Genomic DNA, 230686 nt, shown 5'->3' on the forward strand with positions numbered 1-230686 from the left:
GAAGCTGCTACAACGAAGCGAAGCGGTATGCAGAGGCGATCACCTACTGGATGAACAGGAAATACGGTATACCGGTAAGGGTCATTCGGATCTTCAATACATTCGGTCCGAAGATGGATTTACATGACGGACGCGTGATTACCAATTTCATTAATGAAATCATGTCCAAGCAAAACCTTACGATTTATGGCGACGGCAGACAGACGAGGAGCTTTCAGTATATCGACGATTTGCTGGAAGGGATTGTGAGACTGCTGAGCACCACGTATGAACAGCCAGTCAATTTGGGGAATCCGGAGGAAGTCACCATACTTGAAGTCGCCCAAATATTGAAGGAGCTAATGAAGTCCAACGCGCAGTTAGAGTTTCTCCCGCTGCCGGAAGACGATCCAAGGAGAAGGAAGCCGGATATTACCATTTCAAGGACGATTATGGACTGGGAACCGGCGATCAGTTTGCATGATGCACTCACTAGAACGATCCATTATTACCAGGGTCAATAATCCATTAAACGGGAGGTACCTATGCAAGAACAGATCATAGCGATGATATGCGAAATCAAGGAAGACGCCCAACTGGCAAACAGTTTGAACGAGCATTCGAACATCATGGAAGACGGGGGATTGGACTCTTTACAGCTAATTACTTTTGTACTACAGGTGGAAGAGCGTTTCGGTATTGAAATCGATTTTGAACAATTCGACTTCAATCTTATGGAGTCGGTAACGACCTTCTGCAATTATATCTCGGAGCTGCAGAAAACAGCGCCTGTATGAACGATAGACGCAAGTTCGAGCTCATTATCGGGACATTTGACGCGGAACGCTTCTGGCGCGACCCTAATCTAGCCAAACTGCCGTCGTTTCACGATCCTGAAATGGAGAATATCGTGATGGCCATGGATGAGCTGCTCTTCCCATTTTGCGAGGCGCAGGATAAGCTCATTACTCGCTATCGAATGAACGTTTGCCATAAAGAGTATTTGCATGAGATCGGATTTAAATTTCTTTCCAATTCAACCGATCTCGAGAGTCCTGATGTAGGAAGCGTAGGCAGAACCGCCAATATATTCGACCTGCTCACATCAGCCGATCGAATGGGTGACATGGATCTCTACTTGCTGGACGGCGCCCGGTTGTCGCCCTTTGCCGTCATTCCGGGGGTAGATCGTACTGCAGCGCGTTACGGGCTGGAACAGGATTTTCCAGCTATCGAAACGGTTCAGACTGTCAATTCGAAGCTGTATTCAACCGAATTGAACCGTCGCCTTGATCTTCGGTGTGACAGCCAGACGGTCTATTCTCCCGAAGAGCTGCTGGCAAGCGGCTTGACTTTGCTGAATCAAGGACCCTTCCTGATCAAAGATGAGTTTGGGGTATCCGGGAAAGGGAATTTGCTGATCGAGTCGGAAGCGATTTTGCAGCGAGTCACATCCTATGTCGCCGATCAGTGCAGCAAGGGAAAAACGGTTCGGTTTATTATTGAGCCGTTCCTCCGCAAGGAATTGGATTTTTCTTGCCAATTCCACATCGATTCGGACGGTACTTACCGACATATCTCAGTGCAGCAGTTGGTTAATCACAATTTCGCTTACCAAGGCTCCTATACAGCAGACGATAGGTTGCTTCATATGCTGCAGGAAGCGAAGTATTTTGATGTAATGAAACGGGCGGCTCGCGAGCTTTATCGGTCGGGTTATCACGGCGACGTATGCGTCGATTCTATGCTGTTGACAGACGGCCGCATCGTTCCGATTGTTGAGGTGAATGCAAGAAGATCGATGAGTCTGATCAAGCATTACGTTGACCGCTACCTGAAGAAGCACGACACGGCCGGGAGCATGACGCATGCGACTTTACAGTTTGCATGCGATGTATCATTCGATCAATTGCTTGAATCGCTGGACCGCGAGGGTATTCTATATAAGCCTGATCGAGGATTCGGTATTTTACCGTTAAGCGCGAATACGCTCCTTATTAACAAAGTCGTCAGCGAGTGCAAGGGGATCCGGAATAAGCAGGTGAAAGGCAGATTATATTATTCGTTGATCCAGGGGGAATGGGATAACGAACGATTGACCGCTAAGGTTAAGGAGGTGCTGTCGTCGTTATCCTTCAAGATCGCCCGCTGATGCAGTCCGAAGCGCTTGAAGCCATGAATGGAGGAAGAAATTTTATGGGTAAGCGGAAAGTGACGATTCTATGCTCGGGTTTCGGTCTGGGTTTCTATATTCCCGGTCTGTTAGCTGCAAGTGATTTCGAGAAAAGGGATATCGCGACGGAAGTGCTCGTGTTCGAAAGCTATTTGGAGCAAGACAAGATGGATCATATTGTAGACAGCAGAAAGGCTTACCACAATAATTTCGCACTTGCCAATTTATCGGCCCGAATGCCGATGGATATACGCAACAGCATTGATTATGCCCAGGTCGAGCTATTGCTGGAGGCGTGGAAAGCGGAAGACCGGTACGAATTCATATCGTTATCCGGACACTGGATCTATATTCTGGATTTGTATAGGGAGAAGATGCTGCCGAATCAAATTCATGTAGACCTGCTCTACGTCGATTCAGATCTGGCCCCGTCTTGGAAGAGCTTGAAGAAGTTTCATTCTCGCTATGACGAGTATTACTACAATGCTTGTCTCTATGACACTGACAAGATGGAGATTCGATGCGAAATCCCAGTTCTTCATCGTACGGCACTGCCCTTCGACTCAAGGAAGCGGCGGCTTGTTGTTCATGGCGGCGGCTGGGGGATGGGCACTTATCAAAGTACAATTCCAGAGCTTGCCGGCCATAACTATGGGCTTGATATCGTAGCTTACGATTGGAAGGAAGCGAAGCCCGATCCCGATCACCGATATTGGATGAATGATCCGGAATGGTGTGCATGGGTGAAGAGTGCGAACGGCCTGCACGAGTTTCCGCCATACATCGAAATAACGGGAGAAGACACGAAGTCATACGCCGCTGAGGTTGATCATCATTGGTTATTCGATATCGCTTCGGAGGCGATGGCTATCGTGGCCAAGCCGGGAGCGGGCACATTAATCGACTCGCTTGCATCCGAAACCCCTCTTATTCTGCTGGAGCCGTTCGGAAGTCACGAGCTTAGCAATTTGGAATTGTGGGAATCACTGGGGTTCGGAATACGCTACGAGAAGTGGCGGGAGATGGATTTTTCCGTAGAGGTCCTTAGGGAGATGCATCAAGCGATCATGAACAGACCCAGAGAACGGACGAATTATGTGGATCATTATTGTGCGAGAATCGCGTTAACGAAGGTGTAAGATTTCAATGGCAGAAGGGGTTATGCGATGAGCGTAAACAAATTGAGTGTCGCCCAAGATAAGACAAAGACAAGCTATCCGAGATGGATCGTCATGCAGCTGTTGGAGGAGTGTAATTTACGATGCAAGATGTGCTATGAGTGGGGACTCGAAGGGCCCTACAAAAGCAAAAAAACGTTAGCGCATCTGGATCCGGATCTCATTAAAAAGATCATCGTCGAGTGCAGCCCGGGCAAGCCGTATTACGATTTCTTCGGCGGCGAGCCGCTGATGTACCCTTGGCTGAGCGACATTCTCGCCATGATCAATCACTATGGAAGTAAAGCGGACTTCCCCACGAACGGCACATTGCTTGAGCAGCATGCCGAGATGCTTGTCGAGACTGCTCCAAATAAGATCTGGATGTCGCTCGACGGCCCTGAGGAAATCAACGATAAGCAGAGAGGCAAAGGCGTATTCAAGAAAGTAATCAAGGGGATCGAGAAGCTTTATGAGCTTCGGGAAAGCAAGGGCAAGCAATTTCCGAAAATGGGTGTATCCTTTATCATTACGCCCTTGAACTATATGTACGTTGAGGAATTTTTCTTTAAGCATATCGACTTGTCAATGTTGGACCATATCAGCATGGAAGTGCAACTCTATGCAACGGAAGAGCAGTATGCCCAATATGTGGAGGTTCTTAGTGACAAATTCGACGTTCATGAAGCTCCTTATGCCAAGGGGATGGTGTGGCGTGACACCAGTTCGTTCAGCCAGATCGATATTCCGGAATTGACGAGACAGCTCAATAATGTTAAAGCGTATTGCTTGAAAAACAGCATCCATGTGATCACCTATCCGAAGACGATAGATGAACAAAATTTGAGCAACTATTTCTCGGGGCAATTCCATCAGATGGCTGATAAACGGAATCGGTGCTCCCTTCCATGGGTTTATGCGGAGATTACGGCAAGGGGCGACGTTTCTCCCTGCCATGCCTTCTATGATCTGACCTTTGGCAACGTGAACGAAGAGAGTTTGCTGGATATCTGGAGTAGTGACAAGTACAAAGATTATCGCGCGTATATGAAAAAAAATATGCTTCCGATTTGTACGGCTTGTTCAAGGTATTATATCTATTGATTCATGTGAATGACCTAATAAGTTTAAGAAGGGTGTGTTGATATGAATCCAAAATCAGAGATTAAACATTCCCCAAAGGATTTGCAAATATTGAAACGTACTATCAAGAATACGGTGGAAACAAAGCGGAACATGGAGAAAATAGCGGGTTACGCGACACCGTTGCCAGAGTCGGTCGGGATTAAACTGACGAACCAATGCAACTTGCGCTGCAAGCACTGCTATCAATGGAACGACACCGGCTACCATCACTTTATGACACCGGAGCAACAGCGGGAACAGCTCGACTACGGGCTGCTGGAGAAGCTGATCCTTGAGACGGAACCAGCCAAGTCGAGACTCTATATCTGGGGCGGCGAGCCGCTCGTATACAGCCATTTCGACCGTTTGGCCGATTTGCTTGAAGCCCATCCTCGCGAGACGACGATCTGCACGAACGCGATGCTGATCGAGCGAAAGCTGGACGCCTTGCTGAGAATCTCCGACAATCTGGAGCTACTCATTGCACTTGATGGATTCGAAGAAGAGAATGATGCGCTTCGCGGCAAAGGGGTATTCAACAAGGCGATTGATGCTATTCGGATGCTAGTCGAGCTGCGCAAGGAAAACCGATTCAGGGGCAAAATTACGATCCATACCGTCGTTAACGATGCTATGACCGACAAGCTTTACGATCTGCTGGACTTTCTGGAGGACGTCGGTGTAGATATGGTCATGGTCTGCTTCCCGTGGTACATCTCGGACGAATGCACGCAGGGAATGGACGATTACTTTGACCAGAAGTTCGACTTCCTTCCGGCGAGCGAGCACAAGGGCGAACGAAGCTGGCACGCCTTTAACTACAAGCTCGATCCGGAGCGTATCCCTGCTTTGATGAGCGAGTTGGACCGGGTGAATAATCGGGTCTGGAAAATGCGTTTACGCTACCAGCCGAATCTGGATTATGACCAGATCGAAGATTTCGTGCTCGGCAAAGAGGTGAGGAGTAAAGGCACGATGAACAAGAAGTGCCTGGCTCTCTCGAACCGGATGGATATTACGCCCGATGGAACGATTGTTGCATGCAAATTTTTCAAGGAGTTCGAGATTGGCAAATTAAATGAAGCGTCCGTACAAGAATTATGGCACGGCATGACCTACAGAAGGATAAGGGAAATGATGGATGAACGACTGACACCGGCATGTTCCAAGTGCAGTGTCTTGCATTTGCACGGTGTTTAACTATTCTACATGAGCATAAATGAGGTGAACCAGTGAGCATTATCCAAGTGGAACGCTTATCCAAAAGCTTCAATTACTACGAAAAAGAATTGGGGTTCAAAAAATCGCTAAAAAATTTAGTGAAGCGGAAATCACTGATCAAAGAAGCGGTTAGCGAGATATCACTTGTAATCGAGCAAGGCGAGATGGTCGGGTTCTTAGGCCCGAACGGTTCCGGCAAAACAACTACGCTTAAGATGCTGTCCGGCATCTTGTATCCGACAAGCGGGCAAGCGACGGTATTAGGCTATGTCCCTTGGGAGCGAAAAAAAGAATTCAAGATGCAGTTCTCGATCGTGATGGGGCAGAAATCGCAGTTGTGGTGGGATTTACCGGCGAACGAATCGTTGTACCTGAACAAATGCATTTATGAGGTCGAGGATAAGCCCTACAACCTTGTCCTGGATGAGCTTACGGAGATGCTTGATGTTAAAGATCTGCTCAATATTCAGGTACGTAGGCTTTCGCTGGGGGAACGGATGAAGATGGAGTTAATTGCGTCGCTCATCCACCGGCCTAAGGTGATTTTTCTGGATGAGCCTACAATCGGACTCGATCTGATTTCGCAGAAGCGCATTCGGGAGTTCCTGAAGTATTATAACCAGCAGACGAAAGCAACGGTCATTCTGACAAGTCACTATATGGCGGATATTGAGGATTTATGCAAACGAACAATCATCATCAATCAAGGGAAGATCGTATACGACGGCGATCTTCGGCGTGTGAACGAGCTGTTTCATGCAAAAAAGATCATCAAGCTGCAATTTACGGACGAAGTGCCAAGGCAAGCGCTAAGCGACTATGGCGCTATCATGCAACATGACGGCATTCATGCCGTCATGGAGATCGATAAGCATGACCTTCAGCGGCTTTCCAAGATGATGCTGGACCGGTTCCCGATCCTCGATTTCACAGTTGAAGATATACCTGTCGAGCGAGGCATCGAAAGCTTGTATCAGAAAGATGGGGTCAGACATGAAAGCCTTACAGAAGTATAAAAGGACGTACATCCTTGCGCTTCAGAATGCGATGGAGTATCGGACCGATTTCTTTATGAGTATCATCAGCGGCGGCTTCATCATTCTCGTCCAATGCTTCCTCTGGACGGCCGTGTTTCGCAGTTCGCCGCAAGAGATTATTAATGGCTATACTTATTCACAGATCATCATTTATTCCGTGTTGTCCGGCGTCGTCTCCAAGCTGGTTTCTGCCGGCTTCGAAGGGGAAATCGCGAATGATATCAAGACGGGTGGACTGAGCAAATTTATCGCTCAGCCCATTCATTATTTCAGCTATCGGATATGCAATTTTTTCGGTGGGAAAACGGTTCAGATCGGGGTCGTCCTTGTCTTATTCGTCATACTGATGTTCGTTTTTACTCAGATTTGGGGGTTTCAGCTTAGAGGGGTGCAGATCGTTATGTTCCTGGTCAGCATTCTATTCGGACTGCTCATCAACTTCCTGCTTTTTTATTCGATTAGTGCTCTCGCGTTCATCATTACCGAGGTTTGGGGCGTTTATATCGCGTTCAATCAAGGCGTCTATCTGCTAAGTGGTGCCATCTTTCCGCTTAATATTTTCGGAGATACGTTTGCCAGAATCTCCAGCTATTTACCGTTTCAATATGTCGTATTCTTCCCGGTTAACATCATCAATGGGAGCATGGCGATTCATGAAATAGTGCGCGGACTCCTCTTACAAGCGGTCTGGGTAATTGTGCTTATGATGATTTCGAAGTTGTCGTGGGATTCCGGGATGAGGAAATATGTAGCCGTTGGAGGTTAGATCTGTGAGTATCAGCTTGACGGAGTTTCGGAAGCATGTACGTATGTTCTTTATTTTCGCTAAGAACAGCTTGGTCGGTTACATGGAATACAAAGCGAATTTCTACTCCGGTTTGATCATGGAGACCGTATTTCTGTTTTCCAAGCTGATCTATATCTTGTTCGTTTTCCAGCTCGGGATCGAAATCAATGGCATTTCTCCTGACCAGATGTTGATCTTCACGGGGACCTATACGATTATGATCGCAATCTATACAGGACTGTTTATGGATAACTTTTATAGATTCGCCGGCCATATCCGCAACGGGACGCTGGACTTGTATATGACGAAGCCGCTTTCGCTGCAGTTCATGATTTCATTCCGGCACGTTAACTTTGCGTTTCCGATCCCGAACCTGATCGCCGGGATCACGATGATCGTACTGGCTTGGCGGCGTCTTGACATCGAGCCAAGCTTGATCCACGTGGCCGGATATATCGGCGTGATCTTGAGTAGCACGATCGTGACCTATTCGGTGCTTCTACTTCCGCAAATCCTTGCCTTCTGGACGGTGAAGTCCGGTTCGATCTTCGAAATACTCGACAAATGTTGGGATTTGAACAATATGCCGATGTACATATACCCCAAATGGCTGCGGAGAATTGGGCTGTATGTCGTGCCGATCTTGTTCATCACCAACATGCCGTCGGTTTATTTGATTGATCGATTGGACTTGTTCCTTGGGATATGGATTTTTGTAGCTCCCGTTATATCGCTTCTAGTGGTCAGGCTGTTCTGGAAGCTGGCCGTCAAACGCTATGAAAGCGCCAGCAGTTAGAGAAATGCCCTACAAACAAATTGTTGAGAAGGTGAATTGAATGAGCAGGACGGAGCATGAGCGTCATCCATTGCAGACAGAGGCCATTACAAAGAAACGGTTGCACAACGGGATTGAAATCTATCAAAATAACGATGGCGAGACCGAGTTTCTCTACAACGAGATTTTCCAAAAGGAGATGTATTTCAAGCACGGGATTACGCTTCCGGATCATGGCACGGTCCTGGACGTCGGGGCTAATATCGGCATGTTCAGCCTATATGTCAGCAGCAAGAGTGACTGCAGAGTATATGCCTTTGAGCCACTCCCTCCGACGTTTAAACTCTTGAAGATGAATACGAGCTCGCTTACTCGCGTAACGACGGTTAACGTCGGGCTTTCCAATGAGATCAAGGAAGCGGAGTTTGCCTATTTTCCTACGATGTCCACGGACTCTGTCCAGATCAAATACAGGGAGAACCACGATCAAGATCTCCGATACGGGTTAATCAACCATTACGAAGATAATTTCGCTGACCCGCGAATGCTAAACCGCTTTGTCGATCATCTTATGTCGCCGAAGCTCCTGAATGAACAAATCTATCGTTGCAAGCTAACTACGATCTCCGAAATGATCCGTTTTTATGATCTGAACCAAATTGATCTGCTCAAAATCGACGTGGAAAAAAGTGAGTTCGAGGTGCTGGAAGGAATCCAACCGGAAGATTGGGGCAAAATCAGGCAGATTGTAATGGAGGTACACGGACTGGACGGAGAGCAGATCAGCAGGCTCAAGAACATCTTCCAAACCAACGGCTTCTATGCCGTGATCGATTACTACGAAGATTTGAATATCCCAAATTACTATAATGTGTACGCGTTGAATCAAATGCATACGTCGGCTGGGTGATAGTCATGCTACAACATCTACATGCAAGGTTGGTATGCTCCAGCTGCAAGGGCGTGCTGGTCCAGTCGGAGGCATTGCTGCAATGCTGCAGCTGCGATGCGGTATATACGAACGATGACCGTTATGTATCGATGCTCGACCGGCGTGAGCAGTATGTCCACCCTTCCGAATGGAACCGGAAAGAGGCTGAAATTCGGGATTATAGCGAGATTTCGCACTCTCTTGCGCTGTCCGGTATAGGCCGATTCGCCACCTTCTTAAATTATGGTTACGTCCCGCACGGGAATGAGCAACATGCGGTGATCGAGCCCGACGATGCATGGAATAGAAACTCGGTCAAGCTGCTGCTTGAGACAGTGGGCAGGACGGCGATTCGGGAGCGGCAGGTGATCGACATCGGATGCGGCAGGGGAGGGAACATAGCAGCTCTGTCTAAATATTTCAAGCCGCTGTCTATTGTCGGTCTCGACATCTGCCCGGCGAATATTGCCTTTTGCAATGCCAAATCCCGAGGGGGTGAATCTTTGTATCTCGTCGGCGATGCGGAGAATATACCGTTTGCAGACGAGAGCTTCGATGTGGTGTTAAATATAGAATCCGCACATGCCTATCCGAACCGATCTCGATTCTATGAAGAGGTGTACCGGATAATGAGAGTTGGCGGCGTATTTCTGTATACGGAGCTGATGCTGGGAGATCAGGTAGCGCATAACATTAGGCTGTTAGAGGAAGCAGGCCTGTCTGTAATCCGCAATCAGGATGTGACTTCGAATGTTCTTCTATCATGTGATGAGAGTGCGAAGCAGCGTACTGGCACACAAGGGATTGCGAGCAATGCCAAAGCGAGCACGAATATTGGAGATATCAATGAATTCATCGCATTGCCCGGCTCGAAGAAATATGAAGAGATGAAGGCTGGAACGCGGCAATACCGTATGATGAACCTTGTTAAGAGGTAATATAGCCGTAATATCAACAATAATTTTAGTATAGGAGAAATATTTTATGGAAGAAATTATTTCCCTGGACACCTTTCAGCCCTTCGACGGCATGACTAAAATGTATCCTCATCATAATTTTCCTTATTTTAATTGCGGCTATAATTTGTTGTTAACGCTTGCCAGATATTTTAAAAAAGATGAGTTGCCGATTTTGAATAATGTCATTAGTATTTATAGATTTGATAAACAAAAAATACAAACAAGAGGATATTTCAAGTTAGAGGTGTTGGATCTTGAGGAGGGAGATCAGATCCTTGAGAAAATGGGGATCTCTATTTGTAAAAAATCCCCTGAACTAGATACGTTACAAGATGAGATCATAAACTCTATTTCTAGTGGTCATCCGATTTCCATATTTATTGATTTATTTTATCAACGCGGGAGAGACTTTTACTATAACAAAAAACATGGACTGCACCCTGTTTTTGTCTATGGCTTCAATCTTACGAACGAGGAAATATATACGGTTGATGATATTACAGAATACAGACAATATTCTCTGCCATTTTCAGAATTTAAATGGTCATGTATGACTTCGGAACACGTAAAGATGCCAGACTACTTTTGGGAATATGCGCTAGTGCCCCCCGGTAATCATGAGATCTTGAACAATAAGAATTTAGCACACACAACCATCAATACATTCGTAGAAAATATGTGCAGGTATCAAAATGAAATAACGGAAAGTTTGAATAATATACTGTTGTTGGCAGAAAATTACGAGCTCATTATAAAAAATGAAACGATTATAGAAACACTGAGCAGTACTATTTATAGAAAATGTTCTGAGAAATACAGGTTAAATACTCTCTATAAGTACAACATTGATCATATCAATGCAAAACATACGCTTGACCCGTTATTGGACCAAATTATTCATGACTGGAAGACAGTAAGGATTTATTCGAATAAAGCCATCATGTCCCAAAAGTTCACTGGGGAAATCATAGACAAGTGCATTGGTTTATTTACAAAAATATATACGAATGAAGTACATTTTAATAATCAATTATTCTTAATGTTAAAGGCTTTCAGGTAAAATCACATCTAATATTGCTAGAAATGAGCCGCATCAACAGGCATACTGTGCATGTGTCTTTTCATCGTATGAAAATCGCCGCGAACAGAGCCGCCGCCGCTGTCTGCATCAACACTTTAAACACAAACGGCTGAGATGCCGTTTTTTTTGTTTTGATTTTGTTACAGCACACTAGTCATGTGGAGTGTTACTCACTGTTGGTCAGGAAAGACTAATAGTTGAGATGTATTGGCGGAAATAGCAAAGAGGGGCAATTAACCCCTCTTTTTCTTTTTCCCGTTGAACTACCGTGTCCCGTTAGTTCAACGAGGCCGTCTTATCTTTCATTTATGACAGGTGATGATCCTGTAAAGATATCTGATTAATTCGGACAGAGGCTTTTTGAGCAAAATGTAAGGACTTTTCTTCAAATAATCCATATTATAAAGAAATGAAAAGCAATTCACAGCGTGTTTGGGCTCCAAATATAGGAGGGTCACAACGCAGAACACATTGGTTTTATGAAAGAAAGTGGAGAATATCTCATCGAACAGGCGTATCTGACAAAAACAGAAAAACTAAATTTCAGCTCAAAAATCCGAAAACTCAACTCATTGAAAAAACCTCTCTATCTAAGAGTGAAAATTCTTGGCTTAAAAAGCCAGATGTTGTATCCAAGGGGGCGCAATAGTTTTGCTTCTTTCGCAGATTACATCACAGAGTGGAACGATCTCTCTTTTCCTGGCGCAACATGCGGATCAGGTATACGGGGTGGAGATCGTGCCCAAAGCGATTGAAGATGCGCGTAGTAATGCGATGCTGAACGAGATGCGTAACGTCAAGTTCGAAGTTGGTGCTTCCGAGGACGTTATTCCATGCTGGAAAGAACAAGGCATTGAAGCCCACGTGATCGTTGTTGATCCACCGCGGAAGGGCTGTGATCCACGTTTGCTGGAAACGATCCTGGAGATGAAGCCGGAGCGAGTGGTGTATGTGAGTTGTAATCCGAGTACGTTGGCACGTGATCTTCTTGTGCTGGAGGATGGTGGCTATCGCACGGTTGAGGTAACGCCGGTGGATATGTTCCCACATACGGTGCATGTGGAGAGTGTAGCGATGTTGGTTAGGGTGTAGTGTTTTGAAGCTACATTTACCTGTTTTAATAAATTACTTTGCCCGAAGCTTCTAAAGCTCGGGCTATAGTTGTTACAACCATTAGTAGAGTTGATGTTGGTCTGAACAATATCAAGTTTTCCAGTTTATCCTTTTTCAATAGCTTTGTGTTGTTGCTCAGTGTTTGCAAATGCCTCAGTAAGACGTGGTGAAGGTATACCTAACTTTTTTGCTTCTCTCACAACTTCAAGTACTGCAAAACCGGCTTTACTATTGTTGTATTCAATGAAAAGTCGCGGTAAGCTGCCCTTTGTAAAAATAACCTTGTTAAACAGCGTGCCGAGAAGTGCTGATGGAATTTTGGTCAACAGTAGAGTAATCGCGTCCATCTTTGCGCCTCTTGCTTTAAGTACAGGTGCCATTTCCCGCATATTCTTACCAACATTTGCGAATGAGTCACGATGATTCATAAGTGCTGGAAAACTTCCCCGTTTTAACACCTCGGTCTCCATCGCCGCATTCACGGCAAAGTGATTCCATAGCCAGCTTTGCATATCCTTTATCCAATTGATTTTAAAATGGGCGCTTTCAAATAGTTCTTTGACCTTGTTGTTTATCTGTTCCGTGCCTACACGTGGTTTTTCCAGAAATATCGTTTTTAAGAAGCCGCCCCTAAGCTTATTGTCCTCAATGCCGCCTCCTGCTCCTGGGAAACCAAAGACAACATTGTTCATAGACAAGGGCAAGATCGATGATTTTAAATCCTGCCAAATATTATTGAATATAAGGATCGGGGTGTTACCCGCGGTAGTCGATAGTAATTGTGCTGCTTCGGGAAGTTGTTTCGTGTTGACACTCGCAATAATAAGATCGTAATTTGGGCTTATCTCCTCATGCAGCTTGACTTTCCAGTTTTCCTTGATTAACCGTTTCGCTCTTCGTGCGTCCCACATTTCAAGCGCTATATGACTTCCGAAGGTTTCTTTTCTCCCTTTTCTAACGTAAAACTCAACGGTGTGGCCTGCCTTTTCGAAAGCCCACGCGTATTGGGTCGATATTACACCTCTACCGAAAAATAAAATTCTCATCTTAGCCTCCTAATAATCAATATTCATCCTTGTTGATGATCCAACAACGTGTTGTATAATATTATTGTATTGATTCACTATACGGTCATCAACCATCAGATTTTTAATATCTGTCGGATAATTGATCGAACAGCAAACGGAGGCAAATAATGAAAAAGCAACCTGAAATTACGGACAAAACAAGGCAGACATTCATAAATGTATTCTGCGATTTATATAGCCAAAAACCCATCGAAAAAATATCTATTCAAGAGATTGCTAACCAATCAGGATATAATCGGAGTACATTTTATCAATACTTTACAGATATCTATGAGTTGTTGGACTGCGTTGAAGAGCGTATTTTGAAATCCATTAAGGAGGAAATGGCAGGCAGAGAGTTTTCTACACATACTATTCAAGATGCACTTCAATGCTTAGAAAATGCAGAGGAGATTTCAGTTCTTAAAGCTATATTGGGCGACTATGGTTCTGTTCATTTTGTGGAACGCTTGAAAAGAGAAATTCCCTTTGAGCGATTGATTGTGGATTTTCCAACAGATGATGTCTTGGCACCATATATCATTGAGTTTTACATTTCAACATTAATATCTATGTTTCGTCTTTGGATACGCAACGACAAAGATCTATCGTCGGAGGAATTGATCAAACTGATCGATAGTCTATTTTCAAAGGGGATAACACCGTATCATATCTTTGGCACGGTCAATCCGCAGCGTTCTGGAGTGTAGCGATGATGGTTAGAAAGCTAAACATAAACATAAGGGGTTCGAGAATTTATACATAATTCTCGAACCCCTTCTTGTCTTTCTTTTAATACCATCCATTAATTATAGTAGTATAAAACTCCCATCATCCCAGCCGGGAATTAATATACGTGCACAGCTGTACCAAGCACGGATTTGTTTTGTACGGAATTTCCGGATAGATATACCTTTTGCAGATTAGGCAGCTGGCTTAGGGTCTCAATATTGGAAATGGCATTGTTCTCGAGATGAAGTTCCTCTATAGCTTGCCAGTTGCTCATGAATTCGAGAGAAGCCAAATTGCTGTCTTGCATAGTGAAGGAACGCAGAGCGGACATTTTGGCAAAGTAAGGCATCATTTGATCAATTTCAGTAACAGAGGTATTGTTCATGCTAAAATATGACTGGTTTAAGGTCAAATGTTCAAGTACGCTGTTCTTCGCGGCCGCCTTTTGTTCAAAGTTCAGCCTACACTCGTAGCACACCAGAGATTTCACCTGCTTCAAACGAAATAAGGCATCGCTTTCCTTGAACAGTGACGAGTCGTAAATTTTCAGAGTCTCTAGGCGGGACAAGCCGTCCAGGGCGGCAAGACGGGTTATTTCACTGATCTCCCAGAGGGAAAGCTGCTTCAGCTTCGGAAATTTCCCCAGCGCAGCCAAGTTCAATTCCCCACTTCCGCCACGGAGTGTCAGACTGGTTGTAGCCGGGGCCTTTAGCCCGGGGAGAAAGGAGCTTGGAATTTCCACTCGCTCTACTTTAGGCAGTGTCAGCGCTTCTGCATTCTCGTAGTAGCCGGACAACGTTAATTCCCGCAAAGAGGGCAGACTGTTTATGGCCTTTACCGAGCCAAGCTCACTTAGAGAAGCCAGGCGCAGCGTAGTAATAGAGTTTTTGCCGGCCAAGCGCTCCAGACTGGAGAAGTTTACATTTTCGATATCTAACGTTTGTAGAGCAGGCATATTTTGCACAAAGTCGATGGACTTTACGTTCGTTAAATAGGACAACTGAAGCTCCTGAAGCTGGGTCAAGGCATATAGCGGCTGCAGGTCTGTGGTTTCACTGTACTGTATAGACAAGGATGATAGCCCGGTCATGGACGACAACCATCCGAGTTCATCGACAAAGGTGAGCGACAGGGACTTGATTGGCAATTGGTTTAACAAGTGAAAATCTGTTACAGACTCATCCACATAGGTAATGGATAAAGAGTTCAGATTGGGGAATTCCAGCAACATGGCCAATTCCTGATTGCTGCGAAGCTGCGTGGAAAGCTCAGTAATTTTAGACTTGTCGCCAAAATAGCCCGAAAATGTACTAAAGGATTCGTTAAAAGCGCCTCCATAACTTTTTAATCCGGGCATATGGGCCAAAGTGGTTTGGTCCGTCTGGGATATTTCATAGGTATTCGTCAGGTCCAATGCCGTCAGTCCCCTAAAAGCTTCAAAATCTCGCTGATCAATCCGCTGGCTATTCAGTTTCTTGTCCTGAGTAATATAAGTGATCTTCTCGGCCTGTTCATCGCTGAAGGGATCGGAGAGGCTATATGTAAACTTCCACTGATCATTCTCCGAATGCTCTACGGTTAAATAGCGAATACGAGCCAATTCCTCCTCTGTTGGCAAGGCGGCCCCTTTATCAAAGATATCTCGCAAAAATGAGAGCAGAACCTCGCTTTCAGGCATCTTTCGTACAGGCAGATTGGCTTCTGTTTTTGGATAGGTGGAGCTGTTGCTATAATAAAAATATGTACCGATCGCGCCAGTTAGGATTAACATCAGTATCAGCATTACCTTTACGGAGGCAGTCTGCTTCGGTGGTACTTTAGGGGGCGTTCCATGGTAATGATTAATAGTCTGGTCTACGTAATAGACATGATTTTGCTTCAATAAAAGTTCTGTTTCACAATAGGGACACTTTAAAACCTCATCCTTCTTGTATTCAATTCTTCCGTTGCAATTGGGGCAGTTTAGCGGGATAAACGCCACGAATGTCCCCTCCTTCATTATGATGGTCATAAGATCATGCTGAACGGTCATCTGATTTCATTATACCTTGTGAATTTACGTTTGATGAGAGAAAGAAGTTTCACATAACGAAGGAGCAGGGAATCCTGCTCCTTTTTGATCTTTTTTAAGTATGGTCTGGTGGTAGGTCTTATTAAATAAATCATCAAGCAATAGATGTAATCGGATGTTTAACGTGCAGAGGGTAGAGATGTTCACCATGGGTTCTTACAAATAAACCTTCATTGGTGATCGAACTTTTTAGAACGATATCATCTGTTGCATCTGGAGTGAAATGAAAGGTTACTTTCTCTGTATCTTCATCTGCAATCTTATCCAAGATATCTTTCATATTCATTTCGTTTAAGCTAACAACGTCGAAGAGCTCAATATGATTGTCTTCTTTCTGATAAATAACAATGACGTTTTCGTTTTCCAAGTAATAAATATCATCACTAAAGACATTCAGGCAATAAAACATGAGTATTCCTTGAGCATGATGGGTTGCGAAATGCTGAGAAACAGGCAATCTTTCCGATGCCAATTTTTGAATAAGACGTAAATCCTCCGCGTTAGTTAAATTTAGTTTTCGGATGTTCGCAGGCTCGGGTGATTTTTTTGCCGTATAATTTATTGAAAAAAGATGTTCTTCCACAGGTTTAAACCCAAACTTGGGGTAAAAATCGAGCACAGATTCATTGGCAAAAAGGTACATATAATCGTACTTGTTCTCGTATTCCTCTAAAACTTTGTTCATTAAACGTGTAGAGAGTCCTTTCCCCCGATAATCAGGATGTGTCATCACCGTGCCGATTTGAATCGCTTTTTTCTTCTCACCGTGAATGATGAGCTCAAGGATGTTAACAGAAACGTTGGCAATAACCTGGTCTCCATCGACATATGAATAAGGAATGTAACGCTCGCCCCAGTATCCTTGTTGATACCAATCTTCAAAATTGATCTCAAACGTGTTGACAGCAAGCTTGAAAAAACTCTTGCGCAGTACTTCATTGTTTTTATAATTCTTCATAAATATTAATTCTTGCATGGTATTACCCCCTTAATCCTCAAAAATGACTGTTTGTAAAGTGGTACGATCCCGTATTTAACTATGTAAAGTATGATTACAGGTGAAATTCTGCTTATAAGTTGTTGTTGGTTAAGCAAGATTTGTAACAAGAGAAAGTGGAGTTTGATATGGAAAGAGACGCGAGCGAATTCGCGTCTTCTTTTTTGCATGCTTTATAGGATATGCTTAAATGCAATTGCGTCAGTGAACTGTTTTTCACTATTGAAAATCTTGGTCCATTAATCTACGGCAAAATGCACGATTGCACTATATAACATCTTGTTGCGAAAAGGGTCAAACGTTACTTGATGCTGAACTTGCTTCACGCGCAGCATTAATGCTTTGTTCATTCCGATTCGTTCTTCGATCGCTCGTTCCAGTTCACGGAAGTCATAAGCCTGCAAACATTCGACTTTGTCTTTGATCATATCCAGTGAAATTTCCATATATCATTCAGGCCTCCTTAAAATCTCGATTTGCAGGTTAAAAGCCTGTCGAGCTTCATTTTAGAGGAGCTTTTCCAGTTCGGCAAGAGCAATCGGGCTGAAAATCTAATAAAGACGTGATAAAATCGGGAAAGGGCAATTTTGAGATCATCGAACTTCCATTAATCTGAAGATCTAATGGAAGTAATAACAGATACTGCTGTTTGAACGAAGTTACATTTGCATGGTATAAGTGAAGAAGCAAGGACAGCATAATGTGAATTGCAACGAAACTGCGAATGATCATGTAGATGATAGGCCAGCAGATGCATGAGTTACGAGTTTTACTATTTTAACTATTAATGAGGACAAAGACTGTCCTGGAATGTATAGAGGAGCTTTTGAGATGACAAAGGAAAACTTTTGGCGTGAATTGCCACGACCATTTTTTATACTGGCACCCATGGAAGATGTTACGGATGTTGTGTTTCGGCATGTCGTAGGTGAAGCGGGCAGACCGGATGTGTTTTTTACGGAGTTTGCGAACACAGAGAGTTATTGTCACCCGGAGGGGCACCATAGCGTGCGAGGGCGTTTGACGTTTACAGCGGATGAACAGCCGATTGTGGCTCATATCTGGGGAGATAAACCTGAATTCTTTCGTGAGATGAGTATCGGTATGGCGAAAGAAGGCTTTAAAGGCATCGATATCAATATGGGTTGTCCGGTAGCGAATGTAGCCGAGAATGGAAAAGGAAGTGGATTGATCTGCCGGCCAGCCCTTGCGGCGGAGATTATTCAGGCAGCGAAAGCCGGGGGGCTACCGGTCAGTGTAAAAACGCGTCTCGGATTTACTGAGGTAGACGAATGGCGTGACTGGTTAACCCATATCTTGCAACAGGACATTGTGAATCTGTCCATTCACCTGCGGACAAGAGAAGAAATGAGCAAAGTAGACGCTCACTGGGAACTGATTCCGGAGATTAAGAAGCTTCGTGATGAGATAGCGCCCAATACACTGCTGACGATTAACGGGGATATTCCTGACCGTGAGACAGGCCTGAGACTAGCTGAGCAATATGGCGTGGATGGTATTATGATTGGACGCGGTATTTTCCAGAATCCGTTTGCTTTTGAGAAGAAGCCGAAGGAACACAGCAGTAAGGAATTGCTTGATCTGCTAAGGCTGCATTTGGATCTCCATGATCAATATTCCGAGCTTGAACCACGTTCGTTCAGCCCGCTGGCCCGTTTTTTCAAAATCTATGTTCGTGGCTTCCGCGGTGCTAGTGAGCTGAGAAACAGCTTGATGAACGCCAAAACCACTTCTAAAGTACGCGAATTGCTCGATGAGTTTGAAAGTAATGAACAGGTGGAGTGAGTAAGACGTAATCATGGATACGGAGTATGATTCAGGTAGATTTAATAGCAAAAAAAGAAGCGGTAACTCTTCCGCTTCTTTTTTTTGCTTTGCTGTTTAACGCGTATACGCAGGCTTTTCCATAGCCACCGGCTGAGGATTGGCAAGCACCCATAACACAGCCAACTCGGATAATCTGGCAGGCGCATCAAAATCGTATCCATTGCGAAGCCTGCTGACCAAGTCTGCTGCCTCTTGGAGAAGTGCGGGGGCGAGTGGCGCACCAGAGCCCAGGTGACGAATCAGTGCATCGAGCATCTTGCGATACTCCGCATCCCAGTTTCCACCGCCATTATCCAATACTTCATGGGACACACGTCCTGTGATGCGGATGATCTCTCCCTGCACCGTTTGAGCGTGGCCTTGGGCCGGAATGAGATATTCCCACAGCTCTTGGTGCTGTTTGGTCCAAGTGGTTGCCTTTACCTGAATGGGGGTAGTCCCATCGTGCATGATCCGATTCGCGACCGGATCGACATCAAATAACTGGTACAGTTTGATCAGCGCGTCTGAAACTTCATCGACCTTGTCCTTATTGAACTTCTCACGGACGAATTCAAAATCCTTACCGATCCGCTTCACCGAATCTTTCATATCCGGGGTGACCGATGCTCCGGCATCCAGCAGAATTGCGGCAATCTCTGCCAGATTGACTATATCGCTATTCCTGCAATTGGCTAACCCCTTAGCTAATGGCGTATTTCCCTGTTTATTTTCTACGTTAATAGTAGCGCCTTGGTTTACCAACTCTTGAACCACTTTGGTTCGATACCCATTGACCGCTGCATGTAACGGAGTTTCATTTTGGTAATCCACAGCGTCCAGATCCGCACCTAATTCAAGGAACAGGGGCACATTTCCTGACCAATGTGAGGCATGGGCATGTAAAGGCGTGCGTTGATATTTGTCGCGTGCATTAATGTCTGCTCCTTGCGCTACCAGCCAGCGGACCAATTCATCCGAAATATGCCGAAAGCTGAGGGCCGTACCTTTGCTATAACCCCCACGTGCATCCCATTCGCAATGCTCGAAAACCTCTTTTACGGTAGCGATATCATTATCTTTAACGAGTTTTTCCATATGAGCAGGTAAGGTTGCTTCCTTCGTAGCCATTACACTCTTCCTCTCCTTTGTGAATAACAACGTATGTTCCAATGGTAGGCTATGACGATTTAATAGTAAGTAGATAATTTTCTGCAATTTTATCACATAGGGGATTTTAAAACCAATAACTGGGTTTCTTCCATCATCAATTTGGTTTGCTATGTTATAATTTAGATGAATGTTGATACTGGAGACGGATTGAAAAATATTTGAAATGATCGCCGTAATTCATGCGGTAGGCTTTTGATAATAGGAGGATCTATGTCCTGGAGTAAATTGAAGCAACAACTGGAGAGTTTTCTTAGTCCTGCGTTAGTTGGAAGGGTGGAGTACCGTGCCACCAGCTATAGCTATTCACCTGATAAATCAGGCAATTGTTATATTACTGTAGATAAAAAGAATGTACTCAACATGAGTGATACTACAACCCCAATTCGATGGTATCAGTCAGAGCAGGAGATCAAGAGCGACCCGGAAATCATGATTCCTGTGAGCGATGAAGAGATTGAAGCTATCAGAAAAGATTCCAAAGGACCCATTCCCGAGGATCGTCTTCAAGTCATGGCAAGAAGTAGAAAAATCTCCGTACTTGCCAAAGAGCTTTTGTTGGCGCAGACCGCACTCAGTAAATCGAATTTTACCGTTGCAGCTACGACGTACCTATCAACTTCTATAGAGGATAATCTGGAGAGCAAGGATATCTTGTTTAATATTCTGGCTTTAATGGACAGACGAGTTGGCAAAAAGAGAATTCTGAACATGTCGGAGCAGGTCAAATTAAAGCATCCAGCCGTTCAGTATTTTTATGAACTGCGTCGTCGTACGGTGTGAAATTGAATAACGTTCACGGATAGAGGTATACTGTGTCGGTGACGGTTTCACTGAAATCTGGCTAATAAGTGGATATAGCTTTTAACTATAACCAGTTATGGTTTTTTAGTATCCCTTCTAACTGCTCTCAGCGTGATATGATCATTGTATACAACGAGGGGGTTTTTTACATGACTGATAAGTTCCAGATCGTAGGAAGTTTATTGCGGCCGGATGAGCTGCTGAAATATAAAACGCAAATTGAACATAATGATGATATCCAATATCCGTTCTATGAAAACTACGAAGGATATGAGAAGTGTGAGATAGAGGCAATCAAACAAGTTGTCGCTAAGGAAATCGAACATAACTTGTCCGTGGTTACCGATGGCGAATTCTCCAAATCGATGTGGCATCTGGACTTTGTATGGGGATTTGGCGGAGTGAAGCGTTACATCGCGGATCACGGCTATTTTTTCAGAGATGTGGACGGAACTTCGAAATATGAAACACGCAAAGATATTGGACTGCGCATCACTGATAAATTGAGTGGAAAGAACCATCATTTCATTCAACTGTTCCAACAACTGCAAGACACGGCTGGCGAGCAACAAACGAAACTTTGCGTACCGTCTCCTTCCCATATCTTCGGTGAGCTTTCCTGGTCGGATAACATTGGTGGAACGGATTCTGTATATCAAAACATACAGGAGCTCAAAGAGGGTCTTGTGATCGCGTATAAAGAATTCGTGGAGGAATTCGCTGCAGTGGGCGGTAAAATTTTGCAATTCGATGATTGCTTGTGGGAACTGTTTGCAGACGACAACCCGAACTCTCCTTTTACAGGGGAAAATATTAATCAAGATGAAGTAAAGGGTCTCGCTACCGAATTCATTGATATTAATAATACCGTGATTGACTTTGGTCATAGCCTTGGCTTGAAAATGTGGACACATAACTGCCGCGGCAATTATGATTCCCGCAACATGGGTGGTGGATCGTATGCCAAAATTGCGAATCTGTTCCTGAAGCAATTGAAGTATGACCGTTTCTTCCTGGAGTGGGATGATGATCGTGCGGGTTCAATTGAAGCTCTGGAAGTGTTCAAGGACAGACCTGAAACGGAAATTGTACTGGGTCTGTTGTCATCCAAAACGAGTACACTCGATGATGAAGCGCGCGTTGTCCGTTTGCTGGACGAAGCTTCCAAAATCATCGATAAGGATCGGCTGCTGTTGTCTCACCAATGCGGCTTTGCATCTTGTTATGGAGGTAACGAATTAAGCGAGGCTCAGCAATGGGCGAAGATTGATCAAGGGCAGAAGATTGCAAAGCAATATTGGGGCAGCACCGTCTAGAATTCAAGTTGAATGTATTATGACCTTATAAACACATTGCTCGAACAATAGTGTTCTGCACGATAATAAAACGGCGACTTTTCCTCTGGAATCTATCCAGGGAGAAGCCGCCGTATTTGTTGTGGAACGTACACATGGGTACGTTCTCATTTCTATAACTTTTTTAAATTAATGATGGGGCTGTCATTTTTTATTTCTGCGATTCACGCTGTGCCAGCCATTCCTTTTTCAACAAAGCATATTGATACGTATTCTCGTATTTCGGTGTGCCGTCCTCATTTTTGACAAATGAAATGAACTCCAAAAAAAGACCTTCCCGACGCATGCCCAGCTTCTCACACAGTTTCTGAGAACGGAAGTTATCATCCTCGACATAGGCGTACAGTCTTCTGATTCCCTGTTCCATAAAGAGATTTTCGATGAAAGCATTGGCGCTCTCACTGGCGTACCCTTTCCCTTCAAATCTGCCATTAAAATTCCAACCTATACTATACGTATCTGAATTCGAATCTTTATCCGTATCGGAATCCCGATCTTCCCTCATACCAAACAGCTCACCGATCAACTCGTTACTGTCTTTCAGGCAAACCGCGATGTGGGAATCGTCACTGCTTCTTTTTGCGACCTCTGCCGCCGCATCTTCCAATGTTGAAATTTGTTGATCCATAAAACAATTCACTCTGGGATTTGCTGCATATTCCAACAGTCCGGCTGCGTCCGTTAAGGTGAAATTTCTCAGGATTAATCGATTGGTTTTAAGTATTTGCATAAGATGATATACCTCCGGTTTTCATATCAATAGATTGGCTTTGTTCATGTTGTATCTCTTTTTATTTTACGAGACTCCCTATTCGTACTATAACTGGGTATAGCCTTGGCTTTGGCTTTGGTACTGTCTGACCGGGAGAACAATCCCACCAATTTCTCCCTATAGATATAACCGAGTACAAACCCGATTACAGCGATAACAGAAATAATAATGGCGATTGTGTATTGTTGCATATGAATTGTGGACCCTACAACGGTAGATGCGATGATCCACGGCAGACGACCGACGATAAGGATCGTGAAGAATCTAAACGAACTAATCGATGTAAGTGCGGCGACAAATACAAGCATGTCTTTGGGCAAGCCGGGAATTACGAAAAAGATGAATAAAAAAGCGGAGAACTTCTTCTCATCATGAATTAACGACATCCACTTATTATTTTTCTTTTGCATTAGCCGTGAAATATAAGCGCGACCGATAAAACGAGTAAAATAAAAAGCAATCGCTGAGCCTATAATCAAACCTATTGTAGTATACAAGGACCCGAGTGTAACCCCATAGATATAACCGCCTGCAATCTGTACCACTTCTCCTGGAATGGGTGCAACCACGATCTGAAGAATCTGGAATAAAATAAACATGACCGGACCCCAATGGCCTGTTGAATGAATATACGCTCTGAAGTTGTCCATGGAAGACATGATTTTAATAAGGGCAGGAGAATAATACACCAGTAGACCAATGGACAACATGATGAACAGACCCAACAATATGTTAATCATTACTTTTTTCGAAGTTTGTGGCATACCTGACGACCCCTTTGTCTAATAACTTCTACATATTTACAGTATAAGACGAAATTATTAAGAGATACCTACATAACTTCTGAAGAATTCTTAAGTCGATTGTATTTGCTGGTAGTCGCTAATAGCGCATATTATACTGAAATTAGACGGAGGGATCAGATGAGCAAGAAAATTCTAATTGCTGATGATAACAGTGAAATTCGTGAAATTGTAAGGATTTTGTTAGAGAGTGAGAATTATGAAGTGTTTGAAGCGATAGATGGTCAAGATGCGATTGATAAAGTGAACGAAGAGACGGATCTCATTATTTTGGATATGATGATGCCCAATAAATCGGGGCTGAAGGCTTGTCTGGAGATTCGTGAAAAAACAAGCGCACCGATCCTGTTTCTCACGGCGAAAACGCAGGATTCTGACAAACAATTGGCATTTTCCTCAGGCAGTGATGACTTTTTGTCCAAACCCTTTTCCTATACAGAACTTGTTTCGCGGGTGAAGGCCTTACTGCGACGGTATTATGTATATCGGGGCAAGGAGAAGACCGAAGAACAGGACCAAATTATCGTTAAGGATCTTACCGTCCATCAGGATTCAAAAGCCGTGTTTGTTGGAGAGAAGGAGATTGCTCTAACTGAAATTGAATACCAGATTTTGCTGCTGTTGGCTAAGAAGCGACGAAAGGTATTCTCGGCAGAAAATATATATGAGAGTGTTTGGGGGCAACCCTACTTTTATACGTGTAATAACACGGTCATGGTTCATATTCGTAACTTGAGAGGCAAACTGGAGGATGACCCGCAGAACCCTAAATATGTGAAGACCGTTTGGGGGAAGGGGTACAAAATTGAATAGATTATTAATCGGAAAAAAGCTGAAGATTAAACTGGTTCTGGCGGTTGTCATTTCTTTGGTCATTTCCATAAGTGCACTCGTTATTTTACAAGTTGTTGGCGAGACTGTATTGGATAGTTATTTAAGCAAATCCACTTTTGTAGAGAACAGGCAGCAAGATGCGCTTGATCGATTCGAAGCATTTGTGGATAACCAGAACGTGTCAACCCGTGATCATGAGCAATTGTCTGCTTGGATAAGACATGAGCGCTACTTAAATCTATATATTTTTGCAAAAGACAAATTGATATTTTCCTCCAACACGGAGATTGATCCTGCCATCAATGAAGAGTTGTTAACTCAATTCGTGCCATCGAAAATACCCATCACCACCATCCATTTTGCGGATCAGGATGCCCAGATATACTTGGTTAGCTTTTATGAGTATCAATATTACAACCTCATTCTGATTATTGGTGTTTTCATAGCGGCCATTGTGTTCATTGTTTCCTTTCTACTGATGATTAATAAGAAAACATCTTATATTGGCGTGCTTGAACAAGAGATCAAAATACTCGAAGGTGGAAATTTGGATTATTCGATTACGATATCGGGAAAGGATGAACTGTCATCTCTGGCCCAGAGTATTGATGAGATGAGGAAATCATTTGTGGAGCGGCTGGGCAGCGAGGAGAGGGTCAGGATGGCCAACCGTGAATTGATCACGGCGATTTCCCATGATTTGCGAACGCCACTCACGATTCTATTAGGATATATGGATATCATAGAGCTCAACAAATATAAGACACATGAGGATCTGTTGCAGTATATTCATAATAGCCGGGAGAAGGCCTATCAGATCAAAGTGCTGTCGGACAAACTATTCGAATATTTTACGGTATCCTCTGCCGCTGAAGAAGAGGAAGTAGAATTTGAAATGTATGAGGGCAGAGCGCTTATCGATCAACTCATAGATGAGCAATTAGTGGTTTTGGATGATATAGATGTGCAGGTTCAGACAGATGCACATCATGAGGAGTTTTTGCTGGAAATTAATCTGGTCGCCATGCGTCGCGTAATGGATAATATATTTTCAAATATTCGAAAATACGCCGATCCAGGGCATCCCGTTCATATCCAGATTTCTTTGAAGCAACAATGGGTCATTCTTGGGGTGGAGAATAAGATTAAACGTGTTGGCAAAAAGAAAGATAGCAACGAAATTGGACTCGTTAGTTGTCAGAAAATGATTCAGCAACACAACGGGACGTTGACGGTGTCGCAGGAAGAAGATACCTTTTCATTACAGATTACGCTACCTGTCATCTTCAACAAACCAACACAGACTCATATATAACGAATCTCTTGGAATGATGCTGAATGTTCGTGGGATTCCTTTGGCTGCCTGATTGTTACCTTAGGCATCTGTAGTGGGGCAACTTGCTAAATAGGCATGGGCGAATGAACATCGCTCTACCATTCAAACTATACAAAAAGAGCCATGCGACAGCATGGCTCTTACATATATCGTGAGAGGGCAAACCTCATGTTTTAAACAACAGGTGCATTCTGTTTCTTGAAATATTGTTCAATTAAAAACGCGAGCATCGGTCCGGGCTCAGCCTTCTGTAATTGAGCCTGATCGCCAAATTCTATTAGATACGGCTGTTCCGTAGTACAAGGAGTCCAATGAGGCATCAGCTTTCCGGTGGAGTCCGAACCGTTTGGGTCACCTGTAGCAATAAAGTTGGATAAGTAATTACACATCTGGCGAGCCAGATCATAATGCTTGCCTGTGAAAGGCCGCCAGCATTTGGCAAGTGTTTCGAAGAAAAACCACAGATCAACGGAGTGAAAAGTACCTGGCTGATCCCAGCCCGGAATCTCGGCGTCGAAGTTATAATAGTAGAGAGGCGTTTCAGACGGATGACCGCTGTTCGCGCGGATGGCGAGCAGAATGGCATGTTGGATCATGCGGACCGATGCTTGTTGCAGAGCATGTTCGATTTGGCCGGAATCAGCCTCACATAGTTGCAAAAAGGCAGGAGCATCCTCGCCAAATAGCTCCACAGCCATCTGCTTCAGTTCTTCCAGATTGGCTGCGGCGGGACGGGTCCAAAATTCGGAAGACGTATGGCCCAGCATTACGGGGATCGCCTCGCGCTCCTGCTGAACAAAACGAGTAAACGGATCGCCTGCGCAGAATTGTTCGTCGATGACGGTTCCCCAGAAGCTTTTGTATTCGAGTGCTTTGTCACGGAGATATTCAGCATCCAGTTGTCTCGCCTCAGCCAGGGAAGATACACCCAGGAAGCCGAAAAATTCAACCCCTGCTTGCTCTGCATCCCTTAGTGTGGAGCGGACAGAAGGCACGCGGACCTTCGGGTACAACTCGGTAGCTATACCGCTCATGATGACGGCTCGCTGGAACAAGCCTTTATTTTGAGGAGAGGTCATCTGGCTGAGTACACTTCCTCCGCCTGCCGACTGTCCGCCGATGGTGATCTGGTCTGGATCACCGCCAAAGGCGGCAATGTTGCGTTTGACCCACTGGGTACCTGCTTGTTGATCAAGATGACCAAAGTTGGCGGGTGCATGTGGGGATTCGGTACTAATCTCAGGATGGCACAGGAAGCCAAAGGCATTCAGTCGATAATTAATCGTCACAACGACAATACCTCTACGAGCGATTCGCTCGCCATCAAATTCCATTTCGGCCGTATGGCCGACTTGCAGGCCCCCGCCAAAATACCAGACAAAAACAGGCAACTTCTCGTCCGTACGCTTGGCGGGTGTCCAGACATTCAGATACAGACAATCCTCGTCCATGGGCAGGTCGGGATCAACGGCCCATTCGCGGGTATAGATATTGTTATCATCGATGACTGTTGGGGCTTGCATGGAGATGGGGGCAAAATCAAAAGCTTGCAGTACACCTTCCCAGTTCGACTGCGGTTGCGGAGCGCGCCAGCGGTTCTCACCTACAGGAGGTGCGGCAAAAGGAATTCCCTTGAAGCTGGTAATCCGCGGGTCCGCCGCGGGCAGTCCTTGCACTTGTCCATGTTCTACCGTAACCATTCTAAGCATACAACATTCTCCTCTCTGGATTTAGCATGTAAGCGTTACCGAGCATCTGATCAACGATATATAAGATAAACCTAACGCCAGAACAGGGCGTCTTAGAAAGGGGGAATCAAGGTTGAATCCGATTTGGCATGAGAGCAGTAGAGCCAGTAATTTGTATTTTATCAGCGGTGGTCACAAGCCAGCTAACCCTCACCAATGGGGGCCAGGCGTGCGTGACGTTTATGCGCTGCACTATATTATCCGCGGCCAAGGGACGCTGGAGACGGGCGGCCGCGTTTTTCGGCTCGTTACGGGGGAAAGCTTTATCATATTTCCGCAAAAGGAGATTTACTATTATCCAGACCCGCAAGATCCATGGGAGTACGTCTGGGTGGAGTTTAGCGGTGAGGATGCCGGGCGGTTGCTGGGGCTGACACAGCTCTCAGAGGTACAACCCGTGGTGACGGTCTCGCCGGAGACATTGCAGCCTTTTTTCCACCTTGCCTGGAACGCGGGTGCATCATCTTATGAATTACTGCGGGCGGATGCACGTTTGCGTCTGCTGCTCTCCTACTATATGGAGCATTATCCGAAAGAGCCGCAGGTGGACGCCAAGGATTATGTCTGGCTGGCGAGAAAGTACATCGAGCAGAACTACTGGAAGCCAACATTGACCGTCACCGAGATCGTAAAGGCAGTTAATCTGGAGCGCAGTTATTTGTTTCGTCTGTTTAAGGCAGCAACCGGCAAGTCTGTTTTGGAGTATATTACATCCTGCCGAATCGAGCGCGCCTGTGAACTGTTGAAAACGTCGGGCCTGCCGATTCAATCGGTAGCTTATTCTGTCGGCTACAATGATCCGTTATATTTTTCCAAAGTATTTAAGAAAGCAACTTCACACACGCCAACATCGTACATGATGCTGCACGGGACCAAGGCATAACGTTAACGGAACAGGGCGCAGTTCCCGGACTCTCGGAAATAACGGATCAGCTTCTCAATAGGCTCACGTCCACAGTTCAGCTTCACTCCTATACAATCAATGCACAGAAATTGCTGGGCAGAGTGCGAGATCAACTTGAGGTAGATGCCCACATCGTCTGAAGAGAGCGGGACCTGACAGGAGGTGCACAGGCGATGTTGAGCCATCTATTTCACCAGTTTGGCACGCACAATTAAACAATCATGTGCTGCGACAACGGGAGCGAAGCGTTCACGGAATACACCAAGCTTTTGATGTTTCCAGCAGTCATACAGGGACAGCGCATAACCGGCAGCGTAAGGCAGACCCATATCCCAAAATTGCAAAGACAATTCCCGTTGGCTGTCACTCAGGTTGAAGAAACCAATAGCTAGATCACCATCTGTGAGTACCTTCACCAGCATAAATACATCGTCCGTGTGAAACCATTGCGGTTCTGGTTTAATGCGGTAAGCTCCGCGCGCTTCTACATCCTGATTGATAGCGATCAGGTCAGGATTCAGGAGAATATCTTTTGTGATCTGGTTAGCCTTGCGCACGTCACATCCGATCATTAATGGGGAACCCATCATGGACCAGAGTGAGAAGTGGGTTTTATATTCGATGTCGTTGCATCCGCCGATGCTGCCAATATAATCATTGTTGCTTCCACCGTACATACCAACAATCAGCATATCCATGTCGTTATGGCAGAAGGAGCCGGTGTAGCTTTGTTTGCCCAATTGAGACAGGGCAAGTTCCTTCACTGAATCCCAATTGTCACGGATATCGCCGGTGGAGCGGTACATATGAGCCCCCGATTCGCGAATCCAATCGTATACATCGTCAGCTCCCCAGTTGCAGGCGGAGAACAGGATATCGCGTCCGCAGTTTTTGAGCGCAAGGCTCATCCGTTTGTACAGCAGTTCTCCTGAGATATGGCGCGGCTTGAAGCAGTAATCATACTTCAAATAATCAACGCCCCATTCGGCAAAAAGGACAGCATCCTGGAATTCATGCTCGAAGCTGCCTGGATACCCGGCACATGTATGTGTACCCACGCATGAATACATGCCGAACTTCAGTCCTTTGCTATGGATATAATCAGAAAGCGCTCTCATTCCACTCGGGAATTTATCCGGGTCAGCCACCAGATTACCGCTTACATCCCGTTCCTTCAGGCTCCAGCAATCATCAATGACAATATACTCGTAACCAGCGGCCAGATAACCTTCCGATACAAACACATCAGCGACATCCCGAATTAATTGTTCGTTAATATCCCACGTAAAGGTATTCCACGAATTCCAGCCCAGGGCAGGGGCGAAGCCTAACACTTGATTGTTGCTCATGCTCTCGCATCCTTCCTCATCTCGATTTTTTTAACAACACTAAACTGAACATAAACGATGAGCGACGTATCCTGCCATAGCTTAACGTTGCTTGGACATGGACATATGTTGCTCTGCTTGTGCTGGGGGAATTCCCTCTTCCAATCAGGCTCTGGGCAGGTATTCAGAAGTTGCCGGTAGAAGCATAAGAAAGGAAAAATGTCTGTCTGCGAAGAAGTTATATCTATCTTTTCAGGGATCTGTGCGAAACAATGGATAAGGAGTGAGTCAATGATTTATCTAAGCAATTTCAAGTTGTCTTCGCAAATTTCCGGCAACCCCAATATATATCCTGATCATGTATTCAAACATATCTCAGGAGAAGTCCTTATTTTTGATCGAGTCACTGTGCTCTATGGCAGCAACGGCTCTGGCAAATCCACCCTGCTGAACGTGATCGCCAACAAGTTGGGAATTACAGGTTCTGAACGAATGACAACGTATGGAAATAGCGCCTATGTGCAGCGTTTTCTGGATAAGAGCAGTTATGAGCTTGGGCGTGACGAACAGGAGCATGTCATCCGGCAACTGCCAGAAGGGAGCCGATACATCAAGTCAGAGGACATTTTATATGAGATCAAGAAAATTCAGCAAGCAAATGTGCTCCGCGAAGGACTGTTGTATGAACAGTCTCAACAAGGAATGAGCAAGGCCGAGACAGAAGAGTTAGCGCATTCCTATGCATTCAAGAAAAAGCTGGATAACATTCAGTTTTCTCAGGAAAAATACTCCAATGGAGAAACCTCCATGCAGTTTTTCGAAGAGTACCTGCTTCCGGGCCAATTGTATTTATTGGATGAACCGGAAACATCGCTTTCTCCTGTTAACCAAATCAGACTGGCGGAGCAAATCAATGAGTTGGCACGATATTTTGACAGTCAATTTATCATTTCGACGCACTCGCCCTTTGTTCTGGGGACGCTCCATGCTAAAATTTACAATCTAGACAGGACGATTTTGCAAACGGCAGAGTGGTTTGAACTGGACAATGTGCGGTTTTTCTACCATTTTTTTGACAAACATAAGCGTCTGTTCGATCAGGAATGAAATTAATTAAATAGGATGGGGAGTGTCGCGAAATGAATCTAGATGAAGTGATGCAAGAGCTAGAAGCGCTGGGTAAAGAACGAACGAAAAAAATCTATATCTCTAACGGTGCGCATGAACCGCTATTTGGCGTGGCAACCGGAGCGATGAAACCAATGGCGAAGCGGATCAAAAAGGATCAGCCTTTGGCGGAGCAACTATATGCAACGGGGAATTATGATGCGATGTACTTTGCGGGCGTGATTGCCGATCCTCAAGCGATGACGGAAGCTGATTTTGACCGTTGGATTGACGCTGCTTATTTTTACATGATATCTGACTTTATCGTTGCTGTGACGTTAGCCGAGACAGACATTGCGCAAGAGGTTTCCGATGCGTGGATTGCTAGTGGGGATGAACTGAGAATGTCAGCAGGATGGAGCTGTTACTGTTGGTTGCTCGGCAGTCGAAAGGATGCTGAGTTTTCGGAGAATAAACTGATGGAGATGCTGGAACAGGTGAAAAAGACGATTCACGAATCTCCGGAACGAACGAAATATTCGATGAACAATTTCCTGTATACCGTTGCAACATCCTATCAACCGTTGCACGATCAGGCAGTGGAGATAGCCAAGGCTGTGGGACCTGTCGAAGTGAACAAGGACAAGCTGCTGAATGCCTCTGAGAATATCCAAAAGGCAGTGGATAAAGGGCGGACGGGGTTCAAGCGTAAATATGTAAGATGTTAATGGGAATCGCTGTAATAGACTAGAACATCAGGAGATATAACACATGCAGGAGGTGCTCGTATGAACGTAGAGAGTGTCTCCCTTTTTGTGTTGTTGTGAATATCACGTACTTGGGTAACTGAAATCTAGTAATCGTCAAGCTACAACTTAGTCAACAAATTTTCTGTCGATCCTTTATACTAATAAAGCCAGAAACATATCTAAGGAGTTGCCGAATCCAATATGAATAAAAAAGAAGTCGCGCATATACGCAAGCAGTTTAAACTCGATCACGATCTACTGAATATTTACGATATTCTCAACGTGTATATTACGAAGGAAACGAATGAGGTCTATCACTGGGAGCGTCACCCGTTCGAACTGGTGGACAGAGAGAAGCAGGAGCTGTACATGGGCAATTTCAAAAAATTGCTGACAGGTGATTTGGATCAGAAGTTGTTCGAACTGAAGTTCCAGGAAGCGGCGGAGGACCCGGCGCAAGTACTACTTCACCAGGCTTTGGTAACAGGTGATCCGGATGAATGGCAGGATCTGATGCTGCTGCTCGTGGATCGAATGTTGGTGGATACGAAGTTTGAGCGGGATATGGTAGCTACGTTTGTGCGTGGACAATATTATCTGCCGACCAAGGCTAGAAACGAAGCTACGGAAGAGAGTGAGAAGAATGAGGTGTTCGCTCATCCGTTCATTCTGTGCAGCGTGAATTCCACGGAGAAACAGCGGAAAACACTCTTGTTTGATTACGTGGAGAGAGAATTCAAATACAACATTATTGTCGATCCGATTATCAAATTAAGCACGCCAGAGCAAGGATTCCTGTACCCTAGCGTAACGGACAACTACTCCGATGTGAATCGTGTACTGTATTGTACAGGGAAATCTAATTTCCCAGATCCGCATTTTGTTGAAAATGTATTGAATGGAGAAAGATCCGTTACCGCACTGGAAGAACGGGCAATCTTCGAAGATATCGTCAAGGAAGTGGCTGGTGAACAGCTAGATTCAGCCACCATTGCACATGTATACGAGGAGATCAACCGAGTCATCGAAATTAACGAAGAGTCCCATGAGGAAGAACCTCCGAAGCTGGATTATAAAGATCTGGAACGTGTACTGACCGCAAGCGGTATAGAGGATCTGACAACGGAGAAAGTAGAACGTGCCTTCGAAACGATCGTTGACAACAAGAATTATGAGATGAAGGCGACCAGTGTTATGCCGAAGTTTACGTCCAAGTCCATTAAGATCGAGACCAAGGTTGCTACGATTTCGGTTAGCCCGCAAGACCTGAGATATGTGAAACAGGTGAATTATCAAGGCAGACGTTGCATCATGATTGAAGTGGACGAAGATGTCGTGATTGAAGGGTTTACCCTTAATACAGAAAAACTTATAAATGAGTAATTGATTCTAGACCATGATGATGTAAAATCATCCGACCAGAACGAACGAATGAACGTCCATCTATTGCAAAAAGCCCAAGCCTAAAGCAACACTGAACTGCTCCCTGTCATAGTAGACCTTAAAAGACTACGATAGGAGCAGTTCAGTATGCCAAGGCATGGGATTTTTTGATATTTCATGATTGTCGCAACAGTTGTTTGATATCTGCTGCCGGACTGGAGCCAAGCTCCTCTTGGAGCAAATCCTCCAGTACCAGATACTGGCGCTGCGCTTCGGTTCTTCGTCCAAGCGACAGATACAACAGGATGATCTCGTGATGAATATCTTCCCGAATCGAATCAATCTGGAGGATACGTTCAAAATAATACAGCGCCCGTAACGGCTCGCCTGCCTTCGCGTGATAGTGGGCAGCGGTCTCCATCGTCATGATGAAATCCAGCTCCAGCTGTCTGGACCACGCGAAAGCCCACTCATAATGCCTTCCTTTCAGAAGTTCACCCGTATACAACGTGTCCATCCGCTCGAAGAGCTCGGGGCGATGTGCCGATGCCTGACGCATCTGTCGGAACAAAGCCTCGAACTCGTACAGATCACAGTTAATCGCTTCCCGGTCGATACGGATACCGTTTCTGTCCTTAAGAATGATAGGCACGTCACTGTTATCACCGATTGCACGTCGCACGTAGTACAGTGTGGAATTGATGTTGGTCCAGGCTTTCTGCGGACTGAGGTCCTTCCACAACGTATCGGCCAAGGCATCGCGAGTAGTCGATTTGGTATACAGCAAGAATGCCAGCAATTCTTCCGTCTTGGGCGTTCTAAGCTTGATGGGACTGTCTGCTCCGGCTCCGCCAAACACAGTGAATTCACCGAACAGACGAACGTTCAGTTTGGGTCCAGGCACCGCTGGTTCAGGTGTTATCACGGACTTGTGAAGCTTTTCCTGCAATCGCTTGATACTGCGGTTCAGTCGCTCAGCCGTGACCGGCTTGATGACGTAATCGATGACCTCTTTGTCGAAAGCTTGCACCGCATATTCCTCATATCCTGTCACCAGCACGATTGGAAGCAAAGGATGATGTTTACGCAATTCACCAATGAGTTGCATACCCGAGATGCGAGGCATCGTAATGTCCAGAAATGCCGCATCGAAGCTATTCTCTGCCGCATATTCACAGGCTTCCTCCGGGTCATGAAACGCACGAGATACCTCGACTTCTCCACTTTCTGTCAAAATACGATTCAGTCGCTTCAGCGACAAATCCTCATCGTCCACGATGATGACTTTCATCTTCATGTTTCATAACCCCCGTTCCCATCTGTGCTTAGACGTTGATTTGGAAGATCAAATGTAATCCGCGTTCCCTCGCCGTCCAGACTTTCCATCTGAAGGTGTCTGCCATACAGCAGGTTCAACCGGCTGGAAATATTCCATAGTCCAACGCCGTTACTGCCGTCCGTGGATTGCCGAATTTCGTCCATCCGTTGTTTGGTTATGCCGATTCCGTTGTCCTCGATGGTGAACCGTGTTTCCGTATCATTCAGATTGCGGATAGACAACATGACGCGACCACCGCGAATGCTGGACATCAGGCCATGCCGAATCGCGTTTTCGATCAGGGGCTGTAACGTGAGCGGTGGGATGTCCATGTTCCGGTTCACATCCGCATCCACATCGATAATGACCTCCAACCTTGAGCCAAAACGGGCTTGCTCAATCGCTACGTATGCCTCGATCATCTCCAGTTCGTTCATCAGGCTAGTTTTTGAGTCCAGATGTTTAAAGTGCACACTCCGTCGTAAGTAACTCGATAATTGCAAAATCAATTGTTCTGCCCGATTTGGCGCATCCACACACAATTCGGCAATGGCGTTCAGGGCGTTATACAGAAAGTGCGGGTTCATCTGTGACCGTAAAAAGGATATCTCGGCATCTCGCGCAGCTTGCACGGATGTTTTCATCCGAGTCAAACCGCCGATCCGAGCCAGCAGTTCCTCCGATTCGAACGGCTTGGATACAAAATCATTGGCACCTTTCTCCAAGGCCAGCTTCAATTGATGGGCTTTATTACTCGCCGTCAGCATGAGTACAGGTAACTCGGAAGGAGAGAAGCGCTCCCTGATCCGTTCCAGCAATTCGTAACCCGACATGTCAGGCATCATGATATCAGCAATGACGAGATGCACGGCAGGTAGTTTGTCCAGCAACTCCAGTACGGAAGGGGAGCGTGAAGTGACCGCATAACTGTAACCTTCCAGCTTCAAGAGATTCACTATTGTCTGCAAATTAGCCGAGTCGTCATCCACAACGATGATCCATTCGTCTTTATTCCCTTGTACAATCGTTGGTTCTTCGAACCGGAGTAGCCGATTACCAGGACCTGTAGGAGCGATGGTAAGTGGCATGACGTTGGAACGTTTCTCTCCTTTATTCTCTGCCAGCGGAAAGGTCAGGATGAACGTAGCACCCATGCCGGGTGCTGATTCCGCATGAATGGTTCCGCCATGCAGCTCGACCAGCTTGCGTGTAATGCTTAGTCCTAGACCGGTGCCTCCAGCAACGACTGGCCCCGTATCCGCTTCCTGCTCGAACGGCAGGAAGATATGTTCCAGCTTGTCCGTACCGATACCACGGCCGGTATCCACAATGCGTATTTCCGCTTTGCCTTGCACAACCGTAGCTTTGATGCTTACCGTGCCACGTTCCGTGAACTTGACGGCATTGCCGATCAGATTATGCAAAATCTGAATCAGTCGGTTGCCGTCTGCATAGATCGGCGGGAAATGCGCCGGGATGCAGTTGATAAGCTCCACCTTTTTCGCGCCAAGCAGGAAGGAGTGCATACGCATGACCGATTCGACAAACGAGTACAGATCGGTCGAAGACCGGTGGAGCGGGATGTCGCCATGTTTCATTTTCGAATAATCCAGTAATTCATCGACCAGATAGGTTAATCGTCTGCCACTTCCCGTCACGATCGCCAGATTGTGCGCTTGCTCATCGGTAAGGGGACCTTCTGCGCCTTTAAGCAGGCTTTCACTGATGTTAACAATCGCGTTCAGCGGTGTTTTGAGCTCATGCGAAGTATTGGACAGGAAGTCGTCCTTCACCTTGTCCAGCAAGAGCAACTGATCTTTGAGGGTGCGGACCGTACGATAGGCCTCGAAGAACCGAAGCACCGCTAGAAACAGCATCAGGATGCTGAACAGGACAATGGAAGCCTGCCCGATATTCATATTTTCCTTGAGCGAGATCGAGAAGAGATTAATGTCCAGACAGTACAACATGATGCTTAAGAGAGCTGCGTACCACAGAAAAGTAGACAGCCGTTCGCCTTTCTCACTGGTTAGGAACTGTTTTGCACATTGATACAGCAACCAGAGCAACATCAACGTGTACATAACGACGACGTAAGGCGCAGCCAGCCCGTAGATGGAAATAGGCAGGAGCGTGACCATACATAAGTAAGCTCCGAAGATGATCAGGATCAACGCCGTGAGCATACCGGACAGGATGCCTGTTTTGAATCGGTAGAAGTAAAAGGTTAACAGACCCAGACATGCCACAGAGCAGAAATCTTTTAATTTATAGAGTGTGATAAAGGAAATTTCCGTGCCCGCCATGGATAACACACGTTCGCTGATCATGCCGTTATAAAGTGCATACAGCAGACAGATTAGACCAATCAGCAGCAGGGAATCGTCTCTGTTTCGGTAGAGTGCAGACCCTAGGTAACTGATGAGGAATATGATCGAAATGGTACCCAGTACAGCAAGCGTGCCAAATTCGATAGCTGTGTTGAATTGATGTTTTTTCAGCATGGCTGCTTGTTCGCCAAAAAAGAGTGGACCCGGAATGCCAGAGTCCGTGTAATCGTAATTAGCCACCCGAATCAAAATCTCAATGTCACCGCCATGATAGGGGAAAAAAACAATCTGGGGGGAGTTGCCTGGTCGGTAACCTGCGGATTTTGCCACGGCATGCCCGTCTTCCAGCAGCTTGTTGCCATTAATGTAGATCTCGCTGGCAAAACGGATGTTCATTTTTTTGATCGCCAGTGTTCCCTCAACAGGTGCATTACGCAGTACCAGTCGATACGTGGCGAAGCCGTGGGTTGGCAGTCGTTCACCATCCACTTTAAGTCGATTCCAGGAGCCGGGAACGGTTGCATAGGTGTCGGGTGCTTTCGTTGGACCAGCCTGATTCGATGTTGCAGATTCGTCAGGAAGCAATCGCTCCCAGTAAAATTCCCACTCCCCGTCCAGCTTGATCCGCTCGTTTTGTTCAGGGTCCCAGGCCGAGAGGTCCAGAACACCTTGACGGGCATGAAGCGCAGCAGATTGTGGTTCTCTGATCGTTGACAGCAGCAGTACGGTAATAGCGAGTACAACAGTCAGGACAACGCCTGAAATTTTTAATAACACGAAATGCTGCTCCTTTAGAGATTGTTCAATCCTTTGGTAGCTTCGGACAAAATCTCTTGTATTCTATCGGCATTGTAGCGAATATCTCTGGGGGGCGCAATCACATTTCGACAAATTCCTTCATACCCACCCCGTAAATTCCAATATTGAGGCTTTTGCAGACTGTGCTTCTGTATGAGCGCCTTTGCGCCAGGCTTTAGGCGATTCGCCCATCAGTTTGGCGAAGCAGCGGTTAAAGCTGGAGATGGATCGGAAGCCGACCTGCTCAGAGATGGACAGAATGGAGGCCTCGGTGCTTTTTAATCGTTTGCATGCCTCTTCAATCCGGGTACTGTTCAGAAAATCAAGCGGCGTGGTTCCCATAATTTCATGGAACTTGCGGCGAAAATGCGTTGTACTCAAATGACACAGTTCAGCGAGGTAATCGATGGTCACAGGCATCATATAGTTTTTGGTGATAAACTCCAGCACGGGTGAGATGACCAAGTCACCTTGGAGGTCTCGTTCCCGTTCGTGATCCTGAGATGACAAGCGTTCGCTGCTCGCATGAATTCGAAGCAGTTCGATATATAGAGACATCAACGAGCCGTACGCGCTCTCCCGATAGTAGGGGGACTGCTGCTTCATTTCTTCAACGATTGAAGTTGCGAGCATATGAATTTTGGGATGCTGTTCCTTATTCAGAATGCAATTGGTTCCCTGAATCGCCCATAGATTCGGTTCAATGTGAGTTTGTGCTGTTTTGAGCGAATGACGGAAGAGTTCTTCCGGTGAAAAAAAGATATAAGCCCACAGGCTGGCGTTATTAGGTGAACTGTATGTGGTATGCGGAAGGTATCGGGGAATGAACGTGATGTCGCCTGCCCGAAAAGGCACAGATTCCCCTTTAATCTCCATGATGCCTCCATCGGAATAACAGATGCCAATCTCCATGTGGTTATGGAAATGAAGATGCTCACTCTTGATATCGGATATTCTCCAGCGGTCTCCACTGAGTAACAGGACAGGGAAATCAATGGGCAGGCTATAGTGGCGATATTCAATGACCGGTTTCTTCGGTTTGGGCATTTTCGAGGACTCCTATGTATAAATGATTGAAATTGCGCAGTTTTGTTATGAATATGCTTAGAATGAGACTATTTTACTGCGTACAATGGAATAAGTAAAGCGTTTACAAAAATGGACGGACACCTCTCAGGGCGCACTTGGGGGCGTGTGCGCAGGGAGAGGGGAATAACAATGCTTCAAGTGAAATATGACAGGGAACAGATTCTAAACGTAATAGACAGCGTTACCAAGAAAACACTGGATATGGATCTGACATGGGATTGGCCCGGTGGAGTGGCTTATTATGGTGTATCCAGAGCCTATCAAACAACAGGCAACCAAGAGATTCTGGACAGGCTGGTGAAATGGGCAGACGAATATATCGAGCTGGGCCTACCAAGTTGGACGGTGAATACATGTGCTATGGGCCATGTGCTCATCACTTTATATGAAGAAACCGGGGATCAGAAATATTGGGATATTGTCCTCAGCAAAGTTGATTATCTCCAGAATCATGCACTTCGCTTTGGAGACAATGTGCTTCAGCATACGGTATCGGTTTCCAATGATTTCCCCGAACAGGCTTGGGCGGATACCTTGTTTATGGCGGCATTTTTCCTGCTCCGCGTAGGTAGCAAATTAAAAGATGAAGCCATGATCCAGGATGCGCTGAATCAGTATTACTGGCATATCAAATACCTGCAAGATCCGAGCAGCAGTCTGTGGTATCACGGTTATAACAATATTAATAAGGACCACATGTCCGGATTTTATTGGGGCAGAGCGAACGCTTGGGGAGCCTATACGATGTCTCAAGTGAAACCGCAATTGAACGACTGGTACTTGTATCCGCAATGTATGGATGTAGAGTGTGCCCTTCGTGATCAATTGGCGGCTCTCAAGCTGGTACAGACCGAGAATGGCTTGTGGCGTACGGTTCTGGATGACGAAGAATCGTATGAAGAGGTGTCAGCTTCCGCGGGTATTGCAGCAGCGATGATCAACAACGGCAATCCACTGCATACCAAATACGTGCAAAAGGCATTGGAAGGCATCCTGAACAACATTAGCGAAGATGGACGCGTGCTTGGTGTATCTGGAGGTACGGCGGTAATGAAGGATCGGGCTGGCTATCGCAATATTCCAAAAGACTGGATTCAGGGCTGGGGTCAGGGCCTGGCACTCGCTTTTCTGTCCGATATGTTGAGATAGGGAGGGAACCACATTGTCCAAACCAACCAAAGGCTCCTTTACACTACCGGGAGAATCCGGTTATGAAGCACTGACGCTTGAACTTGCCAACCGCTGGGGTGCCGATGTGATCCGTGACAGTGACGGTACAAAGTTGTCCGATGAGATTATCAATGCCGGATACGGCATCTATTCAACCATTTGCATTATTCGGGATCATAATGAGTGGGCATCCCGTAATCTGGATAAGTTGCAGCAATGTTTTCTCATTACGAATCCGAAGGTTGCTGTGCAAGATTATGTATCCATCTATCTGATGGAGGACTTCTTCGCTGAACAATTCAGGGTGAATGATTCGAAAGAAGCGTTTAAGTATTGGCAGGTGTACGACCGAACGACTGGGGAAGAAGTTCCTAGAGGACAGTGGAATTATGAAAGGGAATCTGGCAATGTTGTCATTACCGGCGTTGCTCCTTGGCATAAATACACGGTGAGTTTCATGGTTTATCGGATCTGGGAAGAGATTTCCATGTACAATCACACGACGAATAATTGGGACAAAGAGCATCTGATGCAGATTGACCCGATCTATACAGACACCCAAACCTATTTGCTGGATTGGATGGAAAAGTGGTGCCAAGAACACCCGGAAACAACCGTTGTACGTTTTACGTCCCTATTTTATAACTTCGCCTGGATCTGGGGCAGTGATGAGCGGAATCGCCATCTGTTCTCGGATTGGGGTTCATACGATTTCACGGTAAGTTCGAGAGCGCTGGATCTGTTTGCTCAAAAATATGGGTATTCACTCTACGCCGAGGACTTTGTAAATGGCGGTAAATATCAGGTCACTCATATGCCTGCGGATCAGCGCAAACTGGACTGGATGGCATTTATCAATGATTTTGTCATTGAATTCGGTAAAAAGTTAATTGATATTGTACACAAACATGACAAGCTGGCGTATGTCTTCTATGATGACAGCTGGGTGGGCATGGAGCCGTATAATGATCGCTTTGAGGAATTTGGATTCGACGGCATGATCAAATGTGTGTTCTCCGGTTACGAGGCAAGAATGTGCTCCGGCGTTAAGGCTGATACCCATGAGATTCGCTTGCATCCCTACTTGTTCCCAGTTGGCTTAGGCGGGCTTCCTACCTTCAAAGAGGGAGGAGATCCTACCCTGGATGCGAAGAAATACTGGATTAATATCCGGCGTGCGCTGCTGCGTGAGTCGATTGACCGGATTGGACTGGGTGGATATTTGCATCTGGTTGAGCCTTACCCGGACTTTGTGGATTATATCGAGAAGATTGCCCATGAATTCAGAGAAATGAAAGAGCTACATCAGGCTGGAAAGCCTTATCAGATCAAGACAAAGGTAGCCGTGCTGCATAGCTGGGGCAAGTTAAGATCGTGGACCTTGTCTGGTCATTTTCATGAAACGCATATGCATGATCTGATTCATGTGAATGAGGCATTAGCCGGGTTGCCTGTTGACGTGCAGTTTATTGATTTTGATGATATTCGTCAGGGCGCATTGAAGGATATAGATGTCGTCATCAATGCCGGCTCTGCAGGTTCAGCATGGAGCGGTGGAGAGCACTGGAGTGACCACAAGTCTGTGGACTTATTGACCCAATGGGTGTATGAGGGTGGTACCTTTATTGGCATTAACCAGCCTTCGGCAATGGACGGGTACGACAGCTTTTTCAGAATGGCTCATGTGCTTGGGGTGGATGAGGATACAGGTGCAAGGGTTGTTCATGGAAAATGGTCGTATGAGGTTAATGATGAGTATGGTTTGGTGCCTGAGGGGGCCAGCATACTTCCGAAAGATAACATTTATCTTACTGATGGATCAGCAGCTGTAGTGAATGAAACGGATGGTCAGATCACACTGTCCACACATGCTTTTGGAAAAGGAAAAGGGATCTACCTGCCTTCCTTCGAATTCAGCTGGGAAAATACAAGACTACTTCTGAATTTGATTCGATTTGCGGGCAATGAATTCCATGAAACAAAGTACATCACGGATAACTTGTATACGGAGTGCGCCTACTACCCCGAGAGCAACATATTGGTTGTGATCAATAATAGTGATCAGGTTCAGTCCACGACGATCAATACAGAGCATGGAAAACAGACCGTGGAATTGGAGCCGTATGATACGGTGATCACCAAAATTGGTTTAACAAAATCGGTATCCCCATAGAATAATGACTCGATAGACCGTATTCCTTAACCAGGGAGCGGTCTATTTTAGTTATTAGGACGTGTCTGAAAACTCTGAAGAAAGCAGATTTTATCGTACGGATATTACTTTATAGTTTTAACACTATTTAGTAGAATATTTAAATAAGGATAGGGATCATGAGCCCTAATATATTATTGTTTTCATCTTTTTAAAGGAGAGAGTGCCCTAATGTACAGTTATAAATTGTTGGACAAAATAAGCATGGAGACACTTCACGAGGCGTTTGTGGATGCGTTCTCCGACTATCAGGTTAAAATGGATTTGCCTTTTTGGAAGTTTCAACAAATGCTCCAACGAAGGGGTTATCACCCCGAAATATCTATGGGAGCCTTTAAAGATGAGAGAATGGTTGGATTTGTTATCAATGGACTTCGAAGCTGGAATGGAAAGGCAACTGCATATGACCTTGGTACAGGCGTTGTAAAAGATTGCAGGCGGCAAGGCATTACAAGCGATCTGCTCTTGAATATTCAAAAGCTTTTAAAAGAAAAAAATGTAGAGCAATATTTGCTGGAAGTCATCCAATCCAACGAATCTGCAGTTCAGCTGTACAGTAAACAAAACTTCAAAATTCAAAGGGAATTTTCATGTTTCCAGTTGCAAAAAGATCAATTCATACCGCAAACGACCTGCATGGTCGAATGTGTGGAGAGAATCGATTTGGAGCAGTTCAAGGAATTTTGGGATGTGGAGCCCTCCTGGCAAAATTCAATTGATTCCATCTACGCTTTACCGGAAGCTTTTATCTATGTGGTAGCACGTCAGGATCACAGCATTGTTGGCTATGGCATTATAGATCAAAAAACAGGTGATATTCCCCAGCTTGCAGTGAACCAAAAATACCGGGGCAAAGGTATTGCAAGCAGCATCCTGACAGAGATGGTGCAACGCACAGAATCGCCTAGAATCAGTGTCCTCAATGTGGAGTCTCATCTGAAACCGATGCAAGATTTCCTCCTGGTCAAATCAGGTTTTGCATATCATGTGGGCCAGTACGAAATGCTCTTGAAATTATAACGAGATACCCGTTTCGACTTAAGATCAGATCGGGTTCATACGAAAATATGTGGGGTGTTAGTGTCTGTCTTGTTGGGCCAGTTGAACGGGAGGTTGATTAAAGGCTTCCCGGAAATCCTGGATTACAGTATCCAACCCATCCTGTACTCGTTATAATAATGTTGATATATGACATGGTTAGAGGAGACAAAGACATAACATGAGCCGAAAGAAATACTGTAAGCGTATTCAGTTTCTGGATGATTGGAGTCTCAAAACCAAGTTGTACATATTGTTCATTTTTTGTGTGCTGGTCCCGGTCCTGGTCACAAATACCGTGTTTTACCAAAGCATCAAAGGTAACATTGAAGAAAAGGAGCATAGCCGTTTCAATGAAATGCAGCAAAGGATCAAGTTCAACCTGCGGAACAGTATAGACAATAGCTTGTATGTGTCCAATTTTCTCTATACCGATGGAACGCTGAACCGGTTCATGGAGTTCAAGTATCGCGATCAGGAAGACTATTACTCTGCCTACTATGATATGCTTAGCAACAACAATCTGGTCAGGTACTATTACAGCTACCAGCAGGTGAATCAAATTACGTTTTATGTTGGCAATGATACCTTCGTTAATGGAGGAAACTTTATTAAGCTGGATGAAGAGGTGAAGAAAAGTGATTGGTATCAAGCGCTGATGAACACGAGCGACCATATCATGATCTATTCGTATTTTGACAAACAACAGGCGGAGATGTCGCAAAGTCAGGGAGGACGCAAAGTAAGCATTATTCGCAAGCTGGATTACTTTGGGGAGCAACAGGTTGAAAAGGTGTTAAAGGTTGATCTGGACTACGCTTTCATCAACAAATCGCTTAAAAATGAGGGAGCAAATGGGAAGGTGTATGTCGTTTCGGATGGCAGGGTCATTTTCTCGAACGATTCAAAAATGAATCAGATGCGCAAGCCATTTAATCTGATTGCAAACAGTTCAATTGATCCTGTTCAATCCATGCAATCGATTCCAGTCGTATCCGAGGATTGGCAGATTGTCGTCAGCACGGAGAAATTGGACGTTCTGTCGGAGATTGTTAATTCCAAGCTTAATTTGACTTTACTAATCATTCTTAATCTGTTGGTGCCGACACTGCTAATTTGGTTGATATCCAGATCACTGGTCATCAGAGTTGATCGGATAGCGAAGCACCTGGATCAAGTGAAGCATGAGAAATTTGAGGTGATATCGGGACCTGTGGGCAAAGACGAGATCGGCAGCCTGACCCATAGTTATAACATGATGGTCATCAAGATCAAGAACCTGATTGAGATTGTGTTTAAGGGCCAGGTGGAGCGGCAAGCCCTTGAGCTCTCCAAAAAGCAGGCGGAGCTGAAAGCCCTTCAGAGTCAGGTGAATCCCCATTTCATGTTCAACACGCTTGAAACGATCCGTATGCGGAGTTTGATCAAGGACGAGCTTGAAACCTCCGATGTCATTCATAAACTGGCACTGCTGTTACGTCAGACGATCAATTGGGGCGATGATCTGATTACAATTGCAGAGGAAATCAATTTTGTGGAGAGTTATCTGAGTATCCAGCAGTATCGCTTTGGTGAAAAGTTGCAATTTGCAATCCGGATCACAGACGAATCCATTGCTGCCATGATGATACCCAAGCTAACCGTTCTCACCTTTGTGGAGAATGCTTGTATCCATGGTATTGAGGGGACATCTAATGATGGGGTCGTGGAGGTATTATTCGAAATTCGAAGTAATGAGCTGTACATTTCCATTCGAGATACCGGAGTCGGTATGGATCAGGACAAGCTGGCCTCGCTCCGCAAAATGATGCAAGACCCGAGTATGGATCGGATGAGCGAGCTTAGCAGCATTGGTATGATGAATGCATATATTCGGCTGCGGATGTATTTTGATGATTTCGTTCAGGTGCACATATTCAGTGAAAAGGGGAAGGGAACAAGGATTGGCATTCAAATTCCTCTTATGCAGGCATCTCAAGAATAAGGAGCGAGGATATGATCAACGTGCTGATTGTGGACGATGAGCCATTTATTCGCCAAGGACTTCTATTGTTAATTGATTGGGAGTCTTACGGATTTCAGATTTGCGGTCAGGCCTCCAATGGCATGCAGGCATTGGAGTGCATACGCGCTATGCAGCCCGATCTGGTGATTTCCGACATTAAGATGCCGGAAATAGACGGATTGCAGCTTGCCAAAACCTTGTACGAGCAATATAGCGGTGACATCAAGCTGATTCTTCTAAGTGGATTCTATGAGTTCGGATATGCCAAGCAGGCGATTAAATACCAGGTGGATGACTACATTCTCAAGCCTATTGTGAAGACCGAACTGGTTCAGGTGCTTGAGGAGTTCAGGGTCGCATTTAATGCGCGGACGGAAGAGAAGCGATATCAGCAAAAAAAAGATCGGATTATTATGGCTCAGCATATGCAGTCAATCTTGCTTGGGGTGGCTGAGGAGGATGCTGTTACGAGTCTGCAGCCCCACTATCAAGATGCCGGCATAATGCGTTGCATCCTGATTGAGGCGGAAGCCGGTCCAAAACAGGGAACGGATTGGTGCGCTCGGGTTGAGGCATGGGTGGGCAAGCCTTTGCCGGGACAAATTTTGAAGCCGTTCACAGGTGATAAAAATGCGGTTCTGCTTATGGTTACGGACCTGATGGTGAACCGTGAGGCAGTGACCTTGGAGCAATATTTGACCCGATTACATGCCGATCTGAGCCATGGTCAAGAGGCGGCTATTGCTTGTTATGTCGGGAAGGAAGTACATGAGTTGGAAGCGCTGCACGAGTCTTATCAATCCTGCGGCATAATGAAAAGCTTACGTTTCTTCACCACTTGCAGACCCATTTATTACTTCGAACTTATGGATACGACCTTATTTGTTAATCGGCCGGGACAGTTCGAAAAACAATTGTTTGATGGGCTAGTCAAGTCTATTGAGGAACAGCAGACGGATGAGTTACACAGTCATGCAAAGGCCATTTTTCAATTTTTTCTGGATGAGCGAATCGAGCCGGGTATTGTCCGCATCCACTTGCATTATTTGGCATACACATTGCTGGATCTCGTGAATAACGATACGGTTACTCCAGATTCCGGGCTGATGGAATCGACTTTTCTGAAGGTGAACTACGCGATGTTATCCATGGAGGAAAACATTGAACATTTATGCGAATTCTCGCTCATGTGCGCAGAGAAACTGAAGGAGCAGCAAAAGTCAAATGCGATGGGCGTATTAGCCAAAATTGAGGCCTTCATTCACGAGCATTACAGAGAAAATATCAGCCTGAAATTGCTCGGGGAGCAGTTTTACATGAATAGTGCATATCTGGGTCAGATTTTCAAAAAGCATTTCTCGATCAGCTTCAGTGATTATTTGAATCAATTGCGTATTGAGGAAGCCGCCCGGCTGTTGCGCAGAACAGATCAAAGAGTATACGAAATCGCAACAATGGTGGGATATCGGGATTCCGATTACTTTATTAGCCGGTTCGAGAAACTCATGGGGGAGACTCCTGCACAATATCGTAAAAGTGCCCATGCTGCGTACTCTCTTGATTAACATCCTGCACTCCTTGACGGAGCGGCGGGATATTTTTTTTCGCAGATGCTGGAATTAGTGGGATTCCATCTATAGTTTATCCCGTTGAGAGGGGCATGGAAGCATGATAATTTTAAGTCAGCCTTTGGAAAGCGCTTTCCAAAAAGCTTCTGTCAATATAATCGATGGAGGGGTCATGATGAAAAAGGATGTTAGAAAAAGAATCAAGTATAGTGCTCTGCTCGCTTTAATGCTGGTCATCGCACTCACTGGATGTACACCGGGATCGTCCTCGAAAGGGGAAAAGACAGCAGATGGAAGGGAATTGAAACAATTTTCCGCATTTTTTGCCGTACCGGGAAAAATTGCGCCCGACGATAATCGGGTGTTAAAGGCTATTGAGGAGAAAACAGGTGTCAGAGTCACGATGGACTGGCTTACGGGCCAAACAGCCAAAGAGCGGATTGGTGTACTCATTGCAGGCGGCGAATATCCCGATTTTATCGACGGGAGTGATGGTACTCAGCAACTGGTAGCAGCAGGGGCGTTAGTACCACTTGAGGATTACATCGATAAATATCCAAACATCAAAAATTATCTGGGCGAAGACTGGAAGAAGATGAAAAATACAACGGATGGACATATCTACTTCATTCCTCAATTCGGCAATATCCAAGAGAAGTCAATGAAAGTATCCCATGACGGAGAAGCGTTCTGGATTCAGAAAGCCGTACTGGAGTGGGATAATTATCCGACAATCAAAACGCTTGACCAATACTTCGACTTGATTGAACGATATAAAGCAGCTCACCCGACCGTTGATGGTCAGCCCACAATTGGGTTTGAAATTATCTCCTATGACTGGCGTTATTTCGCACTGGAGAACCCTCCGCTCTTCATGGCTGGTTATCCTAACGAAGGCGCAGCCATCGTTGATAAAGAAACGCTGACGGCCAAAAACTATAATACCATTCCGGAAGCGAAGGCATATTTCAAGAAGATCAATGAGGTGTATCATCAAGGTTTGGTCGATAACGAAACCTTTACAGCAAACTATGATCAATATATCTCCAAAATTTCAACCGGACGTGTGCTGGGCATGGTGGATCAAGGATGGCAGTTCCTTGACGCCGAGGCATCACTCGTGAAGCAAAAATTGTATGACAAAACCTATGTACCGTTGTCCATTACACTCTCCGAGGATGTTAAAGGGCGCTATCAGAACAATCCAATTCTTAATGTGAATGGTGGCCTGGCCATTACAAAGAGTTGCGAGGATATCGAGGGAGCACTTCAATATATTAATGATTTGTTGGACCCTGAGATGGAGGTATTGAGAACCTGGGGACAGGAAGGAGTGGATTATCAAGTCGATGATAAAGGCGTGTTCTCCAGAAATGAAGAGCAACGTGCGAATTCCAAAGATCCGGACTGGGTGCTGGCAAACACGGGAAGCCCGTTGGTCTATTTCCCGCATCATGAAGGCATGACCGCTGACGGGAAGAATGCCCTTGACCCTAAGGAGCAGCCGGAGGAGTACCTTGCCACATTGAATGACATCGACAAAAAAGTGCTGAAGGCTTATGGATATACGAAGTTTACCGACTTCCTTGAGCCTGCGGAGGAAAATGAACCGTGGTTCCCAATCTATACCTATAATTTTGAACCAAATAAACCGGAGACCATCGCCAGACAGAAAATGGACGATGTAAAACGCAAATGGCTGCCAAAAGTGATTATGACTTCACCAGCCGAATTTGATAAGGCTTGGGAAGAATATCAAGCCACGCTTAAGGAAAGTGCAGATATTAAAGCGTATGAAGATGCGCTGACGGAAGAAGTCCGCAGACGTATGGAACTGTGGGGATAAAGGCCTGTCACACAGAAAGGCTATGGGGAACCCCGTAGCCTTTCTTACACGCTAGATTGGGAGATTGGATAGGAATGGAATCGATTCACCCAGACTGGGTGATATAGATAAACTCGTAAGCAAGGAGAGAAAAACATGGCCAAAAAGGAGTTGCAGCCTTCGTTAAAAACCAGCCATATCCCAGCGGGAACAAGCTGGATCGGCTACAACCTGTCCAGAATGAAAAGTCAGCGACAATTAATGTGGATGTCATTTCCGTTTATTGCGTTTATCGCTATTTTTGCGTATGGACCATTATGGGGCTGGTTGATGGCGTTTCAGAATTATAGACCGGGCATTGGTTTTATGGAGCAGGATTGGGTTGGGGTGGATCATTTTCGAACGTTATTCACGGACCCTACATTTTTACGTGTCATTCGCAATACGCTGGCGATGAGCCTGATCAGTCTGTTTCTGGGATTTGTCGGCTCGATTGGTCTGGCGCTCTTATTGAATGAACTGCGAATGGTATTGTTCAAACGTGTGGTACAGACGGTTTCCTACCTTCCGCATTTCCTGTCATGGATCATCGTAACAGGTATTGTTGCGAATGTATTATCAACGGAAACAGGAATAGTGAATGTGCTGTTGACAAAATTGGGCCTGATTGATGCACCGATCAATTTTTTTGCCGAACCAAAGTACTTCTGGGGGATTGTAGGTCTGTCCAGCATGTGGAAGGAAATTGGCTGGGGCACGATTATTTATCTGGCGGCCATGGCGTCGATTAATCCGAGCTTGTACGAGGCAGCTTCCATCGACGGAGCCGGACGGTTTCGTAAAATGTTCAATGTCACGCTTCCAAGCATCAAACCAACGATTATTATCCTGCTTATCATCAACGTTGGTAACGTACTGAACGCGGGTTTTGAGATTCAATACTTGTTGGGGAACGGACTTGTGCAGGATGTATCCGAGACGATCGACATTTTTGTTTTGAAATACGGGATTAATCTCGGCAACTACTCACTTGCCACCGCAGCAGGCATTTTCAAAAGTGTGGTCAGTCTGGTGCTCATATTTATCGCCAACGGGATTGCCAAGTCTCTTGGTGAAGAGCGATTGATATGATAAGGGGGCAGAGCTGTGAAACGATTTAGTAGAAACCGAAGCTTGGGAGACTCTATTTTTTCTATCACCAATGGCATATTTATGTTGCTTGTCATGGTTGTTACGTTATATCCTTTTTTAAACACCATTGCCGTATCTTTCAATAACGGGCTGGATACGATCCGTGGGGGGATCTATCTCTGGCCGAGGGAATGGACGCTGCAAAATTACGTCTCCGTATTCCAGAATCCGAATCTGACGCAAGCCGCATTTGTTTCGGTCGCCAGAACCGTGGTGGGAACGGTTGTACAGCTGTTCTGTACAGCCATGCTGGCCTATGTACTGAGCCGCAAGGAATATATGTTTAACAAATTGGTCACAACGCTGTTTGTCATGACGATGTATTTCAGCGGCGGCTTAATTCCGGGATACATGCTGATCAAACAAGTGGGGCTGCTGAACAGCTTCTGGGTATACATTATTCCCGGGTTGATCGGGGTGTTCAACATGATCGTCATTCGTACCTACATTCAGGGACTGTCGGAGGGATTGATTGAATCCGCGAAGATGGATGGAGCCGGAGATTTTCGGATTTTCATGCGTATCGTGCTTCCCCTATCCAAGCCGGTTCTGGCTACGGTTGCACTGTTTATTGCTGTAGGTCAGTGGAACTCCTGGTTTGACTCCATGTTGTACACGGCAGGAAATCGGAATTTGACCACCTTGCAGTATGAGCTGATGAAATTGTTATCCTCTGCGACCTCACAGGGGGGAACCGTCAACGTGGATTCATTCAAAAATGTAACCAACATGGTGACGCCTGTATCCATTCGGGCAGCGATCACGGTTGTGACGGCAATGCCGATCGTTTTACTGTATCCGTTCTTGCAAAAATACTTTGTGACTGGACTAACCATTGGAGGGGTAAAAGAATGAAGAATGCAAATCAAAGCGAACAATGCACGTTTAATAATCCGATTATGCCCGGGTTTTATCCAGATCCGTCCGTATGCCGGGTGGGTGAAGATTTTTATCTGGTGACATCCACATTTGCCTATTTTCCTGGCGTTCCGATCTTTCAGAGCCGTGATCTAGTGAATTGGAAACAGATTGGCAATGTGCTGGACCGCCCTTCACAATTAAATCTTCAGGGAGCAGGCCATTCACAGGGGATATTCGCTCCAACGCTTCGGTATCATGAAGGTACCTTCTATATGATTACAACCAATGTGTCACATGGCGGCAATTTTGTTGTAACCGCTACCGACCCGGCTGGGCCATGGTCTGATCCTTATTTTATTGAAGGTGCAGAAGGCATAGACCCTACGATTTTCTTCGATGACGGCAAAGCGTATTACCTTGGTACACGCCCTTGCTCTGAGGGAGTTCGTTATAATGGCAATTGGGAAGTTTGGCTGAGAGAGCTTGATCTGGGCAGTATGAAGCTGGTGGGAGACAGTTACGTTCTGTGGCGCGGGGCGATGGTGGATGTCATCTGGCCGGAAGGCCCGCATCTGTATAAGATCGATGAATATTACTATTTATTGATTGCAGAGGGAGGCACAGGGCCAAACCATGCGGTGACCATTGCTCGTAGTAAAAGTTTGACCGAAGGATACGTCGGGAATCCGAATAATCCAATCATTACACATCGCCATTTGGGTAAACGTTACCCTGTTGTTAATGTAGGACATGCCGACTTGGTGCAAGCTGCGAATGGTCAATGGTTCATGGTCATGCTTGCTTCGCGTCCATATGGAGGGAGCTATAGCAACCTGGGGCGGGAGACGTTCCTTGCTTCTGTCGTTTGGGAGGACGGATGGCCTGTTGTTAATGAGGGCCGCGGCATCTTGGAGGAGCAGGGCACGTTGGATTTGAAGCCTGTTCCGGTAGATCCGCAACTGCGTTTTGACCATTTTGACAGTGATAAACTGGGCTTGCAATGGATGTTTCTGCGTAATCCCCAGGAAGACTTATATTCATTAACGGAGCGCAAGGGATATCTGCGACTGAAGCTGAAACCGCAAACATTGAAGGAAAAAGAAAATTCCAGCTTTGTTTGTCTGCGTCAAAGGCATATGGATTATGTCGCAGCTACAGCGATGGAATTTGTGCCCGGGAATGCCAACGAAACGGCTGGTCTTGTCGTCATTCAGAACGATCTGTATCACGTACGGATTGAGCGTGCTCTGGCGGATAAACAGCAGGTGCTGCGTGTATTGACCTGTATAGATGGTCAGGATACCCACATAGCGCAAATCGCACTGGAGGGTGATGTATCGCGGGTGTATATCAAACTGGCCGCAACAGGTCAGCAACTAAACTTCTATTACAGCACAGATGGAAGTCAGTATCATCTGGTGGCGGAACAGGTGGATACAAGTAGCCTGAGCACCGAAGTAGCCGGCGGCTTTGTTGGCTGTTGTATCGGAATGTTTAGCAGCAGCAACGGTACTTCTTCCGATCAGGTAGCGGACTTTGACTGGTTTGAATATGGTTCATATAAATAATATTTAGATGACAGAATAACAGCAAGAAAGCTCAATCCGGTGGCGGTAGTCCAGGGATTGAGCTTTTTTTCGTTCTTTTTGCGAAAGGGCTATGGGGAGGCATTACAGTCTATTGTCTAGCTTCATGTGCTGAGCTTTTTATGATGTTAACTATTTTACGCTGCGCATCCCTGGCTTCCGGAATCGGATAGAGGACAAAGACATGGTTCATTTTGGGGTAAACGTACGTTTGATGATCGATTCTTTGATCCGTCAGTAGTTTGTCGAGCTTCATATTATCAGGAAACAAACCCTCGTGGGTTCCGATAAAGATGCTGATTTTGCCCAGACCGGTGAAATCTCCGTAGATTGGACTGATTAACGGATCGTTCAACGGTTTATCAGCTGCCCAGATCCGCCGGATGACATCGTACCCTTCGACAGCGAGCATAGGGTCGCGGGTCTCGTAATCAAATATGACCGGATTGTCCAGCACCATATCCACACAAGGTGATAACAAGATGATATCTTTGGGCTGCGGGAGATCATGCATCTTTAGATAATGGGCTAAGGCAAGGGATATGTTCCCGCCTGCGGAATCCCCCATAATGGTGAGTTGTGCCGGGTCGTCCACGGAGGCAAGCAGATCCCGGTATAGATTGAGCAGTTTCGGATACGTGTGCTGATAGTTAAAATGTGGAACCTTTGGATAGATGGGAGCAACAACTTTGGCATTCAGAGCCTGAGCCATGCGGTCCATGAATTTCCAGTGTAAAGACAGTGGCTGGTGTGTATGCGCCCCGCCATGAATGTAGAGAATGACCCTCTGTTCACGGGAATGCTGATCGTTTAATGTGAATACCTGCATGTCTTCAAGGGAGCGCTCTTTGATGGAAGATAACAGTTTTGTTTTACCTAAGATATAAGGTTTAATGTTTTCCAAGCCCATATGATCCAGGTGTTTGCGGGTAAGCTCGCGTGTTGAAAAAATTTTCTTGGTATCTAACGTTCCGATATATTTCTCGAATAGAAAGCTAGTCAACGAGCGTTTGTGATTATGGGTATACATGTTCATTGAGGAATCACCCTTCCTGATGGAGTTCAGATATACGGTCTGTGGAGACTATAAGTAAAGTATAAAGGTTGAAGTGTACTTCAAGGTCAATCTTAATTTTTCCATCAAACCGTTATGGTAGAGTAAAGCATGGTACCCGTTCTATGTTATGATATTTGCATCTTCAAAAGTTCGATTGAAGGGGCATAGCGTATGAATCAGAGCATACAACAGTTTAAAGCGGATTTTTTCAAAGCGTTGGCACACCCGATGCGGATTCAGATTCTGGAGCTGCTGAGTGAAGGAGCCAAAAACGTTAATGAACTGCAAAGCATTCTGGGATCGGAAGGCTCTGCCGTTTCACAGCAACTGGCTGTATTGCGCAGCAAAAACGTTGTCCACGGAATCAAAGAAGGGACAACCGTCACCTATTCGCTGCGTGATCCGCTGATTAAGGACCTGCTGGCAGTCACCAAACAGATTTTTGACAATCATCTGGTTGATGCCATTTCCATGCTGGAAGATATTCGTAAAGAGTCCTGACACAATAAACAAGAGCAACTGGGTGTAATCACCGGAGGTTCTTGTTTTTTTGTGTTAAGTTCCTGCTGAGATTGTGCGTAATCCGATTGACAGGACGTATGCAGGGGAGTAGTCTTTTAAATATATTCAAATATTCAAATATATGAAGAAAAGAAGGTTTTTGTACATGAAATGGATGGGGAGATATGCAGGGTACAATGCTGCCGCTTTTCGCAAGGATCTGTTATCAGGACTGATTGTAGGTATCATTGCGATTCCACTCGGTATGGCCTTTGCCATCGCTTCCGGGGTCAAACCGGAGTATGGATTATATACCACAGTAATCGCAGGGATTCTCATTTCCTTGCTGGGTGGGTCCAAGTTCCAGATTGGCGGGCCAACGGGGGCATTCATTCCGATCCTATTTGCCATTGTGATGCAGTATGGATATGAGAATCTGCTGATCGCCGGAATGATGGCCGGTTTGATGCTTGTACTAATGGGCGTATTCAAGCTCGGGGCATTAATTAAGTTTATTCCAAAGCCGGTGACTATCGGTTTTACGGCAGGGATCGCCGTCATTATTTTTAGCGGACAAATTACGAACTTTCTGGGACTTCGAGGCATCGAGAAACACGAGGATTTCTGGTCCAATATGAAAGAAATCGGGATGCATATCTCGACGATTAATATATACAGTGTGCTTACAGCTGGAATCTGTCTGGCTGTTCTTCTGCTTGTGCCCAAGTTTGCACCAAAGGTGCCTGCATCACTGGTGGGGCTGGTTCTTTCGACGGTAGTCGCGGCGTTCTTTTTTGAAGGGCAGGTGGCTACAATTGGTTCGTCCTTTGGCGCCATACCTAACTCTTTGCCTCAGTTTCATGTGCCAGAGATCACTTGGGAGCGTATTGTGAACTTGCTGCAACCCGCTTTTGTCATCGCCATGCTGGGTGGAATTGAATCGCTGCTATCCGCAGTTGTTGCCGATGGCATGACCGGAAGTCGGCATAACAGCAATCGAGAGTTGATTGGGCAGGGGATTGCTAATATGGTGACGCCGTTGTTTGGTGGTATTCCTGCAACAGGAGCGATTGCACGCACAGCAACAAATATCAAATCCGGCGCAGTATCGCCATGGTCTGGCGTGATTCACGGTGTGGTGGTTTTGCTGGTACTTGTTCTCTTTGCGCCATATGCATCCCACATTCCTCTTGCCAGTATGGCTCCTGTTCTCATGCTGGTTGCCTGGAATATGAGTGAACGGAGATCCTTCATACATGTCATGAAAACCAAAACGAGTGATTCACTCGTTCTGCTGATTACCTTTTTGCTGACCGTATTTACAAGTTTAACAACGGCTGTAGAGGTTGGGTTGATTCTGGCGGTCCTTTTATTTGTTAAACGGATGAGTGAGATGTTGAAGGTTGCCAAAGTACTGCCCGATCCCGATCATAAACATGAGAAAGTCATGGCCCACATGGTTCGGGAAGGACATGACTGTCCGCAAATAAGCCTCTATACAATTGAAGGGCCACTTTTTTTCGGCGCAGCGGATATGTTCGAGAAGTCGGTCATGGATTCGATTCATCGGCGACCAGGTACTCTGCTGTTGCGCATGGGCAAGGTGCCTTTTATGGATACAACAGGTGAATCCAATCTGGCCCGTGTTGTCAAACATATGGAGAGATCCGGGGGCAGGGTTTTACTTTCAGGCATTCAGGCGCAACCGTTGGAGATGCTGAAGAGAACAGGATTGATTGAACGGATTGGTTCGGATCATATGTTTGAGCACACGGGTGAAGCCATCAATTATGCATTATTGCATCTGGATGTTCAGAAATGCAGGGGGTGCAAACATTTTGCCTTTCGTGAATGTGCTGCATTGTCGAGTGCTGGCACCGACCCAGAGTGTAATAACCTGCTGAAACCTGAAAAGCGAGTCAATGCAAATAGCCCTATCTAACCTGCTGATGAGAGATGGAGCTATAAGAGTCTAGAGAGTATTTGCTTATCAAAATATATATTCTGGAAAATAAACGAAAAATATACTATGTTATAGGTTGATAGGTGAAAGGATTACATCGTCTATTAGATGAGAAATAATCATATTAAACCGAAGGAGCAACCATATGTCCATTCAACCGACTGCTTTACGTTCAGTGCTTAACCCCAGGTACCTGGAGTCTGCATTGAGGAATCACTATGACATTGGAACATGGGAAGAATGTTTGTTTTGGCTTAGAGGATTGAATGATACTTACCGGGTTCGCACGTCCAGTGGCATGTACATTCTCCGTATCTACCGCACTGAAATCACGGAGGCAGATGTTCAGTATGAGCTTTCATTATTGTCTCAACTGAAGAACGTTCTAGGTTCTGCGGAACATACCGACATTGGAGAATACATCGAGAAGAAAGATCATACGGGATATACGGTGTTGGAGGCTGCGGAAGGCAAGCGGGTTGCTGTAATGTTTCGGTATATTGAGGGTACGGAGAACAACCTGGAGGATGAGGAGTCTTGTTACGCTTTTGGTCAATCTGCCGCTGAATTACATGAGGCTATGGATCAGGTGAACATGGAGCTGCCACGATATGAGCTGGATCTGAAGTTACTTATTGACGAACCCCTTGAGCGAATTATCCACTATATCGGTGAGAACAATGAAGCAGCAGCATTTCTCCATACGTTTGCCACAACGTTAAAAGAACGCATCGTTACCACTTCCAGACAAGAGCTGGACTTTGGTCTGTGCCATGGCGATATGCATGGAAATAACAATGTGTTTCAACAGGAACATCAGTTCATCCATTATGACTTCGAGTGGGCAGCCAAAGGCTGGCGTGCCTATGATTTAGCTCAAGTGAAAGTTCGAAAAAGGCAGTCTGATGAGCGAAAAGCAGCATTATGGGATGCGCTCATGGCAGGATATCGTTCAGTCAGAAGTTTCTCTGCCGAAGATGAGCAGGCGGTTGATCTCTTTATTGTTGCTCGCCGATTCTGGGTGATGGGACTAGATGTTGCTTTTATTGAGAGTGATATGGGTGCGCTGGACTATGGTTCGGATTGGCTGGATAGTTTCGTGGAAGAATTCCGGGATACGGGGATTATATCCTAGCGAATGATGAACATTATTTTAGGTGTAGGTTTGAATGCTTTAAGACCCTTCCGAGTAACTCGGGAGGGTCTTTTTCATCTTATATTGAAGGTAACAGGGTCACTTATTAATTCGATGATGATGAAGCGGCAGCAGCCGATGCTGCGGCAGTTGCGGCCATGGCGGCCTGCTGGGCGATGATAATATTTGTGATACTGGTTGAGATTGCTGTCGTAAGCACACCGTTCCGCAGATTCTCCACATGTTGAATGGCTACCAGAGCAGACGAGAACAGGAGCAACTCCTGTTTGTCGATTGACCAGGCACCGAAGCCTTTTTGAGTCCGTAACCAGTCATTTGTTTCCGCGACTTCATCCACTAATGAGTCTCTGTCCGAAGGCAGTAGAGATAGTATCCCGAGAGATGGTAACGTATACGTTTTGTCCATTCGAAAATCTCTTTTACGAAAAGCTTCATTTAAAGCAATCACACGAGCACCTGCATCCGGGGGATCATCTCCAAGAACCAGTACCTGTGTTAACGCCTGCACACTGTTTCTGGAAGAGAACTCTGGTTTTAATTCCCCGTAGAGTTGTTCCATACGTGCCACACCAGTATCTACGTTGAGGTCGGAAAGGGCTAACATGGCAGCGAATATGTAGTCATCCTGTCCAGTGAGGAAACGATGCTCTGCTTTCATGCCGTCATAAAATGATTTGGCCCGCTCCACCGTAGGTTGAAACTGGTCAGGTGATGTCTGAGTAGCGATCTGATAGGCGGCAATAACCAGATAATCAGAGTTGCGAAATTTAATCTCTTTCATCAAGTCATAGACATGCAAGGTGTCTGCCAGTCTTGTCTCTGCATCCGTTGTAAGGGAGAGCATGGCAGCAATGCTAATGGCCGAATTACCTCTGAATGCAGAGAAAAGTTTTGTGTTTTGCTTAATCAACTCATGGCTTTGACGAATAGCTTCCCCATCCGCTGTTTTATTCTCCGCTGCATAGAGCAGGGCAACCAGACGTTGCATCATCGCATGTTGCCATTTGAACGACTTCTTGATGATCTGGGTATTGGAAACAAATAATTCAACTCGTTCTGCATGATGTTGCTGCATAGGCACACCTCCATATTCACAGTTATTCTACAATACTCTATTTCATGATTAGATTACCTTCACGCTGTAACATGACCTCTTCCAATGCCTTGAAGCTACTGGATTCGGGGTCTCGTCTACGATGGCATATTTTGATTTGGCGTAATCCACTTTATTATCTCCTTTTAAGAAAATATAGAATAGACTATCAATCTATTATTACCCTTTTATTTAAGGAGTGCCACTTCCATAAATAAGAGAGTCTAGTTGTTGAATATAAAAAAGACCGCAATCAGCGGTCGTAGGTTAGATTGATCGGTGATATAGGACTAATCTAATTGAAAGAAATTGTGTAGGCTACGTTAGGGTATGCCGTCGTCGATCCTGGAACACGTTCTACGACAGTGATCAGCGTACCCGGATTGTAGTAGGCTGACCCGCCATTGTAAGTATTGTTGCTTACGATAACTGTACCGAGGTCGAGTGTCGTATTATTGTAGTTCCAGTAGTAGCGCAGTTGAAGGGTATTGGCTGCATTTGTCGTAATTTTCACGCTGGTACCAGTCGTTTTAGCGTTAGGAAGAATATAGGCGTATCCTTGCCCGGCCGAGAGCGCATGGGAATAGGTGCTTCCATAACTTACGATGGCGGGATTAGCGGAAGCGGTCAGGCTAAACAGAAGGGAGATACCTAGAATAAGTGCAAAAAATGTGCTAATGCGTCTTTTCATAGAATGCCCATCCTCTCAAAATAAAGTGTTTTTATAGTTTAACTCAATGTAAACCAAAAACCTTTTCGAAACGGATTGGAGCCCCTCCTTATTCAGTTTATGTTAGCGCTGACATTCCTAACGACTATACTATATACCAATAAATTACAGATGTAAATAGTGGATCAGATTAGATGATTAGGAATATCAAATGAATTAAAGCGATTATTCCCATAGGGTAGATCAATGATCTGGAGAACCCGTTTTTAAATTCATTTCGAGGATGTTTTTCGAAAAAGAAGTGTAATACGGTATGTATGATGAAAAAGATATCCAGCACCCAAAATGTAATGGTCTGATATGAGCTAAAAAGAAGAGAGAGGATGATGGTATACATTGGCAGGTGAATCCAAGTGAAATACCTATAGGCTTTATCATCTTCCATATCTTTTAACACCATAAACAATTTCCACTCGGACCGCCTGATGGCATCCATTTCGTGAAGCAGAAAGAGAGACAGGTTAAACAAAAATAAAGCCAGTAAAAAGTCAGGCATGCAAAGTCTCCTTTTCCTATTCAATCTGTTCCTATCTTACTAAAGGTAATTTGATTTGGCAAAATATGAAAAAAAGGTTCACGCTCCGTTCATACGTGCTTGATATGCTCTCGAAAGAAAGCGTAAGGAACAGGTATTAAAAAATATGCGGAGTGGTGGGGGCAAGTCATGTCATCGTTGATAAGAAAGATTTTTGGGAAAATGATTTTACTGGTGTTATTGTTAGGCATGATATTAGGGGCAACTGGATTAGGGACCATGCCACTATCGGCAGCAGTATCCAATCCGGGATTAAATTCGGGCAAATTGGAGCAAGGAGTCGTAGCGAATCTGGATGATTCAGATCAGTTAACGGCATTCATGGATGGGATGATGGATGTGCAAATGCGATCTTTACAGATTCCAGGCGCAGTCATTTCGATTGTGAAGGATGGGAAGATCCTGCTCTCCAAAGGGTACGGACATTCGAACATCGAAGAAAATAAACCCGTTGATCCCGAAACCAGCTTATTTCGAATTGCTTCGACAACAAAGCTGTTCACATGGACCGCGGTGATGCAATTGGTTGAGGCGGGCAAGCTTGATCTTGATACAGACGTCAACACTTATCTGAAAACGGTGAAAATACCGAAAACCTATGAGGAATCGATTACATTGCGCCATCTCATGACCCATACCGCAGGGTTCGAGGAGGGTGGTGTAGGTTACCAGATCACTACCGATCCCGGGAAACTTCCCGTCTCTATTGCTGAAACGATGGCGAAACATATGCCTGCACGGGTTAAGCCACCAGGCGAGATGCTGTCGTATTCCAATTATGGCGCTTCACTCGCGGGACTTATCGTCGAAGAAGTCAGCGGTGTTGCCTACAATGACTATATACAGAAAAATATATTTGATCCGCTGGGCATGAATTATGCTACGGTAGAGGAGCCTGTTCCAGCGTCTCTGGAACCTTATGCCGCCCTTGGATACGCCCGAGCTAACGGCGAGTTTGTAACCAAACGGCCAACGTATGAGGGAGGATTTCGTCCTGCGGGATCAGGGAGCGTGTCGGCAAACGATATGGCTCATTTTATGATTGCCCATCTTCAAGACGGGCGATATGAAGATAAACAAATGCTCAAGCCGGAAACAGCCAAGCTCATGCATTCTCCGGCATTCCAGTTTGATGAACGTTTACCCGCCATGAATCTGGGCTTTTACGAGTTGAATATGAATGGGCTGCGTGTGATCTCTCATGGAGGGGCCGATGAGCTGTTTAATACAGCGCTTTATCTTGTACCGGACAAAAAAGTGGGCATCTTTGTTTCCTATAGTGGAGGGGAAGGCGGAACGGCAGCAGAAGGGTTGGCGCAAGCCTTTTTTGACCGATACTATCCTGTACATGCAACTGAGCAGCCTAATGAAACTTCTATTGAATTCGGGGAGTCTCTGGAAAAATATGCAGGCTCCTATCAATTTACCCGTCGTAATCACACAAAAATTGATAAGTTTTTCAGTTTTCTGACTCAAATCAATATTGAGGTTTCGGATAACCGACTGTTTATTGGAAGTGGTGCAGATCAGCAAGTATATACTCCGATTGGCGTGAATTTATTCCAGGAGGTCGGAGGGACACATCAGATGGGGTTCCGCACCGATGCAGAGGGCAAGGTCACGTATCTGTTTCTGGATATATTAAACCCAATGCCGCTGGAACCTGCACCGTTAATGAACCAATCGAAGTTCTGGCTCCTCTTACTCGGCATTTCGGTTGTTCTGTTCATCACCGTATTGCATGGAATTGTTTATCGCAGACGCGAAATCAGAGTGATGCCAAAAGCACAGAAATGGGCAGTCCGGCTGTCAGCTATTACGTCTATATGGGGAATATTAACCTTGGGCTCAACACTTCTGGTGTTGAACATGAATCTGATTGATCGGCTTAGCCATATTCCACTTTCTTTACGTCTCTATCTGTTTATGCCGGTAATCCTTGTAGGGTTGACTGCGGCAATATTCATCATGAGCGCCCTGGCATGGAAAAACCAATATTGGACGTTACTGAAGCGTGTGCACTATACGTTTGTAACGGTAGCAGCGGTGATCTTGAGTTTATTTTTCTATCATTGGAACCTGCTGGGCTGGCATTTTGGTTGAAGACTTCCTCCCAAGTGGAAGAAACAAGATAGATATCGGAGGCATACATTTGATATGACCAAAATCCTAGTTGTGGATGACGATGTGCATATTCGTGAGCTGATCACCTTGTTTTTGCGTAATGAAGGATTCGAGATTGTGGTAGCTAAGGACGGTGCGGAAGCACTGGAGATTGTGGGGAAATCCCCAATTGATCTGGTTATCCTTGATATTATGATGCCGCGATTGGACGGTTGGGAATTATGCAGGGAGATCCGGCGTATGGATCTGAATATGCCACTGCTAATGGTCACGGTAAAAGGGGAATCGGCCCAGAAAGTGAAGGGATTTCAGTTGGGAACAGACGATTATTTGACAAAACCCTTTGATCCGCTGGAACTTGTGATGAGAGTAAAAGCATTGCTGAAACGTTACTTGATTGTCTCTTCCCAGACGATTCAATTGGGGGGCATTATGCTGAATCGACGCAGCTTTCAAGTGATTCGTGGAGAAGAAACAATCAATTTGCCTTTAAAAGAATTTGAATTGCTGTTCATGTTGGCAAACCAGCCTGGGCAGATTTTTACCCGGGAACAATTAATCATTAAGATCTGGGGAAGTGACTATGAAGGGGATGACCGGACAGTTGATGTTCATATCAAGCGACTACGTGAAAAATTCGCTGGTGATGCACACCATTTTCAGATTGAAACGGCTCGCAGTCTGGGCTACCGGTTAGTCATCACATGATCAAAACCTTATATGTTCGTATTATTTGCACGTTTCTGGTCGTCATTGTTTTCAGCTTGCTGACCTCTTTTTTCATGGGGATCTTCCTTTTTAAAAAAGAAGTAAATCATATCGGTCAAAATGACATGATTTCTGTAGGGGAGGAACTGATCCGTCTATATGAGCAAACGCAACCTGAGGACAGGGATGCTTTCATCAAAAGTATGGTGAAAGTGTCCACCTATCCCATTCATCTATATGACGTTTCGGGTAACGTAACTTTTTATGACCTAGACCATACAGAGACCGTTGAAATTACACCAGAAGTGGTTCAAATGGTGTTGCAGGGTCAGGTCTATCGTTCTCACGGAGAAGTGGAGCAGACGTTCATCGGTCTTCCTTTTCCATACAAAGGGGAACCACAAGCCATGTTTATGCAGTATTCTCCGCAGAATGAAAATATCATTAATCGGATGATTTTGCTGGTGTTATTGCTTGCACTGTTGATCGGAAGTTTTTGTATCCTTATTGCTGCAAGGTATTTGGTAAAGCCGATCCAGGTGTTGACGCGGGCAACCAAACGACTGGCGAAGGGTGATTTTAATGTGGAAATTCAAACAAAACGTGTGGACGAAATGGGAGCATTGACGCAGAGTTTCAATGAAATGGCGAGTGAGCTTAAACAGCTGGAACAGATGAGACAGGATTTTGTTTCCAATGTATCTCACGAGATTCAAACGCCGCTGACCTCTATTTCCGGTTTTGCCATGGCGTTGAAAAACAGCAGCCTGGTCGCTGAGGCCGATCGTAACTATTACCTCGATATCATTATTACGGAGAGTGGACGACTATCCAGACTAAGTGATAATCTGCTGGAGCTGGCGTCTCTGGATTCCGATCATCATCCGTTCGAGACAACCACCTATAATCTTGATGAGCAAATCAGGCAAGTGGTGGTGACTTGCGAGCCTCAATGGTCAGCCAAAGGCATTCCAATTCACTTAGAATTGGCGGACGGTATCAAAATAAGGGCAGATCAGGATCAACTTAACCAAGTGTGGATGAATTTACTGGGCAACAGTATTAAGTTTACTCCCGTGGGTGGGCGTATTGAAATACGCATGAGCCAGTCTGTGGATGGAATCTTTTTCACGATAACCGATTCGGGCATTGGAATAGCGCCAGAGCAACTGGATTATGTTTTCGAGCGGTTTTATAAAACAGACCTGTCACGCGATCGTAGCATTAGTGGTAACGGTCTGGGCCTCGCCATCGTCAAAAAAATCGTGATGCTTCATCACGGAACTGTTGAAATGAGAAGCCAGGTGGGCGTGGGGACAACGGTGATGGTTCATTTGCCTTCCGGATGATTACAAAAATGGATGTAGAGCTGCCAAAGATATTTTTCTGGTAGCTCTTTTTTTATGAGTTTTCAGATCCCTATTCCAGTAGGGATAAAAATCAGGATTATTCTGATTGCAATAAATCATCAAGGGTTATCCTAATCATGTCAGGTGAGGGCATGAGGAAGAGGCACCTTTTTCATGTAAAAGCCCTGTTTAGCTAAACTTCCTCACATTCCTTGTTGTATTTCTGCGACACATCTCGTACAATTTGGTGGAGTAATTCTGCATTGCGTTAATGTGAATGTGAAAATTAAAGATTACATCAGGAAGCTGTACACAAGAAAAGGGGAGAATCGTTTGGAATCAAAGCAACTATCTAGAGGGCTAAAGCCCCGCCATGTAGAGCTGATTGCACTCGGAGGTACAATCGGCGTTGGTTTGTTCATGGGATCGGCAAGTACGATCAAATGGGCAGGTCCCTCCGTGCTGCTGGCTTATTTATTGGCTGGTATCGTTATCTTTTTTGTCATGCGCATTATGGGTGAAATGTTGATTCAGGAGCCGGTAACCGGTTCGTTTGCTACATTTGCTCACAAATATATTAGTCCGCTTGCCGGATTCCTGACCGCCTGGAGCTACTGGTTCCTATGGGTTACGGTTGGTATGGCGGAAGTTACGGCGATTGGTATCTATGTCGGGTATTGGTTCCCGGATATTCCACAGTGGCTGCCTGCACTTGCTGGGGTGCTCATCATTGCGGCGGCAAATCTGGCGGCTGTGAAGTTCTATGGAGAATTTGAATTCTGGTTTGCGATGATCAAAGTGACGGCTATTGTGGCGATGATCGTGATCGGAACAGGACTCATTTTCTTCGGCTGGGGGAATGGGGGTCAGGCCATTGGTCTGTCGAATCTGTTCAGCCATGGTGGATTCTTCCCTGGGGGCATCAAAGGTTTCCTCTTCGCGCTGTGTATCGTAACAGCTGCGTATCAAGGGGTGGAGATGGTCGGCATTACAGCAGGCGAAGCGGAGAATCCGAAATACACCTTGCGTAAAGCGATCAAAAATATCGTGTGGCGTATTCTTATTTTCTACGTTGGCGCCATATTTGTTATCGTAACCTTGTACCCTTGGAACGAAGTAGGCGAGACGGGAAGCCCGTTTGTGCTCACCTTTGCCAAAGTTGGTATTGTTGCTGCTGCGGGGATCATTAACTTTGTGGTGCTCACGGCGGCCATGTCGGGATGCAACAGTGGGATCTACAGTGCAGGACGGATGTTATACACGCTGGCTGAGAATGGGCAGGCACCTGCCTTTTTCAAAAAGCTGTCCAAAGGCGGGGTTCCCCGCAACAGTATCGTCATCACAATCTCCTTGCTGCTGATTGGGGTTGTACTGAACTACCTGATGCCGGACTCCAAGCTGTTCCTGTACATCTACAGTGCAAGTGTTCTTCCGGGTATGGTTCCATGGTTCGCGCTGGCGTTCAGCCAGTTCCGATTCAGAAAGCGTTGGGACAACGAGATGGCGGACCACAACTTCAAGTCCAAATGGTTCCCAATCAGCAATTACATCATTATTGTGTATCTGATCCTCGTCATTATCGGTATGGCGTTTAACCCGGATACGCGCTTGCCTCTGATTGTTGGAGCTACGTTTATGGCCATCGTGGTGGCTGGATATTTCGCATTTGGCATTGGCAAAAGACAACGGATAGATGGCGGCGAAGATCGCTAGTCTAATATTCAAAAATCAACTTATATCGTAATATCATACATGCATTCCTTGAAACGATTGGAGAACCTGAGGGTTGTTCAGCGTCATTCAGGGAGTGCATTTTTTTATCCGCAAAATTCATGCTTGAATCTCCTGTAACTGGAGGTTTTAAGATTGGAGGCAGACAAGGGGGCATACATCTTATGAGGACAGTGGAATGGATTTATCTTATTTTTAACCTGCTTATGTTCGTGGGGGTAATCGGGATTGGGAGACAGAGTCAACATTTTCGGAAAATGGTATGGGGTGGATTCGTCATATCGGGTGTGCTGTTGATCGTCCATGGTGTGGTCGAAGGACTTCGTTGGCCGATGATTCCGGCGTATATACTCACGTTGGTTCCACTGGTTGTGTTAGTTACACAGGCAAGACGCCAGCAAAAGTCAGGTGCAACTTCGCTGAATAGTAAATGTTCCGAGGCGCCATCTTCCACATCGACTTTGGCAGGGAAATTCGGACGTGTTCGAATCATTGCAACGTCTCTCCTGGTGTTGGGATACGCTATTGTAAGCATTGGCTTGCCGCTGCTGTTCCCGGTGTTTTCGTTTGCCAAGTCAGCAGGTCCTTATGGAATCGGAACGGTATCCTACGATTGGACAGATAACAGCCGTGAGGAGTTGCTGACGAGTTCTGCCGGTGATCAACGGGAGTTGATGGTACAGATCTGGTACCCAACGAATTCAGACGCAGAGGGCGCAACAGCTCCTTATGTTAATAAGCCGGATATCTATGCGACAGCCTTCAATGAAGTGCTGAAACTGCCAAAGCTTTTATTTTCCAGTCTGAGTCAGGTCAAAACACATGCGATACAGGAAGCTCAGTTGTCTGATGCCGAAGCCAAGTATCCGGTTGTTCTTTTCTCTCATGGTCTGCATGGGTATGAAAATCAGAATACGTTCCAGGTCGAGCAGCTGGTCAGTCAAGGTTACATTGTTGTAGGCATTAATCACACGTACAGCAGTCTGGTATCCGTATTCCCGGATGGACGTGTGGCGCAGTTTGAATCGGAAGGAAAAGAAGGCTTTGAACAGCTGCAATTCAGTTACTTGGACAAGTTGAATGAGACATGGGTGAAGGATGCACAGTTTGTACTGGATGAGGTAGAGAAGTTGGCTGCGGGAGATCCGAGTGGACGCTTTACAGGACATATGGACCTGGACAATATCGGCATGTTTGGGCATTCATTTGGCGGAGCAACGACAGTACAGATGTTAATGGATGATCCACGTGTGAAAGCAGGCATGAATATGGATGGCGTATTGTTTGGCGAGAGACGTATCCCTGCGGAAGGCGTGGGCAAGCCGTTCCTGATGATGAGTGCAGACTCAACCGTTGCAGGTACAAGTGTCATGAGTGACGAAGAGATTGCTGCGATGGGCACGACCCGTCCGGAAGCCGAGAAATATTACGAGGAAGTGTATGAGCGCTATGAGCCGGTAACCGCAGGAGGTAACTTCTGGATGGAGCTGACCAACACCAAACATCTGAGTTTCTCCGACCTCTACCTGATCTCTCCACTGCTCGAATGGACACAAGGTGTAGATGCACGGGGGACACAACAATTGGTTAACGATACAACGATTGATTTCTTCAACCACTACTTGAAAGGGCAATCGCTTCATTTGGACAAGGAAGTGGGAGAACATGAATCCTATTTGTTGAAAAAAGGCTAAACGTAAAAATGGAAGGAGACCGAAGTTCAGTCTTCTTCCATTTGTTTTAAACGTAACCGCATGCCCTCCTGCAACAGGTTAATGCCATCTACAATCTTGGCTCCATTCGGGATTCATCACTTTGCACAGCTTGTTAAAACGCAAAATATGATCGGTCACGGAGTCCAGCATATATCGGGCCTGTTTGCGAAAAAATACTTCAGGTGTTTCGGCATGCTCGACACTTGCATACATCAACACAAAGTCCCACACCATGCTTTGCACAGCAGGGCTATCGATTGCCCAACGCTTGTCCAGCGCTTCGGTAGTGCGAATGCGAATAGCCTCCATTTTTTTCACCCAGACATCCGCTTCGACTTGTGGCTGATTCGCCATAATGAAGAACGGAACCTCTAGCCGAGCCAGATCGGCCCAATAGGCCGGGTCATTGATCAGTTCCTGAATTTCCTTCCAGGCCAGTGTTTGCTGAGCCGTCAGTTTCGTATCTTTCATCATGTATTTATCGAAAAAGTGCAGAAACGACACTCTCCACTCCTGCGGAATGTTGTCCAGCAGATGGGATTCATCCACCTTGGCAGCAACAAATTGTTTTCGTCTGCTCGCATTGGCCGTTAGCGATTCTACCAGACTGGAGATATAGGTGAGAGACTGTTCGGAATGTAGGGAAGTTTCTTTTTCATGCTGCTTCGCTTGCTGCAAAATGGAGAGCATGGAATTCATCGTGCCGATCTGGGTTTCCAACGCTTCAATCTGCAGATCCAGTGCCTGTGCTACCGCCAGTTCACCCGAAATGAGCTTTCGAATATCCGGTATGCTGAAATTCAGATAACGAAGTGTTGTAATGAGTTCGAGTTGCCACAGGTCTTGCGTTGTATAGAGCCGATGCCCACCTTCCGTATGACTGGAGGGTTGTAACAGTTCAATCTCATCGTAATAACGGATCGTTTTCACCGTGGAGCCGATCAGTTTGGCTGCTTCACCGATGGAATAGGGTTCTTTGTTTGCATTCAACGAGATCACCTCATGATTCATTATACAACCTCCTGTCACTGGAGATTCAATGTTAGACGACTGTCATGGAATTCTGGCGGGCTTAGTTTAAATTCCACCCATCTCGGTTACAAAGGAAAGAGTGCAACTTTTACGCAAATTAAATTCACAACAAATAAAAAATACGTTTATACGATGGGTATCGTGTAAATAACCAAGGAGGAAATTGAACATGGCTAATCAAGATCAGCACACCATGCAAGATCCAACGACCCAATATCCAAAGGCGACACCGGAGTGGAAACAGCAACAGGATGAGCCGGGGCTCCAGCGTGAGATGACCCCTGTTCCCGATGCGGGTGAGAAAAGTTATAAAGGCAGCGGACGTTTAACAGGACGTAAAGCGGTTGTGACCGGAGCCGACAGCGGAATAGGCCGGGCGGCAGCGATTGCGTTTGCTCGTGAAGGTGCAGATGTCGTTCTGGCTTATCTGCCGGAAGAGGAAGCAGATGCGCAGGAAGTTGTGAAGCTGATTGAGGAAGCCGGTCGCAAAGCGATCAAGATGCCAGGTGACCTGAAGGATGAGAAATACTGTGAAGAACTCATTGAATCTGCGGTAAAAGAGCTTGGCGGAATTGATATTCTTGCTAACGTGGCAGGTAAACAGCAGTTTGTTGAGCAGATTGCAGATCTGACCACTGAGCAATTCGATGCGACGTTCAAAACAAATGTCTATTCCATGTTCTGGCTCTGCAAAGCAGCTGTGAAACACATGAAGCCGGGCAGCTCCATTATCAACACGTCATCGATTCAGGCATACAAACCTTCGCCAATCCTGCTGGATTATGCAACAACGAAGGCATCCATTAACACGTTTAGTAAAGCATTGGCCCAACAGGTGGGTAGCAAAGGGATTCGTGTCAACGTTGTTGCACCAGGCCCAGTATGGACACCGCTCCAGGTCGTGGGTGGACAACCGGTCGAGAAGCTAGCCGATTTTGGCTCCAACACACCGCTTGGTCGAGCAGGACAACCTGCCGAGATGGCTCCGGCATTTGTGTTCCTGGCAAGCCAGGAATCCAGCTATGTGAGCGGAGAGACACTGAATGCAAATGGCGGTACGGTTAGTCCGTAAACGTTGGATATAAAAGGCCTATAAATCCTAGGTCAGTACTCATAGGAAATTTAAGTAAAACACTCCATTCCCGATGAAGGTGAATGGAGTGTTTTATTGTTATGTTATTTTTTATGAAAATAAAATTACTTCTGCTCTGGTTTCGGGTCCAGAATGGCATAACTGCCTAGCGTGGCTAATTGTGCTGTATTCAGAAGGGCTTCATCCACTGCAGCGAGGGCTTCACCGGCAGCTGTCATCAGCTCATCAGAGTCAACAGGTGAGGCGAAACGGAGAATGACCCGGTTCTCTCCTTTTTTGAGTTCACTCTCAGCCTTGGTTTTGTACTCATTAATGGACGCGACTTCGAGATCATTCTGCACATAATAATCATTGGCATCGCTCTCGCCATTAAACATCGTGAGCTCGGAATCAAGCCAATAATCTTGATCCGCTATCGTTTTCTGACTTGCAGCAGTCTCATCATTGGCATTGTACAGGAAATACGGGATGCCGGAGTTCGTCAGGTTGTTGGTGGCATCTACATGGAACCATTCGTTCCCGATTTTGACCTTGTTCCATGCATGTGGAACGCCGCTGGAAGCGCCCGTTACAACGATGCTTTCCAATCCCGAGAGATCGGAGAGCAATTTGTAAACGGAAGCATAGCTGGCACATACCCCAACTCCTTTGACCAGAATACCGTATGTGGTAAACGAGTCATTAAACTGTGGATCGACATTTTTGAAGTTGTTTTGCTCCGCATTTTCCAGCGCTGCATCATCATACTTTGCGTTATCGTTCAGATAATCGTAGATGGCTTTCCGTTTCTCGTCTTCGTTCATACCTTTCTTGATAATGGAAGCCACCACTTCGTTCGCTTTGGCAATAATCTCATCTTGCTTCTTCTGGATTCCACTAGCCGATTCATTGTAATGAATCGAAAGGGTAAGTGTACCATAGTTGTATTCGAAACCTTCCACACCAAGAATCAATGGATTCTGGTACATCACTTTCAGGACAACATCTGAGAGTGTCGTGAAATTTTGAGCTTCGGGGAAAGCCTTTAACGAAATTTTATCTTGTGCCGTAATCATGTTTTTGGCTAAAACTTCTTCCAATGCGGAATCTGCATTGATCATTGCATCGCCTGTAGCAGGCTGAGGCACGGTTTCCTGATTACCTTGTTCTACATTTTGCTGTGTATTGGATTTCTGCTCATCTACCAGGTTGTCTTCTACAGCTTCTGGAGCTGAAGCAGGTGTTTCATTGGAAGCTTCTTCAGAAGCTATATCTGAAGTATCATCTGAAGCCTCATCGGAAGCCTCAGTAGATAGAGGATCAGTTGCATCTTCTGACGTTCCAGTATCGGTTGTAGACTCTGGAGTTGAAGTTTCCGAAGCCGGTGCTTCTTCTGTTTCCGTTGCAGACTCAGGTGCATCATGATTGTTGATGATCGTTGGCACATCAGGTGCAGGGACGTAAGGTGTGTTATTCTTTGGTTCCACCAGTCCGTTGCTGGACTCGGCTACGGTTTGCTGAGTGAGTCTGTCCAGGTCTGCTTGGGTCACATTTTCTACACGTACGTAACTTTTCAGAGCTGTTCCTTTAATGTGAAAAGGAATATTTGTTTCATTGAACTCTGAAATCTCTACGCTTTTGGTATCATAGACAATGGTTTCACGGGCTAGAGATCCGTCATTGTACTCAACTGTTGCTTTCTGAGGAAGTACATCTATATTCTTTAATTTCTCCATATACAATTGTTCTTTCAAAGCTGTTGGTAACTGGGAAGCAAGCGGAGCTGTAGGGACACCTCTGCTAAAATTGGATTCTTTGCCTCCACCGATTGCAGTGACGTAATATTCTCCTCGTAAACCATGGTTCTGATGAGAAATTATCAGTTCCTTATAAGTGCCGAGCCCACCTCTTCCGTCTTTCATAAAATCATTGAAAGACGTCTCTGTTGTTACCGCAATATCTAAAGGCAGACTATTACTGAAGGCGTCCTCTGCGCCAGTTAGAGGTACATTTGTATCGAAGTTGGTTAGGTCAGAACGTTCATAAATTTTATATTCGGTGGCACCCTCAACCTTGTCCCAGACCAACGTTAACCGTCTGTCTTTATCAATCTCGTATCTTAGGTTGGGCACAGGCAACTCCGATTTCACTGTAAACGGAATAATGATGGGTTGATCGAGCAGGGTTAGCTTCTCGGCATCCGGATCATAATTTAAACGAATGTAATAAATGGGGGCACCGCCCCAAGAGCCTTGATCCTTGTTCTTCATGGAATCTGAGGTTAAAACGCCCCACCCAAGAGGCCTAATGGAAACGTTGTTGCCATTGGTATCGCGAAGGGCATGTACATCGCTTGCTTTGAGTGCTTTAATATCGGTATGTACACTTATAATGTCAATAGCTGACAGGTTATTCTTCCGTAAATCTGCTTTAAACTTGAACGTAAATTCTTCATCCTGAGCTACATTGTACATCGGCATGATCGCTTGTTCCGATTCAGAGCCGTATTTCTGCTTCAAACTTAAAATGGTAGAACCTTCTACTACTTCTGTAGGGTTATTTTCGGACGGACTGCTCTCCTGTTCAGTACTCTGGCATCCAGCCAGTAACAGGGTGAGCGCAAACATAACGAAAAATAGACGTTTCATGATACACCGCTTTCTTGTTTTTCTGAGTTGCTCTAATGGCTACGTTCTACACACCGAAAGATTATCAAATATGGTTAAAACCCATACTCGAACCTCTTAACAGCCAAACCTCCTATTAATTTCCTAATATCCTTTGCTAGTTTATGGTCATATTGACGCATTGTCAAGGTGAGAGGGTAGGTTTTAAGTCCTGTAGAACAATAGAACAGTTGTAATTCTGTAGCGGGGGGACCATGTTAAAATACAAGAGTTACTACATATTTATATATATAACAGAATAATTTGAGGAGGCTGAGGTGGCGTATGACAGCAGAACAGATTGTCAGAACCTTTTTTGAAGAAGTCCGATCAGGCCGAAATCCTGATTATGCAAGCAGCGTGATGGCGGAACAAGTACTGGCTCATCAAGTGATATCTGAAGATGAGGTCACGGTCACCCGAAAACCTTCCGATTATGCGGATCATGTGCGAGAGATGATTGAAGCTTACGGGGAATTTTCACTCGAAATTCAAGAGATGCTGACGCAAGGTGATAAAGTCTATGTGCGCTGGAGACAAACGGGTACCCATATTGGCGAAGTGGACGGATACAGTCCAACCAACCTCCCAGTGATTGAAATTGCGAGTGCGGTATACCGAGTGGAAAACGAACAAATTGCAGAGTATTGGATACAGATCGACAGGTTGGGCATCGAAAAACAATTGGAACGTAATCAGAGCTGAGTTTTCAGCTCTTTTTTAGTTTTCAGTTCTTTGTAAGCGTTCCCGTGTTATAATGACAAAGTTGTATACAAGTTACCTAAAACGTTTTCTGTCTTTTAACTCCATAATCTGAAAGTGAGGTTCAGTGATGATTAAAGCAACGGAAGATAATCAATATGTTGAACTAACAAGCCCGACAAGTTTACCGAAGGCATCCGGATTCCTTTGGAATGAAAAGATGATGATTCATATGAATTGCCGGGGGTACGCGGTGGCCCAATTCATGCAGCCCGAACCTGCTAAATACTCGTATGCGCCCAACCTGGAAGCCAAGACGTTTATGCAACCGGAGCAACCATACTATGCCCACCATCCGGGACGGTTTGTCTACATTAAAGATGAAATAAGTGGCGAAATTTTCTCAGCCCCGTATGAACCGGTTCGCAAGCAGGCGGATAGCTATACGTTCGCTGTCGGTAAACACGATATTCACTGGAAAGTGATTCAGGACGACATTTGCATCGAGATGTCCCTGCGCCTGCCGAAGGAAGATGTCATGGAGCTATGGCGTGTGAAGGTAACCAATCTGTCTTCGAGAAAACGCAAGCTGAGTATCTACCCGTATTATACGGTCGGTTATATGTCCTGGATGAACCAATCCGGTTCATATGTGGAAGATTTGCAGGGCATTGTCTGCTCGGCGATTACGCCGTATCAGAAATATCAGGATTATAGCAAAATCAAAAATTACAGCGACAAAACCTATCTGCTTGCAGATCACCAACCGACTGGCTGGGAAGTAAATCATGAGACTTTTGAAGGCGAAGGTGGACTACATAATCCTTCGGCCCTGCAGTCGGAGACACTCGCTGGTGGAGATGCACGGTACGAGACACCTGTAGCTGTATTGCAATATAGAGTCGAACTGGAAGCGGGAGCGGAGCAGGCGTATCGATTCATCTTTGGTCCGGCTCATGATGAGACAGAGATTGAGGGCATTCGTCAGCATTATTTTGTGAAGCAGAATAAGGATGGACAGGCTGGTTTCGTCGCAGCCGAACAGGAATATGCTGAGTATATTGCGGAAGGGCAAGGGAACATCCAGATTGAGACACCGGACAGCTGGTTAGATAATGTCGTGAATCACTGGCTGCCTCGCCAGATGTACTATCATGGCAAAACCAACCGTCTGACAACCGATCCGCAGACGCGGAATTATTTGCAGGACAACATGGGCATGAGTTACATTCAGCCGCAGATTGCGCGGGCTGCGTTCTTGACCGCTCTCTCTCAGCAGCATATAAGCGGCGCCATGCCAGATGGTATTATTTTGCACCCGGACGCAGAACTGAAATATATTAACCAGGTTCCTCATACCGATCACTGCATCTGGCTTCCGGTCTGTATGAAGACCTATTTGGATGAAACGAATGACTATAGCATTTTGGAGGAACAGGTTGCTTTTACAGACAGTGAACAAAAGGTTTCCGTACTGGAGCATATGAATCTTGCAATGCGCTGGTTGATCCATGAGCGTGATGCGCGTGGGTTGAACTATATCAATCAGGGTGACTGGTGTGATCCGATGAACATGGTGGGGTACAAAGGCAAAGGCGTATCCGGCTGGTTAACCATTGCGTCGGCATATGCGTTCAATGTGTGGGCAGATATTGGTGAACAGGCAGGGCATGGCGAGGTTGCAGCGGAATTCCGTCAGGAAGCCACTCAGACCAATGCGGTAGCCAATGAGTATCTGTGGGATGGGGACTGGTATGCCCGCGGAATTACGGATGATAACGTAGTGTTTGGCGTAAGCAAAGACGTGGAAGGACGCATCTATATCAATCCTCAGAGCTGGGCACTTATGAGCGGTGCTGCGGATCAGGAGAAACAGGAGAAGTTAATCCGTGCCGTAGAGGAGCAATTGGAGACGCCATATGGTGTCGAGAAACTCGCGCCGTCTTTCACAGCGATGCGGGAAGATGTAGGTCGAGTTACGCAGAAACATCCGGGAAGTGCGGAGAATGGTGCAGTGTACAATCACGCGGCGGCGTTCTATATTTACGCGTTGTACCTGGTGGGCGAGAAGGAGAAGGCGTATCGTCTGTTGCGTAAAATGATTCCTGGCCCCGATGAAGAGGATATTCTTCAGCGGGGTCAGCTACCCGTATTTATCCCGAATTATTATCGCGGAGCCTATCGTCAATTCCCACGTACAGCTGGGCGCTCCAGTCATCTGTTCAACACCGGCACGGTGCCTTGGGTGTATCGTTGCCTGATCGACGGATTGTTTGGACTGCAAGGTCATGCACAAGGACTTCAAGTGCGGCCGCAGTTACCAGAAGATTGGAACGAGGCATCAGTTACGCGGTTGTTCCGCGGGGCTGAGCTGAATGTAAACATGAAGAAGGATGCAACTGTCCGGACAATTGAGGTACATGTTGACGGTCAACGAATTGCAGGCGACATCATCAAGAATATACAGGCCGGCGTGAAATATGAGGTGCTGGTGAAGCTGCCTTTGTAGAGAAGCGCAAGGAGTAATGCTGAACGATGTGAAGAGTTTGGAAAATTACGAAGACAAATTAAAAACTGCCTTTCCTTTATAGAAGGAGGGCAGTTTTTGCCTTCAAGATGTTGTTTTGAATTGATACGTTTGTCAGACTGAATATGATGAAAGAATCCACAAGCTAAGCTTGATTAGCAAACACTCTATTCTTTGACTCTGTACCAATAGCTATAAATCTCTGAATAACCCAGCTTGGCGTAAAGCTTCAGGGCAGGTGCATTATTCGCAACCACTTGCAGGTAACTGGAGGTAGCACCTTGTTTTTTTGCCCAATGCAATAGATGCAAGATCATCTGTTCAGCAAGTCCCCGATTTCGAAAGTTAGCGTCTGTAATGATATCATACAACCCGATATAGCCACGTTCGATGACACCAAACCCACAAGCGACGACTTGCCCATCGATCAACAGCGAGATGAAACCTACCTGTGTGCGGATATTGTTCAACATAAGTTCCGTCGTTTCCCGTTGCAGATCATTCACCTTGTTCAGTCGACAAAAGTGATCCAGCCACTCTCCGGTTAACTGCTCGTCAATCTGTACAGCATGGTGCTCAGGCTCTTTGATATGTTCCAGACTCCGAGTCTGGAGGTGGGTGAGATCCACAACAGCATACCCTTTGTCTTGCAAAAGTTGGTCGAGATGATCCGGCTGAATAAACGGCGTGATTTTGAATATGGTATTTAATTGATTGGAAGCATAGATGCGCTCACATTCTTCAATCTTTTCATGCACATCCAGAGTCGAGTAGTGGATCGGTTGAACGGAGTTGGCACGTTTGGTATATCCTTTGGCAAAACGGAGTACCCAACCGTCATATAATAAGGTGGACAAGGGTTGCCAGTGGTTAAGCGATAGTTCTTCAATGGTTTTATGTTCTGAATCTATGGAATGAGTCATATCCAACCTCCGATTTTATGATTAATAATAATACATAATTGTGTATAAAAATACAATACAAACATATATATCGCCGAACAGTATGCATTATAGCCGGAGATGGTATACAATTTAATTTGGTTGAATGAATAACTTCAGAAGCGGAGCGCGTTATGTTAACTATAGAATTAAATAATCACAGCATTAACTGTCATATCCAATACGGCAAACGGAAGAAAGTGTCCATCACGATGGACTTACCTTATATGGTAACAATAAAAGCACCCAATGGTACCAGTGAAGACATGATCCGGCAACTTGTAGAGCAGCATGGGGATGTGATTTTGAAGAAATCCGCACTGATGCAGCGAGCGCTTGACGGTCCTCAAGCCAAGGAATACGAAGATGAGGGCAAAGGGAAGTTCCTGCTTTTTGGCAAGGAGCATGCACTGCATGACTTAATCCCTGTAGAGGGTCTGACAGAAGAAGAGCTGCGAGCGAATCTGAAGAAGTTTTATTTTGCCGAGTGTAAACGCATGATTGGGGAGCGCATCGGACGTTATCAGCAAGAGTTGAAGGTGAAGCCGAAGTCAGTAGAGATCGTAGATTCTCCCACCAAGTGGGGCAGTTGTAGCTGGGACAAAAAGCTTACGTTCAATTATCGCCTGGCGATGGCGCCACTGGAAGTGATGGATTATGTCATCATTCATGAACTGTGCCATATTCACCACATGAATCATGATCGCTCTTTCTGGCGACGGATCGGCAGCATTATGCCGGATTATAAAACAAAAGAAGATTACCTGATGCGCAATGGTCGGGCTATGACACTATAATTCCAGACCCAAGTTTGTACTTGATACTATAGATCCCTCCATTATAATTCGTAAAATCCGCGAAGGTCCCACTGTTTGCAGTGAGTGGCTTCGCGGATTTTTTGTTATGTCTGGATCAGGAATGGGATACTTGAACGCCGTATTGTTTGAAAAAATGAGTAACTGCATCCATGTCCATTCGATCATCGAACAGATGCTCAGGATAATAGATGCCTGGAGCCATAGACTTGTCCGTTGGCATCATCAGTATCTTCTCGGCTTGCACCGCAGCGCCGAGTGCAGTCATGTGGGTCTGACCGAGTGGGTCAGAGACCGTCATCGTTCGTTCAACCTGGTTACCTTTCGCATCCAGCCCTTTCAATTGAATGACCAGATGATGTGCGCTCCCGGTTCCCGGATTATAGAGCAATTTCCGCCGGAATGGCTGGAAACGTTCACCACTGATCATCTTCCATACTCCGGTTTTGACCAATCCGGCGAGAGTATATGTAGATACCTTACTATCGAATGAAATACGGAAACTGGCGGAATCGATATGGCTGGTATGAGGCAAAGTGACGTGATCGGGTGTGTCCAGTCTGTAACATGGGGTCGTATACCCGTTCGGGAAATGAACCTTAATCGGATCTGTCATGGGGTAGACGAGTCGGTTCGTGTTGGATTCGGTGACCTGAAAAGGAATACTCATCCGGTCCATGAAGGCTGCCGAATCAGGGCCGGCCTTATCCCGCAGCGACCATAGGGCATGAATGTTTACATCGACATGTTGCAGAGAGTTAGAAAGTATCATGGCAAAGAGTGACGCCGTTCCTGCCATCCATCCAGAGGACAGCACTACCGGAGCATGAAGCTCTTCCTGCTCTACTGTACGGATCGCTTGATTGAACACCTCAGTCCAGCGTGTTACATCGATAAGTGGAATTTTTCTCCGCACTGCCGATACCAGTAGCCGATCATCCAGATCGTTCACTGCATTAATGATTAACGATATATTCTCTCCTGCTTGAATCAGTGGATCGTCTGCATGGGTATCAACAACAACCGTTTGGACACGATTGGATGGAAAAGGTGCTGCTTTACCTGCAGAACGGCCTCCCAGTACCAATTCCAGATCAGGATGCCTGTCATGCAAAATGCGGGCAAGCTGTGCACCTACAGCACCATAACCTCCAGCGATGAGAACTCTTTTTCTATTCATTCTATATACCTCCGTTGATATGTTTATGTACTTATATGTTTAAACTATTGAACATAATAGAGTGAAGAAAAGGAATGCAGTACACCAGCGCGGTATGCGCTAGCTCTGACATTCCACTTCCACGAGATGAACGAGCTGTTTGATTAATTCGATCGCATCGTTGAACTCCAGCTTGTAATACATCTCCGTACCTTTCTTCTGAACCGATAACAGCCCGGATTGACGCAATATTTTCAAGTGATGAGAGACCGTAGGGCGTGACATGGGGACATGCTCTGCAATCTGCGATACGTTCATGCTCTCTTGATCAATGAGCAGCGATATGATTCGCTGGCGAACGGGATCTCCCAAACCTTGAAGATAAGGACTTAGATTCTCGAAAATATCAATAACTTTTTGGTTACCTATCGACTCGTTCATGGCTCACTCCGTTATAATGTTTAATTGTTTAAACGTATTATAAGGCTTAGTTCACTTAAAAATCAAATTTAACATTCCAAGTTGCAGGAAATTAGCTGTTCCGCTTGTCCATTTGAAGTACAATATAAGCAAATATGCCCGTACCACGGATCCATTGATGTATCCGTGGTGGAAGGAGTCCAAGATGGCTGAGAGTAACCATTATTCGGTGCTGGTAGATGAATATATCTCAGAGTTTGCACCCGATGTACAGGTGAGATTACAGGCGTTAAGACAGATTATTCGTGAAGCGGCTCCGAACGCCGAAGAGAAGATCAGTTACCAGATGCCTACGTATGCACAGCATGGGAATTTGGTTCATTTTGCCGCTTACCAGCATCATATTGGGTTTTACCCTGCTCCCAGGGGAATTCAAGCTTTCCAGCAGGAACTCTCCAAGTATAAAGGGGGAAAGGGATCTGTCCAGTTTCCGCTGGATCAGCCATTGCCCGAGGATCTCATTCGCCGGATTGTGGAGTATCGCGTGAAAGAAAATGTGGAAAAAGCTCGGGAGAAGAAGCAGAAGAAGTAGTAAATGGTAAAAACGGATTTCACAGTTCAGTTGGGCAAGATTGAAGCGGTTATCGCTGATTTTGAACAGCAACATGAGCCAATCATATACATGAAACATGTATAAAGAAATGTATCGTATCCTCCGAGCAATAGCCACTTTTAAGGGCGGTGGGCTTCGCTTAGAAAGATGATCAACAATAGACCGCATCCTTTTGCGAGGGGGGCGGTCTATTTGTGTGTATTGGACAGAATAAGGCATCCTTTGTCAACATCACAGTGTGCATTTTAGTTTGGAGGGGAATTCGTATGATCAAGGTTCATTTATCTCGTATTATGGGTGAGAAAAGAATTAATATTGCTGATTTATCCCGACTAACCGGATTACATAGAAATGGGATTGCCAAATTATATAATGAAGAAACCGATGGTGTGAAGTTCGATACGCTGAATCGAATATGTGAGGCTTTGGATTGTGAGGTCCAGGATATCATTGAGTTTATCAAGGACGAGAAGTGATCTTCAACAATTAGCTTAAGGCACTGTACTTCTCAAAAAATGGACATATAGACAGTTACCTTATCGAAGGGACGGTCTTTTTCTGTTTTTATACACATACTGATCTGCGCCGACTGCAAGCGTTACTCCCTTTCAGCGATTTTTCAGCCAGAGCCATTATAATACTCACGGAATCCTGTAATCGAAAAGGAGTTTTTGCATGTCTAAGGTGCTGCATAAGTCGTTTTATCTCATTTTGCTCGTGTTTGTTGCGGTGTTTATTGCTTCGTCCTTGTTGGTTCGGGCACAGTACAACTACGCCTTGTATGGGGACAATCCCATTTTGGGCATGCAGCAGTGGAGTGTTTTTCTCCCGGTCATTCTTTTGCTTCTTGGTTCAGGTGTCGGGTTATACGCTTTGTGTCTGAAGTTGAACAAATACATTCCGAAGGTTGTCATTCCGATTGTGCTGCTAAGTTCTTTGGCCATTCAGATCATCATCATTTTTGTATTTCCGAGAGTACCCACCGATGATTCACAGACCGTTCTCTCACTCGCCATGAACATGCTGTATGACCAAGACTACTCTTCGTTTGAAGCGGGTGGGTATCTGCACATGTTCCCGTTTAACTACTCGATCGTGTTGTACCTGAAGACATTGCTGTACCTGTTCCCGGACAACTATCTGGTCATCAAATTTTTCAATATTTTGTTTTCAACGTTAACAACGTTCATGATTTATCTTATTTATAAACAAGTGAATGACAGATCTACGGAGCGTGATTACGGTGTGTTGATCTTTGCAGCCACGTACCTACCGTCCTTGTTCCTGAACAACCTGATCTATAACGATGTGATTGCCACAGCATTTCTGACATCGTGCTTATACTTTGTTATTCGTTTTGTACGTGAAAAGTCTTGGAAAACCATCGTCATTGCCTCCGTTTTTCTCGCGATGGGCAATTACTTCCGAAGCATTGGCGTGATCGTGCTGATCGCTGCCATCATATATATCCTGCTGAATTTACGGAGCATTGGAATGAAGAAAGTCATCATTTCCATCGGTGTGCTGGGTATGTTGTTTAATGTACCAACCTGGACACAGAATGCGGTTCTTCAATCCTCCTCTGTTGTGAGCGAACCTGTCGGAGAGAATGCTACACCGGTCTATATGTGGCTGAATATGGGGATTAACCTGGCGCGTTTTGGCTTCTGGGACAATATGGAGAGTTATCAGATCTACCAGAGGCAGGCCAACTACAGTAAGGCAGAGAGCGCAGCATTATTCAAACAAGAAATCAGCAACAAGCTGTCTGAAGCAAGTGCGAGTGACTTGGTGCAGATGTATTACAAAAAGATCATATGGACATGGACCGAAGGGACATACCAGATGGACCGCTACGGAATCGGCAATGAAAGTTCCATGGGTGCCGGAAGAGGAAGGGGAGGCGGAATCGCGGGCTCCTACAGTTACACCAATGCGGTAACAGAACTGTTACAAGGGGATTCGGCTTATCGGACAGGTTTGCTCTGGATTGTATATGTGATGAGTTTCTTGATGTACTGTTTTATTTCCATCCGGTTGGTTGGTGGAATTTGTCGTAAACGGTATGATGAAGTCTCCTTAATCCTGGTCATTCTCGGATTCATCGGATTTTATATTCTGTGGGAGATTAAGTCGAGATACATCTACCCTGTATATCCGGTGTTGGTTGTGCTGTCCTATATGGGTTTCAAAGATACGTATGACTTTATATTTCATCGTAAAGGTACCTTGGAGAAGTATTCCCTGAGAAAAAGGTGATCATATGCGAAAAAATAAATATTTTACATCGGTTACGCTACTCCTACTGCTGGGATGTTCGGTTATGCTAACGGCTTGCGATGTGATAACCGCTCAGAATATTACCAAGACCGGTTCTGCACAAGGCATGAACGGTGGCGGTATGCCGAATGGTGGCGGACTGGGCATGAATGGAGGAACACCGAGAGGTGGAAGAGGCACCGCGGGCATGAATGATCGAACAGGCAGTCCTGGCATGACGCAGGGGATGATGAATGCCGACATTACTGGTAGAGTCATCTCCGTGAATGGAAACACAGTTACGCTGGCGTTACTTGAGGTGCAGGATACCTCATCTCCAAGCATGGAGTGGAAGGATACCGGAATGGAGATGAGATTGAATATAGGTGATGATGTTGTTATCACTGAAGGTATGGGGACGCCGGGCTCGGGCAATTCCAGCTCACGTGCGAATTCGTCCATTCAAGTGTCTGATCTCCAAAAAGAAAACATCGTGATGGTGTGGTATAAGGACAACACCGAGACGGTGGAAAAGGTGATGGTTGTCCAGTAAAAAATGATGGGAATATCGTCGTTTTGTAATTGCTTACATTTGGTTTATCGGCTATTATGGTAACAACTGGTTTTTTGAAGGGAGTGAGCGTCATGAAACGACGGTCTAAGATGGTATGTTCTATTACTACAATGAAGGTAAGCATAAACTGAATAATTCCGGCAGACCATCAAATGCAGGGTGAAAACATCCAGTTTCCCAGTCCGGTCTGAGATCTGCTGATATATAGGGATATAACTGCTCAATTTTTCTGGCGTATACGAGGTTTATTTGCTTGTGCAAATTTCTCATACACTCAGAATTTTTAAAAGCCGCAGGTATAGCCTGCGGCTTTTTGCGCGCCAAAATAGACATTCGTTGCCTACAAGCAATGCACATAAAACGATCAAAAAGGAGAACTGCCCATGTTAAAATTAAAATATTTATTTCAACACAATGATCTTGCCGAGATGATTTTAAAGAATTGGAACTATGATCCTGAGTCGCTGGATATGTTTCAGTATTATCGCATATCCTCCAATGCCGTGTATCCGTTCAGAGATCAGGGGGAAGTGAGATTACTTCGATTTGCTCCGGTAGAGGAGAAAAATCAAATCAATCTTGGCGCTGAACTGGAGTTCCTGCGGTATCTTCAAACGAATCATTATGGAGCCATGGAGGCGGTACCTTCCCATTCAGGGACAGAACTCATAGAGGCTCACACCCCATGGGGAACGTACTATGCTTCCGTATTCAAGCGAGTACCCGGATCGCAGTTAGGAAGTATTGATTTGAATGACTCCATCCTGTACAGCTATGGTCAGGCGTTGGGTGAGCTGCATCATTTATCACGTATATTCATGCCTGAGCAAAAGGAGAAACGCTGGACCTATACGGATGTTTTGGATTGGATACAGGAGATCCTGAAGGGTTTTCCTGTTGAAACGGCTGCTTTGAATGAGGTGGAGTTTCTTCGAACGTATTTTGCGACTTTACCGATGACCCAGCAAAATTTCGGTCTCATCCACTACGATTTTGAACTGGACAATGTTTTCTATGACGAAGGTAGCCATTCTTGTTATGCCATTGATTTTGATGATTCGATGTATCATTGGTACGCAATGGACGTGGAACAGAGTCTGGATAGTTTACGTGAGGAGATCGAGCCTGAACAATGGGAGCAGAAGAAACAATTGTTCCTGAACGGGTACTGGTCCGAGGCAGGAGAACGTTATGATCTGGAGAGTATGTTCCCCGCTTGTCGCCGTTTTGCCAACTTGTACGGTTATGTGCGTATGCTTCGATCTGTTGCAGAGCAGTGGTCATATGAGCCGGAGTGGATGAGCGGACTAAGAGCGAGGTTAGCGAGGATAATGACAGAAAAGGCAGAGCAATTCGGTCATCCGCTTTAATTTCTAGTGCAGCCGACACTTCTCCAATTCCATAAAAATATGTCATGTTCACACCAGAAATAATATGTTTCGAGAAAAAAACCAGCTGGGAATTCCATGTAGAATTCCTAAGCTGGTTTTTTACATGTTACTCTGTATAATCACTTATCGCAGTATGCCCCGCTTCTACACTGATCCAATAGGAATAATCTTCGCGCACGTCCACATAGAGGTTAAGTTCCTTCGCATCAAGGTTACTTACCGTTAGTTTGAAATTGCCATAGGCATCTGTTGTAACCTGCTGCGTCTGGATGTGCTCTACAGCAGGCGAAGGACCATGGATTTTAATTGGCATCGTCTGGTTGGCATACGCCGGGAACGTACCTTGAAGGACCAGCGTGTGATCGGCAGAGTATACTGCTTTCATGGTCTGATCCGGTAGTCCGCCGTTCTTTTCATTCTCGGTAGCTTCAGTAGCATTCTTCGGTCTGCTCCATAGTTCGAAGCCTTTTTCCTTCAGGTTCTGGAGAAAAACAACAGCCTCAGCCCGGGTCAAGGATTCTTGTCCCGCATAACCTTGCACCGTAGCTGCAGTTTTGCCGGAAGAGTATCCCATGTTCAGTAGATACCGGATGGCATCTTCATCCTGGGTATAATTTTTACCGCCAAGCCCCGCCACGATTACGGCTACTTCTGTTCGGCTCAAGGCATGATTGCGAAGCTTCGGATTCTGTTTGCTGGCATCCAGTTTCAGATTCAACGCGGAAGCATAGGTGTAGTAACGGTCACTCCAGATGTTTCCTTTGATAGCTTGTCCCTCTACAGCATCTATGCTCTGAATGACATGGGAATTCGCATACAGCTTAAACAACATGGAGAGGAATTCGGCTTCACTCACCTGATTGTTGGGTTTGAACGTTCCATCCTCGTATCCACTGACCATCTCCTGTTGGACGGCCCATTGAATGGCATCTTTCGCCCAATGTGTACGGACATCAGTTAATTGGGGAATTCCCGTGACAGTAACAGAGACAACCGCTTCTTTCCCTTCAAAACGAATCCGAATTTCGGCTTTACCAGCCTGAAGTCCAATGATTTTTCCATCCTTGATGGCGATGCGATCTGACGTCGTGGTGAAGGAAACGTTAGACTGTGGAACATAGGATGTTCCGTTATCATTCACGGCAGTGATTGAAGGTAGATCAATCTGTTCTCCTGCTCGGACTTTCAGGTTTGGTTGTCCTGGCGTTATACGGGTAAGTGTTGTATCTTGAACACCGTCCACATGGAAGAAACGTGTGGAGTATGAGATTTCCGCTGCTGTACCGTTTTTCTTTTGCAGACCTGTAATTCGAATGTTGAACGTATCGCCGTTCTTTAACAATTGCACATCGTCGGGACGGAAGATAATGGCGTAGCCATATCCATATCCACCTGTCTCTACATTGAAATAGGCTTGATTAAACCATTGTTTATCCGCAGGGTCCACGTTGTAATAACCGGTTGGAAAGCCACTGTTCTGATTCTTTGCATTAAAGGTCCATGTACGTTGATCGGAAGTCCGAGTCATCTCGACCTGTACCTCAGATAGTGATGGTTTCGCAAATACATCTGTATTCAGTTGAACAGACCAGGCCTGTGTGCTGCCAAAAGCTTCGATTGGAAATGCGCCCTGATTCGGGAACAGGCTGTAGTTGAACGAAGTTCCCCCCGTTCTGCTTTTATCAAATACCTGCATGGCACTATAGTACTGATCATATGTCTTGCCTGCTTCACTACGAGTGGCGAGTCCAAATCCGATTCGTTGCAGTTGTGGACTCAAAATCCAGCGCCGATGACCGAGTCGATCAATATTGGAGGCGTCTGAATCATTCATGTAGGCCTGTATGCTTTTTGTCAGGACGTTATTCTTTGCACTGCTGGTAACGTACAGATTGGAGCTGCTGGCAGACTTTGAACCGGTGTCAAAGAAATCCTTTGGCATATCTCCTGGCTGTTTTGGAGAATGGGACAGGTATCCACCCGTGGAGACCACAACAGCCCCATGCTGGGCTTGACGATTCAATGCCGGATCAAGGACAAGATCGCCCTGTAGCCCCGTGATAAAACGATAAAAGTTGGCTGCATTCAGCCCTTGTTCCAGATAGGCGTCACTTACCACACCAGCAGAGTAGGGAGCACTTGTCGAAGGTGTCTTTGTATACAGGGGAGATGTATCATTGCCATTCATCCACTGATTCCACTTTTGGACAATCTCCTGCTGACTTCGCTCAGGTAACAAACTGTCGACCTGTTCCGCATGTGCCGCTTGAGCACCCCACAACAGAAACAGCAAACCTGCCAAGGGCAGAGTGAACAGTGAATGTATTTTATTTTTCCGGTAAACCATGTTTCCAACCCCTCTCATATCTGAACGTACGAAGGACATATGCATGTTCAGCATTATGGTATATTCATCGACATTACAGCTGGTTTTGCTTAGAGCCAGGCATGAGAGCATAAGGCCGAGCATGTGAAGGAGGATGTTTAAATTAGGGAGTTGGTGGTTCATTTGTTAAAAAAAGAGCACAGGCCACCCCGCTGATTGGGGACAGCTTATGCTCTTTCTACATATGTATCTACTTTTTAGTCGAGACTCAGGTCGAAATCAGGTTCACACATATAATCTAATGGGTACAGATCATCTCGTGCCGAGATTAATGCACGGAAATGAAGATCCCTGATACCGTGCTCAGTTGCACTTTCATCTGAGCGATTGGAGACAAGTTCAGCTACCACAAAAACGTCTTCTGCGAGGTTACATTTAAAAAGGACATTTTTCGGATGAATGACTTCCTCCAGGTAACTGTACGTCATCACGTGAAATACTTGTCCGCACCAGTTTGTCTTGATCACTTTATAGGACTTTGTGCGAACCAGATCCAGATAACGTTCCAGCTGGAACGTATGCTCGAATTGCGTAATATAACCTTTTTTATCTACATCAATGGTAAATTCGACATCATAGCTCACATGCATTTCATCTTTATAAGTTCCGTTCATGACCTTCATGGCCTCAAAGTGTGATCCGAATTCCGGATCTTCCACATAGGGAATGGTAACGAGTTCGGGGTCAACATAATCTGTGATCTTGCTGTTCATGGATGGTGCGCTGTAATACTTCGATGGCTGAAGATCAATCGATCCAATCATGCTTCCTGGGAAACCGGGGCTGCAAGTTATTCGCATAGTCATCTCCTTTAGATTTAATCAGTAGTTAGACGAACGAGTAACAATAAAGTTGCACCAGAATAAGGAAATGAAGGACGGGACGAACCCAGTATGTCTATCTCCCAACATCGAGCAGGAACGAATGGTAGGTAAGTATTCTTTAAGTCATGAATCGCACGTCTACTTCTGTTGCTGCTACTTTCATATGAACAGGAGTACTGGCACTATTTCCAATATACTTACTCTTTTGATACAGTAACTGTAGGACATATCGGAGGTATATATCGTGTATGGAACAATGTCTTCATGAATGGGTCATGGAGAACCGTGCCCCGTATCGCTCTCGGAGAGGAGTCCATCTAATGAATGTGAATGATAATGTGATCGAACAACAGTCCCTTACCTTTGTGGGCATCAAACGAACGTTCTCTTGTGTGGGTGGAGAGAATTTAAGAGAAATTCCTAAGATGTGGCAGGATGCTTTGGCAGACGGCATTGAGGAACTTTTAAACGGGTTCAATAACGGAGCTATTCCCGGTCTGGTGGGATGAATTAAAGCCGGAGGCGATACAACGGTTGTGGCACTATATTATGACAGAGTGGTTTCCTTCCACTTCATATCAGCATGTAGGGATTCCAGAACTTGAAGTGTACAGAGGTCACGGCACACCTCCCCAAGTCTGGATACCTGTAAAATCTGTGTGAGCAAAATTGAATTAGGAGGTCTGCGATGTTATCCAATAAAGTGATTGATCATTGCCAGGAGCAAGGCTGGTGGCATGAAGATGTTCCAGCAGCCTACGAAGAAGCATTGCGGAAGCTTGGAATTGATCTTCAATCGGATTTTGCACAATTTTATTTACATGCAGAGGATGGACCAACTTTCTACAGCAGGCATCAGGAGTTGTATCAGATCTGCTGGTTTATGGAGAACACCGTGTATATGGAAGACATGAATGTAGCACAGCTTACACTGGGACTTCCCGAGGCGTATATTCCACTGGACAGTTTTGAAGGTGAAGGTGGATTTTTCTACAACCGTCAGACGGGAGAAGTGGTGCTGGTGGAACTGGGCGAATCGATTGAACGGTTTCTTAATGGTGAGAGTGAGCCGCAGTGGGCTGATTTCAATGCTTTTCTGGAGTGGTATTTCGTTCTAGAGGAGGATACGGTGCAATGAAAGATCTAACACCGGAACATGTCGAACTGGAGCGACAAATTGTAGAAACGGTAGAAGCCGGTAATATGCTGGATGAGACGCAGCAGCATGAACAAGCACTTATCTATTATGATCAGGCATGGGGCATGTTGCCCGAGCCGAAGATGGAATGGGAGATTGCAAGCTGGATTGCATCCTGTCATGCGAATGCACATATCGATCTGAAGCAGTATGGACTGGCGAAGCCGTGGGCTGAGATATCGTTAAGTACGCGGAGTTCGGATAGAAGTACAAGTCCGTTGATCGATCTCGGTATGATCTGCATGAGACTTGAACAGCATGACGAGGCGTATTCGTATCTGCATCAGGCGTATGAGTTCGGCAGAGAGCGTGCATTTCAGGGAAGCCCGAGGGACGTGTTGAGTTATTACATTGAAGAGCGGGCTAAGCGCAAGTAGAGTGATTCCGACCAGACCATGAAACAAAAAGGGTACCCCGGTTTGGCCAAAATATGACCACAGGAGTACCCTTTCGATTATTACGGGATGTTTGGCTTCATCTAATCCGAAATGTTACGCGTATAGTATTCAATAATATCCTTACGACGGATAATACCGAGGAAGACACGATCGACATCCACCACGGGCACAAAATTTTGGTCTGCTGCAAGTGTCAGCATATCCTCCATTTCAGCCTCAATGAATACACATTCATTATATACCCGATTGTTAATCTCATGGACCTGAACCTGATCCATCGTATCAAAAGTCAATCCGGGTGTATTTCGCATTTTCCATAACAAATCGCCTTCGGACAGGGTCGCAACATATTTTCCATCCTGGTCAATCACGGGAATGGCGGTGTAGTGTTGCGATTCCAATTGCTCAATAGCATCTTTCATGGAAGCGGTAGACTTGATATAGGCCACTTCGGCTTTGGGGAGTAAAAAATAGCTGATTTCCATCATCGGGCTCCTTTTCAGCCTTTTGCATAGCAAAAAAGCTTTAGTATGTAATCTCACTATCCTTATTTAAACATATTATGTGAGCTTTCGGCTATTTTTAATGATAAATTCGTCAGATTTGTTTCATTGTTTAAATGGCTCTGGAAATCTATAGTGTATATTAGAGGTGATGTAACCATGAAATCCAAACGTAAATTAATGTACGGACTGCTGCCCATCTTGTTTGCAGGTGGAATCGGAATGTATCTATACATGCAGAATAACAAAGAAGCAGAGGCCAAGCCCCAGACTACCGTGAATCAATACATAGAGCATCTGCAAAAAAAAGAATTTGACCAGTTGTACACCTTGATGACACCTGCTTCGCTGCAAGAGTCGGGCATGAACAAGGAACAATTTGTTGAGAAATACAATGCGATCTATTCGGGTATGGAAGTATCCACCGTCAAGGCGGAGGTTAAACCTGTGGAGGTTGACGAAACGGCTTCCGATGGCAGTAAGACCGATGCAGAGAAACAAAACCCGGATACGTATGAGGTGGATTACAACCTGCAACTGACAACTTTTTTGGGTGAAGTCAGTGAGACGCATACATTAAAACTGGTCCGGCAGGAGCTTGAGGACGGGCGAAAAAACTGGAAAATTAACTGGCAGCCTTCACTGATCCTGAATGACATGGTTAAGGGCAGTAAGGTACGAGTGAGGACACTGTTCCCGGATCGTGGAGACATTGTGGATCGTGATGGTTTGCCGCTCGCTACCAAGGGCACGATGAATGAATGGGGCATTGTACTTGAGAAACTTGGTGATAACCCGGACCAGATGATTACCCGAATCGCGAGCCATTATCAGGTTTCGGAAGATGCCATTCATAAGGCGCTTGCGCAGACATGGGTGAAGCCGGAGTATTTTGTCCCGATTGGTTCAACGGAGGAGTTTGACGTTCCAGAATCTTTAAGCGGGGTTACGATGCAAAGGAAGGAAATCCGTTATTATCCACTCGGCGAGGCGGCTGCGCACCTGATTGGATACGTGCGCAAAGCCACCAAGGAAGATCTGGATAAGGATACGGAAGGATATTATCGCGCAGAAGATTGGATTGGCAAAGCGGGTTTGGAGCAGTCCATGGAGAAGCAGCTGCGTGGTGAACGTGGTGGTCTGATTGAAATCACAGATGAATCCGGTAACTCCCGTTCTGAGCTTATTCGTAAGGATGCTGTAGATGGACAGAATGTTCAACTGACGATTAGCTCCAAACAACAAAAGAAATTGTATCAGACATTATCCAGTGGTGGAGATGCCGGTGCAATGGTTCTGATGAATCCGACGGACGGCAACCTGTTGGCGTTGGTCAGTGCGCCTTCCTATAACCCGAACAAGATGGTTACAGGACTTACGCAGGCAGAGTGGGATGCTTATTCGGCGAATGAGAAGCTTCCTTTTATCAACAGAGTCACTACCCGGTATGCTCCGGGATCAACCTTCAAAGCGATTACAGCGGCGGCGGGACTGGTGGAGAAGGTAACCACAGCGGACAAAACCCATGATATCTCTGGCTTGCAATGGCGTAAAGACGATAGCTGGGGTGGTTATTATGTCAAGCGTGTGAAGAGTTTATCTCCAGTAAATATGGTCGATGCTCTGGTGTACTCTGACAATATTTACTTTGCCATGGAAGCGATCGAGATGGGCAGCGCCAAGTTTATTGATGGGATCCAGAAGTTTGGTTTTGGCGATAACTTTGGACTGGATGAACTGTATCTGAAGCCAAGCCAATATGCCAACGAAGCACATCTGGATCTGTCTTCCGAGGTATTACTCGCTGATACGTCCTACGGGCAAGGGGAGATGTTAATGTCCCCGATACATCTGGCGTCGTCATTTACACCTTTTATTAATGAAGGGAAACTGGTGAAACCTGTTCTGATCGAGGGAAAAGAAAGCACTGACCCTGAGGTAATCATTACTCCGGAAGCCGCAAATACGGTTAAGGATGCTTTGGGAGAAGTTGTTTCCCGGCAGGGAGGCACCGCCCATACCTTGAATTCAATTCCTGGAGGACTCGCGGGCAAGACGGGAACAGCGGAACTGAAAGCGAAGAAGGGAGAGAAGGGGCAGGAAAACGGATTCTTCGTAGTGTTTGATACCGACTCTCCGACCTTCCTGTTATCCGCTGTAATTGAAGAGGTGAACGGCCGAGGTGGAAGCCACTATGTCGTGGATAAATTAAAGCCTTTTTTGGAAAAGTTGGAGATTACGCAGTAAATCCGATTTAATATATAGCCTCGCAAACATCATAAAAAGACCCGGTCACCATGTTATAGTAAAATGTACCCTATAAGATGGACACTTTGAAAAAAGCCCATCTTATAGGGTATTTTGTTTATAATGAAAAAAAAGAGGTTGGAGCGGAAATGTTATGACGAAAAGATTGCTGACAAAGAAAGAACAAGAACTGCTAAAACGGAATCCAAATGTAATTGCTGTTAGTGAAAAGGCGATTACGTACACAGATGAATTTAAGCGCCATTTCATTGCTCAAAATGAACAGGGGAAACTGCCACGAGATATTTTTGAGGCAGCGGGCTTAGATGTTGAATGTATTGGTTTGGAGCGTGTTCGTTCTTGCGCAAAACGTTGGCGTGCTTCGTATCGTGAAGCAGGTGTAGAGGGCTTACAGGATACACGTAAAACGAATTCAGGTCGCCCTTCGGAACGTGAATTAACATTAGAACAAAAGATTGAACGATTAGAAGCAAAAAATCAATTGTTACGAGCGGAAAATGAACTGCTAAAAAAACTCGATCTACTCGAAAGGCAGATGTTGAAGAAGAAATAAAAGTGGCACCAGAGCTGAAGTTTGAACTCATTTATCGGACGAGCAGAACGTATAAAATGAAACGGTTAATCAGCTATCTATGCGCTGTTATGGAAGTATCACGTTCTGGATACTACAATTACTTCTCTAAAAAATCAGTGCAGAAGCGTGTAGCTAAAGCCAAAACAGATGAGATTGTAAAGGGAATTATTTTAAAGGCGTATCATTTTCGTGGACGAAAAAAAGGAGCACGCCAAATCAAAATGACGTTAGAAAATCAGTACAAAGTGACGTACAACTTGAAGCGGATTCGCCGGATCATGAAGAAATTTGAGATCATCTGTCCCATTCGAAAGGCTAATCCAGCCCGTAGAATGGCAAAAGCAACGAAAGAACATCGCACATGTCCAAACGAATTACAGCGCAATTTTAAGCCAGGCGAGGCGGGAAAGGTGTTATTAACCGATATCACATATTTAACGTACAAAGGCAATAAACGTGCGTATTTATCGACGATTAAAGACGCACAGACGAATGAAATTTTAGCGTATGAAGTTTCTTCTTCGTTAAGTATAGGAATTGCGCTAAACACGCTTCGTAAATTACAGAAGCATCGCCATTTAACCAAAGATGCGTTGATCCATTCCGATCAAGGCTTTCATTATACGAATCCACAATTCCAATCCGTAGTGAAGAAAATGGGATTAAGACAATCCATGTCACGTCGAGGAAATTGTTGGGATAATGCTCCCCAAGAATCGTTCTTTGGGCATTTTAAGGATGAAACGAATATCAAAGAATGCGAAACATTAGAAGAAGTAAAACGAGAAATTAAGAGTTATATGACGTACTACAATCATTATCGAGGGCAATGGAATTTGAAAAAGCTGCCGCCTGTAAAATACAGACAGCAGCTTCAACAAGTTGCCTAGTTTTTTTCAAAATGTCCTTTACAAAGGGTACACTTTATAGTTCGAACATGAGACTGGGTCTTTTTTAGTTTCATTTTATTCAATATGGGATCATTTATTTCCTTGCAGTGATCATGAAGCGTGCCGAGTTGGTACGAATGCCCTTCTCGTCGTGATGTTCATTCACAAACTGCTGGAATCGCTCGAAGTCAGTGTCTACCTTTCCGAAATCAGGAATGATGGGTGCATGGGTTAGGAGAAACATCAAATCTTCAGGTGTAGCGTAATGCTCCACCACATTATATTCACGGGCCTGAATGTCATGGAAACCTGCTCTTTGAAGTTCATGCTTGTATCGTTCCATCAATGTGCCAGGTTGAATGCCAAGACTCTGTCCACGGCCAAAAGCTTCTGAAAGGTTGGATTTATCATGTTCGCTGACCTGCTGGGTTAGAAATACTCCACCCTGAGCAAGAACCCTAAATACTTCTGAAGCAGAGAATCTTGAGTGTCTGGAAGATACCACATTAAAGAAACAATCTGGAAAATCCAGTTTTTCTGCGTCCATATGAAGAAAGCGTACATTGGAATGACCGCCCGTAGCCTGAAGATTATGCTGTGCGGTCTCAATCATTCCTTGAGCGAGATCAATTCCCACCAGCAATAAAGTTTCTTCCGCAATGGACAGAATGGCTTCTCCACCACCTGTTCCAATATCCAGCAACAGATCGGACGATCGCGTATGGCGAACAACTTCCTCATAGAAGTTCCATCCGATGTTCTCCGAGACAACGTTCATGGAGCTGAAGTTCCAGCCATTCGTCCGGCCTACGCGTTCATAAAAGTCAGCGTAATCTATTTTGTTTTTCATTTTCATATTCCTCCAATGTGAGTTTGTTTGAACAGGACAAGAGAGTTGTGCCAAATCGTTCTAATGTAAATGGTCGAATAGGATCAAATGGACAGACGTGTCCCTTGATAGCTGGTACGCGTTTTGACCCAGCCCGACGACTAATTACTTCGAACAATACGGAGCAACATCCGTGTCACCTCACAAGTTGGAATGTCTCCATTATATTCAATTGACAGCGTATTCGCGAGGTGTTATTTTGAGGTGGAATGTATTCTATGAGTTCGAGGTGATCAATGGTGGCTATTCGTGCTAAGCAGATTTTTGTCAATTTACCTGTTCAAGATTTGAAGAAATCCGTTGAGTTTTTTACAAAGGTGGGATTTGAGTTTGACGCCAATTTTACGGACGAGTCTGCTACTTGTATGATCATCGGGGAAAATATTTACGCCATGCTTCTGGTGGAGGAACGTTTCCAATCCTTCATTTCGAAAAAAATCTCCAATGCCGCCGATACAACCGAAGTCATCGTTGCCCTGTCTGTAGATAGCCGTGAGCAGGTAGATGTGATTGTACAAGCTGCCCTCGATGCAGGAGGGAAGCCATCCAACGAACCACAGGATCACGGATTTATGTACGGATGGAGTTTTCAGGATCTGGATGATCACCTGTGGGAAGTTTCCTATATGGATCTCAGCGCTTTTCCTTCCGAGTAATAAACTGAAAATAACTAGAGCCTTCCTAGATTAATAGGAAGGTTCTTTTGCATCCAGTATGACTCGTTTAAACATGAGATCTACAGAATATATGGTGTAATATTCCTTTTTACTATATGATAAATATCGATTCATGTTGGTGTTTTTTAGCAATTGATGCGATAGGCGAACCCCGGGAAAGCGAAGTATACATATGTTCTTAAGTGGAGGGATCAGGGTGTATTGTCATGTATGTGGGACCAAAAACAGTCCGGCGGATAACACGTGCAGAAAGTGTAGTACCAAATTGAAAGAACCAAGCTCTACAGAGGAGCAGATCTGGGCAGAAACAGCCATAGACATGGATAAAGGAACGCAAAAAGCACTTGATTCGTTGTCCCGTCAGCAGCAACCGGCTTCCAAACAGGGAAATACGGGACAAGGTCTTGCATTTAGCTGGATTATTCCCATACTTCTGGCAGTAGTTGTAGGAGCTTTGCTAACGTATTATTACAAGCAGGAAACAGGTATAAATGCAGAGGTTAAATCACTGCACCAACAGGCGGAACAGGCTGCACTAGAGGGAAAATATAAAGAGGCTCTCCAACTGCTGGACAGCGCTCTAACGAAACGACCGAACTATGATGCACTTATACAGGATCGGCAAATTACGGCGAAGGCGTTCAACATGATGAATCAGTTGGATGAGGCGTCCACAAGTCTGAAGACAGGAAAGCTGTCCGCAGGAGACAAGACCATTCAGGCTGTAGCCAAAGCGTTGATGGAGCGGGAAGAACCTGTTTTTGCCAAAGTTCGTGCCGCATTCAACAACAGAAAGGTAACGCTGGCCGTATTGAAGGTGAAAAAGGAAATCGACAGTTTGACAACAATTGAGGCACTAGCCGAGAAGTTGGACACCATATCAGACTTGAAAGGCAAGGAAGCTGAGACAGTAGAGAAGCAAATTGTCGACAAGCTCGCAAGCATAAGTTATAAAGAGGCGGAACAGCAAGTAAAGCAAAAGAATTTCACAATTGCGTTACAAACGGTCGACCAGGGATTATCCTATGCGCCGGAAAATGAAAAACTGACTTCGTATCGTGAACGGGTGCTCAGTGAAAAAAAGGCATTTGAAAAAGCGGAAGCGGATCGGATTCAACTGGCGGAGCAACAGGCTGCAGAAGAAGATCTGATGAATCGAACGGCGGCAGTAAGTGTCGTGAACGTTGATGCGACGCTTGATATGTACGGGGATCTTTATATTAGCGGTTCATTGATCAATAATGCAACTCGTCCGATCTCTTCCGTTACAGTTTTAATTGATATTTATAATATAGACGGTATATACCTGGGCCAAACTTATGCAGATGTGTATCCAAGCTGGCTGGATGTGGGGGAAGAAGGTGTTTTTGAAACCTATTATTATGGTGTGTACGAGGAAGCGGAAATCTCTGTTGTGAATGCAACGTGGTATCTCGAATAGGAGGACAGGTTGGAATGACCAAACGAACATGGAGTACGATCATATCCAGTGCTATTATCATTGGTGCTGGAGCAGGAGGCGTGTTCTGGATACACCAGCATTCAGCAGATCAGTTGCAGGATGGGCCCAGACTGGCAGTTGTTGCCGCGAAGGAAACGGAAAATGCGGCAGCGACGACTGCCTCCAAGCAACCTGTGAAGAAGACACGCAAACAGATTATAGAAGAAAGCCAGAAGAAAGTTGTAACGATCGAGAGTAGCAGCGGATTGGGCTCCGGTTTTCTCTACAATGATCAGGGAGATGTCGTGACCAATGCACATGTGGTGGAGGGGGCGAATGAAGTAACTATTCGGACCTTGAACCATGAGGAATATAAGGGGACGGTTATTGGTATTGGGAATGAAACAGACGTAGCTGTAGTCAGGGTTCCTGATTTGAAAAAAGTTAAGCCGTTAATCATCGCCAAATCCAAAGCTGAGACCGGAGACGAGATTCTGGCATTGGGTAGTCCACTTGGGCTAGAGAACACCGTAACAACCGGAATCATCAGTGGATTGGGGCGTAGCTTTGAAATAGCGCCTTACATCTATAGTAACCTCTATCAGATCTCGGCACCAATAACCCATGGCAACAGTGGTGGACCACTCATTAGTGCGGAGACTGGTGAAGTGATCGGCATTAATTCGGCGGTCGTGGAGCAGGAGGGGGGAATAGGATTCAGCATCCCTATGACTAGTGTGCTCAAGCAGGTGCAGGCGTGGTCCAAAAATCCTTCTGGCACAACGTCGGTGCGGACGGTTGGAGATACTCACCTGGGTTCAGCCACTAAGACATTGCAAGCAGAAGGAATTGTAACGGACTTTTATACAAGCCTTAATCTGAGTGATTATGTCACCGCTTATGCACTGCTCGGAAGCGAGTGGCAGAGTGCTACAACATATGCCAAGTTCAGAGAAGGATATCTGAATACAAGTGAGGTGACCATCAGTGAGGTATCCTCAGTCAATAAAGGCGATGACGAGATGGAAGTGAAGGCAATGATTACAGCAAATGAACGCAAAGATGGGGAATATATAATATCGCAATATCGGGTCGAGTATCAGTTGGGTTATGAGAATGGTCAACTAAAAATATTGCATGGTAAAGGTAAAAAAGTGAAATGATTGTGGAGGGAGAGTGGGCATGCGTGCCAATTCTCCTTTTTCATTGCTTATATTGGGTGCATCTGTTAAAATACAGAACGAATGTTCAGTATGCATGGGACGGAGTGAAATGGAATGAGTATGAATAAAAAGCAACTTCAAACCGAGCAGACCAAGAAGAAACTTGCGGATGCTTCCAAAGCCCTTTTTGTACAAAAAGGTTATAAAGCAACGTCCATTGAGGATATTGTAGCTGCGACGGGCAGCAGCAAAGGCAATATATATTACCATTTTAAAAGTAAGGAAGGTCTGTTCCTCTATCTAATCGATGAGTGGGACCGGGAGTGGGAAGAGAGCTGGGCGGCTAAAGAACATCTCTATCGCACCTCCACGGAGAAGGTTTATGGTTTGGCGGAACAATTAGTTCTGGATGATATGAATCACCCGCTGACGAAGGCAGCTGATGAGTTCTTCACAGGGGAAAAGAAAGAAAATGATATTGAGGAGCGGATCTCCTTAATGTTTGAGCGGCATATTCAATTTAATAAACAAATGATAGAGCAAGGCATTGAGAGCGGTGAGTTCAAAGCAGACAATGTAGATAATCTCGCACTGATATTGGAAAGTACCATTATTGGTCTTAGTCAGATGTCACGGGGGATGGAGCCTGATCAGGCTCTTGCGTTATACCGCCAAGCTGCCAGTGTATTCTTGCACGGGATTGCAAAAGATAAAGCTTAAGCAACATTTTGACAACTACGGAGGATGGAATCATGGCATTACTAACACGGAACAGGGGCGCACTGCTGCTGTTAATGTTTAATATTTTTCTCGTTTTTACAGGTATTGGTCTGGTTGTTCCGATCATGCCTGCGTATATGGATCTACTGCATATCACCGGATTCACAGTTGGATTGCTGGTAGCGGCATTTTCCTTCACCCAGTTTCTATTCTCTCCGCTTGCGGGTCGATGGTCGGATACATGGGGACGTAAAAAAATTATCGTTGGCGGCATGCTGATCTTTGCCGTATCCGAGTTTATGTTTGGTGCGGTCAACGCACCAGTGCTGCTCTTCGCAGCCCGGATGCTTGGTGGTATTGGTGCGGCGATGATCTTCCCGGCGGTTATGGCTTACACCGCAGATATTACAACAGAGGAAGAACGCGGCAAAGGTATGGGATTAATTAATGCAGCGATTACAACCGGATTTATCATCGGCCCGGGAATTGGTGGATACATCGCAGACTTTGGCATTCGAATTCCGTTCTACGCCGCAGGGGTTGCCGGGTTGCTGGCATCAATTATCACATTGATTATTTTGCCTGAATCCACGCGAAGCACAGGAGAGCAAACTAAACCTGTAGCTGGCGCAGAGAAGGTCAAAGCTCCGGGTATGGTATCCCAATTGCTCAATTCATATCGTGAACCGTACTTTTTCAGCTTGATTATCGTGTTTGTTATGGCATTTGGTCTGGCGAACTATGAGACGGTATTTTCACTATTTGTGGATCACAAATTTGGCTTCACGACCAAAGACATTGCATTTATTATTACTTTTGGTTCCATCGCGGGTGCAGTTGTGCAAGTATCTCTGATCGGTTGGTTGCTCAACCGGTTTGGTGAAAAGATGGTCATTTCGGTCTGTCTGTTATTTGTAGCCGTATTTGTACTGTTGACCTTGTTTGTAAGTACGTACTGGATGATTCTCGTCGTAACGTTTATCGTCTTTCTGGGTATGGATATTTTACGTCCGGCGATCAGTACACAGATGTCCAAACTGGCACAAGAACAACAGGGCTTTGTGGCCGGACTGAACTCGGCGTATACCAGTTTGGGGAATATCGCAGGTCCAATCGTAGCTGGAGCACTGTTCGATGTGAATATTAACTATCCTTATGTTTCGGCAGCTGCCGTTCTGGCGATCTGTTTCCTGTTATCCCTGCGAGTACTCAGAGGGGCCAAAGCGGTAAAACAACCGAAGGCTGAAATGTAATTTTATAATTGGAAAAGAAAGCATCCATATCAATGCATCAACACCAAAAAAGTCGACTACACATGTTTCATGTGCAGTCGACTTTTTTATTAGTGCGTGTATTAACGAATTTCTCCATTCGTTTCAATCAGTTTTTGATACCAGTGGAAACTCTGTTTGCGGATACGTCTCAATTCCTTAATATCGAATTCCTCACGATCCACATAGATGAAGCCATAACGTTTGCTTGATCCTTGATGTGTGCTAACCAGATCGATCGCAGACCAAGGGCAGAAGCCAAACACATCCACGCCGTCCGTGATCGCTAGTTGAATCTGTTCGATATGTTTATTGAAGAATTCAATACGATATGGATCGTTAACCACGTCGCCTTCCTCGAGTTTATCGAAGGCACCCAGACCGTTTTCCGTAACAATCAATGGCAGATGATAACGAGAGTAGATTTGGCGCAGGGTAGAGCGGAAGCCCACCGGATCAATTTCCCAGCCAAACTCCGTTTTTTGCAGATTGGGATTCACAGATCCTCTATATGCGCCCGGTTCACCTACGATTTCATGCTGGTCTCCTGTATGAGAGAAGTCATTGCCGTCGTTCAGACTTTCACCAACCGTCTGGGAAGTGTAGTAGTTAAACGCAATAAAGTCAGGGTTTCCTTGAGCCAGGATGTCCATATCTCCGTCTTCAATGATGGGAGTATATCCTTTCTCTTCGAGATAACTCCAGGCAATATGATTATAACGTCCATATACCGCCATATCGAGATAGAGCCAGTTGCGAATGGCAGCATAGTTATCAGCCGCGAGTGTGTCTTCGGGTTTGGAACTCGCCGGGTAAATTACACCGATATTGGGCGCTGGGCCAATCTTGGCTTCAGGCAGCATATCATGACACAGGACCATGGCTTTAGCTTGAGCAACCAGCATATGGTGATTTTGTTGATACAGTGTTTTTTGCGGATCAACTAGTGTTGTATCCAGTGTACCCAGAGAGCCAGGATGCAGGATTAGCATATTTTGTTCATTGATGGTCAGCCAATATTTAACCCGATCTCCGTAATTCTCATAAAGAGTCTTGGCATATTGTTCAAAAGCATCAATTGTTGCACGGTTGGACCAGCCGCCTTTTTCTTCAAGCGCATAAGGAAGATCGAAGTGATACATCGTCACAATGGGTTCAATACCGTATTTAATTAACTCATTAATGAGGGAATCGTAAAAGGCGAGGCCCTTCGGATTCACTTCACCTGCTCCTTGCGGATAGATGCGTGTCCATGCGATGGAGAAGCGGTAGGCTTTAAAGCCCATTTCGGCGAGCAACGCCACATCTTCTTTGTACATATGATAGTGATCACTGGTTACCTTGAAGTCGGTTACGCCTTCCACATGATTCCCCATGTCGATGACAGAAGGGCCTTTACCATCTTCATTCCAGGCTCCCTCAATCTGATAGGCAGAGGTTGAACCTCCCCAGAAAAAATCTTTAGGAAATGGTTTCAGTTGAGTATGTTTCATGGTTAGTTCCTCCTAAGTTGAATTCGTATAATATAAGTTGTGTCAGACAACGAGAGTCAGCAGGACATCATTTTTCTGTACCTGTTTCTGAGTTGTTTCGAACACATCCACTTCTTGTTGCGTTAGAGTCACAATGACAGGTGTTACGGTTTCGTATCCGGCTTCCTTGATCTTATCGATGTCAAACTGGATCAACAGATCGCCCTGTCTGACGATATCACCTTCCTGAACGACAGGAGTGAAGTGTTTTCCCTTCAGCGCTACTGTGTTGATGCCAACATGAATCAGAATTTCCGTTCCTGCGTTGGTTGTTAACCCGATGGCATGTCCAGTCGGGAAGAGGGAAGTGACAACACCATCCACCGGAGCGACAACTTCGCCAATCTCAGGGACAATCGCCAAACCTTTGCCCATAGCACCAGTCGAAAAGGCGGGATCGTTAATGGTACTCAATGCTACGGCTTTACCTGTAAGTGGGCTATAAATTTGTTCTTTCTTGATTTCTGTTGTTTTAGTCTCAAGTACGACAGGAAGTTCTGCTGGTGTACTTTCAGCCGATGTGGAGACAGATTCGTTTGTCTCGGAAACTGTATCTTTGATTTTGCTTTCGTAACCAAACATCACCGTTAATACCGCGGCTACCGCAAAGGAGCAGGCAATCGCAATCACGTAGACAACCGTTGGTGTATAGACAGGAATGGCAAATATATTGTGGAACACATAAGCAGTCATTTTAACACCAAAGTGGCCATTGATGGCACCGCCGATCGCACCTGCGATAACCACGATAGGAATCACACGTTTATAACGCAGGATCAGACCATATACGATTGGTTCAGTTACTCCTGCAAGCAAACCGGTAAGGCTGGTCGAGCCAGCAAGAGTACGCAGGGTTTTATTCTTTTTGGCTTTCAGGAAAATACCGAAGGCTACACCGATTTGTGCAAATACAGCTGCAGCAGCCATGGCTTCAATCGGATCGCCGCCAACCCCGATATTCTGTATCGTGATTGGAGTGAAGCCCCAGTGGAGTCCAAAGACAACCATGAAGGTCATGAATCCACCGAGTACAACCCCTGATAATATACCGCTGACACCAATGAGCCAAGTTACGCCAGAGGAGATCCAGTCACCTACCGTGGTACCGAACGGTCCAAAGGCCATTGCGGACAGAGGAACCATAATCATCAAAGCAATCATCGGTACAAGGAACAATTGCAGGTCTTTCAAAATGATTTTTTTGAGTAACTTATCGAGAACAGCGTAGATGCTGATCGATATGAAGATTGGGAAGACGCTGGCTGAATAATTCATCATCACAACCGGTATACCCAGGAATGATACATCTGAGCCCTTATCCATCAGCCCGGTGAAGCTCGGTTCCATCAGAGCGGCACCAATTACGCCAGCTACATAAGGATTGGCTTTCAGCTTCATACCCAGTGTGATGCCCAGGAAAATGGGCAAGAAATAAAATACAGCGTTGCCGGCAGCAGATAGAATCAGGTATGTGTCACTTGTATCCGACATCCATCCGAGCATGGTCAGGACAGTCAGCAAAGCTTTTAGCATACCTGATCCTGCCATAGCCGGGATTAAAGGCGAGAAACTTCCAGATATAATTTCAAAAACTTTGGATAATAGCGAGGTTTTTTCCCCTGTGGACTCAGCCGATGAGGAGGAATCTCCTCCGAAATCCCGGTTTTTCATAATCTCCGCATATACATGAGCTACGTTACTACCGATGACCACCTGGAACTGGCCGCCGCTTTCGACAACGGTAATAATACCATCGTGTTTTTCCAGCGTTTCGCGTTCGGCCTTTTTCGAATCTTTCAGGTCGAATCTCAGCCGGGTCGCACAGTGGACAAGACCATTGATATTGGCTTCTCCACCGACGAGACGAACGATGTCATCCCCCATTTTTTTATGATCCATGTTCATTCTCCTTTGTTGTTAAGATTGCCTGAAAACAAAAAAATACCTAAACGAATGGCTATGATCATCGGAAAGATGACCTGTTGCCAATCATTTAGGTATCGCCTGCTTGAGCAGTAACAATCCTTGTCGTTAAGTTGTGAAACCTACTATATATGACGCCGAAATCGTTTGCAAGCTTTTTTTATTCTGTATCGAGTAGCTCGTTACGAGAAGTGACACGTTGAATATGGATCGTCAAATACACCTTTTCATCAATGGACATGGCACTTTCAAACTTGTCCTCAAGGTACTGATTGATCCGTTGCGTGCATTCAAATGCCTTGCTATATTTGTCCTTCACCTGTTCATACAGAAAGTTATCTCCTGAAGCAAATTGCTCCTGTTCATTACTCAACATTCGCTGCACAAAATATTGAAGATGAGTAATAAACCGGGAATAATTAAATGAATTTTCATCCAGGGCGATGTGGTAATGGTTGGTCACAATGTTGAAGATATCATCAATAACTTCAGTAATTTCAACGGTTTGTTTCATGCCTTGAGCATCTTGACGAGCGTTTACAAAATGCATCGCAATAAAGCTGGCCTCATGTTCATCCATCTGGATGCCGAATTGTTCCTGGATCAGCTCCACAGCGTTCATGCCAATCCCAAATTCCTTTTTGTAAAACTTCTTGATCTGCCACAAAAGGGAATTTTTCAGCCCGACGGATTTACGGTACCGGGTAATGGCAAACTGAATATGATCAATCAATGAGATATAGATATTATCACTAAAAATATCGCCCATTTCCTGTTTGGCATGGCCTACAATTTCGTCTGCTAACTTCAAATATTCGACCGACGTTTCCCCAATCAGATCAATGAGTTTTTGCGGTATTTTATCCGATTTCAGCACAAAGGTTTTTTCGATTTTATCCTCATCCACAGGCTGTCCGTTTTTCTTTTTGAAGCCAAGACCGTTGCCAATGACAACAAATTCGTGACCAACCTGGTTCTCAGCCCGGATGACATTGTTGTTAAAAATCTGACGGATGATCATATATGTGTTTCACCTCAATTGGTCATAATAATAACAAAAAACCCAAACTAAGGCTTAATAGACAGCCTTGGTTTGGGTATCGCCTGCTTACCAGTAACAATCCCGAAGAAGACGCAGCTTCCTCTTTCAATTATGTCCACTATACCGCTTTCATAACAGAATAACAATACAATGATTTATGGAAATGGACGTAAAGACGTGGATTTTTGGTATAATAAGAAATGCTGGAAGTGAATTAGATGGGCTGGGTTGCATAATAAGTTACCGAGGACGGTCATTTTTAAGCATATACAGGATTATTGGAGTGATAACATGAGCAATGCAAAAGGAAAAGGCGGCACCGGCCGTGGTACGGGTAAAAAAGGCTGGAACCGTTGGCAAGCCGCTGCTAACCGGGCGAAAAGTGCACCGAAGCCTTATAAAAGTAAAGGCACAAAGAAGAAGGACGATACCGAAACTTCAAGTGGCAAGCCCGAGTAAGTATGGCTTGACGATGCCAGAGGAGAGAGCTGCCTGACTAACGGGTGGGTCTCTTTTTGCTTGAAAAGATAAAAAATTAAATTGACAGTAATGTAAATATGGTAATAATATAGAGCTTACGCAAATTAGATGGTAGTGCTACTATATAGAGAAAGGAGCATCAGCATGCCTGTTAATATGGATGAAAATCCACTTGGACTGATTCTGTCACGGACGTATCTGGCATACAAAAAAACAACAACCAGAAATCTGAGTGAACAGGATATTACTCCGGAACAATTTGCAGTCTTGAATGAATTGAGCAAGGCTGGAAGCCATATATCACAGAAAAAACTTGCTGAATTAACAGTGCGGGACCAGACAACGGTAGGCAAAATTATAGACAAGTTGATTCGCAAAGGTTTGGTGACAAGAGAAGAAGATCCACAGGACCGCAGAGCGGTTTTGCTTTGTTTGACGGCGGAAGGACTGGAAATGAATAACGTTCTGACACCAAAGGCAAAACAGCAAGAGCAAGAGGCACTCGCCGAATGTTCTCCTGAAGAGCTTGAAGCATTCATGAATGTGATGAATCGCATCTATGAAAAGATGAAATAAATTTTTTTGAGCAAATATGTGCATGTGCATATATATGTAGTGCAATTATTTTAATTTTAACTAATGGGAGTCGTGAACGAATGAAAAGCTTCAAAGATTTTCTTAAAGTGCCACAGACAAAAATAGGGTTGGTTTTTGCATTGATTGTTCCGCTGTTATTTGTTGTGATCTGGATGACGGGTTATCATCAAGCCACGGAGAGAGTGGATCAACTTCAAGTGGCTCTTGTGAACGAAGATGGGACACAGGGAACAGAGGTGCAGAAGCAGATTGAAACGCTCGCGCCTTTCCATGTCAATGTTCTGGGATCTGCCGAGGAAGCTGAGCAACAGATGAATGCAGGTAACTATGCGATGGTTATTGTTATTCCGGAAGGATTCACTGACCAGATAGAAGGAGGTACAGAGGCGAGCTTGTCCTTTTATATCAATCAGGGAAATGCCGATATAGCCAAATCCATTGTGGAACATGCTGCGACCGGAATGACTGCACAAATGGGCCAAGGGATTCTGGAATCCAAGGTTCAAGTGACACTCAATAACGATAGTATAAACAGCGATGAACTGAGTGCAGCCATTGGACAAGCGATGGCGAAGATGAATGAAGGGCCTGTGAAGGCTGAAATTAATAAAACGAACAGCGTGAGTGATTTTGCAACATCGATGCTGCCCATGATTCTGGGTTTTATCACCTATATTGCTTCGATGACTATGAACATTCAGTTTAATATTACATCGAATATCATGAAACGTAACCACTCCAAATGGGAAATCTTCTGGGGACGGCAATTGCTGTTATTGTGTATAGCAGTGATCGTTCCTCTAATAGTGGATACAGTTGCTCTTCTGTTCACGGATGTGGCGAGCTCCTTCGGCGCGTTGTATCTGTATCATGTGCTGGTGAGTCTGGCGTGTATCTGTTTTACACAGATGAGTTTTGCCCTGTTTGGCAATGCAGGCCCTCTATTTAATGTTGCGATGGTTCCACTCCAGTTGATGACAGCAGGAAATATCATTCCAGCCGAGATGCTGGCGCCATTCTACCGTTATATCGGAAACTTTCTGCCCGCTTCAAATGGGGTACAGGGATTTATGCGTTTGATCTATAGTGGAGAGGCAGTAGGTGGATACATGGTTCATCTTCTGTTGATCTCCATTATTACGTGGGGAATTACGTTGCTGCGAGTTGGCATGCAAAAAGCAGGTAATGGACAGTTGACGATGACGCCTCCAGCATCAGCGCAGGCACAACATTAAGAGTTTCCTTCTATATATAATGTAATAACACACAAGAAAGTGGTTCACGTATAGTTATATGCGTGCATCACTTTCTTGTGTATCTTCTATAGTAGTTCTACTTATACTCGTGGTAACTTACAGTCACCCCAGTAATCTTGAAAGATGTTGATAAAAGGACAACCTAAATTGAGCATATTAATGAAGCTAAAATATATGAGAGGAGATGTAAGCTAATAAGTTTAAAATAAATTGGACATGTATTGCGATGTATGAATGGAAAAAATGTCATTTAAGCTATAATAAACTTTACACTGGGATAGAGGAGAGCAACACAGTAAAGGTAGTTGATTTGTAGTAAATGAATTTTATTGAAATTAAGTATTGTAATTAATATCTATACGTGATATATTATTAATCCGGCCAAGAAAACACGGTTTAACACTGGTGCGGCAAGCAAATCAAATAAGCTTCGAAAGAAACTTGAAAAAAAGAGCTTGCAAAGTTGGTTCGGACATGATATTATATAAGAGTTGCTGAAGAGAATAACATTCGGTAACAAAACAAGTTTGATCTTTGAAAACTGAACAACGAGTGAGTAAACATTCTGCTTGCAGAATGAAACGCGAAAGTTTGAAACAAGCCTTGGCTTGAATCGACTGGAGCATAAATGAGATTTTTAATCTCGTCAGATTCAAAATGAGCTTATCGCTCTTTTCAATACTTTATTGGAGAGTTTGATCCTGGCTCAGGACGAACGCTGGCGGCATGCCTAATACATGCAAGTCGAGCGGACTTGAAGAGAAGCTTGCTTCTCTGATAGTTAGCGGCGGACGGGTGAGTAACACGTAGGCAACCTGCCCTCAAGTTTGGGACAACTACCGGAAACGGTAGCTAATACCGAATAATTGTTTTCTTCGCCTGAAGGAAACTGGAAAGACGGAGCAATCTGTCACTTGGGGATGGGCCTGCGGCGCATTAGCTAGTTGGTGAGGTAACGGCTCACCAAGGCGACGATGCGTAGCCGACCTGAGAGGGTGATCGGCCACACTGGGACTGAGACACGGCCCAGACTCCTACGGGAGGCAGCAGTAGGGAATCTTCCGCAATGGGCGAAAGCCTGACGGAGCAATGCCGCGTGAGTGATGAAGGTTTTCGGATCGTAAAGCTCTGTTGCCAGGGAAGAACGCTTGGGAGAGTAACTGCTCTCAAGGTGACGGTACCTGAGAAGAAAGCCCCGGCTAACTACGTGCCAGCAGCCGCGGTAATACGTAGGGGGCAAGCGTTGTCCGGAATTATTGGGCGTAAAGCGCGCGCAGGCGGTCATTTAAGTCTGGTGTTTAATCCCGGGGCTCAACCCCGGATCGCACTGGAAACTGGGTGACTTGAGTGCAGAAGAGGAGAGTGGAATTCCACGTGTAGCGGTGAAATGCGTAGATATGTGGAGGAACACCAGTGGCGAAGGCGACTCTCTGGGCTGTAACTGACGCTGAGGCGCGAAAGCGTGGGGAGCAAACAGGATTAGATACCCTGGTAGTCCACGCCGTAAACGATGAGTGCTAGGTGTTAGGGGTTTCGATACCCTTGGTGCCGAAGTTAACACATTAAGCACTCCGCCTGGGGAGTACGGTCGCAAGACTGAAACTCAAAGGAATTGACGGGGACCCGCACAAGCAGTGGAGTATGTGGTTTAATTCGAAGCAACGCGAAGAACCTTACCAGGTCTTGACATCCCTCTGATCGATGCAGAGATGTATCTTTCCTTCGGGACAGAGGAGACAGGTGGTGCATGGTTGTCGTCAGCTCGTGTCGTGAGATGTTGGGTTAAGTCCCGCAACGAGCGCAACCCTTATATTTAGTTGCCAGCACTTCGGGTGGGCACTCTAGATAGACTGCCGGTGACAAACCGGAGGAAGGTGGGGATGACGTCAAATCATCATGCCCCTTATGACCTGGGCTACACACGTACTACAATGGCCGGTACAACGGGCTGCGAAATCGCGAGATGGAGCCAATCCCAACAAAGCCGGTCTCAGTTCGGATTGCAGGCTGCAACTCGCCTGCATGAAGTCGGAATTGCTAGTAATCGCGGATCAGCATGCCGCGGTGAATACGTTCCCGGGTCTTGTACACACCGCCCGTCACACCACGAGAGTTTATAACACCCGAAGTCGGTGGGGTAACCGCAAGGAGCCAGCCGCCGAAGGTGGGATAGATGATTGGGGTGAAGTCGTAACAAGGTAGCCGTATCGGAAGGTGCGGCTGGATCACCTCCTTTCTATGGAGAATCGTTTCCTGCAACGGAAACATTCAAATATGCAGCTTAGCTGCAAAACACTCACTCGTTGTTCGGTTTTGAGAGCTCAAACTCTCAAAACAGCTTGCTTTTGCATGGAGCTTGTTCTTTGAAAACTAGATATCGAAACGAAACAAACGCGAATTAGAACATTCCTTTTTAGCTGAACTTGTGTTAAACAAGTTTCAATAAAAACGGTAGATTGCACGTACGATGGTATCGAATGGGAGCGACTTTTGGCTTTGCGCAAGCAAACCAAGGGAAGCGAGCAGTCGAAACCGGAGCACGAGGTTAAGCTACTAAGAGCACACGGAGGATGCCTAGGCGCTAGGAGCCGATGAAGGACGTGGCGAACAACGAAACTGCCTCGGGGAGCTGTAAGCAAGCTTTGATCCGGGGGTGTCCGAATGGGGAAACCCAGCTGGGGTAATTTCCAGTTACTCATAACTGAATACATAGGTTATGCAGAGGCATACCAGGGGAACTGAAACATCTAAGTACCCTGAGGAAGAGAAAACAATAGTGATTCCGTCAGTAGCGGCGAGCGAACGCGGAGAAGCCCAAACCAAGGAGCTTGCTCTTTGGGGTTGTGGGACGTCTCACATGGAGTTACAAAGGAACCGGTTAAGCGAAGAGGTCTGGAAAGGCCCGCCAAAGAAGGTAAAAGCCCTGTAGTTGAAAGTTGGTTCCCTCCGAGACGGATCCCGAGTAGTGCGGGGCACGTGAAACCCCGTATGAATCCGGCAGGACCATCTGCCAAGGCTAAATACTTCCTAGCGACCGATAGTGAAGCAGTACCGTGAGGGAAAGGTGAAAAGCACCCCGGAAGGGGAGTGAAATAGAACCTGAAACCGTGTGCTTACAAAAAGTCAGAGCCCGTTTTAGGGGTGATGGCGTGCCTTTTGTAGAATGAACCGGCGAGTTACGTTCCCGTGCAAGGTTAAGGTGAAGAGCCGGAGCCGCAGCGAAAGCGAGTCTGAATAGGGCGACTTAGTACGTGGACGTAGACCCGAAACCGGGTGATCTACCCCTGTCCAGGGTGAAGGTGCGGTAACACGCACTGGAGGCCCGAACCCACGCATGTTGAAAAATGCGGGGATGAGGTGGGGGTAGCGGAGAAATTCCAATCGAACTCGGAGATAGCTGGTTCTCCCCGAAATAGCTTTAGGGCTAGCCTCGGAAAACAGAGTCGTGGAGGTAGAGCACTGATTGGGTGCGGGGCCCGCAAGGGTTACCAAGCTCAGTCAAACTCCGAATGCCATAGACTTACTTCCGGGAGTCAGACAGTGAGTGCTAAGATCCATTGTCAAAAGGGAAACAGCCCAGACCATCAGCTAAGGTCCCCAAGTGTGTGTTAAGTGGGAAAGGATGTGGAGTTGCACAGACAACCAGGATGTTGGCTTAGAAGCAGCCACCATTGAAAGAGTGCGTAATAGCTCACTGGTCGAGTGACTCTGCGCCGAAAATGTAACGGGGCTAAACACACCACCGAAGCTATGGCTTGATGCTTTGCATCAGGGGTAGGGGAGCGTTGTATAAGGGTTGAAGGTGTACCGTAAGGAGCGCTGGACATTATACAAGTGAGAATGCCGGTATGAGTAACGAAAAGATCAGTGAGAATCTGATCCGCCGAAAGCCTAAGGGTTCCTGAGGAAGGCTCGTCCGCTCAGGGTAAGTCGGGACCTAAGGCGAGGCCGAAAGGCGTAGTCGAAGGACAACAGGTCGAAATTCCTGTACCACCGTAAGCCGTTATGAGCAATGGGGGGACGCAGTAGGGTAGTGACGCGGACTGATGGATGTCCGTCTAAGCAGTAAGGCTGATGTGTAGGCAAATCCGCACATTGTAAGGCTGAGCTGTGATGGGGAGCGAAAATTATAGTAGCGAAGGTCATGATCTCACACTGCCAAGAAAAGCCTCTAGCCAGGTGATGGTGCCCGTACCGCAAACCGACACAGGTAGGCGAGAAGAGTATTCTAAGGCGCGCGGAAGAACTCTCGTTAAGGAACTCGGCAAAATGACCCCGTAACTTCGGGAGAAGGGGTGCCCCGGTAGTGTGAATAGCACGAGGGGGCCGCAGTGAAAAGGCCCAAGCGACTGTTTAGCAAAAACACAGGTCTGTGCGAAGCCGTAAGGCGAAGTATACGGGCTGACGCCTGCCCGGTGCTGGAAGGTTAAGGGGAGTGGTTAGGGAGCAATCCCGAAGCTGTGAACCGAAGCCCCAGTAAACGGCGGCCGTAACTATAACGGTCCTAAGGTAGCGAAATTCCTTGTCAGGTAAATTCTGACCCGCACGAATGGCGTAACGACTTGGGCGCTGTCTCAACGAGAGATCCGGTGAAATTTTAATACCTGTGAAGATGCAGGTTACCCGCGACAAGACGGAAAGACCCCATGGAGCTTTACTGCAGCTTGATATTGAATTTGGGTACGATCTGTACAGGATAGGTGGGAGCCTTTGAAGCATGAGCGCCAGCTTGTGTGGAGGCAACGTTGGGATACCACCCTGATCGTATCTAGGTTCTAACCTGGTACCGTAATCCGGTGCGGGGACAGTGTCAGGTGGGCAGTTTGACTGGGGCGGTCGCCTCCTAAAGAGTAACGGAGGCGCCCAAAGGTTCCCTCAGAATGGTTGGAAATCATTCGAAGAGTGCAAAGGCATAAGGGAGCTTGACTGCGAGACCTACAAGTCGAGCAGGGACGAAAGTCGGGCTTAGTGATCCGGTGGTACCGCATGGAAGGGCCATCGCTCAACGGATAAAAGCTACCCTGGGGATAACAGGCTTATCTCCCCCAAGAGTCCACATCGACGGGGAGGTTTGGCACCTCGATGTCGGCTCATCGCATCCTGGGGCTGAAGTAGGTCCCAAGGGTTGGGCTGTTCGCCCATTAAAGCGGTACGCGAGCTGGGTTCAGAACGTCGTGAGACAGTTCGGTCCCTATCTGTCGTGGGCGTAGGAAATTTGAGAGGAGCTGTCCTTAGTACGAGAGGACCGGGATGGACGTACCGCTGGTGTACCAGTTGTTCCGCCAGGAGCACCGCTGGGTAGCTATGTACGGACGGGATAAACGCTGAAAGCATCTAAGCGTGAAGCCCCCCTCAAGATGAGATTTCCCAGTATGTAAGACCCCTTGAAGACGACGAGGTAGATAGGCTGGGGGTGGAAGTGCAGCAATGCATGGAGCTGACCAGTACTAATCGGTCGAGGGCTTATCCAATAGCAAGTTCTAAATCGCATGTTTCGTTTCGAATCTAGTTTTCAGAGAACGATCTCTGAAATGTAAGCTAAGCTATGCGTTTGGTGGCGATGGCGGAGGGGTTCCACACGTACCCATCCCGAACACGACCGTTAAGCCCTCTAGCGCCGATGGTACTTGGACCGCAGGGTCCTGGGAGAGTAGGACGCCGCCAAGCAATAGGAAGACACACTTGATGATATCGAGTGTGTCTTTTTTATTTTAATGTAATTCAATAGTTGTGATTTGACTTGTTATATACATAAAATACTGGCGTTCCAATCCTTAAAGCTGTGATACAATAGGTGAGGTCTATATAGAAAACGGAAACACGCATAAGTACGAGGAGGAACAGTGAACACGATGAAATCAGCCCCGTTTATTGCCGTGGAAGGTCCGATCGGAGCGGGGAAAACAACGCTGGCAACGATGCTTTCCCATGAATTGAATCTTCCGTTAGTTAAAGAAATCGTAGAAGAGAATCCATTTCTGGCTTCCTTTTATCAGGATATCGACGAGTGGAGTTTCCAATTGGAAATGTTTTTTCTGTGTAATCGGTTTAAACAACTGGAAGACACGGGCGTTCATTATGTAGAGCAGAATACCCCAGTCATTTCAGACTATCATATCTATAAAAATATGATTTTTGCCGATCGTACCTTAAAGGGAACGAAACGGGATAAATATCGTCAAATCTATCATCTGTTAACAGATGATCTGCCAAAGCCCAACCTGGTGCTCTATATTGAAGCTGAACTCGATACGTTGATGTACCGCATTAACAAGCGTGGACGCTCATTTGAGCAGGATATGGACCCGGCATATATGGAACAACTGATCGCCGATTACAAAACAGGCATGGACTATCTGGCAAATAGCTCAAATCCGCCAGTAATCATTAAGGTCAATGCAGAGCAACTCGACTTTGTGGAACATCCTGAACACTTCAGGCAAATTGTTAATCAGGTAAAGGAGTATATCATATGAATAACTATGGCATTCCAACGAATGCATTAATTACGGTAGCAGGTACGGTTGGGGTGGGCAAATCCACGTTAACGGCTGCACTTGCGCAGCGTTTGAACTTCAAGACCTCTCTAGAGCAAGTTGATCATAATCCATATTTGGAGAAGTTCTATCATGACTTTGAGCGTTGGAGCTTCCATCTGCAGATTTATTTCCTGGCAGAGCGATTCAAGGAACAGAAAAAGATTTTTGAACTGGGTGGCGGATTCGTACAGGATCGTTCCATCTATGAAGATACGGGCATTTTTGCACAAATGCATGCAGATCAAGGAACCATGTCTGCTACAGATTTCGAGACATACAGCAGTTTATTTGAAGCGATGGTGATGACACCGTATTTCCCACATCCAGACGTGCTGATCTATCTGGAAGGCAGTCTGCCTTCGATTTTAAACCGTATTACGGAACGCGGACGCGAGATGGAGATTCAGACGGACCGTTCGTACTGGGAACACATGCACGAGCGCTATTCCGTGTGGATTGATCAGTTTACAGCTTGCCCTGTGTTGCGTCTGAACATTGATGAGTATGATGTGCATGATCCGGCATCGGTGGATGCCATTTTGGCACAGATTGCAGCTGTCATTCAGCCTTCCAAGGAAGTGCAAAGGTAAGATAGAGAGAGGTTTTCAATGTAGTTTTCTCGGTTACATTGGTTATATCTATGATACAGATATGGACAACATCCCTTCTACGGCTATTATGCTGTTGGAGGGGTGTTTTTTTATGTGCCAAGGGAATGATTATGAGATGTTTGTGGACAAAACTAAAATGATATTCGAGCGAATAAGGAAATAGATGCTTAATATATCTTTTCTATTATGTAAATACATGGCACCAAAAGTAGAAAAATGTTGAATAATAAGTCTTTTTGTGGTTTCATAGGAAAGGTGAATTCTGGAAAAGAAGCATATGCATGACTCAGGAGGGAAAGACAACGTGGAAGAGAAACAAGGAGTTAAAATCGGTATGCCGATCATTGGTGGCTTAATTGCAGCCATTCTGGGAGGCATCGTATGGGCAGCTATTGCTGCAATGACCGATTATGAGGTGGGATTAATTGCGATTCTGATTGGAGCGCTCACAGGTTACGCAGTTGTGTTGTTCTCCAATAAACAAATTGCGACGGTACATAAGATTATTGCCGTACTGTTTGCACTTGTCGGCATTTTGTTGGGGAAATATCTGACGGTGGTTTATTTTACTTCCGAACTGTTTGGTGATGTCGGCGTGATGGAACTTGTGTTTGATAGCGAGATGATCAGTGCGTTTGTGGAAACCTTCCAGGAGTACTTCAGTCAACCGATTGATTTGTTATTCATCGTGCTTGCGATTGTGTCTGCATGGCAGATTCCTGGCCGGATGGCGAGAACCAGTCTAGCTACGGATGCATCTTCATCGGATCACGCACCAAGAGCTTAATCGGATAGACGGTGGACGCTTGGCAGTAAAATGAAGAACGTTTGACAGAAGAAACTTAATGCTCATCATCCTAAGCATCTGGTGAAACGATTATATCGAAGGGCTGGGAGCAGAAGAAAAACGTAGTAAAGAGCATCTACTTTAAAAGATATTTATAAAGTACTCAGAGTGAGCAGCAGTTAGGCTTGTTCACATTGCGGCTGAGATACTTACATACATAGGGACGATACGCCTGAGGGTGTACGTCCCTTTTGTGTATACACCAGGTAGGGGGATATTGCTCATAACTTTTGCAACAATTCGGATCGATTTAAATTACTTACCACATAACCCTAGTAAATATCCAGCATGTTCATAAGGTTAATTACAAGAAAGATATGTTCACCCCAAAAGGTAGGTTCAGTTATCCGAAGGGTCATTTACTGTGAATAAAGCTGATGACGAGGGATTACTTTTATCACTAGAGGACAGAGCTCTAAGTTCAAGACTATCGTTTACAGTACACATCTGACGACAATGAGAATTAAATAAAACTGTATGTGGTTGAATACAGGGTTATATTATTTGTTTTGGTCAGCAAATACAGCCATAGCATCTCTCATAAATACTGCCAAACCATCGCCAAACTGATCAATATTACGCGTGAAGCGATCATCGTCCACGTACATCTGACCAAGTCCTCTGAAGGCTTCAGGCGAGTAGCTTCCCATCTGATTCAGCCAGGTGTACCATTCTTGAATACCGGCCTGTGCCTCGGCAGATGCTGGTTCTGTGTGACGAAGTGCGGCTAGACGCTTGTAGATTTCGTTCATTTGATTGGATAGAGCCTTCTGATCTGTGGTTGATTTACTGTGCAGCTTCTGATTTGCGTGATCGACGGCATGGTCTCCCCAACGTTCCCGCGCTTCTTGTTCATACGGATTCTGGCTAAAATCAAATCCTTCGAATTGTTCTTTGGCTGTCATTTTAATTTCTCCTCTCACGTGTAAAACCGTTCTATCAATGGTAGCAATCATCTGGTCCAAGCGTTGGCGCTTCTCCAGCAGTATAAGTCGATGCATTTTAAGTGCTTCTTCCGGATTGAAGGAGGGGTTGGTTATAATGTTTTTGATCTCCTTCAGAGAGAAGTCGAGTTCCTTGAAAAACAATATTTGCTGCAACCGTTCCAGGTTGGCATCTGAATATAATCGATACCCGGCGGAAGTCACTTCGTCCGGGGTTAATAGTCCGATCTCATCATAGTGATGCAGTGTGCGCACACTGATCGAGGCAAGCTCGGCAACTTCCTTTACCTTCATGGCCATGTGTGAAACCTCCTTACAACACCGATTGTACAGTGTCACGTTACGTGAGAGTCAACCGTTGAAAATGAAAAAACAAGATGCGAGCATGGAAGCTGCATCTTGATCATGGATTGATGACAGGATGTGACTGGATATGACTGAATTATTATAACATTCAGTCACTGTAGGGGAGCGGCTGTGCTTCTATGTCGAAGACATGGGTTGCTGCCGCGCCGCGGGGGTTTTTTGAGGCTCCTCTGTTATGGAGAGGAGCGTGAGCAGTTGTGGGCTGCACCATGTATGCGGTGCAGCCCACGGGGCTGGCAGTGCAGGGAGAGCAGGGCTACGCCTGCATCCCGCGCACTGCCGCAGCGAACTGCGCAGCCGCTGCGCGCACGTCGGCCGCGCCCGCGATGGCGGAGATGACGGCTACTCCGTCGGCTCCAGCCGCCATTACGGCGGCCGTGGTATCGGGCGTAATGCCGCCGATACCCACAATCGGAACTGCGATGCCTGCGGCGCGCAGTTCCGCCACCCCTGCGGGGCCCAGCACAGCATGGGCATCCGCTTTGGAGCGCGTCGGGTACATGGGCCCGACGCCAAGGTAGTCGGCGCCCGCCTGCAACGCACGGCGCGCCTCATCCACAGAGTGGGCGGATACGCCAAGCATCCGCCCATCTCCAATGCGGGCGCGTACTAGCGCCGCGTCCGCATCATCCTGGCCGACATGCATGCCGTCGGCCTCCACCGCTACAGCCAGCTCCACATCATCGTTCACGATGAACGGGACCCCGTGCTGGCTGCACACCTCGCGAAGCCGCATTGCAAGCGTGATGCAAGCTTCGCCGACCAGGGCGCCAGTTCCCTTTTCACGGAACTGGAACAGCGTAATGCCGCCAGCAATGGCCTGGCGCAGCACTTCCACAGGGTCTTGCTTTGTATTGACGCTGCCCATCACTAAATATACCTGCATCGCGCGTCGTACCGCTTCTGCATCCCAAGGGCGCATCACTGCTCACCCCGCTGTCTGCGCTGATACGCAAAATGATTTGTCGGCCCATGTCCGGCCCCAATCCCCAGCTCATCTTCGATGGCTGCCTGAATGAATGCTCGCGCGGTCGTAACGGCAGCCAGAACAGGTGAACCCTTGGCTAACTCTGCGGTGATGGCAGCAGAGTATGTGCACCCCGTTCCGTGTGTATGACGGGTTACCACACGAACATTCTCCAGATAATGAAAAGACTGCCCATCGTAGAGCACATCCACGATCATGCCACTTCCTTCATCATGACCACCTTTGACCAAAGCATACGTTGAGCCCATCTGTACAATCCGTCTTGCGGCTTCTTCCCGCTGGCTCAGATTGGTGATAGACATCCCGGTAAGCAGTTCCGCTTCCGGGATATTGGGTGTTGTGATCAGGGCATGGGGCAACAGATCCGTAACCAACGCCTTTACAGCTTCCTGCTGGAGAAGGGGGGCGCCACCTTTGGCTACCATCACAGGGTCGATGACCAGATTAGCCCAACGGTATTGCTGCCATTTCTCAGCGACTAGACGAATAATCTCGGCACTATATAACATGCCGGTCTTCGTTGCGGTTGGTTGAAAGTCTTCGCCGGTCGAGTCCAATTGCTGGGCAATGCCATCGTAAGGGATGGGAAAAACGCCCTGCACACCAGTTGTATTTTGGGCAGCAATAGCGGTGATAACGGTCATGCCGTATACACCAAGTTCTTGGAATGTTTTCAGATCGGCCTGAATGCCTGCGCCGCCCCCGTTATCGGAGCCTGCAATGGTTAGCGCTTGAGCAATACTCATACTGCACCTCCACGGATCTGACGGATCTGTGCGCGTTCTGCCAAGAGGTCTGGTGTTACTTGTGCCAGTTGATTCAACAATTCAATCTGGAAGCTACCCGGCCCCTGATGAGCTGTCCGCTCTGCCGCCAGTTCAGCTGCTACACCATAAAACGCTAGCGCTTCAACAACACTGCCTAGAAGATCGGCTCCTGATTCCGCTATGGCTGTAAAAGCGCCAATCACTGAACTGAGCAGACAGCCAGCACCTGTGACCTGAGTGAGCAGGGCATGACCATTACTCGTGAGGAATGTGGATTGTCCATCAGTAATAATATCTTCTTTTCCGGTAATGACCACGACACAGCCAAGTTTATGCGCTGCCCGCTCCGCAATGCCGATTCGGTCGCCCTCACCTGATCCTGCGTCCACACCTTTAATACTCCAACTCTCACCGATGACATTAGCGACCTCTGCCACATTGCCGCGCAGTACCGTGAGACGAAGTTCACGAATGAGCATCTGCACGGTTTCCGTGCGATAGGTGGTTGCGCCAGCTCCAACCGGATCAAGCACCACAGGCACGTGATGCGCATTAGCCGATTGGCCTGCCAGACGGATTGCCTGAACGACTTTGTCATCGAGTGTACCGATGTTGAGTACCACGGCTCCTGACATCTTGGCGACATCAGCGACCTCTTCATGAGCATAGGCCATAAAAGGGGACGCACCGAGTGCAAGCAGACCATTGGCTGTGAAGGGAGCCACGACAAGGTTAGTGATATTGTGTACCAGCGGATTTTGCGTACGAACACGTTCCAGATAAGACATATAATTTCCTCCTTGTTTTGAAGTAACCCGATCGGCGGAAGTCCGATATCTGGAGTCACTCAACAGAATAATTGGATATGAGTTCCCTTGTTGAGTTGGGGCGCAGAGTCTAACAACAGCCAGATGCATTAATGCGGGAAAAGCAGAAACGTAAAATCTAAATCAATTTCATAACTCACTAAAATGGATTTTTGGAACTGGATATAGACAAATTGAATCATTCTGATCGATATCTAGCGAAACAGTAAAAAACGAAACGATACAAAATACAGAAAGTGAACCCAGGGTATTTCTCCAAACTCAGGCAAGCAATACTGTGATGGATGTTAGCATCCAACCAGTGTCTTGAAGTCCAGGCTGGTCGATACCCAACTGATTGGGGCACGATCGATCGGGGCACGACTGGTCAGACGATGTTTCTAAAGAACACAGGACGTCTTATTTGGCTGTCAGGTCCTCCTTTTGAAATGTAAGGAACATCAGACACGTTATTCCCAGAATCTCCTGACCAAAACGCTGCAAACAGCTATTTATTCTGATATAACATGTTTCAGGTTCTTTAGATTTCTGCAACCGCTCCAAATCCCTGAATAGGACGCCTCAGATTCGTTAGCGGTCGTAGCATGCTCTGTTTCGATCAAGTTAAGGAGCGTTTCAGCTCCCAGTAGGCTTGAAGATAAGCGCTAATTACATTACCAAATACATATCAACAAGCCACCCAAACGCATATCAATCTGCCCAGATGCACATCAAGCCACTTAGGATTGTTATAAATTCTGATCCTCCGATGCTTGCTTCAGGCCAATTCCATTTCGCAAAACTTCATGCATTCGATCCTACGTTTTGCTAACTTTGCTTTTAATCACATTGCTTTCATTCCCTTTATGTTCAATCACTTTTCCTTTATTCGCGTTGCTCTCCTTTATTTACTCTCCTTGCAGAGTAATAAAAGCATCCTCGGCTTTCACCGATTCAGGAATCAAATCCTGTTCAACGAGCCATGTACGTACATTTTCCCACGATTCCATTTCCTGCCGACCAAATGGTTGGCCTTCTTCATTCATGAGTGGTAGCAGAATTGCCAGGCTTTTGGTTTCGATCTCCGGGTCAAGCGGTGATGTTTCATTCTCATGAGCGAGCAGAATACTCAAGGCTTCTTCTGGATGCTCAGTCACATATTTCTGTCCTTCCTGGACCGCTTTGACGAACCGGGTAAGTTGGTCTTTTTTTGCTTCAATGCCAGCTTCACTTGCAGTCAGGACCAATTCATAATAATCAGGCACACCATAATCGACGGGGTTAATCGATTTCATGGCATGTCCTTCTTTCTCCAAAATCAATTGTTCATGGTTAATAAAACCACCCATAATCGCATCCGCTTGTCCGGAAGCCAGCGAAGGAATCAGATCGAACCCAACGTCGACCAGATTTATGTTGTCGGGATTGCCGCCATCCTTACTGATCATCGTGCGTACCATCGCTTCGTACAGAGGAATGGAGGAATAACCAACAGTCTTTTCTTCAAGATCTTTGGGTGAACTTACGTTGCCATTCGCTTCGGTCAACAGATGCACAAGCGGGTGGCGAACAACAGCAGCAATGGATCGTACAGGAATGTTCTCACCACGAGCGAGCAAAATTTGGGGCTGGTAGCTTAGGGCCAGATCAATTTTTCCGGCAGCAACAAGTTTGAGCGAATCATTGGTATCCGCAGGCATCTGAATATCGACATCCAGACCTTGGTCTGCAAAGTATCCTTTTTCCTGAGCCACATAGATGAAGGAGTGTACTGCATTCGGGTACCAGTCGAGCATGATAGACAGTTTATCTTTGGCGTCTGATGCTGGTTCGGTTGCAGACGGATCTGTTTGCTGTGTATTGGTTGCCGAATCTGTTGTTGGCGTATTTTGGCTAGTGTCTGTGGTGCTGCATCCGCTAACGATCAGCAAAAGGCTAATGAGTATGATGGGAAGCAGGGAGTATATACCTTTGTTATTCATAAATGAAGTTCCTCATTTCATCGTTTTGATTTGTAGAAAATGGGCAACAGCATGTTAACGATAATGTGACAATGAACTGATTGAAGATGTTGCTGAAATTGTGCATAAGATATGTTTTGTTTTGAAGATTGTAAATACTGTATTTGCATCTAATTTCTGTCTAAGTATTATCCAACGTTTCTTTTGCCTCCATGACGATGACGCCGTATGCTAAACCGTTTCTCCAGCCAGGTAATCAGTACAAACAAAACGATCCCAAGCAGGGATAACAGCAAAATGGCGGCAAACATCGCATCCGTGTTCATGTTGCTGGACATACGACGGCTGAAGTACCCTAGACCTTTGCTACCACCGAGCCATTCGCCAATCGTTGCCCCAACCACGCAGTACACCACAGACATCTTTAGCCCCGAGAAAAAAGAGGGAAGTGCCAGTGGAACCTGGAGTTTGCAAAAAATATCCCATTTGCTGGCGCCCATGGTGAGCAGTAGTTCACGCTGCTCCGGATCGCCTTGGCGGAGTCCATCGTAGGTACTGACCACAATGGGGAAGAATGCGATTAAGAACACCACCGCGACTTTGCTCCACAACGTGTAACCAAACCACAAGATAAATACGGGAGACAAGGCAATCAGCGGGATGGTCTGACTGATCACGATGAAGGGATACAAGGCTTTTTCAATCGATCGGTTCATATGCATGCCTGTTGCTAGCGTAATTCCAGTCACTATGGACAAGACAAAACCAACAACAACCTCCATAAAGGTAGCAGGCAAATGGATGGTCAACAGCAGACGACGATGCTCAACCAGTGAGCCTATGATGGCCGTGGGTGCAGGAATGATGAAGGAGGGCACCCATCCCATACGCACGATCACTTCCCAGATCGCCAGTAATAAGAACATGAGCATAATAAACAAACCACATTGGGAAAACGACCTAGAGAGCCACTTCGAACACCACGCCCAGACGCTGACCTCAGCTCTATCGCTTTGCATGCAATTGTTCCTCCAGTTGTTGTCTCATCTGCACGAGAGCCGGTTCGTAGATCATGTTCGAATGCCTTGGGCGTGGTAAAGGAACCGTCATCTCACGCAACTGCTGACCTTGCCCCCCTGGAGTTAACAGAATGATACGGTCACTTAACAGCAGGGCTTCTTCGATGTCATGTGTAATGAACAGCACGGTTTGGCCAATGCCCTCCCAAAGCTCCAGCAACCAGCGATGCATTTCTCGTTTGGTTAAGGCGTCGAGTGCACCGAAGGGTTCATCCAGCAACATGAGCTGCCCGCCTGTAAGCAAGGTACGAAGAAATGCCACCCGCTGCCGCATGCCGCCGGATAACTCATCCGGGTAGGCCTGTTCATAACCCGACAGGCCGAACCTTGCCAACCCAGCTAGGATGTTTGCCCGTAACTTGTCCTTGTCCTGTCGGCCTGGTGCAAGCTCGGCAGGCAGCATGCAGTTCTCCATGACGGTACGCCAGGATAACAGCAGATCTTTCTGCGGCATATAGGCGACTCGTCCGAGCCGTTGTCCTTGCGGGACATCAGCTATATCGATGGTGCCAACGGTTGGTTCATGCAAGCCTGCGAGCAGCTTGAAGAGCGTGCTTTTACCTGATCCGCTGGAGCCGATGAGCGAGACAAATTCTCCTTGTTGAACCTGAAGCGACACATTGGAGAGCACAGGGGACTCTTTTTTTTCGGGAAAAGCAAAGCTTACGTTGTGAATGGTTACATGGTTATCCATCTGATCCTCACCCCCTTGATGTCAGACTACTGCAATAACAACGGCATCCTATACTCTGCAAAAGGAACAAAAAAGACCCACCCATTTCCGGAGAAATGAGTGGGTCTGTAAGTTAAATCCGCAATTTATCTTCACATACATGAAAAATTCCGCTTACTAAAAGGCCGCTCCACTTCCCTCCGCTGGTATGATCCAGATCAGGTTCAAAGGGTCCGAATAGTCATATTCGTCTCAGCCGCAAGGCTCCCCTAGTGCAAAAGTTCAAGATATGCAGTTGTGTGTTCAGCATATATCACTTGAACATGAACTGTAAAGAGGCAGCATGATGGAATTGTTGAGATGAACTTGGAGTCAGACCCGAACAACTGAACAATTTACCTGGGCTCCCTAACCCGATATAATAGTGGTGGCGCATATTGGCCGGATCACAAAATGCAGGTGGGATTGTTCTCCCTCCGAAGCAGAATGGGGACCCGAGTTGAAAACGTTCAAAAAAGTATATATTGAGATCACGAGTATCTGCAATCTGGCATGCAGCTTCTGTCCGCAGACACAGCGTGCCAAAGGATTCATTGACCCTGAAGTCTTCAACAATATACTGGATCAAGTTAAACCACACACCAATCATATTTATCTACATGTCAAAGGTGAACCCTTGTTGCATCCCAAAATAGATCTGTTGCTCGATTCCGCACATGAGAAGGGACTCAAGGTGAACATTACAACGAATGGTACACTGCTGCCCAAGACTCAGCATAAATTGCTTGGCAAACCGGCGCTGCGGCAGATGAATTTCTCCCTGCACAGCTTCGATGGGCATGAAGGTTCAACAGATCGTGACGGGTATCTGCGTCATATTTTGTCCTTTGTACACGAGGCCGTTAAGCACAATGTCATCATCTCATTTCGGTTGTGGAATCTGACACAGGATAACTTCACGAATGCTCAGATGAATCGAAATCGGGAGACCCTTGAAGTATTGGAACGTGAGTTCAATCTGGATTTCCGCATTGAGGAAAAAGTAGTTCCAGGTAGCGGGGTCAAAATTGCCCCGAATGTATACCTGAATCAGGACCATGAGTTCCGGTGGCCAAGTCTGGATGCACCTGAAGATGACGGCAAAGGCTTCTGCCATGCACTTCGCGGTCAGGCAGCTGTGCTTGTAGATGGAACGGTGGTTCCATGCTGTCTTGATGGCGAGGGTGTCATTAACCTCGGTAACGTTCACGAGAAGTCATTCTCGGAGATTATTGAGGGTGAGCGAGCGAACAATCTGGTATATGGCTTCTCCAAACGCGAAGCTGTAGAAGAGTTGTGTAGAAAGTGCGGTTATCGTCAGAGATTTGGAGCCTGATATTTTATAACAGCAAGCCAGAAGACATTCAAGATCACACATTTGGAGACAAATGTAGTGGTCTTTTTTTGTTATTGGGGATTAAGTGAGGGGTACAAACGTTACAAATGAGCATACCAGAGGTTGATATGAGCATATTGCTTGAGAGACCTAGCATGCAAAAAATGCCGATATGACAGGGATTGTACGATGTCATGATATATCTGATCTAATGATTATTCTAGTTACCTTCCTTATTTGGTAGGATTAGGTTGTTGGTCGGACAGAGGTGCACCTCTGGCGAACTTCCAGTACAAGCCCAGGCTGTACATTACCAAAAAACGAGAGAATAAGGGAGGAATAAAGTTATGAAAAAAATGTTGACGTTGTTACTGTCCGCTGGTTTGGTTGCTTCTATATTTGGTGCAGTTCCGGCTGCGGCTGCGCCTACGGTTGTAAATTCAACTATTATTGTTCCAAAGGGCACGACCTATGATGGTCAAGGCAAAACATTTGTAGCTAATCCTTCCACACTTGGCGACGGATCTCAAGCAGAAAATCAGAAGCCAGTCTTCCGTCTGGAGGCAGGGGCCACGCTCAAAAACGTAAACATTGGATCACCAGCTGCTGATGGTGTTCACTGTTATGGCAACTGTAATATATCGAATGTGGTCTGGCAGGACGTGGGCGAGGATGCACTGACATTGAAGTCTGCCGGAACGGTTAACATTACCGGTGGGGCAGCGTATAAGGCTTATGATAAAGTGTTCCAGATGAATGCAGCTGGAACAATTAACATCAAAAATTTCCGTGCAGATGATATTGGCAAACTGGTTCGCCAAAATGGTGGAACTTCCTTTGCAGTTAACATGACGCTGGATAACTCCAACATTTCCAATGTAAAAGATTCGATTATGCGTACAGACAGCAGCACATCACAAGGGAAAATTACGAATACCCGTTATTCCAAAGTACCAACGTTGTTCAAGGGGTTTGCTTCAGGGAAAACGAGCCAGTCTGGGAACACGCAATATTAGACAGAAGATTGAATCGCTGGAGTTGGTAAAAGTTTAAGCTCTGCTTGTAATTTGAAGTTAAAATATAACGCCAAAAAGAGCGTTCCAAGGTCATTGTTACAATGACTTTGTGGGACGCTCTTTGTAATGCAGATGTCATAGTATAGTTCTGCTGAGCAATGTTTTATAGAGGATGCTCAAATTATTGCTCTCCCGGAACTTCAACGATGACTTTGCCTTTCTCGGGGACAACAGAACCGGTATCAATAGAGTCCAATTTGTTCATGATTTCGTAAGAGGTTTCTTCAAGCATGCGAGAGTACTTAAATGATACGAGTGTTTGACCTGCTACGGAAGGACGAGTCCCTGCTTCAGCAACGGCTTTGTTTTTAATAAAGAACAGGTCACCGATGGTTCCGGCATTTTTGCTGATGTTAGCCTGCCATTGTAGCAGTGCACTTCCATTTTTAAGGATATAATAACTGATCAGATCGTTATCCTCAACAACGAAGAAACGATCTTTTTTGTCTTGTTCAAAAATGTATTCAATGGATGAATCCACTGGACCCAAAGGGTTGCGAATGTCCAGACGTGCTTGTCCCAGTTCAGAGAAGCGTGGCAGATGCAGTGCGGCTTCACGCGCCACAGTCAGATCGGAACTGTTATATTCTTTTACAATCGTAGCATCGGTAGTGTAAATGTAGGCTTCCTTGGCCTTCTGGTTCCACTGCACCTTGGCACCAAAAGCTTCACCGATGGCACGGAGCGGAAGCATCGCTTTACCATTCACCAGAATCGGCGCTGAGGATAATGTCGCATTCTGACCGTTTTTCTTCATTGTTTTGCTGTTAGGTGTAAGGACATACTTATCGCTGCCTGTGCTAATGCTGATCTCTTTTGTTTTGTTATTGTAACCAAACGTATAGTTGCCGAGGAATTGAAGCTCCGTCAATGCCACGTACGTAATACCCTGCCGTATGACAACATCATATTGAGCTTGAACATTGTTAATATAAGCTGTCGGTTTAGGTTTAGTTGTTGCGGCTTCCGCCACAGTGGATGAGAGTAAGGCAGGTGCCGTGCCTGCGGTGAGTATCGAAGCGGCAAGGACCATTTTCCATGTTTTAAGTTGCCAAATAGAATTGTAATCTTTCATCACTATCAATCTCCCTTCTAATGTTTAAGACGGACTACATAACCTAAATGTTTCATATTATGGAAAGTGAACCATCAGATTCTTTCCCCTGTTACCCCAAATGAAGCATGATGCTTTTTCTAGGGATTGCCACAAATACCCATCTGATGTACATTAGAAGCAATGAAATAAGTGAACCGGGAGCTCAATGAAGTTGGGCTGAGAGAGTGGCCTTGTGCCGCTGACCGTACATCTGATCTGGGTAATGCCAGCGTAGAGAACATGGATTTGCGATATGTAAGGGTGAATTGTGGGAATGAACGTGGATGAACAACAGACCTCTTTGAACTGTGGTGGTGTATCTGCCATGACGGAGGGGGGCTGGTTGATATTCCGTATTTTCGACATCCATCCAATACATCATTGTGAGGATTGTACACTGTACGTAAGGCCTGCCCGGAACCGGGGAGGCTTTTTCGTTTATTTTGATAACCCCCACAGGGAATAAAGGAAGGACGTAGAGAACATGGCAACAACAGCAGGCAACAAACGATTGAAACTAACGGATATTCTGGTAACCATCGTGATCGCAGTAGTGTTTGGGGTGATTTACAAGATATGGGGACCTACATATGACTTGATGAAACCATTTGGCGTTCATGCGGAGCAGATGATCTACGGCATGTGGTTTATGGCGGGCACGTTTGCTTTTGTTATTATTCGTAAACCAGGTGTGGCTATTCTTGCTGAAGTTGCGGCATCAACGGTAAGTGCTTTTCTGGGTAGTGAATGGGGCATGTCCACACTTGTATACGGTCTGTTGCAAGGATTGGGAGCCGAGATATTCTTCGCCGCATTTTTGTATCGCAAAACCAATCTGTTTGTCACCTGTCTTGCAGCCATAGGAGCCGCAGCGGCTTCGCTTTTGCTGGATTACCAGTACGGGTATATTGATTCACTCTCGGCCTGGAACTACACGTTATTTATCGGATTCCGCTTCATTGGGAGCATCTTGATTGCTGGAGTGTTCGCTTATTATCTCGCCAAAGCATTGGAACTGACTGGTGTAACGCGTTCGCTCAGACCGGTATCCAAACAAGATTATGAGGCGCTGGATTAGATGAACGGGGAAGAGAATTCGCAAGCGGTAAGTGTGACTAATCTAAGATGCAAGTTCCCGGGAGAGAAAGCCTTGGTATTTCAAGGCTTGTCTCTTTCTGTGCGTCAAGGAGAGAAAGTGCTGTTGCTTGGCCCGAGTGGCTCCGGTAAATCAACGTTATTGCAAATTCTGAGCGGTCTGATACCACGTTCGGTTGAGATTCCGATGAAATGTGATGATATTCAGGTTCCCGCCAAAGCAGGAGTGGTCTTTCAAGATCCGGATACCCAGTTCTGTATGTCATTTACAGATGAAGAGATCGCATTTGTTCTGGAAAACCGAAATATTCCGCGTGAAGAGATGCCTGCTCTGATTGAATATTATCTGAAACAAGTGGGGTTATCCTTTGAACAGAATCGTGTATTGATCCAGTCCATGTCTCAGGGGATGAAGCAACGTCTTGCGATTGCTTCGATGCTTGCCATGGACCCGGAGGTATTGTTTTTGGATGAACCCACTGCACTGCTGGATGATGAGGGGACTTCCCAGGTGTGGGATACGGTCAGACGGATCGCCAGTGACAAAACAATCATCATCGTTGAACACAAAATAAACGAGATTGTGGATATGGTCGACCGCATCATTGTGTTATCACCTGAAGGAAAGATTGTGGCGGATGGGCCAGCACAGCAGGTATTTACTCATGAACGGGAAAAGCTGAAGGCTTATGGAATCTGGTATCCGGGTGTGTGGGATGAGCACGAGCAGGCAGCTAAGCAAGAAGAGGGAAGTGCTTCTGGAGAGCTTCAAGTGTGTGTGGATCACGGCATCTCAAGTTTGGAAGCACAGCAATCGTCTGGCTTATCCGATACACCGGGTATATCCCCCATATCTCACGTCTCATCCTTATCGCCTGTATCACCCGGCTATCAGCCTGCACTGGACTTGCAACAGTTCACCGGATGGCGTGGGAAAACACCCTTCATTCAGGTAGAACAGGCCAAAGTATGGCATGGGGATTGGATTGGTATTGTCGGAACTAATGGAGCTGGCAAGAGTTCATTGTTGTTATCTCTGATGAATATCCTGAAAACAACAGGTCATTATGAGGTGGAAGGTCAGCCTTCTGGCAAAACGGAGCAGCTTGCAGATCGAATTGCGTTTGTATTTCAGAACCCGGAGTTTCAATTTGTGACCAACACGGTCGCGGAAGAAGTGGAATTCTCATTACTGAGGGGCAGGCTTTCAACGGAAGAAAGACTTGTCAGGACTGATCATATGTTGAATCAATTTGGACTAATCGACCTGTCCGAGCGCCATCCCTACCAATTATCGATGGGGCAGAAACGACGCTTGAGCGTTGCCTCTGCACTGGTGAGAGAGCAGCGAATATTGCTGTTGGATGAACCTACTTTTGGACAGGATGCACGCAATACGTTTGCCATGTTAGCACAGCTGGAGCAATTGCGGAGAGAGGGAACAGCTATTGTCATGGTTACCCATGATCGTGAAATTGTAAAAAGATATTGCACCCGAATCTGGACGGTAGATGAGGGGAGGTTATCTGATGCAACTGTCGTTTCCTCACCGTGAAACCTGGCTTCATAACGTCAACCCGGGATTAAAGATGATCATTCTGACGATGATGTTTATCATCGTTATCCTCATTCACAATCTGAATGTAATGGCCAACGTTGCGGTGGCGATGATGTTATTACTGTGCTGGACAGGTCATCCGTGGTACAGATTGATGCTGTACGCATCACCATTCATTCTGGTGTTTATCTCCACGTCTACAGGTATGATGATGTTTGGTAAGGGCGAGACCACATGGTATAAGTGGGGACTGATCCACATAACCGAAGAGAGTTTCTATCGCGGTCTACACTTGGGTTTTCGCTCGCTGACTATGGCCGCGGCAGGGTTACTCTTTGGTCTTACGACCAAGCCTGTGAGACTGTTTTATTCCCTGATGCAGCAGTGGCGGCTTCCCGCAAAATATGCCTATAGCTTTCTGGCCGCGATGCGCATGATCCCCATTTTGCTGGATGAATTCCAGACGCTCCGTTATGCGATTCGTATTCGTGGAACACAGCAACGCGGCTCTCGCTGGAATGTGTATGGTACACTCAAGCGTTACGCTATTCCGCTGCTGGCACAGAGCATTCGCCGTGCACAGCGAATGGCGGTAGCAATGGAAGCGAAAGGGTTCACAGATGGCGCGAGCCGAACGTATTACATTCAGATTGGCTATTCGCGAGCTGATCTGTGGTTTGTATTTTATTATATGCTCACCTTAACGGCTGCTTATTACATCGGGGTTACCTTTCCTTATCATGCTACGATGGTGGATGTAAGGTAATACGGGCAGATAGATAGAAATATATTGAGGTAAACGGTAACTTTTTCCTTTTTACTGCGTCTCTATTGGAAATACTTCTAATGAATGGGGATGAACGAGAGTGAAGACGGGTCCTGACTGGCAGAGAACGGGGTACAAATGGATTACCATGACTGGATTATCAGCTGTGCTGTTGACGGGCTGGATGCTGCTGGATTCCAAAATGGTCGCCCTTGAAGGACAAGCTTTGGCTACAACGCCACAAGCATTGGGGGCAAGTTCCCAAGTCTTAACTGCAAAGTTAGCTTACAAACAAGGAGACACCGTTACGCTTATTAATGACATCCCTCTGTTCAAAAACAGAAGGGACGGCAGTGTGGCTGCTGACCAGATGGGGATTGAATACTATACAACAAAAAACGAAAAGTATACGTTGGCCTCGGTTCGAGGTGAGTGGGTGCAACTTAAGTCAACCGAGCATGGAGACTTTTGGCTGCCAAGTTGGTATGCCCTGAAGGAGAGCAGAAGCATGACGGAAACAGCTCCCCAAAGCTTCACACTCCAATCAGGCAGCAAGTTGTATCTGGTTCCAGATAGTTCTACAACTTGGTCTAGTGAGAAAGCGCTCACAGATAAGGCTGTTATTGTTGCAAAGTGGAAAGGCTGGTATGGGGTCTCCATTGCCCCACGAGTCTGGAATAAAGAATCCTTCACGTATCGGCCAGGACTCTTCTGGATCAAGGCACAGGCTATAGAACTGCGGATGAATGTGGCGGATGGCTGGTTCCAACAGGATGCATCGCTGCCAACTTCGGTTATACGCCATCTGACAGATATTAAGCTGAACAAAGCAACCACCTCCAAACAAGTGGCTGAGTGGTTAGGCGAGCCGGATTGGAAAGAGAGTTCAAGCAATCTAAATTTCACGGGTTATTCAATGAGTATTGGACAGACCTGGAGATATGAGCGGGAAGATGCGCAATTTCTGGTCACATTCAACAAGAATGGCAGACTGGTCAGAACACGCTGGAATTTAGCACAGGATAATCGAAATGCTGTCGTTTCCGATTGGAACATCAGTCGGGCGGATGAATATGGGTTCACAACAAAAATCTATGGCACAACACTGCCAACGACAATCCCTTGGAAACCGGTATGGACCAACCAGGGGGATATTAACTACACTTTTTTACAAGCAGCCACGGATGATGTACTCCTGATGAAAGGGGATGACGGTGGATTTAGCGGGGATTACTACGAAGGTTCCATATATGCTCTTGACCGACATTCGGGCCAGAAATTATGGGGGATTAATGGGGGCTTTGGAAGACAGCAGGCAGAGGTGGATGCAGAGCGCAAATACGTTACAATCTACACCGATTATGACCCTGATAAGAAAAAATACGTGGATCGTATTCATCATCTGAACTTGAAGAACGGAAAGGTCATGTGGACGTACACTCCTAAGCAAAATTTTAGACTAAATGGCATCACCGCTGCGAAGAACGTTGTGGTTGTGGATAACCCGGTTGTTGAGAGCTCAAGCAACAGTTGGTTAACGGTTCTGGACAGTGCAAACGGAAAAACATTGTGGACGCGAAAACTGGCTACGGGTTATGAAATATTGAACAAGAGTGCAGATGACCCCTATGTGTTGTATTGGGAAAAGAATAAGCTGGTTGCAGCCGATCCGCAATCAGGGCGAACCGTATGGAGCTTAAAGGGCAAACGATCCACCATAGAACAATTTTGGAATGATCCATATACTGGTGGAATTGAACGTCTTGATCCCTTTGCAACCACGAATGCTGAAAGATGGCTATCACTAGATAATCAGTGGCTTCTGCTTGATCTGAACACGGGGAAAAAGCTTGCCCAATTCCCTGCTCGGGTAGGACAGAGATTTGAGGAGCTGAATGATGGCATGCTGTTGATCCGTGAGAACAAGAATGGCAATCATTACGGAGAATATGAAGATTTTACAACCACCCTGTATGATGCCAAGACAGGCATAACACGCTGGACGCACAAGGGCAAGATTGAACGAGGACTGGTGGAAGAGGATCAGTTGTATGTGATTAAGAATGGCTACCCGGCGGCTGTGGATTATAAAACGGGGGAGACGCGCTGGGATACCAAAGATACGATTGCAACACTAAGGCATCCGACGAATCAGGGAAGTTATCTGGTCATTGATGATCAGTTGCTGTTGCCCATGGACGAGAATTTGCTCGTAATGAACAAAAAGAATGGAGCACTGTTAGGTCGTGTACATGACGTTGTGATGGGAAACCCGGAGCACCGGGACCGGGATGCGAAGAATGGAATGATTAACCGGATCGGTAATGAAGTGTATGTGGGTTCGTCCAACGGACGTTTTCGTGTATATGAAGCCAGCCGCCTGCAGGAGGCAATCTCACCTTAAAAGCTTGTCTCGTAAGGGATGTTGATTTATTATAAATGAACAGGCTTGCTCGCGCTCCGGTTATCGGCTGTGCGGGCTTTCTTCATGTGTTCTTGAAGAACCATGCATGATCATTCACGGGAGGACTCTCCATGATCTCATTATATGGTGTAAGCAAACGTTATAACGAGCGCGGTTCCCGTGCAGATCAGGGATTCGAAGCATTAAGCTCGGTGTCCCTCGAAGTGGGACAAGGAGAAATACATGGCATCATTGGATCGAGTGGTGCAGGCAAATCCACACTTCTGCGGATGCTCAACGGGTTGGAAAAGCCGGATGATGGTGAGGTTGTTGTGAATGGGCAGCACCTGACCCAGATGAATGAACAGAGTCTGCGTCAGGCACGAAGATCCATTGGCATGATCTTTCAACACTTCAATCTTGTCAGTAACCGAACGGTGAGTGGCAATGTCTGCATGCCATTGGAGCTTGCGGGTATGCCCCGTGCGCAGCGAGTTGAACGTGGACTTGAGGTGCTGCGGTTTGTTGGACTGGAAGACAAGACGGGGCAATATCCTGCTCAGCTTAGCGGAGGACAGAAGCAGCGTGTGGCGATTGCACGAGCGCTGGCCAGTCGTCCGGATGTGCTGCTCTGTGATGAACCGACCTCTTCGCTTGATCCACAGACCACGAACGGTATTCTGGATGTGCTGCGACATATCAATGAAACGCTGGGCGTGACCATTGTTGTAGTAACGCATGAGATGGAAGTGGCTCGCAGACTATGTCACAGGATATCCGTCATGAAGGATGGGCGACTCGTTCGTACGTTGTCTAAAGCGGAAGTGAGCAGTATCCCTGCTCCGCAGCCTGATCTGTTGACCTCCTTGCTTGCGGGTGACGAATACGGGATGACAGGTTCGTCTCTGTTCCGTCAGGCAGAAAAGGAGGACAAGTCATGAGGTTACCTGAGTCTGTGCTGGAATATCAGCATGAGATATGGCAGGCGATCGGAGAGACTTTTGTTATGGTGGGTATCTCCATTGCGGCAGCTGTTCTGATTGGGTTACCTCTGGGTACACTGCTGTACTTATTCCGGAGAGGACAACGGTATCAGAATCAAACGCTGTCCTTTGTACTCGGCAGTGTCGTTAACATCGTTCGTTCGTTTCCGTTCTTACTGCTGGTTGTATTCATGATTCCATTCACACGGATTGTTGTGGGAACGTCCATAGGTACGCTGGCGGCAACCGTGCCACTCTCGGTTATTGCCATTGCCTACTACGCCAGACTGGTGGAACAAGCGTTGCTGGATGTACCGAGGGGAGTGGTTGAAGCTGCTTCTTCCATGGGGGCATCGACGATGCAACTTGTGGTGAAGTTTTTGTACGTGGAGGCACGATCTGGTCTTGTACTGGGACTCACAACAGCTACGATTAGCTTCATCTCCTACTCGACGGTGATGGGTATTGTAGGTGGCGGCGGGGTTGGTGACTTTGCCATTCGCTACGGTTATCAGCGCTTCGAAACGGAGATTATGGTATTTACGATCATCATTATGATTATCCTGGTACAGATGATCCAATTCACAGGTAGCAGACTGTCCCACTGGCTGGATCGCAGATCCTGAACGGTTGGACCGTGCATTGCATTATTAAGAATAACCAATACAGATTATACGATGAGGGGTAGACATGAAATGAAAGTGAAAATGATGCTTATGTTGCTTGCAGTAATGCTGGTTGTAGCTGCTTGTGGCAAAAAAGAAGAAACACCTGCGGCTGAAGGAACAAAAGAAGATACACAAGCTGCACAAGAAGTTACGCTGAAAGTAGCCACGTTGATTCCACCGATGACAGACGTACTGGATATTGTTAAACCGCTTTTGAAGGAAGATGGCGTCAACCTGGAAGTTGTTGTGCTGTCAGATAACGTTCAACCAAATACGGCACTCGCGAACAAGGAAGTGGATGCAAACTTCTTCCAACACGTGCCTTACATGACCCAGTATAATGAGGCGAACAATGCCAATCTGGTGGCTGTACAGCCTATCTATAATGCCATTTATGGCGGCTACTCCAAAAAGTACAAAACGATTGAGGAATTGCCAGAAGGTGCAACGATTGCAATTGCAAACGATCCTTCCAACATTGGTCGCTCTCTTGTGATGCTGGAGCAGAACGGGTTGATTAAGCTGAAAGAGGGCGTAGGTTTTAACGCCACACAGGCAGACATCACCGAGAATACAAAGAACTTCAAGTTTGAGGAAGTGGACTTGTTGATGCTGGCCCGCATGATGGATGATGCTGATCTGGTAGCCATGACACCGGCATATGCCAGTCCGCTCGGTCTTACACCGAAGAAGGATGCACTGTTAACCGAGAAGGATGATTCCCATTTTGCAATCACCATGGTTGCCCGTGAGGATAATAAGGACTCCGAAGTGATCCAGAAGCTGGCTAAACGCATGGCGGGTCCAGAGGTCAAAGCCTTCTTCGAAGAGAAATATGCAGATATCGCGATCCCGGCATTTAAATAGAGATACGTTGGTCCAATGTAAATAACCTTTAGATCTGAGCGATAACGCTTGGATCTTTTTTTTGTCGTCCGCTTGCTTATTAACAAGTATTTAGAAAGTTAACAATTTGGTCATATCCCCGGAACACTTTATTTAATAGTTTTTTCGTATAATTTGTTTGAAAATAGTTCTTTTGGATTATAAATTAAGAGATTTGTTCGAGTTTTGTAGTGTAAAGAGTGTTTTTCACAAGAAGTGAGACCTAGTTTTTTGAAAAGATGGTTTACAATCTATGAGAGCTATACAAGAGCTATATAAGTTGTATGAATCATTCAGCAATTGGCGGTTGTTCTGTCATCGGAGTGGCAAGTGTAAATAATCACTAGTTCAACTTATAAGTAGATCAAGTAAAACTAAAATTTATCTGGAAGAGGTAGAGAAATTTGTCCCGAAAAAATAGCAAATCGACCTGGTTCAACAAGATGCATAAGAACTTTAAGACCAAGCTGGTGGTGTCCTTTATTGCTTTCCTGGCCATACCTTCGTTAAGTATTGGAGTTTTATCGTATAACAGTGCAAAAGATGAAGTGGAGAAGCAAATTTTACATAGTGCGATGGAAAATGTGAACCTTGCCAGTGCAACGATAGATCTTTCAGTCAATGCCAAGCGGAACCACATTGAATATTATGCGAGTACACTCGCGGAGCAATTGCGTCAAGAAGATGCCGAGGTTCGGGTTGTGAACGAATTGAAGGGGTATGCCGCACAGAACAAAGATATCATCACCATAGGTGTAGGCACAGAGGCAGGTGTGTATCTGATGTCCTCTGATGCGGAGATGCCTGAAGATTACGATCCGCGAACAAGACCATGGTACACAGAAGCGATGGGTACTCCACAGCAGGTCATTGTTACAGACCCTTATATTTCTGCCGAGACAAAAGAGATTACCATTACGATTGCGAAGGCACTGGAAGACCAATCTGGTGTGGTCCAACTGGATCTCAATCTGGCGGACATTAGTCAATTAGTTAGCGGAATTAAAGTTGGAGAAAAGGGACATCTGATTCTGCTGGATGCCAGCGAAAAGTATATCTATCATCCGACGATGCAACCTGGAACAGATGCAACAGAAGATTTTTGGACACAAGTGTATACGAATGAATCCGGTAATTTCAACTATACCTTTGATCAGGTTGATAAGGTCATGTATTACGCCACGAATGCATCCACGGGATGGAAGGTCGCTGGCACCATGTTCTCCTCTGAAGTTGAGGATGCCGCTGCACCTATTCTGAATCGAACGATTATGGTCATCGTTTCTTGTCTTGTCATCGGAATTTTGATCATCTGGCTGGTGATGCGATCGATTGTTAAACCGATCCGTCAGTTGAAGGATCAGGCGATTCAGGTGAGCGAAGGGGATCTAACCCAGACCATAATAAGTACAAGCCATGATGAAATAGGTGAACTGAGTGAGGCTTTTGGCAAAATGCAGCACAATCTGCGTGTGTTGATTCAAAATGTGGAGAACAGCGCCAGTCAGGTAGTCATCTCATCGGATGAAATGACTCAGAGTGCGGAATCAACCAGTGCAGCCAGTGAGCAGGTAGCGCGAGCCATTCAAGAAATTGCGAGTGGTGCGGAGAAACAGACCGAAGGTATTGAACATAACCATCAGGCCATGAATGAAATTACGATTGGTATTACAAGAATCGCCGAACGTTCCATACATGTCGCTGATTTGGCGAAACATACAACCGTACAAGCAGAAGAAGGCGGCAACACCGTCAAGCAGACGGTGAGTCAGATGCAATCGATTCAAGAGACAGTAGAACAGACAAACCAATTGATTCAGGCGTTATATGAACGATCACACCAAATTTCAGCGATCACGGAGTTAATCGGAAATATAGCCAAACAGACAAACCTGCTCGCGCTGAACGCATCCATTGAAGCTGCTCGTGCAGGTACACATGGCAATGGATTCGCCGTTGTAGCAGCAGAGGTTCGCAAGTTGGCAGAGCAATCCGGGCAGTCCGTCAATGAAATCACCGTGCTGACTACGGCGGTACAGGAAGATATGGCTGCTTCCGTTCGCATGATGGAGAAGGTGACTTCAGAGGTTGGAGAGGGCATGGACATCTCTACAGAAGCGATTCGGAAGTTTGAACGTATTCTGGATAGCATGCGGGAAACGACACCTCAGATTGAAGAGATTGCTGCCACATCGCAAGAGATCACAGCAGGTGTGCAGGAAGTATCTGCTGTATCCAATGAGTTGGCAGGCATTGCGTCAGGCAACGCCGCAACTTCCGAAGAAGTGGCCGCTTCCTCAGAGGAGCAACTGGCAGCGATGGAGCAGATTTCTTCCTCGGCTCGTGGCTTGTCTACCCTGGCTGAAGAGCTGCAGCGTCTGATTAGACAGTTTAAGTATTAAACGGGGTCGTAGAAGAGAGTATCATACCGGGACAGCATCACATCATGTTTCATTAGAGGGAGTGGACAACCATGCAACTGGAACTCAAAGCCTTCTTACTGCTAACGGATGCGGTCATGATTACAGATGAGGAGGGTGTGATTCTGGATGTGAATTCCGTTTATGTAACCAAAACAGGATTCTCACGGGAGAGCACCATAGGTCAGCCTGCCCGATTGTTAATGGATACCCACTGGAGAGGAAATCAGACCTGGTCCGGCGTAGCCAAACTGATGAAGGCTGATCAGGAAGTGTGGGAAGCCCAAGTTACGATTACATCGGTTCATTTGGATGATTCTCTTTTTTATATCAGCATATTTAATGATGAATTTTCATGAAAAAAAACGTTGTTTGGTGATAAGGGGATGTTAGCTGAAAGTAGTAATTATTTTCAAAAAAAATGGTCAATATCGTCAATTGAATAAGGGAGCACGGCATACTATGATTTGTGTACTGAGGAACTGCGACCATGAATCTGACAACATTCATTGAATGCATGAAATCCTGAAGTCGTAATGTGGACGGTGACCATTTGCTACGCGATCTTGTATTAAATTTCACGCTAATTTTGATCTTTGTTTTCCTAATTCATCACTATCTGAACCATACAAATGCTACCCGTTCAACATCCATCACGACTCGGATCATTATTGGTATTACGCTGAGCATGTTGGGCACGGCGCTCTATTATTTCTCTATTGTGCTTGAGGATGGTACATTGTTGAATTTCCGGGGCAGTGTGTATCTGCTTGCTGCTTATTTTGGTGGGAGTGGCTCTGCTTTCGTTACTTTTGCATTCATGTGGATGTTTCGGATTAATATGGGGCGTAATCCCTTGTTGGAGAACTGGCAGTATGCATTGACAGAGTTGTTATTTGTCGTAGCCATATGTCTGATCTTTAAGTATATCAGGGGATTTATACAGAAGTGGTTGTCCGGAGCGTTGCTGTTGATTACTGTGTATGAGTTTTCTGCACTAAAGACAAATTCCCCTTCTCTGCTAATGATGGGGCAGATTCTCTTTTTTCAATGTATCTGCCTGCTGTCCGTCATATTATTCCTGTATTATCTGAACCAAAATCATCGATATAGGAGATTGGTCATTCAGAGGGATCAGGAAATGCTAGAGATGCTCCGTATGCAGCCGGGTTTTACTTTTAAAATCCGAAAACAGAACGGAAAATTCGAGTATCTTGTGCTTGAGGGAGAGATGCTCTCCCGACTGGGCTTGGATATGAGTAGTCTGAAGCAAGATTACAAACTGGGCACATTGGATATTTTACCTCAGGAAAAGGTAGAATTTCTGCGAAAGCAGTTTAACCGGGCATGGGAAGGGGAATCTTTTTTTTACGAGATTGAGCATGGAGGTTACTATTCGCTGGTGAACGTTCGCCCTCTGCGAGAAGAGGGTATGGTGAAATATGTCGTGGGATATGGACTTGATATTACGGAGCACAGAGCGGTTAAACGAAGGATTCAAGAAAGTGAAGAGCGATATCGAACACTTGAGCGAGTGTCGACAGATTGGTTTGTCGGTTTGGATAACAACAGATGTATTGTGTCAGTGAATCAGAAATTTCTGGATGTTCTCGGTCTCGGCAGGCAGGAAGTGATTGGGCGTCAGCTTGAAGAATTGTTGTTCATTGAGCAGCTGGAGAACTGGTTGTTCGTTTTCCAAAAAGCCTTACATCACAATATAACACAGGATACGGAACTGAGTTTCATTGTTGGAGAAGGTCGTGAGCAGCATGTTCGGGTTCACCTATCCCCTGTTAAAGTATTAAACTCGAGTGAGAAAATCAAGGCAGTCATTCATGACATTTCGGATCACTATAGACGTGTTAAGGCTGACAAAGCAAGCCAAGCGAAGAGTGAGTTTCTCGCATTCATGAGCCACGAGATTCGTACCCCACTGAGCGGTATTATCAACTTTTCGTTGTTGCTTCAACGGACAGATCTATCTCCACAACAAAAGGATTATTTGAGTAAAATCAATGCGTCCTCCCAAACCTTGCTTACCCTCGTAAATGATATTCTTGATTTTTCGAAAATTGAGGCAGGCAAGCTGATGTTGGAGAAGGTCTCTTTTTCACCAGAGGATGTGATCAAACGTGTGGCAGATCAGATCGGTGTGGCCATCGGGCACAAAGATATCGAAGTGATCTTTACAACCGATCCCGATCTGCCATTAACGGTGATTGGTGATCCGTTCCGACTTGAACAGGTGTTATTGAATCTGCTCAGTAATGCGATTAAATTTACGGAGCATGGATATGTAACGTTGCAGGCAGAGGTTCTTTCATTGGAGGCGGAGCGAGTTCATGTCCGTTTTGAGGTACAGGACACGGGAATCGGAATGTCACCCGAACAATTGGAACGGCTCTTTGTCCCGTTTACTCAAGCGGAACCCTCGACGTATCGAACATATGGTGGCTCTGGTCTTGGGCTGGTCATCTGTTACCTTCTGGTCACCTCTTTGGGAGGAAGCTTGCGGGTGGATAGTGTTTTGGGAGAGTACAGTCTGTTTTCATTCGACTTGATATTTGAACTTGCAGATTCGGAAGAAGAAGAGAGCTTCTCCCTGCAGACACACCCTCTCTTATATGGTGCGAATGATGTGGTTATCATTGAAGATGATGAACGGATGGGCGCAAATCTGAAGCAGCTGCTCTATTCATTCGGGATGAATCCGACGCTGTATACTTCCTTGAACCATATGATGGAAAGTGATTGGTATGTCCATCATGTAGATGGGGCAAGTTCCATGATCATGATGATGGATATGGATGCAGAGGAGACCGTCAACGGATCGTCATGGGACAGTTTCATGAAGCGAATGAATCAAACCAAATTTCAAATGGTGGGTTATACCCATGCTTTTAGTGAAAATGCCCTGTGGAGTGAGGAGAGATCCTTTCGCCCGGATCTCATGATGATCAAACCGATTACACGTCTGGGATTGTTCGAAGTATTACTTGCACTTCAGGGTGAAGGGCCATTGGAGAAAAAGCGGATGATAGAAGGTGATGAATCCTACTTGCTTAAATCCAAAGGGCACATTCTGATCGCTGAAGATCATGAAATCAATCAACTGGTCATTCGGGCCATGCTAGAAAATACTGGATTCAAGGTTACGCTGGCAGATAATGGCACAGAGGTTTTGAAGAAATTGGACGAACAAACATGGGAACTGATTCTGATGGATCTCTATATGCCAGCTATGAACGGAATTGATGCAACGCGACACATTAGGAAGATGAGGAAATATGATCGTACACCCATTATTGCGCTTACAGCGAATGGTTTAAAAAGGGACCATGAATTATATCTTGAAGCAGGTATGAATGCCATCCTGACTAAGCCCATACATGAACAACAGCTCGCAGACATTTTGGAAATATGGATTGATCTAAAAGGCATAAGGGAGATCAATGGAATTGATGCAGATAAGGCGATCAGACAGATGGACGGCAAGCCACATATTCTGCAATATGCGCTCACGAAATTCAGAATGGAGTATGACTCGTTTCAGAAAAAACTGGCGATTCAACTTCAGCAACAGCAGATTGCTGATGTCATTCGTAGTGTTCATTCTCTTCGAGGCGTAGCTGCGAATCTGCATGCAGTGGACCTGATGTGTGCAGTTCTCCAATTGGAATCGCTCTTGTCCCGTCCGTTATTCAAAGATGAGGAACAGCGTTCGGTATTGGAGAAGGTACAACAGGAAATTGATAAAATTACCGAGTCTCTTCCATGGTGATCGGAATGAAGCTGTGTTGTTTTAAGGTGTGAACTTATATCCGACCCCCCAAATGGTTTGAATGTATTGGGGGTTTTTTGGATTGACTTCAATTTTTTTTCGAAGTTTGGTAATGTGCACATCGATGGTGCGATCATTAATGTAGGCATCAATACCACGAATGGCTTCAATTAGGGCATACCGACTGTAGACTTTGCCAGGATTGAGAATAAACAGCTTCATGATCTCAAATTCGGAGAACGTCATCTCCACGCGCTGGTTATTTAACAGAACAGTTCTTCGGGCCAGATCGAGAGATATTCCGGATTCCTGTTCAGTGACAACAGAGCTGTTCAATATAGAGTAACGACGCAATACGGCCTCAATACGTGCCTTCAGCTCCTGCATACTGAAAGGCTTACATACATAGTCATCAGCCCCGTCTGTTAATGATCGAATCCGCTCAGAAACCTCGGTTAAGGAAGAGATGACAATGATGGGGATTGCCGTATGTTGGCGCATGAGAGAACTAGGATTCTTATTACCCGAATCAGGGAGCATCAAGTCAAGAAGCAGGATATCAGGCCGCGCTTGAAGCTGTAGAAGACCATCTCTTGCGTTATCGACACGGATAACATCATACCCTTCACCTTGCAAATACAAGGATAATGTATCGCCTAACATGTTGTCGTCCTCTATGATAAGCACTTTCGTCATGATATTCCTTTCTGAACCCCCTTCTTGTAGAAGGACTAAGATCCATGGATTACTTAATATACCTGATATTTAAAACATGCAACATGAGGATGTCAAGACGCTAACATGACTCCAAGAAGGTGAGAGACTCCGATTTAATGTTTGCCAAGATGTGAATCGGTTTCACGCTCGATCAGGCGCATCAGTTTGCGCTCGGTAGCGCTCTCTGGCGCAGGGGTGTAGACACTGCATCGCAGATCGGAACTACCCTGAACCTGCAACGAAGTCAGATCAAACAACATTTTGCCTGCTTTGGAATGCCTGAACTCGATTAATACGTCCGGGGCACTGCTGACGCTGCTTTGTTTCCAAAGGGTTAGAAAATCGGGATGTCTGTTCATCATGTCATCCAAAAATAAATTATACCATTCATCATCAACATACTGGCCATAGTAAGCACGAAAAATCGCCAGAAATCCGCTAACAAAATCCTCCCAGTTTACCGCGAGCCTGCGAAACTCCTTTCGATCAAATAACAGACTGATCATATTCCGCTGTTCGGGGGCAATCTGTTCAAAATCCATAAAAACATGCCGGGCTGCATCATTCCAGCCGACAATGTAACAACGCCGATCCGAGATCACGGTAGGGCAGTGATGAAGTTCTTGCAAAATTTTCTGCAAGGAAGGGTGAAGTTGAACCGGTTCTTCTTCCAGTGTGGGCAGCTCTGTATGATGCTCCATGGCGAGCGAAAACAGATACTTTCGTTCATCCGCAGTAAGCCTTAGTGCTGAAGCAATGTTATCCAACACGGAATGGGATACCTGAATATCCCGACCTTGTTCAAGCCAGGTATACCATGTTGTACTCACTCCTGCCAGTTGGGAAACCTCTTCTCTTCTCAGCCCAGGTGTTCTTCTCCGACTTCCAGTGGGTAAACCGACCGATTCGGGAGAAATTTTGGAACGCTGTGTTTTCAGAAAAGTGGACAATGCCTGCAACCTGACATCGTAGTTCAATCCATCACCTTCAATCCTCGTTATCATGGTAGTCATTATACTATTATAATTGACAACTTGTAATAGGATATTCAAAAGTGCACTATTAGTGGCAGAGCGTAAGAGTTAAGGTAGACAACAGCGCTGAAGGAGGATGGACATGGAACGAGTCGTGATTACAGGAATGGGAGTTATCTCTCCTTTGGGAAATGATGTAGATACATTCTGGAACGGATTGATTGAGGGTAGATCAGGGATATCGCCTATAGAGCATTTTGATACAGCTTCGTACAAAACCAGAATCGCAGGAGTGGTCCATGATTTTGATGGTGAAGAGCGTTTTGGACGCAAGGAAGCAAGGCGTATGGATCGATTCGTTCAATTTGCTGTTGCTGCTGCGGATCAGGCTGTATCGCAATCGGGTCTTGTGATGGATGAACTGGACCGTGAACGGGTAGGTGTATATATTGGTTCAGGCATAGGCGGCATCCAGACATTGATGGAACAAGGCAAGGTCCTGTCAGAACGGGGACCTGCGCGAGTCAGCCCAACACTGGTACCCATGATGATCTCCAATATGGCTGCGGCTATGGTCAGTATGAGGTTTGGTTGCTGGGGACCGACATTATCGCCAGTAACAGCTTGTTCCATTGGCAATACAGCCATTGGAGAGGCTTTCAGGTTAATTCGTCATGGAGGAGCCGATGTCATTATTGCTGGCGGGACAGAAGCGGCTGTAACGGAAGTGTCACTGGCAAGCTTCGGTAATGCGACAGCGTTGTCTACACGAAATGAAGCGTTCCAAGCAGCCAGCCGTCCATTTGATGCAGGGAGAGACGGTTTTGTCATGGCGGAGGGTGCTGGAATTCTGGTTGTGGAATCACTGTCTCATGCTCTAGCAAGAGGGGCGAATATTCTTGCCGAAGTGATTGGATATGGTGCCAGTTCAGATGCGTATCATATGGTAGCTACCCACCCGGAAGGGCGGGGTGCATATCTGGCGATGAAAGCATCACTGAAAGAAGCTCAGATTGGACCTGAGGACATTGATGTGATTAACGCTCATGCCACCAGTACGGAGGCAGGTGATCTGTCTGAGACGAGAGCCATTAAACAACTTTTCGGGACAGGTGCCTATGATATTCCGGTCACAGCGAATAAGTCCATGACGGGACATATGCTTGGTGCAGCAGGCGGTGCGGAGGCGATCTCACTTATTCAAAGTCTGCGGCATGGCATCATTCCTCCAACCATCAATCAGGAGCAGAGGGACCCCGAATGTGATCTGGATTATGTGCCAAACGAGGCAAGAAAAGCAGATTTGCGGATTGGGATGTCTAATTCCTTTGGTTTTGGCGGTCATAATGCGGTTATTATTCTTCAAAAATATTCATCTTAAGCAGAAAGAAAGCCGTAAGCAAAGAACAGCGCTGCCTGATGGGGCTACGCTGTTCTTTGCTTACTTATGGATCACTCGTAAACACTGTACCTTGGTTAACGCCGAGTGGTTGTACGCCTCAGGAAGAGAGGGATGTCGATTCCGCCATGCCTTTGTTACCTCGGCTCAACCAGCTCACACGCCAGCGGGATTGCATGAAGAGAACCAGGAACAGGGAAGCTGCTGCAATCAGGCTAAGAATGACAAAACCTGGCGTATAGGATTGATAGCTACTATACAGTTGACCGAGAATCAGCGGCAGTGCATACCCGCCCAATCCGCCAGCGGCACCTACAATACCTGTCATCAGGCCAATCTCATTGCCGAAACGTTGGGGAACCAGTTGGAACACAGAGCCATTTCCGGCTCCCAGACACATCATACCGAGGAACAGCATGACTACTACCACAGGAAGCGGTGGCATGAAGGATACTCCGATCAACATGATGCAGGCTCCAGTGTACAGGAAAGTCAGCATGCGGGTTCCGCCAATTTTGTCCGCCAGATAACCCCCTACAGGCCGGAAGAAACTGCCTGCGATCACACAGAAGGTGGTAATGTCTGCGGCACGAACAGGAGAGAGTCCATACTGGGTGTTGAAGAAGATGGTGAGATAGTTACATAATCCAACGAAACCACCAAAGGTTACACAATAGAAGGCACAGAATACCCAAGCATCTTTTTGTTTAAGCAGACTTCCGTATTGGGATAATTTCTTGGGTTCAGGCCGGTTAGGGCTATTCTTGGCAAAGATAGAAAAGAGAATGAATACAATAACGATCGGTATAATAGCAAGTCCGAACACAACTTCCCAGCTGCCAAAATGCGTAGCCAAGCGATTGGCAAACAACGTCGCAAGTACGGTTCCGCTGTTACCCGCCCCGGCAATACCCATGGCCAGACCCTGATGCTCCTTGCCATACCATTGGCCTGCCAGAGGTAGCGCAGCAGCAAAGGAGGCGCCTGCGACACCAAGCAAGAGTGCCACCACGTACAGTTGGCTTAAGGAGTCAACCCATAACCAGCCGAGTAATAAAGGAACTAAGGTGACGAGCATCCCGATCTGTGCGGTCAGTTTCGGACCAATATAATCAGACATGAAGCCAAGCACAAGGCGCAGGATGGAACCGCCGAGAATAGGCAATGCGACCAGATTTGCCTTTTCCAGCGGAGTCATCGGATAATCCAACGCTATGACAACTGCGAGTGGGCCAAGCATCCCCCATATCATAAAACTGATGTCAAAATACATAAACGCCCCGAAGAGGGTGGGCTTATGCCCGCTTTTCCAAAAACTTTTGCTCTCCATCATCCATCATCGCTCCTCATCCAATTGAGATCTTCGTGATTTGTCTATGTGCTTGTTGAGGCAGAAAAAGGCCGCAATTCGTCCAGATCTGAACGATTTGCGGCCCCGTTGCCGACAGGCGGTACACGTCATTGTGTTCCCGCATCTGAGTTGATCACAGCACTGTGATTTTGATTCAAATTATAATCAAGAGAAAATATATATGTCAACAAAAATTACATGGGAATTTAAATAATTCATTTTTTAATCTTCATTCGCATTTTTAGTGTCAATTTAGTTGACATTAGATTCAGATTCCCTTAATCTGAATCTAATATGAATCCACACAAAGGCGTGTGGATTCCGGAGGCAACGGTGCCCTTTTCCGAATCATGGAGAAGGGATTTTTCTGTTTATTTTCAGGTGAGAGAGATAGGGGGCAGCCCATGAGTAGAAGCAAACTGGTGATTATCGGGAATGGCATGGCTGGAGTGAAGTGTGTCGAAGAGATTATCGCACTGGAGCCTGATACGTATGAGATTGTAATCTACGGCAATGAACCCCGTCCCAACTACAATCGGATCATGTTATCAAAAGTATTGCAGGGTGAGCATTCGTTACAGGATATCATTATCAATGATTGGACTTGGTATGCCGAGCATCATATACGGCTATGTACAGGTGAAACGGTATACCGGATTGATACCCGTGGAAAATATATAGAGACTGAATCGGGACTAAAAGAAACCTATGATGTCCTGATTCTGGCAACAGGGTCATCACCGTTTATCCCACCGATTCCGGGAATTGATAAAGAGAGGGTCATGTCCTTCCGAACAATTGATGATTGTACGCGCATGTCTGATTATTCCAAAACCTATCGCAAGGCCGCCGTCATTGGTGGTGGATTGCTGGGACTGGAGGCTGCACGCGGGTTACTGCATCTGGGCATGGAAGCTGTGGTGGTCCATAACGCACATTACATTATGAACCGTCAGTTGGATCAGAAGGCTGCCGCGATGCTTCAGGAGGAACTTGAAGGGCAGGGTATGTCCTTTCTTTTGACCAGAAATACGCAGAAAATTACCGGGCGATCACAGGTTCAGGGCCTTCAGTTCACAGATGGTTCCAAGCTTGAAGCACAGGTTGTCATTGTCGCTGTAGGAATTCGGCCAAATGTGGACCTGGCCAGACGAAGTGGAATCGCCACCAATCGGGCAATTATGGTAGATGACTATATGCGCACCAGTGTACCGGGTATTTACGCAGTTGGGGAATGTGCTGAACATCGGGGAATTAGTTATGGTCTGGTGGCCCCCTTATACGAACAGGGGAAGGTGCTCGCACGTACACTCTGTGGACAGGAAACGCCTGAATACAAAGGATCAATTCCCTACTCACAGTTGAAGGTATCGGGGGTTGATGTTTTCTCAGCGGGTGAGATCAGTGGGGAAGGCATGCAGACTGCAATTCAACATCTGGATGGCATTCAAGGCACATATAAAAAAGTGCTGATGCAGGCTGGCAAAGTGCGTGGAGCCATTTTATTTGGAGATACAACCGAAGGAACGGCATTGCTTGGACTTGTGCAACGAGGCGCAGATGTGGCGGAATTGGCTCCGCGTGAAGGGGCTCCGGACCCGGCTGAGATGGCTGCGGCGGCATTACCGGCTCAGGAGACCGTATGTGCCTGCAACAATGTGACCAAGGCTGCCATTATGAAAGCTATTCAGGAACAGGGTCTCGAGACAGCAGATCAGGTGAAGGAGCAGACCAAGGCGTCAGGTTCATGCGGTGGCTGTCGCCCGATGGTGGCTGCTCTGTTGAAACATACGCATAATCTGAAAAATAACGGGGGTACTGGCGTGGTAGCCACACCAGACAAACCTGCTCCAATGCCTGTGTGCAGTTGTACGGCGCTTGGGCATGCAGAACTGAAGGAAATACTGGCTGACATCGATGTTCTGGCGACAGGGCTACCAGAGATATCTTTGATCTTGCAGAAGCTGGGTTGGGGTTCGGAGCTTGGTTGCACGGTATGTCGCCCCGTAATTCATTATTACTTACAGGTATCCGGTGGAACGATGGTTGTTCGAGAGCTGGAAGGTCACTCAGAGATTCAGGTACGCTGGGATGATCAGATCCCGCTTTCATCCTATGCAAGAGATGCCAGGGGGCTGGCTGCACAGCTTCGTGCGAGTTGGATCGGCGCAGCAATGCCGTCGCCCGTGAATGTAGGAGTCGCACCAGGGCCGGGATCATTGGTGAGCGCACTGGTGCAGGATATCGGCTTGTTGGCTTCACCAGCTGGGTGGGAGATCTACGCAGGCGGTCATGCAGAGCATCCGGTCAAACAAGGTGGCTTGATTGGGGTGGCTGAAACAGAGGTGCAAGCGGCCACACTTGCATCAGCCTGTCTTCAATGGTATCGCCAAACCGCTTGGTATGATGAGCCGTTATGGGCATGGACGGAACGATTGGGATTCATGTCGATTCGGGAAACGTTGCTGGATGACCAGTTGCAGAAGGAACTGGCAGCTACACTTCAAGCTGATATATAGATGAAAGGCGGGGATGGAAAGATGGGATTATCCGTGAGTTCAGAACCAACAGCCTCCAAGCTCTATGTAAAGGAAACCCAGTGTCCGTATTGCAGTGTGCAGTGCAAGATGACTGTTGAAGAACTGGCTGCACCTGTTGCAGGCCAGCGTCGTGGTGAGTATACGGTTCAGGGTGTTCCGAATGAAGCCTCTCAGGGCAGGTTGTGTGTGAAGGGTATGAATGCTCATCAACATGCACTCAGTGGTCAACGATTAATGCATCCACTCATTCGTCGCAACGGTGAGCTTGAACCCTGTTCCTGGGAGGAGGCCATTCAGACCATCGCAGAGCGGTTTCAGAACTTGAGAGATTTATACGGAGCAGATACGGTTGGAGTCTACGGAGGCGGATCTTTGACCAATGAGACAGCCTACCTGCTCGGAAAATTTGCCCGGGTTGCATTGGGGACAAAATATATCGACTATAATGGACGGTTCTGCATGTCAGCTGCGGCTTCAGCTGGAAGTAAAGTGTTCGGGATGGATCGTGGATTGACGTTCCGACTGTCCGATATTCCCAAGACAGGTTGTATAGTACTCGCAGGTACCAATATTGCAGAATGCCAACCTACCCTGTTGCCCTACTTCAATCAGGCCAAGGAGAACGGGGCCTTCATTATCGTTATTGATCCACGCAAAACGGCAACCGCTGCCATTGCGGACCTTCATTTGCAGGTGAAGCCTGGCATGGATGCTCTGCTGGCAGATAGCATGTTGAAGGTGATTATGGATGCCGGATTGGTGAACCCTCATTTTATAGACAAACGAACGCATGGTTACGAGCAATTGATACAAGGGTTGGCTGATCTGCAACTCGAACAGGCGGCACAAGCGTGCGGGGTTGATCTGGCGCTGATTCGTCAGGCGGCGATGGCATACGGTGAGGCAGAGACAGGCATGATCATGACAGCACGTGGTGTGGAGCAGCAGACGGATGGACATATGGCAGTGAGACACTTTTTGAACCTGGTGCTGGCAACTGGAAAAATTGGTAGAGAAGGCTGCGGATATGGTGCCATCACAGGTCAAGGCAATGGGCAGGGCGGACGGGAGCATGGGCAGAAGGCTGACCAGCTGCCGGGCTATCGATCCATTGAAAATGAAGCCGATCGTGCCTATGTGGCATCCGTCTGGGGTGTGGACCCTGCAAGTTTGCCAGGCAAAGGGGTATCCGCCTACGAGATGATGGAGAAGGTCCATGATCAGGAGATTCGGGCGTTGCTTGTAATGGGCTCCAACCCGGTCGTATCCAACCCCAATGTGCGTTTGGTGGAAGAAGGTCTGCGCAAGCTGGACTTTCTGATCGTGGCAGACATGTTTCTGTCCGAGACAGCGCGAATGGCTGATCTGGTTCTGCCGGTTACATCTTATATGGAGAATGAAGGTACATTGACCAATCTGGAGGGGCGTGTTCTGCTTCGTGAACAGGGGCGGCCTGCGCCGGGAGAAACGCTCGATGATTGGGATATATTATGCCGGATTGCCGCGCAATTGGGTAAAGCTTCTTATTTTGAATATGACACTGCTGAGGATATCTTTAATGAGCTTCGGGTGGCGAGTCGTGGCGGAGTGGCTGATTACTATGGCATTACCTATGAGCGTTTGCGTAACGAGAAAGGGGTATACTGGCCGTGTTCTGCCCTCGAAGATCAGGGAGAAGGACTGCTGTTCGGTGAACGATTCGCTCACCCGGACGGCAAAGCGGCATTTACATTTGAATCCAGCCCGGGCTGGAATGATATATCTTCGGAGTTCCCCTTAATTCTCACCAATGGGCGTGTGCTGCCTCATTATCTTACAGGGGTGCAGACACATCGCAGTCCGGCACTGGCAGCTCGTGAATTGGAGAACTTTGTTGAACTTCACCCGGCTACCGCTGCCCGTTATCGCATTCACGATGGAGAGTGGGTAGAGATTCAATCGACGTACGGAAGCTTCACGGTTCGTTCGCGTATCAAAGATTCGATTCGGGAGGATACCTTGTTCGTGCCGATGCATTGGGGCGGCATTCAGAATGTGAATCGGGCCACCAGACCTGAGCTAGATCCGTTCTGCCGGATGCCTGGGTTCAAGACAGCAGCTGTAACCATTCGACCTTTGCGCTTGGTAAGATGATTCATAAAATTACAGGTTACCGGCGTCATAAACTGTTCTAATGGTAGCTTAGCGGCTGCGCAGTCCATATTTATATGAGACTGTGCGGCTTTTTTTGCGTATATGTACGCAAGTAGGCCATAGTTCCGTGGTTCCACGTAAACATGAGGATTGGCTCATGAATATGGATTGAATTTTAGTTATGATGTTCATTAGGGGTACATATGTACGTATTTTATATTTTATTTAGAGACAGATAGTCATTTCGAGTTTAGGTTATTCTGCATCGTGGTATAGATATCGGGGCTTATGGAAGCTTCTTCAAATAGAGCAGGACAAGGGAGGGAATGCGGTGAACGTATGGATAACGGTAAAAAGTCTGGGCAAGCGCAAGCCGGTACTTGCCAAGCAAGCTGCCGAACTTCCGGAAACAACTCATACGTTAAGGCAGCTCATTGAGAACATGGTGGCTGTACAAGTAAAAGCGCTTCAGGACAAGAAACAACAGGCAGAATTGTTCGCCTACCTGATGCCGGATGATATTGACGCGCAAGGAGCGGTGGGGAAAGTCGGGTTTGGCGCAGTATACAATGAGGATGTTCCTGATCTGGAAGTTGCGATGGAGACAGCTATAACCGCATATGAGGATGGGTTGTACAAAGTGTTTCTCAACGATGAAGAATTGCAGGAACTGGATGAGTCACTTGTTGTAAAAGACGGAGATAACGTGGTGTTTATTCGTTTTACAATGCTAGCCGGACGTCTGTGGTAGAGAACGATGAAGGAGGAGAACAGGATGAATCAGGAAGAGCAAGTACAGGTGTATATGGATGGATTGCAGGAAAGAGCCAAGTCGTTAACAGGGGTACAGCTTGAGCTGGCAGGCTATGTTGTGGAGATCGCCGGGTCTACGTATTTACGTGGAGACGAAAAGATGTTTTTGAATACTGATAAGTTGCTTGGAAGGTTGGCTGCAGAAACGCAGAAACCATTATTCGAGCCACTACTGGATGTGCTCCAGCATCTGGCGAGCGAGTCATTGGTTGCACGATTCCGTTATATCGCAGAGCGTGCGACTCGTTTCCCATACAGTAACAACTATGAACGCCGCCCTTTCCGCACATCCGATCCGGAGCAGCATGTAGAACAAGTCATCCGTAAACTGATGGGATTGTTCCGTATGGAAATGAAAAATTTCTCGCTGGAAGAATATGTGTCACTTCGTGAGTACAAGCTGGATTATTTGCATGAGATCCGTTGGGTCCTGGCGGATTGTATCGCTTATGAACTGGATCATCAGGGCGGAGATATGAAGCAGGCGCTGCATGATATTATCTATGGTGACAATCAGACGGCGCTGTTAACCCATGAAATGATCAAAGGTATATTCATGAGCGATCAGGCGGATGCCTATCAGATGGTGGGTGAGCTGCTCGTTGCAGCAAGGTTGCAGGAAGGGCTGCGCCAAAGCATTGTGGAGCGGATGGATGAAGGGACACTGGAAGCCTATATTTACATATTAAAAATTATTATCGACAACAACCTGATTCGTTTCAGTTCCGTGGTAAGAGCGCTTGCCGTATGGACGGGAATCGGCATAGAAGCAGCCAACCAGCGTGTTGCCGCACAGTTGATTGAACAGGCCTATCAGGCGCTTGTGCAACCAGAAGTACGCGAGGCCTGGCAGCAGGAAGCTAACGCCAACAAACTCTTTATCAGTCTGTGGGCGACAGCGGTCATTGAAGAGAATGAATTGAAGAGCAAGATAATCGAGATTATGGATCAAGGTCAGTTATATCAGAAGATTGTTGCTCAATATGTACTGGCTAACAGCCAGAACAGGGAGCTTCGTTTGGACATTGCACGTCGTTATCTGGAGGCGCAGGATACCGAGTTGATGCACTGGATTGTGACCAACTATGATGCGATGTATATGTACAACTGGAGTTTCGAGAATGGAGAGAATCAGCGTAGCGTCTACGTGTGGCCATTGCCTGCTCTTGGAGATAAGGCCTTGCGGCGTCAGGACTTTGATCGGTTCAAACAGATGCTGGCTGCCATTCCAAAAGGCGGGTCAGGTGGACCATCGGGTGTACTTGAGTATGTTCACTACCGGATTGATACGGATGATGTAGTCAAGAAAATGTTATATTTGGCCGCTTATGATATGGACCCGGAATGGATCGGGGAGGTCATCGCAATCAAGGACCGATTAAGCCCGGAACTGCGCGGAGAACTGTTGTCCCAGTTTGTTCAGCATCCCGATAATGAGGTGCAAAGACAGTTTGTGTTTGAGAGTTTGTCTGATAAAAGCATTAGTAATCGGGAGAGTGCACTCGCCAAAGCGAAGCTGCTCACGTTGACGGTTGATGAGATGAAACAGATGGAGTCGTTGATGAAGCTCAAAACAGGCTCACTTCGTCAGAAGGTCATTCATGTATTGTTACTGCAACCCGTGGACCAATTGGAGGTCTCGCTGAAGCGACTTTTGCAGGCCAAGAGTGAACTGCAGCGCTTGGGTGCGCTAGAATTATTGACCGAGATTGCGGCAGATCCAGAGCGGATAGATCAGCAGGAGCAATTGCAGCCATTGGCGCAGCTGATTGAGACACCCACTGCCAAGGAACAGAAACTGTTAGATAAGCTGACCGATCAGGGCAGTCGTTACACAGCCTCTAATGGATTTGGTTTATTTGATCCGAAGCGACGTGAGCCATTGCTGGATGAGAAGCGTGATCTCAAGGGCCATAATCCGAAGGATATCTTTACACTCTCTCTGGATAAGACCAGACCATTTCTGGAGGGACTTAGTGAATTAGTGCATGAACACAGGGATTATGAGTATCAAGTGGAATACTACGCTGGCTATAAAGACACATTGTTAGTCGGAGCGAGTCTTCGCTCCAAGGTTCCATATGGAGAGCGGAATGAAATGAAGCAGATGGAACAGTTCCCACTTCATGACGTATGGGAGAACTATATTCAACATGCCGGGTTCAGCAGTGTGGAATTGATGCAGCTATACATGGCTATACAGCTCGGGGAGTTCAATGGCAATTTGAGCGACCATTACAGTTATTTCCGTGAGCAGTATGACTATGACGAATTGCAGAAGATTCCGTTATTGGAAGGCTGGCGCAAGTCGTTTGCCGAACGGATCTATCCTCTGGATGACACCGAAAAGCTGCAGCAGATGCTGGATTCGTTAACGTATAAGGATCAGGTAGTGGCACTGATATCGGCGGCATTTCAAGATAGCGATCCGATCGACACGTTTGAAATAGCTGAGAAAACCTGGGCCTCCATCATCGCAAGTATGCCTGCTGATCGACTCGAAAAAGAGTCAGGCATGCTTCATATTCTGACTGGACCTTGGAATTATGTAGTTCGTGGCAAAATCCATGACGATAACAGCTTCAAACGTTTCTTCCAGACAGCTTACCAGTTCACCAGTCTTGTAGAGAGTAGTCAACCGCTGTCTTTACTGTCACTTGAAGATTTCCTGCGTGCGTACCAGTTGAACCTGATTAATGATCAAGAGATATATCGACAGGTGCTGGTCGGTGGGAATCGTCTGTTGTTTATTCGGGACTTAACATCCACTCGTACAGAAATGATTGCGAGTGATCCGAAGCTTGTTCAATTGCGAGATGCGGTGGTCGATCGCATTCTGGAGATTGAGCTGACCCGGGGAGAACTCTCTACAGAAGTAAGCACACTTGCCATGAAACTGGATCGAATTGAAGGCATGGAACACTGGGTACATCTGGTCTCTGCGATGGATCAGGATACATTTGTCCGTGGATATATCTATAGTTATGGAGACAACACAACACGTAAAGAGACGTTTAGCTATCTAATTCAGAATTGTCATCCACGGGATGGAGAAGATGAGAAGCGTCTTGGGGAATTGCTCCAGAAGTATCCGGTGAATGAGAAAAAATTGCTGGAAGCAGCCATGTACGCCCCGCAGTGGATGGAGATTGTAGCGAAACATCTGGGATGGGAAGGTCTACGCAGTGCAGCTTGGTACTTCCATGCTCATATTAATGAACGCTTTACTGCGGAGAAAGAAACCATCGTGGCCCACTATTCTCCAATCTCACCACAGGACTTTAATGAAGGTGCGTTTGATATCGCTTGGTTTGAAGAAGCCTATGCTGCTGTCGGGGAGGAACGGTTCAATCTGTTATACGATTGTGCCAAGTACATTTCCGGGGGATCTAACCACCGCAGATCCCAATTGTTCGCAGATGCTGCACTAGGCAAGCTTCGACTTGACGATATGCGTGAGTCCGTGTCAGACAAGCGAAACAAGGATCATTTGTTAACCTACAGTTTGATTCCATTCGCTGTAAATCGCGAACAGGATCTGCGTGAGCGATACGACTTCATTCAGAAGTTCCTGATGCAGAGCAAACAATTCGGTGCGCAACGCCGTGCCAGTGAAGGTGTGGCATCACAGATTGCACTGGGCAATCTTGCTCGTAATGCAGGTTATGCCGATGTTACGCGGCTGATGTGGGACATGGAAGCACGTAAGTTGGATGAGATGAAATCCTTCTTTGAACCTCATGCATTGGATGCTGACACGACAGCACAATTGGTCATTGATGAGGAAGGCCAACCCGAGATGGTTATCGTTAGCAAAGGGAAGACACTCAAATCTGTACCTGCCCGGTTCAAAAAAGATGGATATATCGCTGAACTGAAAGAGCTGAAATCGGATCTGGTGGATCAGTATCGCCGGGCACGGCAGGAGCTGGAACGTTCGATGACTGCTGGAACGTCATTTACAGGTGAGGAAATTGCCAGTCTGATGCAAAATCCGGTTATACAACCGCTGGTAAGAACACTTGTCTTCCAGTCAGGTGACAAGACTGGGAGATTCGATGTATCGTCCAGTGGTTTGGTTGCTCCAGGACCGGAGGGTACGATCCAGGCACTATCGGAACAGGATCAACTGTTGATTGCTCATCCGCTTCATCTGTATCAGAGCGGAAGCTGGAGTGAATTCCAGCGGGATCTGTTCACCCGTCAGGAGCGTCAGCCGTTCAAGCAGGTATTCCGTGAGCTGTATCTTCCTAACGAGGACGAATTGGCTAATGGTACGGTGTCTCGCCGATATGCCGGGTATCAGATTCAACCGAAAAAAGCAGTAGCTCTGCTTAAAGGACGCCAATGGACTGTCAGTTATGAAGAAGGTCTGCAGAAGGTAAGTTATGAGCATAATCTGATTGCGAATCTCTATGCTATGGCAGATTGGTTCTCACCAGCAGATACCGAGGCACCTACCTTGGAGACGGTGCAGTTCTACGATCGTAAGAGCTACAAACCTGTAGCGCTGCAAGATGTGCCGCTGACGTTCTTCTCCGAAGTTATGCGTGATATCGATCTGGTGGTCAGCGTTGCACATGTGGGAGGCGTAGATCCGGAAGCTAGCCTGACAACAATCGAGATGCGCCACGTCATTGTGAACGAGTCGTTGCGTCTGCTGAAGATCGACAATGTACGTCTGGACGGGAATTACGCACGAATTGATGGTGAATTAGGTGAGTATGCTGTTCATCTGGGGAGTGGTAATGTGTTCAAACAAGCCACAGGTGCACTTCATATCGTACCGGTGCACAGTCAGCATCGGGGTCGAATCTTCCTGCCATTCCTCGATGAAGATCCGAGAACAGCTGAGATTCTGTCCAAGGTGATGTTGCTCGCCGAAGATAAAAAGATCAAGGACCCGCAGATTCTTGCACAGTTACAGAACTAGAAGTGATTGAACAGAAGTGAGCCGTCCCTCTTGGGGCGGTTTTTTATTTGCTACTCCGATTTCAATGTAACTTCGAATCTCAATATAACGAGTGTAGAACAAGAATCATGGATGGAAAGTGAACAATATGGAGCAATTCCAACATAAAGGCAGCTGAAGAACCTGTTAAAAGGGACTTCAGCTGCTTTTATATTTTTGGATATTTCAATGGACCGGATTGGTTCCGTTTACAAATAGACTTAGGACCCAGAGTGTGTCGATATATTCCTTAATCTGATAATTAATTGCATTAATTGGTTGATCGGGAGTGGGTCGAACCGACTGTTTTTAAAAGTAAAGAATTTGTTCGAAAGTAGTTACGGAAATGTAAATAATTCGTTTTCTTGTTTTGTTATCTGAATTGTTAACATGGTGATTCCAAAGAACTAGGCTTGTTCTAATCGGTCATTTACCAAATTTAAGGGGATGTAATTCATGATCATGTCGGCTATCGTTAGGAAGCGAAATCTGCTGACTTGCTTGCAGGCTGCAGTTTCAGAAGCCATGTGCAGGACGACCTGAATGCTTGAAAGACTGGGATCAAGCCAGTTCGCATTCCCTTGTATACATGTATTCAATATGTGCACAAGAAAAATGATCAAGAGAGAAGGAGAACTTACAACATGAACAGAAGACTCAATCTGATTTTCCTCAAACGATGGTTTATGTTATTAATCATCGTGGCGGTTGCGGCTATGCCGCTGCACGCCTTCGCCGCGGAGGCGGAATCTGGGGCCAATCGGCCTTGGATGAACAAATCCTTGTCTGCGGAGGAACGTACCGAGCTGCTGCTCAAGGAGATGACGCTGGAGGAGAAAGTTGGATTCGTAACCGGTAAAGTAAATAACTATTATGGTTTCTATAATGATGGATTGGAGCGCCTCGGCATTCCGGCATTACAGATGGCAGATGGACCCGCAGGAGTACGTGTGGCTAACCCGGATGTGCAGGACAAAAAGTCCACGGCATTGCCTGCACCCATCGCGCTTGCCGCTTCCTGGGATACCAATCTGGCCAAGAAATATGGCGATCTGATCGGTCAGGAAGCACATGATACAACACATAATGTAGTGCTCGGCCCTGGGCTGGATATTGCACGTACACCATGGGGTTCCCGGAACTTCGAATCTCTCGGGGAAGATCCGCTACTGGCTTCCGGCATGGGTGCAGCGTATGTGAACGGGATTCAAAGTAATCCAGTTATCGCTACAGCGAAACACTATATCCTGAACAACCAGGAGACGGAACGTTTCACGACCAATGCAACAGCCAGCGAACGTGCCATTCAGGAAGTCTATGCACGTCCGTTCCAGGCGATGGTCGAAAAAGCGGATCTTGGTTCAGCAATGTGTTCATTTAACCAGGTGAACGGTACATATGCTTGTGAGAACAAGGAGATGCTGACCAATGTCCTTCGGGATCAGTATGGCTTCGAAGGGTTTGTCATGAGTGACTACGGTGCAAACTTCAGCACAGCCAAATCCGCCAATGCGGGTCTGGATCTGGAGACACCGGGAGAGCCTTACGGCAAATGGGGAGACAAATTGCTGGAAGCCGTGAACAATGGCGAAGTCAGCGAGCAAACCATTGATGAGAAGGTTAGACGCATTTTGCTTCAAATGTTCGATAAAGGGCTGTTCGATAACCCTGTAACGAATACACAAATCAATGCCAAGAAAGACGGCAAACAGGCACGTGAAATTGCAGAAGAGAGCATGGTTCTTTTGCAAAACAACGATAATGTGCTGCCGCTGTCCAAGAAAAACGTGAAATCCATCGCTGTCATCGGTCCGGATGCAGATAACGCATCTGCTGCTGGTGGAGGTAGCAGTCTGGTTAATCCGACGTATACTGTAAGTCCACTTCAAGGCATTCGTAACCGTGCCGGTAACGGTGTGGATGTAAAATATGCTGCCGGAACCGATCCTATCTCCGCAGGAGATGCATTTAATGGACCATCCGCCGTACCTTCTACTCTTTTATCACCAGCGGATGCTCAGGAAAGTGAAAGAGACTATGGTACAGATCGTGCGGAATACGGTCTGCGTGCTGAATACTGGACGAATAAAGATATGGAGGGTAATCCTTCTTTGGTCCGTACAGATCATCAGGTCAACATGAATCTTGGATTCTACAACTATGAAGGTTTTAACGCACAGTCTTCCAAGCTTCCAGTGACACCTACGAAATTCAATGCCAAAATGTCTGCTCGTTGGACAGGGGCGATCACAGCACCTCAAACGGGTGAATATAAACTGTCCCTGACCAGTCTAGGTTCTGCGAAACTATATGTGGATGATAAGTTACTCGTAGACAATCAAGGTGAAACATTGAGTACAACGAAGAAAGAAATCACATTCAAAGAAGGTGAGTCCCACAATATTCGAATTGAGTATCGTACGGATTTCCCGGTACAGACTAATCATGATATGGGTGCACAGGTTCGTTTTGGCTGGGAAGCTCCAGACGACGCTGTGGATATTAAAATGCAAAAAGCAGTTGAGGTGGCGAAAAAATCCGATGTTGCCGTCGTGGTAACTCGTACGTATGACAGTGAAGGTTACGTCGACCGTTCCGACCTGGAGCTGCCGAATAACCAGGAGCAGCTGATCCGCAAGGTAGCAGCAGCCAATCCCAAAACGATCGTGGTGCAAATGAGTGGTCGCGCTGTTGAAATGGATTCCTGGCAAAAAGAAGTGCCATCCATCGTTCAGGCTTGGTATGCAGGTCAGGAACAAGGTAATGCAGTGGCACGTGTGCTGTTTGGTGATGTGAATCCATCCGGTAAGTTGCCGGTGACGTTCCCATCAGATGATTCCCAGACCCCGGTATCCACTGCGGAACAATTCCCGGGTGTGAACGGGGTGGGCAACTATTCCGAGGGTATTTTTGTAGGGTACAAAGGATATGACAAAGAAGGCATGACACCGGCGTTTGCTTTTGGACACGGACTGTCGTATACCGATTTTAATTATCGTAATCTACATGTGAAGAACACTAGTAAAGGCGATAAGGAAACCGTAGAAGTATCCCTCAACCTGCGTAATACCGGTAAAGTTGACGGTGCAGAAGTTGTACAGGTCTATGTTGGCAATCTGCCAACCAAAGTCGAGACCCCGGAGAAACAACTTGCTGGCTGGGCGAAGGTAGATCTGAAAGCAGGCAAGCAACAACGGGTCAACATTCAACTGGATCGCAGCGCATTGTCCTACTGGGATGAAACATCCCATGAATGGGTAATGCCTAAGGGTAAAGTCCAAGTGTATGTTGGCAGTGCATCTGATGATATCCGTCTGACAGGCAGTGTGAATATCGGAAGCAAGTCCGGTAAATAAAAGTTCAATCAGGGAGATTGGAAGGTTGTTCTCCCAGTGAAGTTATTTCGTTAAATGCAGTTTGTTCTACTTCATATAGATTAGGAAAATGAGTCGTGGCCTAGTGGCCGCGGCTTTTTCCACAATGGAAGGAGAGTGAAGCATGATGAACATAGGTTGGCGAGAATATCCCAAACGATGGATGATCCTGTTAATCGCCGTTTGTTGTGTCGGTATAGGAATCTGGCTTATCTTCAACCGAAGTGAACAATCCGCTCCGCCACCGGTTGTGGACAAACAGAGAACGGCCGAAGTCTGGCTAAGCACGGGAGATCAGCAAAATCTGCTTACACCACAGAAGCCCATTCCAATTACAGATCACCATGATGCAGACACAAGCTCTTCAGATTCTACAAGGCAGGAATCAGATATTTCTTCGTCGGAGTTTGCCATACAGATTGACACGGACAAGACGTATCAGACCATGGATGGATTTGGCGCAGCGATGACGGGTTCGTCGGCACATCTGATTAATCAGCTTCCAGAGGAACAACAAGAGCAACTGCTGAAGGAACTGTTTACAACAGAAGGGCTGAACATGGATATGGTGCGTCATACGATTGGTGCCTCCGATTATTCGGTAGATGGATCAGGTGTAGCTTCCAGTTATACCTATGATGATATCGAGTCTGGCAAGGACTATGACATGGAATCCTTTTCGATCGATAAGGACCAAGAAGTTGTGAATATGCTGGAGCGTGTAGCTGGTTTGAAACCAGATCTTAACGTACTGGGCACACCGTGGACGGCCCCGGCCTGGATGAAATACGGGGAGAAGACCACGAACGGTTGGTATCTGGATTACAACGATCCCCAGGTGTATGAAGCGTACGCGAGATATTTTGTGAGTTATATCAAAGCGTATCAGGCAAAGGGCATTCCCATCTACGGGATCACGTTGCAAAATGAACCGGAGTTCACCTCGGACAAATATCCGAGTATGAGTATGGGAGCTGAAGAACAAGCGATGTTCATTCAGGATTATCTCGGCCCGGCTCTACAGGATGCGGGACTGGACACGCGAATCATCGCGTATGATCATAACTGGGATCAGGCGGTTGAATATACCGCTACGGTGCTTGGTGATGAGCAGGCTGCTGCTTATATCGATGGATCTGCTTTCCACTGTTATGCAGGTGATCCATCTGCCATGTCGGAAGTGCATGAGCGCTTCCCGGACAAGAATATTTATTTTACCGAATGTAGTGGTGGGGAGTGGAGTCCTGATTTTGGCGAGAATCTGAGCTGGCAGATGTCCAATCTCATTATTGGTGCACCTCGCAACTGGGCAAAAAATGTACTGCTCTGGAACATCGCACTCGATCCGCAAGGTGGACCCACGAACGGTGGCTGTGAGAACTGTCGTGGGGTTGTGACGATTGACCCCGACAGTGATGAAATCACTAGAAATGTCGAGTATTATGCGTTAGGCCACATCAGCCGTTATGTACGTCCGGGAGCCGTAAGAGTTGCTTCTACGCAAGAACAGGGCAAGATCGAGAACGTAACCTTCCGCAATCCGGATGGAACGATGGTGCTGGTTGCAGCTAACACGGGTGAGGCGGAAATTTCCTTTGATGTAGTCATAGATGGAGATTCGTTTCGATATATACTGCCTTTCCAATCGGCAGCAACCTTCCGTTGGAAGCCAAAAACGGAGGTAGAACGTTGACTCAAGCTTGGAAATTATGGGTACAGATTGAATGATGAACATGATAAAATAAACGTAGAGTTATTTCAAATTTGATGTATTAAACAAGTCCGATCCCAGGATCGGGCTTTTACATAACCTTTTACTTTTAATAGAGAAGGAGCATACGTCGGACATGTTAGTCGTTGAATATCGGGAACAGAATCATGACAAGTTGGTCGAGATCTGGGAGAGTGCTGTTCGGGCAACACATTGGTTAACCACGGGATATAATGACCACGAAGAGGAGTGTGCAGGATGACACAGATCAAGGTGACACCGGAACAACTGGAGACGGTCAGTGGGCAGTTCGCTCAGGCACATCAGCAATTATCGGGCTTCATGTCCACATTGGACGGCAAGATGAGTGTCATGCGGAGCAACTGGGATGGGATGGAACGGGAACGCTTCTATAGCGATTATTCAACCGCTCAAGGCACGATGAAATCTGTTCTGGAGCTGGTTCTGTCCATTCAGTCGGAGCTTAAGAAGATTGCCGAGCGTTTCCGCACGACAGATGAAGAGGCGGTGAGCCAGACAATCATGACGGCGCTGACCGCAGCGCGGGCGCTATCAACCATGGGCAAAAATAAAGGTGATGATCTGGACAAAACGCCAGGTCCACCAAAGAACATGGATGAATGGGATGAGAAGGATGCCGAGAAATACCAAAACTATGAGGAAATGCTGAAGAAAGCCGAAGAGATGGGTGACAAAGAACTGGCGCAGCAGATTCAGGCCAGCATGAACATCATTCGGCTTCAGTATGAAGATGTAATCTATCAGACTGACCCCAATACGGGCAAGACGGTGAAAATTACCGAGGATTCAATCGTAGGTACGTATCAGGTGAAAAGCGACAAGGGCGAAACGACCACCATCAGTCTGGATAAACAGGGCAATGTGGTGGACTATAGCAAGGATACGGAAAAGTATAGGTATTCGGAGCAAACGCACACGACCAGTCAAGGCGAGCATCTCTTTGGCAAAGCAGCACAAACGGCTACAGCCTACGGGATTGGTCTGCTGCTCACAAGCAAGACGGGCTCTGCCTTTACAGAACATGCCACTGGACTTGGTTCTTCCTTCGTTGCGGACAAATTCCTGTTCTCTGTGCCGGAAGAAGGCGAGACACGTACGATGATCTACCGTACCAATAAGGACACGGGCAAAATCGAGAATATGATCGTGGTCACGCGTGGCGACAACGATATTGAATATACTCCGTGGCGGGAGTACTTCTAAGCCACGGATGGGGTTGGCAAGCGGGCAACACAGGGCTACCTGATTGCGGCCTGCTTGCCGACCCACCGCATGGAGCCATGTGGTTGTGTAGCACATGGCTATGCGTGTGGAGGGCAGGCGGCTTATCCGTGAGCCTGCCCATAGAGAAACACCCCGGCAACCTTTTCCCTGAGATGGGAAGGTTGCCGGGGTGTTTTGGATTCTTCTTACCGATTAGCCACGGTCGAAGGACCGGGCCGGAAGGAAGGCTTTTTTTGCCAGAGATTAATGCGTCTCTTCATCCAGAAACGGTTTGTTCACCGCATAATACATAAAGCCCATCAGCAGCACACCACCCACCAGATTACCCAAGGTCACGGGAACCAGGTTGTGAAGCACACCTTCAAATGAGATCGTCCCCGGGTGATTCAGCACAAGTGCAATCGCGAACGTACACATATTGGCGATACTGTGCTCGTATCCCGAGATGAAGAAGCAGAACACAAAGAGCATCATGGCAAACATTTTGGCTCCATTCTCCTTCATGAACATCGGGACAAAGAACGCCATACATACAAGCCAGTTACACAGAATTCCGCGGAAAAAGAGCTGCATGGTTGGAACTTCCATCTTATGCTCCACCACGCTTAACAGAAAACCATTCACCTGAGACGAATCGAACAATCCGGTCAGGTAGATTAACAAGGCAAACACGGCTGCGCCCATCAGGTTACCGCTATAACTCGCAATCCACAGCTTAATCACTTCGAACCAGCGCAGTTTCTTGCGCAGCGCCGCATACGTGTAATAGAACGTATTGCCCGTGAACAGGTCACCCCCGCCATAGGCGATCAGAATGATGGCCGCTCCAAACGTAATTGCCGCCATCGGATAGGTAAATGGGGACTGCTCCATATAAAAGAAGTTACCTGTCTTAAACGCCACGATGACGCCGAATCCGATAAACATACTGGCCAGCATGGAGCGTGCAAGGTACCTGATTAAACTTTGTTTGTAAATCTTGTGTTTCTTCAGAGCTAGTTGTTCCACGTTGCGTAAAGCTTCCGTTTCCATAATACTCCTCCAATTGCATGGTGTCTTGCTTACCATTATAACGAAATTATGGAAATTGGGGAGGGTAAACTTGGTTTATTGATTATTACTTCCTTGTTTCGAATGCAGTACCTGCATTGCAGAAGAGCCAAAATCAGGATCGGATTGAAGTGATTCTAGCGCCGATGCTGCACCATTAACTTGTTGATGTGCAACAAGAATAGCAAAGGCCGCTCCTCTGACTAATATGTTTTCTTCACCACTGATTTCGTTGAAATCAGGGTGTACATTGTTGTTATTATGATTTAAATCAGACATGTCAGACATATCCTACCGTTCACCTCCTGAAGAATATTATGGCTTGGGCGGGAGAATGATTGGACGGGAAGCCAAGGCTTCTTCCACAATCTGTTCAGGTGTCAGGTCTCGATCATCCCAGAAAATCAGATTGCTGATCTCCGCATGTGGAACCTGCTGCTGTAGCTCCGTTAACATGTCATCCAACTCGGCTTCCGATCCTTCAGAGTCCATCAGTTTGCGAACCAATTCTACCAAATGTAATCTATTGTCCATATCGATACCTCCTGAATGATTCATAGTGTGAACAAACTAGTCATTTCATGGGTTGATTCAATGGATCATACGTAATGAGCGCCGGAAAAAAATTGGGCTCAAGCATCAGACTAATGCGTTGTTCGTCTTGATCAGTATAAGAAATGATATAGTTTCCGAAATGAGACTCGTAGATGAAGTCTTGGAATTGAAAGGAATGTTCGGGATACTTTATCTTCACATATAACGTAGTAACTCCTCGGGCTAAGGTTTCTTTTAACATAGGAATTTGGGCCACAATGATAATAGCAATAAGAACAATTAGTATACGTTTAGCGAGACGGGTCAGATGGATTCACCCCATTATCGTAAATCAATTTTCAACAATTCATGAAGGCCCATCTCAAAATAGATATCACTCCATAAGGATAGCCAGATTACCAAACTGCTCGCCTTTTTCCATGCGTTCGAATGCTTTTGCTACGTCTTGCAATGGATATACGCCATCAATTACAGGATGTATGTCATGTTGCTCCACCCATTGCAGCATCTGGATAAACTCCTCACGGCTGCCCATAGAGGTGCCGATCAGACTGATCTGCGGGAAAAAGATAGAGCGAATCGGTAGGGTCAGATCATCCCCCGAGCTTGCACCATACATCACGATACGTCCACCTGGTCTGATTATATCAAAATATTTGGGGAACATGGCTTGTCCGATGCTATCCAAGATGATGTCCACAGGTTCCAGATCGTTCTGCGTACTCCAATCGGCATGACTATCCAATGCATGGGTAGCACCCAAGCGAAGTGCCTCATTTCTTTTGGCTTCAATTCTGGATGTGACGGTCACCTTGGCACCAGCCGCAACCGCCATGAGCAGAGCATAGGTTGCAACACCACCGCCAATACCGGGAATGAGCACATGTTCACCTTTCTTCAATACACCGCGAGTAAATAAGGCGCGATAGGCCGTCAGCGCTGAAAGGGGCAGCACACCTGCTTCCTCCCAGGATAGGTGGGCTGGCTTAGGCAGGGCATTTTCAGCAGGCAACGTTATATATTGAGCCAGTGTTCCATCCGTAGGGCCACCAACAATATCGGGTACGGTCGGCACTTCAGATGCATGTTCCCAACCGAGTGTAGGATGGATAATGACTTCATCTCCTATCGCGAACCCTCTTACGCTTTCGCCAATCGCTACGACAATACCTGCTCCATCGGAACCGGGAACGAGTGGGATGTCCTGAGGGCCGCGTCCTGCCATGATGAATAGATCCCGATGGTTGATACCAGCGGATTTTAATTGAATCTGCACTTCCCCGGCTTCTGGTGCCCGAGACATTGACTCTGTATATTGAAGACCTGCAAGGCCGCTCTGGGCCGAATGGACAATAGCTTTCATGTTCAATATTCCTCCTGTCAGTGTAGCCAGATTTCACTACTGAGCTTCATTGTACAGACGGAGCAGATTCACGTAAAATGAACAAAAATGATTGTCAGTATCATTAAAAATAATAGATAAGCACTTTGCATGAATCGGATGATGCAGAATGCCGATATAACGACGAGCAGGTGATCAGGGTATGGATGCAGGTGATTTGAAAATATTTCAGGCGGTTGCCCGCGAAGGTAGTATCAGTAAAGCTGCGCTCTCACTTAATTATGTGCAGTCCAATGTAACAGCACGGATTAAACAGTTGGAGAACCAACTGCAAGTACCGCTATTTCATCGTTCCAATCGGGGGATGTCGCTTACACCAGCAGGAGAGAACCTGCTTGGGTATGCGGATAGAATATTGGAATTATTATATGAAGCAGAGCAGGCCACACAAGTGGGTAACCCACCAGCGGGCATGCTTCGTCTAGGTGCCATAGAGACAGCAGCTTCTACTTTTCTGACGCCGCTCCTGGCTGAATATACTTCATGCTACCCGGAAGTACAACATTCGCTTGTCACGGGTGGGACCCATGAACTGAACCAGAAGGTCATCCAACATGAATTGCATGGAGCCTTAATATATGGCCCGATTGATCATCCTGAGCTGAACTATATGAAGATGTATGACGAGGAATTGGTGCTGATCGCTGAACCCGGAGTGCATGAGATGTACACGTTATTGTCCAGGCCGATGTTGTTTTTTGAGATCGGATGCACTCATCGCGATCAGGCGGAATCCTTTTTGAAAGATCAGGGTATCCACACGCTTAACATCATGGAATATGGAACACTGGACACGATTCTGAATGGTGTATCTGCCGGGCTCGGCGTATCATTGCTGCCACGCTCTTCGGTTACCAAAGCAGAATTAAGAGGTGAGATCGCGGTGATGTCTTTGCCTGATCCCTATTGTCGGTTGGAAGTAGGATTTGTGTATTCCCGTGGTGAACATATATCTAGTGCACTCAGCGCTTTGGTTGAGATTATTACAGAACCAGACCTATAAGAGGTTGTTCAAAAGTCCGTTTATGAACATGCACTATAAAGGAGTGAGTGATCTTGAAAGAAACTGCGTTAACGTTGGGTGATGCATTTAATCAGGCAGACTTTATTGTAGGTGGTCATGGCAGTCGCCAAGTGAAGGTACTTCAGCACGTACTGGACCAGATCGATGGAGAGGTGTTCAGTGACCACTACGGCAACGGCCCCCTCATTGAAGAATTTCAGCAACAGATGGCTGACGTTCTTGGCAAGGAATCGGCGGTGTTTTTCCCAAGTGGAACGATGGCACAGCAGATTGCATTACGGATCTGGTGTGATCGTAAAGGGATAAAACGAGTAGCTTATCACCCTCTGTGTCATCTGGAAATCCATGAGGAAGACGGACTGAAAGAGTTGCATCAGATTGAATCAATTTTACTTGCGGACAAGGATCGTTTGATTCGTTTGGAAGATGTACAAGCGCTTGATCAGGACATTGCCTGTCTGCTGTTAGAACTGCCACAACGTGAGATTGGTGGGCAATTACCGGCGTATGAAGAACTGGAAGCGATCTCGGCCTATTGCCGTGAACGCGGGATTAAGCTGCATTTGGACGGGGCACGCCTGTTTGAGATCACTCCTTATTATGAGAAAACGCCTGCGGAGATTTGCAGTTTGTTTGATACGGTGTATGTTTCCTTTTACAAAGGCATTGGAGGTATTGCGGGGGCTATATTGGCGGGAGATCCCGATGTGATGCAGGAATCGAAAGTATGGAAACGTCGGCACGGCGGAGATCTGATCGGTCTGTATCCGTATATTCTGAGTTCTCAATATTATTTCAATGAACGGATTGGCAAAATGGAGTTGTATTACGAGCAGGCTCAAGAACTCGCTTCCCTACTGAATGCGTGTCACGGGATACATACCTTACCCGAGGTACCGGTATCAAATATGTTCCATGTGCACTTTGCGCTCGCTGCGGCCGAAGTTGAACCAATTCTTGTGCAAATGGCTCAGCAGTATGGCATAGGAATGACTTCATATCTGAACAAAACAAGTGGGAACAGCTGTGCCTTTGAACTGTCTACGGGTGATCGTTATGAGAAAGTTCCTCAGGACAAGCTGCGTGCAGCACTGGAATGGCTGGATCAAGAGTTGCGTAAACAGGTGAGATAAGAAGTTGATTTTAATGCTCGACTCTTGTTTGGGTAAGGTGTTGCGCTTCAAGGAGAACTATTGAATTCACAACGGCTGATCAGTGGGGAAAGGTACCTTAAGGGGGAGTTCAAATGACGTCAATAGAATTGGAACCGATTCGTGATCTTTTGGTGAAGGCTTACGATACAACAATGGGAGATGGGTGTACTCCTGAGAAACAACAGAGCATTGAGGATTTTGAGCAAAAGCATAATGTAAAACTGCCCGCAGCGTATCGCGCACTTTTACTTGAGTTCGGTGCATGTAACTTCGGCGACCCTGCCTTGTATTCGGTGAAAGAACTGAGCTGGGCTTATCCGGATTTTTTGGAAGTATACCGTGAATATGAGAAAGAATACGAGCTGCCAGCTGACCTCCAGCCTTTCCCGATTGGTGGATTTGGTGAAGGAAGTATGGCAATACTGGATCAAAATTCAGGCAAGGTGCTGATGTTGATCCACGATGCAGGGGAAACTCCTCTGCGGGAGATTGCTGTGGACTTTAATGAATTGATGACTATGCTGGCTGAGTCGGCAATCTGGGTTCAGGAACAGATGAATTAACAAGGTAGACGGAAGGATGCGCAATCGGCTTATGGATATTCGGAAGTTAAGATACTTTATCACCGTGGCAGAAGAACTTCATTTTCACCGTGCAGCGGAAAAATTAAATATGACGCAACCACCGCTGAGCCAGCAGATTCAGAATTTAGAGGATGAGCTTGGCGTGAAGTTGTTGGAGCGCACCAGAAAAATGGTTCGTCTCACCCCGGCAGGTGCCGTATTTCTGGAACAGGCCAGACTGATCATGGCCCAACTTGATCGATCTATTCAGCTTACACAAAAGGCGGATCAGGGCATCATCGGGCATATAACCATAGCCTTTGTGGATTCGGCTTCGGGGAGCATTATGGTGGATGTTCTTAGGAAATTTCGCGCTGCATATCCGCAGATTGAATTGACGCTGCGTGAGATGACTTCGTCCCAACAATTGCAGGCACTGGAAGACGGACAGATCCATATTGGATTTTTGCGATATCAGGAAGATACTCGTCATGTCTCGTTCCGCCCCTGTCAGATGGAAACGTTGATTGCCGTATTGCCAGATCATCACCCGATGGCTTCTCAGATTCAAGTTTCAATTCGAGAACTGGCGGATGAAGATTTTATTTTATTCCCAAGGCATCTGGGCTCTCCGTTCCATCGTCTCGTTCTGGATTATTGCAGGGAGTATGGCGTAGATCCTCGAATTACGCAGGAAGCGATCCAAATGTATACGATTGTGAATCTCGTTGCGGCAGGCATGGGCATTTCTATTGTTCCTTCATCGGTGGATGTGTTCCAGCGAAAGGGTGTAGTCTTTCTCCCATTACAAGAAAATCCGCCCTCCGTACCGTTGTACACGGCATGGCGGACGGATATGAATCAGGAAGTGGTATCACGTTTTATGAACTTTGTTGATGAATGTGTTTAACCCGTCTTGGTTGGATCACGCTCAATCCATGGATTCAATATTTCATCAATACGAGTCATGATCGCAGAGTCCAGTTTCACACCAGAAGCTTTTACATTTTCCAATACCTGCTCTGGCCGGGATGCACCGATAATGACGGAACCAACATACGTATGCTGAAGAACCCACGCCACAGCGAGTTGGGGGAGAGTTAGACCAATCTCTTTAGCGAGTGGAACAAGTTGTTGCACAGCGGTAAGAACATCTTCACGTAACCACTGACCAGCCAGTTTATTGAAAAAGGGTGCTCCTGCCTCAGCAGCTGCACGTGATCCGGTGGGCAATGCTGCGTTAGGCGCATATTTGCCTGATAGTATACCCTGAGCAAGAGGAGACCATGTAATCTGTCCAAGTCCTGCTTGGTCGCTTGCAGGCACCACTTCTTGCTCAATCACACGCCATAACATTGAATATTGCGGCTGACTTGCAATGAAGGGGACATGAAGTTCCTTCGCCAAAGCGGCTGCTCGTGCAATCTGATCCGCGTTCCATTCACTTACGCCAATGTAATGAACTTTGCCCTGACGCACCAGATCGGAGAATGCCAGAAACGTCTCTTCCAGCGGAGTGTTGTAATCATAACGGTGAGCGTAATAGACATCGATATAATCCGTCTGTAAGCGCCGTAATGAACCATTGCAGGCTTCCATGATGTGTTTACGTGAAAGTCCGCGGTCATTATGACCTGTGCCGGTTGGATGACAGACTTTGGTACACAGTTCAATACTTTCTCTTCGTATATCCTTAAGTGCCTGTCCCAGTACGGTTTCTGCCTTGGTATTGGAGTACACGTCTGCGGTATCAAATGTAGTAATACCTGCCTCCAATGCGGCTTGAACACAAGCTTCTGCTATTCCATCCTCGACTTGCGCTCCATGCGTAATCCAGTTGCCGAGTGAAATCTCACTGACGGTTAATCCACTGTTTCCTAATTTGCGATATTCCATTCATGTCGCCTCCCTAAGTCATCTGGACTCCATTGTAACAATGGCAGATTAATAGGTGAAATATCTTTTAACCTCATCTTTGATACGAAAAAAGTATCAGTGAATCTACATTTTCTCTTGAAGGTATTTGCGATAGAGGGCAGGCGTAATTTCCTCGAACTTTTTGAATATTTTGATAAAATATCCCGATTCATTAAATCCCAGCTCATCACTGATCTGTGAGACAGGCATGTCGGTGACCTCCAGCAATTGCTTGGCCCATTTAATCTTGAGTTTTGCCAGGTAGGTTGTGAAGTTTTCACCCGTTTCCTTGGCAAACAGCCTGCTGAAATAACTTGGACTTAGGTGGCATAGTTCGGCCATTTGTTTGAGCGAAACCTGTTCGCTTTTGTGACTGTGAATGTATTCAAAAGCAGGCTGGAGCACCGGACTGGAGCTTTCCGTGTCACTTGGGCTATTTTTGAGATAAGCATCCGCTATCGCATTGGTCATCTCTTTTTTGATCGACTCGATATTACGAATGGAGTAACCCGGCAGAATGGTGGAGAGGTTTAGAGTCTCCTGATTGCCTGAAGCTTTCTCGAACATTTCAACTAACAGATTTTTGTTTAGCGCTTCTTCCACAATGTAGTTGCAGAGCAGGGATAACATGTTGGAGATTTTCACAATCTCTTCATAGGTCATCACAGGTAGCTGGGCGTAATCATCCTTTAATTCCTCCAGCTTGGCTGCATGCATGGGTACGTTTTTGGACGTGACAATTTGCTCCAAGTCGCTACCCTTTTCCGGATCGGCGAGTTTCACTTGTCCTGCCATGACGGCGCCGATATATTTGCCATCAATCGTGATCGGAATCGCGATATCTATAATATTGAAATGGCATAAATACACATAAGGTTCATTCAATCGAACGGCTTCCAGACCACCGCGTGAATCACATTTTTGGCAGTAGGGGAGAAGCTCCGGGTCTTTACGCACATTCTGGCAGAAAGCCTGACAGCTACTGTGACTGGTTACGGGAATGCCTTTATAATCAACGGTGAGGATCGCCAGTTTGGTTACTGTTGCGAGAGAATCTTGTAGACGCTTCCATTTATTAAGGTCCAGAATTTTATTGATATGCAGATATTCTTTGATCATTGGTGCAACCTCCATAGGCTAACCAGATTCATAATTTAGGCCGTTAAAAGTTAGCAAGTTGTACATATTAAGATGTAATGATGACGGGTAATGTATAATGGGAGGTCAAAATTCAACCATCTCATGACAATAAGATACCATGATTGTGCCAAAAAGCAAAAAATTACGATTGTAAATTATAATAATTTGTTATCAAAGTCCACTGTAAACCTGTTGCTCATGCGTTATATTAAGGTCAATTGTAAGAAATTAAAATTTGATGTAATCACTAAACCAATTCATATCAATAGGAGGCATATAATATTATGAGAAAAGCATTTATCAGCCCAACCAAATATGTACAAGGCGAAGACGAGTTGTTGAACCTGGGGTACTTTGTTAAATCTTTTGGAGAATCTGCCTTGCTTATTGCACATCCGGATGATGTACAGCGTGTCAAAGCAAAGCTGGATGCAACAGCCGAGAAATTTAATATTACGTTTGTTGAAAGCGGTTTTAAAGGGGAATGTTCCCGTGAGGAAGTTGCTCGTCTGCAAGCGATCGCGAAGGAAAAAGGATGTGACTCTACCATCGGTCTTGGTGGTGGTAAAGCCATTGATGCGGCTAAATGTGTAGCTGAAGGCGAAGCACTGATCATCTGCCCAACGATTGCGGCAACAGACGCACCGACAAGTCACTCCGCTGTATTGTACACACCGGACGGTTCTTTCGATGACTATGCTTACTTCAAACAAAGCCCAAGTGTGGTTCTCGTTGATACAACTGTAATTGCCAATGCACCAACACGTTTCCTCGTATCTGGTATGGGAGATGCGCTCTCTACATACTTCGAAGCAAGAGCAACAGCGAAATCCTATTCCCGTGTAAACGCAAGTCTGCCAATGGGTTCCCGCGAAGGATACACACCATCAGCAGTAGGAACCAATGCGGCACTTGCACTGGCAAAATTGTGTTATGAAATGCTGCTGACTGATGGTGCAAAAGCGAAAGTAGCGAGTGACAGCAACGTTGTGACACAAGCCTTGGAAAACATCGTTGAGACAAACATTCTGCTGTCAGGTCTCGGATTCGAAAGTGGCGGACTGGCCGCAGCACATGCAATTCACAACGGTTTGACTGTTCTGGAAGGCACACATCATTTCTTCCACGGTGAAAAAGTATCCTTCGGTACAATTGCACAACTGGTTCTTGAAAATGCACCAACTGAAGAGCTGCATGAGGTCATGGACTTCTGTCTCGAAGTGGGACTGCCGATCAGCTTGGCGGATATCGGTGTAGATACGATTAGTCAGGAAGAACTGTTGAAAGTGGCAGAGATCGCTTGTATTCCGGAAGAATCCATTCACGCCATGCCGTTCCCAATCACCGTTCCTGAAGTAGCTGCTGCCATTGCAGCGGCTGACCGCATGGGCCGTGAGTACAAAGCAGCTCGCCGGGAGGTAAAATAATGAAGAAAATTATTAACCAGGCCGAACATGTTGTTATGGAAATGTGCAACGGGATTGCGCTTGCACACCCGGAGCTTGAATTTCTGAAAAAATATAAAGTCATCAAACGCAGAGAGATTCAGGCCGATAAAGTCAGCCTGATCAGTGGCGGAGGCAGCGGACATGAACCGGCTCACGCTGGTTATGTGGGTAAAGGCATGCTGGATGCAGCGGTGTGTGGAGATGTATTCGCATCTCCTTCCCAAATCCAGGTGTATCAAGCGATCAAGGCAACAGCCAGCAACAAGGGTACACTTTTGATCATCAAGAACTACAGCGGCGACATGATGAACTTCAAGAATGCGGCGCATCTGGCAGAAGAGGATGGCATCGACGTACAGTATGTGCGTGTTGAGGATGACATTGCTGTACAAGACAGTTTGTATACCGTTGGACGTCGCGGTGTTGCCGGAACTGTACTGGTTCACAAGATTGCCGGAGCAGCAGCCGAAGAAGGCCGCAGTCTGGCAGATGTGAAATCCGTTGCTGAGAAAGCAGCTCAGAATGTGCGCAGTATTGGTTTTGGATTCACATCCTGTACCGTGCCAGCCAAAGGCACGCCTACATTCGAAATTGCTGAAGATGAGATGGAATTCGGTGTAGGTATTCATGGCGAGCCAGGAATTCGCCGGGAGAAAATTGTTTCGGCTGATGAATTGGCAGGACGTATGGTCGAAGCATTGCTCGCAGATATGAAGCTGGATAAGGATGCTTCTGCGGAGATTGCAGTACTCGTGAATGGTTTTGGAGCAACACCTTTGCAAGAGCTGTATTTGCTCAACAATTCCGTTCAACGTGAGCTTGCAGGACATGCAGGTCTGAAGGTTGCTACTACGTTTGTGGGCAACTACATGACAAGTATTGATATGGCGGGTGCATCGGTTACGATCCTGAAACTGGATGACGAACTAAAAACGCTGTTGTTCAAGGAAAGTGATACACCTGCATTTAAAGTATCCGGCCCTCCAGCAGCACAAGTGGCGTATTCCGAAGCGCTGGAAGCTGTTGTGGGTGAAGACGCTCCTGTATCTTACGAAGTGGAGACGGATGCATCAGCTGCGGTCATCAAAGGCAATCAATTTTCACTGGACAATGTCGTCTATCTGATCGATAAAATGGGTGAGATCATCATCAAGAATGAAGTACCATTCTGTGAATTGGATTCCCATGCCGGTGATGGCGATTTCGGTATGAGTGTGGCAAAAGGCTTCCGCCAGTTGAAACGCGAATGGAATCACATCATTAACGAAGATAAAAAAGACATCGGATCATTCCTCGATGCATGTTCCTTGGTCATCATGGAATATTGTGGCGGCGCATCCGGCCCAATCTGGGGTTCGGCATTCCGTGCGGCTGGCAAAGCAGTAGGGGATAAACAGCAATTAAACGTTGCTGAATTCGCCGAGATGATCCATGCAGCGGTGCAAGGGATTCAGTCTACAGGAGAACGTTCCTTCGGACGTGGTGCCGTTGTAGGTGATAAAACCTTGATTGATGCACTCGTTCCGTGTGCCGATTCCTGGACTCAAAGTGCGGAGTCTGGCGATGACTTCAAAACAGCATTTGCCAAAGGTGCAGCAGCAGCCGTTGAAGGTGCGAAGAAAACCGAAGACATCGTGGCGCGTATGGGACGTGCAGGTGCCGTCGGCGATCGTAGTCTGGGCTACCCGGATGCTGGCGCGTATGCGCTGGGTGTTATTTTCACAGAATTATCTGAGTCGATGAAATAAGAATGTTGGTGAAAAATCAGATCATTTCGATGAGAAATATAAATGTATAAAGAGTTCTTACCGCAAAAGAAGTATCACACAGTGATGCTTCTTTTTTTGTATTGAAATGTCGATTTTTATGCATATAAATACACACAATGGAATATTTGGTTCATAATTTCGCCATGAATTAAAACAATTAGGTTGTTGAAAATGCCATCTAACTTGTTATAATATAACCTATTGATATTGATAATCACTATCATTTGTTGTTTTGTTACTCAGTACTACAGTGAAAAGAGGTTAAGTTTATTTTCTAAATTTACGTCGGAGGAGGTATATAATACTGAGTTTATCCAACACAGTACGCTGCGTGGGAATCCAAATTTTCTAAATCTAGGGGGATATAAATTAAATGAGAAAGTCTAATTCTTCAAAATTAATGTTTATCATGGTTGCAGCTTTAACTTTGGTATTGGCAGCTTGTTCAAGTAATGAACCTGCTTCGACGGATACTGCGAATACAGAGGCTGCAACTTCCGATGCTGCTACTACAGCTACAGCCACAACAGTTGAAATTACGGATGCTCATGGAACGGTAACTGTGCCTGTAAATCCAACGAAGGTCGTTGCTCTGGATAACAGAACATTTGAGACTCTGTCCACTTGGGGCGTCAAATTGGCAGCAGCGCCGAAGGATGTAATGCCTGCGGATTCACCATATGTGGCGGATGAATCGGTACAAAATATTGGGAATCACCGCGAACCAAACCTTGAACTATTGGCATCAATACAGCCTGATCTTGTCATTGTTGGTCAACGGTTTGCTAGTTACTATGAAGACATCAAAAAATTAGTACCTAATGCAGCAGTGATCGACCTTAATATTGAGCTTGAAGAAACAGCATCACCTGGAGAAAACTTTGTTAATGGACTTAAAGATGCAACAACCAATTTGGGAAAAGTTTTCGAGAAGCAAGAAGAAGCTGCCCAACTGATTGCTGATTTTGATAAAGCTATTGAAGAAGCTAAGGCCGCTTATAACGGTGAAGATAAAATTATGAGTGTTGTCGTTTCTGGTGGAAACATCGGTTTCTCGGCTCCTCTTACTGGACGTGTATGGGGACCATTGTATGATATTTTCGGCTGGGTTCCGGCACTAGAAGTGGACAAATCTTCTTCTGATCATCAAGGTGATGATATTTCTGTTGAAGCGATCGCGCAAAGCAATCCGGATTGGATTTTCGTACTGGATCGGGATGCGGCTGTATCTGCTGAAGAAGGTGCCGTTCCGGCTCAAGACGTTATTGATAACTCACCTGCTCTGAAAAACACCACTGCTATTACTCAAAAACAAATCGTTTATGCTCCAAACGACACGTACACCAATGAATCCATCGAAACTTTCTTGGAGTTGATTAACAACCTTACGAAAGCTTTAGCTAAACAGTAAAAAGGAGTATGCTGCAGTGCAGAAAAATTTAATACCAAAATTAGCTGGGGTTGAGAATTCTCAACCCCAGCGTCATAATCCGAAAAAGCTATGGACTATACCTTTTATCATTGCGATTATAGCCACTATTATTTTAGGCATTACATCACTGCTTATTGGAGTCTATGACATACGAGGACAAGCCGATGGAATGGAGATGTTCTTCATTACTCGTGTCCCAAGAACTGTTGCATTAATGCTTACCGGTGCGGCCATGGCAATGGCTGGACTGGTCATGCAGCTTATTACACAGAATCGCTTGGTGGAGCCTACCACCACCGGAACAATGGAATGGTCAGGACTGGGGATCATGTTTATTTATCTGGTCTTTCCTGCTCCGAGCTTAACGCTAAGAATGACGGGTGCAATCATTTTTTCTTTTATAGGAACGATGATTTTTTTTATGTTTCTAAAGAAAGTTAAACTCCGTTCGTCTTTGGTTGTCCCCATTATTGGGATGATGCTTGGAGCAGTCATTTCTGCATTTTCAACTTTCGTTGGGCTTGTATTCCAAATGACTCAAAATATCGAAAGCTGGTTTGCAGGCTCCTTTTCATCTGTGCAAATTGGCAGGTACGAATATTTATGGCTCATTGTATTGGTGACTATTCTTATTTTTGTTTTTGCTGATCGTTTGACTTTAGCCGGACTAGGGGAAGATGTCGCTACCAGTCTTGGCGTAAATTATGACAGGATCATTCTTTTGGGTACTGCGCTTATTTCACTAGCCGTTGGAATCGTTGCAGCGGTCATTGGGAACTTGCCTTTTCTAGGGTTAATTGTCCCCAATATCGTTTCCATGTTTAGGGGTGACGATCTCAGGAGCAATTTGCCATGGGTGTGCTTATTAGGGATGGGCAGCATCATTGTGTGTGATATCCTGTCTCGTGTCATTATCATGCCTTTTGAAATACCTGTCTCAATGATCCTTGGAACAGTGGGAGCCGTCGTATTTATTGTCATTTTGTTAAGACAAAGGCGGTCAACAAGGAGGGTAAGATGAGCGACTTAGCAAGTAGAAATCCACTAAATATCGAAATCGATTCTAGCCGTCGTCCTAAAAAAAGATCAGCTAGAGCCTTCCGTACCAAGAAAGAAGAAAAGCGTTATTGGATTTTGCTGATAACATTAATTGTTCTTGGCGTTTTTGCATCGGTTGGACTACTGGTTTATAACAATCCCGTCCCGGTGTCCTCACCTTCTTTTATACCAGTTGTTACAAGAAGGGTAGTCGCTCTGGTTTCAATGCTTATCGCTGCAATTTGCCAAAGTTTATCTACGGTTGCTTTTCAATCGATTACGAATAACAGAATTATAACTCCGTCTCTTTTAGGTTTTGATGCTATATATTCAACCATTCATACGAGTACTATATTTTTCCTTGGTGCTACGGTATTTGTGAATTTTAGCGGTGTTGATTCCTTTTTATATCAAGTTGCTGCAATGGTCATCATGTGTTTAATCCTTTATGGATGGCTGCTTTCCGGAAAATACGGTAATTTACAACTTCTGCTTCTAGTCGGTATTATCATTGGGACCGGGCTGAGATCCGTGTCTTCATTTATGAGAAGACTTCTTGCACCGTCTGAGTTTGATATTTTGCAGGCAAGAATGTTTGCTTCCGTGAATAATGCGGATTCTGCCTATTTCCCGATTGCGATTCCTATCGTCATCATTGCAGCAATTCTGCTGCTTGCTAATGCCAAGAGGTTAAATGTATTGTCGCTGGGTAAGGATGTCTCGACTTCCTTGGGAACTAAACATCAAAGTAGTGTGATTTATACACTGGTCCTGGTTTCCATTTTGATGGCCATTTCGACGGCTTTGGTTGGACCACTTACATTCTATGGATTTTTAGTTGCGATTTTGAGTTATCAGGCTGCGCAAACCTATGATCACAGATATGTTTTCCCAATGGCTCTTGCGATAGGGTTTGTGATCTTAACCGGTGCATACTTTATTATGAATCATGTTTTCAATGCCCAAGGTGTTGTTTCCATCATTATAGAATTGGTTGGCGGACTAACATTTTTAATTGTGATTTTAAGGAAGGGTTCTTTATGATACAGATCAATAATGTCAAAAAAACCTATGCAGCCGAGGTAGAGATAGGCCCTTTGAATATTCATATACCCAAAGCCGGTCTTACTTCTTTAATTGGACCCAACGGTGCGGGGAAGTCAACGACACTTCTGATGATCGGAAGACTTTTGGATTTGGACGAAGGTCAGATCAAGGTTGCCAATATGGATGTTTCCACATCCAAATCAAGGGATCTGGCCAAGATTATAACGGTTTTACGACAAGAAAATCATTTTGTCACAAGGCTTACCGTTAGACAACTTGCTGGATTTGGACGGTTTCCTTATTCTAAGGGAAGATTAACGGATGAGGATGAAGCTATAATCTCTAAATATATTGATTTTCTAGACTTAACTGATCTGGAAAATAGATACTTAGATGAGCTTTCAGGTGGTCAGAGGCAAAGAGCTTATGTCGCAATGGTTTTGTGTCAGGAGACGGAATATGTACTTTTGGACGAGCCTTTGAACAATCTGGATGTTGCGCGTTCTGTTCGGATGATGGAGCATTTGAGATATGCCGCTAATGAATTTGGAAGAACCATTCTGACGGTTATGCATGATATCAATTTTGCCGCCAAATATTCGGATCGAATATGTGCCATGAAAGATGGTCAAATCGCCGCTTTTGGAACCGTAGATGAAGTGATGGACCCCGAAATTTTAACAGATATTTTCGAGACAAAAATTGAAATTATTGATGGTCCTTATGGACCGATAGCGATCTATTAGCTACAAGAGTTTAATGAAAAGTTGTTTGTTAAAATGGTTTTCAGAAAGTAGAGTGATTATTCACTCTGCTTTTTTTTATTAAAGTCGAACAAGACAGTTTGAAAGTTTATCTTAAAAACATCATAGAACGATAAGCCTTTACCAGAAGCATCTTCCTGCAAACGTTCCTTTTTCGATTAATAGCTATTTTCGCTCACAGAGTAATCTTTTGGATAGAAAAAGGGGATACTCTATGCCATAAATTGGCTTGAGGGTTCCAGATAGTGTAATCTGGAGATTATGAAAACCCATTTGAACGAGAAGGGATCGGGATGATTCAATGACGCAAAAAATCTATTATGACTCTGCTTATACAAGAGAGTGGCATACAACAATTACAGGCAGAGTGGACAAGGAAGATGGTGTATATGTCACGCTGGCGGAGACTGCTTTTTACCCGCATGGGGGCGGACAACCTTGTGATCTGGGACAAATTGCTGGCATCGCTGTTCTGGATGTGAACATTGAAGATGGCGAAGTATGGCATAAGCTGGAACGCACTCCTGAAGAGACTGAGGTACATTGTGAGATTGACTGGGAGCGCAGATTCGATCATATGCAGCAGCATACGGGTCAGCATTTGTTATCGGCAATCACTCTGAAGCTGACTGAAGCGATGACACTCAGTTTCCATCTTGGTACGGAGTATGACACGATTGATGTGGCTGCGGCTGAACTGGGAGCGAATCAATTAACCGCCATTGAACAAGAAGTGAATCGCCAGATCTATCGTAACGCTCGGATCAACACGTCCTGGGTTACAGCAGAAGAGGCTGCACAGTTACCACTGGTGAAGCAGCCTACGGTAACAGAGGACATTCGCATCGTTGAGATCGAGGGCGTGGAGTATAACGCCTGCGGTGGAACTCATGTGTCGGCGACTGGTGAGATTGGGATCATCAAACTGTTGAAAACTGAAAAAGTGAAGGGTGGCACCCGCATTTATTTCAAATGTGGAACAAGGGCGCTAAATGAATTTACATCCACACAAAACGTGCTCAATAGCATCATGGTTAAATTAAAGACCAGCAAGGACGAATTATTGGAGCGCATTGAGAAAATGGAGCTGGAGCAAAAGCAGCTGCAAACCGAGCTGAATGCAGTGAAAACAACGAACGATGCCTATTATGCGGAGGAACTTCTGGCCGCTCGGCAAGGGCTGGTAATTGCTCAGGTCTTTGAAGACAAATCGCTCAAGGATATGCAGAGCCTGGCTACCAAGCTGACGGCAGACCATGAGGGGCTTGTACTCTTTGCCAGTATCTCAGAGGCCAAAGTAGTTCTGGCACAGAACGGCCAACCGCCTGAATGGGCTTGTGGACCTTTCTTTAAAGGTAATCTTGGAGCCTACCAAGGCAAAGGTGGGGGCAGTGAAAAGATGGCTCAGGCAGGCTTTGCCAGCAGTGAAGATGCGCTTGCCTTTTATGAATTCACCAAGGACCAGTTGGGACATCACTGATTCGCATTTCCTTTTCGAGACAGGCAGTATTGAAATATGAGTAAGGGACAAGCACGTCACATTGTGGCGTGTTTCCATTGCCAATAGTTGAAGGGGGTTGGAATATGACAGAACGAATTCCGTGTATACGGGAAGGGTGTGCAAATACCATTTTACCAGCAACAGCGTTGAAAACGGGTGGTTATTGCATGCCTTGCAAGCAGGAGATGGAACGGGAGGAGCGCCAGAGATACATTGAAGCGAATCGACGTGAAGTGAACTTGTATGCAGGTTTCACAGACCCGGTCGAAATTTTGAAAATCATGCACAAACCTCAGGTTCGCGATCCACTAATTCGTTATACACCCTATGAACAATCCGAGGAACAGGTATATCTATCTTTGTCTGTAGAGCAACAAGATCAGATGAAGGATTACGCGATGCAACGGATTCGTACAGGTGATGAAGATACGGGCAAAGACATTCTGGTATATCTGGTCTGCTACCATGATATATCGTTGACTGCCGAAATTCCTGAGCTGCTGGAACAGGAGATCTATTATCCTGCCATTTTGTTTAAAAGTGCCTCGGGTGAGGTTCGTAATCGTCTCTTGCAGCAGGTGAACAGCGATGATGAGAATCGGAACCACATATTGCTCATGCTGGCCCATATCGGAGATGATGTTGTCGTGCAGCAGTTCCGGCAGTGGAGACAGACTCCGCCATCTTGGGCGAGGGAATTGTACGTGGCACCTGAGCATTACACCACTGAAGCTGGTTGGGAGCTTACAAAAGACGGGCAGCGCAGGGAATTATTCATCACCCCAAGTTATTCACTCTATAAAGTAAAAGAGAATGAAGGACCTAACGTGGAGTTAACCGGAAATTCACTCTCGATGCTGAACCCTAGCACCAATTGCTGTCCATGGTGTGGCAATGCGTTAACCACCTTAATTAGTCTGGATGTTAAGCATCCAGCATTGAATGACGTTTCTTGGCATGCTCAGCAACTTCAGATACGGACTTGCGTGATATGCAACAGTTACGGTGTGGTTTACATGGAGATGGACGCGGGAGGGGAACCGTTATGGAGTTCACATAATGTCATGCCTGCGGGAATGGACGAGATTGACCTGGACGACTATGGTAAACTTGCACCGGATGTTGGACAGCAGTTTGGGATTGCGAATGCATCGCGTCATGCATTCCATGCCAGTGAGTGGGCGATGGAGCCATCGTTATCTCAGGTCGGCGGCCATCCAGGATGGGTTCAAGATGCGGAGTACCCAACATGTCCACGCTGTTCCACGAGAATGAAGGCTGTGGCACAACTGGATTGGGGCGAGGTTGAGGAATATGGTGAGGGTATGTATTACATGTTCATATGTGAGCCATGTCAGATGACCGCCGTATCGTACCAGCAATCTTGATGGTGGAAGCTAGTATAAACCATTATAAGCAATTATAAGCAGTCATCTTATTATAATATTACACCGCTGTTAAGGTTGGAATGACAGTAGTAGACAGACTATAACCAAGGGGCATCCCGAAGTTCTTGGAACTTCATGGGATGCCCCTTTGCCCTGCGCAGGATGGATGTGAGATATCTTTGCTACAGCCAGTCGTTTATGCTATTTATTTAGCCGCCAGAGTGAGAATGGGTTGTTTTTTCTACGTGCAGAGGCCGCTTGTCGTACTCACACAGTCTAAAGAACCTAGCACGTCTTATTGGGTGAATTTGCAGCAGTATAGAATTCTAACGAATCATAGCCACTCTATTTCTCCAATTGTCATGGTTTTTCGAAGAAAATCGAAGGGGGTTTCTGTAATAAGACTGCTCAGATTCGTTAGAATTTCATATGTTTTTAAAACTGCGATATAAGGTGTGTCCGATTCGTTAGCGCTTGGCCCAAACCCAAACTCACCCCATATACTCCAACCGCACATTACTACCTAAGTTACTACTTCGGCGTATGTGCCTCTTCACTACACCCGTCTACAATTCCGCAGATGCCTGCTTTAACAAACCAGCCAACCATTCATAGTCCGGCGTATCTTTTTCCTTGAGTTTGATCTTTTTTTCGCTCTTCTGGGCCTTCAAATATCCCATCGGGTAGATCGAGTCCAGTTGCATTGAAGATGGTGAAAGACATGGCTTGTTTGGAAGGTGAAATGACCGCAGCATACTTTCCGTTTTTCAAAAAATGAGGTTTCTTGTATTGTACGCGTTCTTGTACGTCAGGGATGGTATCATGCACCAACTGGCGCAATTGTTCAGCGACTTGTACTTGCCAGGGGATCTGAATCTGTTCAATAAACTCGGTGACTTCTGCATTCTTGGTCATGCTTGTTCACCCTCCGTATGGATATGATTGTGTATTTCCCATTCTGGTCTTAGGATTCCCATCATCAAGCGGTCATAACGCTTACCATCACGATATACAGCGGAGCGTGCCCGACCTTCCAACTGAAAACCAACCTTCTCATAGGAACGGATTGCTTTGGCATTGTAGGCGATGACATCGAGACCAACCCTGTCCAGATTCATCTCATGGAACGCATATCGTAAAATAAGATTCAACGCTTCCGTGCCATATCCCTTGTTGCGATGTTTGGCAAGTCCGATGCCAATGGCAAGCTGTCCGCAGCGGTTGTTCCATTCAATGCCATGAATGACGACAAAACCAATCAGAGTATCCTCTTGATGCGTGCGAAGTCTGAAGTAAACTTCCTTGTTCTTCGTTTCGCCCTCATCCTCCAACTGTTTCTCCGAATAGGGAATGGCCAGGTCAGTATCCACATTCCGAAGGTACTCCGGGTCTTCGTTCCATTGCAGCATGGTCTGCACGTCTTCAGAGCGTGGTGGCGTCATCTTTAATCGTTTGCTATAAAACAGGTTATCCGTAGTGAGTGTCATAGGGTTCTCCTTTAAATTAAGTTAAGCTTGCTTCACCTTAGTTCCACGTTTAACTCTATGTATATTTCGCAATAGACCTCGCCCCTTTGGCATATGATAGCCTCATCATACTGGAAATTATAGGTGAATCACAATAGCGTATTTCAGTGGATATAAGTAACCTATTGTCATAAAACCTAACACGGTAGTAAGATAAAATGATTGATATACATTCAGTGATAAAACCAATAAAAATGCCGGCGGGAGTGGTACGTTATGGAGATCAAAGTGGATGATTTGAGTGGAGTCCAAGTTAAGGCTTTAATTGCGGAGCACCTGCAAGGGATGGCGGCAGATTCGCCTCCTGAGAGTATTCATGCGTTGAATCTGGATGGACTCAAGGAGCCCGAAATTACTTTCTGGTGTGCTTGGGAAGGGGACGACTTGCTCGGCTGCGGGGCTATCAAAGAACTTGATTCAGAGCATGCAGAGTTGAAGTCAATGCGTACCGCTTCGGCTCATCTGAGAAAAGGCGTCGCGAGAAAAATTTTGGCTCATATTATGGAGGTTGCCATAGACCGTGGTTATAAGCGAATCAGTCTGGAGACGGGCTCAATGAATTCATTTATTCCGGCAAGGAAGTTGTATGAAGATTTCGGATTTGAATATTGCGAACCATTCGCGGATTATGTATTGGACCCGAACAGCACGTTTATGACGAGAACAATTTAAATGGATTTACATGAGAAACCAGTATTCTGTTTTTTACAGGACGCTGGTTTTTTAATTTTGCAACATATCGTACATTTTAAGAGATGAAAAAAGAGTAGAATAAACTCAATAATACGCATTAAAACAACGTGGCCTTGTGACGAAGAATGTGGAGGGAGTCGTGCATGATTTACTGGTGGTTCGATCATATGAATCCGCTGTTTGCTGTCTTGGTGTTATGTCCCATCATTGCTGTGGTGCTTGGAGTATGCAGTTATTTTGCCAATTGGTTTAGACTCTGGGTAGCGCTGGTGATATCTTTTATGCTGCCTTTGTTGTATATCGCGAGTGATCTTTCAACATGGGGGAGTAACATAGGCGCTTGGTTCATCTATGGGGCAGGGTACATTTTGCTAACCTGGATTGCACACAGATTGCTTCGTGCCATTGTGGGGTATAAAACATAGGTTATGTCCATATATGTTTGGGATGAATTGGCCATAAGGAACTTCTGGGCTGATTGATGGACAATAGGGTATACTGGACATTATGTCTATGAAATATGACAGCATTACAGACGTTTTTTACATCAGGAGGACTTGAATTGGCTCAGACAGAAGGAACACTACAGAAGAAGCTTAAACCAAGACACATCAGTTTTATGGCTATGGGTGGTGTCATTGGAACGGGAATTTTTAAAGGCAGTGCAGAGACGATTGGACTCGCGGGTCCGGGCGTTATTGTCACTTACATTTTTGCCGGATTATTGCTGCTGGTTGTTATGGCCGCGATGGCTGAGATGGCTACGGTGTACAAGAACAAAAATATGAAAGACTTCGTGCAGGAGGCATTTGGTAGCAGAGTATCCTTTGTTATGGGATGGATGTACTGCTTTCTATGGTTATCGGTGTGTGTCATTGAGGTGATTGCCGCCGGGAGCTTTTTGCAGTATTGGTTCAGTGAAGTACCGCTGTGGATGCTGAGTCTGGCATGTGCAGCGTTCATTATACTGGTTAATCTGTTAAGTGTAGGTGTGTTCGGGGAATTTGAGTTTTGGCTGGCTGGAATCAAAATCGCCATGATCATTATTTTTATCTTCCTGGGTGCAGGATTGATCTTTGGCATTATCCCAAGTGACAACACCCCTTATCTGCAAAATTATACGCAAGCAGGCGGCTTCTTCCCGAACGGATGGTCTTCGATTTTCTCGGCACTGCTTGTGGTCATGTTCTCTTATGGGGGATCGGAGCTGATTGGTCTGACCCTGACCGAGACGGAAAATGCAGAAAAAGTCATGCCCAAAATCGTGGGCAATTTCATGCTCAGAATTATTCTGTTCTTCACCTTGCCGATTCTCATCATCTGTGGTCTTATCCCATGGAATGAGATCGGGCCGGAGAGCAGTCCATTTGTACAGGTGCTCGCATCCACGGGACTGCCGGGAGCAGCACACATAATGAACTTTATTTTGGTGACGGCAGTTCTGTCTGCTGCGAATTCAGGGATCTATGGTGCATCCCGGATGATGCACTCCATGGCAGTGGGTGGGGAAGCTCCGAAGGCATTGTCACAGACGAATCGCAACGGTAGCCCTGTTAACACACTTCTGGTGTGCTCGGTCGTCCTGCTTGGAGGTTCCTTGCTTGGCCTGTTCGCGCAGGATCAACTGTTCCGCGTATTGCTCGCAGTTCCGGGGTTTGTCGTAATCCTTGTGTGGATCTGTATTGCCTCATCACAGTTGAAACTGCGAAAGAGATATCCGGTTCAACCGACCTTCAAAGTTTGGGGATTCCCTTACATAACCGGAGTCGTGGTACTATGTCTCAGTGTGATTGCGGTGATGTTTGTGTTTGATGAAGGTAATCGGTTCAGCATTAGCATCTGTCTTGCCGTACTCGCGTTGCTGATTATCTGGTCCCTGATTCGATTCAGGAAGACGAATGGACGAACAGTTTAATATTTGTGACATTCAAATGTAGAACACCTCAACATCTCGGCGCTTACGTCGGGGTGTTTTTTGTATTCAGTAAGGTAATGGTTTTATTTTGGAACTAGAACCTCTGTTTTTGTTATAACTGGGACAAATTAGGGGTAATACGAACTAGATAAATAAACCGGCAGTCTCTACGAAATGATCTGTGTTCACTTTATAATAAAAGCCCATCTGTACATATGAATCTTATAGCATTCTAAACAACAAATGTTCGTATAACAACGAAATATATTTAGAACGAGGTCTCACATGACAACGATAAAAGTAACTCCTGAACAGTTGATATCTGTCTCGAAACAATTTACAACAGCTCAGAATCAGGTTTTTCAGATGAATAACATCTTGAAACAACATTTATACGAAATCGAAAGACAGTGGGATGGCAGCACGAAGGAAAGGTTTTATGTTGATTTTATAGTTGCGCAGCGGGTGATGGATGACTTTGTCTCACTATCTTTATCTATTGCCAAAGAGCTTGAAGGGCATGCGGAAAAATTCAGACTTGCTGATCAGCAAGCTGTACAATCCTATGATGTGAGTTGCGTACCACCACCGCCAGATGAATGCAGGGCACCAGCAACCGACACCCGTAATGCTTTTCAGAAGTCTGCTGATAGTTTAGTCGAATTGGGACAAGCCTTTATGCAATCTGCGGATGATCGATATCAAAAGCGTTATGATAGTGTAGGTGGTTTTCTGGATTATTGGACATTTGGTATTCCAAGTGGTCTTGTTCAGGGGTATGTAGACAGGGCGGATAAAGCATTCAACTCCCCGAATGATGCTGCCAACTGGCTCACATTTGGTATCCATGGGACGATTCGGGAAGCCACCTTTCCGACCAATGCCTGGTCCAGTGAACACTGGGCAAATATGATTGGGTTGGGAGGTCTAATGGTTGGAGGGGGTTATGCCTCCACGATGATCAAGCCGCATAATCTTCTGACTTCGTCGGGAGGCGGCGCGAAGATTAATTCATTCAATCGTCCGCCTGGTACAGGGCAGTTAACAGGTAGTTTTAATGGACATAAAGATCAACGCCTTCGAGTTCTGGATAACATTGCTGAGAGTAAAAAGGCGAGAGAATCCTCTAAGTTCTCCGAGTATCTGGAGAAGGAAAAAGAGGCGGGGACACACATAGATAATAGTAAAGATATGTTCAGAAAAGGTATAGATGATCCATTAAAAGAAGTTCTTGGCCCTGGAAGGGAATCTCATCCCGAGAAATGGAAAGAAATTATTGATCACTTGGAATCAAACGGTGTGGAAGTAATTCATAGAGGCGAGGATATGGCGTATTCTCCAAAAAGAGGTGGACCTGGGCAGTTAATTATAAATGAGGATGCTTCAATAGGGGCGCTTTTACACGAATACACACATTATCTAGACGATATGAACAAAGGTTTTCCGGGAATGAGTTATCATTTTCAGACTATGAATCGTGTTAAAATGGAATTAAATGCATACATGAGAGAAATAAAAATAGCTGATGAATTAGGTCGAAATGATATTGCGAATGCTCTGTTTGAAAATTATGTAAGAGAAAGGCAGACCCTTACGAGTCATTTGAAATAAAATTTAATGGAGGGTAGAAATATGAATCTAATAAAGAAAATTGAAGAAGGACAATGTTCGATTGATGAGTTGCAACTTTTATTAAATGAAGCAAATCCAATAGTTTTGTATCATGTAATGACTTATATAGGCAAAGAAAAATTGGCGTCAACTGCTATAAATGAAAAGCTGGAGGAACTTACATCCAGAAGAGGAGCATCAGATAAGTTAATAGGTTATTATAAAGTTGGAGATTTAGCCATAGCTACACTCATCAAATTGGACAAAAAAACAGATGAAATAGCTATTTTTAAATCAATGGATGATTTTGATAAAAAAATGATATTTAACTTGATTGAAGAGTTAGAATGGTAACTCAAGTTACAGAATAAAATAATTATCAATCTTTGAACATACTCTAATGCTTGCATTGGAGTTTTTTTTGTTCCAATGAACAAAGCTACCACAGCCATGATAGCGTTTTTATGTAAACCCAATATTTTCTTGCCTAATTCGACATATTCGTTTACTATTTTCCCATACATAGTGCTTCAAGCATGCGTTTTTTGGGTAGCGCCTAGTCAAAAAGGCTTGGGTTCACGGGAGAGGAAGAGGAGCGGATGATTGGTTTTTTTAGAAAACGTTTGGTTGTGCGCATTGTTGCAGTAGTTACACTGGTCATTACGATTATAGCCGTTGGTAGCATGCTGTTACAGGTGGCCAATATGAAACTAGCTGCGCAGGAGGCCATTTCGAGTTACAACATCCAGATTGCTCAGAGTTATGTGAATCAGCTGGATACAGCATCTTATGCCGAGTTTGCCAAGGACCCCAAGGAGAATGACGAATTCTTGAAGATTCGTGATGAACTGGATGACTTTCGCGTAAGCATTGGTGCAATGTATGTGTATTTCGTCAAAATAGATGACAAAGGTACGCCACTTATTATGGTGGACGGTATGAAGGATGTAAATAAAGCCTCGCCGATTAATGAAGTTACGGATGTCCCTCAGGAGGCTGTGCAGAAGCTGTTGCAGGGGCAAACAGCCAGTTCTTCGATCATTAACAATGAGGAGTATGGCGACTATATTTCCTCATACGCTCCCATGCTGGATAGTAACGGCGCTGTAACAGGTGTAATTGGGATCGATACGGCGGTATCGGTGATCGGAAGCATTGAGTCAGATATAATGAAATCGAGTATTCCCTTCTATGCCTTGTTGCTACTAATTACACTTATAGGCATTGCTGTTGTCACGTGGTTTATCGTAAGAGGACTGCGGCCACTTCAACCGCTGAAGGCGAGTGTGGAAAAAATGGCACAGGGTGAGCTTGCAGAAGCGAACCAAATTTTGACGTCGTATCGTTTGCGCAGCCAAGATGAGATTGGAACCACATATCAAGCGATGATACATATGTCCGGTAACTTGAATAAGATTGTGAGTAACATGGTTGAAGGCGTAGCAGTAACCACAGATATTTTATCGGAATCAACGAAGGAATTTAATCGCAGTACCGAAGAGATGCTTGAGATGGGCAAGACGGTTGATCAATCTGTCGAACAGATTAGGCAGGGTGCACATACGCAGAAGCAGGGTGCAAGCGATAGCGCGCATGCGATGGAAGAGATCGCAAAAGGCATAACGGATATATCCGAATCCTCGATGGTTGTATCGGATGCGGCATCAAGTGCGCTTTCTACGGCGGAGTCCGGTAAACAGAGCATGACACTGATGAAAACACAGATGGAGAGCATCTCAAATGTCTCAAGTGAAGTTGTAGCGATGGTTCAGGTGCTGAACAACTACTCCCAGGAAATTGGTGGTGCCCTGCACACGGTTCGTGACTTTGCGAGTCAGACGAAGCTACTTGCGCTTAATGCATCCATAGAGGCAGCACATGCAGGAGAACACGGCAAAGGTTTTGCGGTTGTGGCGGATGAAGTTCGGAAGCTTGCTGAGGCCTCAAGCACATCCATGGAACGGATCTCCGACTTGCTGCTTCGTATTCAACAAGAATCACAGCAGATTGGCTCACAGATGGGGGTTACTGCAACCGAGATTGGACAAGGGGTTACAATTACTGCAGAAGCGGAGCAAGCTTTCGCTCATGTCGTTGACGCGTTCCAACTGGTAACCAGTCGCATTCAGGAAGTCTCCGCTGCGGCAGAGGAAATCTCGGCAGGTTCGGAAGAGGCCGCAGCCTCCGTCAATACGATCTCGCAGATCTCAGCCGGGGTGTCGGATCATTCGGATGAAATCTATCGCTTAATGCGTGAACAGTCGGCCATGTTCAACAGGGTGGCGCAGACCTCCACAATGTTGGAGCAGCAGACGAACGAGATGAGTGAAGCCGTACGAAAAGTTAAAGTATAGTTTGAGTAAGGTGTAGTAATAGTAACGCAAGAGATAGTCAGAAAAGTGTTCCGCTTTTGGAGAAGTTGGTGTTCATCCCAAACTTCCTTCAAAGGGTGGAGCACTTTTTTAGATTTAAACTTTTAAATGATCCAGCTCTATCGCCTGTCTGAAGCGTTGGGCGAATCGTTCTGCAGCTACGGCGGACTCCTTGGACTCCGTCTGCACGAAGCCAATCTGCATTTTCGGTTGATCGATTCCAGCGATCTCTACCATCTTCACCAGACCTTCTTTCCATAAGGGATTTTGGTGAAAGGAAAAGTCGTGACCAATCGTGGCGGCAATATCGTTTCTTAACACCATGTTGATGGCTTCTGAATTATTTGTTTTAAACAGAATGGACAGAGGTCCATGATCATAGGTGAATTCCTTGATGAAGTCTTCGATGAAACCATCTCGATACAGTGCCAGCTTGTGTTCTTTTAATTGATCAGGTGAAACACGGCTGTGCTTGGCAAGTTCAGACAGGTGATGAGTACCGACTACCAGCTTACCCGAGTACATGGGACTGAAGTGAAGTCCATCGAATTCCCGCAATTGTTTCGCATAGATCGCGATAAAGCCCAGATGGGTTTTGTTATTGCGAATATCTTCGATAATTTCCATGGACCCTTTCTCTTCAATGGAGATATTAAGTTGTGGGTGCTCACGCTTCATATCTGCAGCAGACTGGACAAGATAGGGCATGACACTTGGAAAAGTAGCCACATGAAGCTCTCCGCTAAGTGAGGAGGCTTCTGCGTTCAGGGATTTTAATTCATCAATCCGCTGTAAAATATCCAGTGCCTTGGCAATGAATTGTTTGCCTTCGGGAGTGGGATGAGTTCCCTGCCGCGAGCGTTCGAACAGGATGATACCCAATTCTTTCTCCAGACGATGAACCGATTGGCTGATCGCCGATTGTGTGACATGTAGATGCTCCGAGGCGGCTGAGAATGATTTCGTTTTCGCAATTTCAACGACATATTCGAGCTGTTCCAGATTCATGATTTCATCTCCGTTTAGCATTAATACAACTAATGTTAACATTAGTATCTATAAATATGAATAATACATGAACAGCGATATAATATATAGACAATCATACAAAGGGGATGAACTTCATGAAAGCAGCAGTATGGTACGGCCATAAAGACGTTCGTGTGGAAGAGCGGGAGGTTCCGGTTGCTCAAGCGGGTCAAGTCAAAATCAAAGTGGAATATGCGGGGATCTGCGGCAGTGACTTGCATGCCTATCATCATGGTGTAGGAATTCAAGAAGGCGAGAATCATCCGCTCTCAGGACAGAAAGCACCGTTGACATTGGGTCATGAATTTGCAGGAACCGTAAGTGAATTGGGGAGTAATGTAAGCGGTATCAGTGTAGGGGATCGAGTTGTGGTAGAGCCGTTGTACCATTGTGGAAAATGTGAGTACTGTATCCAGGGTCGCTATAACCAATGTACTCAATTTGGATTCGTTGGACTGAATGGTGATGGTGGTTTTGCAGAGCATGTTGTTGTTGAAGCATACATGGTTCATCCCATCCCGGATAACGTAACTTTCGAAGAAGGTGCGCTTGTAGAGCCTACAGCCGTAGCCTTTCACGCGGTTCGTCACAGCAAGCTGAAAGTGGGGAACAAAGTAGCCGTATATGGAGCAGGTCCAATTGGATTATTGACCATTCTGTCTGCCAAAGCAGCAGGAGCCTCTGAAATCTATGCGGTCGATGTATTTGAGGAACGTCTGGACCTGGCAGCCAAACTGGGAGCCATTCCGGTGAACAGTGCCAAAGTCAATGCAACAGAGGTGATCTTGCAACAATCGGGCGGTATTGATGTGGCTTATGAAGCAGCAGGTGTACAACCAACGATGGATAGCGCCATTGCGGTTGTCAAAAAAGGCGGAGAAGTTGTTGTCATCGCAGCGATTCCAAATCCGCTTCAAGTGAACTTCTTCGATCTTCTGGTCAAAGAAGCGAATCTAACGGCAACGCTGGCATATCGCCACATTTTCCCTGAAGTGATTTCATTAATTGCTGAAGGGTCGCTCGATGTGAAACAGGTCATCACCAAGAAAATCAAACTGGACGATATCGTGCAGGAAGGGCTTGAGCTGTTAATGAGCGACAAGAGCCATGCGAAGATTTTGGTGGAGATTGGCGGTTAAAAAATCAATAGCGATGTATTATTTCAAATGTTATATAAGTTGAACTAAAATTTATTTACACTGACACTACGATGACAGAATAACCTTCCAATCGCTGTTATCCCCAGATTTTTTTCCATTCCCTTTTCTCGAGGGGAAATCCGGGGATAAAGGCGAACGCTTCGCTTTTTCAGGTTTTTTCTGTCCTCTCCGTTATCGTGTAAATGATTAGTGCAACTTATATAGTTGACATTTATAAACGTAAAACAGACCGTCATGAAGATGATCGGTCTGTTTTACGTTTCATTCTCTGTTCGCAGATCCCGTGTTGTTGTTACCCTCCACTAGGAATCATAACGGTAACAGATCGCCTTGCCCCCGCCACTCTCGGAGCTGAACTCCTCATCCTCTGTAAATCCAAAACGCTCATATAAACGGATGGCATTGACCATCTGACCGCCCGTATATAAATACACCGTATTTTTGCCCATCTCCTTGGCAGAATCTACGCATTGCTGGAGCAATACTCTGGCAATCCCGTGACCTCTCCATTTTGGATCAACACCCAACAGCCGAATAAACGGATAATCGATCGGCAATTCAAAGTTTGGATAAGCCTTGCGTGCTGTTTCGAATAATTGGACTGTACCGACAATCTGATCATCAATCTTTGCGATCCATAATTGTGTCAGGTACGGATTAACCACAGACTCTCGAATATCTTTTAGGTAGGCCTCCCAGCGTTCATTTTGCTCAAAAGTCTCCCGATACTCGGCATAACTTGCAACAAGGATATCTACAATCTCTGGATGGTCTGCTTCTGTGGCAGGATGAATCGTAACGGCAGCCGTTGTCATCTTATAATTCCTCTTCTCTTATGGGTTAAGTATGGAATATAGTTTTCTTGCATTTTACCATAACGGATTCAATCCGATTCATTCAAATTTTCTATAGGTAACTCAGTCATTTCTATAGATCAAAGCATATCAGCGATTGAGCTGTGTGGAATACAGATGATTGCGATATTCGGTTGGCGTATTGCCTTCGTATTGCTTGAACATGCGCAGGAACAGTTTGTAGTCGGAGAAGCCGCACTGTCCGGCAATTTCTTTTACACTGGCATTGGTGTTGAGCAGCAATTGTTTCGCCCGGCGAATACGTTCTGTGAGGATATAGGTTTTGAGTCCAGTACCTTTCTCGCGCTTCACCATTTTGGAGATATAGTCTTTGTTAAAATTAAAATTTTCCGCAATCTGACTCACCGTGATGTTTGTATGCAGATGAATATCGACCCACTTGCAGATATGGTCCACAATTGCATTGTGCGGGCGATAATCCGCCTCTATATTGCGCTCCAGCTCCTTGAACAACAGTAACAAAGCAGCGTCGGCTTCTTCTGGTGAGAAGGATGACACATGCAGCAATTGCTTGAATAACTGATTGGCCATGGAAGGTACCTGAATGGTGGCATGTGTCCTAAACTGGTTGAATTCTGCCGAAATGGCATCATAGTGAACCCAGTAGAAGCTCACGGGGGCGTCGCTAATCTGGTAGCCGTAATGGGTGCGACCGGCGCGCAGAAACAACAGATCGTTGGCACGAACTACATATTGTTCCTCTTCCTCCGCGATGTACATCTCACCTTCCAGCATCAAAATGATCTCATGCACAGGCATGCTGCGTCTCATGTGGCTCCAGTTGCCTTCGGATATGAACTTGCCGCACAGGTAATGTTCCAGTGGCTTTTGCATAGGACGGATTTATCCACCTTTTCTTGGATTATGAGTCTGATGTAATTGTATTTTATTTGATAATATGAGGATATTCAAGCTCTAAAGTGGATTGATGAGTATTAGTCATATGGAACAGAACACGGATTTTACCCCTCAAGAATGAATGGATATCTATTACATCCCGAGAAGGAGTGAGTGTCATGATTGATACGAAAAAAGGATTTCTGGGACCGGAACATGTAGATCTGTTAAATGGTGTGTTCCAAACATCACAAGAGGTGGGGGAGCGTTACCTGTTATCGCTGGATATTGATCGATTCCTGGCTCCATGCTTCGAAGCTCATGGTTTACCTGCCCGAAAAGAGCGTTACGCGGGTTGGGAGGCACGTACCATCAGCGGACATTCCCTCGGACATTATCTGTCTGCCCTTGCTGTGACGTATCAGGCAACCGGGAATATCACGTTAAAAGAAAGACTGGATTATGCGGTCACCGAACTGGCGAGAATCCAGCAGACCACGGGAAGCGGATATATCGGTGGTTTGTCCGAAGAACCTTTCCACATGGCTTTTCGAGCAGAGAATATCGGTGGATTCAATATCGGTGAATACTGGGTTCCCTGGTACAGTGTGCACAAAATCTATCGCGGCCTGATTGATGCGTATAAACTGACTGGCAACGGACAGGCACTTGAGGTGGTTACTCGATTTGCAGACTGGGCGGTCGAAGGTTTGCTCCCGATGACAGAAGAACAGATGCAGACGATGCTTCAAAGTGAACACGGGGGCATGAATGAAGTATTCGCACACTTGTATGGGATTACCGGCAAAGCCTTATATCTTGAGATCGCTAACAAGTTCACCCATCAATTGATCCTGAGACCCTTGGAGCACAAGCAGGACGATCTTCAAGGCAAACACGCCAATACGCAGATTCCCAAAGTGATCGGTGCAGCCGAAATTTACAACCAGGATCATACTCATGAGAGTTATCGAACGGCGGCAGAATTTTTCTGGAACACCACGGTGCATCATCGTTCTTATGTATTTGGTGCGACGAGTATTTCGGAGCATTACGAAGCAAAGGGCATGGAGAGTCTTGGCATCAAAACAGGAGAGAGTTGTTGTACTCACAACATGTTACATCTAACGAAGCAACTCTTTGCCTGGAATCATGATAGCGCCTACATGGACTATTATGAAAACGCCATCTATAATCACATCCTTGGCACGCAGGACCCCGATACGGGGAACAAAACGTATTTTGCATCAACGCTGCAAGGCCACTACAAAATCTATGGTACTCATGATACCGCTTGGTGGTGCTGCACAGGATCAGGCATGGAGAATCCGGGCAAATATGCCGAGGCCATCTATTTTGAGGATGAACAGGACCTGTACGTCAACCTGTATATCGCTTCCCAACTGGATTGGGCGTCACAGGGATTATCCCTGAAGCTTGAAACCGAATTTCCTTATTCGGAAAAGGTAACCCTGACGATCACCGGGGGCAACGCCTCGGCTCATCTAAGATTACGTGTGCCCTCATGGCTGCAACAGCCAATGACGGCAATAGTTAACGGGGATACGGAACATCCGTATACACGGATGGAACCCGGCTATCTTTCCATCGAGCGCACATGGACAACGGGCGATGTCATCACCATCACACTGCCGATGTCACTCCGCCAGTACACTGCCCGGGATGATTCCCACAAAGTGGCATTCCTGTACGGCCCGATAGTACTCGCTGGTGCACTAGGAAACGAGGGTCTTCCGGAGGATACGATCGTGGATGAAACAGCGCTAAATCCCAAGACTGCACCTGTACCTGTGATCTGGACGGAGCAGGATGATGTGCGAGAGTGGATCAAGGTTGTGGATGCAGACACGTTAACATTTGAACTTAGCAAAGATGTTACTTCCACAGGCGAAGCCGTGAAGCTCATTCCGTTCTATGATGTGCATCACGAATTTTATACCGTGTACTGGCCGTTTAACGATGAAGGAGATGCGCTGGAGAAAGAGTTGAACGATATCACGATCGACAGGGTTCAGGCTGACGGTCAGCAGGATGAGATTGGACATCAACTGGACAGCAACTGCCGTGGGGAGCACCACAACGGTTCAACCACAGATGGCCGTAAGAAGTTGCATATGTGGCGAGAAGCTTTTGGCGTCAGTGGGGCTTACTTCAGTTACCAACTGGCAGTGGATCGTGAGGCAACCAATTATCTATGTGTGGCCTATTGGGGCGGAGATCATTCCGCGTTTAAACGGGAAGGTAAGTTATATGACAGACAATTCGCCATTACCGTGGATGGAACACTCATCGGTGAGCAGCGAATTCATATGAACAAGATTGGCGAAGTGTTCTATGTGACCTACGATATTCCTGAGGCGGTTACATCAGGCAAAGACAGCGTTACGGTAATGTTCCAGGCGAAGGGCGACAATGGATGTGCCGGGAAAGTTGTAGAGGTACGCACCACGCGAAGTAAACCGGAATCCATCTTTTCATAATAAGAGGCATGGTGTGAAAAGGCGCAAACACAATGTTATAATGAAAATAAATTACGGTTAGTTGGAAGAGGAGGATCGAAGTGTGGCAAAACCCGACAATAAAGGTACTTATAGCTTTCAGGATTGGTTAACATGGGAAGGACCATGGGAATTAATTAACGGCAAAGCTTTTAATATGTCGCCAGTGCCTACTTCATCGCACCAGGTTATTGTGGGTGAGCTGCACTTCTCTTTACGGACTTTTTTTCAGAATCGGAAATGTTTTGTGTTTGTTTCCCCTTTTGATGTGTATTTTAGCGAAAATGAACAATATGATATGCCTGATCAAGTTGTACAGCCTGATTTATCGGTGGTGTGCGCCAAAGACCAGATATCCAAAAGTGGCTGCCACGGCGCACCTTCTTTAATTGTCGAGGTGTTATCGCCTTCGACTGCGTTAAAGGATTTTAACGAAAAATTTAACTTGTATCAGAAATATGGTGTGAACGAATACTGGATTGTTGACCCGGGGAATCAAACCGTCCATGTGTACACGCTGGAGGATGGCAGCTACCAGACCCGTCATCTGTATACAGAGCAGGAAACGATTCAATCGGTTATATATCCTGAATTGGTAATTCCGTTGGATTCGCTGTTCAAGTTCAGGTAGTGCGAAGCGTCAATCTGTCTGCTACAGACGAAGCAATAAGGCGGCCATTTTTTTATTCTAACGAACCGTACACGTCTTATATGGGCAATATTGATGTGGTGGAAAATGTAACGAATCTCAGCGATGCTATTTCATTCGAAATAAGCGATAAACAACGTTTTTACACCTAATACGCGAATATAACGGGTCTCAGGTTCATTACATTTTCAGATGAGCTGAAATGCACCAAATAACCTCACCTCAGTTCGTTAGATGTAGAACACAGCATCAAAATTTTAATAAGAACACGAAAAATAATGAGCCAACGCATAAGGGACGAAACCGGATGATCTCCGATTCGTCCTTTTTGCATTGCTCTTTTTATCAGACAAGTCTTATATAAAAAATGACACGCATAGCTATTTTCCACGTATTACCTGATAACATTTCTTCTCCACAATCTGCTGTCTCGTAAAACTCACTTTTTATGGATTGACCACAAAATTTCCTGCCAAGTTCCACGTTGTCCCTGAAAATATGAAATGGGATAAGCCCAAACCACGTATATTATGAGTATTCAAATATCCAATCATATCCACCTGAGAGCGTTAACATCATGTACAATAAGAATAAGTTGAACAGGAAAATTACGACATGAAGCACCAATATATAACATGAAAGGAGGTCGGATGATTGAACATGATCAAGTACATAAAATTGTTGGGATTAATCCTCGGTATTGTGGCTGTGAATGTTCTCGCATTCTCACCCGGCTTTATCGGGCTGAATTTCGGGGAGGGCGCATTCACAACTGCGCTATCCGTTACCCTTCTGTTCGGCAGTGCAATGGCACTCTTGTATGGAAGTTACACCTTGCTGTTCAGACAACCGGTAGTCCTGCCCGTGAAGCATATCGAAACGCATGAAGATTATGTGGAAGCACTATCTTTTTATAGACGTATCAAAGTCCTCGAAGAAGATATTACGCTAGGGCTGTCCCAACTTAGTCGAATGAAAAAGAAAAAAGAAACCCTCCTGAACGTGCTTCATCAGCGGTTTGATCCAGGAGAACTGAGCTACAAGAAATTTGCTTCGGTCACACTGGAAGTGGAGAAGCTGTTGTACCTGAACATCCGCAGTGTGCTGAACCGGTTGAATGTATTTGATGAAGCTGACTATGCCAACATGATGAAATCCAAATCCGAAAGCATTCCCCAGAAGCTTTTTCAGGAAAAAACCAAGGTATACAACGATTATCTGTCTTATGTGAAAAATGCATTACACACCAATGAGGAAATTTTGCTCAAGCTCGATCAGTTGTTACTCGAGATTTCACGCCTCGACAGCTTTGAAGCCGGAGATATTGAACAGATGCCTTGTATGCAGGAGATCGATCAGTTAATCAAGCACACCAAATTATACAGACAGTGAGGGGTTGCTCGTATGGCCAAGAAGGGAAAGTTTTTTTTCATATCAATCGTGATGCTGGTGCTCGTATTTGGTCTGGTCTATGCAGGGATTACACTGACGTCGAACTTTGGCAAGTCGACCACACAGGTGAGCACAGAGAATGCAGGTAAGGAACTGGGGAAACTGTACGCGGACATTGCGCCAGCGACGGCGGAACCGGTCAAAGGACAGATTGATCTCGACCCGGTCGATGTGGCAGAATCACTGCCGGATATCTCCAAATTTGCAATTGCCGTAGAGAATACAACAAATGATTACGTTGAAATCTTCTCTTCCACGGAGAAGTCGGGCAGCGGGGTAGACGGCTGGTTAACCGAAGTGGGCGAGGAGTTCAACAAAGCAAATATTACCGTTGGTGGGAAACAGGTATCGGTCAAAATCCGCAACATTGCCTCCGGAACAGCCACCGATTATATCAAGTCCGGTAAGTATATGCCGGATGCCTTCACACCTTCCAATGAACTGTGGGGCGAGATGGTTGAGGCCAGTGGAGTGAAGACAGAGATGGTATCCGAGCGACTGGTCGGGAATGTTCCTGGTATTGTCATCTCCAAAGCCAAATATGATGCACTGGTTGATACGTATGGCTCCGTTAATGTAAAAACCGTGACAGAAGCCATTGCGAACAATGAACTCGCGATGGGATATACCGATCCATTTGCCAGCTCCACAGGGCTGAATTTCCTGGTGACTGCACTGAATACGTATGACAGCGCCAACCCGCTTGGCGAGAAGGCTATTGAAGGGTTCGAAAAATTCCAGACGAATGTACCGTTTACAGCGTCAACAACGATTCAGATGCGGGAAGCTGCCAAGTCAGGCAGACTGGATGCCTTTGTACTCGAATACCAGACGTATGTGAATACCGCTGATCTGAAGAGTGGATACGTCTTTACACCATTTGGTGTGAGACATGATAGCCCGTTGTATGCATTGGGACAATTGCCGCAGAATAAACAGGAAATCATCCAGAAGTTTGCGGAATTCGTAACACAGGCGAAGTATCAACAATCGGCGGAGGAGTTCGGTTTCAACGGGTTACAGGATTACAAATCCGAACTGGCTACCGTGGATGGCGGCACGTTACTGTCCGCACAGAAAGTATGGAAAGAGAAGAAGAACGGCAGTAAACCCATTGCCGCTGTGTTCGTGACAGACGTTTCCGGAAGCATGGACGGCGAACCGCTTAACCGACTGAAGGAGTCTTTGCGCAAAGGTCAGAAGTACCTGGGCACCGAGAACAGTATTGGGTTGGTTTCTTACTCCAGCGGGGTAACCGTGAATCTGCCGATTGCCAAGTATGATACGAACCAGCAGTCCATGTTTGTCGGAACAGTTGATAGTCTGCAAGCTGGCGGTGGTACGGCGACCTTTGACGGGATCGTGGTGGCGATGAAGATGCTGGAAGATTATATGGCTGCTGATCCAAACGTGAAGCCGCTGATCTTTGTCCTGAGTGATGGCGAGACCAACGAAGGTCATACCCTCAAGGATATCCGGGATCTGGTCGAGACGTACAAAGTGCCAATCTATACGATTGGGTACAACGCGGACATCAAGGCTTTGGAGAGTATCTCCAGCATTAACGAAGCAGCAAGCATCAATGCCGATACCGACGATGTCGTGTACAAGATTGGTAACCTGTTTAACGTACAGATGTAAATTTATAACACGAAGACGTAGAGTGCAGAACCGATCTGAAGAAGCGTAGCGTTCGCCTAAAAGCTTTCTGAAAGAAAGCTGCTTCGGAAGCATACGCTATCACCAGATTTCAACCGATTAATGAGGAAAATGAAGAAATCTGGGGATAACAGCGATCGGAGGATGGTACTGCAATCGGAGTCACTCGCGTGGAATATCAATCATTTTACAGCACGTATCTAAAGGGGGAACTGTAGATGTCATTTTCAATGGAAATACCGAGCCAGAAGGAAATTCAGAAGGTGATTGAGGAAGAGGTGAAACCCGTGCCCGCCGAGGTCGCGGAGCTTCAACAAGTGGCAAATGCCAACGTAGAGATGATCATGACACTGGATCTCGAATCCCTGGAGAAGCGCAAAGAGATTTTGCAATCCATTGACGGCTTTGGCATGAACACAATGAGATCCTCTTCTGAGAAAAACGCCTTGCTTCAAGTCTCCGTTGGACATCTGTCCAAGACGGGAGACGAGGGCGGTCAGGTCGCCAAAGGCTTGACCGAGCTGCATATGCAACTGAAGGATCTCGACCCAAGTGTGGTCGACTTTGCCAAGACCGGTTTCCTTGGGAAATTGTTCAATCCGCTTCGCGCCTATTTCCTGAAATACCAGAAGGCTGACGCAGTCATCGCTGACATCGTAACCTCTTTGGATAAAGGCAGATCCACCCTGCGTAACGATAATACAACGCTGGAGATCGAACAACAGAACCTACGAGAACTCACAAAGCGATTGCAAAAGGAAATCCAGCTTGGCGTGCTCATGGATGAGTCCATCGACGCGCAGATTGAAGCGGCCAAGGTCCGTAATGAAGACCCTGAGAAAGTCCGATTTATTACCGAAGAAGTGCTGTTTCCGCTCCGTCAGCGGGTGATGGATCTGCAGCAGATGTTAGTCGTGAACCAGCAGGGTATCATGGCGATTGAAGTAGTCATCCGCAATAATAAGGAACTGATCCGAGGCGTAGACCGTGCGAAGAATGTAACCATCTCTGCATTGAAAATTGCCGTAACTGTAGCGAGTGCTTTGTATAATCAGAAGATTGTATTGCAGAAAATTGAGTTGCTGAACCAGACGACCAATGATCTGATCGCGGGTACATCGAAAATGCTCAAGGATCAGGGAATTGCCATCCAAAAGCAGGCGTATGAAGCGAGCATCTCCGTGGATACGATGAAACAGGCGTTCACCGATGTGTTGTCAGCACTGGATTCAATCAGTCTTTATAAGCAGGAAGCCCTGCCAAGAATGCGCGAGACGATTAACCAGTTCCGTGAACTTGCGGATACCGGCGAGCAACAGATTCAGCGGTTGGAGAAAGGGCAGAAGCTGGGCCTGTGATAAGGAGAGAGAGAAATAAATACCTATTTGATTGTCCTCTTTATTTATAATTAGAAAAAGCGACCGTTCCTCATTAAACATGAGGAACGGTCGCTTTTTGGGCTTCTATGAAGATAGGTACTAACTGTCATACCCCAAGCTTCTTGCATAGGCGTATAACTGTTGTTCGCATTGATCCATTAGAACACTAGCGGTGTTTACTTTGGCATTACCTTGTTTTAGTAACGTGTAATTCACTTTGTTCTTGGATACTGCCTTTTGGTACAACAGGTACCCTTCGAGCTGAGTGTAACTTGCCTTAACAAATGTAGCGTGGATTTTCTTGATTTGCGGATTGGTAGGCTTGATTTGTTTTGCCTTGGATACCAATTTCGTATAATTGGGGATCACCGTATTCGTAAGTTTAAGATACATGGACTTGCGATTGGTTGAAGTTACCTGGGTGTCGATGCTTTCCAAAGCTGTGAAGGCTTTGGCCTCATAAGTTTCAAGAGCAAATAACTGATTAGTGTACTCTTTAAATTCTGCATAACTCTGATCCAAATCTGAATATGTAGAGGTTGCTACTTTGGCTGCATCAGCAGAAGCGGCTGGAGAAAGAAGCATCCCACCAAGCAAAACAAAACTGGTAATCAATGATATAATCCACGACTTCTTCAAATGTAATGTCATCCTCCTTTTGTTTGTATTCCATTGGATAACCTAACATATCATTACCAGAAATTACAGGAATACATTTACATAATTTTGGTGGGAAGCTTTCTTGAAATTAATCTCAATCACCCCTACTAAAGGGAAGTAAGATGATTCAAAATTTCAGTTTTTTAACACGACATTATCTGGCTTGTAATGGATGATCTTGAACAACTCCTCGGCCATGTAGGCGGGGCTGTGCTTGAAATCCTGTCTGATCCACTCCATGATCATGCCAAATATCGCATGAGATTGGTAGCTTGCCAATATTTCATGGTTGATGTGCGGAGGGAAAATGTGGTTCAGATCCTGTAAAGCGAGATCCCGAAGGACATCACAGATCATACGCTGGAAGTTGGAGGAGGCCTCAGATTTCACAACCAGTGTGTAGAATTGTGCGTGCTGGTGTACATGCTCAAATATAGTGATAGCCGAAGAGGGCATCAGATTGACTTCGAACTTTTCCTCATCCTGATAAGGTTTGCGGAAAGAAGTTACCAGATCCTGAATCACATCATCGATAATTTCGTTGAACAGGTCTTCTTTGTACTGATAATGCCTATAGAAAGTTCCCCGATTCAGATCGGCTCGCTGCACAATATCCGTAATCGATATTTCTTTAAAGGGATGTTTTTGCATCAAATGGATGAGTGCATCCTTCAGTGCAGCTTTTGATTTCTTGATTCTTCGGTCCATCGAATTCATAGTTTCAGACATCTATTTTCCTCCTCGCGAGTTCACTTTATTAATTAAAGTACATTCGGGCTTATAAGTGTTGTTTAACGTACAACTGGACAAGCTTTTACTGATTGAAGTGAAACGCTATGACTTATTATACTAAGGATAGGAGTTAATGAACATTTGTTTGTTAACTTATTGTAAACGAATACACAAAGGAGGATACATGGAATGAAACTTCAAGATAAAGTTGCAGTTGTTACAGGTGCTGGTTCAGGTATGGGGAAAGCAATTGCCACGTTGTATGCTCAAGAAGGCGCGAAAGTCGTCGTATCGGATATTAACGAAGAATCCGCACAAGCGGTAGTCAATGATATTAAGGCACAGGGCGGAGAAGCGATTGTCGTTCTGGCCAATGTGGCTAAAGAAGAAGATGTGCAAAATCTGATCGATACGACGGTGAGCACATATGGTACAGTAGATATTCTAATTAACAATGCGGGAATTATGGATGGCATGGAGCCGGCAGCTGATATAACGGATGAGAAGTGGGAGAGATTGTTTGCTGTGAACACAACCAGTGTAATGCGGACAACACGTAAAGTATTGCCGATCTTCCTGGAAAAACAAAAAGGTGTTATCGTGAACATTGCTTCGGCAGGGGGCCTACACGGCGGACGTGCAGGAGCAGCCTATACGGCGTCCAAACATGCGGTCGTGGGCTTCACCAAAAATACAGGGTACATGTATGCTGAGCAAGGCATTCGCTGTAATGCGATCGCTCCAGGCGCTGTGGCAACCAATATCAGCTCCTCCATGACAGGTATTAGCCATTTCGGTGCAGGGCGGCAACAGCTTGGGATGGCAATCAACCCACGCATCGGGACGAGCGAAGAGATCGCCAAAGTGGCTTTGTTCCTTGGATCTGACGAGTCCAGCTTCGTGAACGGAACTGTCGTTACAGCAGATGCTGGCTGGAGCTCTTACTAATCTATTCAAGTGCAGTCGAGCATGGAGTACGGAAATAGTGTGTGAATTAAGGAAGCCGCATAATTATAAGCGGCTTCCTTTTTTTGCACCTATGCACCTACGTACGGTGGATAACAGCATCATATTCCGTGTAGGACAAACGTTTGCATTACTACACGGAAACCCGAAATGAATCAATCTGAGGGTGGCCTTGGTTTGGAAAAGAGTGAGGATTCACGCACGATCAGACGATGGGGGATAATGACCGGATTATGAAGCTGTGGTTCCCCACTAAGAATTTTTAACAATATCTGAACGGCTGTATAACCAAGCTGATAAGTCCCGATGTCGATAGAGCTTAGGGGTGGAGAAGCCAGTTCCGATAATGCAATATTGTTAAAACTGACCACACTGATATCTTCAGGCACCAGATAATGAAGCTCGGCAAGAGCTCTCAATACCCCAAAGGCCACGTTGTCATCGATGACAACAATTGCGGTGGGTCTGTCCGGCAAGGACATGAACAGCGACATCGCTCTGAATCCACTTTCCTGCAGAAATTCGCCTTCCACAATCCAATCACTATCCGCATCCAGCCCGGCTTGGGCAAGCGCTTTTTGGTATCCTAACATACGATCATGCGATAACGTAATGTCCGGAGGACCGCTGACAAATCCGATTCGAGTATGTCCCTGAGCGATTAGATGATGAGTCGCATCATAAGCGGTCTGCACATTATCGTTATCCACCATGGGGGCATTTGGATGAGCTTCACTGCGACCGATTAACACAAAAGGAAACTTTTCCGCTTCCAAAAATGAAATGATGGGATCGTCTCGCTTGGACCCAAGCAGCAAAATACCATCAACTCTACGGCCATGCACAAGGCGGGATATCGCATGCAATTCATTGTCTGATGATGTTTCGGTTGTTAGCAGCAATTCATAATTCATACGGGTGGCATGTGTAATAATACCTCGGAGCAGTTCCCCGAAAAAGTAATTTTGAAACAACTCTTCTGCAGGACGCGGAAGCATAATCCCAAGGGTATGTGTTGTTTTGGAAACCAGGCTTTTCGCGATGATGTTGGGATGGTAGTTCAATTCTTTCATAATTTGCTTCACTTTGAGAGACGTTTTGGTGCTGATTCTAGGATGGTTGGAAATCACCCGTGACACTGTAGAAGGGGAAACACCCGCCAATTTGGCAATATCCTTGATCGTAATCATGTAAAAAAATCCCTTCTGAACAATCGTATAAATATTCTCCTATGGTAATCCAAAGGATACGAGAAATCAATTGCTAACTGCCGAGTAAGGGATGCACGTGAAGTGAAATTAAGGAAGAAAGAGTCAGAACAAGGAAACAGGAAATTACTGTAGGTAGAAGAAGGAAATTGGTTAAAATTGAGCAAATATGGCTTGTGCAAACGTTTGTGCAAATAAAGATCGTTATTGTATGATGTGGTTGTTATTGTAGCGCTTACATCAGTGGATTTACATACTTCTTGACTTGTTTACCCCTACATATTGAACCGAGAGGTCATCTTGTCTTCCATTTGAGCAAACGTTTGTACAAAAGAGGATATGGGATGCAAAACCTGACAACATACGCAGACAAAAGGGTGAAAAGCGCGAACTTTGTTGGACCAAGCAGAGGGAAGGGGACATTTTACATGAGAAAATGGCAAGGGGCAACATTGTCCGTCATGATGGCTTTTACACTGGCTGCGTGCGGGGCTGGAGGCGGAAGTCCATCTCCAACTACGGCAGGTGAGAATCCGGAGGAAGTTGTAGAGCTGACATCCGAGAACCTTCAACCGGAAGAAGGGGCAACTCTGGTGATCTGGGAGGATAAAAATCAAAGCAGCTTTATTGAGCAAAGGGTCAAAAAATTCGAAGAAAAATATGGGGTAACGGTCAAAATGGAGGAATTACCTCCAACCGATCAGGTAACCAAGCTGACGACTGATGGCCCAGCGGGTCTGGCGGCAGATGTCGTTGTTTTCCCACATGATAAGATTGGTAGCGCTTCAGAGGCGGGACTTATTCTGCCCAATGACATATTCGAAGCAGAGACCGCAGAGAACACCAGCGACAACGCACTGAAGGCAGTGACGTTCAAGGATATCCTGTACGGCTATCCGTACAGCGTGGAGACCTACGCCCTTTTCTATAACAAGGCACTCTATCCAGAAGCTCCGAAAAACTTTGATGAGATTATCAGTTTCGCCAAGACGTTCAATAATGTGAAGTCCAATCAGTATGCGCTGATGTGGGAATTGCAGCAATTTTACTATAACTATGCATTCCTGGCTTCACAGGGCGGTTATATTTTTGGAGACAACGGGATGGATAGCGCGGATCTCGGTCTGAATAACGAAGGAGCCCAGAAGGGTGGACAGTTCTTGCAGACGCTGAAGTCGGAGGTGCTGCCGCTCAAGATGGGTGACGTGAACTATGATATCAAAAAAGGCTTATTCTCCAGCGGCAAACTGGCTATGGACATTAACGGTCCGTGGACCATTGCCGATTATCGCAATGCAGGTATTGATTTTGGCGTTGCTCCGCTTCCGGCAATCGATGGTAAACCGATGACCTCCTTCTCAGGTGTTAAAGCCTATTATGTGAATGCATTTACACAATACCCGAATGCGTCGAAGCTCTTGGCAGCGTTCCTTTCCAATGAAGAAGCTCAGATGGAGAACTTTGACCTGAACGGTACACTTCCTGCGAACAAAAACGTGGCTGCTGATCCGAAGTTGCAAGAGGACCCAATCAATAAGGCGTTCCTGGAACAGTTCAACAACTCTACACCAATGCCTTCGCTTCCTGCCATGGACAGCGTATGGGGACCAATCACGTCGGCCATTACGGATATCTGGGATACCGATAAGGACGTGAAGGCGTCATTGGATAATGCTGTGAAACAGATTCAGGAAAGCCTTGCAACCGTCCAATAAGGACGAACGACGAATGCGAAGATATGCATAAGAGCTGCATAATTGAACTTCATATTTACACAAAAACGGAGAGGACAGAAGGAAGCTGAAGAAGTGGAACGTGCGCCTTTATCACCGGATTTTCCCATTGGAAAAGGGATCGAAAAAAATCTGGGGATAACAGCGATCGGAAGCTTGTTCTGTCATCGGAGTGGTCAGTGTAAGTACACTTTTGTTCAATGTATACAGGTTAGCAATAGGCAGGGAGGAGAGAGCGAATGCAACAGCAGCATGTCCCGGTGCCCGTTGGACCGAACAGGGAAAGACAGCATCGGATGACAGCGGTTATATGTTCTATCATACTGCAAGGTCTTGGACAGCTGTACAATCGACAATGGATTAAGGGAATTTGTCTACTGTTACTGGAGGGAGCGGGGCTTGCGTACCTGCTTCCTCGCCTGTCACAGGCTGTATGGGGCATATGGACACTGGGGGAAAATACACAGCGTTTTGTCAAAGTGAATGGGTCCACCGTACTTCAAAGGGGAGACCATTCCATCTTTTTGCTGCTGGATGGCATTATCGTATTACTGGTGTTTTTTGTGTTTATTCTAATCTACATTCTGAATATTCGGGATGCGTACGTCACGGGACTCGCCAGGGAGGAAGGGAAACAGACCTTGGGTGCAGCGGCATCGCTTCGAAACATGATGGACAAAAACTTTCCGTATCTGTTTCTGTCGATCCCTGCATTGGGGATACTCTTCTTCACCGTTATGCCCATCCTTTTTACGATCACGATTGCATTTACCAACTATTCCGCCCCGGACCATATTCCGCCAGCCAAACTCGTGGACTGGGTGGGCTTCAAGACGTTCAGTGATCTGATCCAGCTGAAATCCTGGAGCCAGACATTTTACGGCGTGCTCACTTGGACGGTCATCTGGGCCATCTTGGCGACAGTCACCACCTATTTTGGCGGCGTACTTGTAGCACTGTTGATTGAACAGCGGGGCATACGCTTCAAGAAGCTGTGGCGGACGATTTTTATTTTGCCTTATGCCATCCCGCAGATCATCTCCTTGCTGCTCATGCGTAATCTGTTCAACGGTCAGTTTGGTCCGATCAATACGTACATGAGAGCATTTGGGCTGGAGGGATTACCCTGGCTGACAGATCCGTTCTGGGCTAAGGTCACAGTCATTGTCGTGAACATGTGGATTGGTATTCCGGTCAGTATGGTACTGATTCTGGGTGTATTGACAGCCATCCCTCGTGATCTTTACGAGGCTGCCGAAGTGGACGGAGCATCTGCGTTTCAGAAGTTCAGGATCATTACCATGCCGTTCATTCTTTTTGCCACAACTCCGGTACTCATCATGCAGTTCGCCGGAAACTTCAACAACTTCAACGTCATCTTCCTGCTGACCAATGGAAATCCACTGCGGGGAGACTATCAATACGCAGGGGCAACGGACCTGCTGGTGACCTGGCTCTACAAGCTCACGCTCGACAATAACAAATTCAACATGGCTTCAGCGGTAGGCATTATCATCTTCCTTATTATCGCTTCATTCTCTATCTGGAACTTCCGCCGCTCCAAATCATTCAAGGAGGAGGACATGATTCAATGAAGACACGTAATAATCCGCTGCGTTTGGCCCTGAGTTATGTGCTGTTGCTGATCATCGCCGTTGTCTCCATCTATCCGGTACTCTGGATCTTTCTCTCTTCCCTGAGACCCGGTGCGGCATTGTTCAGTGAGCGGTTATGGCCGGAAGCTTTCACGCTGACCCATTACGGGGAGCTGTTCAATAACCCGTCCTTTATGTACGGCAGATGGTATATGAATACGCTGAAAATTGCCTTTTTCACAATGATCTTCTCCACGTTGATGGTGACACTTGGAATGTATGCCTTGTCCCGCTTCCGCTTTCGTGGACGTAAAACGATTCTCTCCACCATGCTAATCCTCGGCATGTTCCCGAGTTTCATGAGCATGATTGCCATCTATATCATTTTGCTGCAAATTAAATTGCTCGACACCCACGCTGCGCTTATCCTGGTCTATTCATCAGGGGCGGTGCTGGGCGGATTTATCGTCAAAGGTTTCTTTGATACGATCCCGCGCAGCCTGGACGAAGCGGCCCGCATGGATGGTGCGAGTCACCTGCGGGTATTCACCAGCATCATCCTGCCGTTATCCAAGCCAATGCTGACTTATGTGGCACTAACCAGTTTCACGGGTGCGTGGATGGACTTTATCTTCGCCCGGCTGGTGCTGCGGACGAAAGAGAACTGGACGCTTGCGGTGGGCATGTGGGATCTGGTCAACCGTTATCAGGACAGTAACTTTACGATGTTTGCTGCGGGGGCGGTACTGATTGCCATTCCAATTACACTGCTGTTCGTTTTCCTGCAACGATTCCTTGTTCAGGGTCTGACGGCAGGAGCTTCGAAGGGGTAATACCTTGCCATAACAGCGTAGTTAGCCGCGATCCCTGCGGCACTTTAACCAGGCACTTCCGTGATGTCATGTCTTTATCGACTGGCACTGCAGCGGAAGTGCCTGATTCTGCATGGGCTCGAATCATGATTAGGGAGGAACGTGATATATGGGCATGAACCCGTCCAGTGAGCCCGAGGTTATGGGATACCAAGATGGACAAGCTGCATTGCATAATACTAAAGCTCCGCAAACACTTTGGCGTAATGTTACCTTTAGGAGGATATTGTACGGCTACGGGATCTCGGTCTTCGGGGATTGCTTCAATGGGATTGCGATCAGCCTGTGGGTGTTACAGACCACGGGGAGTGCAAAGAGCATGGCAGCCGTACAGATCTGCAATATGGCCGTCAGCTTTCTGTTTGGATCGGTGGCGGGTACGGTTGCAGACCGATTGGATCGCAGGAAGCTGATGCTAGTCTCGGATGTATTTCGGGGCGTAATGGCTGTACTGATTGCGATTAGCTTGTTCGGTTGGCATGCGCCGTTCCCAGTGGTGCTGCTGTTGCTCTCACTCTCCATGTTTTCAAGTCTTTTTCAGGCACCTGCATTCCACGCCTCTGTAGCAAGTATGGTAGGCAGGGAGCATATTCAACAAGCAACTGGAACCATTCATATGGTTGATAATCTTGCCCGGATCAGTGGACTAGCCGCTGCGGGAGTGGCTGTTGCTGCCTTTGGCGGATTTGTTGCCATATTAATTACGGGGGCAACCTTTCTGTTGTCCGCAGTCTGTGTGCTGATGGCAGGCCGCTTTCCTGAGGTACAGCGATCCGTTAGTCAGCAGACCACGTTTGCTCAGGAGTGGCGCAGTTCGTTTGGCTACATCTATCGGAATCCTTTGATCCGATCCATTGTATTGCTCAATCCGGTGCTGATTTTGTTTTTCATGTCAGCCATGATGCTGGTTCAAGTGATGGCGGTCAAGGTGTGGGAGGCAAATCCGGTACAGTTTGGATTAATTGAGACCTGTATTCCGCTGGGATACATGATTGGCTCTGCGCTGCTGATTGCTTCGGGGAAACGATTGAAGCGAAGAGGGAGATGGGTGTTTATCGGTCTGATTGTGTTGGGGCCGATTTATATTTTTTTGGCGAATGTATCCTCACCAATTATGGCGTTACCGTTCATCGTGGGCGGAGGTGCGATGTTCGCCTGCTGCACAATGCTCACCCAAATTATGCTGAGGACGGCGGTTCCGGACGAGCTGCAAGGAAGGGTCTATGGTGTGGTTGGAACAATCACCAGTACAGCGCCTATTCTGGGATTGACGGTTGTCTCCGTATTGGCTGATCAGTGGGGGGCAGCTTCTGTGCTGCAAGGCGTGGGCATATTACTGCTGGCGACAGGTATTCTGGCCGCTACAACGTTGAAGTCGATCCGAACCTATCAATGACATGTATGATACATCAAATTGATATGAATTGAACCCACATGTACACATTCAACAGAGAGAGGATAGAAGCAATCTAAGCAACCTCGCTAGGTACAGCAAAACCCGGAGCATACGCTACGTTAGCGTAACTCCGGGTTAGCTTGTGGACTGAATATTCTATTGCCAGTTTACATTAACTGTGGCTGTACCGCTGGTTGGTGTGGTGAACGTGTGGTTGGAACCACCTTCCCACGTAATGGTTGCACCATTTTTCTTGAAGAATTTGAACTCCAGTTGTTTCCCGGCTGGCACGCTCACATCATAGTACCAAGTTGGGTAGGCGTGGATGACCTGATTGAAAGCAGGGCCGATAGCTGTTGTGCCCGTACTCCAGTTGCCCAGTTCTGCCACGTTACCTGTCAGATAGATGTTCTGACCCAGTGTGGTGGACGCATTGTTAATGACAAATCGTACAGTGACCTGATCACCCGTAAGGATGGTAAAGTTGTTATACGCATTGCTGTTAACGCCGTTCGCAGCTACTTTCACAGCATAATTGCCTGCGGCAACAGCTGGGATTGTCACTTTGATCTGTGTATCTTCCCACGATGTGATCGCAGCACCGGTAACGGCTGTTGTACCGAAGTATACGGTACCTTTGTTGGAGCCAAATCCACGTCCACTAATGGTAACGACATTACCCGGTTTGCCCATCACCGGACCTACATGCCCGATCGTTGGTGTAGTTTCGCTCGTTGTATATTGCCAGACCGCGGTTGCTCCGGCTGCCAATGTGAAGGAAGAGACGTTGCCATTGGTGGAAGTGATGTTATTACCGTTCAGTGCACCGCCCAGTACATCGGTGTAGTTGCCTGTTGGCAGTGAAGTGCTTAGATTCGCAATGCTTGCTGGTGTGGAAAGATTACGGTTCACCGCAACAACAGCTACACTTTTGCCAAATTTGCGTTCATAAACGTACACATCATTATTGATCCAGCGTTGCTGAGTGGAGCCATAGGCGATTGCTGGATTGGATTTGCGCAGAGGGGCCAGCTTGCTGATCACGTTGAAAGCAGTGGTTGTTTTGGAGAAGGAAGGCATTTTGGCCCGATTATCAGGGTCCCCGTTTCCAGTCAGATACTGCTCGGTACCATAATAGATGGCAGGTACGCCGCGTGAAGTCAGGGTGAAGGCCAGCGCTTGTTCCAGACGACGGTTGTTGACGGCACTTGTTTTGAACCGATCCATATCATGGTTGTCGATGAACGTGACTTGGTCATTCACCTGATTGTAATCTGCCGCTGTGCCTGTAATCATCGAATCCAGAGCATACATGTTGGATGTGTTATCCCGGAAGACGTCACGCACGGCAGAGTTAAAGCGAAAATCGAGCAGGCTCATCCCGGATTCATTGGCAAATTCCGTGTTATCCGCATCCGATGCAGCGGATCCCAGGAACCATTCACCAAAGGTGAATACAGGTTTATGTGCATAGATGGAAGACATCCAGCTCTTTTGCCAGCCGAGAGGCATATGTTTCACCGCATCAACACGAATACCATCCACGCCCATATCGAGCCATAGCTTGATTGCATCTTTGAAATATTGATCAATGGTACTGTTATTGTGATTCAGGTCAGCGAGGTCATAGAGGTTGTTGTAGATACCATTCTCCAGGGAGGAAAAATCGGAGCCGCCGTTGTGATGGAAATATCCATTTGTATCATTTGTGTATCCGCCAACAAGATTACCGTTATCGTATAACTTGCCATTCTCAGCAAAGGATGTATCGGTTTCCATGGCAGGAGACGTATGGTTCGGTGCAAAGTCAATGACGATCTTGATGCCTTTGGCATGAGCGGTTGTAATCAGATTTTGAAAGTCAGCCATCGTTCCGAAATAAGGATTGGTCTTCTTGAAATCACGTGCCCAGTAACCATGATACGCTGTGTTGATCACGCCGCCGTAGTTGATGGTAGCGAAGATATTTTCGACCGGTTGGGAGATCCACAGTGCCGTAACGCCCAGATCGCTAAAATAGTTATCGTTGATTTTGTTGATCAAACCCTGCCAGTCGCCTCCGCAATACAACTTCAGGTTACTACAAGTGGCATCGTAGGCAGCTCCGGTAGGATTGTTGGAAGGATTTCCGTCCAGGAAGCGGTCCGTAAAGATCTGATAGATGACGTCTGTACTAAAGTTCTGCTTGTTGGTAACCGCGGTATCCGCATCGGCATAGATCGCTGAAGCAGGCAGATAGGGAAGTACGCCCCCTGCAAGTAAACTGAGTGTCAGTGTTGTGCTGAGGAGTACACGTTTGGCCATTTGAAACATAGTAATCCACCCTTCTCGTGAATGTAGTAGTTTAGATAAACAACCAACCCGGCTCTTGAATAATAGCGCTTTCAATACAGCGAAGTGTTACGCAGTGGATTGAAGACTTCCCTCCTTTTGACACGCCAACAACCCCGGCATCTCCTTCGGGAGTTACCGGGGTTGTCCTAAACCGCTCAGGTTTAAAAGCATGGCCCTCGAGTTATGATCACAACGTTATCGTAAGAAATATTGGATCTTATGTCAATAACTTTTTTGGGAGCATTTATTTTCTATTTTTATGTTTACAAAAGCACGTCCGGGGATTTAAACTATTCGCAGATTCACAATATAAGGGCTATGTATCCCGGGACACTTACGTGTTTTCTAGGACAACCCCGTCTCTTCTGAGGCGGGGTTATTTGTATTATGCAGTCGAATTGGGAGAAGAGAGGCGGTTGATGATCGTTGAGTACCCATTCTGTCATCGAATGTTTGGAAGGCATTCAGGCGTCGCGGCTGGGCAATATCCGCAACATTTATGTGTACCTCCCGCCCGGTTACCATGAGCAGGCAGCTCGGCATTATCCGGTTCTGTACGTTCATGCGGGGCAGCGGGCTTTTGGTCCATCCGGGCCAGGCAATGAAACATGGAATATGGACCAGACAGCAGACGGTCTTATTTCCTCCGGGCAGATTGAATCACTGATTATTGTGGGCATTACGCATGTTCGTCCAGTCACGCACAACGAATTCTACCACTTCATTGCTCCGGAGAGAGAGGCCGTGAGTGTGGGGTGCTCAGGCATCGCCTATGAACATTTCATCATTCATGAGCTCAAACCGCTCATTGATCATCGTTATCGGACGTTGCCGGACAAGCATAATACCGGGCTGTTAGGTTCATCTGCCGCGGCGCTTTGTACATTGCACATGGGGATGCGAAATCCGGATGTTTTCGGAAAACTGATCATGATGTCGCCATTTTATGTGGATGTGCAGCTGGACGAAACATCGGAGAGCGGGCTGTTGGAAGAAAACATGTATCGCTTGCCAGAGGAGGTACCCGCCGTTCGAATATGGATGGATATTGGAGATACGGAAGGTCTGTTTCTGCCTTCTCAGGTCAGAAGGGTAGCTCATCAATTACTTGAACGCGGAGTAGGATCGGATGAGGAATTGGCATTTCTGGAACAGCCGGGTGCCTGTCATCAGGAAGGTGACTGGGGAGCGCGCATTCACCTCCCGTTACTGTACATGTTCGGCCACGTGGGTAAGCCCTCCTCGCTCGAACTGCTTGGAAGGGATGTCATCGGACTAGAGGGTGGAATGACCGTGTGTATCAATGCACAAATGCACTACGAGAGTGGGTTGGTTCAGAGTCTGCTGCATGGGAATTATACTTCGAGTGACCCGAATGTGCTTCAGGTTCATGCGAGTGGAGAGTTGGTTCCTGTCGGTATTGGAAGTGCATCCATCACGCTGACTGTGGGGGAACTGTCTGCTACACGCATCTATACCGTCGTTTCTGAATTGTCAACTCACGTAGAGGTCTGCATTCGTGCAGAGGTAGCTCCCGACGAAGACTCGGAGGAAACGATATATGGTGGGATGGGTATGAAGCTTGTCCGTTCTGGTAAAGGTCGATATGAAGGTAGTTACCGAGTCCCGCGTGATAGTGGGTTCTCCTTCCGGTTTACACGTGGTTTCCGCCGTTTCGAGACCGATGTGGATGGCAAACCTATTGCCAATCGGGTATTTCGAGCGACAGATGATATGTCTGTGCATTACCTAATCCAATCCTGGGGCAGTACGTCAGCCAAAACGGGAACAGGAGGCCCAAAATGATCATTTCTTCATTCGCTCCAGTGCTGGACATTCCTTATTATTATCCCTGCAATTTTCCTCTGATTCATGAAGTGCTCCATCGACAAGGATCCATCACAAGTCTTGCACTGCTGGCGGCAAGTCGGTTGTACAGCCTTCCTTCGTGCGGGGATAACGGACTGGTGAAGCCTTATTTTCACAAACTGGATTATGTAGAGCCAATCTGGGAGATGTATGGTCAGCGACAGCTGGAAAGCTTCGAGGAAGGCAAGACGCAGATCCGGCAGTATATTGGCGAAGGTGGGCTTTTTTTGGCTACAGGAACCAGTTATCACCTGCCTTACTGTGAGGATTATCAGAATCCCGAGTACATTCGCAAACATGTGAAGCAGGGCTCCCGACTACATCTGGTAGACCATTGGATTGCTGTATATGGTTTGGAAGATGAGCATGTTCACGTCTACGATCCCGTGCCCTCCAAGTATAAGGGAAAGGTTACTCAAAAGGCCTTTCATGACTTCTGGAAAGGTAACCAAAGCATACCTGAGCTTGCGCAGGCCAAACGCAAAGAAGAACTCCGAACGTATGGAACCATGGACATTCGGGCGACTGTGAAGCTGGACTCTGACGGTTACCGAGACATGTTGATCCAGGCGTTAACAACGCAGATTGAAGAATTTCTGACAGGCCGGACGATTACGCAAGGAGAGCGGAATTTTCATTTTGGACATGTGGTGTCTCTGCGACTCTTAGATGCACTGCGTGGGGCGAATGAAGGGGATCAGGCCAATGAAATGTTAATATCGGGTCTGCTGTTTGATATGCGATGGAGTCGATATTTTCTTCGAGATCTTCTTCAGGAGTCTGTCTTATGGCTCGGTTCTCCATTTGATCAATATGCGAGAGAATTCAGCGAGATCATTGTACGTTGGGAGAAGGCCTACAATATGCTTCAGGTCAGTCGGATAAAGCAGCGTGAGCAGTGGAAAGTACAGCTAACAAGTGTAATTAAAATGTTGGTCACCGATGAATGGCAATGGTATGAGTCACTTCGACAGTCCATACCTCAGGCAGATTGCTTCCCACGTCAGGCCGTGTTAATGATTGGACAAGAACACAGGGAGGATTTGCTCCGTATCGTATTGGATAGTTGCCGGGAGTTAAACGCGTACCATAATACAACGATTCCACTTGGTGAGGGTGGTAACGCTCCACTGTACGGACGAAGTGGGCAACTGGATTCGCTGGAACTCGTGTCATTGCTTGCAGTGGTAGAGCAGGGAATCGAAGATCGATGGGGAACGGGGATGGGAGCCGCACTGGCGGAAATGGCTGCTGCTTCCATGCCTGAAAGCCCATATCAGACCGTGGATTCACTTGTTGATTATCTCGCACAGCAATGGGCGCCTGACGGTAAGGAGGATGCAAGATGTTGAACCAATTCTTGCTTGAACGATTCGCGGAACAGGGACAGCAACCTGCGCTGATCTGGAAAGATCAGGAGTACAGCTATCGGTGGCTGCTGGAACAGGTTGGCATCATGAGTAAGTGGATTACAGCAGAAAAGCTGACTGGGCAACTTGTAACGCTGGAGGAAGATTATTCTCCCTATGCAGCGGCAGCATTGGTTGCTTTGCTCGGACAAGGGTGTATCGTGCTCCCCATGGATCGGAACCTGGTTGAAGCCAAACGAGAGGAATATATCCAGCTGGCACAGGTGAAGTGGCGTTTGGGCGTTGAAGAAGGCAAGTTGTGCATTCGGCAAACGTGTGAATTATCTGGAGAGGTTCCTGTGTTGTTATCCTCGCTGGCACAAGAAGGCGTAGGCGGACTTGTACTCTTTTCATCCGGATCAACCGGAGTGAGTAAAGCGACTGTGCATCGTGCAGATCGGCTGTTACATGGTTTTCGGCGGCAGGTTCGGCCTTTGCGAACGATTCCTTTTATGATGTTTGATCATATCGGCGGTGTGAATACAATGCTGCAATCCCTGTCCAGTGGGGGCTGTCTCTGTATCATTGCAGATCGATCTCCCGAAGAAGTGTGCCGAACGATTGAGAAGTTTCGTGTGCAGGCTCTTCCGGTCTCTCCAACATTTATGAATCTGTTGCTGCTGGGTAGAAGTGATGAGGGGTATGATCTGTCGAGTCTCGAAGTTGTGTCATACGGATCGGAAGTGATGCCTGAATCCGTACTGGCAGCCTGGAACCGGAGATTTCCACAACTAAGGACGATACAAGCCTATGGCATGTCTGAACTTGGCATTCTGCCAACCCGCTCCAAAGAGCCAGGCTCGCTGCTGTTTTCCATTCAAGATGAAGGGGTCAAGTACCGGGTGGTGGAAGGAGAATTGCAGATCCATACCGAAACTGCGATGATCGGATATTTGAATGCGCCTTCACCTTTTACAGAGGACGGGTGGCTACGTACTGGGGATGAAGCTGTGCTGGAGCAGGGTTACATTCGTATTCTGGGACGTCGTTCCGAGATCATTAACGTAGGGGGACGGAAAGTGTATCCTGCCGAGGTCGAGGGTGTTCTGGAAGAGATGGAATGTATTGAAGCGGCCGTAGTTTCGGGAGAACAGAGTGGTATCACGGGTCAGAGGGTGAAGGTGACTATCCGGCTGGCTACAGAATGTACTCTCACCGATCTGCGGCGATCCATCTGGGAATATTGTCAGGACAAGCTGCCTTCATACAAGATTCCGCAGAAAATCGTAATTACACAGGGAGCGCTCGTAAGTTCAAGAATGAAGAAAATACGAAAACCGATGACTTCGGCACCCTTCGCCTCGGCTGGGAAATAGGTCGCTGCCTCGAAGAGTATCATCTTGCTTGAATCGGTATCGCTAACGAACCTCAAACATCGTATTGAGGGGGTAATCAAGAAAAGTAAAACCTAATGAACCTCAGTAACGTTATTGCTTCAAAAATACGGCTTCTGGTCTCGAAAATCGACGTATTGGACGAAATAAGGTCTCTCTAATTCGTTAGGCATTTAACCCGCGTATAATGAAGCGAATAAGGTGTGCTGGGTTTGTTAGGATATGACGTATAAGATACAGAAGAGGCTGTCCTTGGTCGTAAATATGACCTGGAGGACAGCCCTTTGAAGTTATTTTCCCTTGTTAGCTGTATTTATCTCAGGCCTCAGCTGGTTGTTTCACCTCAAGTTGCATCAGGGAGAATCCGTATGCTTCCAGATCGAGGGTCAGTTTATTTTGCCGAGCTTCCACGGTGTTTGATGTGAACAGGTTTCGCCAGACGTTACGATCTCCCAAAGGGAGTTCAAGGGTACACGGCTCATCACCCGCATTCAGCACAAGAAGCATGCGCTCTCCCGTCTGCGAATCCAATCGTTCGATGGCAAGACAAGGGTCTCCGGCTTTTGCATATACAATCTTCAGTTCCGTGCTGCGTAGGGCAGGGTGCTGTTTGCGAAGGGAAATCGTACGGGTGAAGAATTCCAGAAGCTCGCGATTCTGCTTGGTCTCATCCCACTCCATACACTTGCGGCAACCCGGATCATATCCTCCATCAAGTCCCACTTCGTCTCCATAATAGATACATGGCACACCTGGATACGTAAGCAGTAACGTAACGGCAAGTTTCATCTTGCGCTCGTCTCCATCACATAAGGTCAGCAGTCTGGGGGTATCATGACTTCCGAGCAGATTGAAGGCGGCTTCCGTTACAGGCTGTGAATAGGCTGCAAGCAGTTTGCCGATCTCATTTGCGAATCCAAGTCCATCGAGCTTGCCATGCACCGTATAGTCCAATACCGAATTGGTAAACGGATAATTCATCACGGCATCGAACTGGTCTCCCTGAAGCCACATGAGCGAATCATGCCAGATCTCACCGAGCAGATAGGCGTCAGGTTTAAAGGCTTTTACCGTCTGACGGAATTCGCGCCAGAACTGATGATCCACCTCATTCGCCACATCGAGCCGCCATCCGTCAATGTCCATCTCCTCAATCCAGAAACGTCCTACCTCTAATAGGTATGCCTTCACTTCAGGGTGTTCCGTGTTCAGTTTCGGCATGAGCGGTTCAAAGGCAAAGGTGTCATAAGTCGGTATACCATCCTCCACACGCGGCGGCCAATCTTTGATATAGAACCAATCTGCGTAGGGAGAGGCAGCTCCATTCTTCATGACATCTACAAAAGGAGGGAACTCTCTGCCGGAATGGTTGAACACCGCATCCAGAACGACACGTATGCCGCGCTGATGACAGGCATCCACGAACGCCTTGAACTGTTCATTGGTTCCAAAGTGAGGATCAACCTTCATGTAATCGCCTGTATTGTATTTGTGATTCGTCGTGGCTTCGAACAGCGGACAGAAGTAGATGGCATTGATGCCGAGCTGACTTATATGATCTAGATGATCCAGCACACCTTGGAGATCGCCGCCGAAGAAGTTCACCGGTGTAGGTTCTCCTCCCCAGGGTTCAGCATTTTTGGGACTGAGGGATGGATCACCATTGGCATAACGTTCAGGGAAAATCTGATAAAACACAGCGTCCTTAACCCAGGCAGGCGGTTCAAAAATGTCGACTGGATTCATAAATGGAAAATCAAAGAATTCGAGCGGATGATCAGGCAGCGCCTGCTCGAATCCGCGCTCCGTCATCCAGACCGATTCCTCTCCTTGAATCAGTTGGAAACCATACCGTAATCGGCGATAGGGAGGTGAAGTCTCAGCTTCCCAATAATCGAACATTTCATCCCGGGCAAAGATATGCATAGGGGTGTGTGTGATCGTCCGATCCCAAGCATATTTGTCTCCGGTAATCGCAATCACCGCATCCAGGTCCCCACGTTTGGACCGAAGTCGGAGGTGCATGGTCGAGCGGTCATAAGCATAGGACCAATTGAGTTTGGGGCGATGGTAAACGGCTTCAAGAATCATGTAAATCACTCCTCGTCAGATGATGAAATTCAGATAAAAGTGGCCATTAAACGCAAAAAAGGCACAACCTCTATTGTTCACGAGGTTGTACCTTTCGGCAGCATAGCCTTTTGATTATAGTGCTATTATACGAACTAACGCAGCAAAAGAAAACACTTTTTTTCCTTAAATTTCAAATTGTTTTATTCGAAATGTAGGACGCATATCTGCAATTACTGTTTTTATAAATCAAATCCAAGTTTATTGGCGTATGCAGAGAATTCTTTGTGAAATTTCTCGATATTTTTCTTGCCGGTAGCAATTTTGGCATTGGCTTGTTTCAGGACAGCGCTGTTTACCGTTGTTTTGGAGACAGATTTTTTAGCGAGTTGGAATCCTTCCAGCTGTGTATAGCTACCTTTGATCAAGTTGGCATGGATTTTTTGCAATTCCGCATTTTGCGGTTTGATCATCTTCAGCTTGGATACATATTTGGTGTAGTTAGGAATCGCTGTATTGGTCAGTTTCAGGAAAACGGACTTGCGATTGGATGATGTAATGTAAAATCCACCTCCCAAAGCATTGAAGGCTCTCTCCTCATATACCGATGCCATATCTAACTGATCAAGGTAGTTGAGGAAATCTTCTTCTTCGACTGTAGGGATCGGTTCTTGTTCTGACGTGTCAATTTCTTCATAGTATTCGTCTTCCGAATATGTAGTGGTTGAGTCATCCGCAGCAGCGGCATAGGACCCTACAGGTGCGAACACCCCGCCGAGCAAGACAAAACTCATAATGATTGATAGTACCCATGATTTCTTCACGTGTTAATATCCCCTATCTATAGATGTGATTTTATTCCAATGGATAATCTAACATAGTACAACAAGAAATTACAGGAATTGTTTTACAGTAAATTCATCAGTCAAACGCATATGAATGAATAATGATTCACTAGCAAAAAGGACATGTATTAGATGAAGCTAGAAGTTAGAAGAGAAATGTGCATGTTAAGTTACAGAGAAAAAATTTACATATATGGTTTATGTGGAGGCGTATTGTATCGATATATATTGTATTGGTTTAGTTAATATATCTTTATTTAATGTTGTTTTATGAAGTTACAGAGTTCGATAGGGAGTGAGAAGTTTTTCCAAATAAAATGCTTGTATAATGATTTCATCTCCATTACAATACAATTGATAATGAGATTCAATATCATTTAGATAAAAAAGGGGAGACAGATTTCATGTATAAAGTAAAGAAAAAGCTATACATTTATGCAGCACTTATTCTGATGATTTCACTACTTGCTGGCTGTGCTTCGGGTGGAAGTGTTGAGACAACGAATACATCCAGCCAAGCTGCAAGCAGCAATGAGAGCAATAATGAAAGTGATACAACTGCCAGTTCGACTGAAGATCAGACCCGAGTGATCAAACATGCCATGGGTGAAACCACAATCAAGGGAACCCCGCAAAAGATCGTGACACTGTTCCAGGGTGCGAATGATGTCGTTGTTGCACTTGGCGTGAAACCGACAGGCGTGGTGGAATCATGGGTTCAACAGCCGATATATGAATATCTAAGAGCAGATCTGGGCGGAGTTCCACAAGTAGGACAGGAATCGCAGCCCAATCTGGAAGAGATCAACAAGTTGAAACCCGACTTGATTATTGCTACGAAGATCAGACATGAAGAGATCTATGAGCAATTGTCCCAGATCGCACCAACGGTAGTGACGGAGACGCTGTTTGACTGGAAAGAAACAGTGAAAACTGTTGGAGAAGCGATGAATATGGTTGAGCAATCGGATAAACTGTTGTCTGATTGGGATGGCCGTGTAGCTGATTTCAAAGAGAAAATGGGGAATCGTCTGCCAATTGAAGCAACCATCACGAACTTTAGAGCCGATCAAGTTCGTATTTTCTACATGGGATATGCAGGTAAGATTCTGAATGAACTTGGGTTCACCAGACCCGCCGGACATGACGCAGACACATGGGGCGTTGAATTGACTTCCAAAGAAAACATTCCAGATATGAATGCAGACATGATCTTCAACTTCAATTCAGGCACAGAAACAGATGCCATTCAGAAAAATTATGATGATTGGACCAGCAGTCCACTGTGGAAAAACCTTGATGCTGTTAAGAACAACCAACTGGTTCAGGTCGATGAAGTGGCCTGGAACATGGCAGGTGGATACACATCGGCCAACATGATGCTGGACGATCTATATAAGCAGTTCAACCTGAACTAACTAACAGGAGCAGGACCTGCCATGCACCAGAACATTCGTTAACGAAGTGTATGGGCAGGCAGGTCTTTTATCATTTTACAGATGAAAGAGTGAGAGTATGTTTCCCCTTTTTACAAAGGCAAGTGCCAAGATCTATGGACTGGTTGGTTTATTCATAATACTTCTACTTACTTGCCTAGCCAGTATGATTCTGGGACGTACGCATATCACGTTTCAGATGGCATGGGAAGCACTGCAATTCTATGACGAGAGTTCTGTGGAACATGTGGTTCTGCTGACGGAACGGTTGCCACGTACGGTTATTGCTGCTGTTGTGGGAGCAAGTTTGGCCGTGGCGGGTGGGCTGATGCAGGCATTGACACGTAACCCGCTGGCATCACCAAGTGTGTTCGGGATCAATGCAGGTGCGATCTTTTTTATTGTTATTGCCATTGTTGTATTGTCCGTATCCTCGCTAACCACCATGATGTGGTTTGGTTTTGCAGGGGCTGCTGTAGCCGCGGCAATTGTATATGGGCTAGGTTCCCTCGGTCGTGATGGCCTGACACCGATCAAAATTGTACTGGCGGGGACGGCAATCTCCGCGTTATTTGCCTCGTTCACACAGGCCATTCTGGTGCTCGATGGAACCGGATTGCAGGATGTACTGTTCTGGCTTGCCGGTTCAGTAAGTGGACGGACGTTGGATATGTTATATCCTGTTCTGCCGTACATGACAGCCGCAGCGATTGTCTCTTTGTTCATGGGTAGAGCCATCAATCTGCTGTTGACGGGTGACGATATCGCCAAAGGCATGGGACAGAATGTACTTCTAGTCAAGGTGCTCATGGGAATTGTTACGGTGTTGCTCGCGGGTGGTTCGGTTGCAGTAGCCGGTTCAATCGGTCTTGTCGGTCTGGTTGTCCCGCATATCATGCGTGCACTGGTGGGCAATGATTACCGCTGGCTCGTTCCTTACTCTATTGTAGGGGGAGCGATTCTGCTGCTGTCCGCGGATGTGATTGCAAGGTTGGTGATCATGCCGCAGGAAGTTCCACTCGGTGTCATGACTGCACTGATTGGCGGACCCTTCTTCGTGTATATTGCCCGCAAGGGGGTGACGAAGATATGAGGAAGCTGTTGACTTTCCGCAACAAAAAAGACACTGTCTCAGTGCAAATGGAACGAAAATCATTGTTTGTCATCGGCATATGTATCCTTCTGTTCCTAGTGGCAGGGGTTGTTGGTACCAGTGTGGGCAGTGACTTTATTTCTCCGCTGGATGTGCTCAGAACGATATTTGGTCTGAATGCAGGGGAGCATGACTTCGTCGTGCTGACCTTAAGACTGCCACGAGTGTTATTATCCCTGCTCGTAGGAGCAGCCCTCGGTATGTCAGGCGCACTCCTGCAAGGCATTATCCGTAATCCGCTGGCCTCACCGGATGTCATCGGTATCACCGGCGGCGCGGCCGTTGCAGCTGTAGGTTTTGTTACGCTGTTAGGTGGAGCGGTAAGTATCAAGTTGTTGCCATTGTTCGCCATCGCTGGCGCAATTGTGACGGTATTAATCATCTACGTGCTTGCCTGGAAAAAGGGAGTCAGTCCGATCCGCCTGGTGTTGATTGGAATTGGAGTGTCAGCCATTACCGGGGCCGGAACGACCTTTATGCTGATCCTGAGTCCGTTCTACACGGCAGGTCAAGCCTATATCTGGCTGACAGGAAGTATATACGGAGCATCGTGGACCGATGTCCAAACGATTTTACCGGTTATCGTAATTGTTATACCGCTGGCGATCTGGTTCGCCCGTAGCCTGAATGCACAGGAGTTCGGAGATGATCTGGCCACAGGGTTAGGTGTAACTGTACAGCGGCATCGTTCAGCGTTGTTGTTATGCAGTGTACTGCTGGCGGGAATCGCCGTTGCGGTTGCCGGAACCATTGGTTTTGTTGGTCTGATCGCTCCACATATTGCCCGGAAGCTGGTCGGCCGGATGTTTGGCAGTATGTTGATTGTGTCTGGACTGGTTGGTGCTCTGCTTGTATTTGTGGCAGATCTGATTGCCCGCACTGCCTTTCTACCGCTGGATGTACCCGCAGGGGTATTCACCGCAGGCGTAGGCGCACCATTTTTCCTGTATCTATTGTTCAAGAATCGAAATCAGTTTTGAGGAGGAGAGAGCTGTGAGTATTCTGGAAGCCAAGGAGCTTACGATCTCCTATGGAGCAGATCCCATTATTGAAAATTTAAACCTGATCATTCCCAAGGGACAGATTACCGTCCTGATTGGCAGCAACGGCTGTGGTAAATCTACGCTGCTGCGTACGATGGCCCGGTTGCTGAAATCCAGTTCCGGTTCGGTGCTGCTGGATGGCGAAGAGATTGCAAAGCTGCCAACCAAGGAAATTTCAAGACGCATGTCCATCCTGCCACAGGGCCCGACCGCTCCGGAAGGCTTGACAGTGAACCAACTGGTTAAGCAAGGACGTTATCCACATCAAACATGGCTGAAGCAATGGTCACGAGAGGATGAGCGTATGGTCAAGCTGGCACTGGAGTCCACACATCTGACAGAACTCGCGGATCGGCCTGTGGATGCACTGTCTGGTGGACAGCGTCAGCGTGCCTGGATTGCAATGACGCTCGCGCAGGGTACCGAAACGCTGCTGTTGGATGAACCTACAACCTATCTGGATATGACACATCAGATTGATATCCTCGATCTATTGTTCGAGTTGAACGAACGGGAAGGTCGCACGATTGTTATGGTACTTCATGATCTGAATCTGGCATGTCGGTATGCGCATCACATTGTGGCTGTTCACAACAAGTCCATCTACGCGGAAGGTAAACCGGAGGATATCGTCACACAGGAGATGGTCCGTAAGGTTTTCCAGATGGAGTGTGAGATCGCGGTCGATCCACTGTTCGGCACACCAACTTGCATCCCACATGGAAGAGGGAGGAAGCTGAATGGAGAACAGCGTTATACACAACTGGCTTGAGGGTCAAAAAGTCCGTTTTTGATTCGTTTAATAGTTATTCAAAACTCCATATCAACTCCATTGTATGATCATGCAGATGACAAATTAGGCAAGCCGTTGGTAAAACAATGTCCCAGGCTTGCCCGGTTTGTTGTGCCTATTATTCGATAAAAGCATACCTGCATCGACTCAAACCCACACTAAATTTAATCTTATTTTTCCTTAGAAGTTTATTATTGACAATATAACTCGAATTGCCATAAAATAGATTTTATATGATATTGATAATCATTATCAATATTAAATTACAATAAAAATTGATGAACGTATGAGCAATATAAGTTGAATTCAAATTTCACACGTTAATGGAGGGAGCAGAACAGATCTGAAGAAGCGGAGCTACAAGTTTTCTGCAAGAAAGCTGCATCGGAAGCATAAGCTGCGCCTTTATCACCGGATTTCCCCTTTGTATAAGGGATTCAAAAAAATCTGGGGATAACAGCGATCGGAAGATGGTTCTGACCGCGCAGTGATTTCGTGTAAAAACAGTATTCAACTTATATAGGAGCGAGTACCTTCATTCGATCGAGGAGGATTTTCAGTGTTTCCGAAAGGGATTCATAATCTGCAAAACCGACTCATTATAAGCAAAGCGAGAGAAATGGGCATCACCTGTGAGCCACTTCTTGAGAGATGCGAAGATTTTCTGAAGCTGTCTGTAGGGGAACAAGAGATCATCATTAACAAAACCAGATCTCATCGTCTGCCGTTAATCGCTGGATTGCTCGCGAAGAACAAGCAGGCATGTAATATGTTGTTGCATGAACAGGGCATGCCTGTACCGTCATTTATCGTGATTCCAGAGATGGGAAGCGAAGCAGTAGCTTTTCTGAATAGATACGGCTCCATTGTAGTGAAACCGCTGGATGCGAGCAGCAGCATGGGCGTGACGCTGGATGTGCGTACTGAAGAAGAACTGGAGGCAGCCATTCATCTTGCGAGTGTCCACGGCAGCAGCATTATGTTACAGCAATATGTGACCGGGATTGATTACAGAGTGCTGATCATTAACGGAGAAGTGGTGGCTGTGAACCAGTATCGGCCTGTCTATGTTGAGGGAGACGGAACTTCAACCGTTCGGGCGTTAATTGAGCAGTTGAATCAGGAACGAATCGAGATGACACCCATTGGCGAGTATGAGGCTTTTCCCGAGGTTAATGCAGAAACGGAACGACTGCTGGAGGTATTACATGCACAAGGGACAACACTGGATGAAGTTCCTGCCGCGGGAAAAGAAATCGAGTTATACAATCTCCGCAATTCTGCCGCCGGAAAAATCAGTGAATTCTACGAGGATTGTACCGAAATCATTCATCCCGAAAATGCCCGAATGATCATTCAGGCGGCAAAGACTCTTCAGATCGATGTAGCAGGAGTCGATGTTCGTTGTCGTGATATACGCACCCCGATCTCCAGAGATCTGGGAGGCATCCTGGAAGTGAACGCCTTGCCAGATCTGACACACCACGTCTTTCCCCATGGTGGAACAACTCGTGATGTGGTTCGGTTATACCTGGAATACCTGTGTCAGGAGCAACTTGAATATAAATGAATATAGCTTATAACAACGTATAGATGACAATATATGACGGATAACAGATAACGGATACCATCATTTAATTTGGACCTCACCATGATTTTGAACCAATACCAGGCCATATGCAAAATGTAGAACAAGAATCACAGGCAGCAGGTTCAGCCTGAATCGATTATAAGGAGCGTTAGAGGGCTATGTCAGTAGAGGTGCAGACGGAATATCTGAAGATGCAAAATGAGAAGGAATCCAATGCAAGATCGTACCCGAGACATTTCCCGCTTGTCATTAACAAGGCCCATGGGGTGAAGATTACCGATACGGAAGGCCGCGTATTCTACGACTGCCTGGCTGGGGCAGGAACATTGGCGCTGGGGCATAACCATGACACGGTGGTCAACGCCATTCGCGATGTTCTGGATCAGCAGATTCCGCTTCATACACTGGATCTGGCAACACCGCTGAAGCTTTCATATATGCAAGAACTATTCTCCATTCTTCCGGCAGAGATGCGAGACAAAGCCAAAATCCAGTTCTGTGGTCCAACGGGGGCCGATGCAGTTGAAGCAGCCATTAAGCTGGTCAAACATGCAACAGGTGGCAAGTCTATTCTTGCCTTTCAGGGAGGTTATCACGGTTCGACCCAAGCGACAATGTCGATGAGTGGCAACCTGAGCAAGAAACAACATCTGCAAAGCCTGCTGCCCGATGTTCATTTCCTGCCTTTTCCTTATGAGTACCGCTGCCCATTTGGTGTTGGTGAAGGCATGACGGCCCGGTTAAGCGCACAGTATATCGAGAACTTGCTCGATGATTGCGAGAGCGGTATTGCGGCACCGTGTGGGGTCATTGTGGAGACGGTGCAGGGTGAAGGTGGAGCCATTCCGGCAGATATCGAATGGCTGAGGGAGCTGCGCCGAATCACGGCAGAGCGAAGCATTCCACTTATCATCGACGAAGTGCAGACAGGCATTGGACGGACAGGACGAATGTTTTCGTTTGAACATGCCGGGATTGTACCTGATGTAATCATCTGCTCCAAAGCGGTTGGCGGAAGTCTGCCGATGTCTGTCGTCATCTATAAGGAGGAGCTGGATCGATGGCAGCCTGGTGCACACACAGGTACGTTCCGTGGCAATCAGCTGGCCATGGCAGCGGGACTTGCTACACTTCGTTATATTCGGGAGCAGGATGTTTTGAACAATGTGCATCTGCGCAGTGAGCAGTTCATGAATCAACTGAATGCAATGAAAGAGCGGTATGCAGAGATTGGTGATGTGCGAGGCAGAGGACTGATGATTGGCGTTGAGGTGGTTGATCCAATGGGACGCAAAGATCGTCTGGGACATTATCTGCCTAATGGTGCGCTGGCTGAGTCTATTCAGCGTGAATGTTTCAAGAATGGATTAATTGTAGAACTGGGCGGGCGTCATTCAGCGGTTGTTCGTTTTTTGCCGCCGCTGAATATTACGGAGCAAGAATCGGGTGCAATCCTTGCGATCTTTGAGAAATCGGTAGCTGAAGCGATTGCCTTAGCAACAGCCGCATGCTGAAGCTTTCCCTGATGAAGAGGCATGCAGTATTACTCGCGATTCTGATCGGTGCCTTTTCGCTGGTACTGACCAACAGTGCATTTAACCTGCTGCTGCCTTATTTTGTGCAATATTATCAGATCTCTACGACAGCAGGCGGGTGGATTATCGCGCTGTACATGCTGGCTATGACGTTAACGATGCCGCTGGCTTCCCTGATTGTGGACCGACTAGGGCGTAAGCAGACGTATATGTTGGGCATCAGTATCTATGGACTGTTCTCGGTAGCAGGTGCGTTGTTTTATCACTCTATTGAAGTACTCTTGCTGGTTCGTTTCATGCATGGCGTTGCCGCGGGGCTGATGATTCCGTTATCACTTGTGCTGTTGTTTGATGTATACGGACCGGAGGTACGAGGGCGAATTACCGGAGCGTGGGGCTTGCTGCTTATGCTCGCTCCGGCTGCCGGTCCAACACTGGGTGGTTTCATCATTCAGTATGGACGGCTTGAAATGTTGTTCTGGCTTAATGTGCCGCTGGCTATATTCTCGTTCATCGGGTGCGGTCGAGTCATTCAGACCTATATCCCTGCTCGTAGGAAAAAATGGCATCCAACCAGTGTCATGATGCTGATCTGCGCGGTAGGTGCCCTTAGTCTGGGAGTACAGTTGTACGCAAGTCCTGTCGTGGCAGTATGGGTACCTTGGCTGCTGATTGCGCTCGGTGTGGTGCTGCTCATTCGTTTTGTCCAGACCGAGAACGGTCGCAAGGAACCACTGATCCGGTACCAGTTGCTGCGACGTAATGCCGTCTTTCCGCTGACCGTATTGATCTCGACGATTCAAGATTGTGTCATGTTTGGCGTGATCTTTGCGTTGCCGTTATTGTTCCAGGATGTCTTCCACCTGTCGCCGGCCCTGTCCGGTGCGTTGTTCATTCCCTTGTCGATCTGTACAAGTCTGTTCATGTGGATTGGCGGCAGCTTGTTGGATCGCGGTCGGTCCATACATTTTATCGCATGGGGGACGTTGCTGGTATCGATATCGATCTTGTCGTTTGCGGTTCTGCCGATGGGAGCATCGATCTGGATTATCGGTATACTCATGGCGTGTCGGGGAGTCGGCGTTGGTCTGTCAGGCATGAGCATCTCTGCAATTGGTCTGCAAGCATTACCAGACGAAGACATGCACGAAGGGTCGGTGTTATCAACCACGATTGAGCGTCTTGCTTCTTCGTTTGCGGTGATGGGCTTGACCTTGTATTACGATATGCGTTGGCAATGGCTTGCCGGGGCAGGAACGTCCATGGAGATGGCAAAATGGGGAGCTCTCAAAGAGATCTGTATCGGACTTGGCTGCGCCATACTGCTTACACTTCCCTTGGTCTTACTTATAACCCGAAAGAAGGTTGGCATCATTGTTCGAGATGGAAAACAAGCTCCGGTCTGAGGCTGAGCAGCAGGCCCACGAACATTCGTGCAAACTGCTGTTGAACTGTTACATCCGTGAGCTTGCGCTAGAGAAGGAAAGCGATATTCGGATCAATCCGAACACGCTGACGTACACTGTTGCTTTTCAAGCCAGTAGGGTGAAGGTGACAGGACGCTTGTCTTATTACTCTGTCATAGGGGAGCATGAATACCTCAGCATGGAATCTGGCGGGGAAGCGGTGCATTATGGCGACCTGGTTCGTTGGATCACATCTGAGCTAAGCGGAAATGGGGAACAGGGAGCGAGTTCGGATCAACATGGAATGAAGAAAAGTGTGATGGAAATGAAGCGTTCACTTGAGGTGGATATTGCACATCCAAAGGGCGAGAATACGAATCGTGTAGATGCGACGTATGCCAAAGATTTTGCACAAAAGGTAGATAACAGTGTCGGTAACCTTACGTTGTATATCGAACAAGCAGCCGGTCTCGACATCCATGACTATCGCACATCTGAACAGTCACTGTTGTATGGTCATCCGTTCCATCCGTTTCCGAAGAACTCCAAAGGCTTCAGCGAGGGTGATGTGCAGAAGTACAGTCCGGAGTTAAGGACATCATTTCAACTCTGTTATATCGCCGTGAGGCAGGATGTCTACGTGCAGGAATGGGTCCATAACGAGGCGGCAATGGATTTGCAAGACCTCCTGCGGAGCCATGTGGAGCCTATTTTAAAAGAAAAGAGTGAAATGTATGGGCTGCTGCCTGTCCATCCATGGCAATACGCATACATATCACGATTGTCCGAGGTACAGCACTATATTCGAGATGAAAAATTAATCCTACTCGGTAGTGCGGGGCCAACCGTCTATCCAACCTCTTCGGTCCGTACAGTTTATGTTCCCGAATGGAACTGCAATATCAAGCTGTCACTGAACATGCAGATCACCAACATGATTCGCACCAACAGTGCTGAGCAGATGCGCAGAACACTGGATGCCTCCAAGTACGTCAGGCAGCATGACTGCTTCGGTGCTGAACCGAACACACATATTGCGTATGAGACGGGTGTAGCGACTTGTGCTTTTGAAGATGAAGAGTTAACCAGTCTGTTTACGATAGCTTATCGGCCCATTGAGTTTGATGTTGAGAATACGTATGTCTTATCCAGTCTGGTTGAAGCACCACTTCCCGGGATGCGTTCTAGGTTGATGACGATGCTGGGTGGTGGACGTGACATTGCCGAGCGTTGGCTGGAACGATATCTGGCATGTTCGCTGCTGCCGATTGTACGGGCGGCGGGAGAGAAAGGTATTCATTTTGAAGCCCATTTGCAGAATACACTTGTCACATTGGAGGATGGGTTGCCTGTGGCTTTTATCGTCCGCGATCTGGAAGGGGTCAGTGTGGATGAGGAACTTATCCGTGAGCAGGATCGTGCTGCGTCCGATTTATTATTTTATTCGCGAGAGAAAGCCTGGGCGCGGACATCGTACTATTTTATCGTCAATCATCTGGGGTCTTTGATTCATGCGATGGCGCGAGATGTGAACGTCCCGGAGGAGCATTTCTGGAAACAGGTACGTGAGGTCCTTGTGGAGGAACTGGAACGAACGGGCAATGCATATGTGCAATATCTGCTGACAACGGATGCATTTCTGGCCAAACAAAATTTGGCGAGTTGTCTAAGGGGGATCAGCCAGACCCCGGCCTACGTGCCGGTGAGCAATGTAATGAAACGAATGGGGAGTGAAGTGCGTGGGAGTCGTGGGATACAGGGCTGAAGCAGGCGGCAGGACAGAAGCAGTATACGTGGGTGTACAGGAACGGATCATGCGGCAGACGCTGGAGGCGATGTGGTTCGAAGGCATTCTAGACAGTCATGTAATTGGGAGCGAATGGCGAACCGAGGGACTTACATCTTCCGGCGATTCTGTAGCGTACACGTGTGAAGCGGAGCGAAAGTTTTCGTTCGGCCGGGTGAAGGTGAAGAAGGGTTCGATTCAAAGGGAAGGCGTAGCCTGCACCGATCTGGATCTGTTTTTGGAGGAAATCATGCTGAACGCGTTGAAGGGTGCAAATGTGACGGCTTTTATCCAGGAACTGCTCGAAACGATGGCAAAGGACAGTCAGTGCCGGGCAATATTACCCTTGAACATTCCGAATGAAGATCGGCATTATGATGCGCTCGAAAGTCACATGACTGACGGTCATCTGTACCATCCGAGTTATAAGTCGAGGCTGGGATTTTCTTTGAAAGACAATCTGGCCTATGGCCCTGAATTTAACTCGAAGGTTGCATTAGTCTGGGTTGCTGTGAAAAAAGAATTTGCTCAGACCGCTGTATCCGCAGGATATAGCTCTGAAAAACTGGTGGGGCAACATCTGACCGCAGAGGATATGCAGCGATTTCAACAGATCCTGCAACACCAAGGTCATAAGGACACGGGTGAGAACGTCAACGCATATGCGGCGAGTGCAGATCAGCTTGGGAGCAGTGCCGAAGTTGGTGAAATAACAGCTGTTCAAGATAGCTTAATAGGCTCTAGCGTTGGTAGCAAAGACAGCAAGGTGGATGGGGAAATAGGTTCTAAGGCGGGTGATCGATATGTATTCATTCCGGTTCATCCGTGGCAGTGGGAGCACCAGTTGGAATCGGTATATGCCCGTCAGTTGATGGATGGGGGCATCGTGTATCTTGGTCCATCGTCTTCGCCCTATCGTGCGCAGCAGTCCATCCGTTCGCTGTCGAACCGGGTGAACCCGGACGCCCCTTACATCAAGCTGGCCCTCAGCATCACCAACACATCGAGCACACGTATTCTGGCACAGCATACGACCCAGAACGCGCCACTGATCAGCGATTGGCTGGATGAACTTGTTCGTGAAGATGAATTGTTGCAGCAGGTGCAGTTTGGCATTTTGAAAGAAATCATGGGACTGTCATTCCGTTATGAACAGTTGCCTGCAACCCAGTATGGACGGGCCTACGGTACACTAGGTGCCATCTGGCGGGAGAATGTATCGGTTCACCTGAAGCAAGGCGAGACGGCGTGGCCTCTGAATGCGCTGATGTTGGTGCAGCCGGATGGTGTTCCGTTTATCCAAGATGCTGTAGAGCGACATGGTGTGGAAAAGTGGAGCGCGGCCCTTGTTCGCACAGTTACACTGCCGATTATCCATCTGCTCTATGCACACGGGATTGCGCTGGAATCACATGCCCAGAATATCATTTTGGTACTGGAAGACGATCTGCCGAAACGAATCATTATCAAGGATTTGCATGATGGTGTTCGTTATGTACCGGATCAACTGTTACACCCGGAACGGGCACCGAAGCTGAACCCGGAGCCGGAAACCCATCGCAAGTTCAATCGGTATTCATTCATCTATGCTGGAGATGTGTCGGAAGTCAGGGACTATACGTATGATGCATTCTTTTTTATCTGCATGACAGATATTGCGCTGGCTTTGGAGAAGTTTGGGTTGTCGGAGGAAGCGTTCTGGCAGCTGTGCGCAGGTGTAATTGTGGATTATCAGCGAGAGCACCCGGAGTACGCAGAGCGGTTCGTTGCATTTGACCTTTTTGCCGAAGATGCACTGATTGAAGAGATGACCAAGCGCCGTCTGTATGGGGATGGAGAGTTATATTTCCGCAAGGCGAGCAATCCACTCAAGGTATCAAAGGATGCACTTGAATCAAAGAGAACACCCGAATTAAAGGGAATCGTCGAATGAGGATTAACACGCTGAAGGAAA

185 protein-coding genes, 3 rRNA genes, 2 pseudogenes and 1 riboswitch (2 of these 191 only partly in view) are annotated in these 230686 nt (G+C 46.2%); of the genes and pseudogenes, 133 read left to right on the forward strand and 57 right to left on the reverse strand.

Features of this window, described 5'->3' with window-relative positions:
• The 14 genes and pseudogenes from MHH92_RS03975 to MHH92_RS04035 all read left to right on the forward strand — a co-directional run.
• A protein-coding gene (locus MHH92_RS03975; RefSeq protein WP_340907622.1) for an NAD-dependent epimerase/dehydratase family protein crosses the window boundary here: on the forward strand, positions 1-503 show its 3' portion. Its footprint begins 418 nt before the window's first position; 503 of the gene's 921 nt are visible here — the last part of the coding sequence; its start codon lies beyond the left edge, outside the window; it ends in the stop codon at positions 501-503.
• A 21-nt stretch (positions 504-524) separates the two neighbouring features.
• Positions 525-776, forward strand: coding sequence for an acyl carrier protein (locus tag MHH92_RS03980; RefSeq protein WP_036668367.1), 252 nt, complete (start codon positions 525-527; stop codon positions 774-776).
• Positions 773-2131: a hypothetical protein gene (locus MHH92_RS03985; RefSeq protein ID WP_340902073.1), complete on the forward strand. Its 1359-nt coding sequence runs from the start codon at positions 773-775 to the stop codon at positions 2129-2131. The genes MHH92_RS03980 and MHH92_RS03985 overlap by 4 nt, the downstream gene beginning before the upstream one ends.
• Before the next feature lie 44 nt (positions 2132-2175).
• Complete coding sequence (locus MHH92_RS03990) at positions 2176-3291, forward strand: UDP-glucuronosyltransferase (RefSeq protein ID WP_340902074.1); 1116 nt, start codon at positions 2176-2178, stop codon at positions 3289-3291.
• Positions 3292-3318: 27 nt separating this feature from the next.
• On the forward strand, positions 3319-4413 hold the full coding sequence (locus MHH92_RS03995) for a radical SAM protein (protein ID WP_340902075.1): 1095 nt from the start codon (positions 3319-3321) through the stop codon (positions 4411-4413).
• Positions 4414-4455: 42 nt separating this feature from the next.
• On the forward strand, positions 4456-5634 hold the full coding sequence (locus MHH92_RS04000) for a radical SAM/SPASM domain-containing protein (RefSeq protein ID WP_017690648.1): 1179 nt from the start codon (positions 4456-4458) through the stop codon (positions 5632-5634).
• Between the two features lie 32 nt (positions 5635-5666).
• The gene (locus MHH92_RS04005) at positions 5667-6671 is read left to right on the forward strand and encodes an ABC transporter ATP-binding protein (RefSeq protein WP_340902077.1); all 1005 of its coding nucleotides are present in this window, start codon (positions 5667-5669) and stop codon (positions 6669-6671) included.
• A complete protein-coding gene (locus MHH92_RS04010) occupies positions 6649-7458 on the forward strand; it encodes an ABC transporter permease (RefSeq protein ID WP_340902079.1) in 810 nt (269 codons plus the stop codon). The genes MHH92_RS04005 and MHH92_RS04010 overlap by 23 nt, the downstream gene beginning before the upstream one ends.
• A gap of 4 nt (positions 7459-7462) precedes the next feature.
• Positions 7463-8275, forward strand: a complete 813-nt coding sequence (locus MHH92_RS04015; protein ID WP_017690645.1) for an ABC transporter permease — start codon at positions 7463-7465, stop codon at positions 8273-8275.
• A 40-nt stretch (positions 8276-8315) separates the two neighbouring features.
• Complete coding sequence (locus MHH92_RS04020) at positions 8316-9164, forward strand: FkbM family methyltransferase (protein WP_340902081.1); 849 nt, start codon at positions 8316-8318, stop codon at positions 9162-9164.
• Between the two features lie 5 nt (positions 9165-9169).
• On the forward strand, positions 9170-10123 hold the full coding sequence (locus tag MHH92_RS04025) for a class I SAM-dependent methyltransferase (protein ID WP_340902084.1): 954 nt from the start codon (positions 9170-9172) through the stop codon (positions 10121-10123).
• A gap of 46 nt (positions 10124-10169) precedes the next feature.
• A complete protein-coding gene (locus MHH92_RS04030) occupies positions 10170-11204 on the forward strand; it encodes a hypothetical protein (RefSeq protein WP_340902085.1) in 1035 nt (344 codons plus the stop codon).
• Between the two features lie 430 nt (positions 11205-11634).
• Positions 11635-11874 (forward strand): AIPR family protein, encoded by a 240-nt coding sequence (locus MHH92_RS30555; protein ID WP_354437832.1) that lies wholly within the window; start codon positions 11635-11637, stop codon positions 11872-11874.
• A gap of 32 nt (positions 11875-11906) precedes the next feature.
• Positions 11907-12317: pseudogene (locus MHH92_RS04035) on the forward strand (class I SAM-dependent RNA methyltransferase); the annotation flags it as partial.
• Between the two features lie 125 nt (positions 12318-12442).
• Here MHH92_RS04035 and MHH92_RS04040 read toward each other — a convergent pair.
• Positions 12443-13384, reverse strand: a complete 942-nt coding sequence (locus tag MHH92_RS04040; protein ID WP_101314752.1) for a ketopantoate reductase family protein — start codon at positions 13382-13384, stop codon at positions 12443-12445.
• A gap of 149 nt (positions 13385-13533) precedes the next feature.
• Between MHH92_RS04040 and MHH92_RS04045 the strand changes: the two genes are divergently transcribed.
• Complete coding sequence (locus MHH92_RS04045; RefSeq protein ID WP_017690637.1) at positions 13534-14115, forward strand: TetR/AcrR family transcriptional regulator; 582 nt, start codon at positions 13534-13536, stop codon at positions 14113-14115.
• A 137-nt stretch (positions 14116-14252) separates the two neighbouring features.
• Here MHH92_RS04045 and MHH92_RS04050 read toward each other — a convergent pair whose 3' ends face one another.
• From MHH92_RS04050 to MHH92_RS04060, 3 genes are all read right to left on the reverse strand, one after another.
• Positions 14253-15908, reverse strand: a complete 1656-nt coding sequence (locus tag MHH92_RS04050) for a leucine-rich repeat domain-containing protein (RefSeq protein WP_340902089.1) — start codon at positions 15906-15908, stop codon at positions 14253-14255.
• Between the two features lie 394 nt (positions 15909-16302).
• Positions 16303-17184 (reverse strand): GNAT family N-acetyltransferase, encoded by an 882-nt coding sequence (locus MHH92_RS04055; RefSeq protein ID WP_340902090.1) that lies wholly within the window; start codon positions 17182-17184, stop codon positions 16303-16305.
• 260 nt (positions 17185-17444) lie between these two features.
• On the reverse strand, positions 17445-17651 hold the full coding sequence (locus tag MHH92_RS04060; protein WP_036668351.1) for a DUF2536 family protein: 207 nt from the start codon (positions 17649-17651) through the stop codon (positions 17445-17447).
• Between the two features lie 385 nt (positions 17652-18036).
• Between MHH92_RS04060 and MHH92_RS04065 the strand changes: the two genes are divergently transcribed.
• The gene (locus tag MHH92_RS04065; protein ID WP_340902093.1) at positions 18037-19011 is read left to right on the forward strand and encodes a tRNA dihydrouridine synthase; all 975 of its coding nucleotides are present in this window, start codon (positions 18037-18039) and stop codon (positions 19009-19011) included.
• 96 nt (positions 19012-19107) lie between these two features.
• Here the strand turns inward: MHH92_RS04065 and MHH92_RS04070 are convergent, their stop codons facing one another.
• Positions 19108-20163 (reverse strand): ankyrin repeat domain-containing protein, encoded by a 1056-nt coding sequence (locus tag MHH92_RS04070; protein WP_340902095.1) that lies wholly within the window; start codon positions 20161-20163, stop codon positions 19108-19110.
• A gap of 252 nt (positions 20164-20415) precedes the next feature.
• On the opposite strand from MHH92_RS04070, the gene MHH92_RS04075 reads away from it, so the two are divergent.
• Both MHH92_RS04075 and MHH92_RS04080 read left to right on the forward strand, forming a co-directional pair.
• Positions 20416-20985: an SF0329 family protein gene (locus tag MHH92_RS04075; RefSeq protein WP_047840534.1), complete on the forward strand. Its 570-nt coding sequence runs from the start codon at positions 20416-20418 to the stop codon at positions 20983-20985.
• A gap of 170 nt (positions 20986-21155) precedes the next feature.
• Positions 21156-22322 carry a cobalamin-independent methionine synthase II family protein gene (locus MHH92_RS04080; protein WP_340902098.1) on the forward strand — a complete coding sequence of 389 codons (1167 nt, stop codon included), beginning with the start codon at positions 21156-21158 and terminating at the stop codon, positions 22320-22322.
• Positions 22323-22512: 190 nt separating this feature from the next.
• On the opposite strand, the gene MHH92_RS04085 is transcribed toward MHH92_RS04080, so the two are convergent.
• On the reverse strand, positions 22513-23091 hold the full coding sequence (locus tag MHH92_RS04085) for a GNAT family N-acetyltransferase (protein WP_340902101.1): 579 nt from the start codon (positions 23089-23091) through the stop codon (positions 22513-22515).
• Positions 23092-23135: 44 nt separating this feature from the next.
• Complete coding sequence (locus MHH92_RS04090) at positions 23136-23897, reverse strand: TVP38/TMEM64 family protein (protein WP_340902103.1); 762 nt, start codon at positions 23895-23897, stop codon at positions 23136-23138.
• A 159-nt stretch (positions 23898-24056) separates the two neighbouring features.
• On the opposite strand from MHH92_RS04090, the gene MHH92_RS04095 reads away from it, so the two are divergent.
• Both MHH92_RS04095 and MHH92_RS04100 read left to right on the forward strand, forming a co-directional pair.
• Positions 24057-24749 carry a response regulator transcription factor gene (locus MHH92_RS04095; protein ID WP_340902105.1) on the forward strand — a complete coding sequence of 231 codons (693 nt, stop codon included), beginning with the start codon at positions 24057-24059 and terminating at the stop codon, positions 24747-24749.
• Positions 24742-26085: a HAMP domain-containing sensor histidine kinase gene (locus tag MHH92_RS04100; protein ID WP_340902107.1), complete on the forward strand. Its 1344-nt coding sequence runs from the start codon at positions 24742-24744 to the stop codon at positions 26083-26085. Before MHH92_RS04095 ends, MHH92_RS04100 begins: the two co-directional genes overlap by 8 nt.
• Positions 26086-26279: 194 nt before the next feature.
• On the opposite strand, the gene MHH92_RS04105 is transcribed toward MHH92_RS04100, so the two are convergent.
• Positions 26280-27815, reverse strand: coding sequence for a carboxylesterase/lipase family protein (locus MHH92_RS04105; protein WP_340902109.1), 1536 nt, complete (start codon positions 27813-27815; stop codon positions 26280-26282).
• 112 nt (positions 27816-27927) lie between these two features.
• On the opposite strand from MHH92_RS04105, the gene MHH92_RS04110 reads away from it, so the two are divergent.
• Complete coding sequence (locus tag MHH92_RS04110) at positions 27928-28737, forward strand: helix-turn-helix transcriptional regulator (RefSeq protein WP_017690624.1); 810 nt, start codon at positions 27928-27930, stop codon at positions 28735-28737.
• 2 nt (positions 28738-28739) lie between these two features.
• On the opposite strand, the gene MHH92_RS04115 is transcribed toward MHH92_RS04110, so the two are convergent.
• Entirely contained in the window at positions 28740-28943 is a 204-nt protein-coding gene (locus MHH92_RS04115) for a hypothetical protein (RefSeq protein WP_340902111.1), read from the reverse strand.
• Positions 28944-30107 (reverse strand): glycoside hydrolase family 27 protein, encoded by a 1164-nt coding sequence (locus MHH92_RS04120; RefSeq protein WP_340902113.1) that lies wholly within the window; start codon positions 30105-30107, stop codon positions 28944-28946.
• 270 nt (positions 30108-30377) lie between these two features.
• On the opposite strand from MHH92_RS04120, the gene MHH92_RS04125 reads away from it, so the two are divergent.
• The 3 genes from MHH92_RS04125 to MHH92_RS04135 all read left to right on the forward strand — a co-directional run bounded on the left by MHH92_RS04125 (position 30378) and on the right by MHH92_RS04135 (position 33325).
• Complete coding sequence (locus tag MHH92_RS04125) at positions 30378-31193, forward strand: AAA family ATPase (protein ID WP_150364492.1); 816 nt, start codon at positions 30378-30380, stop codon at positions 31191-31193.
• A 32-nt stretch (positions 31194-31225) separates the two neighbouring features.
• Complete coding sequence (locus MHH92_RS04130; RefSeq protein WP_340902118.1) at positions 31226-31921, forward strand: DNA alkylation repair protein; 696 nt, start codon at positions 31226-31228, stop codon at positions 31919-31921.
• A gap of 222 nt (positions 31922-32143) precedes the next feature.
• Positions 32144-33325, forward strand: coding sequence for a DUF4317 domain-containing protein (locus MHH92_RS04135; RefSeq protein ID WP_036668338.1), 1182 nt, complete (start codon positions 32144-32146; stop codon positions 33323-33325).
• 175 nt (positions 33326-33500) lie between these two features.
• On the opposite strand, the gene MHH92_RS04140 is transcribed toward MHH92_RS04135, so the two are convergent.
• The 3 genes from MHH92_RS04140 to MHH92_RS04150 form a co-directional block, all read right to left on the reverse strand.
• The gene (locus MHH92_RS04140) at positions 33501-34622 is read right to left on the reverse strand and encodes a response regulator (RefSeq protein ID WP_340902121.1); all 1122 of its coding nucleotides are present in this window, start codon (positions 34620-34622) and stop codon (positions 33501-33503) included.
• Positions 34619-37750: an ATP-binding protein gene (locus MHH92_RS04145; protein WP_340902123.1), complete on the reverse strand. Its 3132-nt coding sequence runs from the start codon at positions 37748-37750 to the stop codon at positions 34619-34621. Before MHH92_RS04145 ends, MHH92_RS04140 begins: the two co-directional genes overlap by 4 nt.
• 120 nt (positions 37751-37870) lie before the next feature.
• Positions 37871-38818 carry an AraC family transcriptional regulator gene (locus tag MHH92_RS04150; RefSeq protein ID WP_340902125.1) on the reverse strand — a complete coding sequence of 316 codons (948 nt, stop codon included), beginning with the start codon at positions 38816-38818 and terminating at the stop codon, positions 37871-37873.
• Between the two features lie 171 nt (positions 38819-38989).
• On the opposite strand from MHH92_RS04150, the gene MHH92_RS04155 reads away from it, so the two are divergent.
• The 9 genes from MHH92_RS04155 (at position 38990) to MHH92_RS04195 (ending at position 52298) form a co-directional block, all read left to right on the forward strand.
• Positions 38990-40009 carry a glycoside hydrolase family 88/105 protein gene (locus MHH92_RS04155; RefSeq protein WP_340902127.1) on the forward strand — a complete coding sequence of 340 codons (1020 nt, stop codon included), beginning with the start codon at positions 38990-38992 and terminating at the stop codon, positions 40007-40009.
• A 13-nt stretch (positions 40010-40022) separates the two neighbouring features.
• On the forward strand, positions 40023-42203 hold the full coding sequence (gnpA, locus tag MHH92_RS04160) for a 1,3-beta-galactosyl-N-acetylhexosamine phosphorylase (protein ID WP_340902128.1): 2181 nt from the start codon (positions 40023-40025) through the stop codon (positions 42201-42203).
• 210 nt (positions 42204-42413) lie between these two features.
• On the forward strand, positions 42414-43262 hold the full coding sequence (locus MHH92_RS04165) for a GNAT family N-acetyltransferase (RefSeq protein ID WP_340902129.1): 849 nt from the start codon (positions 42414-42416) through the stop codon (positions 43260-43262).
• A gap of 199 nt (positions 43263-43461) precedes the next feature.
• Positions 43462-45264, forward strand: coding sequence for a cache domain-containing sensor histidine kinase (locus MHH92_RS04170; RefSeq protein ID WP_340902130.1), 1803 nt, complete (start codon positions 43462-43464; stop codon positions 45262-45264).
• A gap of 11 nt (positions 45265-45275) precedes the next feature.
• Entirely contained in the window at positions 45276-46850 is a 1575-nt protein-coding gene (locus tag MHH92_RS04175; protein ID WP_340902131.1) for a response regulator, read from the forward strand.
• Positions 46851-47025: 175 nt separating this feature from the next.
• Entirely contained in the window at positions 47026-48699 is a 1674-nt protein-coding gene (locus tag MHH92_RS04180; protein ID WP_256721347.1) for an extracellular solute-binding protein, read from the forward strand.
• Positions 48700-48834: 135 nt separating this feature from the next.
• Positions 48835-49809, forward strand: a complete 975-nt coding sequence (locus MHH92_RS04185) for an ABC transporter permease (protein WP_036606005.1) — start codon at positions 48835-48837, stop codon at positions 49807-49809.
• Positions 49810-49824: 15 nt separating this feature from the next.
• A complete protein-coding gene (locus MHH92_RS04190; RefSeq protein WP_036668326.1) occupies positions 49825-50724 on the forward strand; it encodes a carbohydrate ABC transporter permease in 900 nt (299 codons plus the stop codon).
• Positions 50721-52298: a glycoside hydrolase family 43 protein gene (locus tag MHH92_RS04195; protein ID WP_340902134.1), complete on the forward strand. Its 1578-nt coding sequence runs from the start codon at positions 50721-50723 to the stop codon at positions 52296-52298. Before MHH92_RS04190 ends, MHH92_RS04195 begins: the two co-directional genes overlap by 4 nt.
• A gap of 109 nt (positions 52299-52407) precedes the next feature.
• Here the strand turns inward: MHH92_RS04195 and MHH92_RS04200 are convergent, their stop codons facing one another.
• On the reverse strand, positions 52408-53352 hold the full coding sequence (locus MHH92_RS04200; RefSeq protein ID WP_340902136.1) for an alpha/beta hydrolase: 945 nt from the start codon (positions 53350-53352) through the stop codon (positions 52408-52410).
• Between the two features lie 192 nt (positions 53353-53544).
• Here MHH92_RS04200 and MHH92_RS04205 point away from each other — a divergent pair, with 192 nt between their 5' ends.
• The 3 genes from MHH92_RS04205 to MHH92_RS04215 all read left to right on the forward strand — a co-directional run bounded on the left by MHH92_RS04205 (position 53545) and on the right by MHH92_RS04215 (position 56972).
• Positions 53545-53874: an ArsR/SmtB family transcription factor gene (locus MHH92_RS04205; protein WP_017690603.1), complete on the forward strand. Its 330-nt coding sequence runs from the start codon at positions 53545-53547 to the stop codon at positions 53872-53874.
• Between the two features lie 166 nt (positions 53875-54040).
• A complete protein-coding gene (locus MHH92_RS04210; RefSeq protein ID WP_340902139.1) occupies positions 54041-55816 on the forward strand; it encodes a SulP family inorganic anion transporter in 1776 nt (591 codons plus the stop codon).
• Positions 55817-55982: 166 nt separating this feature from the next.
• Positions 55983-56972 (forward strand): phosphotransferase, encoded by a 990-nt coding sequence (locus tag MHH92_RS04215; protein WP_340902141.1) that lies wholly within the window; start codon positions 55983-55985, stop codon positions 56970-56972.
• Between the two features lie 106 nt (positions 56973-57078).
• Here MHH92_RS04215 and MHH92_RS04220 read toward each other — a convergent pair whose 3' ends face one another.
• The 3 genes from MHH92_RS04220 to MHH92_RS04230 form a co-directional block, all read right to left on the reverse strand.
• Positions 57079-58068 (reverse strand): DUF4003 family protein, encoded by a 990-nt coding sequence (locus MHH92_RS04220; RefSeq protein ID WP_340902142.1) that lies wholly within the window; start codon positions 58066-58068, stop codon positions 57079-57081.
• A gap of 313 nt (positions 58069-58381) precedes the next feature.
• On the reverse strand, positions 58382-58777 hold the full coding sequence (locus MHH92_RS04225) for a hypothetical protein (protein WP_036606000.1): 396 nt from the start codon (positions 58775-58777) through the stop codon (positions 58382-58384).
• Positions 58778-58946: 169 nt separating this feature from the next.
• On the reverse strand, positions 58947-59312 hold the full coding sequence (locus MHH92_RS04230) for a DUF6713 family protein (RefSeq protein WP_127546784.1): 366 nt from the start codon (positions 59310-59312) through the stop codon (positions 58947-58949).
• Between the two features lie 168 nt (positions 59313-59480).
• Between MHH92_RS04230 and MHH92_RS04235 the strand changes: the two genes are divergently transcribed.
• The 5 genes from MHH92_RS04235 to MHH92_RS04255 all read left to right on the forward strand — a co-directional run bounded on the left by MHH92_RS04235 (position 59481) and on the right by MHH92_RS04255 (position 66957).
• Positions 59481-61454 (forward strand): serine hydrolase domain-containing protein, encoded by a 1974-nt coding sequence (locus MHH92_RS04235; RefSeq protein ID WP_340902145.1) that lies wholly within the window; start codon positions 59481-59483, stop codon positions 61452-61454.
• Positions 61455-61508: 54 nt separating this feature from the next.
• Positions 61509-62183, forward strand: a complete 675-nt coding sequence (locus MHH92_RS04240; RefSeq protein ID WP_036605998.1) for a response regulator transcription factor — start codon at positions 61509-61511, stop codon at positions 62181-62183.
• Positions 62180-63532 carry a sensor histidine kinase gene (locus tag MHH92_RS04245; RefSeq protein WP_340902147.1) on the forward strand — a complete coding sequence of 451 codons (1353 nt, stop codon included), beginning with the start codon at positions 62180-62182 and terminating at the stop codon, positions 63530-63532. The genes MHH92_RS04240 and MHH92_RS04245 overlap by 4 nt, the downstream gene beginning before the upstream one ends.
• A gap of 333 nt (positions 63533-63865) precedes the next feature.
• Positions 63866-65245, forward strand: coding sequence for an amino acid permease (locus MHH92_RS04250; protein WP_340902149.1), 1380 nt, complete (start codon positions 63866-63868; stop codon positions 65243-65245).
• Between the two features lie 182 nt (positions 65246-65427).
• Positions 65428-66957, forward strand: a complete 1530-nt coding sequence (locus MHH92_RS04255) for an alpha/beta hydrolase family protein (RefSeq protein WP_340902150.1) — start codon at positions 65428-65430, stop codon at positions 66955-66957.
• A gap of 78 nt (positions 66958-67035) precedes the next feature.
• Here the strand turns inward: MHH92_RS04255 and MHH92_RS04260 are convergent, their stop codons facing one another.
• The gene (locus MHH92_RS04260) at positions 67036-67989 is read right to left on the reverse strand and encodes a MerR family transcriptional regulator (protein ID WP_340902152.1); all 954 of its coding nucleotides are present in this window, start codon (positions 67987-67989) and stop codon (positions 67036-67038) included.
• Between the two features lie 190 nt (positions 67990-68179).
• Here MHH92_RS04260 and MHH92_RS04265 point away from each other — a divergent pair, with 190 nt between their 5' ends.
• Positions 68180-69082: an SDR family oxidoreductase gene (locus tag MHH92_RS04265; RefSeq protein ID WP_282319378.1), complete on the forward strand. Its 903-nt coding sequence runs from the start codon at positions 68180-68182 to the stop codon at positions 69080-69082.
• A 125-nt stretch (positions 69083-69207) separates the two neighbouring features.
• On the opposite strand, the gene MHH92_RS04270 is transcribed toward MHH92_RS04265, so the two are convergent.
• Complete coding sequence (locus tag MHH92_RS04270; RefSeq protein WP_340902156.1) at positions 69208-71730, reverse strand: transglutaminase domain-containing protein; 2523 nt, start codon at positions 71728-71730, stop codon at positions 69208-69210.
• A 303-nt stretch (positions 71731-72033) separates the two neighbouring features.
• Between MHH92_RS04270 and MHH92_RS04275 the strand changes: the two genes are divergently transcribed.
• Positions 72034-72453, forward strand: a complete 420-nt coding sequence (locus MHH92_RS04275; protein WP_253505702.1) for an ester cyclase — start codon at positions 72034-72036, stop codon at positions 72451-72453.
• 127 nt (positions 72454-72580) lie between these two features.
• On the forward strand, positions 72581-74959 hold the full coding sequence (locus MHH92_RS04280; protein ID WP_340902160.1) for a GH36-type glycosyl hydrolase domain-containing protein: 2379 nt from the start codon (positions 72581-72583) through the stop codon (positions 74957-74959).
• Positions 74960-75144: 185 nt separating this feature from the next.
• On the opposite strand, the gene MHH92_RS04285 is transcribed toward MHH92_RS04280, so the two are convergent.
• Complete coding sequence (locus tag MHH92_RS04285) at positions 75145-75900, reverse strand: GNAT family N-acetyltransferase (protein WP_340902162.1); 756 nt, start codon at positions 75898-75900, stop codon at positions 75145-75147.
• 152 nt (positions 75901-76052) lie between these two features.
• Here MHH92_RS04285 and MHH92_RS04290 point away from each other — a divergent pair, with 152 nt between their 5' ends.
• Complete coding sequence (locus tag MHH92_RS04290) at positions 76053-76715, forward strand: M48 family metallopeptidase (RefSeq protein WP_036605988.1); 663 nt, start codon at positions 76053-76055, stop codon at positions 76713-76715.
• 115 nt (positions 76716-76830) lie between these two features.
• Here MHH92_RS04290 and MHH92_RS04295 read toward each other — a convergent pair whose 3' ends face one another.
• The gene (locus tag MHH92_RS04295; protein WP_340902164.1) at positions 76831-77913 is read right to left on the reverse strand and encodes a saccharopine dehydrogenase; all 1083 of its coding nucleotides are present in this window, start codon (positions 77911-77913) and stop codon (positions 76831-76833) included.
• 99 nt (positions 77914-78012) lie between these two features.
• Positions 78013-78333, reverse strand: a complete 321-nt coding sequence (locus MHH92_RS04300; protein WP_340902166.1) for an ArsR/SmtB family transcription factor — start codon at positions 78331-78333, stop codon at positions 78013-78015.
• 184 nt (positions 78334-78517) lie between these two features.
• Here MHH92_RS04300 and MHH92_RS04305 point away from each other — a divergent pair, with 184 nt between their 5' ends.
• The 5 genes from MHH92_RS04305 (at position 78518) to MHH92_RS04325 (ending at position 83128) form a co-directional block, all read left to right on the forward strand.
• Positions 78518-78904: an iron chaperone gene (locus MHH92_RS04305; RefSeq protein WP_340902168.1), complete on the forward strand. Its 387-nt coding sequence runs from the start codon at positions 78518-78520 to the stop codon at positions 78902-78904.
• Positions 78905-79191: 287 nt separating this feature from the next.
• Positions 79192-79401 carry a helix-turn-helix domain-containing protein gene (locus MHH92_RS04310; RefSeq protein ID WP_340031929.1) on the forward strand — a complete coding sequence of 70 codons (210 nt, stop codon included), beginning with the start codon at positions 79192-79194 and terminating at the stop codon, positions 79399-79401.
• A 199-nt stretch (positions 79402-79600) separates the two neighbouring features.
• Positions 79601-81184, forward strand: coding sequence for a glycosyltransferase family 39 protein (locus MHH92_RS04315; RefSeq protein ID WP_340902170.1), 1584 nt, complete (start codon positions 79601-79603; stop codon positions 81182-81184).
• A gap of 4 nt (positions 81185-81188) precedes the next feature.
• Positions 81189-81737 (forward strand): hypothetical protein, encoded by a 549-nt coding sequence (locus MHH92_RS04320; RefSeq protein ID WP_340902172.1) that lies wholly within the window; start codon positions 81189-81191, stop codon positions 81735-81737.
• Between the two features lie 404 nt (positions 81738-82141).
• Entirely contained in the window at positions 82142-83128 is a 987-nt protein-coding gene (locus MHH92_RS04325) for a phosphotransferase enzyme family protein (RefSeq protein ID WP_340902174.1), read from the forward strand.
• Between the two features lie 127 nt (positions 83129-83255).
• Here MHH92_RS04325 and MHH92_RS04330 read toward each other — a convergent pair whose 3' ends face one another.
• Entirely contained in the window at positions 83256-85496 is a 2241-nt protein-coding gene (locus MHH92_RS04330) for an S-layer homology domain-containing protein (RefSeq protein WP_340902177.1), read from the reverse strand.
• A gap of 236 nt (positions 85497-85732) precedes the next feature.
• Complete coding sequence (locus tag MHH92_RS04335; RefSeq protein WP_340902179.1) at positions 85733-86335, reverse strand: hypothetical protein; 603 nt, start codon at positions 86333-86335, stop codon at positions 85733-85735.
• A 344-nt stretch (positions 86336-86679) separates the two neighbouring features.
• Between MHH92_RS04335 and MHH92_RS04340 the strand changes: the two genes are divergently transcribed.
• Genes MHH92_RS04340 through MHH92_RS04350 form a run of 4 tightly spaced genes read left to right on the forward strand, consistent with a single transcriptional unit; the run spans position 86680 to position 87934 of the window.
• Positions 86680-86868 carry a GyrI-like domain-containing protein gene (locus MHH92_RS04340; protein ID WP_340902181.1) on the forward strand — a complete coding sequence of 63 codons (189 nt, stop codon included), beginning with the start codon at positions 86680-86682 and terminating at the stop codon, positions 86866-86868.
• 40 nt (positions 86869-86908) lie between these two features.
• A complete protein-coding gene (locus MHH92_RS30560; RefSeq protein WP_445744698.1) occupies positions 86909-87022 on the forward strand; it encodes a hypothetical protein in 114 nt (37 codons plus the stop codon).
• Between the two features lie 25 nt (positions 87023-87047).
• A complete protein-coding gene (locus MHH92_RS04345; protein ID WP_047840576.1) occupies positions 87048-87497 on the forward strand; it encodes an SMI1/KNR4 family protein in 450 nt (149 codons plus the stop codon).
• Entirely contained in the window at positions 87494-87934 is a 441-nt protein-coding gene (locus MHH92_RS04350) for a hypothetical protein (protein ID WP_340902184.1), read from the forward strand. Before MHH92_RS04345 ends, MHH92_RS04350 begins: the two co-directional genes overlap by 4 nt.
• Before the next feature lie 101 nt (positions 87935-88035).
• Here the strand turns inward: MHH92_RS04350 and MHH92_RS04355 are convergent, their stop codons facing one another.
• A complete protein-coding gene (locus tag MHH92_RS04355) occupies positions 88036-88440 on the reverse strand; it encodes a CBS domain-containing protein (RefSeq protein ID WP_047840578.1) in 405 nt (134 codons plus the stop codon).
• Positions 88441-88617: 177 nt separating this feature from the next.
• Between MHH92_RS04355 and pbp4 the strand changes: the two genes are divergently transcribed.
• Both pbp4 and MHH92_RS04365 read left to right on the forward strand, forming a co-directional pair.
• Entirely contained in the window at positions 88618-90705 is a 2088-nt protein-coding gene (pbp4, locus tag MHH92_RS04360) for a penicillin-binding protein PBP4(5) (protein WP_340902186.1), read from the forward strand.
• A gap of 154 nt (positions 90706-90859) precedes the next feature.
• A protein-coding gene (locus MHH92_RS04365) for an IS3 family transposase (RefSeq protein WP_340902187.1) occupies positions 90860-92190 on the forward strand; the annotation gives its coding sequence in 2 pieces (ribosomal slippage) (positions 90860-91241 and positions 91241-92190; 1332 coding nt in all).
• Between the two features lie 94 nt (positions 92191-92284).
• Here the strand turns inward: MHH92_RS04365 and MHH92_RS04370 are convergent.
• Positions 92285-93040 carry a class I SAM-dependent methyltransferase gene (locus MHH92_RS04370; RefSeq protein WP_047840580.1) on the reverse strand — a complete coding sequence of 252 codons (756 nt, stop codon included), beginning with the start codon at positions 93038-93040 and terminating at the stop codon, positions 92285-92287.
• A gap of 278 nt (positions 93041-93318) precedes the next feature.
• On the opposite strand from MHH92_RS04370, the gene MHH92_RS04375 reads away from it, so the two are divergent.
• From MHH92_RS04375 to MHH92_RS04395, 5 genes are all read left to right on the forward strand, one after another.
• Positions 93319-93735: a VOC family protein gene (locus MHH92_RS04375; protein ID WP_047840603.1), complete on the forward strand. Its 417-nt coding sequence runs from the start codon at positions 93319-93321 to the stop codon at positions 93733-93735.
• A gap of 217 nt (positions 93736-93952) precedes the next feature.
• A complete protein-coding gene (locus tag MHH92_RS04380; RefSeq protein WP_340902191.1) occupies positions 93953-95197 on the forward strand; it encodes an FxLYD domain-containing protein in 1245 nt (414 codons plus the stop codon).
• A 14-nt stretch (positions 95198-95211) separates the two neighbouring features.
• A complete protein-coding gene (locus MHH92_RS04385; protein ID WP_340902194.1) occupies positions 95212-96360 on the forward strand; it encodes a S1C family serine protease in 1149 nt (382 codons plus the stop codon).
• Between the two features lie 120 nt (positions 96361-96480).
• Positions 96481-97080 (forward strand): TetR family transcriptional regulator C-terminal domain-containing protein, encoded by a 600-nt coding sequence (locus MHH92_RS04390; protein WP_340907623.1) that lies wholly within the window; start codon positions 96481-96483, stop codon positions 97078-97080.
• Positions 97081-97112: 32 nt separating this feature from the next.
• Complete coding sequence (locus MHH92_RS04395) at positions 97113-98333, forward strand: MFS transporter (RefSeq protein ID WP_101314786.1); 1221 nt, start codon at positions 97113-97115, stop codon at positions 98331-98333.
• A 101-nt stretch (positions 98334-98434) separates the two neighbouring features.
• Here MHH92_RS04395 and MHH92_RS04400 read toward each other — a convergent pair whose 3' ends face one another.
• The 3 genes from MHH92_RS04400 to licT form a co-directional block, all read right to left on the reverse strand.
• The gene (locus tag MHH92_RS04400) at positions 98435-99844 is read right to left on the reverse strand and encodes a glycoside hydrolase family 1 protein (RefSeq protein ID WP_336765373.1); all 1410 of its coding nucleotides are present in this window, start codon (positions 99842-99844) and stop codon (positions 98435-98437) included.
• A 42-nt stretch (positions 99845-99886) separates the two neighbouring features.
• On the reverse strand, positions 99887-101782 hold the full coding sequence (locus MHH92_RS04405) for a beta-glucoside-specific PTS transporter subunit IIABC (RefSeq protein WP_340902200.1): 1896 nt from the start codon (positions 101780-101782) through the stop codon (positions 99887-99889).
• Positions 101783-101966: 184 nt separating this feature from the next.
• On the reverse strand, positions 101967-102827 hold the full coding sequence (gene licT / locus MHH92_RS04410) for a BglG family transcription antiterminator LicT (protein ID WP_076329489.1): 861 nt from the start codon (positions 102825-102827) through the stop codon (positions 101967-101969).
• Positions 102828-103139: 312 nt separating this feature from the next.
• On the opposite strand from licT, the gene MHH92_RS04415 reads away from it, so the two are divergent.
• The 9 genes from MHH92_RS04415 to MHH92_RS04455 all read left to right on the forward strand — a co-directional run bounded on the left by MHH92_RS04415 (position 103140) and on the right by MHH92_RS04455 (position 113118).
• Positions 103140-103307, forward strand: coding sequence for a DUF3934 family protein (locus MHH92_RS04415; RefSeq protein ID WP_074093608.1), 168 nt, complete (start codon positions 103140-103142; stop codon positions 103305-103307).
• 165 nt (positions 103308-103472) lie between these two features.
• Entirely contained in the window at positions 103473-103904 is a 432-nt protein-coding gene (locus tag MHH92_RS04420; RefSeq protein ID WP_036605963.1) for a MarR family winged helix-turn-helix transcriptional regulator, read from the forward strand.
• A gap of 80 nt (positions 103905-103984) precedes the next feature.
• A complete protein-coding gene (locus MHH92_RS04425; RefSeq protein WP_340902210.1) occupies positions 103985-105160 on the forward strand; it encodes a YhgE/Pip domain-containing protein in 1176 nt (391 codons plus the stop codon).
• Positions 105161-105864: 704 nt separating this feature from the next.
• A 16S ribosomal RNA gene (locus MHH92_RS04430) occupies positions 105865-107417 on the forward strand.
• Between the two features lie 307 nt (positions 107418-107724).
• A 23S ribosomal RNA gene (locus MHH92_RS04435) occupies positions 107725-110652 on the forward strand.
• Positions 110653-110731: 79 nt separating this feature from the next.
• Positions 110732-110848, forward strand: a 5S ribosomal RNA gene (gene rrf / locus MHH92_RS04440).
• The 16S, 23S and 5S rRNA genes sit together here, the layout of an rRNA operon.
• 185 nt (positions 110849-111033) lie before the next feature.
• Positions 111034-111657 (forward strand): deoxynucleoside kinase, encoded by a 624-nt coding sequence (locus MHH92_RS04445; protein ID WP_076253494.1) that lies wholly within the window; start codon positions 111034-111036, stop codon positions 111655-111657.
• On the forward strand, positions 111654-112310 hold the full coding sequence (locus MHH92_RS04450) for a deoxynucleoside kinase (protein ID WP_036672670.1): 657 nt from the start codon (positions 111654-111656) through the stop codon (positions 112308-112310). The genes MHH92_RS04445 and MHH92_RS04450 overlap by 4 nt, the downstream gene beginning before the upstream one ends.
• Positions 112311-112635: 325 nt before the next feature.
• Positions 112636-113118, forward strand: a complete 483-nt coding sequence (locus tag MHH92_RS04455; RefSeq protein WP_053061447.1) for a hypothetical protein — start codon at positions 112636-112638, stop codon at positions 113116-113118.
• Between the two features lie 560 nt (positions 113119-113678).
• Here MHH92_RS04455 and MHH92_RS04460 read toward each other — a convergent pair.
• The 7 genes from MHH92_RS04460 to MHH92_RS04490 form a co-directional block, all read right to left on the reverse strand.
• Complete coding sequence (locus tag MHH92_RS04460; protein WP_315372078.1) at positions 113679-114422, reverse strand: MerR family transcriptional regulator; 744 nt, start codon at positions 114420-114422, stop codon at positions 113679-113681.
• A gap of 322 nt (positions 114423-114744) precedes the next feature.
• Positions 114745-115410 (reverse strand): thiamine phosphate synthase, encoded by a 666-nt coding sequence (gene thiE / locus MHH92_RS04465; RefSeq protein WP_315372077.1) that lies wholly within the window; start codon positions 115408-115410, stop codon positions 114745-114747.
• Positions 115410-116222, reverse strand: coding sequence for a bifunctional hydroxymethylpyrimidine kinase/phosphomethylpyrimidine kinase (gene thiD / locus MHH92_RS04470; protein ID WP_076253492.1), 813 nt, complete (start codon positions 116220-116222; stop codon positions 115410-115412). Before thiD ends, thiE begins: the two co-directional genes overlap by 1 nt.
• Positions 116219-117031, reverse strand: a complete 813-nt coding sequence (gene thiM / locus MHH92_RS04475) for a hydroxyethylthiazole kinase (protein ID WP_036672665.1) — start codon at positions 117029-117031, stop codon at positions 116219-116221. Before thiM ends, thiD begins: the two co-directional genes overlap by 4 nt.
• Before the next feature lie 926 nt (positions 117032-117957).
• Positions 117958-119031 (reverse strand): ABC transporter substrate-binding protein, encoded by a 1074-nt coding sequence (locus MHH92_RS04480; RefSeq protein ID WP_340902224.1) that lies wholly within the window; start codon positions 119029-119031, stop codon positions 117958-117960.
• 167 nt (positions 119032-119198) lie between these two features.
• On the reverse strand, positions 119199-120029 hold the full coding sequence (locus MHH92_RS04485; RefSeq protein WP_340902227.1) for an ABC transporter permease: 831 nt from the start codon (positions 120027-120029) through the stop codon (positions 119199-119201).
• Positions 120016-120783: an ABC transporter ATP-binding protein gene (locus tag MHH92_RS04490; RefSeq protein WP_340902230.1), complete on the reverse strand. Its 768-nt coding sequence runs from the start codon at positions 120781-120783 to the stop codon at positions 120016-120018. The genes MHH92_RS04485 and MHH92_RS04490 overlap by 14 nt, the downstream gene beginning before the upstream one ends.
• A 157-nt stretch (positions 120784-120940) precedes the next feature.
• A riboswitch (TPP riboswitch) is annotated at positions 120941-121043 on the reverse strand.
• Between the two features lie 218 nt (positions 121044-121261).
• On the opposite strand from MHH92_RS04490, the gene MHH92_RS04495 reads away from it, so the two are divergent.
• Together MHH92_RS04495 and MHH92_RS04500 are read left to right on the forward strand one after the other, a co-directional pair.
• On the forward strand, positions 121262-122137 hold the full coding sequence (locus MHH92_RS04495) for a radical SAM/SPASM domain-containing protein (RefSeq protein ID WP_340902233.1): 876 nt from the start codon (positions 121262-121264) through the stop codon (positions 122135-122137).
• A 347-nt stretch (positions 122138-122484) separates the two neighbouring features.
• Positions 122485-123153, forward strand: a complete 669-nt coding sequence (locus MHH92_RS04500) for a pectate lyase (protein ID WP_036672662.1) — start codon at positions 122485-122487, stop codon at positions 123151-123153.
• 181 nt (positions 123154-123334) lie between these two features.
• On the opposite strand, the gene MHH92_RS04505 is transcribed toward MHH92_RS04500, so the two are convergent.
• Entirely contained in the window at positions 123335-124288 is a 954-nt protein-coding gene (locus tag MHH92_RS04505; RefSeq protein WP_340902236.1) for a copper amine oxidase N-terminal domain-containing protein, read from the reverse strand.
• 505 nt (positions 124289-124793) lie between these two features.
• On the opposite strand from MHH92_RS04505, the gene MHH92_RS04510 reads away from it, so the two are divergent.
• From MHH92_RS04510 to MHH92_RS04555, 10 genes are all read left to right on the forward strand, one after another.
• The gene (locus tag MHH92_RS04510; protein WP_036672660.1) at positions 124794-125387 is read left to right on the forward strand and encodes an ECF transporter S component; all 594 of its coding nucleotides are present in this window, start codon (positions 124794-124796) and stop codon (positions 125385-125387) included.
• Positions 125388-126959, forward strand: a complete 1572-nt coding sequence (locus MHH92_RS04515; protein WP_340902244.1) for an ABC transporter ATP-binding protein — start codon at positions 125388-125390, stop codon at positions 126957-126959. It begins immediately after the preceding gene.
• Complete coding sequence (locus MHH92_RS04520) at positions 126934-127728, forward strand: energy-coupling factor transporter transmembrane component T family protein (RefSeq protein ID WP_340902245.1); 795 nt, start codon at positions 126934-126936, stop codon at positions 127726-127728. The genes MHH92_RS04515 and MHH92_RS04520 overlap by 26 nt, the downstream gene beginning before the upstream one ends.
• A 100-nt stretch (positions 127729-127828) precedes the next feature.
• Positions 127829-130132 (forward strand): outer membrane protein assembly factor BamB family protein, encoded by a 2304-nt coding sequence (locus MHH92_RS04525; RefSeq protein ID WP_340902248.1) that lies wholly within the window; start codon positions 127829-127831, stop codon positions 130130-130132.
• A 131-nt stretch (positions 130133-130263) separates the two neighbouring features.
• A complete protein-coding gene (locus MHH92_RS04530; RefSeq protein ID WP_339285597.1) occupies positions 130264-131073 on the forward strand; it encodes a methionine ABC transporter ATP-binding protein in 810 nt (269 codons plus the stop codon).
• Complete coding sequence (locus MHH92_RS04535; RefSeq protein WP_340902249.1) at positions 131070-131741, forward strand: methionine ABC transporter permease; 672 nt, start codon at positions 131070-131072, stop codon at positions 131739-131741. The genes MHH92_RS04530 and MHH92_RS04535 overlap by 4 nt, the downstream gene beginning before the upstream one ends.
• A 51-nt stretch (positions 131742-131792) precedes the next feature.
• Positions 131793-132650, forward strand: a complete 858-nt coding sequence (locus MHH92_RS04540) for a MetQ/NlpA family ABC transporter substrate-binding protein (protein WP_340902250.1) — start codon at positions 131793-131795, stop codon at positions 132648-132650.
• Between the two features lie 422 nt (positions 132651-133072).
• A complete protein-coding gene (locus tag MHH92_RS04545; RefSeq protein WP_405158575.1) occupies positions 133073-135070 on the forward strand; it encodes a methyl-accepting chemotaxis protein in 1998 nt (665 codons plus the stop codon).
• Positions 135071-135141: 71 nt separating this feature from the next.
• A complete protein-coding gene (locus tag MHH92_RS04550; RefSeq protein ID WP_036672654.1) occupies positions 135142-135447 on the forward strand; it encodes a PAS domain-containing protein in 306 nt (101 codons plus the stop codon).
• Positions 135448-135641: 194 nt separating this feature from the next.
• Complete coding sequence (locus tag MHH92_RS04555) at positions 135642-138869, forward strand: hybrid sensor histidine kinase/response regulator (protein WP_340902252.1); 3228 nt, start codon at positions 135642-135644, stop codon at positions 138867-138869.
• Positions 138870-138890: 21 nt separating this feature from the next.
• Here the strand turns inward: MHH92_RS04555 and MHH92_RS04560 are convergent, their stop codons facing one another.
• Both MHH92_RS04560 and MHH92_RS04565 read right to left on the reverse strand, forming a co-directional pair.
• Positions 138891-139565 carry a response regulator transcription factor gene (locus MHH92_RS04560; RefSeq protein WP_047841709.1) on the reverse strand — a complete coding sequence of 225 codons (675 nt, stop codon included), beginning with the start codon at positions 139563-139565 and terminating at the stop codon, positions 138891-138893.
• 134 nt (positions 139566-139699) lie between these two features.
• Positions 139700-140563 (reverse strand): helix-turn-helix transcriptional regulator, encoded by an 864-nt coding sequence (locus MHH92_RS04565; protein ID WP_340902255.1) that lies wholly within the window; start codon positions 140561-140563, stop codon positions 139700-139702.
• A gap of 139 nt (positions 140564-140702) precedes the next feature.
• Here MHH92_RS04565 and fabF point away from each other — a divergent pair, with 139 nt between their 5' ends.
• The gene (fabF, locus tag MHH92_RS04570; protein ID WP_340902257.1) at positions 140703-141941 is read left to right on the forward strand and encodes a beta-ketoacyl-ACP synthase II; all 1239 of its coding nucleotides are present in this window, start codon (positions 140703-140705) and stop codon (positions 141939-141941) included.
• 118 nt (positions 141942-142059) lie between these two features.
• Here fabF and MHH92_RS04575 read toward each other — a convergent pair whose 3' ends face one another.
• On the reverse strand, positions 142060-143289 hold the full coding sequence (locus tag MHH92_RS04575) for a nitrate/nitrite transporter (RefSeq protein ID WP_047844097.1): 1230 nt from the start codon (positions 143287-143289) through the stop codon (positions 142060-142062).
• 425 nt (positions 143290-143714) lie between these two features.
• On the opposite strand from MHH92_RS04575, the gene nirB reads away from it, so the two are divergent.
• The 8 genes from nirB (at position 143715) to MHH92_RS04615 (ending at position 160077) form a co-directional block, all read left to right on the forward strand.
• Positions 143715-145829 carry a nitrite reductase large subunit NirB gene (nirB, locus tag MHH92_RS04580; protein WP_340902258.1) on the forward strand — a complete coding sequence of 705 codons (2115 nt, stop codon included), beginning with the start codon at positions 143715-143717 and terminating at the stop codon, positions 145827-145829.
• A gap of 21 nt (positions 145830-145850) precedes the next feature.
• Positions 145851-147983 carry an assimilatory nitrate reductase catalytic subunit NasC gene (gene nasC, locus MHH92_RS04585; RefSeq protein ID WP_340902259.1) on the forward strand — a complete coding sequence of 711 codons (2133 nt, stop codon included), beginning with the start codon at positions 145851-145853 and terminating at the stop codon, positions 147981-147983.
• 331 nt (positions 147984-148314) lie between these two features.
• Positions 148315-148734 (forward strand): hypothetical protein, encoded by a 420-nt coding sequence (locus MHH92_RS04590; protein ID WP_340902260.1) that lies wholly within the window; start codon positions 148315-148317, stop codon positions 148732-148734.
• A 24-nt stretch (positions 148735-148758) separates the two neighbouring features.
• Positions 148759-153729, forward strand: coding sequence for a DUF4132 domain-containing protein (locus MHH92_RS04595; RefSeq protein ID WP_340902261.1), 4971 nt, complete (start codon positions 148759-148761; stop codon positions 153727-153729).
• A gap of 662 nt (positions 153730-154391) precedes the next feature.
• Positions 154392-157103 carry a glycoside hydrolase family 3 C-terminal domain-containing protein gene (locus tag MHH92_RS04600; protein ID WP_340902262.1) on the forward strand — a complete coding sequence of 904 codons (2712 nt, stop codon included), beginning with the start codon at positions 154392-154394 and terminating at the stop codon, positions 157101-157103.
• Positions 157104-157245: 142 nt separating this feature from the next.
• Positions 157246-158814: a glycoside hydrolase family 30 protein gene (locus tag MHH92_RS04605; RefSeq protein WP_340902263.1), complete on the forward strand. Its 1569-nt coding sequence runs from the start codon at positions 157246-157248 to the stop codon at positions 158812-158814.
• 154 nt (positions 158815-158968) lie between these two features.
• Positions 158969-159094 carry a hypothetical protein gene (locus MHH92_RS04610; RefSeq protein ID WP_340902264.1) on the forward strand — a complete coding sequence of 42 codons (126 nt, stop codon included), beginning with the start codon at positions 158969-158971 and terminating at the stop codon, positions 159092-159094.
• Positions 159091-160077, forward strand: coding sequence for a WXG100 family type VII secretion target (locus tag MHH92_RS04615; protein WP_340902265.1), 987 nt, complete (start codon positions 159091-159093; stop codon positions 160075-160077). The genes MHH92_RS04610 and MHH92_RS04615 overlap by 4 nt, the downstream gene beginning before the upstream one ends.
• A 264-nt stretch (positions 160078-160341) precedes the next feature.
• Here MHH92_RS04615 and MHH92_RS04620 read toward each other — a convergent pair whose 3' ends face one another.
• The 4 genes from MHH92_RS04620 to MHH92_RS04635 form a co-directional block, all read right to left on the reverse strand.
• Positions 160342-161130 (reverse strand): formate/nitrite transporter family protein, encoded by a 789-nt coding sequence (locus MHH92_RS04620; RefSeq protein WP_017690511.1) that lies wholly within the window; start codon positions 161128-161130, stop codon positions 160342-160344.
• A 75-nt stretch (positions 161131-161205) separates the two neighbouring features.
• Positions 161206-161436 (reverse strand): hypothetical protein, encoded by a 231-nt coding sequence (locus tag MHH92_RS04625; protein WP_340902271.1) that lies wholly within the window; start codon positions 161434-161436, stop codon positions 161206-161208.
• A gap of 27 nt (positions 161437-161463) precedes the next feature.
• Positions 161464-161682: a hypothetical protein gene (locus MHH92_RS04630; protein WP_340902272.1), complete on the reverse strand. Its 219-nt coding sequence runs from the start codon at positions 161680-161682 to the stop codon at positions 161464-161466.
• 394 nt (positions 161683-162076) lie between these two features.
• Positions 162077-163066, reverse strand: a complete 990-nt coding sequence (locus MHH92_RS04635; RefSeq protein WP_340902274.1) for a quinone oxidoreductase family protein — start codon at positions 163064-163066, stop codon at positions 162077-162079.
• A gap of 181 nt (positions 163067-163247) precedes the next feature.
• Between MHH92_RS04635 and MHH92_RS04640 the strand changes: the two genes are divergently transcribed.
• The 4 genes from MHH92_RS04640 to MHH92_RS04655 all read left to right on the forward strand — a co-directional run bounded on the left by MHH92_RS04640 (position 163248) and on the right by MHH92_RS04655 (position 166756).
• The gene (locus MHH92_RS04640) at positions 163248-164108 is read left to right on the forward strand and encodes a LysR family transcriptional regulator (RefSeq protein ID WP_340902275.1); all 861 of its coding nucleotides are present in this window, start codon (positions 163248-163250) and stop codon (positions 164106-164108) included.
• A gap of 53 nt (positions 164109-164161) precedes the next feature.
• Positions 164162-165262 (forward strand): threonine aldolase family protein, encoded by a 1101-nt coding sequence (locus MHH92_RS04645; RefSeq protein ID WP_340902276.1) that lies wholly within the window; start codon positions 164162-164164, stop codon positions 165260-165262.
• Between the two features lie 113 nt (positions 165263-165375).
• Complete coding sequence (locus tag MHH92_RS04650; RefSeq protein ID WP_127550479.1) at positions 165376-165846, forward strand: SMI1/KNR4 family protein; 471 nt, start codon at positions 165376-165378, stop codon at positions 165844-165846.
• A 31-nt stretch (positions 165847-165877) separates the two neighbouring features.
• Complete coding sequence (locus MHH92_RS04655) at positions 165878-166756, forward strand: LysR family transcriptional regulator (protein ID WP_445744699.1); 879 nt, start codon at positions 165878-165880, stop codon at positions 166754-166756.
• On the opposite strand, the gene MHH92_RS04660 is transcribed toward MHH92_RS04655, so the two are convergent.
• The gene (locus MHH92_RS04660; RefSeq protein ID WP_340902284.1) at positions 166753-167742 is read right to left on the reverse strand and encodes an aldo/keto reductase family protein; all 990 of its coding nucleotides are present in this window, start codon (positions 167740-167742) and stop codon (positions 166753-166755) included. The genes MHH92_RS04655 and MHH92_RS04660 overlap by 4 nt on opposite strands.
• 105 nt (positions 167743-167847) lie before the next feature.
• A complete protein-coding gene (locus tag MHH92_RS04665) occupies positions 167848-168882 on the reverse strand; it encodes a PocR ligand-binding domain-containing protein (RefSeq protein WP_340902285.1) in 1035 nt (344 codons plus the stop codon).
• A gap of 305 nt (positions 168883-169187) precedes the next feature.
• Between MHH92_RS04665 and MHH92_RS04670 the strand changes: the two genes are divergently transcribed.
• The 8 genes from MHH92_RS04670 to MHH92_RS04705 all read left to right on the forward strand — a co-directional run bounded on the left by MHH92_RS04670 (position 169188) and on the right by MHH92_RS04705 (position 179290).
• Positions 169188-170330 (forward strand): glycerol dehydrogenase, encoded by a 1143-nt coding sequence (locus MHH92_RS04670; protein ID WP_017690500.1) that lies wholly within the window; start codon positions 169188-169190, stop codon positions 170328-170330.
• Positions 170330-172099 carry a dihydroxyacetone kinase subunit DhaK gene (gene dhaK, locus MHH92_RS04675; RefSeq protein WP_340902289.1) on the forward strand — a complete coding sequence of 590 codons (1770 nt, stop codon included), beginning with the start codon at positions 170330-170332 and terminating at the stop codon, positions 172097-172099. Before MHH92_RS04670 ends, dhaK begins: the two co-directional genes overlap by 1 nt.
• 394 nt (positions 172100-172493) lie before the next feature.
• Entirely contained in the window at positions 172494-173531 is a 1038-nt protein-coding gene (locus tag MHH92_RS04680) for a siderophore ABC transporter substrate-binding protein (protein ID WP_340902291.1), read from the forward strand.
• A gap of 31 nt (positions 173532-173562) precedes the next feature.
• Positions 173563-174573: an ABC transporter permease gene (locus MHH92_RS04685; RefSeq protein ID WP_372238406.1), complete on the forward strand. Its 1011-nt coding sequence runs from the start codon at positions 173563-173565 to the stop codon at positions 174571-174573.
• Positions 174570-175634 carry an iron chelate uptake ABC transporter family permease subunit gene (locus MHH92_RS04690; RefSeq protein WP_062837495.1) on the forward strand — a complete coding sequence of 355 codons (1065 nt, stop codon included), beginning with the start codon at positions 174570-174572 and terminating at the stop codon, positions 175632-175634. The genes MHH92_RS04685 and MHH92_RS04690 overlap by 4 nt, the downstream gene beginning before the upstream one ends.
• Positions 175631-176383 carry an iron ABC transporter ATP-binding protein gene (locus MHH92_RS04695; RefSeq protein ID WP_047841731.1) on the forward strand — a complete coding sequence of 251 codons (753 nt, stop codon included), beginning with the start codon at positions 175631-175633 and terminating at the stop codon, positions 176381-176383. The genes MHH92_RS04690 and MHH92_RS04695 overlap by 4 nt, the downstream gene beginning before the upstream one ends.
• A gap of 319 nt (positions 176384-176702) precedes the next feature.
• The gene (locus tag MHH92_RS04700) at positions 176703-177881 is read left to right on the forward strand and encodes an alanyl-tRNA editing protein (RefSeq protein ID WP_340902297.1); all 1179 of its coding nucleotides are present in this window, start codon (positions 176703-176705) and stop codon (positions 177879-177881) included.
• Between the two features lie 104 nt (positions 177882-177985).
• Positions 177986-179290 (forward strand): DUF1963 domain-containing protein, encoded by a 1305-nt coding sequence (locus MHH92_RS04705; protein WP_340902298.1) that lies wholly within the window; start codon positions 177986-177988, stop codon positions 179288-179290.
• A gap of 566 nt (positions 179291-179856) precedes the next feature.
• Here the strand turns inward: MHH92_RS04705 and MHH92_RS04710 are convergent.
• Together MHH92_RS04710 and MHH92_RS04715 are read right to left on the reverse strand one after the other, a co-directional pair.
• Positions 179857-180205 (reverse strand): annotated as a pseudogene (locus MHH92_RS04710) (DUF1801 domain-containing protein).
• Entirely contained in the window at positions 180202-180777 is a 576-nt protein-coding gene (locus tag MHH92_RS04715; protein WP_340902300.1) for a GNAT family N-acetyltransferase, read from the reverse strand. Before MHH92_RS04715 ends, MHH92_RS04710 begins: the two are co-directional and overlap by 4 nt.
• 255 nt (positions 180778-181032) lie before the next feature.
• Here MHH92_RS04715 and MHH92_RS04720 point away from each other — a divergent pair, with 255 nt between their 5' ends.
• From MHH92_RS04720 to MHH92_RS04745, 6 genes are all read left to right on the forward strand, one after another.
• Positions 181033-181488 (forward strand): GNAT family N-acetyltransferase, encoded by a 456-nt coding sequence (locus MHH92_RS04720; RefSeq protein WP_340902303.1) that lies wholly within the window; start codon positions 181033-181035, stop codon positions 181486-181488.
• A 164-nt stretch (positions 181489-181652) separates the two neighbouring features.
• Positions 181653-181934 carry a hypothetical protein gene (locus tag MHH92_RS04725; protein WP_340902305.1) on the forward strand — a complete coding sequence of 94 codons (282 nt, stop codon included), beginning with the start codon at positions 181653-181655 and terminating at the stop codon, positions 181932-181934.
• Positions 181935-182029: 95 nt separating this feature from the next.
• Complete coding sequence (locus MHH92_RS04730; protein ID WP_074093653.1) at positions 182030-183424, forward strand: amino acid permease; 1395 nt, start codon at positions 182030-182032, stop codon at positions 183422-183424.
• Positions 183425-183709: 285 nt separating this feature from the next.
• A complete protein-coding gene (locus tag MHH92_RS04735) occupies positions 183710-185035 on the forward strand; it encodes a WXG100 family type VII secretion target (RefSeq protein WP_101314625.1) in 1326 nt (441 codons plus the stop codon).
• Between the two features lie 21 nt (positions 185036-185056).
• Entirely contained in the window at positions 185057-185389 is a 333-nt protein-coding gene (locus MHH92_RS04740; RefSeq protein ID WP_051446963.1) for a hypothetical protein, read from the forward strand.
• Between the two features lie 245 nt (positions 185390-185634).
• Positions 185635-187389 (forward strand): methyl-accepting chemotaxis protein, encoded by a 1755-nt coding sequence (locus tag MHH92_RS04745; RefSeq protein WP_340027452.1) that lies wholly within the window; start codon positions 185635-185637, stop codon positions 187387-187389.
• 114 nt (positions 187390-187503) lie between these two features.
• On the opposite strand, the gene MHH92_RS04750 is transcribed toward MHH92_RS04745, so the two are convergent.
• Positions 187504-188415 (reverse strand): LysR family transcriptional regulator, encoded by a 912-nt coding sequence (locus tag MHH92_RS04750; protein ID WP_047841739.1) that lies wholly within the window; start codon positions 188413-188415, stop codon positions 187504-187506.
• A gap of 116 nt (positions 188416-188531) precedes the next feature.
• Between MHH92_RS04750 and MHH92_RS04755 the strand changes: the two genes are divergently transcribed.
• Complete coding sequence (locus tag MHH92_RS04755) at positions 188532-189575, forward strand: 2,3-butanediol dehydrogenase (protein ID WP_340902310.1); 1044 nt, start codon at positions 188532-188534, stop codon at positions 189573-189575.
• A 323-nt stretch (positions 189576-189898) separates the two neighbouring features.
• Here MHH92_RS04755 and MHH92_RS04760 read toward each other — a convergent pair whose 3' ends face one another.
• Together MHH92_RS04760 and MHH92_RS04765 are read right to left on the reverse strand one after the other, a co-directional pair.
• The gene (locus MHH92_RS04760; protein WP_091034581.1) at positions 189899-190411 is read right to left on the reverse strand and encodes a GNAT family N-acetyltransferase; all 513 of its coding nucleotides are present in this window, start codon (positions 190409-190411) and stop codon (positions 189899-189901) included.
• Between the two features lie 129 nt (positions 190412-190540).
• Entirely contained in the window at positions 190541-191305 is a 765-nt protein-coding gene (locus MHH92_RS04765) for a helix-turn-helix transcriptional regulator (RefSeq protein WP_101314628.1), read from the reverse strand.
• Between the two features lie 182 nt (positions 191306-191487).
• Here MHH92_RS04765 and MHH92_RS04770 point away from each other — a divergent pair, with 182 nt between their 5' ends.
• From MHH92_RS04770 to MHH92_RS04790, 5 genes are all read left to right on the forward strand, one after another.
• A complete protein-coding gene (locus MHH92_RS04770) occupies positions 191488-193809 on the forward strand; it encodes a beta-L-arabinofuranosidase domain-containing protein (protein WP_340902313.1) in 2322 nt (773 codons plus the stop codon).
• Positions 193810-193891: 82 nt separating this feature from the next.
• Positions 193892-194458: a Uma2 family endonuclease gene (locus MHH92_RS04775; RefSeq protein WP_340902315.1), complete on the forward strand. Its 567-nt coding sequence runs from the start codon at positions 193892-193894 to the stop codon at positions 194456-194458.
• 678 nt (positions 194459-195136) lie between these two features.
• On the forward strand, positions 195137-195868 hold the full coding sequence (locus tag MHH92_RS04780; protein ID WP_340907624.1) for a hypothetical protein: 732 nt from the start codon (positions 195137-195139) through the stop codon (positions 195866-195868).
• A 12-nt stretch (positions 195869-195880) separates the two neighbouring features.
• The gene (locus MHH92_RS04785; protein ID WP_340902317.1) at positions 195881-197569 is read left to right on the forward strand and encodes a vWA domain-containing protein; all 1689 of its coding nucleotides are present in this window, start codon (positions 195881-195883) and stop codon (positions 197567-197569) included.
• A gap of 236 nt (positions 197570-197805) precedes the next feature.
• The gene (locus MHH92_RS04790) at positions 197806-198945 is read left to right on the forward strand and encodes a toxic anion resistance protein (RefSeq protein ID WP_017690481.1); all 1140 of its coding nucleotides are present in this window, start codon (positions 197806-197808) and stop codon (positions 198943-198945) included.
• Between the two features lie 120 nt (positions 198946-199065).
• Here the strand turns inward: MHH92_RS04790 and MHH92_RS04795 are convergent, their stop codons facing one another.
• A complete protein-coding gene (locus tag MHH92_RS04795) occupies positions 199066-199617 on the reverse strand; it encodes a hypothetical protein (RefSeq protein WP_143781520.1) in 552 nt (183 codons plus the stop codon).
• A 144-nt stretch (positions 199618-199761) separates the two neighbouring features.
• Positions 199762-200355, reverse strand: coding sequence for a TetR/AcrR family transcriptional regulator (locus MHH92_RS04800; protein WP_076329763.1), 594 nt, complete (start codon positions 200353-200355; stop codon positions 199762-199764).
• A 192-nt stretch (positions 200356-200547) separates the two neighbouring features.
• Here MHH92_RS04800 and MHH92_RS04805 point away from each other — a divergent pair, with 192 nt between their 5' ends.
• Positions 200548-201306: an SDR family oxidoreductase gene (locus MHH92_RS04805; RefSeq protein WP_076329762.1), complete on the forward strand. Its 759-nt coding sequence runs from the start codon at positions 200548-200550 to the stop codon at positions 201304-201306.
• 173 nt (positions 201307-201479) lie between these two features.
• On the opposite strand, the gene MHH92_RS04810 is transcribed toward MHH92_RS04805, so the two are convergent.
• Complete coding sequence (locus tag MHH92_RS04810; protein ID WP_340902325.1) at positions 201480-202514, reverse strand: LacI family DNA-binding transcriptional regulator; 1035 nt, start codon at positions 202512-202514, stop codon at positions 201480-201482.
• A gap of 446 nt (positions 202515-202960) precedes the next feature.
• Here MHH92_RS04810 and MHH92_RS04815 point away from each other — a divergent pair, with 446 nt between their 5' ends.
• From MHH92_RS04815 to MHH92_RS04830, 4 genes are all read left to right on the forward strand, one after another.
• On the forward strand, positions 202961-204247 hold the full coding sequence (locus tag MHH92_RS04815) for a sugar ABC transporter substrate-binding protein (RefSeq protein ID WP_340902327.1): 1287 nt from the start codon (positions 202961-202963) through the stop codon (positions 204245-204247).
• Between the two features lie 257 nt (positions 204248-204504).
• Entirely contained in the window at positions 204505-205860 is a 1356-nt protein-coding gene (locus MHH92_RS04820) for a sugar ABC transporter permease (protein ID WP_062837475.1), read from the forward strand.
• On the forward strand, positions 205857-206693 hold the full coding sequence (locus MHH92_RS04825; protein ID WP_017690474.1) for a sugar ABC transporter permease: 837 nt from the start codon (positions 205857-205859) through the stop codon (positions 206691-206693). Before MHH92_RS04820 ends, MHH92_RS04825 begins: the two co-directional genes overlap by 4 nt.
• Before the next feature lie 148 nt (positions 206694-206841).
• The gene (locus tag MHH92_RS04830; RefSeq protein WP_340902333.1) at positions 206842-208128 is read left to right on the forward strand and encodes an MFS transporter; all 1287 of its coding nucleotides are present in this window, start codon (positions 206842-206844) and stop codon (positions 208126-208128) included.
• 156 nt (positions 208129-208284) lie between these two features.
• Here MHH92_RS04830 and MHH92_RS04835 read toward each other — a convergent pair whose 3' ends face one another.
• Complete coding sequence (locus tag MHH92_RS04835; RefSeq protein ID WP_340902334.1) at positions 208285-210441, reverse strand: alpha-amylase family glycosyl hydrolase; 2157 nt, start codon at positions 210439-210441, stop codon at positions 208285-208287.
• 447 nt (positions 210442-210888) lie between these two features.
• Between MHH92_RS04835 and MHH92_RS04840 the strand changes: the two genes are divergently transcribed.
• The 3 genes from MHH92_RS04840 to MHH92_RS04850 are packed head-to-tail and all read left to right on the forward strand — an operon-like array spanning position 210889 to position 215056.
• Positions 210889-212268, forward strand: coding sequence for an alpha/beta hydrolase-fold protein (locus MHH92_RS04840; RefSeq protein WP_340902335.1), 1380 nt, complete (start codon positions 210889-210891; stop codon positions 212266-212268).
• Positions 212265-213683: a hypothetical protein gene (locus MHH92_RS04845; protein WP_340902337.1), complete on the forward strand. Its 1419-nt coding sequence runs from the start codon at positions 212265-212267 to the stop codon at positions 213681-213683. The genes MHH92_RS04840 and MHH92_RS04845 overlap by 4 nt, the downstream gene beginning before the upstream one ends.
• Positions 213677-215056 (forward strand): ANL family adenylate-forming protein, encoded by a 1380-nt coding sequence (locus tag MHH92_RS04850; RefSeq protein ID WP_340902338.1) that lies wholly within the window; start codon positions 213677-213679, stop codon positions 215054-215056. Before MHH92_RS04845 ends, MHH92_RS04850 begins: the two co-directional genes overlap by 7 nt.
• 336 nt (positions 215057-215392) lie before the next feature.
• Here the strand turns inward: MHH92_RS04850 and MHH92_RS04855 are convergent, their stop codons facing one another.
• Together MHH92_RS04855 and MHH92_RS04860 are read right to left on the reverse strand one after the other, a co-directional pair.
• On the reverse strand, positions 215393-217165 hold the full coding sequence (locus MHH92_RS04855) for an alpha-glycosidase (protein ID WP_340902340.1): 1773 nt from the start codon (positions 217163-217165) through the stop codon (positions 215393-215395).
• 221 nt (positions 217166-217386) lie between these two features.
• The gene (locus MHH92_RS04860; RefSeq protein ID WP_340902342.1) at positions 217387-217968 is read right to left on the reverse strand and encodes a hypothetical protein; all 582 of its coding nucleotides are present in this window, start codon (positions 217966-217968) and stop codon (positions 217387-217389) included.
• A 425-nt stretch (positions 217969-218393) separates the two neighbouring features.
• On the opposite strand from MHH92_RS04860, the gene MHH92_RS04865 reads away from it, so the two are divergent.
• From MHH92_RS04865 to MHH92_RS04910, 10 genes are all read left to right on the forward strand, one after another.
• On the forward strand, positions 218394-219407 hold the full coding sequence (locus MHH92_RS04865) for an ABC transporter substrate-binding protein (RefSeq protein WP_340902344.1): 1014 nt from the start codon (positions 218394-218396) through the stop codon (positions 219405-219407).
• Positions 219408-219504: 97 nt separating this feature from the next.
• A complete protein-coding gene (locus MHH92_RS04870; protein WP_340902346.1) occupies positions 219505-220518 on the forward strand; it encodes a FecCD family ABC transporter permease in 1014 nt (337 codons plus the stop codon).
• The gene (locus MHH92_RS04875) at positions 220515-221558 is read left to right on the forward strand and encodes a FecCD family ABC transporter permease (protein WP_340902347.1); all 1044 of its coding nucleotides are present in this window, start codon (positions 220515-220517) and stop codon (positions 221556-221558) included. Before MHH92_RS04870 ends, MHH92_RS04875 begins: the two co-directional genes overlap by 4 nt.
• 13 nt (positions 221559-221571) lie before the next feature.
• Positions 221572-222393, forward strand: coding sequence for an ABC transporter ATP-binding protein (locus MHH92_RS04880; protein ID WP_340902349.1), 822 nt, complete (start codon positions 221572-221574; stop codon positions 222391-222393).
• Between the two features lie 580 nt (positions 222394-222973).
• Positions 222974-223984, forward strand: a complete 1011-nt coding sequence (locus tag MHH92_RS04885) for a hypothetical protein (RefSeq protein WP_340902351.1) — start codon at positions 222974-222976, stop codon at positions 223982-223984.
• A 179-nt stretch (positions 223985-224163) separates the two neighbouring features.
• Complete coding sequence (locus MHH92_RS04890; RefSeq protein ID WP_340902353.1) at positions 224164-225519, forward strand: diaminobutyrate--2-oxoglutarate transaminase; 1356 nt, start codon at positions 224164-224166, stop codon at positions 225517-225519.
• Between the two features lie 11 nt (positions 225520-225530).
• Entirely contained in the window at positions 225531-226946 is a 1416-nt protein-coding gene (locus MHH92_RS04895) for an MFS transporter (protein ID WP_340902355.1), read from the forward strand.
• Positions 226924-228711 (forward strand): IucA/IucC family protein, encoded by a 1788-nt coding sequence (locus MHH92_RS04900; protein WP_339189608.1) that lies wholly within the window; start codon positions 226924-226926, stop codon positions 228709-228711. Before MHH92_RS04895 ends, MHH92_RS04900 begins: the two co-directional genes overlap by 23 nt.
• Positions 228686-230665: an IucA/IucC family protein gene (locus tag MHH92_RS04905; protein WP_340902356.1), complete on the forward strand. Its 1980-nt coding sequence runs from the start codon at positions 228686-228688 to the stop codon at positions 230663-230665. The genes MHH92_RS04900 and MHH92_RS04905 overlap by 26 nt, the downstream gene beginning before the upstream one ends.
• A protein-coding gene (locus MHH92_RS04910; protein ID WP_340902358.1) for an HpcH/HpaI aldolase family protein crosses the window boundary here: on the forward strand, positions 230662-230686 show its 5' end (the start). 752 nt of this gene lie beyond the right edge of the window; only the first 25 of its 777 coding nucleotides appear in the window; it begins with the start codon at positions 230662-230664; its stop codon lies beyond the right edge, outside the window. The genes MHH92_RS04905 and MHH92_RS04910 overlap by 4 nt, the downstream gene beginning before the upstream one ends.

The sequence above is a fragment of the Paenibacillus sp. FSL M7-1414 genome, assembly GCF_038003195.1.
Classification (GTDB): domain Bacteria; phylum Bacillota; class Bacilli; order Paenibacillales; family Paenibacillaceae; genus Paenibacillus; species Paenibacillus amylolyticus.

Coding starts and splice junctions, on each gene's coding strand:
- MHH92_RS03980 (WP_036668367.1), top strand. CDS start 525: ATGCAAGAACAGATCATAGCGATGATATGCGAAATCAAGGAAGACGCC.
- MHH92_RS03985 (WP_340902073.1), top strand. CDS start 773: ATGAACGATAGACGCAAGTTCGAGCTCATTATCGGGACATTTGACGCG.
- MHH92_RS03990 (WP_340902074.1), top strand. CDS start 2,176: ATGGGTAAGCGGAAAGTGACGATTCTATGCTCGGGTTTCGGTCTGGGT.
- MHH92_RS03995 (WP_340902075.1), top strand. CDS start 3,319: ATGAGCGTAAACAAATTGAGTGTCGCCCAAGATAAGACAAAGACAAGC.
- MHH92_RS04000 (WP_017690648.1), top strand. CDS start 4,456: ATGAATCCAAAATCAGAGATTAAACATTCCCCAAAGGATTTGCAAATA.
- MHH92_RS04010 (WP_340902079.1), top strand. CDS start 6,649: ATGAAAGCCTTACAGAAGTATAAAAGGACGTACATCCTTGCGCTTCAG.
- MHH92_RS04020 (WP_340902081.1), top strand. CDS start 8,316: ATGAGCAGGACGGAGCATGAGCGTCATCCATTGCAGACAGAGGCCATT.
- MHH92_RS04025 (WP_340902084.1), top strand. CDS start 9,170: ATGCTACAACATCTACATGCAAGGTTGGTATGCTCCAGCTGCAAGGGC.
- MHH92_RS04030 (WP_340902085.1), top strand. CDS start 10,170: ATGGAAGAAATTATTTCCCTGGACACCTTTCAGCCCTTCGACGGCATG.
- MHH92_RS30555 (WP_354437832.1), top strand. CDS start 11,635: ATGAAAAGCAATTCACAGCGTGTTTGGGCTCCAAATATAGGAGGGTCA.
- MHH92_RS04040 (WP_101314752.1), bottom strand. CDS start 13,384: ATGAGAATTTTATTTTTCGGTAGAGGTGTAATATCGACCCAATACGCG.
- MHH92_RS04045 (WP_017690637.1), top strand. CDS start 13,534: ATGAAAAAGCAACCTGAAATTACGGACAAAACAAGGCAGACATTCATA.
- MHH92_RS04050 (WP_340902089.1), bottom strand. CDS start 15,908: ATGTTAATCCTAACTGGCGCGATCGGTACATATTTTTATTATAGCAAC.
- MHH92_RS04055 (WP_340902090.1), bottom strand. CDS start 17,184: ATGCAAGAATTAATATTTATGAAGAATTATAAAAACAATGAAGTACTG.
- MHH92_RS04060 (WP_036668351.1), bottom strand. CDS start 17,651: ATGGAAATTTCACTGGATATGATCAAAGACAAAGTCGAATGTTTGCAG.
- MHH92_RS04065 (WP_340902093.1), top strand. CDS start 18,037: ATGACAAAGGAAAACTTTTGGCGTGAATTGCCACGACCATTTTTTATA.
- MHH92_RS04070 (WP_340902095.1), bottom strand. CDS start 20,163: ATGGCTACGAAGGAAGCAACCTTACCTGCTCATATGGAAAAACTCGTT.
- MHH92_RS04075 (WP_047840534.1), top strand. CDS start 20,416: ATGTCCTGGAGTAAATTGAAGCAACAACTGGAGAGTTTTCTTAGTCCT.
- MHH92_RS04080 (WP_340902098.1), top strand. CDS start 21,156: ATGACTGATAAGTTCCAGATCGTAGGAAGTTTATTGCGGCCGGATGAG.
- MHH92_RS04085 (WP_340902101.1), bottom strand. CDS start 23,091: ATGCAAATACTTAAAACCAATCGATTAATCCTGAGAAATTTCACCTTA.
- MHH92_RS04090 (WP_340902103.1), bottom strand. CDS start 23,897: ATGCCACAAACTTCGAAAAAAGTAATGATTAACATATTGTTGGGTCTG.
- MHH92_RS04095 (WP_340902105.1), top strand. CDS start 24,057: ATGAGCAAGAAAATTCTAATTGCTGATGATAACAGTGAAATTCGTGAA.
- MHH92_RS04105 (WP_340902109.1), bottom strand. CDS start 27,815: ATGCTTAGAATGGTTACGGTAGAACATGGACAAGTGCAAGGACTGCCC.
- MHH92_RS04115 (WP_340902111.1), bottom strand. CDS start 28,943: ATGGCTCAACATCGCCTGTGCACCTCCTGTCAGGTCCCGCTCTCTTCA.
- MHH92_RS04120 (WP_340902113.1), bottom strand. CDS start 30,107: ATGAGCAACAATCAAGTGTTAGGCTTCGCCCCTGCCCTGGGCTGGAAT.
- MHH92_RS04125 (WP_150364492.1), top strand. CDS start 30,378: ATGATTTATCTAAGCAATTTCAAGTTGTCTTCGCAAATTTCCGGCAAC.
- MHH92_RS04130 (WP_340902118.1), top strand. CDS start 31,226: ATGAATCTAGATGAAGTGATGCAAGAGCTAGAAGCGCTGGGTAAAGAA.
- MHH92_RS04135 (WP_036668338.1), top strand. CDS start 32,144: ATGAATAAAAAAGAAGTCGCGCATATACGCAAGCAGTTTAAACTCGAT.
- MHH92_RS04140 (WP_340902121.1), bottom strand. CDS start 34,622: ATGAAGATGAAAGTCATCATCGTGGACGATGAGGATTTGTCGCTGAAG.
- MHH92_RS04150 (WP_340902125.1), bottom strand. CDS start 38,818: ATGCCCAAACCGAAGAAACCGGTCATTGAATATCGCCACTATAGCCTG.
- MHH92_RS04155 (WP_340902127.1), top strand. CDS start 38,990: ATGCTTCAAGTGAAATATGACAGGGAACAGATTCTAAACGTAATAGAC.
- MHH92_RS04165 (WP_340902129.1), top strand. CDS start 42,414: ATGTACAGTTATAAATTGTTGGACAAAATAAGCATGGAGACACTTCAC.
- MHH92_RS04170 (WP_340902130.1), top strand. CDS start 43,462: ATGAGCCGAAAGAAATACTGTAAGCGTATTCAGTTTCTGGATGATTGG.
- MHH92_RS04175 (WP_340902131.1), top strand. CDS start 45,276: ATGATCAACGTGCTGATTGTGGACGATGAGCCATTTATTCGCCAAGGA.
- MHH92_RS04180 (WP_256721347.1), top strand. CDS start 47,026: ATGATGAAAAAGGATGTTAGAAAAAGAATCAAGTATAGTGCTCTGCTC.
- MHH92_RS04185 (WP_036606005.1), top strand. CDS start 48,835: ATGGCCAAAAAGGAGTTGCAGCCTTCGTTAAAAACCAGCCATATCCCA.
- MHH92_RS04195 (WP_340902134.1), top strand. CDS start 50,721: ATGAAGAATGCAAATCAAAGCGAACAATGCACGTTTAATAATCCGATT.
- MHH92_RS04200 (WP_340902136.1), bottom strand. CDS start 53,352: ATGAACATGTATACCCATAATCACAAACGCTCGTTGACTAGCTTTCTA.
- MHH92_RS04205 (WP_017690603.1), top strand. CDS start 53,545: ATGAATCAGAGCATACAACAGTTTAAAGCGGATTTTTTCAAAGCGTTG.
- MHH92_RS04210 (WP_340902139.1), top strand. CDS start 54,041: ATGAAATGGATGGGGAGATATGCAGGGTACAATGCTGCCGCTTTTCGC.
- MHH92_RS04215 (WP_340902141.1), top strand. CDS start 55,983: ATGTCCATTCAACCGACTGCTTTACGTTCAGTGCTTAACCCCAGGTAC.
- MHH92_RS04220 (WP_340902142.1), bottom strand. CDS start 58,068: ATGCAGCAACATCATGCAGAACGAGTTGAATTATTTGTTTCCAATACC.
- MHH92_RS04225 (WP_036606000.1), bottom strand. CDS start 58,777: ATGAAAAGACGCATTAGCACATTTTTTGCACTTATTCTAGGTATCTCC.
- MHH92_RS04230 (WP_127546784.1), bottom strand. CDS start 59,312: ATGCCTGACTTTTTACTGGCTTTATTTTTGTTTAACCTGTCTCTCTTT.
- MHH92_RS04235 (WP_340902145.1), top strand. CDS start 59,481: ATGTCATCGTTGATAAGAAAGATTTTTGGGAAAATGATTTTACTGGTG.
- MHH92_RS04240 (WP_036605998.1), top strand. CDS start 61,509: ATGACCAAAATCCTAGTTGTGGATGACGATGTGCATATTCGTGAGCTG.
- MHH92_RS04245 (WP_340902147.1), top strand. CDS start 62,180: ATGATCAAAACCTTATATGTTCGTATTATTTGCACGTTTCTGGTCGTC.
- MHH92_RS04255 (WP_340902150.1), top strand. CDS start 65,428: ATGAGGACAGTGGAATGGATTTATCTTATTTTTAACCTGCTTATGTTC.
- MHH92_RS04260 (WP_340902152.1), bottom strand. CDS start 67,989: ATGAATCATGAGGTGATCTCGTTGAATGCAAACAAAGAACCCTATTCC.
- MHH92_RS04265 (WP_282319378.1), top strand. CDS start 68,180: ATGGCTAATCAAGATCAGCACACCATGCAAGATCCAACGACCCAATAT.
- MHH92_RS04270 (WP_340902156.1), bottom strand. CDS start 71,730: ATGAAACGTCTATTTTTCGTTATGTTTGCGCTCACCCTGTTACTGGCT.
- MHH92_RS04275 (WP_253505702.1), top strand. CDS start 72,034: ATGACAGCAGAACAGATTGTCAGAACCTTTTTTGAAGAAGTCCGATCA.
- MHH92_RS04280 (WP_340902160.1), top strand. CDS start 72,581: ATGATTAAAGCAACGGAAGATAATCAATATGTTGAACTAACAAGCCCG.
- MHH92_RS04285 (WP_340902162.1), bottom strand. CDS start 75,900: ATGACTCATTCCATAGATTCAGAACATAAAACCATTGAAGAACTATCG.
- MHH92_RS04290 (WP_036605988.1), top strand. CDS start 76,053: ATGTTAACTATAGAATTAAATAATCACAGCATTAACTGTCATATCCAA.
- MHH92_RS04295 (WP_340902164.1), bottom strand. CDS start 77,913: ATGAATAGAAAAAGAGTTCTCATCGCTGGAGGTTATGGTGCTGTAGGT.
- MHH92_RS04300 (WP_340902166.1), bottom strand. CDS start 78,333: ATGAACGAGTCGATAGGTAACCAAAAAGTTATTGATATTTTCGAGAAT.
- MHH92_RS04305 (WP_340902168.1), top strand. CDS start 78,518: ATGGCTGAGAGTAACCATTATTCGGTGCTGGTAGATGAATATATCTCA.
- MHH92_RS04310 (WP_340031929.1), top strand. CDS start 79,192: ATGATCAAGGTTCATTTATCTCGTATTATGGGTGAGAAAAGAATTAAT.
- MHH92_RS04315 (WP_340902170.1), top strand. CDS start 79,601: ATGTCTAAGGTGCTGCATAAGTCGTTTTATCTCATTTTGCTCGTGTTT.
- MHH92_RS04320 (WP_340902172.1), top strand. CDS start 81,189: ATGCGAAAAAATAAATATTTTACATCGGTTACGCTACTCCTACTGCTG.
- MHH92_RS04325 (WP_340902174.1), top strand. CDS start 82,142: ATGTTAAAATTAAAATATTTATTTCAACACAATGATCTTGCCGAGATG.
- MHH92_RS04330 (WP_340902177.1), bottom strand. CDS start 85,496: ATGGTTTACCGGAAAAATAAAATACATTCACTGTTCACTCTGCCCTTG.
- MHH92_RS04335 (WP_340902179.1), bottom strand. CDS start 86,335: ATGCGAATAACTTGCAGCCCCGGTTTCCCAGGAAGCATGATTGGATCG.
- MHH92_RS04340 (WP_340902181.1), top strand. CDS start 86,680: ATGAATGTGAATGATAATGTGATCGAACAACAGTCCCTTACCTTTGTG.
- MHH92_RS30560 (WP_445744698.1), top strand. CDS start 86,909: ATGACAGAGTGGTTTCCTTCCACTTCATATCAGCATGTAGGGATTCCA.
- MHH92_RS04345 (WP_047840576.1), top strand. CDS start 87,048: ATGTTATCCAATAAAGTGATTGATCATTGCCAGGAGCAAGGCTGGTGG.
- MHH92_RS04350 (WP_340902184.1), top strand. CDS start 87,494: ATGAAAGATCTAACACCGGAACATGTCGAACTGGAGCGACAAATTGTA.
- MHH92_RS04355 (WP_047840578.1), bottom strand. CDS start 88,440: ATGGAAATCAGCTATTTTTTACTCCCCAAAGCCGAAGTGGCCTATATC.
- pbp4 (WP_340902186.1), top strand. CDS start 88,618: ATGAAATCCAAACGTAAATTAATGTACGGACTGCTGCCCATCTTGTTT.
- MHH92_RS04370 (WP_047840580.1), bottom strand. CDS start 93,040: ATGAAAAACAAAATAGATTACGCTGACTTTTATGAACGCGTAGGCCGG.
- MHH92_RS04385 (WP_340902194.1), top strand. CDS start 95,212: ATGACCAAACGAACATGGAGTACGATCATATCCAGTGCTATTATCATT.
- MHH92_RS04390 (WP_340907623.1), top strand. CDS start 96,481: ATGAATAAAAAGCAACTTCAAACCGAGCAGACCAAGAAGAAACTTGCG.
- MHH92_RS04395 (WP_101314786.1), top strand. CDS start 97,113: ATGGCATTACTAACACGGAACAGGGGCGCACTGCTGCTGTTAATGTTT.
- MHH92_RS04400 (WP_336765373.1), bottom strand. CDS start 99,844: ATGAAACATACTCAACTGAAACCATTTCCTAAAGATTTTTTCTGGGGA.
- MHH92_RS04405 (WP_340902200.1), bottom strand. CDS start 101,782: ATGGATCATAAAAAAATGGGGGATGACATCGTTCGTCTCGTCGGTGGA.
- licT (WP_076329489.1), bottom strand. CDS start 102,827: ATGATCATCCGTCAGATTTTTAACAACAATGTCATCCGGGCTGAGAAC.
- MHH92_RS04415 (WP_074093608.1), top strand. CDS start 103,140: ATGAGCAATGCAAAAGGAAAAGGCGGCACCGGCCGTGGTACGGGTAAA.
- MHH92_RS04420 (WP_036605963.1), top strand. CDS start 103,473: ATGCCTGTTAATATGGATGAAAATCCACTTGGACTGATTCTGTCACGG.
- MHH92_RS04425 (WP_340902210.1), top strand. CDS start 103,985: ATGAAAAGCTTCAAAGATTTTCTTAAAGTGCCACAGACAAAAATAGGG.
- MHH92_RS04445 (WP_076253494.1), top strand. CDS start 111,034: ATGAAATCAGCCCCGTTTATTGCCGTGGAAGGTCCGATCGGAGCGGGG.
- MHH92_RS04450 (WP_036672670.1), top strand. CDS start 111,654: ATGAATAACTATGGCATTCCAACGAATGCATTAATTACGGTAGCAGGT.
- MHH92_RS04460 (WP_315372078.1), bottom strand. CDS start 114,422: ATGGCCATGAAGGTAAAGGAAGTTGCCGAGCTTGCCTCGATCAGTGTG.
- thiE (WP_315372077.1), bottom strand. CDS start 115,410: ATGCGCCCTTGGGATGCAGAAGCGGTACGACGCGCGATGCAGGTATAT.
- thiD (WP_076253492.1), bottom strand. CDS start 116,222: ATGAGTATTGCTCAAGCGCTAACCATTGCAGGCTCCGATAACGGGGGC.
- thiM (WP_036672665.1), bottom strand. CDS start 117,031: ATGTCTTATCTGGAACGTGTTCGTACGCAAAATCCGCTGGTACACAAT.
- MHH92_RS04480 (WP_340902224.1), bottom strand. CDS start 119,031: ATGAATAACAAAGGTATATACTCCCTGCTTCCCATCATACTCATTAGC.
- MHH92_RS04485 (WP_340902227.1), bottom strand. CDS start 120,029: ATGCAAAGCGATAGAGCTGAGGTCAGCGTCTGGGCGTGGTGTTCGAAG.
- MHH92_RS04490 (WP_340902230.1), bottom strand. CDS start 120,783: ATGGATAACCATGTAACCATTCACAACGTAAGCTTTGCTTTTCCCGAA.
- MHH92_RS04500 (WP_036672662.1), top strand. CDS start 122,485: ATGAAAAAAATGTTGACGTTGTTACTGTCCGCTGGTTTGGTTGCTTCT.
- MHH92_RS04505 (WP_340902236.1), bottom strand. CDS start 124,288: ATGAAAGATTACAATTCTATTTGGCAACTTAAAACATGGAAAATGGTC.
- MHH92_RS04510 (WP_036672660.1), top strand. CDS start 124,794: ATGGCAACAACAGCAGGCAACAAACGATTGAAACTAACGGATATTCTG.
- MHH92_RS04515 (WP_340902244.1), top strand. CDS start 125,388: ATGAACGGGGAAGAGAATTCGCAAGCGGTAAGTGTGACTAATCTAAGA.
- MHH92_RS04520 (WP_340902245.1), top strand. CDS start 126,934: ATGCAACTGTCGTTTCCTCACCGTGAAACCTGGCTTCATAACGTCAAC.
- MHH92_RS04530 (WP_339285597.1), top strand. CDS start 130,264: ATGATCTCATTATATGGTGTAAGCAAACGTTATAACGAGCGCGGTTCC.
- MHH92_RS04535 (WP_340902249.1), top strand. CDS start 131,070: ATGAGGTTACCTGAGTCTGTGCTGGAATATCAGCATGAGATATGGCAG.
- MHH92_RS04540 (WP_340902250.1), top strand. CDS start 131,793: ATGAGGGGTAGACATGAAATGAAAGTGAAAATGATGCTTATGTTGCTT.
- MHH92_RS04550 (WP_036672654.1), top strand. CDS start 135,142: ATGCAACTGGAACTCAAAGCCTTCTTACTGCTAACGGATGCGGTCATG.
- MHH92_RS04560 (WP_047841709.1), bottom strand. CDS start 139,565: ATGACGAAAGTGCTTATCATAGAGGACGACAACATGTTAGGCGATACA.
- fabF (WP_340902257.1), top strand. CDS start 140,703: ATGGAACGAGTCGTGATTACAGGAATGGGAGTTATCTCTCCTTTGGGA.
- MHH92_RS04575 (WP_047844097.1), bottom strand. CDS start 143,289: ATGGAGAGCAAAAGTTTTTGGAAAAGCGGGCATAAGCCCACCCTCTTC.
- nirB (WP_340902258.1), top strand. CDS start 143,715: ATGAGTAGAAGCAAACTGGTGATTATCGGGAATGGCATGGCTGGAGTG.
- nasC (WP_340902259.1), top strand. CDS start 145,851: ATGGGATTATCCGTGAGTTCAGAACCAACAGCCTCCAAGCTCTATGTA.
- MHH92_RS04595 (WP_340902261.1), top strand. CDS start 148,759: ATGAATCAGGAAGAGCAAGTACAGGTGTATATGGATGGATTGCAGGAA.
- MHH92_RS04600 (WP_340902262.1), top strand. CDS start 154,392: ATGAACAGAAGACTCAATCTGATTTTCCTCAAACGATGGTTTATGTTA.
- MHH92_RS04605 (WP_340902263.1), top strand. CDS start 157,246: ATGATGAACATAGGTTGGCGAGAATATCCCAAACGATGGATGATCCTG.
- MHH92_RS04610 (WP_340902264.1), top strand. CDS start 158,969: ATGTTAGTCGTTGAATATCGGGAACAGAATCATGACAAGTTGGTCGAG.
- MHH92_RS04615 (WP_340902265.1), top strand. CDS start 159,091: ATGACACAGATCAAGGTGACACCGGAACAACTGGAGACGGTCAGTGGG.
- MHH92_RS04620 (WP_017690511.1), bottom strand. CDS start 161,130: ATGGAAACGGAAGCTTTACGCAACGTGGAACAACTAGCTCTGAAGAAA.
- MHH92_RS04625 (WP_340902271.1), bottom strand. CDS start 161,436: ATGTCTGACATGTCTGATTTAAATCATAATAACAACAATGTACACCCT.
- MHH92_RS04630 (WP_340902272.1), bottom strand. CDS start 161,682: ATGGACAATAGATTACATTTGGTAGAATTGGTTCGCAAACTGATGGAC.
- MHH92_RS04635 (WP_340902274.1), bottom strand. CDS start 163,066: ATGAAAGCTATTGTCCATTCGGCCCAGAGCGGCCTTGCAGGTCTTCAA.
- MHH92_RS04640 (WP_340902275.1), top strand. CDS start 163,248: ATGGATGCAGGTGATTTGAAAATATTTCAGGCGGTTGCCCGCGAAGGT.
- MHH92_RS04650 (WP_127550479.1), top strand. CDS start 165,376: ATGACGTCAATAGAATTGGAACCGATTCGTGATCTTTTGGTGAAGGCT.
- MHH92_RS04655 (WP_445744699.1), top strand. CDS start 165,878: ATGGATATTCGGAAGTTAAGATACTTTATCACCGTGGCAGAAGAACTT.
- MHH92_RS04660 (WP_340902284.1), bottom strand. CDS start 167,742: ATGGAATATCGCAAATTAGGAAACAGTGGATTAACCGTCAGTGAGATT.
- MHH92_RS04665 (WP_340902285.1), bottom strand. CDS start 168,882: ATGATCAAAGAATATCTGCATATCAATAAAATTCTGGACCTTAATAAA.
- MHH92_RS04670 (WP_017690500.1), top strand. CDS start 169,188: ATGAGAAAAGCATTTATCAGCCCAACCAAATATGTACAAGGCGAAGAC.
- dhaK (WP_340902289.1), top strand. CDS start 170,330: ATGAAGAAAATTATTAACCAGGCCGAACATGTTGTTATGGAAATGTGC.
- MHH92_RS04680 (WP_340902291.1), top strand. CDS start 172,494: ATGAGAAAGTCTAATTCTTCAAAATTAATGTTTATCATGGTTGCAGCT.
- MHH92_RS04690 (WP_062837495.1), top strand. CDS start 174,570: ATGAGCGACTTAGCAAGTAGAAATCCACTAAATATCGAAATCGATTCT.
- MHH92_RS04695 (WP_047841731.1), top strand. CDS start 175,631: ATGATACAGATCAATAATGTCAAAAAAACCTATGCAGCCGAGGTAGAG.
- MHH92_RS04700 (WP_340902297.1), top strand. CDS start 176,703: ATGACGCAAAAAATCTATTATGACTCTGCTTATACAAGAGAGTGGCAT.
- MHH92_RS04705 (WP_340902298.1), top strand. CDS start 177,986: ATGACAGAACGAATTCCGTGTATACGGGAAGGGTGTGCAAATACCATT.
- MHH92_RS04715 (WP_340902300.1), bottom strand. CDS start 180,777: ATGACACTCACTACGGATAACCTGTTTTATAGCAAACGATTAAAGATG.
- MHH92_RS04720 (WP_340902303.1), top strand. CDS start 181,033: ATGGAGATCAAAGTGGATGATTTGAGTGGAGTCCAAGTTAAGGCTTTA.
- MHH92_RS04725 (WP_340902305.1), top strand. CDS start 181,653: ATGATTTACTGGTGGTTCGATCATATGAATCCGCTGTTTGCTGTCTTG.
- MHH92_RS04730 (WP_074093653.1), top strand. CDS start 182,030: ATGACAGCATTACAGACGTTTTTTACATCAGGAGGACTTGAATTGGCT.
- MHH92_RS04735 (WP_101314625.1), top strand. CDS start 183,710: ATGACAACGATAAAAGTAACTCCTGAACAGTTGATATCTGTCTCGAAA.
- MHH92_RS04740 (WP_051446963.1), top strand. CDS start 185,057: ATGAATCTAATAAAGAAAATTGAAGAAGGACAATGTTCGATTGATGAG.
- MHH92_RS04745 (WP_340027452.1), top strand. CDS start 185,635: ATGATTGGTTTTTTTAGAAAACGTTTGGTTGTGCGCATTGTTGCAGTA.
- MHH92_RS04750 (WP_047841739.1), bottom strand. CDS start 188,415: ATGAATCTGGAACAGCTCGAATATGTCGTTGAAATTGCGAAAACGAAA.
- MHH92_RS04755 (WP_340902310.1), top strand. CDS start 188,532: ATGAAAGCAGCAGTATGGTACGGCCATAAAGACGTTCGTGTGGAAGAG.
- MHH92_RS04760 (WP_091034581.1), bottom strand. CDS start 190,411: ATGACAACGGCTGCCGTTACGATTCATCCTGCCACAGAAGCAGACCAT.
- MHH92_RS04765 (WP_101314628.1), bottom strand. CDS start 191,305: ATGCAAAAGCCACTGGAACATTACCTGTGCGGCAAGTTCATATCCGAA.
- MHH92_RS04770 (WP_340902313.1), top strand. CDS start 191,488: ATGATTGATACGAAAAAAGGATTTCTGGGACCGGAACATGTAGATCTG.
- MHH92_RS04780 (WP_340907624.1), top strand. CDS start 195,137: ATGATCAAGTACATAAAATTGTTGGGATTAATCCTCGGTATTGTGGCT.
- MHH92_RS04785 (WP_340902317.1), top strand. CDS start 195,881: ATGGCCAAGAAGGGAAAGTTTTTTTTCATATCAATCGTGATGCTGGTG.
- MHH92_RS04790 (WP_017690481.1), top strand. CDS start 197,806: ATGTCATTTTCAATGGAAATACCGAGCCAGAAGGAAATTCAGAAGGTG.
- MHH92_RS04795 (WP_143781520.1), bottom strand. CDS start 199,617: ATGACATTACATTTGAAGAAGTCGTGGATTATATCATTGATTACCAGT.
- MHH92_RS04800 (WP_076329763.1), bottom strand. CDS start 200,355: ATGTCTGAAACTATGAATTCGATGGACCGAAGAATCAAGAAATCAAAA.
- MHH92_RS04805 (WP_076329762.1), top strand. CDS start 200,548: ATGAAACTTCAAGATAAAGTTGCAGTTGTTACAGGTGCTGGTTCAGGT.
- MHH92_RS04810 (WP_340902325.1), bottom strand. CDS start 202,514: ATGATTACGATCAAGGATATTGCCAAATTGGCGGGTGTTTCCCCTTCT.
- MHH92_RS04815 (WP_340902327.1), top strand. CDS start 202,961: ATGAGAAAATGGCAAGGGGCAACATTGTCCGTCATGATGGCTTTTACA.
- MHH92_RS04820 (WP_062837475.1), top strand. CDS start 204,505: ATGCAACAGCAGCATGTCCCGGTGCCCGTTGGACCGAACAGGGAAAGA.
- MHH92_RS04825 (WP_017690474.1), top strand. CDS start 205,857: ATGAAGACACGTAATAATCCGCTGCGTTTGGCCCTGAGTTATGTGCTG.
- MHH92_RS04830 (WP_340902333.1), top strand. CDS start 206,842: ATGGGCATGAACCCGTCCAGTGAGCCCGAGGTTATGGGATACCAAGAT.
- MHH92_RS04835 (WP_340902334.1), bottom strand. CDS start 210,441: ATGTTTCAAATGGCCAAACGTGTACTCCTCAGCACAACACTGACACTC.
- MHH92_RS04845 (WP_340902337.1), top strand. CDS start 212,265: ATGATCATTTCTTCATTCGCTCCAGTGCTGGACATTCCTTATTATTAT.
- MHH92_RS04850 (WP_340902338.1), top strand. CDS start 213,677: ATGTTGAACCAATTCTTGCTTGAACGATTCGCGGAACAGGGACAGCAA.
- MHH92_RS04855 (WP_340902340.1), bottom strand. CDS start 217,165: ATGATTCTTGAAGCCGTTTACCATCGCCCCAAACTCAATTGGTCCTAT.
- MHH92_RS04865 (WP_340902344.1), top strand. CDS start 218,394: ATGTATAAAGTAAAGAAAAAGCTATACATTTATGCAGCACTTATTCTG.
- MHH92_RS04870 (WP_340902346.1), top strand. CDS start 219,505: ATGTTTCCCCTTTTTACAAAGGCAAGTGCCAAGATCTATGGACTGGTT.
- MHH92_RS04875 (WP_340902347.1), top strand. CDS start 220,515: ATGAGGAAGCTGTTGACTTTCCGCAACAAAAAAGACACTGTCTCAGTG.
- MHH92_RS04890 (WP_340902353.1), top strand. CDS start 224,164: ATGTCAGTAGAGGTGCAGACGGAATATCTGAAGATGCAAAATGAGAAG.
- MHH92_RS04895 (WP_340902355.1), top strand. CDS start 225,531: ATGAAGAGGCATGCAGTATTACTCGCGATTCTGATCGGTGCCTTTTCG.
- MHH92_RS04900 (WP_339189608.1), top strand. CDS start 226,924: ATGGAAAACAAGCTCCGGTCTGAGGCTGAGCAGCAGGCCCACGAACAT.